This is a genomic window from Streptomyces chryseus (genome assembly GCF_014650755.1).
GTDB lineage: Bacteria > Actinomycetota > Actinomycetes > Streptomycetales > Streptomycetaceae > Streptomyces > Streptomyces chryseus.
On the sequence record NZ_BMVO01000003.1, the window covers coordinates 173015 to 396216 of the forward strand.

The following is a 223202-nucleotide window of genomic DNA, read 5'->3' on the forward strand; positions in this document are numbered from 1 at the left end:
TCCAGGAGACCGGTGCTCCGCTTGCAGGCGACGTCGGCTTTTGCGGTGTCTTTTTCCTGCGCCGTCAGAGGGCCTTCGCTGAAGTTTTCCACGGAAAACGGGTCGCGGGGCGAGCCGTAGTCGTATCCGCTTTTCTTCATGCAGGCCGACCACTTCTTGAAGACGGTCTGCACCTCGGGCACAAGCATGGATTTCTGATAGCTCAGCGCCGATATCCGGCTGGCCGTCTCGGCGCCTTCCGGATAGGAGTAGTCCTTGCCGAGATTATTCTTGGCCTGTCCGATGCATCCGACGTCCGGAATCTTTGTTCCCCGGTACTCGAGCGGTCCGGACTTCCCATCGCCTGCTTGCTTTCCAAACAGCACGGTGCGTTCGTCCTTGCTGAGCTGAATACGCTGAGGCGGGGCAGCGGAGGAATCCAGATGATAGCCGTAACGGGCGGCACTGCTTTCCTCCGACAAGCCGTACCTGCGATCCGCACCCGGCGGCGCGGTGGGCGGCTTGGGCGGCTTATAGGTCAGCGAATAGCGTGCCATGCAGGTGTTCGCCAGCACATTCTCGGCCGCTTCGATGGACGCGTACTCGGCGTTGGTATAGCTGTAGGCGGCGATGGGCAGCCGCGAGGTGTAGTCCCGCTCGGAGGCGGCGGACTCCTTGCTGCGGCTCGCCTCGGGCCGCTCCTCGGCGTCCCTCTGCGGTCCCTGCGCCGTGCATCCGACCAGGGCGAACAAGGCCAGCGCGGGTGTCACCAGACGTCTCATCATGCTGCTTCCACTGCGGAGCCCCGCGTGGGCTGTGGCCTTCACGCGGGGCTGATGTGCAAAGAAGGAACGGTTGTTCGTCAGTTGAACTTGTAGCAGTTCGAACCGGACGCGCCGAAGGCGAATGAGGCGTTGTCGTTGTACGTGTTCACCAGCTGGTTGGCGACGGTGTAGGCCGCGACGGTGTCGCAGGGGCCGTTCCAGCCGCTGTTGTAGAAGATTGTGGTGGGGGCGCCGCTGCCGTTGTAGAACGAGGCGGCCCCATTCTTGACCGGCGTGCCCTGTCCGGCTCCGGAGTCCAGGAACTTATAGCCCGCGAGGTCCTTGATGCTGCCGTTGATGCCGCCGGTTCCGGTGAAGCTGGTACGCGAGCCGTTCTGGCCGGAGTTGTACCAGAAGGTTCCGCAGCTGGCATCACCGGTGCAGTGAATGCCGACCGAGGCCTGGGCCGGGGTCACGCTGAAGGCAAGGGCTGCCGCAGCCGGAAGTGCAACAACCAGGGCGCGCCGAATATTGGTCACAAATTCCTCCAGGAACCTTGATCGCCAGAGTGGCGGACGGAGTGTAGGCGGATGGAGAGCCACCACGTCAACTGGAATCTAGAGTTCCGCTAAGAATGCTGGATTCCACCTCATCCCGAGCGGTCGTCGCGTACGTTCGAAGGCATGCCGATCAGAGCTGTCCTCTGGGACGTCGACGACACCCTCTTCGACTACGCCACGGCCGACACCGCCGGCATACGGGCCCACCTCGCGGCAGAGGGCCTGCTGGGGCGTTACGAGACCGCCGAGCTCGCGCTGGAGCTCTGGCGGCGGGCGACCGAGCGCCACTGGGCACGCTTCGGGACGGGCGAGACGAGCTTCGAGGAGCAGCGCCGGGACCGGGTCCGGGAGTTCCTGGACGCGCCGTCTCTGACCGACGCCGAAGCCGACGCCTGGTTCGACCGCTACATCGGGCACTACGAGTCCGCCTGGGCCCTCTTTCCCGACACCGTCCCCGTCCTGGACGCGCTCGCGCACGACTACCGGCACGCCGTGCTGTCCAACTCCAGCGTCCGCAATCAGGACCGCAAGCTGCGGATCCTCGGCGTGCGCGACCGCTTCGAGGCGCTGCTGTGCGCCGCCGAACTGGGGCGCTCCAAGCCCGCCCCGGAGGCCTTCCACGCCGCCTGCGACGCGCTCGGCCTGCCTCCGCACGAGGTCGCGTACGTCGGTGACCAGCCCGACATCGACGCCCGGGGCGCCGTCGACGCGGGACTCGTCGGCATCTGGCTCGACCGCGCCGGACTGGGCGGGCGTCCGGAGCTGATCCGGATCACCGGGCTCGAGCAGCTACCAGGGCTGTTGCGGCGCGATACCCGTTTTGGAGCGCCGTCCACCTTCGGGTAATGTTCTTTCTGCGCCGCCCGAGAGGGCCGAAAGGTCCGGCCGGGAAGCGCAAACCAAACAAACCCCCACCAGGGGGTTGTGTTGTGGTGGGCTATGGTGTAATTGGCAGCACGACGGTTTCTGGTTCCGTTAGTCTAGGTTCGAGTCCTGGTAGCCCAGCTCGCAGGAGCTGTTGAAGTCATGCAGTGTCTGCAAGGCCCCCGTTGTGTAGCGGCCTAGCACGCCGCCCTCTCAAGGCGGTAGCGCCGGTTCGAATCCGGTCGGGGGTACAGATCCTTTCTTTCCATCGCCTTCGGGTCGCTCCCGGATGCGCTGACGCAAGGATCGCTAGGGCCCCCGTTGTGTAGCGGCCTAGCACGCCGCCCTCTCAAGGCGGTAGCGCCGGTTCGAATCCGGTCGGGGGTACGGGTTGAAACCGAATTGGTCTAAACCATTTTGGGCTATGGTGTAATTGGCAGCACGAGGGTTTCTGGTTCCCTTAGTCTAGGTTCGAGTCCTGGTAGCCCAGCTCGCAGAGCACATCTGCAAGGCCCCCGTTGTGTAGCGGCCTAGCACGCCGCCCTCTCAAGGCGGTAGCGCCGGTTCGAATCCGGTCGGGGGTACGTACAGAGAAGGCCTCCCGCATCGCGCGGGGGGCCTTCTCTCGTGTGTCCGTACGGAATGACCCCGGTGGCCGGCCGCAGGGCGCGGCGACGAACCCCTCGTACGCCCCAACTCGGCCAGCCGGGGCGGTCGTTCCGTGCCGACGGCGAAAACGCCGGTGGGGCCGGCGATCCGGCCCCACCGGCGTTCGAGGCAGCGCCCCGGGCGACCCCTGGGGCCGCGCTCCGGGCGTCCGTCAGCCGCCGGAGCGGCGCAGGGCCTCCGACAGGCGCGCGGCCGAGTCGATGACCGCCTGGGCGTGCATCCGGCCCGGGTGGCGGGTCAGGCGCTCGATCGGTCCGGATACCGAGACGGCCGCGACCACGCGGTTGGACGGCCCGCGCACCGGCGCCGACACCGACGCCACGCCCGGCTCCCGCTCGCCGATCGACTGGGCCCAGCCCCGGCGGCGTACGCCGGACAGCGCCGTCGCCGTGAAGCGGGCGCCCTGGAGGCCCCGGTGCAGCCGCTCCGGCTCCTCCCAGGCCATCAGGATCTGGGCGGACGAGCCCGCCTTCATGGTGAGCGTCGAGCCCACCGGGACGGTGTCCCGCAGTCCGGACAGCCGCTCCGCCGCCGCGACGCAGATGCGCATGTCGCCCTGCCGGCGGTAGAGCTGCGCGCTCTCGCCGGTCACGTCGCGCAGGTGCGTGAGCACCGGTCCCGCCGTGGCCAGCAGCCGGTCCTCGCCCGCCGCGGCGGACAGTTCCGACAGCCGCGGACCGAGGATGAACCGGCCCTGCATGTCCCTCGCCACCATCCGGTGGTGTTCCAGTGCCACGGCGAGGCGATGTGCCGTGGGTCGTGCAAGCCCTGTCGCCGCGACCAGCCCGGCGAGGGTGGCCGGACCGGACTCCAGTGCGCTCAGTACCAGAGCTGCCTTGTCGAGAACGCCGACGCCGCTAGAGTTGTCCATGCGTCGATACTCGCGTCTCACTCTGTGAAACGCAAGTTCAATTTTCTCCCGAACTTGCGAATCTGTAGATGAGGCCGCACAACGGCTCAGCAGCCACCGCCCCGGACGGGGGTCTCGGCGGGGGCGATCCGATCTCTAGATGGGCCGGCGAAGACGCCGGTCGAAGGGAAAGCGATGGGTAGGACACTTGCGGAGAAGGTCTGGGACGACCATGTCGTCAGGCGCGCCGAGGGCGAGCCGGACCTCCTCTTCATCGATCTGCACCTGCTGCACGAGGTGACCAGCCCGCAGGCCTTCGACGGCCTCCGCAAGAGCGGCCGCCAGGTCCGGCGGCTCGACCTCACCATCGCCACCGAGGATCACAACACCCCGACGCTCGACATCGACAAGCCGATCGCGGACCCGGTCTCCCGGGTCCAGCTGGAGACGCTGCGGAAGAACTGCGCGGAGTTCGGTGTACGTCTGCACCCCCTCGGCGACGTCGAGCAGGGTGTCGTCCACGTGGTGGGACCGCAGCTGGGCCTGACCCAGCCCGGCACCACCGTGGTCTGCGGCGACAGCCACACCTCCACCCACGGCGCGTTCGGCGCGCTGGCCTTCGGCATCGGTACGTCGCAGGTGGAGCACGTGCTGGCGACCCAGACGCTGCCGATGGCCCCGCCGAAGACCATGGCCATCACGGTCGAGGGCGAACTGCCCGCCGACGTAACCGCCAAGGACCTGATCCTGGCGATCATCGCGAAGATCGGCACCGGCGGCGGCCAGGGCTATGTGCTCGAATACCGCGGTTCCGCCATCGAGAAGCTCTCGATGGAGGCCCGGATGACCATCTGCAACATGTCGATCGAGGCCGGGGCGCGGGCGGGCATGATCGCCCCCGACACGACGACGTTCGACTACCTCCAGGGCCGCGCGCACGCGCCGAAGGGCGAGGACTGGGACGCCGCCGTCGCCTACTGGAAGACGCTGCGCTCCGACGACGACGCCGTGTTCGACGCGGAGGTCGTCATCGACGCCGCCGGACTGGCGCCGTTCGTCACCTGGGGCACCAACCCGGGCCAGGGCGCGCCGCTGTCGGCCAACGTCCCCGACCCTGCTTCGTACGAGGACGCTTCGGAGCGCTTCGCGGCCGAAAAGGCGCTGGAGTACATGGGGTTGACCGCCGGCCAGCCGCTGCGCGAGATCAAGGTCGACACCGTCTTCGTAGGTTCGTGCACCAATGGACGCATCGAGGACCTGCGGGCCGCCGCCGCGCTGATGGACGGCCGCAAAGTCGCCGACGGTGTACGGATGCTGATCGTCCCCGGTTCCGTCCGGGTGGCCCTCCAGGCCATCGAGGAGGGCCTGGACAAGGTGTTCACCGCCGCCGGGGCCGAATGGCGGCACGCGGGCTGCTCGATGTGTCTGGGCATGAACCCGGACCAGCTGGCGCCCGGTGAGCGCTCCGCGTCCACCTCCAACCGCAACTTCGAGGGCAGGCAGGGCAAGGGCGGCCGTACCCACCTGGTGTCGCCGCAGGTCGCCGCCGCCACCGCGGTGCTGGGCCACCTGGCCGCGCCCGTGGACCTGTCCGACGTACCGACGCTCGTGGAGGCCTGATCACCATGGCCATGGAAGCTTTCACCGCACATACCGGCCGGGCCGTTCCGCTGCGCCGCAGCAACGTCGACACCGACCAGATCATCCCCGCCCACTGGCTGAAGAAGGTCACCCGCGACGGCTTCGAGGACGGGCTCTTCGAGGCGTGGCGCAAGGACCCCGAGTTCGTGCTCAACCGTCCGGAGCGCGAGGGCGCGACGGTCCTGGTCGCGGGCCCGGACTTCGGTACCGGCTCCTCCCGTGAGCACGCCGTGTGGGCGCTGCAGAACTACGGCTTCAAGGCCGTCATCTCCTCGCGGTTCGCGGACATCTTCCGCGGCAACTCGCTCAAGAACGGCCTGCTGACCGTCGTACTGGACCAGAAGACCGTGGACGCGCTCTGGGATGTGGTCGAGGCCGACCCCACGGCGGAGATCACCGTGGACCTCGAGGACCGTCAAGTCCGCGCCGGAAGCATTACGGCTGATTTTGAGCTTGACGAGAACGCCCGCTGGCGGCTGCTGAACGGTCTGGACGACATCAGCATCACCCTCCAGAACGAGCCGTCCATCGCCGCCTACGAGGCTTCGAGGCCGTCCCACAAGCCCAGTACCGTGCGGCTCTGACGCACTTCCATCACTCCGTTGCCCCCTGCCGTCCGCGGCGGGGGGCACCGTCGTGTTTGGGCATCAACTGCCGTGGTACGCGAGGGACATGACGATCGCACCGCAGGTGTCCAGGGCTCCTTTTGGCCGTCCGGACGCCGCTAGTTGCCCCCGCCGGAGGCGACAACTCGCCCCAGATGGCACAATCGGTGCATGGAACGCGACAGCCAACTCGAGCTCTATGCGGCGGTCGCGGCCCGGTTGAAAGAAGCACACACAAGGGTGCGCACACTGCAAGTCCCGGAGGGCGTACGGATGGCGCTGAGCCGGAAGCTGCTGGTCATCACGGCCGCGGCGAAACACGATCTCGCCGATGCGGCAAGGCGCCTGGACAGGTTGACGAAGGACCTCGACGAGGGCCGATTCCCCGAAGGCGAGTGAGACCTGTGGAACTCCCGCCGGTCTACTTCGTTGCGGCACTAGGGTGATTAGCCCGTTTCGTGTTTGATTTGCGGTATATATCTGCCTAACGTGCGAAAAAGCTTGAACGCATTCGTTCTGGCAATGTCTCCGAAGGGGAAGACGTGAACAAGGCGCAGCTCGTAGAAGCGATTGCAGACAAGGTCGGCGGCCGTCAGCAGGCCGCGGACGCCGTCGACGCGGTACTCGACGCGATCGTCCGCGCAGTGGTCGGCGGCGACCGTGTGTCGGTCACCGGCTTCGGATCGTTCGAGAAGGTCGACCGTCCGGCCCGTTACGCCCGCAACCCGCAGACGGGCGAGCGGGTGCGGGTCAAGAAGACCTCCGTTCCGCGCTTCCGTGCCGGTCAGGGCTTCAAGGACCTGGTCAGCGGCTCGAAGAAGCTCCCCAAGGGTGGCGAGGTCGCCGTCAAGAAGGCGCCCAAGGGCAGCCTCTCGGGACCGGCCCCCACCATTGCCAAGTCGGCCGCCAAGAAGGCCGCCACCAAGCGGGCCGCCGCCAAGAAGACGACCCCGGCGAAGAAGACGGCCCCCGCCAAGAAGACCACCGCCGCCGCGAAGAAGGCGACCCCGGCGAAGAAGACCACGGGCGCCGCCAAGAAGACCACCGCGACCGCCAAGAAGACCTCGGCGACGGCGAAGAAGACGGCCGGCGCCAAGAAGGCCACGCCCGCCGCCAAGAAGACCACCGCCAAGAAGACCGCGCCGGCCAAGAAGGCCACGGCGAAGAAGGCCCCCGCCAAGAAGGTCACGGCCCGCAAGACCACCGCGAAGAAGACCGCCGCCGGGAAGTAGGAGCGGCACCAAGGACTCACGCGCCGGGCCGGGCTCCCTCCGGGGAGCCCGGCCCGCGGTGTGCCCGGGGACGTGCGGCGGGGACCCGTGAGGCGGAGCCGGGGCGCGGCCCCGCACGAGGCCCCGCCCGCCACTCGGAAGGACCAGTGCGTCAGCGGCGTCAGAAGGTCTGCAGCGTCACCAGGGTGATGCGCAGGTCCGCGCCCTCGCCCTCACCCTCGATGCGCACCCGCTGCCCGGGCCGCAGCAGCCGCAGACCTCCCGCGTCGAACGCCGTGGCGTCGAAGTCCACCGGGGTGCCATCGTCGAGCAGCACACTGCCGCTGCGGGTCTCGGAGTCGTACGTGTACGCGGTCGCCTGCATGACCGCAGCGTATCTGCCGGTGACCGCCGTGCTCAGCCGGGCCGTACGCGGGCCCACGCCGAGCGTCAGAGCCGCCCGCAGATCGTCGCCGGTGTCCACGTCCCGGCGTACGGAATCCACTCCGGCAAGAGGTATTTCCCGGGCGCCCGCGGCCGAATGCCGGGCGCGCGAAGGGCCGCCGAAGAACGGCGCCAATTCCACCCCCGGCGCCGCGGAAAGCAGCGTCGTACCGATTCCGGTGGCATCGGCCAGAAATGCGCGCGGAAATTCGGCCGCGTAATCGAGCACCTGCCGCAATTCCGTCGGCCGCAGTGCGGGCAGATCCGCATTCAGCGCCGCGACGGCCGCGCCGGGCCGCAGCGCGCGCACCGTACGGGCGCCGTGCGCCAGGGCGGCGTTGAGGCCGGCGGCCGGGGTGTCCGAGGCGATGCGCGCCCCCAGGGCGGCGAGCGCGGCGCCCGCCGGGCCGTCGTCCGTGACGACCACCACATCCCGTACGGCCGCACAGGCCAGCGCGGCGGCGACGGTGTCCTCGGCGAAGGCCAGAGCGAGCCTGCGGCGCAACGCGTCGCCCGCCGACGGAGCGAGCCTGCTCTTGGCCAGCAACAGGGGCTTCAGAGGGACGACCAGGGACCAGGGAGCGGTCCGGAGCGTGTTCAGTGGCCAGCCCTCCGTCCAGTGCGCGTCGGGCCCCATTGTGGCCTGCCGGTACGGCGGGCAGGGGCTCCGGGGGCTCTGCCGGGGCGTACGGTGTTCTCGACAGACAGGGGACCTGGCGCGACACTTGTGCGGCTGACCAGGCACATGTGTACAAGCAGCCCGGTCCTAGAGGAAGGTGTCCGAGTGTCCCGCCGTAGAATCGGCTTCTGGTACCGCCTGGCAGCGGTCATCGCTAAACCGCCGCTGGTGGTTCTGTTCAAGCGGGACTGGCGCGGAATGGAGCACATTCCGGCCGAGGGCGGATTCATCACCGCGGTCAATCACAACTCGTATCTGGACCCGCTCTCCTACGGGCACTTCCAGTACAACACGGGCCGCGTTCCGCGCCTGCTGGCCAAGGCGGGCCTCTTCAAGACGCCGTTCGTGGGGATGATGCTGCGCGGTACGGGCCAGATCCCGGTCTACCGCGAGACCACCAACGCCCTCGACGCCTTCCGCGCGGCGGTCGGCGCCATCGAGCGCGGCGAATGCGTCGCCTTCTACCCCGAGGGCACGCTCACCCGCGACCCCGACATGTGGCCGATGGCCGGCAAGACCGGAGCGGCGCGGGTGGCCCTGATGACGAAGGCCCCCGTGATCCCGGTGGCCCAGTGGGGCGCCAACTTGGCGATGCCGCCGTACGCCAAGGAGAACAAGCTTCAGCTTTTCCCGCGCAAGACGCTTCAGGTGCAGGCGGGTCCGCCGGTCGACCTGGACCGGTTCTACGACAAGGAACCGACGCCCGAAGTGCTGCGCGAGGCGACCGAGGCCATCATGGCCGCCATCACGGAGCAGCTCGCCGACCTGCGCGGCGAGCCCGCGCCCGCCCAGCCGTACGACCACCGCATGGCCCGCGCGCAGCAGCGGCGCAAGGCCGAGGGAGAGAACGCGAAGTGACACGCCAGCCGGTCAAGGCGGCCGTATTCGGAACAGGCTCCTGGGGCACCGCCTTCGGCATGGTGCTCGCCGACGCGGGCTGCGACGTGACCCTCTGGGGCCGCCGCGCCGAAGTCGCCGACGCCATCAACAACGGCCGTACGAACCCCGACTATCTCCCGGGCGTCGAACTGCCCGCCCGGCTGCGCGCCACCACCGACCCCGCCGAGGCCGCCGAGGGCGCCGACTTCACGGTGCTCGCCGTTCCCTCGCAGACGCTGCGCGGCAACCTCGCGGCGTGGACCCCGCTGCTGCCCGCCGACACCGTCCTCGTCTCCCTCATGAAGGGCGTCGAACTCGGCACCGCCAAGCGGATGAGCGAGGTCATCGAGGAGGTCGCGAAGGCGCCCGCCGAGCGGGTCGCCGTCGTCACGGGGCCCAACCTCGCCAAGGAGATCGCGGCCCGGATGCCCGCCGCCGCCGTCGTGGCGTGCAGCGACGAGTCGGTGGCCACCCGGCTCCAGTCCGTCTGCCACACCCCGTACTTCCGCCCGTACACCAACACCGACGTCATCGGCTGCGAGCTGGGCGGCGCCGTCAAGAACGTCATCGGCCTCGCCGTCGGCATCGCGGACGGCATGGGCCTGGGCGACAACGCCAAGGGCTCCCTCATCACCCGCGGCCTCGCCGAAACGACCCGCCTGGGCCTGGCGATGGGCGCCGACCCGCTCACCTTCTCGGGACTCGCCGGGCTGGGCGACCTGGTCGCCACCTGCTCGTCGCCGCTCTCGCGCAACCACACCTTCGGCACCAACCTGGGCCGCGGGATGACGCTCGAAGAGACCATCGCGGTCACCCGGCAGACCGCCGAGGGCGTCAAATCCTGCGAGTCGGTGGCCGATCTGGCCCGCCGCCACGGGGTCGACATGCCGATCACGGACACGGTCGTCGACATCGTCCACAACGGGAAGCCGCCGATCGTCGCCCTGAAGGAACTGATGGCGCGCAGCGCCAAGCCCGAGCGCCGCTGACCGCCCGCGCACGCACCTCTCGCGCCGCTCAGCGGGCTTCGAGGTGCCGCCGTGGCGTCCGGCCACCGGTCCTGGGGAGGCGGGCAGCGCGCCGCGCCCGCGCCCGCACTCCCCGGCACCGGATGTGCACGGTACCCTCAACGCGATATGAGCAGCGAGAACCTCCCCCAGAGCCCCGCGCAGGAGCCCCGCAAGCCGCGCGTGGCCGTCGTCTTCGGCGGCCGCAGCTCCGAGCACTCCATCTCGGTCGTCACGGCCGGCGCCGTACTGCGGGCCATCGACCGCGAGAAGTACGACGTCCTGCCCATCGGCATCACGACGGACGGCCGCTGGGCGCTGACCGCCGACGAGCCCGACCGGATGGCCATCGCCGACCGGACGCTGCCGAGCGTCGAGAGCCTCGCCGAGTCGACGGACGGCGGCGTGGTCCTCTCGGTCGACCCGGGCAACCGTGAAGTCGTCCTCAGCGAGCCGGGCTCGGTGCCCAAGGCGCTGGGCGAGGTCGACGTCGTCTTCCCGATGCTGCACGGCCCGTACGGCGAGGACGGCACCCTCCAGGGCCTCCTGGAGCTGTCCGGTGTCCCGTACGTCGGCTCCGGTGTGCTCTCCTCGGCCGTCGGCCAGGACAAGGAGTACATGAAGCGGGTGTTCGTCTCCTTCGGGCTGCCGGTCGGCCCGTACGAGGTCATCCGCCCCCGGGAGTGGGAGAACGACCCCTCCGCCGCCCGCAAGAAGATCGTCGGCTTCGCCGGCGAGCACGGCTGGCCGCTGTTCGTGAAGCCCGCCCGCGGCGGCTCCTCCATGGGCATCACCAAGGTCGACGACCTCTCCGGCCTCGACGAGGCGATCGAGGAGGCCCGGCGCCACGACCCGAAGATCCTCGTCGAGTCGCTGCTGCGCGGCCGCGAGATCGAGTGCGGCGTGCTGGAGTTCGAGGACGGGCCGCGCGCGAGCGTCCCCGCCGAGATCCCGCCGGTCACGTCGCACGACTTCTACGACTTCGAGGCGAAGTACATCGACTCCGCGGCCGGGCTGGTGCCCGCGCCGCTGACCGAGGAGCAGACCGCCGAGGTGCGGCGGCTCGCGGTCGACGCGTTCGACGCGGCGTCCTGCGAGGGCCTGGTGCGCGCGGACTTCTTCCTGCTCGACAGCGGGGAGTTCGTGATCAACGAGATCAACACCATGCCGGGCTTCACGCCGATCTCCATGTACCCGCGGATGTGGCAGGAGACCGGGGTGTCCTACCCCGAGCTCGTCGACCGGCTGATCCAGGCCGCGCTGCGCCGCCCGACCGGCCTGCGCTAGCGGCGCCGGGCCGGCCGGCCGGGACTACAGGCTGTCCGGCACCGTCTTCTTCACCGGCCCCGCGAAGGCCGCCAACGGCGTCACGTCGTGGGCGTACTTCGCGGGGAGGGTCACCTCGACGTAGGCCTCGCGGTAGGTCGTGGTGAACCGCGGACCGCCGTCCTCCTGCCGCTCCAGCATCCAGTTGACGCCGTCCGCCTCCACGCCCTTCGACGCGGCGTCGCTCATCTTCTCGGGTCGCGGGACGCCGCAGCGCAGTACGATCGCCGGATCTCCCCATACGGCGGTGAGGTCCGACTCCGGTTCGGCGGTGCGCCGCCGCTGCCCGTCGACCGTCTCCGGCAGCTCACCGTGCAGCGCCCGGCACACCTCGGCCTCTTCCGGGGACGGGGTGGGAACCGGGACCGCTACGGCGTCGTCCGTGAGGGAGCAGCCGGCGACGGCGAGGAGCAGGGCGGCGCACGAGAGCGCCGGCACCGGCGCGTACGACAGAAGCCGGCGGGAAGTGGAAGTCACCGGCCAAGAGTAGACGGGGGCTAGATGTGCACGACCGGGCAGGTCAGAGTGCGGGTGATGCCGTCCACCTGCTGGACCTTGGCGACCACCAGCCGGCCGAGATCGTCGACGGTGTCGGCCTGCGCGCGCACGATCACGTCATAGGGTCCGGTCACGTCCTCGGCCTGGATCACTCCCGGAATCTTGCCGATGGTCTCGGCGACGGACGACGCCTTGCCCACCTCGGTCTGAATGAGGATGTACGCCTGTACCACGGAACCTCCAGGGCGGCCACGAGGATCATGTGGGAGATAAAGAGACGCCACCGTATCGCGTCGTCGCGGGCAGCGGGGAGACCTGCGCGGCCAGCGGCGCACGGAGCGTGGCGTACGGAGACCAGAAGTTGACGTATGTGTTGACGGTACCTACAGCAGTGATGGCTCGCGACCGCAAGCGCACTGGGGCAGAAGGGGCACATCCATGAAGGGCACTGTGGGCGAACTGGGGGAGTTCGGCCTCATCCGAGAGCTCACCTCCCGGCTCACCTCCACCCCGGCGGTTCGGCTGGGGCCCGGCGACGACGCCGCCGTCGTGGCCGCACCCGACCGGCGGGTCGTGGCGAGTACGGACATCCTGCTCGAGGGACGTCACTTCCGGCGCGACTGGTCGACGGCGTACGACGTGGGCCGCAAGGCCGCCGCGCAGAACCTGGCCGACATCGCCGCCATGGGGGCCGTGCCGACCGCGCTGCTCCTCGGCCTCGTCGTCCCCGCCGAACTCCCCGTGAGCTGGCCGACGGAGCTGATGGACGGCATCAGGGACGAGTGCGCGGTCGCGGGCGCCGCCGTCGTCGGCGGTGACGTCGTACGCGGCGAGACCATCACGGTGGCGATCACCGCCCTCGGCGACCTGCGCAACCACGAACCGGTGACGCGCTCGGGCGCCCGGCCCGGCGACGTCGTCGCCGTCACCGGCTGGCTGGGCTGGTCCGCGGCGGGCCTCGCCGTCCTCTCGCGCGGCTTCCGCTCGCCGCGCGCCTTCGTCGAGGCGCACCGGCGCCCCGAACCGCCGTACCACGCGGGCCCCGCGGCCGCCGGACTCGGCGCCACCGCCATGACGGACGTCAGCGACGGGCTGGTCGCCGACCTCGGGCACATCGCGGAGGCCAGCAAGGTGCGCATCGACCTGCGGTCCGGGCTCATCGACATCCCCACCCAGATGTCCGACATCGGTCAGGCGGTCGGCGTGGACCCCCTGCAGTGGGTACTGACCGGGGGAGAGGACCACGCGATCGTGGCGACCTTCCCGCCGGACACCAAGCTGCCCGCCCGCTGGAAGATCATCGGCGAGGTCCTCAACCCGTCGGCGCTGCCGCAGGTGACGGTCGACGGGGCGCCCTGGACGAGCAAGGGCGGCTGGGACCACTTCGGCGACATCGAGACCGGACCGTAGGCCCGGCCCGGGCCCGGGGCGTACTAGATTCGCCCGTATGCGAATACTTCCCTGCGTCCTCACCGTCGCCGGATCCGACTCCGGCGGCGGTGCCGGCATCCAGGCCGACCTCAAGACGATGCTGGCGCTCGGCGTGCACGGCATGAGCGTGCTGACCGCGGTGACGGCGCAGAACTCCCTGGGCGTGCAAGGCGCCTGGGACCTGCCGGTGGAGGCCGTACGGGCCCAGTACCGCAGCGTCGTCGACGACATCGGCGTACAGGCCGTCAAGACCGGGATGCTCTCGTCCGCCGAACTCGTCGAGACGGTCGCCGAACTGCTCGCCGGCACCGACGCCCCGGTGGTCGTCGACCCCGTGGGCGTCTCCAAGCACGGCGACCCGCTGCTCGCCACGTCCGCCCTGGAATCCGTACGGACGAAACTCCTGCCCACGGCGACCGTCGCCACCCCCAACCTCGACGAGGTGGCCCAGCTCACCGGCGTACGCGTGGAGTCCGAGGCCGGACTGCGGCGGGCGGCCGGCGCGCTCCTCGAATTCGGTCCGCGCTGGGTCCTCGTCAAGGGCGGCCACCTGCCGGGCGACGCGGTCGACCTGCTCACGGACGGCACCGAGGAGCACTGGCTCCGCGCCCCCCGTCACGACAACCGGCACACCCACGGCACCGGCTGCACCCTGGCCTCCGCGATCGCCTCGGGACTCGCCAAGGGCCTCGACGTACCGCAGGCCGTGTCCGCCGCCAAGGAGTACGTGACCGAGGCGATCGCCGCCGGGTTCGCGCTCGGCGCCGGGATCGGGCCGGTCGACCACGGCTGGCGGCTCAGGAACAGCCCTGCGTCCTGAAGGCGGCCGCCCCGCCGGGGGCGTAGGGGAACAAAAAAGAACCGGTCCACCACGAGGGTGGACCGGTTCTCAAGCAACCAGCTAGGTGGCCGCGCTTGGCATACGTCAGCGCGAGACCTTGCCGGCCTTGATGCACGAGGTGCAGACGTTGAGCCGCTTCGGCGTCCGACCGACCACTGCACGCACGCGCTGGATGTTGGGATTCCAGCGACGGGACGTACGGCGGTGCGAGTGCGAAATGTTGTTGCCGAAGCCCGGCCCCTTGCCGCAGACGTCGCAGTTGGCAGCCACGGGTCACTCCAAAGACTTCAGATGCACTTACAGTGGATCCCGGCATGCCGGGATCGAAGAATCGAGTGGCGTAGCCGGGGGAATGTCCCGATTCTCATCGGGCAACCGGAGCAGCATACATCGCCTGCTCCCGTAGAACGAAACTACCACGACCGCCGGGCGCCCCGTCCCCGTCCCCCTCCGCTCCGCCCCCGCCACCGGGCCCGGCCGTCGCGCGACTACCCTGCGGTGCAACCCGCTCTCAAGGAGGACGCCAGGTGCCGCAATCCCTCGACGCCGTCGCGGTACGCACCTGGTGCTCGCTGGCCCTGGAGGCCCTGGGCAGAGCCCGCGAGGAGATCGACGCGATCAACGTCTATCCGGTCGCGGACGGGGACACCGGCACCAATCTCTACCTGACCGTCGAGTCCGCCGCCCAGGCCGTCGAGGCGGTGTTCACCGCCCACGAGACCGTCACCCGGGCGGGATCCGGGCAGGCGTCGGCCCCTGCCCTCGCCGACGCGGTACGGGCCATGGCGCACGGCGCGCTCATCGGCGCCCGGGGCAACTCGGGCACCATCCTGGCCCAGCTGCTGCGCGGCATGGCGCAGGTGCTCTCCGGCCGGGCGGCCGACGCCGAGGCGCTGCGCCGGGCGCTGCGCAGGGCCGCCGAATCGGCGTACCAGGCGGTCGCGCACCCCGTCGAGGGCACCGTCCTCACGGTGGCCACGGCCGCCGCCGAGGCCGCCGAGCGGACGGGCGGCGACGCCACCGAAGTGGTGCGCGCGGCGTACGAGGGGGCGCGCACCGCACTGGACGCGACCCCCCGGCAGCTGGCGGTGCTCGGCCGCGCGGGCGTGGTCGACGCGGGCGGCCGGGGCCTGGTGGCCGTGCTCGGCGCGCTGGTCGAAACCGTCTCGGGCGAGGCCGTCGCCGTACACGCGCCAAAGGCGCCGGCGCCGCTGCCCGAGGACGACGACTGCCCGGCCGACGCCCCGCAGGAGGGCGGCCCCGCCTTCGAGGTGATCTACCTGCTGGAGGCGGACGACGCGGCGGTGGCCCGGCTGCGCACCCGGCTCGACGGGCTCGGGGACTCGCTGGTCGTCGTCGGCGGCGACGGCCTGTGGAACGTCCATGTGCACGTGGACGACGCCGGCGCCGCCGTGGAGGCCGGCGTCGAGGCGGGCCGCCCGTACCGCATCCGCATCACCCACTTCGCCGCCGACCGGGTCGCCCCGCCCCGGGAGCGGGCCCAGCGGGCGGTCGTCGCCGTCGTACCGGGCGAGGGGCTCGCCGGGCTGTGCGCGGAGGCCGGCGCGACGACGGTGCTCGCGCGCCCCGGGGAGCCGCCCGCGAGCGGAGAGCTGGCGGAGGCGATCCGGCGCGCCCACGCGCGCGAGGTCGTCCTGCTGCCGAACGACGCGGACCTGCGGCACACGGCGGCCGCGGCGGCCGAGCAGGTGCGGACCGAAGGGGTACGGGTCGCCCTCATCCCGACCCGCGCGGCGGTCCAGGGCATCGCGGCCCTCGCCGTCCACGAACCCGAACGGCGCTTCGACGAGGACGTCGTGGCGATGACCTCGGCGGCCGGCGCCACCCGCTACGGCGAACTGGCCGTCGCCGAACGGCAGTCGTGGACGACGGCCGGCATCTGCCAGGCGGGCGACGTGCTCGGCCTGATCGACGGCGACGTCGCCGTGATCGGCTCCGACCTGACCGCGGCGGCCCGCACCGTCCTGGACCGGATGCTGGCGGCGGGCGGCGAGATGGTCACGCTGGTCCTCGGCGAGGACGCGCCGGCGGACCTCGCCGCGTACCTGGAGGGGTATGTACGCGAGTCCCACCTGGCGGTGGACACGGTGACATACGACGGCGGCCGCCAGTCGTCCCCCCTGCTGATCGGCGTCGAGTAGCGCCTCCCGCCGCCCCGGCGGGGCGCCTCCCGCGAGGGAACGTGGCCCGTTGTCAGTGGTGTGGTGTGCAATGGTCCCGTGCCCGCGCTCGACGAACCACTCAAGAAGACGCTCGGCGGCACCACCGCGAAGGTGATGGCCGAGCACCTCGACCTGCACACGGTCGGTGACCTGCTGCACCACTACCCCCGGCGGTACGCCGAGCGCGGCGAGCTGACCCAGCTCGCCGACCTCCCGCTCGACGAGCACGCCACCGTCGTGGCGCAGGTCGCCGACGCCCGGGTGCTGCGCTTCAACAACGGCAAGGGCCAGCGCCTTGAAGTGACCCTCACCGACGGCAGCGGACGGCTCCAGCTGGTCTTCTTCGGCAAGTCGATCTACCACCACCAGAAAGAACTGCTGCCCGGCCGCCGCGGCATGTTCTCCGGCAAGGTCGGCATGTTCCGCACCGTCCGCCAGCTCTCCCACCCGGCGTACGAGATGCTCGGCGCGGACAGCGGCGCGGACGCCGTCGAGGCCTGGGCGAACCAGCTGATCCCGCTCTACCCCGCCTGCGCCCAGATGGAGAGCTGGAAGATCGCCAAGACGGTCGACGTGGTGCTGGCCTCCATGGAGGCCACCGGCTGGCAGGAGATCACCGACCCCCTGCCGCCCGCCCTGCGCGAGGGCCGGGGCCTCACCGACCTGCCCGACGCGTTCCGCAAGGTGCACCGGCCGCGCACCAAGGCCGACATCGCCGAGGCGCGCGACCGGCTCAAGTGGGACGAGGCGTTCGTTCTCCAAGTCGCGCTGGCCCGGCGCCGGTTCGCCGACAGCCAGCTGCCGGCCGTCGCCCGCAGGCCCGTCCCCGGCGGTCTGCTCGACGCCTTCGACGCCAAGCTGCCCTTCACGCTCACCGACGGGCAGCAGCGCGTCTCCAAGGAGATCTTCGACGACCTGGCCACCGAGCACCCCATGCACCGGCTGCTCCAGGGCGAGGTCGGATCGGGAAAGACGATGGTCGCGCTGCGCGCGATGCTCGCCGTCGTCGACGCGGGCGGGCAGGCGGCGATGCTCGCGCCCACCGAGGTGCTCGCCCAGCAGCACCACCGGTCGATCACCGAGATGATGGGCGAGCTGGCCGAGGGGGGCCTGCTCGGCGGCGCCGAGCAGGGCACCAAGGTCGTCCTGCTCACCGGCTCCATGGGCATGCCCGCCCGCCGCCAGGCCCTGCTGGACCTGGTCACCGGCGAGGCCGGCGTCGTCATCGGGACGCACGCGCTGATCGAGGACAAGGTGCGGTTCCACGACCTCGGCCTGGTCGTCGTGGACGAACAGCACCGCTTCGGCGTCGAGCAGCGCGACGCCCTGCGGTCCAAGGGCAAGCAGCCCCCGCACCTGCTCGTCATGACGGCCACGCCCATCCCGCGCACGGTCGCGATGACCGTCTTCGGCGATCTGGAGACCTCCGTCCTGGACCAGCTCCCGGCCGGCCGCTCGCCCATCGCCACCCACGTCGTCCCGGCCAAGGACAAGCCGCACTTCCTCGCCCGCGCGTGGGAGCGCGTGCGCGAGGAAGTGGAGAACGGGCACCAGGCGTACGTCGTCTGCCCCCGCATCGGCGACGGCGAGGACGACCCCAAGGCGGCCAAGGGCGGCAGGAAGAAGGCCGCGTCCGCCGAGGAGGACCCGGAGAAGCGGCCGCCGCTCGCCGTGGTGGAGATCGCCGAGCAGATCGCCGCCGGCCCCCTCCAGGGCCTGCGCGTCGAAGTGCTGCACGGCCGGATGCAGCCCGACGACAAGGACGACGTCATGCGCCGCTTCTCCGCGGGCGACGTGGACGTCCTGGTCGCCACCACCGTCATCGAGGTCGGCGTGAACGTCCCCAACGCCACCGCCATGGTGATCATGGACGCCGACCGGTTCGGCGTCTCGCAGCTGCACCAGCTGCGCGGCCGGGTCGGCCGGGGCTCGGCCCCCGGGCTGTGCCTGCTGGTCAGCGAGATGCACGAGGCGAGCCCGGCCCGCGCGAGGCTGGCCGCCGTGGCCGCCACGCTCGACGGCTTCGAGCTCTCCCGCATCGACCTCGAACAGCGTCGCGAGGGCGATGTGCTCGGCCAGGCCCAGTCCGGAGTCCGCTCGTCCCTGCGGGTGCTCGCCGTCATCGACGACGAGGAGGTCATCGTGGCGGCCCGCGAGGAGGCCACCGCCGTGGTCGCCGCCGACCCGGAGCTCGAACGGCTCCCGGAGCTGCGCACCGCCCTCGACGCCCTGCTGGACAAGGAGCGGGAGCAGTACCTCGACAAGGGCTGACAATGGGGGAGCGGAATCCGTTCCGCTCGCCCGCACCTACGACCCTAGGACCCGACACCCATGACCCGCGTGATCGCCGGCACGGCCGGCGGACGCCGCCTGGCCGTCCCGCCGGGCAACGGCACCCGCCCCACATCCGACCGCGCGCGTGAGGGCCTGTTCTCCACCTGGCAGTCGCTGCTCGGCACCCTGGAGGGCATCAGGATCGCCGACCTGTACGCGGGTTCGGGCGCCGTGGGCCTGGAGGCGCTGTCGCGCGGCGCCGCGCACGCCCTGCTGGTCGAGGCCGACGGCCGGGCCGCCCGCACGGTCCGGGACAACGTCCGCACCCTGGGCCTGCCCGGCGCCGAGGTCCGGGCGGGCAAAGCGGAGCAGATCGTGACAGGCCCGGCGCCCGAGACGCCGTACGACGTGGTGTTCCTCGACCCTCCGTACGCCGTCACGGACGACGATCTTCGGGAGATCCTCCTCACACTCCGCACCCAGGGCTGGCTCGCGGACGACGCCGTGGCCACCGTGGAGCGCAGCACAAGAGGTGGAGAGTTCAACTGGCCCACGGGATTCGAGCCATTGCGGGCCCGTCGCTACGGCGAGGGCACGCTTTGGTACGGTCGCGCCGCCTCTACGTGCGAAGACGCACGATGACCGGACCGGAGAGCGAGGGACTACAGATGCGCCGCGCAGTCTGTCCCGGGTCATTCGACCCGATCACCAATGGACATCTCGACATCATTGCCCGCGCCTCCAAGCTGTACGACGTCGTACACGTCGCGGTGATGATCAACCAGTCCAAGCAGGGGCTGTTCACGGTCGACGAGCGGATCGACCTGATCCGAGAGATCACCGCCGAGTTCGGCAACGTCGAGGTCGAGGCCTTCCACGGGCTCCTGGTCGACTTCTGCAAGCAGCGCGACATCCCGGCCATCGTGAAGGGCCTGCGCGCGGTCAGCGACTTCGACTACGAGCTCCAGATGGCCCAGATGAACAACGGCCTCTCGGGGGTCGAGACCCTGTTCGTCCCCACCAACCCCACCTACAGCTTCCTCTCCTCCAGCCTGGTCAAGGAGGTCGCGGCCTGGGGCGGCGACGTCTCCCACCTGGTCCCCCCGAGGGTGCTCGGCGCGCTCACCGAGCGCCTCACCAAGAAGTGACAATCTGACGGAACGTCACCAGGTGTCGGGCGGGGGCCGACTGCCCGTACAGTCGTCCCGTCCGTCTCCAGCCGGAAGAACAGGTGGCGAGCACACGGTGGACGTGCAGAAGAAGCTCGACGAGATCGTCGAAGCGGTGGGCAGCGCCCGGTCGATGCCCATGTCGGCCTCGTGCGTGGTCAACCGCGCCGATCTGCTCTCGATGCTCGAAGAGGTGCGCCAGGCACTGCCCGGCTCCCTGGCGCAGGCCCAGGAGCTGATCGGCGGCCACGAGCAGATCACCGAGCGGGCCCGCCAGGAGGCCGAGCGGATCATCGAGTCCGCGCACGCCGAACGCGGGTCGCTCATCTCCGACACCGAGGTCGCCCGCCGCTCCCAGGAGGAGGCCGACCGCATCCTCGCCGAGGCCCGCCGCGACGCGGAGGAGATCCGCGCCGAGGCCGACGAGTACGTCGACTCCAAGCTCGCGAACTTCGAGGTCGTCCTCACCAAGACCCTCGGCTCCGTCGACCGCGGCCGCGAGAAGCTGCTCGGCCGGGGCCCCGGCCTCGACGAGCAGGGGTACGCCGACGAGGAGGCCCCGGAGCGCAGCCACGACCCGGAGACCCTCAGGCAGCGCGCGGACGAGTACGTCGACACCAAGCTCGGCGCTTTCGAGGCCGTGCTCTCCAAGACCCTCGAAGCCGTCGGCCGCGGCCGGCAGAAGCTGCACGGCCGGGTGGCCTCGGACGAGCTCGGCGCGCACATGGTGGCCCAGGACGAGGCCGGAGCGCAGCACAGCAGCGACGCGGACTTCCTCGCCGACCTGGCCGAGCCGCAGGCCGCCGTGCCCGTGGCCGCCCCGCAGCAGGCGCCGCACATCCCCGCGCAGCAGCCGTACGACCCGTACGCCTACCAGCAGCCCGCGCAGCAGCAGGACCCCTACGCGTACCAGCAGCCCCAGGACCCGTACGCCGCCCAGCAGCCCGATCCGTACGGCTACCAGCAGGACCCCTACGCGTACCAGCAGCACCAGCAGCAGGGCTACGGCCAGGGTCAGGACTACGGCCACCCGCAGCAGGGGCACGTCCCCCAGCAGCAGGGCGCGCTCGACGAGACCAGCCTGTTCGACACCAGCATGATCGACCTCGATCAGCTGCGGGAGTACGAACAGGGGCGCTAGCCGCCGATTGGGCCCTGAGCGAAGCGTCAAGTATCCTGGCTCTTCGGTCGCGCGTATGCCCGCGATCACGGCTGCCCGCTTCGCGTTCCGCGACGGCGACACGGCGGCCCACCACAGCGAACCGAAAGCAGGAAGACCCCTGAACGCCCACCTCGACCACCGCAACCCCCTCGTGTTCGACACACACGAGCTGGGCCGGCGTCCCGGTGCGCTCCAGCGGCTGACCCGCTCGGTGGGCGCCCCCAAGGACCTCGGTCTCGACGGGGTCATCGGCGTGCCCGAGGGCGCGCCGGTGGATCTCAGGCTCCGCCTCGAATCCGTCATGGAAGGGGTGCTCGTCACAGGCACCGCCCGTGCGACGGCCGAGGGGGAGTGCGTAAGGTGTCTGGAGCCGCTGGAGCTGGACGTTGCAGCGGACTTCCAGGAGATGTTCTCGTACCCTGCCGCCGATGACCGGGGCCGCTCCAAAGCGGAACCGGCCGACGACGACGAGGACGACGAGGACAGGCTCTACCTCGAGGACGGTCTTTTCGACCTCGAGTCCGTGCTGCGCGATGCGGTGGTGCTCGCACTGCCGATGCAGCCGGTGTGCCGGGAGGACTGCCCCGGCCTGTGCCCGCAGTGCGGGATCAGGCTGGACGAGAATCCCGATCACAACCATGACGCCGTCGACATTCGATGGGCGGCACTGCAAGGACTCGCCGGGACCAACCAGGACGGCGAGAAGGACAACATTGGCGACGCCGCCGAGTCGGGCGTCGACGAGAAGCAGGAGAAGTAGCCGTGGCTGTTCCGAAGCGGAAGATGTCGCGCAGCAACACGCGCCACCGCCGGTCGCAGTGGAAGGCTGCGGTCCCCACCCTGGTTTCGTGTGAGCGTTGCCAGGAGCCGAAGCTCCAGCACATCGCGTGCCCGAGCTGCGGCACGTACAACAAGCGCCAGGTCCTCGAGGTCTGAGCGGCTGGTGAGAGGCACGATGTCTGACGCCAAGGCGGACAACGCCAAGAAGCCGGCGGAGAACACGGCCTCGTCCCACACGCTTCTGGAAGGGCGGCTCGGGTATCAGCTCGAGTCCGCCCTTCTGGTGCGCGCGCTGACCCATCGTTCGTACGCGTACGAGAACGGCGGCCTGCCCACCAACGAGCGTCTGGAGTTCCTCGGGGACTCCGTGCTCGGCCTGGTGGTCACGGACACGCTGTACCGGACCCACCCCGATCTGCCGGAAGGCCAGCTGGCCAAACTGCGGGCCGCGGTGGTCAATTCTCGTGCACTGGCGGAGGTGGGCCGCGGCCTCGAACTCGGCTCCTTCATCCGGCTCGGCCGGGGCGAAGAGGGCACGGGTGGCAGGGACAAGGCATCCATCCTCGCCGACACCCTCGAAGCGGTGATCGGCGCGGTCTATCTCGACCAGGGTCTCGGAGCCGCATCGGAACTGGTGCACCGGCTCTTCGATCCGCTGATCGAGAAGTCTTCGAGTCTCGGTGCGGGCCTGGACTGGAAGACCAGTCTCCAGGAGCTCACCGCGAGCGAGGGCCTCGGGGTTCCCGAGTACCTCGTGTCGGAGACCGGACCGGACCACGAGAAGACCTTCACCGCTGCTGCCCGCGTCGGTGGTGTCTCGTACGGCACCGGCACCGGCCGCAGCAAGAAGGAAGCGGAACAGCAGGCGGCGGAGTCCGCGTGGCGCGCGATTCGCGCGGACGCGGACGAGCGCGCGGCGGCGGCCTCGGCCACCGCCGAGGCGGCGCCCGTCCCGGCCACGGCCGAGGACGCGACGTCGTCGGCCGAGGCCAACGCCTGAGTGATGTGAGTACTGCTCTCTGTGCCCCCTGCCGGATTCCGGCAGGGGGCACAGAGGTATGCTGCTGCCGTGCCCGAGCTCCCCGAAGTCGAAGTCGTACGTCGCGGGTTGGAGCGCTGGGTCACCGGCCGGACCGTCGCCGAGGTGCAGGTCCTGCACCCCCGGGCCGTACGCCGCCACCTCGCCGGCGGTGAGGACTTCGCCGTACGCCTCCAGGGGCACCGCGTCGGCGCCGCGCGCCGCCGGGGCAAGTACCTGTGGCTGCCGCTGGAGGACACCGCCGCCTCCGTCCTCGGCCACCTCGGCATGAGCGGCCAGCTGCTCGTACAGCCCGAGACCGCCCCCGACGAGAAGCACCTGCGCATCCGCGTCCGCTTCGACGACGCCCTGGGCACGGAGCTGCGCTTCGTCGACCAGCGGACCTTCGGCGGGCTCTCGCTGCACGACAACGCCGCCGACGGGCTCCCCGACGTCATCGCGCACATCGCGCGCGACCCGCTGGACCCGCTCTTCGACGACGACGCGTTCTGCGCGGCGCTGCGCCTGCGCCGTACGACCGTCAAGCGCGCCCTGCTCGACCAGTCGCTGATCAGCGGCGTCGGCAACATCTACGCGGACGAGGCGCTGTGGCGCGCGCGGCTGCACTACGACCGCCCCACCGCGACCCTCACACGCCCCCGCGCGACCGAGCTCCTCGGTCACGCGCGGGACGTCATGAACGCCGCGCTCGCCGTCGGCGGCACCAGCTTCGACAGCCTCTACGTGAACGTGAACGGCGAGTCCGGGTACTTCGAGCGCTCGCTCGACGCCTACGGGCGCGAGGACGAGCCCTGCCGGCGCTGCGGCACGGCGATGCGGCGGCGGCCCTGGATGAACCGCTCCAGCTACTTCTGCCCGCGCTGCCAGCGCCCGCCGGCACCCCGCAGCCCTCGCTAGAGCGCGATGCGCGCCCCTCCGACCCGCCGCGCGTCTCGTCGTAACGCGCCTGCGCCGTCAGCGCCTGCGGCATGAGGCCCTCGATCAGCATGATGAGGTCGAGCAGCCGGCCCGCGACCTCCTGCCCCAGCGGCGTCAGCTCGTAGTCCACGCGCGGCGGGTTGGTCGGCTGCGCGTGCCGGCTGACGAGCCCGTCGCGCTCCAGCGCGTGCAGCGTCCCGGACAGCATCTTCTCGCTCACGCCGTCGACCCACCGGGCTTCTTCTCGGGCGCCGGCGCCCGGACCAACAACGACGAGGGCCCCGACGCCGTGCACAAGGCGGACATCGCCACCGCCGAGCACCTCGGACGCCGGATCGCGGAGACCACCACGGTGTTCGCGGCGGGACGGGCAGCCGTCGCGGTCTGAACCGGCGCCCCTCACGGCACCGCGTGAAAGCAAAGGCCCCCGTCCGTCCGGACGGGGGCCTGCGTGCTGAGGTGGGGCGGGGGTCAGAAGCCGAAGTTCTGGGTCCACCAGGGGCCGCCGGGAGCCATGTGCACGCCGACGCCGAGGGTCTTGAACTCGCAGTTCAGTATGTTCGCCCGGTGGCCTTCGCTGTTCATCCAGGCGTCCATCACCGCTTGCGCGTCGGCCTGGCCGCGGGCGATGTTCTCGCCGCCCAGCCCGTCGATGCCGGCCTTCTCGGCGCGGTCCCAGGGGGTCGCCCCGTCCGGGTCGGTGTGGTCGAAGAAGCCGCGGGCGGCCATGTCCTCGCTGAAGTCCTGCGCCAGCTCGCCGAGCGGCCGGTCGGCCCGTACCGGTGAGCAGCCGGCCGTCACGCGCTCCTTGTTGACCAGCGTCAGGACGGCCGCCTCGGCGGCGGTCTCGGTGCCGGAGCCGCCTGCGTCGCCGCCACCGGTCTCCGGGACCTTCACGGACGGGACCGGCACCACACGTTCGGGCTTCGCCGTCTTCGGTGGCGCGGCGGGCTTCTCGGTGCGCCGGTCCTCGGCCGTCTGCCGCTCGGACGGCTCGGCCGACGGCTTCGCGGAGGGCTTCTGCGCGGACTTCGACGGCTGGGACGGCTTGGGCGAGGGGGACTTCGACGGCGCGTGGGCGCGCCCGGTGTCCTCGACGGCCGGAGTGGTCGTCCGGTCCGTCGGCTGCGCCGAGCTGCCGCCCTGCGTCTCCAGCCCGGCCGTGCCCTCGGCGCTGACCCGGTCGCCCGAGCCGCCGCTGATGGAGAAGTTCTCCCCGCCGGGCAGCAGGCCGGAGGTGACGGCCACGGCACCCAGGGCCACGGCGGCGGAGACGCCGAGCAGTCCGGTGCGTACGGGCGCGGCCCGCTTCTTCCGGCGGCGCGAGTTCCCCTGGTACCGGCCTGCCGGTGCGTCCGCGTGGTCTGCTGCTACGGGTCCGGCGGCGGAGCGACGATGGCGTCCCATCTGCTGTGCCTTCCTCATGCTTGCTCGACGTGGTCCACGTCGATACGTCTCACCCGAATGGGTGAGGCTTTATTTCGTCGGGACTGTACGCCATGACGCGTGGGGGCGAAGTGCCTCGTGAGCAATTGGCCAGTTAGCGTTCGGGCATGAACGAAGAAGTGCGGCTCACCGCCTGGGTACGCGGCCGAGTACAGGGAGTGGGCTTCCGCTGGTTCACCAGGGCAAACGCTTTGGAGATCGGCGACCTCGCCGGCTTCGCCCTGAATCTTGACGACGGCCGGGTGCAGGTCGTGGCCGAGGGTCCGCGTGAGAATTGCCACCGTCTGCTGGACTGGCTGCGCTCCGCCGACACTCCCGGGCGGGTCGACGGCGTGACCGAGATCTGGGGCACGCCGCGCGGGGGTTATACGGGCTTCGCGATGCGTTGATCATTTCGCGGCGGGGGCGCCTCCGGCGCGTTCCGGGAATGCCCGTGGCAGGTGCCTGGGGCAGAAACGACCTGGTGGTTGCCAAGAAACGGTTGGCGTGGAAAGCTGCCGGAGTACGGATGATCCCTACGCCCCCCGGGCCCGCAGAAGAGGCGGCGCCGCTGCATTTCGCGGCCGCGCGCCCCCGGGCTGCACGCGATACGGGGCGTGATCGTGTTGACCGTCAAACTTTTTGGTGAGACTCTGGAAGCCCCGCGCACCTTAGCTGTTTGGCATTGAGAACAACAGAGATGACAAGCACCGCGGGTGCGATTCCCTCACGACCCACCACCGTTTCGGTCGGTCACTCAGTGTGGAGGACCATCCATCATGGCAAAGGCGCTTCTCGGTTACGTCGGCGGCTCCGACCCGCGACTCCTCGCCGAGATGCGACGGCTTCAGCAGCGCGTCCAGGATCTCGAGTCCGAGCTCAACCGGATTCAGTCCGAGAACGACGCGCTGAGCGCCGCCGCTCACCACCGCGGAGATTCGCTGCTCGACAGCATCGACATCGACGTACCCCAGGCGGAGCCTGCGCTCACCTGACACGGCTCGTAGGACATTCCGAGCCTGTCAGGCTGTCCGTATCAGCCGCTTGAGATTTGCTCAAGATCTATCAGCAAGACATTGCAAGGGACGCTTCGGCGTCCCTTCTTTCTTTCCGGGCCGTGCGTACACCTCTTCCCTTACCGTCTGATGTGCCCTGCACCTTCATGGGTGAAACCGGCGGTGAAAGGTAGAGTGCGGCGGTGCATCTCAAGGCCATGACTCTCCGCGGTTTCAAGTCATTCGCATCGGCCACGACACTCCGGTTCGAACCAGGCATCACCTGCGTCGTCGGCCCCAACGGATCGGGCAAGTCCAATGTCGTGGACGCCCTGTCCTGGGTGATGGGAGAGCAGGGAGCGAAGTCGCTGCGCGGCGGCAAGATGGAAGACGTGATCTTCGCCGGGACCACCGGGCGGCCGCCGCTCGGCCGGGCCGAGGTCTCCCTGACCATCGACAACTCCGACGGCGCGCTGCCCATCGAGTACGCCGAGGTCACCATCACGCGGATCATGTTCCGCAACGGCGGCAGCGAATACCAGATCAACGGCGACACGTGCCGGCTGCTCGACATCCAGGAATTGCTCTCGGACTCCGGCATAGGGCGAGAGATGCACGTCATCGTCGGGCAGGGCCAGCTCGACTCCGTACTGCACGCCGATCCGATGGGGCGCAGGGCGTTCATCGAGGAGGCCGCCGGCGTTCTCAAGCACCGCAAGCGCAAGGAGAAAGCGCTGCGGAAGCTCGACGCGATGCAGGCGAATCTCTCGCGCGTACAGGACCTGACCGGCGAACTGCGACGCCAGCTCAAGCCGCTCGGCCGGCAGGCGGCGGTCGCGCGGCGGGCCGCCGTCATCCAGGCCGACCTGCGGGACTCCCGGCTGCGGCTGCTCGCCGACGACCTGGTGAAGCTGCGCGAGGCACTGCGCGCGGAGATCGCCGACGAGGAGGCGCTCAAGGAGCGCAAGGACGCGGCTGATGCCCAGCTCAAGGCCGCGCTGGTGCGCGAGGCGGAGCTGGAGGACGTGGTACGCCGCCTCGCCCCTCGGCTCCAGGCGGCGCAGCAGACCTGGTACGAGCTGTCGCGGCTGGCCGAGCGGGTGCGCGGCACGGTCTCGCTGGCCGACGCCCGGGTGAAGAGCGCGACCGCGCCGCAGGAGGAGGAGCGCCGGGGGCGCGATCCCGAGGACATGGAACGCGAGGCCGCGCGGGTCCGCGAGCAGGAGGCGGAGCTCGAAGCGGCGCTGGAGGCGGCGCGGCGGGCGCTGGAGGACACGGCCGGCCACCGGGCCGAGCTCGAACGGGAGCTCGCGCAGGAGGAGCGCCGCCTCAAGGACGCGGCCCGCGCCATCGCCGACCGGCGCGAGGGCCTCGCCCGGCTCAGCGGCCAGGTCAACGCGGCGCGCAGCCGGGCCGGTTCGGCCCAGGCCGAGATCGACCGGCTGGCCGCCGCGCACCGGGGCGCCCAGGAGCGGGCCGCCGCCGCACAGGAGGAGTACGAGCAGCTCAAGGCCGAGGTGGAAGGGCTGGACGCGGGCGAATCGGACCTTGCTGAGCAGTACGAGGCTGCCAGGCGCGAGCTGGCCGAGGCCGAGGCCGGTCTCACCGCGGCCCGGGAGGCGGCGACCTCCACCGAGCGCCGCCGGGCGGCGACCTCCGCGCGGCACGACGCGCTGGCGCTGGGACTGCGCCGCAAGGACGGCACGGGCGCGCTGCTCGCCGCGCAGCCCGCGCTCGCCGGCCTGCTGGGCCCGGCGGCCGAGCTCCTGACGGTGACCCCCGGATTCGAGGTGCCGGTGGCGGCGGCGCTGGGCGCGGCGGCCGACGCGATCGCGGTGAAGGACCCGGCCACCGCCGCCGAGGCGATCCGACTCCTGCGCAAGCAGGACGCGGGCCGGGCGGTGCTGCTGCCGGGCGGCTTCGGGGGCGCTTCGGAGTCCGGGGGCGGCCCCGGAGCATCGCCGGCGGTGATCGACATGCCGGGTCAGGCGGCCGGTGCCGGTGCGGACACCGCCCGGCCGGGGACCGCGCACGGCGTGCCGGGGCAGGGTGCGGCGCCCGGTGTGCCCGGAGGAGCGAGCCACGGGCGAACCGGAAGCGGGAGCGGTGGGGCGGGGATGGCCCCCGAGGCGGGAGGCGTGGTCGTGGCACGGCGTACGGCCGGGTCGCCCGCGCCTGTGGCCGGGCTGGTGCGCGGCCCCGCCGAGCTGATGCCCGCCGTGCGGCGGCTCGTACGGGACATGGTCGTCGTCGGCACGCTGGAGGACGCCGAGGACCTGGTCGCCGCCCGGCCCGGCCTGACGGCGGTCACCGCCGAGGGCGATGTGCTGGGGGCGTACTTCGCGCACGGCGGTTCGGCGGGTGCGCCCAGCCTGCTGGAGGTGCAGGCCTCCGTCGACGAGGCCGCCGCCGAGCTGGAGGAGCTGGCCGTACGGTGCGAGGAGCTCGCGGCGGCGCAGCACGGGGCGGGGGAGCGGCGTGACGTGTGCGCCGCGCTCGTCGAGGATCTGGCGCAGCGCCGCCGCGCCGCCGACCGGGAGAAGTCCGGCGTCGCCCAGCAGCTCGGCCGGCTCGCCGGGCAGGCGCGCGGCGCCGCGGGCGAGGCCGAACGGTCGGCCGCTGCCGCCGCCCGTGCCCAGGAGGCGCTGGAGCGGGCCACCGAGGAGGCCGAGGAGCTGGCCGAACGCCTGCTGGTGGCCGAGGAGGCGCCCGTACAGGAGGAGCCGGACACCTCGGTACGGGACCGGCTCGCCGCCGACGGGGCCAACGCCCGCCAGACCGAGATGGAGGCCCGGCTCCAGGTCCGTACCCACGAGGAGCGGGTGAAGGGCCTCGCCGGGCGGGCCGACGCGCTCGACCGGGGGGCGCGCGCGGAGCGCGAGGCACGGGCGCGCGCCGAGCAGCGGCGCGCGCGGCTGCGCAACGAGGCGCGGGTGGCGTCCGCCGTGGCGTCCGGTGCGCGTCAGCTGCTCGCCCACGTCGAGGTCTCGCTCGTACGGGCCGACGAGGAGCGGGCCGCGGCCGAGGCGGACAAGGCGGACCGCGAGCGGGAACTGGCGGCCGAGCGCGGCCGGGGCCGTGAGCTGAAGGGCGAGCTGGACAAGCTGACCGACTCGGTCCATCGCGGTGAGGTGCTGGGCGCCGAGAAGCGGTTGCGCATCGAGCAGCTGGAGACCAGGGCGCTGGAGGAGCTGGGCGTCGAACCGGCGGGGCTCGTGGCGGAGTACGGCCCCCACCAGCCCGTGCCTCCGTCGCCGCCCGCCGACGGCGAGGAGGTGCCGGACGACCCGGAGGACCCCCGCAATCAGCCGCGGCCGTTCGTGCGCGCGGAGCAGGAGAAGCGGCTGCGGGCGGCCGAACGGGCGTACCAGCAGCTCGGGAAGGTGAATCCGCTGGCCCTTGAGGAGTTCGCGGCGCTGGAGGAGCGGCACAAGTTCCTCTCCGAGCAGCTTGAAGACCTGAAGAAGACGCGCGCCGACCTGATGCAGGTGATCAAGGAGGTCGACGAGCGCGTCGAGCAGGTCTTCAGCGAGGCGTTCCGGGACACGGCGAGGGAGTTCGAGGGGGTCTTCTCACGGCTCTTCCCGGGCGGTGAGGGGCGGCTGATCCTCACGGATCCCGACAACATGCTCACCACCGGGGTCGACGTCGAGGCCAGGCCGCCGGGCAAGAAGGTCAAGCGGCTGTCCCTGCTGTCCGGCGGTGAGCGCTCGCTGACCGCGGTGGCCATGCTGGTGTCGATCTTCAAGGCCAGGCCGAGCCCGTTCTACGTGATGGACGAGGTGGAGGCGGCGCTCGACGACACCAACCTCCAGCGGCTCATCCGGATCATGGAGGAGCTCCAGGAGAGCTCCCAGCTGATCGTGATCACGCACCAGAAGCGGACGATGGAGGTCGCCGACGCGCTGTACGGCGTCTCCATGCAGGGGGACGGCGTGTCCAAGGTCATCAGCCAGCGCCTCCGCTGAATCAGCTACGTACCTTCAAACCTTGAACGCGAGTCGACACCGAGGGTTCTTGAATCTCACGTTCTCCACCTCTTGACTTCGAAACCTGAAGGAATAGTCTCGGCAACGTCGTTTTTACCTTCAAGTGGTGCGCGGCGCGATGTTGTGCCCCACCTTGAAGTGCTTGCCCCCCACGCCCGGCGACGCGGCCAGGCACCAGGAGTTGATGTGACCAGCACAGCGCAACCACCCGCGTCCGGAGCCCGCGCGGCCCACCCGGACCACCTCGGCCACGTCATCTTCATCACGGCGGCAGCCGCGATGGGCGGCTTCCTCTTCGGTTACGACAGCTCCGTGATCAACGGCGCCGTCGAAGGCATTCGGGGCAAGTACGACGTCGGATCCGCGACCCTCGCCCAGGTCATCGCCATCGCGCTGATCGGCTGCGCCATCGGCGCCGCCACCGCGGGCCGCATCGCCGACCGCATCGGACGTATCCGCGTCATGCAGATCGCGGCCGCGCTGTTCACCATCAGCGCCGTCGGCTCCGCGCTCCCCTTCGCCCTGTGGGACCTCGCCTTCTGGCGGGTGCTCGGCGGTATCGCCATCGGCATGGCCTCGGTCATCGGCCCGGCCTACATCGCCGAGGTCGCCCCGCCGGCGTACCGCGGCCGCCTCGGGTCCTTCCAGCAGGCCGCGATCGTCATCGGCATCGCGGTCTCCCAGCTCGTCAACTGGGGCATCCTCAACCTCGCCGACGGCGACCAGCGCGGTGAACTGCTCGGCATCGAGGCCTGGCAGGTCATGCTCGGCGTCATGGTGGTCCCGGCCGTGCTGTACGGCCTGCTCTCCTTCGCCATCCCCGAGTCCCCGCGCTTCCTGATCTCGGTCGGCAAGGTCGACAAGGCCAAGGCGATCCTGGCCGACGTCGAGGGCAAGCACATCGACCTCGACCTGCGCGTCAACGAGATCGAGCTGGCGATGCGCAGCGAGCACAAGTCCACGTTCAAGGACCTGCTCGGCAGCCGCTTCGGCTTCCTGCCCATCGTCTGGGTCGGCATCGGCCTCTCGGTCTTCCAGCAGCTCGTCGGCATCAACGTCGCCTTCTACTACTCCGCGACCCTGTGGCAGTCGGTCGGCATCAACCCGAGCGACTCGTTCTTCTACTCGTTCACCACGTCGATCATCAACATCGTCGGCACCGTGATCGCCATGATCTTCGTCGACCGGATCGGCCGCAGGCCGCTCGCCCTCATCGGCTCCGCCGGCATGGCGCTCGCGCTGGCCTTCGAGGCCTGGGCCTTCTCCGCCGACCTGATCGACGGCAAGCTGCCGCACGCCCAGGGCGTCGTCGCGCTCATCGCGGCCCATGTGTTCGTGCTCTTCTTCGCCCTCTCGTGGGGTGTCGTCGTCTGGGTCTTCCTCGGCGAGATGTTCCCCAACCGGCTGCGCGCCGCCGCGCTCGGTGTCGCCGCCTCCGCGCAGTGGATCGCCAACTGGGCGATCACCGCGAGCTTCCCGAGCCTCTCCGAGTGGAACCTCTCGGGGACGTACATGATCTACACATTCTTCGCCGTGCTCTCGATCCCCTTCGTGCTCAAGTTCGTGAAGGAGACCAAGGGCAAGGCGTTGGAGGAGATGGGCTAAACCCCGCTGCCCCGCTCCTCGGACACGGCACTGCCCCGGCTCAGCTGTTGAGCCGGGGCAGTACGTTCTCGCAGAACAGCTGCAGGCTGCGCCAGCCCTCGTCGACCGGCATCCCGCCGCACAGCGGATGCAGTACGAGACTGTCCGCCGCCCGCGCCACGCACTCGTCCGGTGTCAGGACGCGGTAGACCCCCTCGCCGCGCAGCTCGTCGACCGTGGTCGCCCGCGAACGTACGGCCGACCGGATGTCCTTCGACTGCCAGGAGGCGTACGTCTGCGCCTCGTGCAGGAAGTGCTCGCCGTACTCGGCCCACGTCCGGTCCGGATCCTCCGCCACGTGCAGCAGCGCCGTCCCGGCCGCCGGCATCACGCAGTAGCCGTCGGTCCCGAACTCCGCCCGCTTCGCGTGGTAGTACGCCTCCAGCTCCGGCAGGTGCGCGCTCGGGAAGAACGGCAGCCCGAAACGCGCCGCACGCCGGGCCGCCGCCTGCGAGGAACCGCCCACCAGCAGCATCGGATGCGGCTGGGTGTACGGCCGCGGCGTGACGCGCACGGTCCGCCCCCGGTACGGGAACGGCTCGCCGGTCCACGCCAGGAGCAGCGTTTCGAGCACCTCGTCCTGGAGGCGGCCGCGCCGGCCCCAGTCGACGCCCAGCTGCTCGTACTCCTCCGGCCGGTACCCGATCCCCGCCACCGTGACCAGCCGCCCCCGGCCGATCAGGTCGAGTACGGCGATGTCCTCCGCCAGCCGCAACGGCTCGTACAGCGGACCGATGACCGCCGACACGGTGACCGCGACCCGCCGCGTCGCGCCCAGCACCGCGCCGGCGAAGACGAAGGGGGAGGGGAGCCAGCCGTTCGAGGTGCCGTGGTGCTCCTCGGTCTGCACGGTGTCGATGCCGCGGTCGTCCGCGTACGCCGCCATCTCCAGGGCTGCCCGGTAGCGGGCCGCGTGGGTGTCGGGGGTCGCGTCGGGATCGACGAGGTTGAAGCGGACCACTGTGAAGCTCATGACGAAACGTCCCCCTCCGCCGGATGCCGGTGTGGCGAAGGGGGACGTTAGTTGACGTCGCGTCAGATGGACAGGCCCCCGGCGGGCTCGGTGACCTTCTCGGCCTCGGCCGGCTCCTGCGCCGGCTCTCTGGCCTTCGTCCTCGGCAGCGCCGCGTACAGCAGCGCCGCGACGACGACGGTTGCCGCCCAGCCCAGGCCGTTGCGCCCGATCCACGAACCGGCGAGCGGCCCGGTGAACCAGTCGACCTTGGTGAACAGCAGGCCCGCCACCAGCGCCACGCCCCACGCCGTCATGGCCTGCCAGGCGAAACCGCCCCGGTACCAGTAGCCGCTGGTGCGGGTGGTGTCCATCAGCGCCTCACCGTCGTACGTCCGGCGGCTCAGCATGTCCACACCGAAGACGCCGATCCACGCCGAGAACGCCACCGCGAGCAGCGTCAGGAAGGAGATGAACGAGCCGAAGAAGCTCGTCGCCACGACCATCAGCAGGAAGCCGAAGACCAGGCTGATGATCGCGTTGACGCTCACGGCCCAGGCGCGCGGCACGTTGATGCCCAGCGTCTGCGCGGTGAAGCCGGCCGAGTACATCGACATCGAGTTGATCAGCAGCATGCCGATGAGGGCGATCAGCAGATACGGCACGGCGATCCAGCTCGGCAGCAGCTCCCCGATGAAGGACACCGGGTCCTTGGCCGACGCCAGGTCCGGCGTACTGACGGCCATCACCGCGCCCATGAGCACCATCGGCAGCACCACGACGCCGGCGCCGCCGACGGTCGCGGCGACCATGCCCCTGCCCGACGCCGTACGCGGCAGGTAGCGGGTGAAGTCGGGGCCCGAGGGCACCCAGCTGATGCCGCCGGCCGCGATGGTGCCGATGCCCGCGATCATCATCGCGGTGGAGCCGGCCGGCTTGGCGAACACGGCCGACCAGTCGGTGCTGGCGATCAGGTAGACCAGCACGAGCACGCTGAACGCGCCGAAGAGGTACGTCGACCAGGTGCTGCACCGGCGCAGGGCGTTGATGCCGAGCCCCGAGACGAGGAACGTGCAGCCGACGAACAGCAGCAGCGTCACGACGATCAGGGTGGTGTTGCTCTTGACGCCGAACAGCAGGTCGAGCACGGTCAGCACGGCGTAGGCGCCGGTCACCGCGTTGATCGTCTCCCAGCCCCAGCGCGCGACCCAGATGAGCGAGCCGGGGAAGAGATTGCCCCGCTGCCCGAACACCGCCCGTGAGAGCGCCATGCCGGGCGACCCGCCGCGCTTGCCGGCGATCGAGATCAGACCGGTGAGCCCGTACGAGACGAGGGGCGCCGCGACGGCGACGGCCAGCACCTGCCAGATGTTCAGGCGGTTGAAGACCACCAGGCCGGCGCCCATGGTGAGCAGGAGCACGCTGATGTTGGCGGCGACCCAGGTGGGGAAGAGCTCACGGACGCGGCCCGAGCGCTCGCTGTCGGGGACGGGCTCGAGACCGCGGGTCTCTATCGCGCCCTCGGACTCGGGGGCGGACGTTTCAGGCATGGTGGAACTCCGTGCAGGCGTGGGGGAACGAACAGCATCTTACGGTCACACCGGCGTACGGTCCCCCCAAAAGGTCCAAATCCTCTCCCGGGTCGTCGTGCGATCCTCCGAGGAGGGCGTGGGAACACGGGTGTGACTGATACTGGGTGGGTTATGGAAATCGTCATCCTTGCTGTAGTCATCGCCCTGGTCGCGATCGGCGCCATCAGCGGGCTCGTGGTCAGCAGCCGCAAGAAGAAGCAGCTGCCGCCGCAGGCGCCGCCGACCACGCCGACCATCACCGCCCCGCCCGCCGAACCGCAGGTCGGCGAGGACGCGGCGCCACCGCACGACGAGGCGCGCCGGACCATCGAGGAGGTGGACCTCCCCGACGCGCAGACCGCCGTCGAGGAGCCCGTCGCCCTCGAGGACCCGGTCGTCGCCGAACCCGTCGCGCCCGAGATCGAGGTCCCCGAGCCCACCGCCGGCCGCCTGGTGCGGCTGCGCGCCCGGCTCGCCCGCTCGCAGAACACGCTCGGCAAGGGTCTGCTGACCCTGCTCTCCCGTGAGCACCTCGACGAGGAAACCTGGGAGGAGATCGAGGACACCCTGCTCACCGCGGACGTCGGTGTGGCCCCGACCCAGGAACTGGTCGAGCGGCTGCGCGAGCGCGTACGGGTGCTCGGCACCCGCACGCCGCAGGAGCTGCGGATCCTGCTCCGCGAGGAGCTGCTCAACCTGCTCGGTACGGACATGGACCGCGCGGTGAAGACCGAGAGCGCCGCCGACATCCCGGGCATTGTCATGGTCGTCGGCGTCAACGGCACCGGCAAGACCACCACCACCGGCAAGCTCGCCCGGGTCCTGGTGGCCGACGGCCGCAGCGTGGTGCTGGGCGCCGCGGACACGTTCCGCGCGGCGGCCACCGACCAGCTCCAGACCTGGGGCGACCGCGTCGGCGCGCGCACCGTGCGCGGACCCGAGGGCGGCGACCCCGCGTCGGTCGCCTTCGACGCGGTGAAGGAAGGTATCGCCGAGGGCGCGGACGTCGTCCTCATCGACACGGCCGGCCGGTTGCACACCAAGGCCGGGCTCATGGACGAGCTCGGCAAGGTCAAGCGCGTCGTCGAGAAGCACGGCCCGCTCGACGAGGTGCTGCTCGTCCTGGACGCGACCACCGGACAGAACGGCCTGGTGCAGGCGCGGGTCTTCGCCGAGGTCGTCGACATCACCGGCATCGTGCTGACGAAGCTGGACGGCACGGCGAAGGGCGGCATCGTGATCGCGGTGCAGCGCGAGCTGGGCGTACCGGTGAAGCTGATCGGTCTGGGCGAGGGCCCGGACGATCTGGCGCCGTTCGAGCCGGAGGCGTTCGTGGACGCCCTGATCGGCGACTGACACCGACGTACGACGCGAACGCCGGGCGGGCTCCTCGCGGGGCCCGCCCGGCGTTTCGCGCTGTTACGCCGGTGAGCGGTGCGCCACGTACGCCAGCGTCCCCAGCAGCAGCCGCGCCTGTGGCGGGGCCTGGGCCGTGTCCAGCGACGGCGGGCGCAGCCAGCGGACCGGGCCGAGACCGGCCAGGTCGGACGGGGGGGCCACGACGTGGTCGCCGGGTCCGAGTCCGCGCAGGTCGAGGTCCGCGTCGTCCCAGCCCATGCGGTACAGCAGGCCGGGGAGTTCGGCGGCGGCCCCCGGGGCGACGAAGAACAGGGCCCGGCCGTCAGGCGTCACAGCCACGGGCCCCAGCGGCAGCCCCATCCGCTCCAGCCGTACGAGCGCCCGGCGCCCCGCGGCCTCGGCGACCTCGATGACGTCGAACGTACGGCCCACGGGGAGCAGCACCGCGGCGCCCGGGAACTCCGACCAGGTCCTGGTGACGTCGCCGAGGGTGGCGCCGGGCGGCACCTCGGGCGCGAAGTCCAGCGGATGGGCGCCGGGCGCCCGGCAGGACGCGGCGCCGCAGGAGCAGGCGCGGGCCGCGGTCCTGGAACCCGTCGCGCCGCCGGAGGCCGCTCTGGCGCCGGGGACGACCGCCCAGCCCCAGAGGCCGGTGTACTCGGCCACTGTGGTGCAGTCCGACATGCGGCCGCGTCGCCGTGAGCCGGACCGTGTCTCCCGGCCGATCGTGAAGCCCATGCCCCCTCCAACGGGTCAAGCGCACCGGTGGTTACGACCTGGAGTCAAGTCGTTACGCTCCGCTGCCGTCGAGGTGGTCCGTCCGGCGCACAGTGTCGTTCGAGGTGGTGCGGACGGATCTGAGCGCCCCGGCGCACCTCGCTCCACCGACTCCCGATCGGCGTATGTCAAGTGAATCGCGCCCGGCGGCAGGGGAGTTCATTCGTTGGGGTGGCGAATGGTGGCGTTTGTGGAATCGCCATGGCCGGAGGGGTGATCGTAGGATTACTTTCGGTACACGAACCCCGGAATGACCGCGCGTGTGGGTATGCCGGAGGCAAGCCGGTTTCGTGTTCGAGGGCTGCATCCCGGGGACAACAGGCCGCAACTCACGGCATTCTTCAGGGGTTCGGGCAAAGAGGCTTCGGCGGGATGGGGGCGTACCAGTGGGCGGCAGTGGCGCAGGCGGTTCGAACGCTGGAAAGCGCCCGAACGAGCAGCTGGGCTCGTGGTTCGTGCGCAGCGGCTGGTCCAAGGGCGAGCTCGCGCGGCAGGTGAACCGCAGGGCCCGCCAGATGGGCGCGCACCACATCAGCACGGACACCTCGCGGGTCCGCCGCTGGCTGGACGGCGAGCAGCCGCGCGAGCCGATCCCGCGGATCCTCTCGGAGCTCTTCTCCGAGCGCTTCGGCAGCGTCGTGGCCGTGGAGGACCTCGGACTGCGCACCGCGCACCAGTCACCCTCGGTGTCCGGCGTGGACCTGCCCTGGGCGGGCCCGCAGACCGTCGCCCTGCTCAGCGAGTTCTCCCGCAGCGACCTGATGCTCGCTCGCCGCGGCTTCCTCGGCACCTCACTGGCGCTCGCCGCGGGGCCCGCCCTCATCGAGCCCATGCAGCGCTGGCTCGTCCCGTCGCCGGCCGGCGAGCCCCGCCGGGCGGAGCCGGCCGGATCGTCCCGGCGGCCGTCGCGGCTCTCCAGGCCGGAGCTCGACCTGCTGGAGTCGACGACCGTGATGTTCCGCCAGTGGGACGCCCAGTGCGGCGGTGGCCTGCGGCGCAAGGCGGTCGTCGGACAGCTGCACGAAGTGACGGACCTGCTCCAGGAGCCACAGCCCGAGGCCACCTCCAAGCGGCTGTTCAAGTGCGCCGCCGAGCTGGCCGAGCTGGCCGGCTGGATGAGTTACGACGTGGGCCTGCAGCCCACCGCGCAGAAGTACTTCGTCCTCGCGCTGCACGCCGCCAAGGAAGCGGGCGACAAGCCCTTCGGCTCGTACGTCCTGTCCAGCATGAGCCGCCAGATGATCCACCTTGGCCGCCCCGACGACGCGCTGGAGCTCATCCACCTCGCCCAGTACGGCAGCCGCGACTGCGCCACCCCCCGCACCCAGGCGATGCTGTATGCGATGGAGGCCCGCGCCTACGCCAACATCGGACAGCCCAGCAAGTGCAAACGGGCCGTCCGGATGGCCGAGGACACCTTCTCCGACGCCGGCCTGGACGGCGAGCCCGAGCCCGACTGGATCCGCTTCTTCTCCGAGGCGGAGCTCAACGGCGAGAACGCCCACTCGTACCGCGACCTGGCCTATGTGGCCGGCCGCAGCCCCACCTACGCCTCGCTCTCCGAGCCCGTCATGGAGCGCGCCGTCGAGCTCTTCGGCAAGGACGAGGAGCACCAGCGTTCGTACGCACTGAACCTCATCGGCATGGCCACCGTGCACCTGCTCAAGCGCGAGCCCGAACAGTCCGTCGTCCTCGCCGAGAAGGCCCTGGGCGTCGCCCGGCGGGTCCGCTCCGAGCGCGTCAACACGCGGCTGCGCAAGACCGTCGACACGGCCGCCAGGGACTTCGGCGACGTCGCCGAAGTCCTGGACCTCACCGACCAGCTCGCAGCCCAGCTGCCCGAAGCCGCCGAGGCGGTCTGAGGGCCCGACGGGCGGCCCCCACAGACGCCGGCCGCGACAGCCACCCCGTGAAGCCCGACTCGGCTCCCCCGCGCCAGGTCAACCGGGTGGCGGTCGCGGCCGGTCTTGTGATGGTTGCGACACGATAACGGCCGTCCCTCACCCGGTCAGCCGGTTCACCCGCACGTAACACGCACGACCTCTTCGTCACTGGTGCGAAACATCGAGCAGCATCGGCCGAAACCGCGCTGCGCCAACCTCATGGCGCATAAGCGGCGCACCCCTTTGCTGCCGAACAGGCCAACAGGCTCCGCCCCCGCACGGGCCGCACCGACGACGAGGAGACGCCGATGCCTCCAGGCATCACGACGCTTGCCGCAGACAAGATCGAACTGTCTGCCGCCAATACCGGCTTCATGCTCATCTGTTCCGCCCTGGTGATGCTCATGACGCCGGGCCTGGCCTTCTTCTACGGAGGCATGGTCCGCGTCAAGTCCACGCTGAACATGCTGATGATGAGCTTCATCAGCCTCGGGATCGTCACCATCCTCTGGGTGCTCTACGGCTTCAGCCTCGCCTTCGGCACCGACGTCGGCTCAGTCATCGGCTGGTCGTCCGCGTACGTGGGACTGGGCGACATCGGAGTCACCGAGCTCTGGGACGGCTACACCATCCCGGTGTACGTCTTCGCCGTCTTCCAGCTGATGTTCGCCATCCTCACCCCCGCCCTGATCAGCGGCGCCCTCGCGGACCGCGTCAAGTTCACCGCCTGGGCGCTGTTCGTCACCCTCTGGGTCACCGTCGTCTACTTCCCGGTCGCGCACTGGGTCTGGGGCTCCGGCGGCTGGCTCTTCGAGATGGGCGTCATCGACTTCGCGGGCGGCACGGCCGTCCACATCAACGCCGGCGCCGCCGCGCTGGGCGTCATCCTCGTCATCGGCAAGCGCGTCGGCTTCAAGAAGGACCCGATGCGCCCGCACAGCCTGCCGCTGGTGATGCTCGGCGCCGGGCTGCTGTGGTTCGGCTGGTTCGGGTTCAACGCCGGCTCCTGGCTCGGCAACGACGACGGCATCGGCGCCGTGATGTTCCTCAACACCCAGGTCGCCACCGCCGCCGCCATGCTCGCCTGGCTGGCGTACGAGAAGATCCGGCACGGATCGTTCACCACTCTGGGCGCCGCGTCCGGCGCCGTCGCGGGCCTCGTCGCGATCACCCCGGCCGGCGGCTCCGTCAGCCCCCTCGGCGCGATCGCCGTCGGCGTCATCGCCGGTCTGCTGTGCGCCATGGCCGTCGGCCTCAAGTACAAGCTCGGTTACGACGACTCCCTCGACGTCATCGGCGTCCACCTCGTCGGCGGCGTCGTCGGCTCCCTCCTCGTCGGCTTCTTCGCCACCGGCGGCGTCCAGTCCGACGCCAAGGGCCTCCTGTACGGCGGCGGATTCGACCAGCTCGGCAAGCAGGCCGTGGGCGTCTTCGCGGTACTGGCCTACTCTCTGGTGGTCTCCGCGCTCCTCGCCTTCGTCATCGACAAGGTGATGGGCATGCGGGTCCCCGAGGACGACGAGGTCTTGGGCATCGACCAGGTCGAGCACGCCGAGACCGCGTACGACTTCAGCGGAGCGGGCGGCGGTTCGGCCTCCCGCACCGCCGCACCCGCCCCCGGCCTGACCGACAGGGCCGGCGCCGCGCAGAACAAGAAGGTGGACGCATGAAGCTCATCACCGCGGTCGTGAAGCCGCACCGGCTCGACGAGATCAAGGAGGCGCTCCAGGCCTTCGGAGTCCAGGGGCTCACCGTCACCGAGGCCAGCGGGTACGGCCGCCAGCGCGGTCACACCGAGGTCTACCGGGGCGCCGAGTACACCGTCGATCTCGTACCGAAGATCCGGATCGAGGTGCTGGTCGAGGACAGTGACGCCGAACAGCTCATCGAAGTGGTGGTGAAGGCCGCCCGTACCGGCAAGATCGGCGACGGCAAGGTGTGGAGCGTGCCGGTCGAGACGGCGGTCAGGGTGCGGACCGGCGAACGCGGTCCGGACGCCCTCTGACCTGCATCACATCGTGAGAACGGGAGCTGCTGGGTGACGAGCGTGGAAGTACCTGCCGAACCGTACGAGGACTCGGGACCCAGCGGCTACGCGGCGGCCCGGCTGCGACTTCTCCAGGAGGAGTCGCGGTCCGGGCCGTCGCGCCGCTCCGGCCTCGCGAAGCTGACCGACGACTGGCTGGAGGCGCTGTTCACCACGGCGGCCCTCGCATCGGGGGTGCGCGGCGCGGCCCTGGTCGCCGTCGGCGGTTACGGCCGGGGCGAACTGTCGCCGCGCAGCGACCTGGACCTGCTGCTCCTGCACGACGGCCGGGCCGACGCGGGCGCGATCGCCGCCCTCGCCGACCGCGTCTGGTACCCCGTGTGGGACCTGGGCATGGCCCTCGACCACTCCGTCCGCACACCCGCCGAGGCCCGCAGGACGGCCGGGGAGGACCTCAAGGTGCACCTCGGGCTCCTCGACGCCCGGCACATCGCCGGTGACCTGGGAGTCACCGCCGGACTGCGCACCGCCGTACTGGCCGACTGGCGCAACCTCGCGCCCAAGCGGCTGCCCGAACTCCACGAGCTGTGCCAGGAACGGGCCGCACGGCAGGGCGAACTCCAGTACCTCCTCGAACCCGACCTCAAGGAGGCGCGCGGCGGCCTGCGCGACGCCACCGCCCTGCGCGCCGTCGCCGCCTCCTGGCTGGCCGACGCGCCCCGCGAGGGCCTCGACGCGGCGCGGCGCCGGCTCCTCGACGTACGCGACGCGCTGCACCTGACCACGGGACGCGCCACCGACCGCCTCGCCCTCCAGGAGCAGGACCAGGTCGCCGCCGCGCTCGGGCTGCTGGACGCCGACACGCTGCTGCGGGAGGTGTACGAGGCGGCCCGCACCATCGCGTACGCCGGTGACGTCACCTGGCGCGAGGTGGGCCGCGTCCTGCGCGCCCGCTCGGTGCGCCCCAGGCTGCGCGCCATGCTCGGCGGCAAGACCGCGCCGGAGCGCACCCCGCTCGCCGAAGGCGTCGTCGAGCAGGACGGCGAGGTGGTGCTCGCCCGTACCGCGCGGCCCGAGCGCGACGCGGTGCTGCCGCTGCGGGCCGCCGCCGCGGCGGCCCAGTCGGGGCTCCCGGTCTCCCTGCACGCGGTACGCCGCCTGGCCGCCGTGGCGCGGCCGTTGCCCGTGCCGTGGCCGGCGGAGGCGCGCGAGGAGCTCGTCACCCTGCTCGGCGCGGGCGAGGCGACGATCCCGGTGTGGGAGGCGCTGGAGGCCGAGGGCCTCATCACGCGGCTGCTGCCCGACTGGGAGCGGGTACGGTGCCGCCCGCAGCGCAACCCCGTGCACACCTGGACCGTCGACCGGCACCTCGTCGAGACGGCCGTGCGGGCCTCCGCGTTCACCCGCCGCGTCCACCGCCCCGACCTGCTGCTGACCGCCGCCCTGCTGCACGACTTCGGCAAGGGCTGGCCCGGCGACCACTCGGTGGCCGGCGAGATCATCGCCCGCGACGTCGCCACCCGGATCGGCTTCGAACGCGCGGACGTGGGCGTGATCGCCACGCTCGTACGCCACCACCTGCTGCTCGTCGAGACTGCCACCCGGCGCGACCTGGACGACCCGGCGACCGTCCGGGCGGTCGCCGACGCGGTCGGATCGACCGGCACCCTCGAACTGCTGCACGCCCTCACCGAGGCCGACGCCCTGGCCACCGGGCCCGCCGCCTGGTCCGCCTGGCGCGCCTCGCTCGTCGCCGACCTGGTCAGGAGGGTCGCCGCCGTCCTCGCCGGCGCCGAACCGGCGGCTCCGCAGCCCGCCGCCCCCAGCGCCGAGCAGGAACGCCTCGCCATCGAGGCGTTCCGTACCGGCGGGCCCGTCCTCTCGCTGCGCGCGCAGCCGGAGGCGCACGAGGAGGACCCGGGGGACGAGCCGGAGCCGTTGGGCGTCGAGCTGCTGATCGCCGTACCGGACCAGCCCGGTGTGCTGCCCGCCGTGGCCGGCGTACTGGCGATGCACCGGCTGACCGTACGCACGGCCGAGCTGCGGGCCGCCGAACTCCCCGGCGCCGTGGCCGCCGACGGCTCCGAGCCGGGGCCCGGCGTCCTGCTGCTCGACTGGCGGGTCGCGGCGGAGTACGGCGCGTTGCCACAGGCGGCCCGGCTGCGGGCGGACCTCGTGCGCGCCCTGGACGGCTCGCTGGACATCCCCTCGCGCCTGGCGGAGCGGGAGCGCGCGTACGAGAAGAACCCGCGCCGGCGCGGCGCCCAGGCCCCGCCGCCCCGCGTGACGGTCGCCCCCGCCGGCTCCCGCCTCGCGACGGTGATCGAGGTGCGCGCCCAGGACGCCCCCGGCCTGCTGCACCGCATCGGCCACGCCCTGGAGGCGGCGAAGGTACGGGTGCGCAGCGCCCACGTCTCGACGCTGGGCGCGAACGCGGTCGACGCGTTCTACGTCACGGGGCCGAACGGCGCGCCGCTGCCGGAAGGCGAGGCCGCCGAGGTGGCCAGGGCGCTGGAGGGTGCGCTGCGGTAGGGGAAGGGGGCAGACCCCACCGCAGACGGACAGATACCCTGGGGGCATCTGTGTCCACCCGCCCCCTGACCCGAGGATTCGCGACCGCCGTGTTCGATACTCTTTCCGACCGCCTCGCAGCGACATTCAAGAGCCTCCGGGGCAAGGGCCGCCTGTCCGAGGCGGACATCGACGCCACGGCACGTGAGATCCGTATCGCGCTGCTGGAAGCGGATGTCGCGCTGCCCGTCGTCCGGGCGTTCATCAAGCAAGTCAAGGAGCGCGCCGCCGGGGCCGAGGTCTCGCAGGCGCTGAACCCCGCGCAGCAGGTCATCAAGATCGTCAACGAGGAGCTCATCGGCATCCTCGGCGGCGAGACCCGCCGCCTGCGGTTCGCCAAGAACCCGCCCACCGTGATCATGCTCGCGGGTCTCCAGGGCGCCGGTAAGACGACCCTCGCCGGAAAGCTGGGTCTGTGGCTCAAGGGCCAGGGCCACTCGCCGATCCTGGTCGCCTGCGACCTCCAGCGCCCCAACGCCGTGAACCAGCTCAGCGTCGTCGCCGAGCGCGCCGGCGTCGCCGTCTACGCGCCCGAGCCGGGCAACGGCACCGGCGACCCGGTCAAGGTCGCCAAGGACTCGATCGAGTACGCCAAGAACAAGCTGCACGACATCGTCATCGTCGACACCGCGGGCCGCCTCGGCATCGACCAGGAGCTGATGCGGCAGGCCGCGGACATCCGCGATGCCGTCAGCCCCGACGAGGTCCTCTTCGTCGTCGACGCGATGATCGGCCAGGACGCGGTCAACACCGCCGAGGCGTTCCGCGACGGCGTCGGCTTCGACGGCGTGGTGCTCTCCAAGCTCGACGGTGACGCCCGCGGTGGCGCCGCGCTGTCGATCGCCAAGGTGACCGGCCGCCAGATCATGTTCGCCTCCAACGGCGAGAAGCTGGACGACTTCGACGCGTTCCACCCGGACCGCATGGCGTCCCGCATCCTCGGCATGGGCGACATGCTGTCGCTCATCGAGAAGGCCGAGCAGACCTTCAGCCAGCAAGAGGCCGAAGCGATGGCGGCCAAGCTGGCGAGCAGCAAGGGCAAGGACTTCACGCTCGACGACTTCCTGGCCCAGATGGAGCAGGTCCGCAAGATGGGCTCCATCTCCAAGCTGCTCGGCATGATGCCCGGCATGGGGCAGATCAAGGAGCAGATCGCCAACATCGACGAGCGCGACGTGGACCGCACCGCCGCGATCATCAAGTCGATGACCCCCGCCGAGCGCCAGGACCCGACGATCATCAACGGCTCGCGCCGTGCCCGCGTCGCCAAGGGCTCGGGCGTCGAGGTCAGCGCCGTCAAGAACCTCGTGGAGCGGTTCTTCGAGGCGCGCAAGATGATGTCGAAGATGGCTCAGGGCGGCGGGATGCCCGGCATGCCGGGCATCCCCGGCATGGGCGGCGGCCCCGGCCGGCAGAAGAAGCAGCAGAAGCAGGCCAAGGGCAAGCGCAAGAGCGGCAACCCGATGAAGCGCAAGCTGGAGGAGCAGGCCGCGGCCGAGCGCCGCGAGCAGGCCGCGCAGGCGGGCGGCGCGCTGGGCCTGCCGGCCGGCCAGGGCGCCCAGGACTTCGAGCTTCCCGACGAGTTCAAGAAGTTCATGGGCTGACGCCGGACCGTACGCACCGCGCCGTGGGCGCCCCCTCCTTCCCGGAGCGGGCGCCCACGTGCGTCACGGCGTACGCGCGATCAGGTAGCGGAAGACGTTCGACATCCAGACCGTTCCGTCCCGCCGCACATGCGGGTGCAGCGCCTCGGTGAGCTCCTTCTCCACCTGGCCCGGATCCGTGGCCCGCACCGCCGCGTCGAACAGCCCGGTCGACAGCAGGCCGCGTACGGCGCTGTCCATGTCGGCGTAACCGAAGGGGCAGGCGACCCGCCCCGAGCCGTCCGGTTTCAGGCCGGCCCGCGAGGCCACGTCCTCCAGGTCGTCCCTGAGCGCCGGACGCCAGCCCCGGCCGCCGCCGGAGCGCAGCGTCTCGGTCAGCCGGGAGGCGACCCGCAGCACCGCGGACGTCGCACAGCGCTCGGGCGGGCCCCAGCCCGCCAGCAGTACTTCGCTGCCGCGCTCGGCGAGGGGTATCGCGCTTTCCAGCGCCGCGGTGAGCCCCTCGGAGTCGCCGGCCGCGCAGCCGAGCGGTTCGAAGGCGGTGACGAGGTTGTACGCCCGGGGGTCGGCGCCGCAGACCTGCGCCGAATCGCCTTCGTACAGGCGTACGGTCTCCTTCGCTTCCTCGGGCGCGCCGCCCGCGCGCGGCGCGTCCGCCAGCAGGCGTTCCCGGGCCAGCGCGACCCGCTCCGGATCGGCATCGACGCCTGTCACGTGCGCGCCTCGCGAGGCGGCGATCAGCAGGGCGAGACCCGAGCCGCAGCCGAGGCCGAGCAGCCTGGTGGCGGGGCCCACCTCCAGCCGGTCGTACGCCGCTTCGTAGAGCGGCACCAGCATCCGCTCCTGAATCTCGGCCCAGTCGCGGGCGCGCGCGCCCGCGTCGGTCGCCGGCGCTGAGGCTGTGTTCGGGTCGTGCCGGTGGTGCCGGACGAGCGTAGGTGTCATCGAAAGCGCCCCAATCCGCCGAGAGGTCATGTCGTGTCCTGATGGACGTTCCCCCGTGTGCGTGCGCCTGTACTCCCCGTAGCCAGGGAACTCCGCATCCGGCGGCAAGTCCAGGGGTTGAAGGGCAATGCTTGTATGCCCCTGCCGTGCGCCCCCGCGCCGGAGCGGATCCAGATTCCAGAGTGCCGCCGCCCGGCGGATCCCGCCACGGGAAGGGCGGCCGCCGTCCGGTCGCCCTTCACCGGGGACGGGGCGGTGCCGGGCCTGCGCTGCGCCCCCGGTACTGTCGCGGTCTGCGGCCCCGCCCTCGGGGCCGCCGCCGGCTCCCGGGCCGCTTCTCGCGCCCGCTGGAGCGACCGTTGCCCCGGCGTGCGGCCTTTTCTACGCGCCGGGGCGTACGCGCGGGTACGCCCCGGGATGATGCGTGCTGGGCGTGTCCTCCGCAGATCAGCGCACCCGCCCTCGTCACGACGCATCAATGGCAACTGACTGGTACGTGCAAATTATTTGGGATGGCCCGGAATAGGAACACCGGGGCGTCCCGGCTCGTTGTCACGACGTGAGCACGACACCACCTGTTCTCGCCGCAGAGCTGGCGCAGGCGTGGGCCGACATTCAGCGGTACCACCCCGAGCTGCCAGACCTAGCCGCGCCCGAATCCCTGATCGGAGAGTCCTCGTCCGCCTGTGGCGCCGAGCTCTCCTTCGAACGACTGCTGCACGAGGCAGTCCACGGCATCGCCGCCGCCCGCGGCGTCCGTGACACCTCGCGCGCCGGCCGCTACCACAACCGCAGATTCCTCGCGATCGCCGAGGAGATGGGCCTCGACCACCCCGAGGAACCGCACCCGAGCAGCGGGTTCTCGCTGGTCTCGCTCAACCCCGAGGCGAGGCGGCGCTACCGGCCGACGATCGAGCGGCTCCAGCGCGCCCTCAAGGCGCACACGGTCGCGACCGCGTCGGACACCAAGCGCTCCTTCCGCGGGCCCGCCGCCCGGCACGGCTCGTCCGGCGGCGGGGTGCGGGTCAAGGCCGTCTGCGACTGCGGGCGCAACGTCCGCGTCGTGCCGTCGGTCCTGGCCCAGGCGCCGATCGTGTGCGGGGGCTGCGGGAAGCCCTTCTGTATCCCGGAAGTGGTGGCCGCAGCGAGCTGACCGCCTCCTCCACCGGCGCCGCCGGTGCCCGGTCGCAGCCGCCTTGGCCGGGTGCCGGGGTGCCGCACGGGTGTGGCACAATGGCTAGCTGTACTCGACAGCCGCACAGGAACCCTCTCGCCTCCGGCTGACGCGTCCATCGGGCACCCGAGTACCGCAACCCCACGTGGCATCTTGTTGTGCCCAACCACGTCAGAGACCAGGAGACACCACTCCAGTGGCAGTCAAGATCAAGCTGAAGCGTCTGGGCAAGATCCGTTCGCCTCACTACCGCATCGTCGTCGCCGACTCCCGTACCCGCCGTGACGGCCGGGCCATCGAGGAGATCGGTCTGTACCACCCGGTGCAGAACCCCTCGCGCATCGAGGTCAACTCGGAGCGTGCGCAGTACTGGCTGTCCGTCGGCGCCCAGCCGACCGAGCCGGTCATGGCCATCCTGAAGCTCACCGGTGACTGGCAGGCGCACAAGGGCCTCCCCGCCCCGGCTCCGCTGCTCCAGCCGGAGACGAAGGCCGACAAGCGCGCTTCGTTCGACGCGTTCGCCAAGACCCTCGAGGGTGGCGACGAGTCCAAGGGTGAGGCCATCACCCCGAAGGCGAAGAAGGCCGACAAGAAGGCTGACGAGGCTCCGGCCGAGTCCGCTGAGTCGACCGAGGCCTGAGCATGCTCGAGGAGGCTCTTGAGCACCTCGTGAAGGGCATTGTCGACAATCCCGACGATGTGCAGGTCGCCTCGCGCAACCTGCGCCGCGGACGCGTGCTGGAGGTCCGGGTCCACCCCGACGACCTCGGCAAGGTCATCGGCCGCAACGGCCGCACCGCTCGCGCTCTGCGTACGGTCGTGGGCGCCATCGGCGGCCGTGGCATCCGCGTCGACCTCGTCGACGTGGACCAGGTCCGCTGACGTAGTCGACCAGTTTTACCTAGATACGCCGGCTCGGGCCGGGGAGGGCTCACCAGCCCTTCCCGGCCCGTAGTCGTACGACAGGAGAAACATCAAGTGCAGCTCGTAGTCGCGCGGATCGGCCGCGCCCACGGGATCAAGGGCGAGGTCACGGTAGAGGTGCGTACGGACGAGCCGGAGCTGCGGCTCGGGCCCGGCGCCGTACTCGCCACGGACCCGGCCTCCGCAGGGCCGCTGACCGTCGAGACCGGCCGGGTGCACAGCGGCCGGCTGCTGCTGCGCTTCGCGGGCGTCAAGGACCGCACCGCGGCCGAGGCGCTGCGCAACACGCTCCTGATCGCCGAGGTCGATCCACAGGCGACTCCGGAGGACCCGGAGGAGTTCTACGACCACCAGCTGATGGACCTCGACGTCGTCCTCGCCGACGGCACCGCGGTCGGCCGGATCACCGAGATCACCCACCTGCCCTCGCAGGACCTGTTCATCGTCGAGCGCCCCGACGGCAGCGAGGTGATGGTCCCCTTCGTCGAGGAGATCGTCGCCGAGATCGACCTTGAGGAGCAGCGCGCGGTCATCACGCCGCCGCCGGGCCTGATCGACGACAGCCAGGCAGAGGTGGCGTCCAGCCGGGACGACGAGACCGGCCAGGACGAAGACTGATGCGGCTCGACGTCGTCACGATCTTCCCCGAGTACCTGGAGCCGCTGAACGTCTCGCTCGTCGGCAAGGCCCGCGCGCGCGGACAGCTCGACGTACGCGTGCACGACCTGCGGGACTGGACGTACGACCGCCACAACACGGTCGACGACACCCCCTACGGCGGCGGACCCGGCATGGTCATGAAGACCGAGCCCTGGGGCGCGGCACTCGACGACGCCCTGGCCGACGGCTACGAGCACGGGGCGCACGGCCCGGTGCTGGTCGTGCCGACGCCCAGCGGCCGGCCGTTCACCCAGGAACTGGCCGTCGAGCTCTCCGAGCGGCCCTGGCTGGTCTTCACACCCGCGCGGTACGAGGGCATCGACCGCCGCGTCGTCGACGAGTACGCCACCCGCATGCCGGTGTACGAGGTCTCCATCGGGGACTACGTCCTGGCGGGCGGCGAGGCCGCCGTACTGGTGATCACCGAGGCCGTCGCCCGGCTGCTGCCCGGAGTGCTGGGCAACGCCGAATCCCACCGCGACGACTCCTTCGCGCCCGGCGCGATGGCCGGCCTGCTCGAAGGCCCCGTCTACACCAAGCCGCCCGAGTGGCGCGACCGCGGCATCCCCGAGGTGCTGCTGAGCGGCCACCACGGGAAGATCGCCCGGTGGCGGCGGGACGAGGCGCTGCGGCGTACCACCGCCAATCGGCCGGACCTCATCGAGCGCTGCGACCCGGCGGTTTTCGACAAGAAGGACCGCGAGATGCTCAGCATCCTCGGCTGGCGGCCCGGTGCCGACGGCCGATTTGGGCGTAACCCCGAGGCCGTGGAAGAATAGGCCGCTGCTGTACGTCCGGCGTGCGCCCCTGCCACAGGGGGAACGACGCCCGCCCGACGCGGACAGCACCCCGAAACTCTCTTATCGAATTCCGTCGATGACCTGTGGCATCGGCGAGGAAGCAGACTCACATGTCCAGCCTTCTCGACTCCGTCGACTCCGCGTCGCTGCGTACCGACCTTCCCGCGTTCCGCCCCGGTGACACCGTGAACGTCCACGTTCGCGTCATCGAGGGCAACCGCTCGCGTGTGCAGCAGTTCAAGGGCGTAGTCATCCGCCGCCAGGGTTCTGGCGTCCGCGAGACCTTCACGGTCCGCAAGGTCTCCTTCTCCGTCGGCGTCGAGCGCACCTTCCCGGTGCACAGCCCGATCTTCGAGAAGATCGAGCTCATCTCCCGCGGTGACGTCCGCCGCGCGAAGCTGTACTTCCTCCGTGAGCTGCGCGGCAAGGCCGCGAAGATCAAGGAGAAGCGCGACCGCTAAGTCGCGCACTCGGCGCCCGGGACCGGCCGGATAGGCTCACGTTCCGATGGACACCGAAGCACACGACACGGAGCGCGACCGCTCTTCCGTCCCCCCGCCAGGGGACGAAGAGGGGGCGCGCTCCGTGCGTTTCTCCGCCGCCGCGTGGCGCCGGCCGGCTCTGCTCGGCGGCGCCTGCGCGGCCTTTCTGCTGCTCTTCAGCACCTTCGTCCTGCAGCCCTTCCTCATCCCCAGCGGCTCCATGCAGCCGACGGCGGACATCGGGGACCGGGTGCTCGTCAACAAGTTGGCGTACCGTTTCGGTTCCGTACCGCAGCGCGGCGACGTGGTCGTCTTCGACGGCACCGGGTCCTTCGTACGCGAGGAGCCCGAGCGGAACCCGGTCACCGGGCTGCTGCGGTGGGCGGCCGCGGCCGTGGGACTGGCCGAGCCCGCCGAGACCGACTACATCAAGCGCGTGGTGGGCGTGGGGGGCGACCGGGTCGTGTGCTGCGACAAGCGGGGGAGGGTCGAGGTGAACGGCCTGCCGGTGGACGAGGAGTACCTGTACCCGGGCGACGCCCCCTCGAAGGTCCCGTTCGACATCGTCGTACCGCAGGGCACCTTGTGGGTCATGGGCGACCACCGATCCCACTCCCGCGATTCCCGTGACCACCTCGGCGAGCCGGGCGGCGGCATGGTGCCCGTCGAGAAGGTGGTCGGGCGGGCGGACTGGATCGGCTGGCCGGTGAGCCGCTGGTCCTCGGTGGACGAGTCCGGCGCCTTCACCCGCGTCCCGGCGCCCGGACCGGTCGGGTCCCATGGGTAACCGCGGACGGGCACGGGCGAGCCACCGTGCGGACACCCGGCTGCCCACCGGTACGCGGCCGACCACCGGGCCCGCGCTGCCCGGCAGGGCGGACCGGCGGAAGCTGGCGAAGCGGGTGAAGAGGCGGCGGCAGAGGTCGGCCGTCAAAGAGATACCGATCCTGATCACCGTCGCGCTGCTCATCGCGCTCGTCCTCAAGACCTTCCTCGTGCAGGCCTTCGTGATCCCGTCCGGCTCGATGGAGCAGACGATCCGGATCGGCGACCGGGTGGTGGTCGACAAGTTGACACCGTGGTTCGGATCGAAGCCGGAGCGCGGTGACGTCGTGGTGTTCAGGGATCCCGGCGGCTGGCTCCAGGAGGAGAACACCGACGTCAAGGACGATCCGGTGGTCGTCCGGCAGGTCAAGGAGGCCCTCACCTTCATCGGTCTGCTGCCGTCCGAGGACGAACAGGACCTGATCAAGCGCGTGGTGGCGGTCGGCGGGGACACCGTCAAGTGCTGCGACGCGGACGGGCGGGTCACCGTCAACGGCGTACCGCTGGCCGAGCCGTACCTGAACCCGGGCGACCGGCCCTCCGAGCTGGAGTTCGACGTGAAGGTGCCCGCAGGGCGGCTCTTCGTGATGGGCGATCACCGGTCGAACTCCGCCGACTCCCGTTTCCACCTCGACGAGCGCTTCGAGGGAACGGTCTCAGAGGAGGAGGTCGTCGGGCGGGCCGTGGCGATCGTGTGGCCCTTCAGCCACTGGCGGAAGCTGGAGGAGCCCGAGACGTACGCGAGCGTCCCTGACCCGCGCGGCGGGACGACCGCCGCGAGCGGCCCGTCGAATACAGTGTCGTCCCAGGATCCGAACGCGGTGATCCTGCTCCCGACCCCTGCGGAACTCCCGCTCGTTATGGGAGTGGTGGGCCTGCGCCAGGTATGGCGCGGGCGGTGGAACGGAGTGAGGAGTTGATGTGGGGGATTTGGCGGTCGGCGCACGATCCGAACGCGACGAGCCCGAGGAACGACCGGAGTCACCCGCAGCCGTGAGCGACGACGTACGGGGCCAGGACCCGAGCAGCAGTGACAACAGCGGCAGCGGCTCCAGTGGTGGAGACAGCAGCAGTGGCGCGGGCCCGAGGAAGCCGCGCTCGTTCTGGAAGGAACTGCCGCTGCTGATCGGCATCGCGCTCGTGCTGGCACTGTTGATCAAGACCTTCCTGGTGCAGGCGTTCTCGATTCCCTCGGACTCGATGCAGAACACCCTGCAGCGGGGCGACCGGGTGCTCGTGGACAAGCTGACACCGTGGTTCGGCTCGGAGCCGGAACGCGGCGAGGTCGTGGTCTTCCACGACCCGGGCGGCTGGCTGGAGAGCACCGTGACGCCGGAACCGAACGTCGTGCAGAAGTTCCTCAGCTTCATCGGCCTCATGCCGTCCGCGGAGGAGAAGGACCTGATCAAGCGGGTCATCGCGGTCGGCGGGGACACCGTCGAGTGCAAGAAGAACGGGCCGGTCAAGGTCAACGGGAAGGCGCTCGACGAGAAGTCGTACATCTTCCCCGGTGACACCCCGTGCAACGACGAGCCCTTCGGGCCGCTCAAGGTGCCGGACGGCCGCATCTGGGTGATGGGCGACCACCGCCAGAACTCGCTGGACTCCCGCTACCACCAGGAGCTGCCGGGCCACGGAACGGTCTCCACCGACGAGGTCGTCGGGCGCGCCATCGTAGTGGCGTGGCCGGTCAACCGCTGGGCCGCGCTGTCGGTCCCCGCGACGTTCGACCAGCAGGGGCTCAACGCCGCGGGCGTCGCGATGACCGCGGCGCCCGGAGCGCTGGGGCTCGCGGGTGCGGCGCCGCTGGTGCTGTGGCGCAGGCGGAGGCTGACCGGCGGGCGTACCGCCGGGTAGGGTGCCGCTCGGATCAGCGATTTTCGATCTCCTAGGTGGGAGCGCTGCGATGAGCGGAACAGGACGTACAGAAGACGGCCGCGGCCGGCTCGGCAACGCGTTGTCCGGGCTGGCCGTGGCCGTCGGCTGTGTGCTCTTCCTCGGCGGCTTCGCCTGGGGAGCGGTGCAGTACAAGCCGTACACGGTGCCGACCGATTCGATGACCCCCTCGATCAGCGCGGGGGACCGCGTGCTCGCCCAGCGCATAACCGGCGGCGAGGTGCGGCGCGGAGACGTGGTGATCTTCAGCGACTCCGTGTGGGGCAATCTGCCGATGGTCAAGCGCGTGGTCGGGATCGGCGGCGACAAGGTCGCATGCTGCGGCAAGGACGGCCGGCTGACCCTGAACGGCGAGCCCCTTGACGAGCCGTATCTGGCGAGCGGGGAGCCGGCGTCGGCCACCCCCTTCACGTCCGAGGTGCCCGAGGGGCACCTGTTCCTGCTGGGCGACGAGCGGCGTACGTCGGTCGACTCGCGGGGGCACATCGAGGACGCCGCGAAGGGCACGGTCCCGGTGGGCAAGGTGGACGCGCGCGTCGACGCCGTGGCGTGGCCGTGGGGCGGGACGCTCGCCCGGCCGGACACCTTCGCGGCGCTGCCGGGCGGCGTTTCGGAGCCCGGGCCGATCGCTCCGGTGCTGGCCGCTGTGGTGGCCGGAGTGGTGCTGATCTTCGGCGGGGCGGCGTACGGGCCGGTCGCCAAGCGGGTCGGGCGGCGCCGGGCGGGTACGGGTGCACGGTGAGGTGACGGTGGAGAAGCGAGCGAGTGACGAGGCCGGCGGCCCGCTCCGGAAGGTCGCCCGGGTGATCCTGCTCGATCCGGCCGACCGCATCCTGCTGATGCACGGGTACGAGCCGGACGATCCGTCGCTGACCTGGTGGTTCACCCCGGGCGGCGGACTGGAGGGCGACGAGACGCGGGCCGAGGCCGCGCTGCGCGAGCTCGCGGAGGAGACGGGGATCACACAGGTCGAGCTGGGTCCGGTGATCTGGCAGCGGCACTGCTCGTTCCTGTTCGACGGGCGGCGCTGGGACCAGGACGAATGGTTCTACCTCGCTCGTACGGCACAGACCGCCACGGTGCTCGACGGGCTGACCGGACTGGAGCGGCGGAGCGTCGCGGGGCTGAGGTGGTGGACCTCCGCCGAACTGTCCGCGACGCGTGAGACGGTGTACCCCATCAAGCTCGCCGGGCTGCTGCGTACGCTGCTCGACGAGGGTCCTCCTGGTACGCCGACGGTCTTGGCCCCGGAAGTCGCATAGGGGCGCACGGGGCTGGCGCACAATAGGGGGACGCAAGGCTGAAGGGGAACATGCCATGAGCGCCGAGGACCTCGAGAAGTACGAGACCGAGATGGAGCTGAAGCTCTACCGGGAGTACCGCGACGTCGTCGGTCTGTTCAAATACGTGATCGAGACCGAGCGGCGTTTCTACCTCACCAACGATTACGAGATGCAGGTGCACTCGGTCCAGGGTGAGGTCTTCTTCGAAGTATCCATGGCGGACGCCTGGGTCTGGGACATGTACAGGCCGGCGAGGTTCGTCAAGCAGGTGCGGGTGCTCACGTTCAAGGACGTGAACATCGAGGAGCTGAACAAGAGCGATCTCGAACTTCCGAGTGGCTGACTTTTCCACAACTGACGAGTTGTCCACCAAGATCCACTAGTTGGCGGTGAGCGCGGCACATTCGGTTCCGGAGGTGGAACCGGATGAACGCGAAGAATGCCACAGGAGCTCTCGGCCGGTACGGCGAGGACCTCGCGGCGCGCAGGCTCGTCGAGGACGGCATGACCGTCCTGGAGCGCAACTGGCGCTGCCGCGCGGGAGAGATCGACATCGTCGCCCGGGACGGCGACGCTCTGGTCGTCTGCGAGGTCAAGACCCGCAGGGCCGGACCGTTCGAGCACCCGATGCAGGCCCTCAGGTCCACGAAGACGGAACGGCTGCGCCGCCTGGCCGAACGCTGGGTGCACGAGCACGGGGGACCCCCGCCGGGCGGGGTGCGGATCGACCTCGTCGGGGTGGTGCTGCCCCGGCGCGGGGCGCCCCTCGTCGAGCACGTACGGGCGGTGGCGTGATGGGGTTCGCGCGCACGTGCTCGGTGGCCCTGGTCGGGGTCGAGGGCGTGGTGGTGGAGGTCCAGGCGGACCTGGAGCCGGGCGTGGCCGCCTTCACTCTGGTGGGACTGCCGGACAAGAGTCTGGTCGAGAGCCGGGACCGGGTGCGGGCGGCCGTCGTCAACTCGGGCGCCGACTGGCCGCAGAAGAAGCTCACGGTCGGGCTCAGCCCGGCCTTCGTGCCCAAGAGCGGAAGCGGCTTCGACCTGGCCGTCGCGGTCGCGGTGCTCGGGGCGGCGGAGCGTGTCGACCCCAGGGAGATCGCCGATCTGGTGCTGATCGGGGAGCTGGGGCTCGACGGGAGGGTGCGGCCGGTGCGCGGGATCCTGCCGGCCGTCCTCGCCGCCGCTGAAGCCGGGTACCGGCAGGTCGTCGTACCGGAACAGACGGCGGCCGAGGCCGGGCTGGTGCCCGGGGTGTCGGTCCTCGGCGTACGGAGCCTGGGCCAGCTCATCGCCGTACTGACCGGATCAGAGGTGCCGCAGGAGGAGCGGACCGAGGAAGGCCGGCCGGACGCCATGCTCGCCGGGCTGATGGTGCCGGGCGCCGGGCTGGGCACAGGGCTGGCCGCCGGTGGCCGGGGCGGCGACGGCCCGGACCTCGCGGACGTCGCGGGGCAGCATGCGGCCCGTACAGCTCTGGAGGTGGCGGCCGCCGGTGGTCACCACCTGCTGCTCCACGGGCCGCCGGGCGCCGGCAAGACGATGCTCGCCGAGCGGATGCCCGGGATCCTGCCGGCGCTGACCCGGCAGGAGTCGCTGGAGGTGACCGCGGTGCACTCGGTGGCGGGCATCCTGCCGCCGGGAGAGCCGCTGGTCGCCGTGCCGCCGTACTGCGCACCGCACCACTCGGCGACGATGCAGTCGCTGGTGGGCGGCGGCAACGGACTGCCCCGCCCCGGAGCCGTCTCGCTCGCACACCGGGGCATCCTCTTCCTCGACGAGGCGCCGGAGTTCAGCGGGAAGGCCCTGGACTCGCTGCGGCAGCCGCTGGAGTCGGGGCACGTGGTGGTGGCGCGGAGCGCCGGGGTGGTGCGGCTGCCCGCGCGGTTCCTGATGGTGCTGGCCGCCAACCCGTGCCCCTGCGGGCGGCACACCCTGCACGGCTCGGGGTGCGAATGCCCGCCGTCGGCGATCCGCAAGTACCAGGCCCGGCTGTCGGGGCCGCTGCTCGACCGGGTCGACCTGCGGGTCGGGGTCGAGCCGGTGCAGCGGGCCGACCTGCTCGGCCGGGGCGGGCGCGGCGAGCCGACCGCCGCAGTCGCGGAACGGGTGCGGGAGGCGAGGGCGCGGGCGGCGGCGCGACTGGACGGCTCCCCGTGGAACACCAACAGCGACGTGCCGGGCCACGAACTGCGTACGCGCTGGCAGCCGGCCCCAGGAGCTCTGGGCGCCGCCGAACGGGACATGGAGCGCGGGCTGCTGACGGCCCGTGGCCTCGACCGGGTGCTGCGGGTCGCCTGGACCGTCGCCGACCTGGCCGGCTGCGACCGGCCCGACGCAAGCCATGTCGACCTGGCGCTGGAGCTGCGTACGGGGATCGCACGGGGAGCGCCCGCGCTGATCGGAGGCACGGGATGAGCGGGGGAGTGCGGGAGGAGGCGGTGACCGCGACGGGCGGGGCGGCGGGCCGGGCGGGCGCCGGGCGGCGGAGCGAGGGCGCGGCGCCCGGGCCCGGCCAGGGCGTGGGGGATCAGGAGCGGCTGGCACGGGCGGCCCTGACCCGGGTCGTCGAGCCGGGGGACGAGGCCGCCGGGCGGTGGCTCCGGGAGTGCGGGCCGGTGGAGCTGATGCGCAGGTTCACCTCGCTCGACGTCGCGGACGCGGCCGAGGCGCTGACCGGCGTGAGCGGGCAGCGGCTCGGCGGCTACCGGATGCGCGCGGCGGCCGCCGACCCCGAGCGGGACCTCGCGGCGATGGCGGCGGTGGGCGGCCGCTTCGTGTGCCCCGGCGACGAGGAGTGGCCCGGGCAGCTCGACGACCTGGGCGACGGCCGGCCGGTGGGGCTCTGGGTGCGGGGCGGGCCGCATCTGCGGATGTGGGCGCTGCGGTCCGTCGCCGTCGTGGGGGCCCGGGCCTGCACCTCGTACGGGGCCCACATGGCGGCGTCGCTGGGCGCCGGGCTCGCCGAGCGCGGCTGGGTCGTGGTCTCCGGGGCCGCGTTCGGCGTGGACGGCGCCGCCCACCGGGGCGCACTGGCCGCGGGCGGGGCCACCGTCGCGGTGCTGGCCTGCGGCGTCGACGTCGTCTATCCCCGGGGCCACGCCGAACTGATCGGGCGCATCGCCGAACAGGGGCTGGTGCTCGGCGAGTTGCCGCCGGGCGGTCATCCCACCCAGAGCCGGTTCATCCTCCGGAACCGGGTGATCGCCGCCCTCACCCGGGGCACGGTCGTGGTGGAGGCGCAGTACCGCAGCGGCTCGCTGGTCACGGCGCGCGGCGCGCAGCGGCTCGGACGGTTCACGATGGGCGTGCCCGGCCCCGCCACCAGCGGACTCTCGGCGGGTGTCCACGAACTGCTGAGGGGCGAGGGCGTCCTGGTCACCGACGCCGCCGAGGTGGTGGAACTGGTCGGGGAGATCGGCGATCTGGCCCCGGCGCGCCGGGGACCACTGCTGCCCAGAGATCTGCTGGATCCCGTCGCGGCGCTCGTCCTGGAGTCACTGCCGGCCCGGGGCGCCCTCGGTGCGCGCGACGTCGCCCGGGGAGCGGGAACCACCCCCGACGACGCACTCGGCAAGCTGTACGAACTGCACTCCTTGGGGTTCGTCGAACGGCGGGGTGACGGCTGGCAGTTGACGCCGGGGCCCGTACAGCACGCGAACGCGCGGCGAGGCGGTCCTTGACCAGCGGCATTCGGGTGAAAAGGTACTGGTGATGACCCTCTCAGCCCGCCCGGACCGCTCTCCGGGGCCGCCGTACACGGTGATGGCCCCGGAGAGCGGCGTGCCGCTCGGCATTCATCTTGACGGGGGCGATCCCATATCCTGCGCGGACTGCGACGCCGCAGTCACGCTACGCTCACAAGGAATCCTCCCAGACGCAAGATCCCCCCGACGTCACAGCAGAACGGCTCAAGGCAACGCATGCCCCAGCACACCTCCGGGTCTGACCGCGCGGCAGTGCCACACGCGGCGCGTGGCGGCGTGCGGCCCGCCGCACCCTCCTCGCTCGACGAGTTGTGGCGGTCGTACAAGACCACGGGCGACGAGCGGCTGCGAGAGCAGCTGATCCTGCACTACTCGCCGCTGGTGAAGTACGTCGCCGGGCGGGTCAGCGTCGGGCTGCCGCCCAACGTCGAGCAGGCCGACTTCGTGTCCTCCGGTGTCTTCGGGCTCATCGACGCCATCGAGAAGTTCGACATCGAGCGCTCCATCAAGTTCGAGACGTACGCGATCACACGCATCCGCGGCGCCATGATCGACGAGCTGCGGGCCCTGGACTGGATCCCCCGCTCGGTGCGGCAGAAGGCCAAGGCGGTCGAGCGCGCCTACGCGACGCTGGAGGCGCAGCTGCGCCGTACCCCCAGCGAGAGCGAGGTCGCCGCGGAGATGGGCATCCTCCTGGAGGAACTGCACGCTGTTTTCAGCCAGTTGTCACTGGCGAACGTCGTCGCCCTGGAGGAGCTGCTGCACGCCGGCGGCGAGGGCGGTGACCGGCTGAGCCTGATGGACACGCTGGAGGACACCCACGCCGACAACCCGGTCGAGGTGGCCGAGGACCGGGAGCTGCGCCGGCTGCTGGCCAGGGCCATCAACACGCTGCCCGACCGCGAGAAGACCGTGGTCACGCTCTACTACTACGAAGGTCTCACCCTCGCCGAGATCGGCAACGTGCTGGGCGTGACCGAGAGCCGGGTCAGCCAGATCCATACCAAATCGGTGCTCCAGCTGCGGGCGAAGCTGGCCGACGCCGGGCGTTGACGGCGGCGCTGAATCGTCCCTGCCGCCTCGGTCGCATCGTCAGGGCGACGGCTCATCCGTAGAGTGGGACCGTGCCAAGGATTCGAGCGGCCTCGGTGGCCGAGCACCGGACGATGCAGCGCGGCGCCCTGCTGGACGCCGCCCGCTGCCTGCTGTCCGAAGGCGGTACGGAAGCGCTGACCTTCCCCGCCCTCGCTGAGCGCACCGGCCTCGCCCGGTCGTCCGTGTACGAGTACTTCCGTTCCCGCGCCTCCGTCGTCGAGGAACTGTGCGCCGTCGACTTCCCGGTCTGGGCAGCCGAGGTCGAGAACGCCATGGAGCGGGCCGGCACCCCGGCCGGCAAGGTCGAGGCGTACGTACGCGCGCAACTGCTCCTGGTCGGCGACCGGCGTCACCGCGCCGTGGTCGCGATCTCCGCCAGCGAGCTCGACGCGGGCGCGCGCGAGAAGATCCGCGCCGCCCACGGCGGTCTGGTGACGATGATCGTCGAGGCGCTCGGCGCGCTGGGCCACGACCAGCCCCGGCTGGCGGCGATGATGCTCCAGGGAGTCGTCGACGCGGCGGTGCGGCGCATCGAGCTCGGCGCGGCGGAGGACCCGGACGTCATCGCGGACACGGCCGTGGCGATGGCACTGCGCGGCGTCCAGGGCTGACCCGCCGGCCGCCGCGGCTCGGCCCGGGGCGGCAGCGGTACGTCGAAGACCGGCAGCAGACGCGGCGGGCCGCGGCGCAGCAGGTGCCCGGGAAGCAGCGTCAGCGGGTCGAGGTACGCGTCCCCTCTGCGCAGGCCCCAGTGCAGGCAGCCGGACGGGCAGTGGAACGGGCCGTCCTGCAGTACGCCCACCACCTGCCCGGCGGCCACCTCGTCGCCCATGGCGACCAGCGCGCGCACCGGCTCGTACGTCGTCCGCAGCGGCGGGTCGCCCGTCCCCGCCAAGGTGACGGACAGGACGCCGCGTCCGGCCACCGGGCCCGCGAAGGAGACCCGGCCCGGGGCCACCGCCCGTACCGGCGCACCGGGTCCGGCCGCAAGGTCGACACCGCGGTGCCCGGCCGCGTACCGGGAGGGCGGCGGCTCCCAGGACCGCAGGACCGGTGGCCGTTCCCCCACGGGCCACACCCCCTCGGACGGGGGCGTGCCTGGGGCGGGCACCGGCTCGGCCGGGGGCGTGCCCGCGGCGGCCTCCGGGAGCGGGACGCCCCAGGCCGTCAGCAGAAGCAGGATCGGGACCAGGACCAGCACAGTCGTTCGTCGCATCCCCACACCGTCCCGCGACGGGCCGGTTCGCGGGGATCATGGACCCGATCTGTGGACCGGCGGCCGGTTGTGGACATCGCCGTCACCCGGCACTGCGTAGGTCCCGTACACTTCTTGTGGCGATCCGGGTCACCGGGTCGACTTCGCACGCCCCGCCACCTCACCCTCTCTGCGGTCGGTGGCCGCGCCGCTCGGTCCTTCGTGGCACGGCGCATGGGGCGTCAGGCGCGACCGCAATCCTGCGGACGCGGCAAACCGAGTAACTCAAGGAGTACGGCCATGGCCGTCGTCACGATGCGGGAGCTGCTGGAAAGCGGCGTCCACTTCGGTCACCAGACCCGTCGTTGGAACCCGAAGATGAAGCGCTTCATCTTCACGGAGCGCAACGGCATCTACATCATCGACCTGCTCCAGTCGCTGTCGTACATCGACCGCGCCTACGAGTTCGTCAAGGAGACCGTCGCCCACGGCGGTTCCATCATGTTCGTCGGCACCAAGAAGCAGGCGCAGGAAGCGATCGCCGAGCAGGCGACGCGCGTGGGCATGCCCTACGTCAACCAGCGCTGGCTCGGCGGCATGCTGACCAACTTCTCCACCGTCTACAAGCGCCTTCAGCGTCTGAAGGAGCTCGAGCAGATCGACTTCGAGGATGTGGCCGCGTCCGGCCTCACCAAGAAGGAGCTCCTGGTCCTCTCCCGCGAGAAGACCAAGCTGGAGAAGACCCTCGGCGGTATCCGCGAGATGTCCAAGGTGCCCAGCGCCGTCTGGATCGTGGACACCAAGAAGGAGCACATCGCCGTCGGTGAGGCGCGCAAGCTCCACATCCCGGTCGTCGCGATCCTCGACACCAACTGCGACCCCGACGAGGTCGACTACAAGATCCCGGGCAACGACGACGCGATCCGCTCCGTCACCCTGCTCACCCGCGTGATCGCCGACGCCGTCGCCGAGGGCCTCATCGCCCGCTCCGGCGCCGCGACCGGCGACCAGAAGCCGGGCGACAAGGCCGCCGGCGAGCCGCTCGCCGAGTGGGAGCGCGACCTGCTCGAGGGCGACAAGAAGGCTGACGAGGCCGCTGCCCCGGCCGCCGACGCCGAGGTGCAGACCTCCGCCGAGACCGGGAAGGTCGCCGACGCCGAGAAGGCCGACGAGGCTGCCGCCCCGGCCGGCGAGGCTGCCGCCCCGGCCGCCGAGGCCGAGCAGGCCTGACACCCGTCACGGTTGACGACGGCGGGGGAGGGCGCGGTGAGCGCCCGCCCCCGCCGCCACCCGTAGATCTTCGCTTCGACTTCGAGAGAGATTCACAGATCATGGCGAACTACACCGCCGCGGACGTCAAGAAGCTCCGTGAGCTCACCGGCGCCGGCATGATGGACTGCAAGAAGGCGCTCGACGAGGCCGAGGGCAGCGTCGACAAGGCCGTCGAGGCCCTGCGCATCAAGGGTCAGAAGGGCGTCGCCAAGCGCGAGGGCCGTTCTGCCGAGAACGGCGCCGTCGTCTCCCTCATCTCCGACGACAACACTTCCGGTGTCCTCGTCGAGCTGAAGTGCGAGACGGACTTCGTCGCCAAGGGTGACAAGTTCCAGGCCGTCGCGAACGCGCTCGCCGCGCACGTCGCCGCCACGTCCCCCGCCGACATCCAGGCGCTCCTCGCGTCCGAGATCGAGGCCGGCAAGACCGTCCAGCAGTACGTCGACGAGGCCAACGCCAACCTCGGCGAGAAGATCGTCCTGGACCGCTTCGCGCAGTTCTCCGGCGCCTACGTCAGCGCGTACATGCACCGCACCATGCCCGACCTGCCCCCGCAGATCGGTGTCCTGGTCGAGCTGGACAAGGCCGACGCCGAGCTGGCCCGTGGCATCGCCCAGCACATCGCCGCCTTCGCGCCGAAGTACCTGGACCGCGACGACGTCCCCGCCGAGGTCGTCGAGGCCGAGCGCCGCGTCGCCGAGGAGACCACCCGCGCCGAGGGCAAGCCCGAGGCCGCGCTCCCGAAGATCGTCGAGGGTCGAGTCAACGGCTTCTTCAAGGAGGCCACCCTCCTCGGCCAGCCGTACGCCCTGGACAACAAGAAGTCCGTCCAGAAGGTTCTGGACGAGGCCGGTGTCACCCTGAAGCGCTTCTCGCGCATCAAGGTCGGCATCTGAGTCCGTTCCAGCGATCGAGCGTGGACCCCCGCTAGGGTCTACGGCAGTCGGACGCGTACGTAACGGACGACCGCAGATCTTACGAGGAGGCCATTGCCGCGCACGGGACTCAGCACCCACCGGCAATGGCCTTCTTCGTATGTGCACTAGGAGATCTCCATGACGAATACCCAGAAGAGCGACGACGGCAAAGTGACCGGCCGTTTCATGCTGAAGCTGTCCGGCGAGGCGTTCGCGGGCGGCGGCGGCCTGGGTGTGGACCCTGACGTGGTGCACGCCATCGCGCGGGAGATCGCCGCCGTCGTGCGCGACGGTGCGGAGATCGCGGTCGTCATCGGCGGCGGCAACTTCTTCCGCGGCGCCGAGCTCCAGCAGCGCGGCATGGACCGGGCCCGGTCCGACTACATGGGCATGCTCGGCACGGTCATGAACTGCCTCGCCCTCCAGGACTTCCTGGAGAAGGAAGGCATCGACAGCCGCGTGCAGACCGCCATCACGATGGGCCAGGTCGCGGAGCCGTACATCCCGCTCCGCGCCGTGCGCCACCTGGAGAAGGGCCGGGTCGTCATCTTCGGCGCCGGCATGGGCATGCCCTACTTCTCCACCGACACCACCGCCGCCCAGCGGGCCCTGGAGATCGACGCCGAGGTCATGCTCATGGGCAAGAACGGTGTCGACGGGGTCTACGACTCCGACCCCCGCACCAACCCCGCCGCCGTCAAGTTCGACGCGCTCGAGTACGGCGAGGTCATCACCCGGGACCTCAAGGTCGCCGACATGACGGCGATCACGCTGTGCCGGGACAACAACCTTCCGATCCTCGTCTTCGAACTGCTCGCCGAGGGCAATATCGCGCGGGCGGTCAAGGGTGAGAAGATCGGCACGCTCGTGAGCGACCGGGGCACCCGGGCCTGACCGGGGGATGGACAAGAACTCTGCCGGTCGGACACCGTGCAGGGAAGACGCGCCGCAGATTCACAGACGCAGGTTCACAGGGTCTGTTCATGCAGTTCATGCCGGGCCCGATCGAGACACGCAGGAGCAAGTGGTGATCGAAGAAATCCTCCTCGAGGCCGAGGAGAAAATGGAGAAGGCCGTCGTGGTGGCCAAGGAGGACTTCGCCGCGATCCGCACCGGCCGTGCGCACCCGGCGATGTTCAACAAGATCGTCGCCGACTACTACGGCGCGCTGACGCCGATCAACCAGCTCGCCTCGTTCTCGGTCCCCGAGGCGCGGATGGCGATCGTGACGCCGTTCGACAAGAGCGCGCTGCGCAACATCGAGCAGGCGATCCGCGACTCCGACCTGGGCGTCAACCCCAGCAACGACGGCAACATCATCCGGGTGACGTTCCCCGAGCTGACGCAGGACCGCCGCAAGGAGTTCATCAAGGTCGCCAAGACCAAGGCCGAGGACTCCAAGATCTCGATCCGCTCCGTCCGCCGCAAGGCCAAGGAGACCCTCGACAAGCTCGTCAAGGACAAGGAGTCCGGCGAGGACGAGGTCCGCCGTGCGGAGAAGGAGCTCGACGACACCACCGCGAAGTACACCGCGCAGGTGGACGAGCTGCTCAAGCACAAGGAAGCCGAGCTGCTCGAGGTCTGATGAACGACTCTTCCTGGGGGGCCCCGGCGCGGGGCGACTACGCCGCCGCGTGGGGACCCTCCGACCAGGGGCCTGCCCCGGCGGGTCCCGCCTACGATGCGCATCCGGCCGAGCAGACTCGCCCCATGCCCATCGTGCCGCCCGAGGAGCCCATGCCGACGCCGCCGCCGTCCCCGAAGAAGCGCGCGGGGCGTAATCTGCGTGCCGCCATAGGGGTGGGCGTGGGCCTCGGCGTGGTGATCATCGCGTCGCTGTTCATCTGGAAAGCCGCTTTCATCGGCGTGATAACGGTCGCAGTCGTGGTCGGGCTGTGGGAGCTGACCTCGCGGCTGGAGGAGCGCAAGGGCATCAGGGCTCCGCTGGTGCCGCTCGCGGTCGGCGGCGCCGCGATGGTCGTCGCGGGGTACGTCAGGGGCGCGGAGGGCGCGTGGGTCGCCATGGCGCTCACCGCGCTCGCGGTGCTGGTGTGGCGCATGACCGAACCGCCCGAGGGCTACCTCAAGGACGTCACGGCGGGCGTCTTCGCGGCGTTCTACGTGCCGTTCCTGGCGACGTTCGTCGCGATGATGCTGGCGGCCGACGACGGCGCGCAGCGGGTCCTCACCTTCCTGCTGCTCACGGTCGTCAGCGACACCGGGGCGTACGCCGTCGGGTGGCGCTTCGGCAGGCACAAGCTCGCGCCGCGCATCAGCCCCGGCAAGACCCGGGAAGGGCTGGGCGGCGCGGTCGCCTTCGCGATGGCGGCGGGCGCGGTGTGCATGGAGTTCCTGGTGCACGACGGGGCCTGGTGGCAGGGCCTGCTGCTGGGTCTCGCGGTGGCCGCGAGCGCCACACTCGGCGACCTCGGGGAGTCCATGATCAAGCGGGATCTGGGCATCAAGGACATGGGAACGCTCCTGCCGGGTCACGGCGGGATCATGGACCGCCTGGACTCGCTGCTGCCGACCGCACCGGTGGTCTGGCTGCTGCTCGTGGTCTTCGTAGGAACCGGCTGACCTGCGCGTTCATCGGTGAGGGGCCCGCTGTCCACAGGACGGCGGGCCCTTTCCGTATGTCTGCGACACCGCAAGCAGCGGAGGTCGCCTGCCGGCGGCGCGTTCCGAACTGTTGGACGGCCTCAGTCGGTCCTCGCGGCCGTCTCTGGGCGTCAGCGCTGCTCGTGCCCGTCAGCCCGGTCCTCTCATCAACGCGTTGCGACTCCCCACCGAGGGTGTTCTCGTGGGGGTAGTGGATCGGACGTTGAGGAGGCCCGCTGATGGGTGCCGTAGCCCTGCTGGAGTCGCTCCGCTGCGAGACTCCGATGAACCCGCCCGACGTTGCCGACGGCGACCAGGTGCTGATCACCGGCCCTGGAGGCAAGGTCTGGCCGTCCGACGTCGCCACACCCATCGCAGCAGGTCAGGAGGTTCCGATGGACACGCTCGTCCTCATCAGCGGCGATTCTGTCGTCCTCCGCCTCATGGAGCGGGAGGCGTTCGGCCCGGATGACTCCATGGGCTTCGTGAGGATCAAGTCCAGCGACGCCGGCTCTGGTGCAAGGACGGCGGAGTTCCTGAGCGACGTGAGTTCGTACATGCTGAGCTACAAGGTCGGAGTCGTGACGTTCTGAGGAGCGGGACGTCCCGCCGCGCGGCGGGAGCACCCCTTCGACCTGGGAGTGCGCTCGCGACTTGTCGACATGAGTGCGCGTGCATGCGATTCCGGCTTTCGGTGTGCGGCCCGTCCGCCGCTGCCCTCGGGTGGAATGCGTCACGGTCGCAGGGCGAGGCCGGGCCGTCTGTGCGCCGCCGCAGGGCCGCCGGTGGTGGCCGACCACGACCGATGCCGACCTGCCGCGAGGGGCTGGTCGCTACCTGAGCAGGCGACGACCGTGAGGACCGCAGGCGGTCTGCCACACTGGAAGAACCATGCCTGTACCTGGAGAACTTACTTTCGTCGCGCCGCGCGGAGCCAAGAAGCCCCCGCGGCACCTCGCCGATCTCACGCCCGCCGAGCGCCGCGAGGCCGTGGCAGCGATCGGGGAGAAGCCGTTCCGTGCCAAGCAGCTGTCGCAGCACTACTTCGCGCGGTACGCCCACGACCCGGCGGAGTGGACCGACATCCCGGCCGGCTCGCGCGACAAGCTCCGGGCGGAGCTGCTGCCCGAGCTGATGACCGTGCTGCGGCACATCAGCTGCGACGACGACACCACGCGCAAGACGCTGTGGAAGATGCACGACGGGACGCTCGTCGAGTCCGTCCTGATGCGGTACCCGGACCGGGTCACCATGTGCATCTCGTCGCAGGCCGGGTGCGGCATGAACTGCCCGTTCTGCGCCACCGGACAGGCCGGGCTCGACCGGAACCTGTCGACCGCCGAGATCGTGCACCAGATCGTCGACGGCATGCGCGCCCTGCGCGACGGCGAGGTCCCGGGCGGACCTGCGCGGCTCTCGAACATCGTCTTCATGGGCATGGGCGAGCCGCTCGCCAACTACAAGCGCGTCGTCGGCGCCATCCGCCGGCTCACCGACCCGGAGCCGGACGGGCTCGGGCTGTCGCAGCGCGGCATCACGGTGTCGACCGTCGGCCTCGTCCCGGCCATGCTGCGCTTCGCCGACGAGGGCTTCAAGTGCCGCCTCGCCGTCTCGCTGCACGCCCCGGACGACGAGCTGCGTGACACCCTCGTGCCCGTCAACACGCGCTGGCAGGTGCGGGAGGTCCTGGACGCGGCCTGGGAGTACGCCGAGAAGTCCGGCCGGCGCATCTCCATCGAGTACGCGCTCATCCGCGACATCAACGACCAGGCATGGCGCGGTGACCTGCTCGGCCGCCTCCTCAAGGGCAAGCGGGTGCACGTCAACCTCATTCCGCTGAACCCGACCCCGGGCTCGAAGTGGACCGCCTCCCGTCCCGAGGACGAGAAGGCGTTCGTCGAGGCGATCGCGGCCCATGGCGTGCCCGTGACCGTACGGGACACCCGCGGCCAGGAGATCGACGGAGCGTGCGGGCAGCTGGCGGCCACCGAGCGGTAGGCCGCCGAGAGGGCCCGTGTAACCTGGGCCGCACATCTGCATATTCCGACAGGGGAGCGCCACAGCGCTGAGAGTGCGGTACGCCGCAGACCCTCTGAACCTTGCCCAGGTCATTCTGGGTAGGAAGTTCGGTCACTACTCGAGCTGTTGCGCCCTGCCCGTTTCCCCGGGCAGGGCCGCGTCTCTTCCTGGATGTCCCATCCCAGGAGGAATTCAGTGAGCACCACCAAGAAGTTCGCGGTCACCGCGCTGGCCGCCGCCCTCGGCGTCTCCACGCTCGCCGCGTGCGGGGGCGACAAGGGCGACTCCGGCTCCGGCGACCCCAAGAAGTCCAAGACCGTCACGCTGGTCAGCCACGACTCGTTCAACGCGTCCGAAGCCGTGCTGAAGGCGTTCACCAAGGAGACCGGCTACACGGTCAAGGTCCTCAAGAGCGGGGACGCGGGCGCCGCCCTCAACCAGGAGATCCTCACCAAGGGCTCCCCGCGCGGCGACGTCTTCTTCGGCGTCGACAACACCCTCCTGTCGCGGGCCCTGGACAACGGCATCTTCACGCCGTACGAGGCCAAGGGGCTCGGCGCGATACCGCAGGGCGTCCGGCTCGACGGCGACAAGCACCGCGTCACGCCCGTCGACACCGGTGACATCTGCGTCAACTACGACAAGAAGTACTTCGCCGACAAGAAGCTGGCGCCGCCGAAGTCCTTCGACGACCTGATCAAGCCGGCGTACAAGAACCTGCTCGTCACCGAGAACGCCGGGTCCTCCTCGCCCGGCCTCGGCTTCCTGCTCGGCACGGTCGGGCAGTACGGCGACGACGGCTGGCAGAGCTACTGGAAGAAGCTCCGGGCCAACGGCGTCAAGGTTGTCGACGGCTGGGAGCAGGCGTACAACGAGGAGTTCTCCGGCTCCGCCGGCGGCAAGAAGGCCAAGGCGGACCGGCCGCTCGTCGTCTCGTACGCCTCCAGCCCGCCCGTCGAGGTGCTGTACGCCGAGCCGCGGCCCAAGGAGGCGCCGACCGGTGTCGCGACCGGCACCTGCTTCCGGCAGACCGAGTTCGCGGGGCTGCTGACCGGGGCGAAGAACGAGGAGGGCGGCAAGGCGCTCATCGACTTCCTCATCGGGAAGAAGTTCCAGGAGGACATGCCGCTGAACATGTTCGTCAACCCGGTGATCAAGGACGCGAAGCTGCCCGAGCTGTTCACGAAGCACGGCGTGGTCGTCGACAAGCCGCAGACCGTGGCCCCGGAGAAGATCGCCGATCAGCGTGAGCGGTGGGTCAAGTCGTGGTCCTCGCTCGTCCTGAAGTAACGAAGGCGCCGCACACGAGGAGCACGCGCGGGAGCGCGGTGCGGCTGGGCCTCATGGCCCTGCCCGTCGCGTTCTTCGCGGTGTTCTTCGCCTACCCCGTGGCCGCGATCACCGGCCGCGGGCTCACCGTGGACGGCGTCTGGCAGTTCGGCCGGGTCGGCGAGGTGCTCGCCGACCCGGACATCCGCGGCGTGCTGTGGTTCACGACGTGGCAGGCGCTCGCCTCGACGGCACTGACGCTGCTGATCGCGCTTCCCGCGGCGTACGTCTTCGCCCGGCTCGACTTCCCCGGCAAGCAGCTGCTGCGCGCCGTGGTCACCGTGCCGTTCGTGCTGCCGACGGTCGTCGTCGGGACCGCGTTCCTGGCGCTGCTCGGGCGGGGCGGGCTGCTGGACGAGCTGTGGGGCGTACGGCTCGACACCAGCGTCTGGGCGATCCTGCTCGCGCACGTCTTCTTCAACTACGCCGTGGTGGTGCGGACCGTGGGCGGCCTGTGGTCGCAGCTCGACCCGCGCCAGGAGGAGGCGGCGCGGGTGCTCGGGGCCGGGCGGTTCGCCGCCTGGCGGCGGGTGACGCTGCCGGCGCTGGTGCCGGCCGTGGCCGCCGCCGCGCTGATGGTCTTCCTGTTCACGTTCACCTCGTTCGGCGTCGTGCAGATCCTCGGCGGGCCCGCGTACTCCACCCTGGAGGTGGAGATCTACCGGCAGACCGCCCAGTTCCTGGACCTGCCGACGGCCGCCGTGCTGACGCTGGTGCAGTTCGCGGCGGTCGGCGCGATCCTCGCCGTACACGCGTGGACGGTACGGCGCCGGGAGAGCGCCCTGAGGCTGGTCGACCCGGCGCGGACCGCGCGGCGGCCGCGCGGGGCCGGGCAGTGGGCGCTGCTCGGCGCAGTGCTGGCCACGGTGGCGGTGCTGATCGTGGTGCCGCTCGGGGTGCTCGTCGAGCGGTCGCTGGACGGGCCCGACGGGTACGGGTTCGGCTACTACCGGGCGCTTCAGTCGGCCGGTGCGAGCGGGGGCACCTTCCTCGTACCGCCGCTGGAGGCGGTGTGGAACTCGCTGGAGTACGCCCTGGCCGCGACGGCGATCGCGCTGGTCGTCGGCGGGCTCGCGGCGGCGGCGCTGACCCGGCGGGCGGGACGGCTGGTGCGCGGTTTCGACGCGCTGCTGATGCTGCCGCTGGGCGTCTCCGCCGTGACGGTGGGCTTCGGTTTCCTCATCACCCTCGACGAGCCGCCGCTGGATCTGCGCACGTCATGGATCCTGGTGCCGCTGGCGCAGGCGCTGGTCGGGGTGCCCTTCGTCGTACGGACGATGCTGCCGGTACTGCGGGCGGTCGACGCGCGGCTGCGCGAGGCGGCGGCGGTGCTCGGGGCGTCGCCGCCGCGGGTGTGGCGGGAGGTCGACCTGCCGATGGTGCGGCGGGCGCTGCTGGTCGCCGCCGGGTTCGCCTTCGCCGTGTCGCTGGGCGAGTTCGGCGCGACGGTCTTCATCGCGCGGCCCGACAACCCGACGCTGCCGGTGGCCGTCGCGCGGCTGCTGGGGCGGGCGGGGGACCTCAACTACGGGCAGGCGATGGCTTTGAGCACGATTCTGATGGTGGTGTGCGCGGTGGCGCTGCTGGTTCTCGAACGCATGCGTCCCGACCGATCCGGAGCCGGGGAGTTCTGATGCTGAGGCTGGACGGGGCGACCGTGCGGTTCGGGAAGCGGGCCGCGCTCGACGACGTGGACCTGGAGGTCGCCGAGCACGAAGTGGTGTGCGTGCTCGGGCCGAGCGGCAGCGGGAAGTCCACGCTGCTCCGGGTTGTCGCCGGGCTCCAGACGGCGGACGCCGGACGGGTGCTGCTGGACGGGCGCGACCAGCGCGGGGTGCCGGTGCACCGGCGGGGCGTCGGGCTGATGTTCCAGGACCACCAGCTCTTTCCGCAGCGGGACGTCGGGGGGAACGTCGCCTTCGGGCTGCGGATGCGGGGCGTGGGGAAGGCCGGTCAGGCGCGCCGGGTCGCGGAACTGCTGGAGATGGTGGGCCTGCCGGGCGCCGGGCCGCGGGCGATCAGCACCCTTTCGGGCGGTGAGCAGCAGCGGGTCGCGCTGGCGCGGGCGCTGGCCCCCGAGCCGAAACTGCTGATGCTCGACGAGCCGCTGGGGCAGCTGGACCGGGGGTTGCGCGAGCGTCTGGTGGTGGAGCTGCGGCAGCTGTTCGGGCGGCTGGGCACGACCGTGCTGGCCGTCACGCACGACCAGGGCGAGGCGTTCGCGCTCGCCGACCGGGTCGTCGTCATGCGGGACGGGCGGATCGCGCAGAGCGGTACGCCGCTGGAGGTCTGGCGGCGGCCGGCCTCCGAGTTCGTCGCGCGCTTCCTGGGCTTCGACAACGTCGTGGCGGCGACGGTCGGCGGCGAGGCGGCCGACACGGTGTGGGGCAAGGTGCCCGTTCCGGTGGGTACGCCGCAGGGGGAGGCACGCCTGCTGGTCCGGCCGGCGGGCGTGAGGCTCGTGCCGGTCGCGGAGGGGCTGCCGTGCGTCGTTACGGCGCGGACGTTCCGGGGCCACCACGTGGCCCTGCTGCTGCGGCCGTCCGAGGGGCCGGCGCTGGAGGCGGAGTGCGCGCTGCGCGACGCGCCGGAGGTGGGCACGGAGGTGGGCGTCGCCTTCGCGGGGGACGAGGTCGTGGTGCTGGGGGTGGGGGGCTGAGGGGCTGTCGGGTGTGGGCGCCCACGGTGGGGTCCCCCTGCCGAACCATGCCCAGGGGCCACAAACACCGGACGTACCGCACCGGTCGGGGGCTCAGAGGGACCTCCCCGGCCGGACCAGGCCCAGTTCGTACGCCAGGATGACCGCCTGCGCCCGGTCTCTCAGGCCCATCTTCGTGAACAGCCGGTTGATGTGGGTCTTCACCGTGTGGTCGGTGATCGTCAGCCGTCCGGCGATGTCCGCGTTCGACAGGCCCTGCGCGATCAGGACCAGCACCTCCACCTCCCGCGCCGTCAGGTCCTCGACCGTGCGCACCGGCCGCGCGGCGGACCGCGCGCTGATGAACTGCCCGATCAGCCGCTTGGTGATCTCGGGCGACAGCAGCGCGTTCCCGGCCGCCACCACCCGCACCGCGTGCAGGAGTTCGGGGAACGTCGCGTCCTTGAGCAGGAAGCCGCCCGCCCCGGCGGCCAGCGCCTCGTACACGTACTCGTCCAGACCGAAGGTCGTCAGCATCAGCACCTTCGTCGCCCCGTCCGAGGCGGCGAGGATCTCGCGGGCGGCCTCGATGCCGTTCTTGTGCGGCATCCGGATGTCGAGCAGCGCCAGGTCGGGGCGGGTCTCGGCGGCGACCCCGACCGCCTGCGCGCCGTCCTCGGCCTCGCCCACCACCTCGATGTCGTCCTGGGTGCCGAGCAGGCTCACGAAGCCCGTCCGTACGACCGCCTGATCGTCCGCCACCATCGCCCTGATCACCAAGGCAACTCACCCTCCACCAGAAATCCGCCGTCCGGACCGGGCCCCGCGCTCAGCCGGCCGCCCACCAGCGCCGCCCGCTCGCGCATCCCGGTCAGGCCGTGACCGGCCAGGACCGGCGCGGCGGGCCCCGGGCCGTCGTCGCCTATGCGCAGGCCCAGCCGGTCGGCGCCGTAGTCGATCCGCACCACCGTACGGGCGCCCGGCGCGTGCTTGCGCGCGTTGGTCAGCGCCTCCTGCACGATGCGGTACGCCGAAAGCTCCCACGCGGCAGGCAGCGCGACCTGCGCGCCGGTGATTTCGAGCTCCGCGTCGCCGCCCACCGCCCGGTGCTGGTCGAGCAGTTCGGGGAGGTGGGCGAGGGACGGCTGAGGCGCGGTGAGGGCCGGGCCGTCCTGCTGCCCCGTGCGCAGTACGCCGAGGAGGCGGCGCAGCTCCGCCATCGAGGAGCGGGCGGTGGAGGCGATGTGCTGGAAGCCGTCGCGGGCCTCGGGGGTGAGCCCCGGGGTGGTGTACGTCGCGCTCTCCGCCTGCACCGCGATCATCGACACCGAGTGGGAGACGATGTCGTGCAGCTCGCGGGCGATCGCCGCGCGTTCCGCCTCGGCGGCCTGCTGCCGCTCCATCGCGATCAACTGGTCTTGCGCCAGGGCGCGTTCACGCCGGGTCTCCTCCCGGGCCCGTACCGCGTCACCCATCGACACGGCCCCCAGCAGCACCACCGACAGGACGAACGCCTCGGCGAAGAGCCCCAGCGAGCCGGGGCCGCCGAGGGCCGGGACCGGCAGGTCGTCCTGGCGGGACCAGTCGGCGATGTGCGCCAGGTTCACGGCGAGAGAGCCCAGCACACCGCCTGCCAGCAGGATCGCCGGGTGATGCACGCGGTGGCGGCCCAGGGTGTAGAAGCCGGCGAGTCCGCTGACGATGGTGCAGATGTAGAGGCTGCTGCCGGCCGCGAAGGCGACCAGGCCCGCGGCGACGGTGAGTACGGCGACGGGCGGGCAGGAGCGCCGCCACATCAGCGAGGCGGCGGAGAGCAGTACGCCCACCGCGATCGTCACCGAGCCGGGGTAGGCGAACAGTTCCACGACCGCGCAGGCCGTCAGGGCGCCACCGGTGATCCACGGGTAGGAGGGGGCGGCGATCCACGCGCGAAGGCGCCGCCGGGCGGACGAACTCATCCCCCCATTCTCCGGATGCGGCGGGCGGTCCGCGTCACCGCACGGGTTGAGCCGGGCCGGGCGTCTCATGCCACGGGTTGACGGCGGGGATCGGATTCCCGTTTGACGCCGTCGGGCCGGGGGATTCCTAGCGTTGCCCGGTATGAGTGATCTCCGTGTCCCGGTGCGCACACCGTCCGTCCGGCGTGAGCGCGGGCTGTGGGCCGCGTGCGCCGCCGCCGCGCTCGCGCTCGCCGCGCTGTCGGACCTCGCGCCTCACCGGGTGTGGGGCCTGACCGCCGCGCTCGGGTACGCCGCCGCCGCGCTCACCGCCTCCCGGGCGGTGGCCGTCGCCGGCGCGGTGGTGCTGCCCCTCGGCGCGCTCCTCGCCACCGGGCTCGCGCAGCTCGAAGTGGCCGTCGTGGAACGTGCGGGGCAGCGGCTCGCGGCGACCGGCGGCCCATACCTCCCCGCCCCCTCCGCCGTCGCCGACTTCAACCCGTACCTGCCGGGCATGGCGGTCTTCGGCCTGCTGCCCGGCGACCCCCGCTGGTGGACGGGCGCCGTCTTCGCCGGTGCGCTGGCCGCGGCGGCGGGCCGGAGCGGGAGGACGGCGTGGCTGGTCGCGTGCCCGGTGGTCGCCCTGCCCCTGTGCGTGGGCGGTACGGACCTGCCCGTGGTGGGGCTGATGTGCCTGGGGACGGTGCTGGCCGGGCGGGGCCGGCCCTGGCAGGCGGGACTGGTGCTCGGCGCGGCCGCCGCGCTCAAGTGGACGGCGTGGCCCGCGCTTCCGGTCGCCTGCGCGCTGTTCGCCGTACGGGGCGGGGCGCGGCCCGCGCGGCGGTTCGCCGCCGTGGCGCTGGGGACCGGGGTGCCGGCCGTCGCGCCGTTCCTCCTCGCGGATCCCGGCGGCTTCCACGCCAACGTCGTCGCCTTCCCGCTCGGCCTCGGTACGGCCGCCTCGCCCGCCGCCAGCCCGCTGCCCGGCCACCTCCTCGCCGTGTACGTGCCCGGCGGCACGGTGATCGCCCTGTCGCTGCTCGCGGTGAGCGCCCTGCTGCTGGCCCTCTCGCTGTGCGTACGGCCGCCGCTCACCGTCCGGGCCGCCGCGGACCGCCTCGCCCTCGGCCTGGGGCTCGCCATGTCCCTGATCCCGGCCACCCGCTTCGGCTACCTCGTCTACCCACTGGTGCTCTGGGCGCTGCCCCGGTGCGGGGCGCGCCCGGCACCCGTCCCGCGAAAGGCCACGACATGACCAGGACCCTCGTCGTCACCAACGACTTCCCGCCCCGGCAGGGCGGCATCGAAACCTTCGTACACGCCATGACCAGCCGCTTTCCCGCCGACGAGGTCGTGGTCCACACCTCGCGCGCGCCGGGCTGGGAGGCGTACGACGCGACGCTCCCGTACCCCGTCGTCCGCGCGCCCGTGCGGACGCTGCTGCCGACCCGGCGCACCGCCGCCCGCTCCGCCGCCATAGCCCGCCGGTACGGCTGCGACCGGGTGTGGTTCGGGGCCGCCGCGCCGCTCGGGCTGATGGCACATCGGCTGCGCGGCGCGACGGGCATACGCACCGCCGTCGCCACGACACACGGCCACGAGGTGTGGTGGGCGCGCACGCCCGGCGCTCGCGGACTGCTGCGGCGGGTCGGGGCGCGGGCCGACACGGTGACGTACCTCGGGGCGAGCACCCTCGCCCCGATCGCGGCCGCGATGGGGCCGGGCGCGCGGCTGGAGCGGCTCGTGCCGGGCGTCGACACCGGCGTCTTCCGGCCCGGTCTCGACCCGGCGCCGGTGCGCGAGCGGTACGGCCTCGGGGACCGGCCGGTGATCCTGTGCGCCGCGCGGCTCGTCACCCGCAAGGGTCAGGACACGCTGATCAGGGCGCTGGGGAGAGTGCGGTGCGCGGTGCCGGACGCCGTGCTGCTGCTGGTGGGGGACGGCCCGGACGAGCGCCGGCTGCGCCGGCTGGCCGCCGCGTACGAGGTCGCCGACCGCGTCGTCTTCGCGGGCGGCCACCCGCACGGCGCCATGCCGTCCTTCTACGCCGCCGCCGACGTCTTCGCGATGCCCTGCCGCACGCGCAAGCGGGGCCTGGAGGTGGAGGGGCTCGGGATCGTGTTCCTGGAAGCGGCGGCGAGCGGGCTGCCGGTCCTGGTGGGCGACTCGGGCGGCGCGCCGGACGCCGTACGGGACGGGGAGACGGGGTACGTCGTCGACGGGCGGTCCGGCGCGGCGGTCGCCGACCGGCTGGTGCGGATGCTCACCGACCCCCCTCTCGCCCGGGCGATGGGCGAGAAGGGGCGGGAGCGGGTCCGTACGGAGTGGAGCTGGGACCGGTCGTACGAGCGGCTCGTCGCGCTGCTAGACGGCCAGCCGGGCCAGCGCCGCCGGGGCCTCTTCGACGGTGTCGACCAGGGCGATGCGTGACTCCATCGGGCGGTCCTTGGCCAGGGACTGGAGAAGAGGCCAGGTGGGGAGCTTCTCGGTCCAGTGGGCGCGGTTGACGAGGACCATGGGAGCCGGTTCGCCACGCGACTCGTAGTAGTTGGGGGTCGCGTTGTCGAAGATCTCCTGGACCGTGCCGGCGGCTCCGGGCAGGAAGACGACGCCGCCGTTGCAGCGCGCGAGCAGGCCGTCCTCGCGGGTGGCGTTGGCGAAGTACTTGGCGATGTGGCCGGCGAACGGGTTCGGCGGCTCGTGACCGTAGAACCAGGTGGGGATGCCGATGGAGTCGCCGCCGGACGGCCAGCGGTCGCGCACGTCGAAGGCGGCGAGGGCCCAGTCGGTGACGGAGGGTGTGAACGACGGGGTCTTGGCGAGGAGTTCGAGTGCCTCGTCGAGCGCGGCGTCCTCTACCGGGGCCAGGTACGCGCCGAGGTTCGCCGCCTCCATCGCGCCGGGTCCGCCGCCGGTCGCCACGGTCAGACCGTCGCGGGCGAGGGTACGGCCGAGGCGGGCGGCGCCGGTGTAGGCGCTGGTGCCCCGGGCCATGGCGTGGCCGCCCATGACGCCGACCACGCGGGCGCCCGCGAGGTGCTCGTCGAGGGCGTCGGAGACGGCGTCGTCGTGGACGGAGCGGAGCATCGAGGCGAATATGTCGCCGTCGGCCTTGGTGCGCTGGAACCACGCGTAGGCGAGGGCGTCGGGGGTGGCGTCGTACCCCTGGTCGAGGTGCTCGAAGAGGGCGTCCGCGGTGTAGAGGAGACCTCGGTACGGGTCGAACGGCAGGTCGGGGACGGGCGGGAAGACGAGCGCACCGTCCGCGCGGACCTTGGCGAGGCCCCCGGGCTCCATGGGGCAGCCGAGGAACACGGCGCCGGAGGTGGCGACGGCGAGCAGGTCGGGGGTACGGGCCGTCAGATCGACGGCCTGTACGCGGTACCCCCCGAGCGCACCGCGTGCGACGACGTCGTCGAACTCGGCGAGGGTTTCGATCTCGCGGTCGGGGGCGGGGTCCTGGGCACGGTCCGAGAGTTGAGGCACCCGAAGATGCTAGGCGGTCGGGGCGGGGGCGCGGGTCCCGGCCCCGGCGGGAACCGGACCCCGGCCCGGGAGCCGCCGCGCGCCGTCGGCGGACGGGCGGACGGACGGGTGGGCCGGGGTCAGGCGGTCAGCGGAGAGGCGGCCAGGGTCGCCAGGCCCACGGTCACCGGGGCGAAGACCGCGAGGACGGCCGCCGCGCGCAGGGCCGCTGCCGCGCGGAGCGTCTGGGACGGGGCGCCCAGGCCCACCAGGGCCTCCGTGGTCGGCGCGCGGGACTGCCGCATCTCCAGGGCCGCCATCATCAGCGTGGCCACCGTGCAGGCCAGCACCAGCGCCGCGCCGAGCCCGGCCACGGGGCCGAACGGATCGGCGGCGGCCCCGCCGTCGTACAGGGCGGCCGCCGCGATCGCCGCCGACACCACCGCGCAGAGCACCCCCAGCGGGCGGCCGAGGCGGCGGGCCTCGTCCATCAGGACCCGGCCCGCGAGGAGCCGGGCCGCGCCCGGGCGCACCGCCTGGAGAACGCGTCCCGAGAAGTACGTCAGCCCGGGCCCCGCCAGCGCGAGACCGAACGCCGTGAGGGCCCAGCCGGCCAGGACCCCGGCCGGGGCCACGTCCAGCCGGCCCGGCAGCGCGAGCGACGCGCCCGGCCGGCCGCGGCTCACGTACGTCTCGACCGCGAGGCCCGCCGCGACGAGGGCCACGCCCCACGGCAGGCCCGTCGGGGACACCGGGCCGGCGGGCTCGGCGTCCGGGCGCTTCGCCGCGCGCGGCCGCAGCGCCAGGGCGCACGCGGTCGCCGCCGCCACCGGCACCACGCACAGCAGTGTCAGCGCGCCGGCCACGGGCAGCGGCCGGCCCGCGGCCAGCAGCTCCGCTCCCGCGCCGTCGAACGGCAGCCCGGAGAGGTCACCGCGCAGGTGGAGGAAGAAGAGGAGGGCGAGCGCGCTGCCCAGGGTGCACGAGAGCGCCGTGGAGACCGCGGCGAGCGCGGCCAGCCGGGCCGGGCCGAGGCCCACCGCGGAGAGCCCCGTGCGTGGCGCGTTCGTACTCGGGTCGGTACGGGCGACCGCGACGGCGAAGTAGACCGTGGTGGCCAGCGGCGGCAGGCACCACAGCAGGCGCCGCACCGAGCCCGCGGACTGTTCCGGGTGGCCGAGCGCGTATCCCAGGGTGCACAGCAGAAGGAATCCCACGCCGCCGGACGCCGCCGCGACCAGCAGCCGGCGCAGCAGGACGAGCGGGTGGGTGCCGCGGGCTAGACGGAGAGCGAGCACGCGGCCCGGCCTTCCGCACCGTCGTCGCCGTCCGGCTGTACGAAGTTGACGCGGCGCCCGTCGAGCAGCGACAGCGTACGGTCCGCGAGCGTCGCCACCTGCGGGTCGTGGGTCGCGAGGAGCACGGTGATCCGGTGCGAGCGGGCCGCGGTGGTGAGCGTGCGCAGGACCTGGGCGCCGTCCGCGCGGTGCAGCGGCGCGGACGGCTCGTCGGCGAAGAGCACCGCCGGGCCGGTGACCAGGGCGCGGGCGACGGCGACCCGCTGGCGCTGGGACTGGGGGAGCGCGGCCGGCCGCTTGCGCGCGACCGAGCCGATGTCGAGCCGCTCCAGCCACTGCATGGCGGTCTTCTTCGCGGCGCGGTGCGAGACGCCGTGCAGGAGGAGGGGGAGTGCGGCGTTCTCCCAGGCCTTCAGTTCCGGTACGAGCCGGGGCTCGGGGCCGATCCAGCCGAACCGGTCGCCGCGCAGCCTCTCGCGCAGCGGGGCGCTCATGGTGTGCAGGGGGACGCTGTTGAACCAGACCTCTCCCTCCTGGGGGACGATCCGGCCGGACAGGCACTTCAGGAGGGTCGTCTTGCCGCTGCCGCGCGGACCGGTGACGGCGAGGATCTCGCCCTCGCGCACACCCAGCGAAACGCCGGTGAGGGCGGGGGATCCGCCGTGGGAGCAGAGCAGGGAGCGTGCCCACAGCACATCGTTGTCGGGCGGGGCCACCATGGCGTACACCTCGCGTCTTGAGTGTCACAGCAGATATCCCGTCCCCCGGATGGGGGAACGAAGACGGGGCCGATCGGTCACTGCACCGTAAGGACGCGAGGGGTGGTGGCGTGGCAAGCGCGCGGCCCGGATACGTCCGTTCTCACTCGAACGGGCGTATCCGGGCCGGGTCGGGGTCATACGATCAGAGCAAGCTCGGACCGTGGCCGGCACATCCGGCCGGTGGCCCCGGGATCAGAGCTTGGTCCACGCCTCGGTGAGCACCTGGCGCAGGATTCCCTCGATCTCGTCGAAGGTGCCCTGGTTGGAGATCAGCGGCGGGGCGAGCTGGACGACCGGGTCGCCACGGTCGTCGGCGCGGCAGTACAGGCCGTTCTCGAAGAGGGCCTTGGAGAGGAAGCCGTAGAGCACGCGCTCCGTCTCCTCGTCCGTGAAGGTCTCCTTCGTGGCCTTGTCCTTGACCAGCTCGATGCCGTAGAAGAAGCCGTTGCCGCGGACGTCGCCGACGATCGGCAGGTCGTTGAGCTTCTTCAGCGTCGAGTGGAACGCGTCCTCGTTGTCGAGAACGTGCTGGTTGAGGCCCTCGCGCTCGAAGATGTCGAGGTTCGCGCAGCCGACCGCCGCGGAGACCGGGTGGCCACCGAAGGTGTAGCCGTGCAGGAAGGTGTTGTCACCCTTGTAGAACGGCTCGGCCAGGCGGTCCGAGATGATGCAGGCGCCGATCGGGGAGTAGCCCGAGGTCATGCCCTTGGCGCAGGTGATCATGTCCGGTACGTAGTCGAACTTGTCGCACGCGAACATCGTGCCGAGGCGGCCGAAGGCGCAGATGACCTCGTCGGAGACGAGCAGCACGTCGTACTTGTCGCAGATCTCGCGGACCCGCTGGAAGTACCCGGGCGGCGGCGGGAAACAGCCGCCGGCGTTCTGCACCGGCTCCAGGAAGACGGCCGCGACGGTCTCGGGGCCCTCGAAGAGGATCTCCTGCTCGATCTGGTCGGCGGCCCAGCGGCCGAAGGCGACCGGGTCGTCGCCGTGGATCGGCGCGCGGTAGATGTTGGTGTTCGGGACCTTGTGCGCGCCCGGTACGAGCGGCTCGAAGGGGGCCTTGAGGGCCGGCAGGCCGGTGATGGACAGGGCGCCCTGCGGGGTGCCGTGGTAGGCCACCGCGCGGGAGATCACCTTGTACTTGGTGTGGTTGCCGGTGAGCTTGTGGTACTGCTTCGCCAGCTTCCAGGCGGTCTCGACCGCCTCGCCGCCGCCGGTGGTGAAGAAGACCTTGTTGAGGTCGCCCGGCGCGTAGTTCGCGAGGCGCTCGGCCAGCTCTACGGCCTTGGGGTGCGCGTACGACCAGATCGGGAAGAAGGCGAGCTCCTGCGCCTGCTTGTACGCGGTCTCGGCGAGCTCGTGGCGGCCGTGACCGGCGTTCACCACGAACAGGCCGGAGAGGCCGTCGAGGTACTTCTTGCCCTTGTCGTCGTAGATGTAGGTGCCCTCACCACGCACGATGGTGGGCACGGGTGCGTTCTCGTAGGACGACATGCGGGTGAAATGCATCCACAGGTGGTCGTACGCGGTCTTGGAGAGGTCCTGGCTCACGACTATCGGGTTCCCCACATATAGGTCTGCTTCTTCAGCTTGAGGTAGACGAAGCTTTCGGTGGAACGCACGCCGGGGAGCGTGCGGATCCTTCGGTTGATCACTTCGAGCAGGTGGTCGTCGTCCTCGCAGACGATCTCCACCATGAGGTCGAAGGAGCCCGCGGTCATCACCACGTACTCGCATTCGGCCATGGCGGTCAGCGCTTCGGCGACGGGATCGAGGTCACCCTCGACATTGATGCCGACCATGGCCTGGCGCCGGAAACCCACGGTGAGCGGGTCCGTGACGGCGACGATCTGCATCACGCCCTGGTCGAGCAGCTTCTGCACGCGCTGGCGCACGGCCGCTTCGGAGAGGCCGACGGCCTTGCCGATCGCGGCGTAGGGACGGCGACCGTCCTCCTGGAGCTGCTCGATGATCGCCAGAGAGACGGCATCGACCGTTGGGGACGAGCCGTTCCCGGTTCTGGAATCTGTGCTTCTGCTGGCCACGGCTTCACTGTGCACGACGTCTCGCCCGTTCCGCAACCCCAAACCGATGAAATTCGTTGTCTGAGGCTTCCGATCATGCTGAATCCGAAGTTCCTGGCGGGTGGGTATGTCGAAAGCGACACCCGAGCGACTAGGGTGGGGATCTCAGCAATCGGACATCTGACAAGGGAGGGGTGGCTGTGACCACCGAACTGCGCCGCCTGCGCAACTACATCGACGGAGAGTTCCGCGAAGCCGCCGACGGGCGGACCATCGACGTGGTCAACCCGGCTACCGGCGACGTGTACGCCACGTCGCCGCTCTCCGGCCAGGAGGACGTCGACGCCGCCATGGCCGCCGCCGCCGCGGCCTTCCCGGCCTGGCGCGACACCACGCCCGCGGAGCGCCAGAAGGCGCTGCTCAAGATCGCGGACGCCTTCGAGGAGCGCGCCGAGGAACTCATCGCGGCCGAGTCCGAGAACACCGGCAAGCCCCTCGGTCTCACGCGGACCGAGGAACTGCCGCCCATGGTCGACCAGATCCGCTTCTTCGCGGGTGCGGCCCGGCTGCTCGAAGGCCGCTCGGCCGGCGAGTACATGGAGGGCCTGACCTCCATCGTCCGCCGCGAGCCGGTCGGCGTCTGCGCGCAGGTCGCGCCGTGGAACTACCCGATGATGATGGCCGTGTGGAAGTTCGCCCCCGCGCTCGCCGCGGGCAACACCGTGGTCCTCAAGCCCTCGGACACGACTCCCGCGTCGACCGTCCTGATGGCCGAGATCATCGGCAACATCGTCCCCAAGGGCGTCTTCAACGTCGTCTGCGGCGACCGTGACACCGGCCGCGCGATGGTCGAGCACCCGGTACCGGCGATGGCCTCCATCACCGGTTCCGTACGGGCCGGCATGCAGGTCGCCGAGTCCGCCGCCAAGGACGTCAAGCGCGTCCACCTGGAGCTCGGCGGCAAGGCGCCGGTCGTCGTCTTCGACGACACCGACATCGCCAAGGCCGTCGAGGACATCTCCGTCGCGGGCTTCTTCAACGCCGGCCAGGACTGTACGGCCGCGACCCGCGTGCTCGTGCAGGAGTCGATCCACGACGAGTTCGTGACCGCGCTGGCCAAGGCCGCGCAGGACACGAAGACCGGGCAGCCGGACGACGAGGACGTGCTCTACGGCCCGCTGAACAACGCCAACCAGCTCAAGCAGGTCAGCGGCTTCATCGACCGCCTCCCGGCGCACGCCAAGGTCGAGGCGGGCGGCCAGCAGGTCGGCGACAAGGGCTACTTCTACGCCCCCACCGTCGTCTCAGGCCTCCAGCAGGACGACGAGATCATCCAGAACGAGGTCTTCGGCCCCGTCATCACCGTCCAGTCCTTCACGGACGAGGCGCAGGCCCTGGAGTGGGCCAACGGCGTCGAGTACGCGCTGGCCTCCTCGGTGTGGACCAAGGACCACGCGCGGGCGATGCGCATGTCCAAGAACCTCGACTTCGGCTGCGTGTGGATCAACACCCACATCCCGCTCGTCGCGGAGATGCCGCACGGCGGCTTCAAGAAGTCCGGTTACGGCAAGGACCTCTCGGCGTACGGCTTCGAGGACTACACGCGCATCAAGCACGTGATGACCTCGATCGAGGGCTGATCAGGGCGCTGTTCCCCAGGGGCGGGCAATAGACACACTGTCTATTGCCCGCCTTTCGTGCGCGGGGCGAGGGTGGGGGACATGAGTGATCTTGGTCGTGGTCGGGTGTCGCGCCGTACGCTGCTCCGGGGACTCGGGACAGCGGGCGCGCTGGGCGCGCTCGCCGGCTGCGGGGTGCCCGCCGCGTACGTCGAACCGGGCGACCGGGCCGCCGCCGAGGACCGGTCGGAGCGCGACCGCAGCCTCCAGTTCGCCAACTGGCCGCTCTACATCGACACCGACGACGAGAACGCGTCGCGGCGGCCCACCCTCGACGCCTTCACCGAGCGGACCGGGATATCCGTCCGCTACACCGAGGAGATCAACGACAACGACGAGTTCTTCGGGAAGATCAGCCCCTCCTTGATGAACCACCAGGAGACCGGCCGCGACCTCGTCGTCATCAGCGACTGGATGGCCGCCCGGTTCGTCCGCCTGGGCTGGGTGCAGGAGATGGACCGGGCGAAGCAGCCGAACGTCGCCAAGTACCTCGACCCCCAACTGCGCGACCCCGCCTTCGACGCGGGGCGGCGGCACTCCGTGCCCTGGCAGTCCGGGATCACCGGCATCGCGTACAACCGCCGGAAGCTCGGCCACGACATCCGCTCCACCTCCCAGCTGTGGGCCGACGACCTGCGCGGCAGGGTGACGCTCTTCTCGGGACTCGACGAGAGCTTCGCGCTGCTCATGCAGGGGAACGGGGCGGACGTCACCCGGTGGAGCGCCGACGACTTCCACGCGCTGTGCGAGCAGATGGAGAAGCTGGTCGCCCGCAGGCACATCAGGCGCTTCACCGGCAACGACTACATCAAGGACCTGGCGAGCGGTGACGTGCTGGCGTGCCAGGCGTACTCCGGCGACGTCATCCAGCTCAAGGCGGACAACCCCGACATCGAGTTCGTCGTGCCGGAGGAGGGGGCGGAGCTGTGGGCCGAGAGCCTGATGATCCCCAACCTCGCCCGCCACAAGCGCAACGCGGAAAAGCTCGTCGACCACTACTACGCGCCCGAGGTGGCGGCGGAGCTGGCCGCCTGGGTCAACTACGTCTGCCCGGTGCCGGCGGCGCGCGACGTCCTGGCCTCCGCCAAGGACGAGGAGACGGCCGCGCTCGCCGAGGACCCGCTGATCTTCCCCGACGACGCGATGCGCGAGCGGCTGGCGATCGCGCGGGACATCACGGCGGAGGAGCGGGCCGGTTTCGCGAAGAAGTGGAACGCGATCGTCGGGCTGTAGGGCACGGCGCTTCCCCCGGCCGCGTCAGCGCGTGCGCCGCAGGATGCCGTGCAGCGTGTCCACGCGGTTGGTGGTGATGGAGTCGACGCCGCGGCGGATCAGCCGGCGCATCGTACGCCCGGTGTCGGCGGTCCACGCGGAGACCAGCAGCCCGTCCCGGTGCACCCGGTCCGTCAGGTCGCGGCTGACGAGCCCGAAGCGGTAGTTGACCCACCGGGGCTTCACCGCGTCGAGCAGCGTCGGGCGCGGCGGGTTGAGGGTCGTCCAGGTCATGGCGATCTCGGCGCCGGGGTCCTCGGCCCGCACGTCGAGCATGGCGCGGACGCCTCCGCAGTAGTACGCCCGGTCCGCCGCCCCGCACTCATGGACGACGCCGACCACGGCCCGTACCGACTCCGCCGTGGCGCCCGGCAGGTCGATCATGACCCGGTGGGCGCCCAGGGCCTCCAGCCCGTCGCGCAGGGTGGGGACGCCCCCGGCGGTCAGCTCGCGCAGGTCCTGCGCGGTCAGATGGGCGAGCAGCCGCTCGTGGCCCCAGAGCCGCTTCAGCGAGTCGTCGTGGAGGAGGACGGGGACACCGTCGCGGGTCAGCCGGACGTCGATCTCGACGGCGTCCGCGCCGCGCTCCACGGCGGAGCGGAGCGAGGCGAGGGTGTTCTCACGGACCCGGTACGGGTCGCCGCGGTGGGCCACGGCGGTGACAGTGCGCATGGGCCCATTGTCCGGTGACGCGTTACCGGGCGAGCCAGTTCTCGGTGTACGCGTCGATCTCGGCGGCGATACGCCGCTTGCCCGCCGGGTCGAGGAAGGACGCCTCCACGGCGTTCTTGGCGAGGCCGGCGACGCCGCGTTCGTCGAGGCCGAGCAGGCGGGCGGCCACCGCGTACTCGCTGTTGAGGTCGGTGCCGAACATCGGCGGGTCGTCGCTGTTGATCGTCACCAGGACGCCCGCGTCCACCATCTCCCCGAGCGGGTGCTCGTCCAGCGTGGCCACCGCGCGGGTCGCGATGTTGGACGTCGGGCAGACCTCCAGCGCGATGCGGTGCTCGGCGAGGTGGGCCAGCAGTGCCGGGTCCTTGACGGAGCTGGTGCCGTGGCCGATGCGCTCGGCGCCCAGGTGGTTCAGCGCGTCCCAGACGGTCTCGGGGCCGGTCGTCTCACCGGCGTGCGGGACGGAGTGCAGCCCGGCCGCGATCGCGCGGTCGAAGTACGGCTTGAACTGCGGGCGCGGTACGCCGATCTCGGGGCCGCCGAGCCCGAAGGACACCAGGCCCTCGGGGCGCAGGTCCACCGCGAGCCGGGCCGTCTCCTGTGCCGCTTCGAGACCGGCCTCGCCCGGGATGTCGAAGCACCAGCGCAGCACGGTGCCCAGCTCGGTCTCCGCCGCCCTGCGGGCGTCCTCGATGGCCTCCATGAAGGCCTTCTCGTCGATGCCGCGCCGGGTGGAGCTGAACGGCGTGATGGTCAGCTCGGCGTACCGGATGTTCTGCCGGGCCATGTCGCGGGCGACCTCGTACGTCAGCAGCCGGACGTCCTCCGGGGTGCGGATCAGGTCGACGACGGACAGGTACACCTCGACGAAGTGCGCGAAGTCCGTGAACGTGAAGTAGTCCGCCAGCGCCTCGGGGTCGGTCGGGACCTTGGAGTCGGGGTGGCGGGCGGCCAGCTCCGCGACGATGCGGGGGGAGGCGGATCCGACGTGGTGCACATGCAGTTCGGCCTTGGGCAGCCCCGCGACGAACGGGTGCAGATCGGTCATCGGATCCTCCGGAGTACGGGCAGGTGGAGCGGGTGCAAGGATCATCGTAGGCGGGCGGTACGGGCCGGAACACAGGCCGTAGCATGGCGGAACCACGATGGGGGAGCACATGTCAGAGAACGCAAACCACCCCTCGGGCCCGCCGCCCGAGAAGCCGCGGGACCCCTGGGCTCCGCCGGAGCAGTCCGCGCGGAAGGTGCCGCTGGACAAGCCGCCGGCCGACCGTCCCGCCGTGCACGACCAGCAGACGGTCACCTCGATGCCGACCGGGGACCCGGCGCCGGGCTTCGGACCGGGCGGCGCGCAGGGGCAGGGCGCGGTGCCGCCGCCACCGGCCGCGCCGGCGCCTCAGGGCGGCCCGGCGCCGACGGCTCCCGGGCAGTACGGCTACCCGGCGTACGCCGTCGGCCAGCCCCAGACGCCGTACACCACCGGTGGCTACCCCGGGTACCCGGGATACGGCGGCCCGGCCGCCTGGACCGGCCAGCAGGGACCGGCGCCGGCCAACGGGTACGGCATCACCGCGATGGTGCTCGGCATCATCGCCGTCACGTTCTTCTGCGCGTACGGGCTCGGGATCATCCTGGGCGTCCTGGCGCTGATCTTCGGCATCCTGGGCCGCAAGCGGGTGCAGCGCGGCGAGGCGACGAACGCCGGTATGGCGCTGGCCGGGATCATCCTCGGGGTCATCGGCTTCGTGCTGAGCGCGGCGTTCATCGGGTTCATCGTCTGGGCGATCGTCCAGGGGGAGAAGGAGAACGACCTCGACTCGGAGTACGACCCGTACGCGAACTCCTCCCTGGTGATCGAGACCCCGGCCCGCTGACGCACGCGGCCCGAGTTCTCCCCTCCACCCCGCCCCGCCCCTTCCCGGCACCGGCGCGCCCCCCCGGACCACGGTCCGCACGCGCCGGACGGGCGGGGGCGGCCGTGCCGCAGTGGAACGGGCCCTGCGACAACCCTTCCGACCTGCGGTTTCACCCGCGAGCGCCCGTCATGCCACGCGGGGTCGCCCGGCGCCACGGACACTCCGTCCCGTATTCGCGGCTCACCTCGACACATGGTCGACCGATTCCGTCGCGTAACCAAAAGGCAACAACGGAATCCCTTGTTGGTGATCAGTAGCTCTGTCAGGATCGGCACTCAAATCCAGCTGGAGCTACGGAGTGCGTCATGGTCAACCGCTTCCCGGTGCAGGACCGATTCGCGGACGGTGCGCAGTACATCGGCGGACAGCTGCGGGCGGGCACCTCAGGACGTACCCACGCCGTCGTGGACCCCGCGACCGGCGAGACGGTCTACACGTACGAGCTGGCGTCCACCGCTGACGTCGACGCCGCCGTCGCCGCCGCCCGCGATGCGTTCCCCGGATGGGCAGCCACCACCCCCGGCGAGCGCTCCGACGCGATGCACCGGTTCGCCGCCGTCCTCGCCGAGCAGGCGGACGACTTCGCGTACGTCGAGTCGCTCCAGTGCGGCAAGCCCATCAAGCTGTCGACCGAGTTCGACGTGCCCGGCAGTGTCGACAACACCGCGTTCTTCGCGGGCGCGGCCCGGCACCTCGAAGGCAAGTCGGCCGGTGAGTACTCCGGAGACCACACCTCCTACGTACGCCGCGAGCCGATCGGTGTCGTAGGGTCCATCGCCCCGTGGAACTACCCCCTCCAGATGGCCGCCTGGAAGGTCCTGCCGGCGATCGCCGCGGGCAACACCGTCGTCCTCAAGCCCGCCGAGATCACTCCGCTGACGTCGATCATGTTCGCGCAGGCGGCGAAGGAGGCGGGCATCCCGGACGGTGTCGTCAACATCGTCACCGGCGCCGGCAAGGACGTGGGCGAGCACCTCGTCGGGCACCCGGACGTCGTCATGACGTCCTTCACCGGCTCCACGGCCGTCGGCAAGCGCGTGGCCGAGATCGCCACCTCCACCGTCAAGCGCCTCCACCTCGAACTCGGCGGCAAGGCGCCCTTCGTGGTCTTCGACGACGCGGACCTCGAAGCCGCCGTGCACGGCGCGGTGGCCGGCTCGCTCATCAACACCGGGCAGGACTGCACGGCCGCCACCCGCGCCTACGTACAGCGCCCGCTGTACGACGCGTTCGTCGCCGGCGTCGCGGAGCTGATGGACGGCGTGCGGCTCGGTGACCCCTTCGACCCGTCCACCGACCTCGGGCCGCTCATCAGCCACGCCCAGCGCGACCGGGTCGCCGGCTTCGTCGAGCGGGCCCGTGCGTACGCCCGGGTGGTGGCCGGCGGCGAGGCGCCGGGCGGCGATCTCGCCAAGGGCGCCTACTACCGGCCCACCCTCGTCGCCGACGCCCCCCAGGACAGCGAGATCGTCCAGGCCGAGATCTTCGGCCCGGTGCTGGTCGTCCTGCCCTTCGACAGCGACGACGAGGGGATCGCGCTGGCGAACGACACCCCGTACGGACTCGCCGCCTCCGCCTGGACCCGCGACGTGTTCCGCGCGAACCGCGCCACCCGCGAGATCAAGGCGGGCTGCGTGTGGGTCAACGACCACATCCCGATCATCAGCGAGATGCCGCACGGCGGCTACAAGGCCAGCGGCTTCGGCAAGGACATGTCGGCGTACTCCTTCGAGGAGTACACGCAGGTCAAGCACGTGATGTACGACAACACCGCGGTCGCCCGCAAGGACTGGCACCGCACGATCTTCGGGGACCGATAGAGCTACGCCGCACGACCAGCGGCCCTACCCACCCGAAAGGGCACTTGCGCATGGAGCAGTACGAGCCTGACAGCCTGTCCGCGGCCCAAGTGGCCGCCGTGCGACGCAGCGCGACGAGCGGCCGGGGCGCCCTCACCCGCCGCTCCCTGCTGCGCGCCTCAGGCATGGGCGCGCTCGCGGTCGGCGGCCTGGGCACCCTGAGCGCCTGCGGCATCCCGCCCGCCAAGCGGGAAGGCGGCGCCCCGGCGTCCGACGACCACTCGGCCAAGGAGAAGCGGCTCAGCTTCTCCAACTGGACCGAGTACATGGACGTGAGCGAGGACGAGAAGAGCCGGCCCACCCTGGAGGCGTTCACCAGGCGCACCGGGATCACGGTCAAGTACACCGAGGACATCAACGACAACGTCGAGTTCTTCGGCAAGATCAAGCCGCAGCTCGCCGCCGGTCAGGACACCGGACGCGACCTGATCTGCGTCACCGACTGGCTGGCCGCCCGGCTCATCCGGCTCGGCTGGGCGCAGAAGCTCGACCCGGCGAACCTGCCGCACGCGTTCGCCAACCTGTCCCCGCAGTTCCGGTCGCCCGACTGGGACCCGGGCCGGGCCTACTCGTACCCCTGGACCGGCATCTCCACCGTCATCGCGTACAACTCCAAGGCGACCGGCGGCAAGAAGGTCGACTCCGTCAGCCAGATGCTGGAGGACCCCTCCCTCAAGGGGAAGGTCGGCTTCCTGTCGGAGATGCGCGACTCGATCGGCATGACGCTGCTCGACTCGGGCAAGGACCCGGGGAAGTTCAGCGACGACGACTTCGACGCCACCGTCGCCCGGATCCAGAAGGCCGTCGACAAGAAGCAGATCCGCCGCTTCACCGGCAACGACTACACCTCGGACCTCAGCAAGGGCGACCTCGCGGCCTGTCTCGCCTGGGCCGGTGACGTCATCCAGCTCCAGGCCGACAACCCGGACATCAAGTTCGTCATCCCGGAGGCCGGTTACATCACCTCCAGCGACAACCTGCTGGTTCCGGCCAAGGCGCGGCACAAGGCCAACGCCGAGAAGCTCATCGACTACTACTACGAGCCGCCCGTCGCCGCCGAACTCGCCGCGTACATCAACTACGTCTGCCCGGTCGAGGGCGTCCGCGAGGAACTGGCGAAGATCGACGAGTCGATGGCCTCCAACACGCTGATCCTCCCCGACAAGGCGATGGCCGCCAAGTCCCGCGCCTTCCGCTCGCTCACCGGCAAGGAAGAGACGGCGTACGAGGAGAAGTTCGCCAAGCTCATCGGCGCCTGAGCCGCTGTCCGCTTCCGCCCCCCCTCTCACCACCCTGGGACCACACCCCATGACGCAGAAGACAGCAGGCGGCGACGTCCGCCTCTCCGGGATCAGCAAGACCTACGGCTCCTTCACGGCCGTACACCCGCTCGACCTCACCATTCCGCAGGGCTCCTTCTTCGCCCTGCTCGGCGCGTCCGGCTGCGGCAAGACGACCACCCTGCGGATGATCGCGGGACTCGAGGACCCGAGCACCGGCACGGTCTTCCTCGGCGACAAGGACGTCACCGACCTCCAGCCGTACAAGCGCCCGGTCAACACCGTCTTCCAGAGCTACGCGCTCTTCCCGCACCTGAACGTCTCCGAGAACATCGCCTTCGGCCTGCGCCGGCGCGGCATCAAGTCGTACAAGAAGCAGGTCGACGACATGCTGGACCTCGTCCAGCTCGGCGCCTTCGCCGGCCGCAAGCCGCACCAGCTCTCCGGCGGCCAGCAGCAGCGCGTGGCCGTCGCCCGCGCGCTCATCAACCACCCGCAGGTGCTGCTCCTCGACGAGCCGCTGGGCGCGCTCGACCTCAAACTGCGCCGCCAGATGCAGCTGGAGCTCAAGCGCATCCAGACCGAGGTCGGCATCACCTTCGTGCACGTCACGCACGACCAGGAGGAGGCCATGACCATGGCCGACCAGGTCGCGGTGATGAACGGCGGCCGCGTCGAGCAGCTCGGCGCCCCCGCCGACCTGTACGAGAACCCGAGGACGACGTTCGTCGCCAACTTCCTCGGTACGTCCAACCTCATCGAGGCCGAGGTCGTCGAGACGGCGGGCGAGGACACCGTGGTCACCTGCGGCGGCGCCAAGCTCCGCGTCCCCGGCGAGCGGTGCGCCTCGCAGCCCCGCGCCGGCGGAAAGCTGCTCGTCGGCGTACGCCCGGAGAAGGTCTCGGTCGCGCACGCCGACGACGCGGGCAGTGTCGCGACCGGCCGCAACAGGATCACCGGCCGGATCGTGGCGTCCAGCTTCATCGGCGTCTCGACCCAGTACATCGTCGACAGCCCGGCCTGTGCGGACTTCGAGGTGTACGTCCAGAACATCGAGCGCGACGCGCGGCTGGTCCCGGGCGCCGAGGTCGTCATGCACTGGAATCCCGCGCACACCTTCGGTCTCGACGCAGACCAGGACATCGACGCGGGCGTGGAGACGGTGGAGGAGAGCGCGTGAGCGTGACCGACGCGCCGCCCCTGGCGCCCTCACCGGTGGAGCCGCCCGCTCCGCGCAAGCCCGCCACCCGCAAGCGGCTCGTACCGTACTGGCTGCTGCTGCCCGGCATCCTGTGGCTGGTCGTCTTCTTCGCGCTGCCGATGGTCTACCAGGCGTCGACCTCGGTCCAGACCGGCTCGCTGGAGAAGGGCTTCGAGGTCACCTGGCACTTCCAGACCTACTGGGACGCGCTGACGGACTACTACCCGCAGTTCATACGGTCGCTGCTGTACGCCGGCACCGCCACCCTGCTGTGCCTGCTGCTGGGCTACCCGCTCGCGTACCTGATCGCCTTCAAGGCGGGCCGCTGGCGCAACCTCGTCCTGGTACTGGTCATCGCGCCGTTCTTCACCAGCTTCCTGATCCGCACGCTCGCCTGGAAGACGATCCTCGCGGACGGCGGCCCGGTGGTGGACGTGCTGAACACCCTGCACGTCCTGGACGTCACGAGCTGGCTCGGCTGGACCGAGGGCAGCCGCGTGCTGGCCACGCCGATGGCCGTGGTCTGCGGTCTGACGTACAACTTCCTGCCCTTCATGATCCTGCCGCTCTACACCTCCCTGGAGCGCATCGACGGCAGGCTCCACGAGGCGGCCGGTGACCTGTACGCCACCCCGGCGACCACCTTCCGCAAGGTGACCTTCCCGCTCTCCATGCCGGGTGTCGTCTCGGGAACGCTGCTCACCTTCATTCCGGCGAGCGGTGACTACGTCAACGCGGAACTCCTCGGATCCACCGACACGAAAATGGTCGGCAGCGTCATCCAGTCGCAGTTCCTGCGGGTGCTCGACTATCCGACGGCCGCCGCCCTTTCCTTCATCCTGATGGCGATCGTGCTGGCCATGGTCACCGTGTACATCCGCAAGTCCGGGACGGAGGATCTGGTCTGATGTTTGTGATTCGCTGGATACGGCGCAATCTCGTCGTCATCGCCGGGCTGCTGACGCTCGCGTACATGATCCTGCCGAACATCGTCGTCATGGTGTTCTCCTTCAACAATCCGAAGGGGCGTTTCAACTACGCCTGGCAGGAATTCTCGCTGGACGCCTGGAAGGACCCGTGCGGAGTCGCCGACCTGTGCGGCTCGCTCTCCCTCTCGCTCCAGATCGCCGCCTGGGCCACCGTCGGCGCCACCGTCCTCGGCACGATGATCGCCTTCGCGCTGGTCCGCTACCGCTTCCGGGCGCGTGGCGCGATCAACTCGCTGATCTTCCTGCCGATGGCCATGCCCGAGGTCGTCATGGCCGCCTCGCTGCTCACGCTCTTCCTCAACATGGGCGCGCAGCTCGGCTTCTGGACCGTCCTCATCGCGCACATCATGTTCTGCCTCAGCTTCGTGGTGACGGCGGTCAAGGCGCGCGTGATGTCGATGGACCCCCGCCTCGAAGAGGCCGCGCGCGATCTCTACGCCGGGCCCGTGCAGACATTCCTGCGCGTCACCCTGCCGATCGCCGCACCCGGTATCGCCGCCGGAGCGCTGCTCGCCTTCGCGCTTTCCTTCGACGATTTCATCATCACCAATTTCAACGCGGGCTCCACCGTCACCTTCCCCATGTTCGTGTGGGGATCGGCGCAGCGCGGTACGCCTGTGCAGATCAACGTCATCGGCACGGCCATGTTCGTCATCGCCGTACTGATGGTGCTCGGCGGTCAGCTCGTCGCGAACCGCCGGAAGAACAGCGCACAGCCCAAGTAAGCCCTGAAGGAGTTGGAAACCATGGCCCCAGTTGCCATGCGTACTGCTGCACAATCCCTTTCCGGCGCGAAGCCGGTGTCGTTCTGGCTGGACGACCCCGACAAGCCCGCACCACAGCCCGCCCTCACCGGGGACGAGCGCTGCGACCTGCTCGTCGTCGGCGGCGGATACAGCGGACTGTGGACCGCGCTCCTCGCCAAGGAGCGCGACCCCGGGCGGGACGTCGTACTGATCGAGGGGCACGAGGTGGGCTGGGCCGCCTCGGGCCGCAACGGCGGCTTCTGCGCCGCCTCCCTCACCCACGGCCTGGGCAACGGCATCGCGCGCTGGCCCGGCGAGCTGGCCAAGCTGGAGGAACTCGGCGAGCGCAACCTCGACGCCATCGAGGCCGCCGTGGCGGCGTACGGCATCGACTGCGACTTCGAGCGCACCGGTGAGATCGACGTCGCCACCGAGCCGCACCAGCTCGCAGAGCTCAAGGAGATGTACGAGGAGGCCAGGAAGCTCGGCTTCACCGGCCTCGAACTCCTCGACCGGGACCAGGTGCGCGCCGAGGTCGACTCGCCGACCTTCCTCGGCGGCCTGTTCGACCGGCGCGGCGTCGCCCTGCTGCATCCGGCCAAGCTGGCGTGGGGGCTCAAGCGGGCGTGCCTCGGTCTCGGCGTACGGATCTACGAGCACACCCGGGGCCTCGACCTGGTCGCGGCGGGCGCCGGGATGGCGGTGCGCACGCCGTACGGCCGGGTCTTCGCCCGCCGGCTCGCGCTCGGCACCAACATCTTCCCGTCGCTGGTCAAGCGGGTGCGCCCGTACACCGTCCCGGTCTACGACTACGCGCTGATGACCGAGCCGCTCACCGAGGAGCAGCTCGCCTCGATCGGCTGGAAGAACCGGCAGGGCCTGGGCGACAGCGCGAACCAGTTCCACTACTTCCGCCTCAGCGCCGACAACCGGATCCTGTGGGGCGGTTACGACGCCGTCTACCCCTTCGGCGGCAAGCTGAGCGCCGACATGGACCACCGCCCGGAGACGTACCTCAAGCTGGCCGAGCACTTCTTCCGCTGCTTCCCGCAACTGGAGGGCGTGAACTTCAGCCACGCGTGGGGCGGCGCCATCGACACCTGCTCGCGCTTCTCGGCATTCTTCGGGACGGCTCACGCGGGGAAGGTGGCGTACGCCGCCGGGTACACCGGTCTCGGCGTCGGCTCCACGCGCTTCGGCGCGGACGTCATGCTCGACCTGCTCGACGGCGAGCGGACCGAGCGCACGGAGCTGGAGATGGTCCGCAGCAAGCCGATGCCCTTCCCGCCGGAACCTTTCGCCTGGGCGGGCATCGGGATCACCAAGTGGTCGCTGGCCCGCTCGGACGACAACGGGGGGCGCCGCAACCTGTGGCTGAAGGCCATGGACAAGCTGGGACTCGGCTTCGACAGCTGAGCCCCGGCCGGCGCCGGGCGGGTGCGGCTGATACCCGGCTCACACCAATGAGGTGACCGCACCCGCGTCATAGTGCGGGCCCGTCCCCCTCTCCCTCGTGAACGCACTGGCTGCGCACACGAACGGAGGCTGGACGACATGACCGGCTCAGGGGCACACACGGCGGTGGACTGGCTCGTATCGGTGGCACCGGATCCCGACGCCTGCCGCTGGGAATGGGAGCGCAACCCGCTGGGGGTCGCTCTCCTTCCCGCCGGCAGGCGCTGGGACGTCCTGATCCTGCCCGGGGGGCTGGGCTACCCCACGCTCGACATCCTGGCGCGCCTCGTCGACCGCCCCGGCCCCGTGCTCGCCGACTTCGGCGACTCCCGCATGGGTTTCTTCGTACCGGCGGGCACGGTCGGCCGCTGGATCGGCACGGGCGTACGCGGCGCGGGGCGCGGCACCTGGATCGTCGTCCCCTATCCCGGCCGTGCGGCCGGCGGAGTCCGCTGGCTCGTCCTGCCGGACGGCAGGGGCACGCTCACCGATCCGGCGCTGCTCGAACTCGCGATGCACGAGGCGGCCGCCTCGATCGCCCGGGAAGGCGGTGGCTGAGCAGCAGGAGCATCAGGCACAGGCACCAGCTGCCGACGACGTCCAGCGGCCAGTGGTAGCCGCGCAGGACGAGACCGGCGCCGGTGGCGAGGGCCAGTACGAGCGCGAGGACCGCGGGCCACCAGCGGCGCCGGCGTACGTACGCGCACAGGAGCAGGGCCGCGCCGCAGTAGGCGACGACCGCGGTGGCCGTGTGCCCGGACGGGTAGTAGCCGGTGTCCCGGGTGAGCGGGCCGGTACGGGCGATCCACGACTTGAGCGGGACCACCAGGGCGGGCACCGCCGCCATGGCGAGCGCGGCGGCCGAGACGCGGGGGAGAGCGGCGCGGCCGCCGCGCCACAGGGCGTACGCGAGCGAGGCGGCCAGGACGGGCAGCGCGACCGCCGTGCTGCCGAGATCGGCGAAAAATTCCGTGAGGCCGGTGGGGCCGCGGCCGAAGAGGGCCCGGCCGAGGCGCTCGTCGGCGCGGCGCAGCGGGCCGGCGGCGGCGACCTGCCAGGTGACCAGCGCGAAGGCGAGCCCGCAGAGGGCGAAGAGTGCTACGAGGCCGCGGGGTCCGGGGAGCCGGGGGAGTCCGGAGAGCCGGCAGAGGAAAGCCGGCTGCCCCGGAACAGGGGGGGTGGTTCCGGGGCAGCCGCCTGGACCGGGCTGCCGCGCGCCCCGGGGGGTGTGGGGCGGGCGGCCATCCGATCGGTGAGGAGTTCCGGAGCCCGAAGCTCCGGTCATGTGCGCGAAGGCACGGCCAGGGCGGGGCAGGGGGTGCCTCGACCTGGAACCACCCGCAGTCCCCTGCGAGCGGGGTGTTTCACTCATCTGCCGAAACCGTACGCCAGCGAGTGGGAGGCCGACAGCCGGAACTCCATCCCGCCATTGGCCCCCCACCCTTTCTTCACAGGTCGCACGTCTTCACAGGTCACACGCCGGCGAAGGCCGCCTCGATGATGTCCAGACCCTCGTTGAGCAGGTCCTCGCCGATGACGATCGGCGGCAGGAAGCGGAGCACGTTGCCGTAGGTTCCGCAGGTCAGGACCAGCAGACCCTCGGCGTGGCATGCCTTGGCGAGCGCGCCGGCGGCAGCCGCGTTCGGCTCCTTGGTGTCGCGGTCCGTCACGAGCTCGATGGCGATCATGGCGCCGCGGCCACGGATGTCGCCGATGATGTCGAACTTCTCGGCCATGGTGGCCAGACGGCCCTTCATGACCTCCTCGATGCGCTTGGCCTTCGCGTTGAGGTCCAGCTCCTTCATCGTCTCGATGGAGCCGAGCGCGCCGGCGCAGGCCACCGGGTTGCCGCCGTACGTGCCGCCCAGGCCGCCGCCGTGCGGGGCGTCCATGATCTCGGCGCGGCCGGTCACGGCGGCGAGCGGCAGACCGCCCGCGATGCCCTTGGCGGTCGTGATCAGGTCGGGGACGATGCCCTCGTCCTCACAGGCGAACCACTGGCCGGTGCGGCAGAAGCCGGACTGGATCTCGTCGGCGACGAAGACGATGCCGTTGTCGTTGGCGAACTTCACGATCTCCGGCAGGAAGCCCTTGGCGGGCTCGATGAAGCCGCCCTCGCCGAGCACCGGCTCGATGATGATCGCGGCGACGTTGTCGGCGCCGACCTGCTTGTTGATCTGGTCGATCGCCTGCGCCGCGGCCTCGGGGCCGCAGTTCTCGGCGCCGGTCGGCCAGCGGTAGCCGTAGGCGACCGGGACGCGGTAGACCTCGGGGGCGAACGGACCGAAGCCGTGCTTGTACGGCATGTTCTTCGCGGTCAGCGCCATCGTGAGGTTCGTACGGCCGTGGTAGCCGTGGTCGAAGACGACGACGGCCTGGCGCTTGGTGTACGCGCGGGCGATCTTGACGGCGTTCTCGACGGCCTCGGCGCCGGAGTTGAACAGCGCGGACTTCTTGGCGTGGTCGCCCGGGGTCAGCTCGGCGAGGGCCTCACAGACCTCGACGTAGCCCTCGTACGGCGTGACCATGAAACAGGTGTGGGTGAAGTCCTGGAGCTGCGCGGAGGCGCGGCGTACCACGGCCTCGGCGGAGGCGCCGACGGAGGTCACGGCGATACCGGAGCCGAAGTCGATCAGGCGGTTGCCGTCGACGTCCTCGATGATGCCGCCGCCCGCGCGCGCGGTGAAGACGGGCAGCACGGAGCCCACGCCACCGGCGACCGTGGCGGTGCGCCGGGCCTGAAGCTCGGCCGACTTCGGGCCGGGAATCGCGGTGACGACGCGGCGCTCCTGCGGGATTGCGGTCATGGGGGGCTCCTGGGGGTATTCCGGACGCTTCTTTACTTCGCAGGCTAGGGGTGGTGGGTGGGGGGTGGCATGTTCCGTTCGGGAGAAGTGGGGGCGTGTCCTTGTCCGTGACGGACATAGCGGGTGCGGGACGGCGCCGCGGGCGACATCGGCCCGGCCCGGGCGCGCGACGGTGAACTGCCCTGCCCCGGGCACTAGATTGAAGCCCTGCGCACAGGCTGGTCAGGGGACGAGGGGCAGGGCAGTACATGGACACCGAGGGCACGGCCACACCCGGCACACCCGACGCGAGCGCCACCCCGGCCCACCCCGTACCGCGCCCCGCCGGTCCGCCCCCCGCCGTACCGCCCGCCCCCACCCACGCCCCGGCCACCGGGCCGAGCCTCACCGACTGGCTGCGGACCCCGCGCAACGCCGACGGCCCCGGCGTCTGGTCGTACGGCCATGTCCCGCGCCCGGCGGAGGAGCCCGAGACCGTCCCCGGCCGCCAGCTCGTCAGCGGCGCCCTGATCTCGCTCCTCACCGCCCTGCTCATCTGGTCGCTCTGCTGGAACGGCTACATCAGCTTCTGGCTCTGGCCGCTCTTCTGGTTCACCCCCGAAGCGTGGCGCGAGGACGGCGGCAACATGGCCTACGTCTGGGTCTCGTACCTCTACTACGGCCTGTTCGCCCTCCTCCTCGCCGTCGCCTTCGGCCGCATGGGCCGCTGGGCCGAGGTCGTACGCCGCTACCTCCTCCCCAAGCCCGCCGCCGCCCGCGCCGTGCCCGACCCCCGCACCGAACCCGGTTCCGCCGCCGACCCCGCCGCCTGGCCCGAGCTGCGCGACGCCGGCCAGGCCGCGGCCGCCGCCCGGCTCGCGGAGGAGACCGGGTCCGGGCGTATGAACGACGTCGACCACACCCGGATCCGCCGCGCCTGGCAGTCCGTACGGGCCGACCCCACCCGGCTGAGCGCCTTCACCGACACCGTCCTGCGCAACGGCGCCGCCGCCTGCACCCACCCCTCCGGGGCGCGCGACCTGCCCGTACGCGCCGCAGCGCACGACCTGTACGCCCGCCAGGTCAGGCTCGGCACCGTCCATCCGGGCGAGCGCAACCCCTACGCCCGACGCGGTACCGGCCTCGCCCTCGACCCGGAGCTGCTCGGCACCTCCCTCGTCGCCGTCGGCCCGCCCGGCACCGGCAAGACCAGGGCCCTGGTGCGGCCCGTCGTCGAATCGCTCGCCCTGCAGGCCCTGGCCGGCCAGGCCGCCGTCATCGCCGTCGCGGCGGCCGGGACGCCACTCGGCCCGGACGAGGCGTACGACGTCGTGATCAAGCTCGGCGACCCGGCCTCCCTGTACGACCTGGACCTGTACGGCGGCACCACCGACCCGGACGAGGCCGCCGCCGTGCTCGCCGAGGGCTTCGTCGGCGACCTCCCCGACGTCGACAGCCGCCGCGCCGCCACCGCCCTCGCCCAGCTCCTCGGCCCGTACCGGGCCGCCTACGGCCGCTTCCCCTCCGTACCCGAGCTGCGCGAGCTCCTCGACGGCGTGCCCGCCGCGCTCGGCGCGCTGCGCGAGGCCCTGGACGACGGTTCGCGGTACGCCCTCCAGCGCGAGCTCGACGCGCGGGCGCGCCAGTCCGGCGCTCCCGGCGACCCGGGGCTCGCGCTCGCCGACCGGGTCGCGCTGCTCGACCGGCCGGCGTTCGCCTCCTTCTTCGACACCAGCGGCAGGACCCGGCCCTTCTCGCTGCGGTCCCTCGAACACCCGCTGCGGGTCCGGATCGACCTGCCCGAGCGCGGTCACGCCGAGGCGTCCCGGATGCTCGCACGGCTCGTCCTCGCCCAGTTCACGGCGAGCGCCGCGCACCGCGCCGACCGCTCGCTCTTCGCCTGCCTGGTGCTGGACGACGCGACGCGCGCGATCACCGCCGAGACCGTGCGCGCCATCCAGCGCCTGCGGTCGGCCCACGCGGGTGCGGTGATCACGCTGCGGTCGCTGGACGACGTACCGGAGCACCTGCACGCGGCGCTGCTCGGCGCGGTGGGATGCCGGATGGCCTTCTCGGGGGTCACCACGTGGGACGGAAAGCGGTTCGCCGAGGCGTGGGGGACCGAATGGGTCGAGACGCGTGACGTGACGAGCCGGACGGTCTTCGCCGACCAGCCGCTCACCCGCGCCCTGCACGTCTTCCGGCGGATCGTGACCGGCAAGGCCGTGACGACGGACGCGATCACGGTACGCAAGGTCGAGCGCGAGCGGTGGTCCGCGTCCGAACTGGCGCACTCGGTACCCGCCGGGCACGCGGTGCTGTCGCTGACCACGGTGCGCGGCGAACACGCTCCGCCGCTGCTGGTGGATCTGCGGAGCTGAGCGGCGGCGGAGCGGACGGCTGAGTGGCGCGGTGCCGGGTACCCATACGTCCTGGCAGAATCGAAGTGAGCCGTTCATACGCGACGGCGAAAATCCTCCGCATCGACCCCGCCGCCGCACCACCCCTCCGTCCTTAAGGTCAGCCGTCCATGCCGCCCACTCTCGCCTCCCTCGTCCACCACTCGGCGCTCAAGCTCACCGTGCGCGCCGGTGAGGACCGGCTGGACACGCCCGTGCGCTGGGCCCACGTCAGCGAGCTCCCCGACCCCGTCCCGTACATGGAGGGCGGCGAACTGCTGCTCGTCACCGCCGTGAAGCTGGAGGCCGAGGACCCGGAAGTGATGCGCCAGTACGTGCGTCGGCTGGCCGGGGCGGGCGTCGTGGGCCTCGGCTTCGCCATCGGCGTCCACTACGACGACATCCCGCAGGCTCTCGTCGACGCCGCCACCGAGGAGGGCCTGCCGCTGCTGGAAGTGCCCCGGCGTACGCCCTTCCTCGCCATCAGCAAGGCGGTCTCCGCCGCGAACGCCGCCGACCAGTACCGCGCCGTGACCGCCGGGTTCGAGGCGCAGCGCGAGCTGACGAAGGCGGCCCTCTCCGGGGACGGGCCCGGTGACCTGCTGGCCCGGCTCGCGTCGCACGTCAACGGCTGGGCCGCGCTGTACGACGTCTCCGGCTCGGTGGTCGCCGCCGCCCCGGACTGGGCCGCGCGCCGGGCCGCCCGGCTCACCGCCGATGTGGAGCGGCTGCGGGAGCGGCCGGCGCCCGCGAGCTCCGTCGTCGGGGGCGGCGGGGCGGACGGCGACGCCGAGGCGGACGACCGCGTCGAACTCCAGTCGCTGGGCGCGGGGCGGCGCGTGCGGGGCGTACTGGCGGTCGGCACGGGGGCTCCGCTGGGCACGGCCGAGCGGTACGCCGTGCACTCGGCGATCGCGCTGCTGACCCTGACCACGGAGCGGTCGCGGTCCCTGCAGGCGGCCGAGCAGCGGCTCGGTGCGGCGGTTTTGCGGATGCTGCTGGCGGGGGAGCCTGACCATGCCCGCGCGGTGGCGGGGGAGCTGTACGGGGCGCTGCTGGACGCCCCCTTCCGGCTCCTCATCGCCGAGCCGGCCGCCGCGGAGGCGGAGGGCGCGCCGGCCGCGACCGACCCGCTGGGCGCCCTCGCCGACGCGATGGAGTCGGCGGCGCTGCGGGCGGGGGAGCCGGTCCTGGTGGTGCCGGACGGCGAACGGCTGGTGGTACTGGCGGCGGACGGCGGCGAAGCGGTGGAGGCGTGCCTGGCCCTGACCGAGGCGCTGCGCGGCGACTCGGCGCGGCCGCACGAGCCGGCGGACGCGGACGACCTGGTGGTCGGCCTCTCGGCGCCGGCCGGGCCGATCACGGCGGTCGGCGCGTACAAGCAGGCGGAACAGGCGCTCTCGGTCGCCCGGCGGCGGGGCCGCGCGCTGGTCGAGCACGAGGAGCTGGCGGCGGGTTCGGTGATGCAGCTGCTGGCGGACGACGCCGTGCGGTCCTTCGCGGACGGGACGCTGCGGGCGCTGCACGAACACGACGCGAAGGGCCGGGGCGACCTGATCGCGTCCCTGCGGGCGTGGCTCTCCCGGCACGGCCAGTGGGACGCGGCGGCGGCGGACCTGGGCGTCCACCGGCACACGCTGCGCTACCGGATGCGTCGGGTCGAGGAGATCCTGGGCCGGTCCCTGGACGACGCGGACGTACGGATGGAGCTGTGGCTGGCCCTCAAGGCGACGTCCGGGGCGGGGTCCGGCGCCGCCTGAGGCGGCGCCCGTGGGGCCGGCCTGGGAAGTTGCCCCGCCGGGCGGGCCTCCGTCCTGTCCGGCGTTCCGAGGGCACATCCGGAGGGCGCCCGGGCCCCGGGCCCGGGCCTCCGCCGCCCCGCACCCCGCCTCCACCCGCCCCGGCCGGAGGCGCCACGGCGTGTCGTCCTCCAAACCGGCGTCCCCGCGACGCGCAGCACTCCACGTCGGACAAACGACCTGCGGCCCTCGCACCCCTACCGTGGTGGCATCAGCACCCACCCCCTCGGAAGGGCCGGAAACGACATGACTTCCACCCACGCCTTCTGGCTCGCCGGCCGCCAGGCCACCGGCGAGGACGCGTTCGACGTCACGTCCCCCTGGGACGGCCGGCTCGTCGGTACCGTGAGCATCCCCACCGACGCGCAGGTCGAAGAGGCCGTCGCCGCCGCGCACGCCGTGGAGGCCGAGTTCGCGGCCACCCCCGCGCACGTCCGCGCCGCCGCCCTCGACCACGTCAGCAAGCGTCTCGTGGAGCGGACGGAGGAGATCGCGCAGCTGATCTCCGCCGAGAACGGCAAGCCGATCAAGTGGGCCCGCGGTGAAGTCGGCCGCGCCGTTTCCGTGTTCCGGTTCGCCGCCGAGGAGGCTCGTCGTTTCAACGGCGGCGAGGCCCAGCGCCTCGACACCGACGCCGGTGGCGTCGGCCGCCTCGCCCTGACGCGCCGCTTCCCCCGCGGCACCGTCCTCGGCATCGCGCCGTTCAACTTCCCGCTGAACCTGTGCGCGCACAAGGTCGCCCCGGCCATCGCCGTCGGCGCCCCGATCATCCTCAAGCCGGCGCCCGCCACGCCGCTGTCCGGCCTGATCCTGGGTGAGCTGCTCGCCGAGACCGACCTGCCGGCCGGTTCGTGGTCGGTGCTGCCGGTCGCCAACGACAAGATGCCCGCGCTGGTGCAGGACGAGCGCCTGCCCGTCATCTCCTTCACCGGGTCCGAGAAGGTCGGTTACGCGATCATGGACTCGGTGCCGCGCAAGCACTGCACCCTGGAGCTCGGCGGCAACGGCGCGGCCGTCGTCCTCGCCGACTGGGCCTCGGACGAGGACCTGGACTGGGCCGCGACCCGCATCGCGACCTTCTCCAACTACCAGGCCGGCCAGTCCTGCATCTCCGTGCAGCGCGTGATCGCCGACGCGTCCGTGTACGAGCGTCTCGTCCCGAAGATCGTCGCGGCCGTCGAGGCCCAGGTCACCGGCGACCCGAACGACGCTTCCACCGACGTCGGCCCGCTGGTCAACGAGGACGCCGCCAAGCGCGTCGAGTCGTGGGTCGACGAGGCCGTCAGGGCCGGCGCGAGCCTGCTGACCGGCGGAAAGCGCGAGGGTGCCTCGTACGCCCCGACCGTTCTCGCCGACGTACCGGCCGACACCACGGTCTCCTGCGAGGAGGTCTTCGGCCCGGTCCTGACGATCCGCAAGGTGGAGGGCGAGGCCGAGGCGTTCGCCGCGGTCAACGACTCCAAGTACGGCCTCCAGGCGGGCGTGTTCACGCACGACCTCCAGACGGCCTTCCGCGCCCACCGCGAGCTGGAGGTCGGCGGCGTGATCGTCGGCGACGTCCCGTCGTACCGCGCGGACCAGATGCCGTACGGCGGTGTCAAGCAGTCCGGCGTCGGCCGCGAGGGTGTGCGGTTCGCGATGGACGACTACACGTACGAGCGGGTCATGGTCTTCACGGGCCTCGCCCTCTGACCCCGTACGCCACCTGAACGACGGCCGGAGCCCACTGTGCGGGGGCTCCGGCCGTCTTTCTTTATCTATGCGCTGACCTGCTGAGATGGTGGGATGTTGGCCGGTTCCTGTGCACCCTTGGGAACACGCTGGGAACACCGGAGTACTCTCACCCGCTATGGCGAGCGTTGTTCCACGCAAGAATGCGGCCGGCGAGGTCACCAGCTACCAGGTGAAGTGGCGTGATGGTGGGTCGAGGACCGGCGATTGGCAGAACGAGCGGTTCGAGGACGAGGACTCAGCGAAGGTCTTCAAGGACTCCGTTGACGAGCACGGTCAGAACTGGCCCCCTGGCTGGGTCAAGGGCAAGGGGTACATCGACCCGGAGTCCGACGACGAACTGCGATACCGGTTCGACCAGTTCGCCCGTGCCTCCATCGACAACCGCACGGCGGGCGACTACTACAAGCGGCAGCGCATCAGGAACCTGGAGATGTATATCTTCCCCACGTTCCAGAACTGCGACATCCGGAGCGCCGAGCACTTCAGTAAGGCGACGATCGGCGCCTGGATCAACAAGATGCGGGCCACGAAGGTTCGACGTGGGGGCGGCAAGCCGAAGGACATGTCATCAGGAACGCTGCGGGGACTTCACGGCCTGCTCTCGTCGGTCCTGAAAGAAGCCATGGTCGCCGAGCCGCCGCTGCGGGACCGCAACCCGTGTGACTTGACCCGGCTGCCGAAGGACGACGAGCACGGCGTCGAGGACGACTCCGGCGACGAGATGGAGTTCATGACTCCTACGGAGGTCGCCGGCCTGGTCAGCTGCTTCCCGCGCGCCTCGGACCGGATGCTCGTACGGACTGCCTACGGAACCGGGCTCCGCTGGGGCGAGCTCACGGCCCTGGCCACCAAGCACGTGCGCAACACCGGTCCGGACAGCTACGAGGTGCGTGTCACCCGGGCCTGGAAGCGGCAGACGCCATCCGTCTTCTACCTGGGCGCGCCCAAGTCCCCGGCCAGCCGGCGGACGGTTGAGATCACGGCCGGGCTGTGGCGGGAGCTCCAGGACTACGGCCTCGCCGATCAGGGCATGGACGAGCTCGTGTTCCGTGGCCAGGACGGTGAGCGCATCAAGTACGGGACGTTCTGGGAGCGTTGGAACCGGGCGGTGAAGAAGGCCAAGAAGGAGGGCTTGCTGCCTCACTGGAAGTTCCCCACCTTCCACGATCTTCGGCACTCGCACGTCGCTGCGCTGCTGTCGGACGGGCACAGCTTGACCTACGTGCAGCGGCGCCTGGGGCACGAGTCGATCCAGACGACCAGCGACCGGTACGGGCACCTCCTCGAGTCGGCGCACAAGGCCGCGCTCGTGACGCTCGACCGTGTCCTGGATGTCCGGCTGGAGAGCGATCCCGCTGTGAAGGCCGTGGCCGAGTTGGTGAGGTTGCCGCAGCAGAAGCAGGGCGAGCAGGTGCACGCCGTCCATGTGGGGACTCACGTCCTCGGGTTCTGGGATGCGGACGACGCGGCGGCCGTGGCTGAGCAGTGGGAGCTGGACCGGGGCGAGACCGCACTGGTTGAGGCGGTCTCGGCGGCCTGGTGGCAGCGGGCGGTCGCCGGCGGCCGGGACACCGTGCGCAGCCACGTTCCGGCCCGGGTACAGGCGTGGAGCGTCGGGCCGGCCTGCTACGAGCCGGACGGCACGGAGCGCGTGGCCAGTCCCGAAACACACGAGCCGCGGCGGGGGTGGGTGTGGGAGTGGGAGGACGCCTACACCACCGAGGCGGCCGTCCGGCACACCGAGCACCGCCCTCAAGGCCACACCGAGGCTTCCGCGTGGGGGCTTCAGCGGGACGCAGTCCTGGCCGCGTACGCGGCAGCCCGCACGGAGGCGCTGCGGGTGTGCGCGCTCAATCCCTGGACGCGAACGGCGACGGAGGACGGACAGGAGTCAGTGGCCTGACGATTCGCAGATATGCAGAAGGGCCCCAGCGGGGCCCTTCTGCATATGGGGCGAGGGAGCTATCCGGCGTCGCCAACACCTTCGGTCGCGCCGGTGTGCTCGTCGTGCGGCTGCGGGATGGCGGTGAGGGAGGTTCGAAGGCGCGCCGGCCCGTGGGGCGTGGGGGACCCCGCGGAGCCGGAGGTTGAGGAACTCGCTGGGCGGCTGGCACCTCGGGTGAAGGCGGAGGCACGCTCTCGCAGGACCTCCACGATCAGTGCGTTGTGTTCGGCCGCGAGCAGGTCGAACTCCGTCTGGAGCACGGCGCGGAGGTGCCGCTCCGTCTGCTGTCCGGCCAGTGCCTCGTCAAGTCGCTGGGCCAAGCTGACGAGTTGGGTGTTGTGGGCGTCGGAGAGTTGATTCAGCCGCTCCTCGCGGGCCTGGATTTCCAGCAGTCGACGGCCGTGGTCTTCGTCGAGCTGGCGGCGCAGCTCCGCCATGTCGTTGAGCTGTCCCTGGGTACGTGCCTCGTGGGCGTTGATCCACTTCTTGGCGAACGCCAGGGCGATCACCGTCACGGCCATCATCGGGAGCAGTCTGGCGGCAGCAAACAGAAGGATGCTGCCGATGTCACCGGGTTCGTACTCGTCCATCGCCGCGATAGTGAGGGTGATACCAGCGCCGAGCCCACACATTGTGGCGATGGTGTTTCTACCCGGCATACAACGTCCCCCTTGCCTCGTGCCTGGCTTACGGGCCCCCTGTAGACGCCGTTCCCGGCTGATCTGCCTCGTGCTGGAGCCGAATCGCCTCGTTGATGTTGCTCAGGAGCATGCCGCGAATGATGGGGTTCTTGATGCCCCATGCATCGGCTGCTGCTTCTGGGGTGAGTGGGTGTGTTTGTGAGGTAGCTGAGCGTACATCTGTGCCAGCGCTTTTGCGCCTGTCTTCTTCGGTGAGGATTTCGCCTTCAACCATGAGGTCGAGGACGTCGACGTCGAGGGCGCGGGCCAGGCCAGCGAAGTTGCTGGGGTTGGGGAGCGTCTGGCCGTCGAGCATGCGGCCAACGCTGCTCTTGTGCATGCCGCTGAGCCTGGCCAGTTCTAGCCGTCCGCCGGCGCCGGGGGTGAGGTCGTAGCCCGCGCGCGTCGCGAGGGCGTGAATGAGGGCACCGAAGCGCTGGGCCACGGTCCCCTCCTTGGGGGGTTCCATACTCCGCATGGGCGGAGGGTAGCGCCCATGCGTGCAACTGGCGAGCGCTTGCATGCGTGCAATCGACCAGGTGAGAGGCCCCTTTCGTCTTACCGCAGATGAGATGCCCATCGCTCCTGGTTCAAGGTCAGAAAATTCACCTTCGGATTTCACACGCCGCCGGTTGCACGCGTGCAAGCAACTGATCTAGGGTTGCACGCAAGCAACCGCGTTGCAGTGATGCAACTCATGCGAAGGGAGGGACTGTGTCCATTCGCCTCCGTAGCGACGTTCTCAACGCCAAGGCCGAGGAGGCCGGCGATCACACGAGTCTCGCGATCGCCACCCGCGCCGGGGTGCGGAACTCGACCATCACGCGTCTCCTCGCCGGCGAGACGACGCCGAGCATCGCGACGCTCGTCAGGCTGAGGGACGCGTACGGGCTCGACACTCTGGACGAACTCCTGGCGCTCACGAGCGAGGTGCCCGAGGTCGAGCAGGTGCCGGCATGAGCCGGGCACTCCAGGTCCGAGCAGCGGCCGTGTCGGCCCGGCGCGAGTACTGCCGGTGCACCACCGTCCGGAACTACAGGTACCCCGAGGCCGCCGACAAGCTCGGCTGCAAGGAGGGGTGGCTGCGTGACCACATCAGCAGCCTGCCGCACCAGCGAATTGGCGAGGCAGCCGTCTTCTGCGAGTGCGAACTCGCCATCATCCAGGCCCTTTGCAGCGTCATGCCGACCACGGTCGAGCTGGCGCTGACCCAGGCCGAGGCCGCGCCCACCAGCGCGGAGAACCCCGCCGCCAACCTGCGCACCATCCGCCCTGCCCAGGGGCGCAAGCGCGGCGCCTGACGGCGAACGGGGCCGCCCGGACCATGCCGGGTCCTGACGACCCCGCCCACCCAGTCACCTCAACCACCAGTGAATCGAGGGACCGTGACCGCACACTCTAACTCCCAGGCTCAGGCCGCTACGGCGCTGAGCCAGCTCCTCGCGGAGCACCCGGACGTCACCGGGCTCACGTGGTCGATCGACCCCCTGGGCACCCTGCGGGGAGAGCGCCACGCCGAATCCGGCGACGGCCAGATCGTGGACGAGGTCGCCGAGATCATCGGCGGCACTGCCGCACACGTCTGCTTCACCCGTGACGGCGACCGTCAGGGACTGGCGCAGCTCACCACCGTTTGGCGTGACGTTCCCGTGCACGTTTGGGCGAGCTACCCCGAGGCCCCACTCGGCGGTGCCCGGTGAGCACCTTCCTCCTCGCCGCCATGGCCGCGACGTTCATCGCCCTGGTGGCCTCGGTCGTCGCACACCGCCGTGCCACCGACGTCACCGCCGACGAGCACAGCACGAGCTGCCGCCACTGCGCGGCCCTGCGCCACCCCTCCCAGCTCGCTACCCGCGCAGCGCTCTCCACGATCCCCGGGCAGAAGGGAGGCGAGTGATGGCGATGCGCTCCCCCTACCGAGCCGCGACCGACCACCATGCAGCCGCCGAGACCGCCCGCGCCCAGCGCGGTACCTGGGTCCTCGCCGGAATCTTCTCCAGCACCATGAGCGCCAAGACCGCAGCGCGCCTCATCCGCACCGGCTCCGAGAAGTACGTCGGCTACCAGCCTGCGGGGGCGTTCGAGGCCTACGCCACCCCCACCGGCGACGAGGTAACCGTCTGGGTGCGGTACGTCGCCGGTGAGGAGCCGGTCTCGCCGCTCCCGGACCGCATGACCGTCCGGATCCGCCACGACGGCGACGGCCCCGGCTACAGCGGGGTCGGCATCGTGACCGTGACGATCTCCACCCGGTGCCCCGCTTGTGGTGGTCCCCGCGGCTGGGAGACCGTCCGCCCTCACCACTTCCACCACGACGGCGACCAGTACACCGTCGACCGCTGGACGAACCCCTGCGGCCACACAGACATGTACGTCGCCGTACTGAGGGAGTCCCGCGACCGACAGCTCCCGCCGCCTGCCCCCGCGCCGCCGGAGCAGGCGGCACCGCCGGCCGAGGACGGCCCTGTCGCCCTGATCCTCACAGCCGCCGCAAGCCGCCGGGGGATGCACGCCAAGCAGGCCGCCTTGCTCCTGGAGGAGCACGGCCACAGCGACGCCGCCGCGCTCATTCGCGCCGAGCTCAAGGAACGCCGGGGCCACATGTCCGCCAAGGGCGCCGCGAGTTTCCTCCGTGACCTGGCCAAGCCCGATCCCGACTCCGCCCCGACCTCCACGACCACGAGGAACGTCCCGTGACCATCACCACCACCGAGCGGTCCGGGGCTTCGGCCCCGGCCGCCGGTCGGCCCGATGCGCCGACCGCTCGCCTGCTGCTCCCCGCCACCGCCTCCGCCGACGAGTGGCACGCGGTGCGCCGGTCCGGGATCGGCGGCTCGGACGTCGCCGCGATCCTCGGCCTGGACAAGTACAGGGGACCGCGCCACGTCTTCGAGGCCAAGCATGGCCGGGACACCGAGTCCGACAACGAGGCGATGGAGTTCGGCCGGGAGCTGGAGGACGTCATCGCCCGCTCCTTCTCCCGCCGCGCGAACGTCCCGATCATCACCCCGCCCGGCACCCTCGTCCACAACGAGCAGCCGTGGATGCTCGCCAACGTCGACCGCTACGCCCTGGACCCGGAGTCCGGCGCCGTGGTGGCCCCGGTCGAGTGCAAGAACCGCAGTGAGTACCAGGCCGACGACTGGGAAGAGGGCATCCCCGACTCCCCGGCGATCCAGGCCCATTGGTACATGGCCGTGGGCGGCTGGGACTACGCATGGGTCGCGGCCCTCATCGGCGGTAACCGGCTGCGCTACCACCGGCTGGAGCGCGACGAAGAGCTGATCGGCTACCTCGTCCAGCACTGCGGCGACTGGTACCAGAAGCACGTGGTCGAGGGGTTCCCGCCGCCGGCCGATGGCCTGGAGGCCACGAAGGAGCTGCTGGGCCGCCTGTGGGTCGCCAAGCCCGAGGACATCGTGGACGTCGACCGCGACCGCGCCCGTGAGCTGCGCGCCCAGCGGGCCTACCTCCGGAAGCAGATCAAGTCCCTGGAGACCGATCTGACCACGGTCGAGAACGAGATGCGGCTGGTCAACGAGGCCGCCGAGGTCGCGAAGTGCGGCAACGACGTGGCCTGGACGTGGAAGCAGAACGGCAACTTCGCCGCAAAGCGGTTCCGCGAGGCGCACCCGGAGCTGGCCGCCGAGCTGACCCGCGTGGTCGAGGAACTGGACGTCGACCGGCTGAAGGCCGAACACCCCTACCTCTACACCGAGTTCCGCGCGCGCGTGCTGCGCGTGCCTGCGAAGGAGCTGTGACATGGCGACCAGCCTCAAGGACCGAGTGAAGGCCGCCACCGCGCGCGGCACCGGGCCGGTCGGCCCGGCCCTGGACGACGGGCACGAGCGGACGGCGGACGGCGAGGGCGAGCAGGGCGCCGGCCACCCGGACGGCGCCGAGGGCGTCATGGAGTGGCTGCGCCGGTACGAGGAGCACTTCAACGAGGCCCTGCCCGCACACCTGGAGGCCGGGCCGTTCTTCGCCGCCGTGCGCGCCGTCCTGCCCTCGCTCAGCCGGTGCACCCCGGCGTCCAAGCTCCAGGCCCTGCTGACCTGTGCGCGGTTCGGCTTGATCCCGGACGGTCAGCAGGCCGTCATCACCGCGTCCGGGAACCTGGCCACGTTCATCCCGACCTACCGGGGTTACGTCGAGCTGATGTACCGGTCCGGCCGGGTGGAGTCGGTCCACGTGCTGATGATCCACGCGAACGAGGAGTGGAGCTACGAGCCCACCGCCCCGTACCCGCTGGACTTCACGCACAAGCCGCGGCCGGACCTGTCCAAGGCCGAGCGCGGGGAGCCGATCCTGGCCTACGCGTTCTGCCGGATGAAGGGTGGCGGCCGGTCCCAGGTGGTCCTGCTCAACCGCGAGGACGCCGAGACGATCCGCGACGAGTACAGCGAGGCGTACCGGCGCGCGGAGGAGTCCGGAGCGCGTGACTCCTTCTGGCACCTCCGCTTCGACGACATGTGGTTGAAGTCGGCGATCCGGCGCCTGGAGAAGGTCGTGCCCACCTCGGCGGAGCTGCGCGCGCTCGGTGCCGTCGAGGACGCCGGCGACGCCGGACAGCTTCAGATCCTCCACGCCCCGGACACCGAGACGGCCGCGCTGGTCGCCGAGGCCGAGCGGGCGCACCGCGCCGCCGAGGCGCCCCAGTTGGTCGCCGTCCGGCCGCTGCCGGTCAAGGGCAAGGGCCGGGGCCGGTCCAAGCCCAAGAAGAACCGGGGCGGTCGCCGGTGATACCGGCCCCTCGCCCCTTCCCCGTGGGGACTCGTCACGGCCGCCCGGCCGTGGCGGGCCCCCCGGGGGTCCGGTCTCTGCACGTCGGAAGGAACGGCATGAGCTGGCATCGGAAGCCCTTTTGCGGCTTCGACCTTGAGACTTCCGGGACCGACCCGGAGCACGACCGCATCGTCACCGCCTCGGTCGTCCACTACGGCGGCGGGCAGCCCACCACCGGCCGGTCGTGGCTGGCTGACCCGGGCGTCGACATCCCCGCCGGGGCGACCGCCGTGCACGGCATCACGACGGAGTACGCCCGCTCTGCGGGTTGCCCGGCCCCGGACGTGATCGCGGAGATCACCGACGCGCTGGCCGAGGCCGCGGACCTCAGCGTGCCCATCGTCGCCATGAACGCGCAGTTCGACCTGACCATGCTGGACCGGGAGGCACGGCGCCACGGCGTGCGTCCGCTGTTCGAGCGCGCCGCCCCGCGCGTGCTGGACCCGCGCGTCCTGGACAAGAAGGTGGACCGGTTCCGCAAGGGCGGCCGGACCTTGACCGACCTGTGCCGGCACTACGTGGTCCAGCTCGACAACGCGCACACGGCCCAGGCCGACGCGGTCGCGGCGTGCGCGGTGACGTGGAAGCTCGCCAACCGGCACCGGTGGCTCACGCGCGTGGACCTGGGCGACCTCCACGAGCAGCAAGTCCACTGGGCGCGCGAGCAGGCCGAAGGGCTGCGTGAGTACTTCGCCAGAACGGACGGCAAGGAGCACCTTGCCGTGAGCGTCCGGCTGGACTGGCCACTGATCCCGGCCACGCTGCTGGAGGTGCGGTCATGAGCCGTATGTCCCGCCGCGCCGCGCGGCAGGTGGCCGCCGCTGAGGCCGTCGCCCAGGTGTGCCAGGCCGAGAACGAGCGGCTCCGCGCCGAGAAGACCGCATTGAGCCGTGAGGCCGAGGCACTGCGCGTCCAGCTCCGCGAGACCTCCCGCCTGCTGTACCTCTCCGAGGGCGCCCGGCTCAGCCTGGACCGGCAGATCCGCGCTGAGCACCGCTCGCTGGACTACCTGTGCCGCGAGGCCGTCGACCGTGCCGGGACGCTCGCCCCGGTGCCGGCGAAAGGCGGCGCGTCCGGTGAGTGACCCCTACCTGATCGGCGTGAGCGTGACGGCGTGCAGTGCCGGGCTGGTGACGGCCGCGGCGTACATCGTCGCCCCGCTCGTCCAGAGCTGGCGCCGCGCCCGCCGCTGCGCCCTGGCTCTCCCCGCCAACGCCGAGTCCTGCGAGTTCCTCCACTGCCCCAACGAGCGCCGCACCCGGCCCCACGCCGTCCACGCTGACGGCTCGCGGAGCTGCTGGCACTGCGGGCACAACTCCCCTGGAGACCAGTGACGATGACAACCGAGACGTTCGGGCCGGAGTACGTCCGCCCGGCCGAGAAGGACTGTCCCAACTGCAACTGCTGCACAGCCCGCCTGTGCGAGAAGGGCGCGACGTCCATCCTGGAGTGCTTCGGCCACACCGCCACCGAGGACACCCGGGAGATTGTCGCCGGCTGCCCGTGCTCGTCGGAGGAGACGAGCGGCACGGCCGCGTGGCGGGCCGGCAAGATGCGCGCGACGATGCGGGCCGAACTCAACCCGCTACCGGTCGACGTGGAGGCGGCGCTGCGCTCCGTCGCGGCCGGCGAGTCGGTCGCCGAGCACGTCGACCAGATGACCCCGCTGGGGCTGTTCCGCTACGTCGCGTTCGTCGACTCCCGCCCAATCATCACCGAGCTCGGGGCCACGTACCTGGCGGCCCGGCGCGAGCCGAGGTTCACCACCCCTGTTCAGGTGGAGATGGTCGACGTGACCACGCGCACGGCGCGGGTGATCGTCGTCGGGTGGAGCCTGACGGAGCCGGCGACCATGCTCCTGGACCAACTCATCAGTGCCACCGGCCTGAAGGCCGAGGAGCTGCCGGGGAAGTTCCTGGAGGCCACGGCCAACTGCTACACCGAGCACGCCGACGACCTGGTGCTGACGAACATCAGCCTCGCGCCGCCGCTGCCGTCGTCCTGGACGGCCGGGGACATCCCCCTGGTCCAGGACGAGACGGCCGACGCCGACCAGCCGGAGGGGCGCGTGGACGTCGCCCCGTCGGGCGGTGAGGCCTGATGGAGACGGTTCCCCTCTTCGAGGTCGCCGCGCCGGTCCCGGCCCCCGTGGTCGAGGACGAGGCGCCCCAGTGGCCGGCGCCCGCGCTGATGGTCGTCGTGCGCGGCCTGCCTGGTCCCCAGGGCAGTAAGCGCCACGTGGGCAACGGCGTCATGATCGAGTCCTCCGCGAAGGTCAAGCCGTGGCGCGCGGACGTGGTGTCGGCAGCGGTCGAGGCCAGGGAGAAGATCGAAGGCTTCGCGAAGTTGTCCGGGCCTCTGCGCGTGGACTTGGTGTTCTCCTTCGACCGGCCGAAGGGGCACATGGGTTCCGGCCGGAACGCCACCGTCGTGCGCCCCTCGGCGCCGCTGCGCCCTCATGTAAAGCCTGACTTGAGCAAGTTGGTGCGGTCCACGGAGGACGCGCTGACGACGGCCGGTGTGTACCAGGACGATGCGCTGATCGTGGAGTACGGGCAGCTCGGGAAGTGGTACACCACCGACCACGGCCTGGTGGACGGCGTCCTCGACGGCCCCGGCTGCACCATCCGCCTCTGGCGCATCGAGCGGCCGAAGGTGGTGGACGAGTGATCACCAGGGAGGAGATCGCCGCCGCGCTGGACGGTACCGACCGGTCCAACCTCGACGTTGCGCGCACCCTCGGCGTCGGCCCGGCGCGCGTGCGCCGGGTCCGGGCCGCGGCCGGACTGCCGCCGTACCAACGCGGTCGCCGCCGCTCGTGCGCCACCTGGGAGGAGGCGTTCGCGGCCCGCACGGTGGCCGTCGAAGGCGGCCACCTCCAGTGGACCGGCCCCCTGTCCGAGCACGGCACGCCGCTGCTGCGCCTCGGACTGGAGGCAGAGACCGCGTACCGGTACGCCTTCCGCATCCACCACGGCCGGGAAGCCGAGGGCAAGACCAACCCCACCTGCGGCTACCCCCGGTGCGTGGCCGGTGGCCACCTTGAGGACCGCGTCATCCGCGAGGAGCGGCGCGCCGAGGAGGAGCGGCGCCGGCCGAAGGGCCGGGGACTGCTGGACCCGCCCGCAGGGGCGACCTGGCACCGGGACGTGGACCTCATCGCCGTGGAGCGGGTCATGCGCGGGGCGCAGCCGCTGCCGGTGCTCAACGAGGCCGAGCAGCGGTACGCCGTGGTGGTCATGACCCGGGATGCCGACCTGGGGGCGGAGGAGATCGGGGAGCGGCTCGGAATCGCGGCGCGCACGGTCGTCCGGTGGCGCGATGAGGCGGGGCTGAGTGATGGACGCCCTTGACCCCCTGGCGGTCCTGGACGTGGTCATCACGGTCGTGTCCACGACGCCCGTGTGGGGTCCGGTCCTGGCCGTCCTGGTCGCGGTCGCCGTGTGGTGGCGGCTGCGGCCGACCGGCCGTCACCGGGGCGGCCGGCCCTCCCTGCGGACAACGGTCCGGACAAGCGTCCGTGAGGTTGTCCGTCACCTCGCGGACACCGGTCCGGAACCGGCCGGCGCCGACCCGCTGACGTACGCGGACACGGGTCCGGACGTGTCCTTCGAGAGCTGTCCGGCGGTGTCCGGACACGACGAGGAGGGAGAGCGCTGATGCCTCGTCCGACCCACTACGGACCGCACCGGTTCCCGGACACCATCGCGCGGCCGGCGCACTGGGACCGCCGGGCCGCCTGCCGCAACGAGGACCCCCGGATCTTCTTCCCGGAGGGCACCGAGGCCGACGTCATCGCGACGACGGCTCTGGCCAAGGAGATCTGCCATCGGTGCCCGGTCTCCGGGAACTGCCAGATCGACGCCCTGGAGCGGCGGGAGCCGTTCGGGGTGTGGGGCGGGCTGGACGAGCACGAGCGGCGGGACATCCTGCACCGCGCCGCCGAGCAGGCCGCCCTGCGCTTCAAGGAGGAGGCCGCGGCTAAGGAGGCGGCCGATGCCTCGGCGCCGGCCACGGCAGCGGCCTGATCTACCGCCGACCGGGCTCCTGGACTGGACCGACTCCCGGCACTGGGACCGGACGGCGCGCCCGTGCCGGTACTGCGACCAGCCGACCAACCTCCGGGACTCCAACCGCAAGCCCGCGCACAAGACGTGCGCGGAGGCCGCGCTGCACCAGCAGAACCAGGACATGGCCGCGGCCTACGAGAACGAACGACTCACCTGACCAGCACCACCCTGAGAACGGAGCCCTTCGTGGCGATCAACGAGAACGAGATCCGCACCCGCTTCGCTGCACCGGCGACCGACGAGGCCCGTACTGCCATAAAGACCCGACTGGCAGCGGCGGCCCAGGAGTTCGCCCTCCTCGTCCACGAGCTGGTGCCCGGCTCCCGGGAGGAGTCCGAAGCGATCTCGTCCGTAGAGCTCGCGCTGTGGTGGGCCCAGGCCGGTGTGGACCGCCGCTACGTGCCCCGGCGCGCGGTCCGGCCGCTCACGCCCGCCGACGCGGAGGCCGCCTGCCTGGCTGCCATGGCCGAGGCAGACATCGCGTCCGCACCCGGGTGGGTGTGATGGCGCTCGTGCTGACCGGGCTCGGCCCCGGCGACCTCGCGGAGGCCGTGGAGTGCCTGGTCCAGTGCGCCGAGACGGCCACGGACGCGGAGCTCTCCGCGTACCGGCGGCACCTGGCCGACCTCCTCGGGGACGCCCTGGACTCTCTGCCCCGTCCGGCCGTGGAGGTGGAAGCGTGATCGGCCCGGCCGCGCTCGTGCCCCTGGTGGGCGACCTCCTGGACCACCTCGTCGCCGGCGACCTGGACCAGGCCGCGGCCGTCCTGGACCACGTGGTCGAGGACGGGGACGACGCCGACGCGTACGGCCTGTGCATCGCGGCGGCGAACGCCACCCGGGTCGCGCTGCAGGGCGACCCTCCGGGCCGCGCGCCGCTGGCCCGGCTGCTTGGGCCGTCCTCGCCGCCGGCCGACCCTCACCGGCTGTTCGCGGCCCGATTCCTGGCCGCGTACGGCCGGGGCGACCGGGAGATGACCGTGGCCCTGTTCCGCGCCGCCGCCGAGGCCGGCGACCCCCGCGTGCTCACGGAGTCCGTGTGCGCCCTGCTCGCCCGCGTGTCCGGCCTGCTGCGGGCCGGCTCCACCACCCCTTGCCACGAGAGGACTTGACGATGTCCAGCACCACCGCCCGCCTGTCCACCAGCTACCGGCCCCGGCTCCGGGGCGAGGACCGCGCCCAGGTCGCGCAGGATCTCGCCGAGGGGTACGAGGCCGGCGCCTCGATCCGGGCCGTGGCCGACGCGGCGGACCTGTCCTACGGCACTGCGCGGACGCTGCTGCTGGAGGCACAGGTCAAGCTGCGCGGTCGCGGCGGCGCCCGCTGACCGGTGTCCGGACACCCCTCCTGCTGGTGTCCGGACACCCCTTCCCCTCTCTCGGCCCCGGGCGCGGTCGTGCGCCCCGGGGTGTCCTCGTCCCACACCCGGAGTGTCCTCATGTCCCAACCCCACCAGCCGGACGCCGTGCGGTACTTCCACGGCGGTGTGCCCGGTCTCAATCCCGGCGACTTCCTGGCCCCGCATAAGCCCAACGTGGTCGACGGCTGCCCGATCTGCGCCGCGAAGGCCGCCGGCGAACAGCCGATCGTGCCCGGCCTGGGCAACGTCGACCCGCTGACCGAGCGGCCGGACCGTCTCTACATCACCACGGACCGGGAGTACGCGCGGTTCTACGCCTCGAAGTGGTGGCTCGGGGACCTGTACGTGGTCGAGCCGACGGGAGAGGTCGAGGAGTCCACGGAAGACTTCTTCCCCACCTGGTGCGCGGAGGGCGCGGTCGTCGTCTCCGTGGTGTCCCGGGCGGTGCGCCTGACCGACAGGCAGCGCCGGACGCTCAACCGCCGGTGGGGTGCCCTGGAGGATGCCGCGCGGCGTGAGCGGCTGCGGATCGTGCCCGGCGGCCGACGGTGACGGGAACGTTGCCGCCGCTCGGCAGGTGCCAGCACTGCGGGCAGCGGCGGGCGTTGAGCACCCACCGGTCCGTACGGGACGGGCTGCCGCGGCTGTTGTGCACCTCCTGCTACTCGGATGCCTGCCTCGCGGAGGAGGCCGGCCACTGCGTGGACTTCCGGCAGGCGTTCGAGCACGCGACGGACGACGAGCTGACGGGGTGGCTGGGCAGCGCCCTGTAACCCATCTCAGTGTTGCAACTTGACGGTGCAATGCAAGGATGCAACATTAGGCATCGAATTCGGTGGGGCGTGTAGATGCCGCCCCGGCCGCACTCGACTGCCCCTGAACAGGAACGACGAAGAGAGCGCGCATGGCCAGCACGAGCAATGACCGCGTGCAGACCGTCCGTAACGCGTGGATCAACCGCCTACGTGACGAGGTACTGCGCACGGGGCGTGCCGAGGTCGCGAAGTGCGCCCGGGTCGGCGTGTGGATCGCCACGTACGCGGACGCCGACGGATCGAGCGCCTTCCCCTCGAACGAGACGTTGGCAGCCCTGGCCGGCTGCACCGACGAGACCGTCACCCGGGCCGTGAAGGTCCTCGTCGCGGTAGGGCTGCTGGTACGGCGCCGCCGCCCGAACCAGTCGTCGGTGTACCAACTGATGCTGCCCCCCGGGCGACTGCCGTGGAACACCCACCTGCACCTCTACACCGACACCCGCCAGGCCCGCCGCAAGAAGGCCGAGAAGGTCCGAGAGGCCGAGGAGCGGAACCCGTCGCAGAACGGTGTCCGGAACCCGTCCCCCACGGGGGTTCCGGAACCCGTTCCCGCCGGGGGTTCCGAAGAATCCGGAAACCGTTCTGGAACGGGTACGGACACCGTTCCGCGACGGGTTCCGGAACCCGTTCCCGCCGGGGGGGACCAGGACCCCCCTACCTACGGTAGGGACCCAGACACTGACCACGACACGGTTGCTGTTGAACCTCAGCCACAGGGGCGCGTGGGCGCGCGAGGCGACGAGGAGCAGAGTTCCCCGGCGGAGGAGAAGCCGTGGGGCCGCTGCGCGAACGAGGAGTGCGGGGTGCGGCTGCTGCGCGCCGCGAGCGGCTTGTGCCACGGGTGCCAGCAGAAGGCTGAGGGCACCCAGCAAGATCCACAGGCGCCGGTGCAGGGGGCCTTCCTGACGCCGATGCCCTCGGGTTTCACCGGGAGCGCCGCAGCCCCGCAGGCGGGCACGCAGCCGTTCAAGATCCCCGCCCAGGACCCGGCCGCCCCGCTGCGGGTGTGCGAGTGCGGACGGCAGCACCGGGCCCACAAGCCGACCGACCGCTGCCCTGACTGCCTGTGGGCCCAGCAGGCCGAGGCGGTGAACGGCCTGTGAACCGCACCCCGCTGCCCTCCCTGGTGACCGTGCTGCGCACCCTCGGCACCTACGGCGACCGCCTGTCGCCGGCGGATGCCACCCCGGAGCAACTGGCCGTCGTCGCCCAGGCCGTCGAGGACGCCCGCCGCCTGCTCGCCGCCGCGAAGGGCCCGGCCTCTACCGGCGCCTGCCCTCAGCACCCAACCGGCCCGCTCGACCCGACGGACGGCCTGTGCCTCCTGTGCCGTGGCCGCCGCCACCGCGCCCGGCTCCAGGCCACGGCCATCGACCCGGACCTCGGCGACGTCGTCCGCACCCTCGCGGAGCAGGGCGAGACCGAGGCCGTACGCCGCCACGGTGCCCGCGCCGTCGCCCGCGCCCAGGCTGCCGCCGGCCGCGGCACCCACAAGCACCCGGCGATCACCCGCCGCCCGTACGACGAGGAGCTGTCTCGATGACCCACGACCTCACCCCCGGGCGGCTGGAGGAGATCCAGGCCCTCGCCCGACAGCTCGCCGCCCCCGGCGACGCCGACCCGGCCCCGCTGCTGGCCGACGCCCGGACTGCCCTGGTGGAGCTGCTGGTCGACCGCACTGCGCTGGTCAAGGCCAACGCCTCCGCCGCCGAGGAACTGGCCATCTGGACGGGGGCCCTGTGATGGCCGGCCGCCCTGTCGACCCGCACCCCCAGGAGCAGGAGATCCGCGCCCTGCTGGCCCAGGGCCTGACCAACAACGCGATCAGTCGGCGCCTGTTCGTCGGGCCGCGCGCCGTGGCCCGCATCCGGGAGACCGCCGGCATCCCGCCCGTGCCCCGCAACGCGTACCAGCGCCTCCCCGCCACCAAGCACCGGGAGATCCTGGCGCTGCTGGACGAGGGCTACAACGACGCGGCGATCGGGCGCCGGACCGGCGCGGACGTCGGCACTGTCGCCCGCCTCCGCCGCGAGGGCGGGTTCGGCCGGGCCACCCAGCCTCGTGCTTCCCGGCCGCACCCGAGGGACGCCGAGATCCGCGCCCTGCTGCGGCACATGAGCAACAACCAGATCGCCCTGGAGCTCAAGGTCGACCGGGCCGCCGTCCGCCGCATCCGGGGCGAGGCAGGCATCGCGTACGTGCCGCCGAAGCACACCAGCGCGGAGGAGAAGTGGGCCGGCCTCGTCCGCGAGGTCGACGGCGGACACCTGGAGTGGCTCGGGGAACGAGCCGGCCGCAGCGGCACCCCGGTCATGCGGTTCCGCGAGAAGTCCGTCAGCCCGGCCGGGATCGCGTTCACGAAGCGCACCGGCCGCGCCCCCGTCGGGCAGGTCCGCGCGGAGTGCGAGTTCCGGCACTGCGTCGCCCCGGCCCACGTGGACGACGAGCCCGGCCGCCTCCACGTCCGGCAGCAACTGCGCGCCATCACCGGCGCACCCGAACGCCCCAAGGTCTGCCGCCACGGCCATGACCAGGCCGTCCACGGCCGCCTGGAGCCGGACGGCGCCCCGTACTGCGGCGTGTGCAAGCGCGACCAGAAACGCGCACACCGAGCCCGCACCACCTGACCCGACCACCCACCCCTGGAGACCCGCATGGCACTGATCACGCGCGACGAGGGCACCGGACTCCGCCGCGGCTTCATTCGGTACCCGGACGGCTCCCCGCCCGAGCTGGACGGCTGCCGATGGTGCGGCACCCCGCAGGAGACACACGGGCTGCGCTGGAGCGACGCCGCGAACTGGCACCGGTGGGCCCGCCCCACCCATGCCCAGGTCGAAGCCCGCACCCGCGCCCACATCACCCACGGCATCCCGCGCCCAGCCCTCCCGGGTGGCGTCGCGCCCTCCCTCCTCGAGGCGGCGATCGGCGCGTTCCAGGCCGCCAACGACCACATCCGCGACGGGTGCACCACGTGCACCCCGGCCGCCCGGCTGCCGGAGATGTGCCCGGAGGGCCAGCACCTCGCGCTCGCCGCAGTCCACACCCTGGCCACCGACTGACCCGAAAGGAAAAGCCCGTGAACCGCTTCACCCTGGGGCTGCTCCTGGGATGCCTCTCCGGAGGCATCACCTACGCCCTCACTGCCGACACCACGCCCGCCGTCGTCGTCGGTGCGATCGCCGCCGTCCTCACCTGGCTCGGCCTGGCCACCTTCCTCCTCGCCGACGACTGACCCGAAAGGCAACGCTGTGCCCACACGAGACTTCACCCGCGCCGAACTCGCGGCCCTGGGCGTCCCCCCGGACAGTCCGCAGGACGTCCAGTGGTCCGAGACGCTGCTGGCCGACGAGCCGGTCGCGACGCTCAAGTACACCCAGAGGCGGCGCGCCGTGTTCCTGGCAGACGACGAGCGGACGTACGCGGTCGAGTACGAGGCCCCGATCGACGCCGGCGACCACGAGACCGGCCCGGCGCCCGACGGCCACGGCTGGCACGGGGACACCGTCCAGGCCGTCCAGGTCGTGCGCCGGCCCGTGGTCGTCGAGCAGTGGCTGATGTACGTGCCCGCGTTCCACGACGTCCCGGACACCTCCGCCCTCCAGGACCTCACCGAGGTCTACGAGGAGGGCGGTCTGCGGACCCGGGACGCCCGGCAGAACGCGGCCGAGCTGCTGGCCAAGCACGCCGCTGAACTGGCAGCCGCCGCCGACGCCGCATGGTCCGTCACGTGCGATGACGAGGGGCACGCGATCCCGCACTCCCCGGACTGCCACCTCTCCACCACCCGGCGCCCGTAGCCGACCGCCTGCCGCCCCCACCCGCCCGGGGGCGGCCCCCCCCATCCGAGGAGCCACGTTGCCCGACCTGAACACCCCCGAGGACACCCGCTCGTTCCTTGCCCTGTGCCTGGACCCCGGCTACGGCGTGAAGCGCACCGTGAACAAGCTCGCGGACGTCATGCCCCCGTGGCTGCGTGAACGTGTCGATCAGCACGCCCCCCACCTTGCCCAGCTCCACGCCGAGGCCGACCGGCTCCAGGCCGCGGCCGACGAGGCCCGCGCCGCGTACGCCGCCGCCCTGGGCGACTGGATCCAGAACCCGATCACCGCCGCCGAGGAGGCATACCCGTGATCACCCCGTACCCGCCCAGCATCGTCACCCAGGCGATCACGCTGGGCATCCTTGGCGACCAGGACGCCGGCTGCGCGCTGCTCCAGCCCCTCGTGCACCAGGGCCCCCAGTCCACCTACGTCCTGCTGGGGATGCTCGCCGAAGCCGCCTCGCTCGCCGCCCGCATGGAGAACGGCCCCGGCACGTTCTACGGCCTGGAGGTCACCTCCGCGCTGGACGGCAGCAGGGCCTCCGCCGACGACCTGCCCGCACCGCTGCGGTTCGCCACCCAGTTCGCCACCGTGTGGGCCAACGGTGACCGCGCCCAGGCCCGCGCCCTCTTCGACGTCTTCGCCGGCGAGGCCGACCGCATCGGCAGCCGCGACCTCGGCCAGGCCATCGGCATCGTGTACGGCATGGCCGTGGCCACCGGGGAACACCTCGTCGCGGAACGGATGCGATCCCGGTGACCCGCCTCGCCCGCGCACTCCTGGCCGTCTACCTGGTCGCGTTCGTCTGGCTCGCGTACGTCTCGGCCGTCTGCCTCCAGCACAACGCCCCAGGCCAGGCAGCCGCGTTCTACGCCACCGCCACGGTCGTCCTCGTGGCCGGCGGCCGGGAGTGGCAGCACGCCGCTGCCCTCCAGGCCGCCGCCGTACGCGGCCGGCGCCCCCGGCCGCGCACCTACCCCAGCGACCTGGACGCCGTCATGCGCGCCGAGCTCGCGCGGACCTGCCGCTGCGAACGGTGGTGGTCCACCTTCGGCACCGACCACGACCCGACATGCACTCAGCAGACCAGCGCCACCAACACCCGAAACGACGAGGAGGGTTGACCGTGGACGCTTTGTGGCTCGCCCTGGCCGCGGCCGTCCTCACCGGATACGCGGCCGGCCGCGCTCGCCCCTGGCCGCGGCTCATCGACTGGGCCCAGGACCAGGTGACCCAGCGCCCCGCCCGGTCCCCGCGTTTCTGGCTCGCGGCGCCCGTCCTCCTTGCCGGCCTGGCCGTCCTGTGGACCTGCCACCCCCGCCGGTCCGCCGCCAACGTCCGGTCCTGGCACCAGGACCGGACCCCGCCATCCACACCCCGACGTGACCCCGACTGGGCCGCCCGCCGAGGCGCCCGCACCGAAGGAGACCCCCAGTGACCCCCAGCGAAACCGCCCTCCTCGACCGGCTCACCGAGGCCCTGCTGACCACGTGGCACGAGCGCGTGGAGGCCGGCATCGTCACGGACCCGGCCGCCCACTGCGCCGCCCTGGCCGCCGCCGCGATCGGGCAGCTCGGCCACCGCCCCGTCCCGGCCGGGCCCGCCGGCGACGACCTGCCGTCGTACACCGGCCCGTTCGTCGTGTGCGCGAAGTGCTCCCACACCGAGGCCATCACTCGGTTCCGGGCCGCCGGCGAGCACAGCACCCAGGACCGCCCGACCTTCCGCCCCTCCCGCAAGGGGGAGCGCCTGGAGCGGCAGTGCTGGAGCTGTGACTACACGTGGGACGAGGCACTGAACCCGCCGGATGGAGACCCGCGCGTGGTCGACGTCGCCACCCTCGCCACGGCGCTGCAGGAGGCCCACCGGGGGTGGGCCCTGGACCTGTCCCCGGAGTGCGCCGAGCACATGGCCCGGCAGCTCCTGGGCAACCTCGTCGTCTACCGGAACGACCTCCTGGAGGGGGAGCCGGCCGACGCCCCGGCCGCGGCCGACGTCGACCAGGAAGGGGCAGCGGCGTGAAGCGCATCCGGCTGGACGACATGACCACCCGCGACCTGGATCAGCTCTACGCCCGGCTGGATGCCGTCGAGGCAGTGGTCGACCGCATCCCGTACGCCGAGCGCCACCTCCGCCGCGCCCTGGAACAGCTCCCGGAGCGCTGCCGCTACCACGGCGACCGCCTGGACCCGGATCACCTCTCCTGGGGGCGGGAGGCATGCTGCGACACCGGCATCCCCTCCGTGCGCCGGCGCCGCGCCCTCGCGGCCCTGGACCAGCTCACCGCCATGCCCCCGGACACCCCGGCGGATACCGGTGCGGACACGTCCACGGACACGGTGTCCCCGTCCGGCGGCATCCTGCGGACACCCCTGGACGTCGGGGAGTCTGCCGACTGCGGCCCCCTGCCGACCAGCACGGACACTGTCCGGACACCAGGGGACGCGGACACGGAGGACACAGGACAGGGTGTCCGGATCGAGTACCGGGCCAGCGTCCCCCGCCACATGCTGGGCGCGGCCGTCGCCGAGGCGTTCGGGATCATCGCCCGGGAGACCGCCACCCGGGCCGAGGAGCCGCCGCCCGTCGACGCTCCACCTGATCACGAGTAGCGGCTACGCTCCCGCCCGTGGGACAGCGCCCCCGTGCCCCCGCCCTTCCGAGCCCAGGGCGGGGGCACACCCATGTCCGGACGCAGACAACACGTGACCCCCCGCAGCCGACTGCGGGGGGTCACTCGGGTCACACGGTGTGGGTCACAGCAGGCCGTCCGTCACCCCCTCCAGCAGTGCCGTGTTCGCGGCCGTGTCGTGGCCCAGGACCACCGACCGGTGCGGCAGAGCGGCCAGCGCCTCGGCCAACCCGGCAGACGGGCCGCCCGAAGGAAGGAGCCGGAACACGTCCGGGTACCGGTCCTCGGTCTTGGCGTTGAAGAAATCGCCGTCCTGGACGCCCCGCTCCTCGTCGCTCAACGCCGGGGTGGCGCCGGCCGTGATCCGGGGGAACAGCAGCGCGGCCGCCCGGCCCTCCGTGGCCAGCTTCATGCCCAGCATCGTGTCGAGCTGGTCCGGGAAGAACTGCGGCTTCAACTCCTTCCCGCTCGACTTCCACAGCGGCTCCCGCTCGTCGGCCAGCAGCGCGTCGGTCACCCGCTGGTGCTGCGTCGGGTGCATCTGCTCCCCGGCCCGCACCTGGTCGCGGACAACGTCGTACCAGCCCATCGCGTCCAGGAGCCCGAACCCGATCGCCGCCGCCGACGGCCACGGCAGCACCCGCACGGCACCCTCCTCGACGCGCACGAACACCCGGTCGTTGGCGAGCAGCCCCCACCCGGCCCGCGCGAGGAGGAACCCGACGGTCGTCTTCCCGGCCCCCTTGTCCCCGAGGGACAACACGGTCGCCCCGTCCGGCCGGGTGACGGCCGAAGAGTGCAGGATCTGCCACCCGTTGCCCAGGAGCTGACCTCGTACAACCTCGCGGGCGATCCGGGCCGCGGCCGTCGCCACGGCGGTCTCGTCACAGCCGACGACGGTCAGCCGGCGGACGGCCGGCTCCCACCGGTAGGCCAGACCCGCGTCCGGCTGCGCGGCCCTCACCACGCCGTCCCCGTTGACCGCGTAGACCATCCGGTCGTTGGCGTACACCACCTCGGCGTGCTCCCCGCTCGTGACGGCGCCGGTGAGCGCGGCCACCTCGCCCGGGTCGACATCGGCAGCGACGACCGCCCCCGCCACGTCGGCCGCGTCCACCTGGGCCGCGTTCCACCACATGCCGAAGTACCGGACCGCCCAGTCCGTGACCGCCTCCGCGCGGCTGGTGACGGTGACGGCGTACCCCTGGGCGGGCGTGATGCGGGTGGCGAACATGTCGGTCATGCGGTCGTCTCCTTGATCGTCTGGTGAAGCTGGTCATACGCGGACCGGATCTTGGACGCGGCGGCATCGAGCTGCCGGGTCTCACCGGGGTCCAAGGGAGGGATGCACACAGTGGGGCGGCCGGTGGTGAACCGCAACGGAATTCCGAGCCACTCGCCCCGCCATGGCGCGGACAGCTCGATCACCCCGTCCGTGTGTCCCAGGGCGTGCTCCAGGGCGGCGAGCGTGGCGCCGGCCGGGCCGCAACGGGTGCGGCCGATCCCGGAGCTGATTCGGCGCGGGCGCGCGGCGAGCTCGTCCCGCACGGCTTGTAGCGGAACCGGCACGTGCTGGCCGTTGACCGTGGTCGAGGAGGCACAGATCACCGCGTGATCCCCGTGCTCGCCGATCACGTGCCCGGCGACCGCCGAGGTCGGCACGGCCAGCAGCCGGGCCAGGATCAGGCGATATCGAGCCGTGTCGGTGTTGGAGCCGACGCCGAACACCCGGTCACAGCCGGAGGTGGCAGCGAACAGCCGGCTCATCACGTCCACCGGGTTCGTCACCACGATCACCGCGCCCCGGTAGCCAGCGAACTCCCGCCCCATGGCCGCGATGAGGGGACCGTTCGCGGCGAGCCCGGCCATCCTTATGTCGGTGCTGGCCCGGTTGGTGAACTCGGCGCGCGGGCATACCACGACCGCGTCGCAGGAGGTCATGCGCTCCAGGTCCCCGTGCACCACCCGCACGGGTGAGCCGGTCACCTCCCGCATGTCGTCCAGGTCAGCGACCAGCCCGGCCGCCGACCCGCCGCTGCCGGAGGTGACGACCACCGACTCACACCACCTGGTCGTGAGCAGCAGCGTGCTGAGGGCCTGACCGACGGCGCCTGCGCCGATCACCCCCACCTCGCTCACGCGGACACCCCCCAGACGGCGTCATCCAGGCACACCCGCCACCAGGACCGCGCGGGGGCGCGGCTCGCCATGGACGCCGTGGCGTGGTCCAGCATCTGGCACACCACCAGGGCCCGGTGGACCACGGCCGCGGCCTGGTCCGAGAGGGACAGGCCGGGCGGGGAGGAGAGGTAGGTCGTCAGGATGTTGACCGTGTCCATCAGCCACAGGACGACGAACTCCCGCAGCCACGTGTCCTGATCGGCCGGATCCATCCCGGCCGTCCGCCCGGCCGCGAACGCGGCCAGCCCGGACAGCACGGCACGGGTTTCCCCGGACGAGGGCGGGCACGCGAGGAGGCTGAGCACCGTGCGGGAGGCGACTTTCGCCGCGTCTGCGCACGGCCGGCCGCGCTGCAACCCGGGGTCGAGGAACATGACCGGCCCGTCCGCCCCGGCCGGGAACACCACGTGCTCCGGCTTCAAGTCCCCGAAGATGACCGGCTGGAACGGTGCCTCGCGCAGCGGCACCGCGCGCAGCCGCTCGACCACCGGCGCCAGCAGCTCCCCGTAGCCCGTCCCCTGGAGGTAGGCGCCGCTGCTGGCCGTGAACTTCCGCTGAAACGTGGTGGAGATCGACCTCTCGCCGATGGTTGCCCGGTCCACCCGGCCCGCGAGACCAGGCTGGCTCAGCCCCTTGTCGAGGACGTCGGCCACGCGCCCCAGCAGACCGGCCGTACGGTGCGGCTCCCGGGCGATCAGCTCCCCGAGCGTCGGGCCGGGCACCGGCTCGGTGAACAGCACCCCGTCGGCGCACCCGGCGACCTTCGGCACCAGCAGCCCGGCCGCGGCCAGGGTCCGCAGCTGATACGCCTCCCGCCGCGCGAGCGACGTCGGCGACTTCGCGTAGGCGACCTGGGCGGCCTCGACCGCCGCCCAGTCACCGCACACCCCGCGCAGCACCGACACCAGCGAGACGCCGAGCAACGGCAGCTTGCCGTACAAGGGCCGCCCGTCCACCTCAATGCGCTGGACGTAGCTCGTGACGCTCGGTGCCACCTCGCCAGCCACGACGGCAGCACGAGGCCACAAGGTCCGAGCGGCCCGGACGGTCTGCTCGGCCGCGTACCCCATCACCGCCTCCACCGGGGGCGGCACGAGCGCCGCTGTTCTCTGCGCAGGCACGGTCTGGGCCATAGGGGTCCTCCTTCGGCCATGCGGACACAGACGCGCCCGCAGACGACACCCGGCAGACACGCGAATGCGATGGCAGTCGAAAGCCCCGGGTGATCACACCTGTACGGAATGTGACCCCCCAGACCATCCCGGTCCCGCACAGCTCCAACCCATAGGATTTCTAGGGGTGTTTGCGCGGTCCGCCGCGCGCCCCGGCCGGGCGGGTCACGCCCCCAAGGGTCCCCACACGTCCGGCCCGCCCCCGCGCCACTCGATCAGCTCCGACGCGGCGACGTCCTCCTCGTCCAGGCCCTCCAGGCCAGCCCGCCGCAAGAACTCCACGAGGTCACCCAGGCCGTACGCCAACCCGAGGATCTGCCCGTCCGCGCGCACCCGGCGCCCGCCGGTCGGACTCGGCGGATGCACGACCACGGGCAGGCGTCCAGGCATGCCCCCAGCCTCCGCCGACCCTTGTCCGGACGCACCTGGACACCGTCCGGACAGGTTGTCCCGAACAGCCTGGTGACCAGCAGCAGAAAGCCCCCTGCCGCTCGCGTGACAGGGGGCCACCAGGACGCCACGGCGGTCAGCGACGGCCGTCCGCTCCTCGCCTCACGTCCTTCGCGTCGATCCGGGCGATCTCCACCCGAGCCCGAGCGATCACCGCCACCAGGGCGACGACACAGGCGCCGAGGAGCATCATCACGAATGCGTCGTACCGGCCACGCCGCGCCTCCGTCCTGCCGGGCACGGTTGGGCCCGTACCGGCCGGGCGGACGTCCACGCCGCCCGGCCCCCACCGGCAGGCGTGGCAGGTCAGTCCGTTTCGTCCTCGGCCCCGGTCTTCTTCCGGGGTCGATCCCGCCCCGAGCCTGAGTACCCCCGCTCGATGTCCTGGACGGTGCCGGCCGACACGCCCAGCTCCGCCGCGATCTTTCGATAGGAAATGTTCTCGGCTCGTCGGCGGAGCACGTACGCGCGCCGGATCGCTTTCAGCCTCTGAGTGTTCGCTGGCTGGTCCCGTAGCACCTGGCTAATCGCCCGCGCCTGGGCCGCCTCGTCGGTCATCTCGACGAGGTCGTTGAACGCCGTCAACACGCGCCGCGCCTCCTCTTCAACCGCCTTTTCCTCGGCCATCCCGTCCCTTTTCTCGGGGCGCCGCTTGCTCGACTGTAAGGGAGTCCCTTACAGTCGAGCAAGCAACCTCATGTTGCTTGTCACAAGGCCCCGACCTCGTGGTCGCTCGCGGAGGTCGGGGCTGATGAAAACGGCGGTGCCCGGGGGTCGCTGACCCGGACACCGCCTCAACCCCGGCCCCGTGGGGGCCAGGGCGCCAGACCTGCTATCGACAGGAGCTGACGCAGTGCCCAACTGTACTGATCAGACGTCCGTGGACACCGGGAAGGCGGCCGAGCTCGTGCTCGCCGCCGTCGCCGGCCACTTCGAGACCACCAACCCGACCGACCTCCTGGAGACGCACAACCTCCTGGTGTGCATCGGCGCGGAGGCCTACAACCTCGCGGACCGCAGCCTCCACGGCGACGGCCCCGCGATGTCGAAGGCCGCGTTCGCCCTCGCCCCCGAGATCCCCGAGGGCAGCACGCGCGGCGCGTACGCCGCCCTGCTGCGCGAGGTCCTGGCCGCGAACGGGGGCCAGGCATGATGACCGCCCTCCTGGAGCGCGCCCCCCTGGCCGCCGGTCACGAGTGGCCCGACGGCGACAACGACCCGGCCATCCCCCGCATCCCCGGTATCCCCGCTCCGCGCACGGAGCCGGTCCCGGTGAAGATCCCCCAGCAGCCCGGCCCGCAGCCGTCCAGCAGCCTGACCTGCTGCGGGCGCCCGATGCGCCGCGACGGCCGACAGCTCGTGTGCGGCAAGTGCGGCGGGTGGACCGACACCAGCCTCGCCCTCGCCCTCGCCCGCGCGGTCGCGTCGCCGGCCGTCGCCCGCCAGTGCGGGACGTGCAAGGGCCAGGGCGGCAAGGAGGTGGACACCTCGTCCGGCGGCGTGATCCGCAAGACCTGGAAGTCGTGCGCCGCCTGCCGTGGACGGGGGACGTGCTGATGAGCAACGCCGCCAAGCTCCTCGCCGAGGCCCGCGACGCCTACCGCAACGCCGCCCCGCAGCGCGACCAGGCCAACGTCGCCGCCGCCACCGATACCGCCCGCCAGAACGGCGCGCAGTCCGCCGGAGCCGACAGGGGCGGCCGCTGATGGGCCTCCTCGACCGCCTGATCGGCAATGACCGAAAGCTCGCGGCCACGAAATACGCGGGCCGTGAATCCGCCTCCGACCGGGCCGCCCGGGTGCGGCAGCACCAGCACCGCGCCCGGGGCATCCAGGAGGCGGCCCAACAGGGCCAGGCGTGGGAGGACGCCGACCGGCAGCGCGAACGCACACGCGGACGCCGGTAGCCACCTCCTCGCCCCCGCCCTTGACCGGCCGGGCCCACCCCGTGTGGGCCCGGCTCTCCGTCCGTCCCACGAGCGCGAAGGGCGCCATGATGACCCACCCCACCCCCGACCACGAGCAGCAGCGCATCCCGGGCGTGAAGTACCGGAAGGTCCGGCTGTACCGAACGGAGACGACCGTCATTGACGGCGTCCCCTCGACCCGCCGTGAGCCCTACGACGGCTGGGAGCCGGTTCCGCCGCGCGAGTGGGACGACCTGATCCTGAAAGGCGTCACCGGGATCGCGGTGGGCTTCACGGCCGTCGCCGTGGCGGGTGGTACGGCCAGTCTCGGCGGCCTCCTCGACCCCCTGGTCCCCTCGGTCGTCGCGTACGGCATGGGCTCCGTGTTCGCCATCGCGTGGCTGTACTGCCTGGGGATCGAGTGGCTGAACCGCACGGCGCCCGACCGGGCCCGGGCCGCGAAGATCGCCGGGTGGTTCTTCCTGCTGCTCAGCATGGGTGCCGTCGCGGCGTACGGCCACACCCTCCACCAGGAGTGGGCGGGCGGGTTCGGCGCGTGCGTCGACCTGGTCGCCAAGGGCTCATGGTGGCTACTGCTCCGTGAGTACGCCGTCCCGCTCGACGCGGGCGTTGCGCACTGGGTCCAGAACCAGGAGCAGAAGCTCGCCGGCCGCGCGCTCCTCGGCGCCCGGGTGCGCCGCCTCAACCGGCGGGCCGCGTACCAGCGGGCCGTGGGCGGAGCGGAGTACCAGGCCGCGGAGGCGATCCTGGCGAGCGCGGAGACCGCGCGGCACAACCTTCCCCAGGCCGCAGCAGAGCCCATCCCGGCGCCGGTCGCTGCGCCCGCCCCGCCCGTCGTCCAGGCCACGGCCCCGGTCCAGGCCACGGCCTCGGTCCCGGCCCCCGTGGTCCCGGCCCCCGTGGTCCAGGTCCCCGTGGTCCAGGCCCCGGTCCCGGCGGTAACCATCTCCGCACCCTCGGTCCCTCCGGCCCCTCCGGCCCCTCCGGTGGTCGACCAGGGCGGCGAGCAGCAGGCCCCGGCCGCGGCTCCTGCCGCCCCGGCCCCGGCAGAGGCGCCCGTTCCGCCGGCGACCGAGGCCCCGGAGCCCCCGGCCCTCCACGCAGTCGGCGGCCCCTTCAAGTCCGACACCATCCGGGCCGCCCTGGCGGCCAACCCCTCCATCTCCGACGAGGCCCTGATCCAGCGCGTCAACGAGGTGCACGGCGACGACCCGAAGAACGTCCAGACCGTGCCCCGCACGCGCCGCCGGATCGAGGACAAGCTCAAGAAGAAGGCGTCATGATCTACCTGCTCCTGGGAGCCGGTCTCCTCGGCCTGCTCCTCGCCCTGTACGGGCGGCAGAGCGACACCCGGTTCCTCGGCGGCCTCGCCGCCTTCGCCGGGCTGGTGACCGCCCTCCTGAACTGGGGTGCCTGGTGAGCGCCGCCCCCGGAGCCGACGAGCTCCGCGTCCGGGGGATCCTCCTCCGGCGCGGCCTCGGGCTCAACGACATGCCCCCCGTCCCGCACCCTGCCGACGAGGACGACAAGCCCGAGGCCCTCCGCCTCGAGGACGACGTCGACCAGGACCAGCCCGCTGGCGGTCTCCTCGTCGCCCTCCTCAACTGGGGGGCGTGGTGAGTGACACCACCGAGGAGGAGACCCGCGAGGCCGAGGCTCCGGAGGACGAGCGCCCGTTCCGCGTACGCGACGTCTTCCAGTTCCGCCGCGCGGGCGCCCCCGAGGCGGACGAGGAGCCCGCCGACGAGGAGGCAGCCCCCGAGGCCCCGCCCATGCCCACCGAGCCGCCGACCATCCCGGCGGCCCGGGTGGGCCGGGAGGCCCGCGACGACAACCACGACGTGCCCGCCTGGTGGGCACCGAAGGCGGACATCACCGCCGCCGCGCCCACGGCCCAGGCCTGCCAGCACCCGATGCCCTACACCTTCACGGTCAAGGACACCGGCGAGGTCATCCCCCACTGGTGCCCGGACTGCAAGACCGACCTCACCCCCGACGCCCAGGCCGTCCCGGAGGCCAAGCCCAAGACGGCGCCGGCCGCGCCCGCTCGCCCGTCCGGGCCGTGCCAGCACCCCGAGCCGCACGAAGTCCGCAACAAGGTCACCGGGCAGCTCCTCGCGTTCTGGTGCGCTGCCTGCGAGACCCAGCTTGAGGTCCCCGACGACTACGACGAACTCACCGACGTCACCAAGGAAGACGACGACGGGGGAGAGGACGGCGAGGACGCCAAGCCCGACCCGGTCCCGCCCTCGATCCGGCAGCGCTGGACCCAGGGCATCCGGGGCACCGGCCAGAAGTCCTACAGCCGACCCGTCTACGCCAAGGACTCCGCGGAGCGGAAGAAAGCCCTGATCGAGGTCTGGTCAGGGGTGTCCCGCAAGCAGCGGCACCTGCTCTACAACGGCACCGCGCTGGGGGCCGGGTTCTACCTCGGCGTCCCCCAGTTCTTCACGGCTGAGGTCGCCTACCTGGTCGACACCTACGACTCGTGGACCGACTTCTACGTCTGCGTCTGGTACGGCGTCGCGGTCGCCCTCTGGGCCCTGGACTACCGCACGCGCGGCTGGTTCCCGGTCTTCTCCTGGCTGACCCGCATCCCCCTCGTCTCGATGATCGTCGGCGTGCTGCTGTACGGCAACCCGGCCGCCTGACCACCCCTCCCTGAACGGAAAGCAGCATGGACACCCTCCTCCCCGCCTTCGGCGCCCCAGGTCTCGCCCTCGGCCTGACCGGCTTCCTGTGGCTCGGCACCACGACCGGCGGCAAGGTGAAGCCGCTCGGCTGGTGGTGGACGTTGTTCCTGGCCATGGTCGCCGGGGCCGCCTACAACGCGGCCGGGACGCCGTTCAACCTCGTCTCCAGCCTGGTGCAGGACCTCCTCGGCCTGTTCGGCGAGGTCTTCCCGGGCGTCGCGATGGCCGGTATCGGCCTCTTCCTCACCGCCGTGATCCTCTACAAGAAGCTCACGACCCGGCAGGTGGCCATCATCGGCATCATCTACTTCAACGTGGCCACTGGTGCGGGCGGCGGGTTCACCCTGATCGCCGACAAGATCACCACGATCATGAACAGCTTCGCGTGATGGGCGCCCACCTCCACGTCGTCCCCGACCCCGAGCCCGACGAGGCGCCGGGGCCGGGGGACCGCCCTGTCCTGGTCCCCGCCCTCGCCCCGGCCGCGGCCGTCATCGCCCCCCGCCGGGCGCCCGAGCCGGACACGGACCGCGACCAGGACGACGAGCCCGACGACGAAACCCCAGACCACGGCCTGGACGAGGCCGACGACGACCACGTCCAGGACCACGACGACGAGGGCGACGCCGAGGCGGGGGAGTGGGACGAGGAGGAGGCGCCGGCGACCCGTGGCTACATGACCGTCCCGGACCTCCGCCCGTACGTCGACCCGCGCCCGCTCCGCGAGCTCGGCCCCCTCGCCAAGGAGGTCGGCCCCCCGCTGTTCCGCGCGCTCGCGCGGCTGTTCCGCGCGGTCGGCCGGCTGCTTCGCGCCATCGGCCGGATGGTCGCCTGGTACGCCGGGGGAGTCGGCGTGATCCTCGCCCTGCTCACCGGGTGGCTGTCCGGGAAGTACGGCAAGCGCGGCAGCCTCGGCGCCCGCTTCGGCGGGGTGGCCGCCCTCGTGTACGCCGCTGTCAAGCTGTCCGGTGAGCACCCGTACACCCCGTGGGTCGCCCTCGGCCTGGTCCTGATGGCCACCGTCATGGGGGCCACCGGCCACATCGAGATTCCCGTAAGCAAGCCCGCGAAGAAGGAGGCAGGCAAGGGGGACGGGAAGAAGGGGGCCGCGGCTGAGAAGGGCGCCGAGACCCCCGCGAAGAGGAAGGACGCCCCCGCCGAGAAGCCGGCCGAGGGCGACGTCGAGGAGATCCCCGAGGTGTCCAAGGGGAAGCCAGCCGACCCTCCCCGGGCGTCGTGGGCGGCCCGTCTGTTCCGTCGCCCGGCACCCTCCGACGACGCCCCCGACGACGCCCCCGACGACGCCCCCGACGACGCCCCCGGCGACGCCCCCGGCGAGGCCTCGGAGCAGTCCCCCGAGGAGGCCGAGGAGGAGCCCCCGCCGGCCCCGCTGGAGGACCCCCTGACCGCTCTCCTGCGGGAGGCGATCGGGGCTGAGAACGGGGTGCACTTGGGCGACCTCCGCCCCCTCATGCGGAAGCACCTCCCCGGCCTCTCCCAGGCCACGGATAAGGAGCTGCGGGAGCACCTCGTCGCGGCCGGCTATGACCCCTCCCGTACGTTCCGTGCGAGGGGGGTCGCTGGGAGGGCCGGAGTGCACCGCACACAGCTCCCGCCACTGCCCTCCCCTGGGAACGCCCCAGAAGGGGCTGGAGACCACTCTCCGCCCACTCTCCACCCCTCCCGACCTGCGAATCTCTCCGGGGGCGGAGAGTCGTGGAGAGCGGGCGGAGAGCATGGCCGGTGGACCCTGGAGGAGATCGCGCGAGGCTTCCGGTCCGTCCCGGACCCCGAGCGCGGGCCGTCCGCGTCCAAGATTGAGCGCTGGGAAGGCTGACCCTGGGTGCCCGTCCGGGAGCAGCATGTAGCAGTGGATCAACGATGTGCGCCATAGTGGGGGTGATCGGAATTACGGGAGGGACGGCCATGAGCCACGACCAGCACGCACACCCGGCGCAGTGCTGCTGCTGCGCGCGGGCGAACGCCACGCCCGAGCGGGAGCCGTTCCGCCTTGCCGACCTCGCCGACGTCCCGCGTAACCAGTGGATCGGCGGCGGGATCATGCTCGCCGTGATCGTCGTCCTGGTCATATTCCGCCACATGTAGACCACCCCCCGGCCCGCACCACGAGCCGGGCCGGACACCCCCCGAGGGCCACACGTCTCCGCGTGCGGCCCTCCCCTCGTTCCCACGACGAAGGGGCCGCGCACTCCCCAGTGCGCGGCCCCTTTCGGCTTGTCCCCCGCTGGTCCTCAGCCCCGGATGAGCGGGGCGCCGGCCGCCTTGACGATCCTGCCGACGTGGTTCCGGTCGTACGGGACGTGCTGCGCGATCACCCCGGGCGTCAGGGTGCGCGCCGAGTAGTGCCGCACGATCGCCTCCTGGAGCGGGTCGCGCGCGGCGTCCACCTTCGCCTGGGCGCGGTTGAACGCGGCCGTCAGCTTGTCCAGCTCGGCGAGGGCCGCCCTCTCGGTCTCCTCGTCGTACACAGGCGCCGGCGCCGCGTCCGGCCCCCGCAGAGGGGGAACGCCTGCCGCCTTACTGAGCCGGCCGACGTGGTTGCGGTCGTAGGGGGTGTGGTCCGCGAGCTTGCCCGGGGGTGCGCTGCGTGCCTTGAGGTGCCGCACGATCGCGGCGTGGAGGGTGTCGCGGGCGGTGTCCAACCGGGTCGTGGCCTGGGTGAATGCCGAGGTCAGCCGGTCGAGCTCTGCCAGCGCGGTCTGTTCGGGGGTGTGGGTCGCCATGAGGGCAGTGTGCCACATCAGGTTGCAACGCGGCACCGCTACCGCGTGTCGGGCACCCCATCATGTTGCAACTTGACATCGCAACATAGTGATGCAACCCTATGAGTGTTGGACGGGTGGACAGCCCACCCCCGCACCGAGGAGGACCCATGGCCCAGACGCTCGCCGAGATCGCAGCCGGCATGACCCCCCGCATGACCGAGGCCCTGATCTTCTGGGGCGACAACAACCCCCAGGGGAGCACCGCCCGCACCAACCTGGGCCGCGGCGGAGGCACCCACGGCGCGGTCCACCGCCGCGGCCTCATCGGTGAAGGGCGCGACGAGCGCGGGCACGTCGGCTACTTCCTCACGCCGCTCGGCTGGGCCCTCTACACCCACCTCACCGGCAAGCCCCGCCCCCAGGACACCGGCCGCTTCACGAAGCGCGTGAGCCTCGCGGGCGCCCTCGCCGAGGCGTACGGCACGGACACCGACACCACCGAGGCGCCGGCCCCGGCCGCCGCCCCGGCCGCGCCCCGCTACCTCGCGGACTACGTGACCGACCTCGCCGGGGAGCAGCGCGTCCAGCGGATCACGGTGACCCTGGAGGGCGAGACCACCCCGGTCCTGGACGAGGAGCTGCCCTACGACCCGCAGCGCAACGCCGGCCGCGCGCTGGAGGCCCTGGGCTGGACGATCACCGGCATGGAGACGTACGGCGGCCCGTGCCTGTTCCGCGCCTGGGTCGAGCCCTCCCCCGTCCGCGACACCACCCTCCTGCTGCCGGACCAGGCGCGCGGCATCGTGATCCAGGTCCACACCACGGCGCAGGACTTCCGGACCGCCGAGGACGCGAACGGCACGCTCCTGGGCTACACCTTCCGCGCCGAGTCCCACGGCCGCACCCGGTACGGGTTCATCACCCTCGACCGCACGTTCTCCATGGCCCTGGAGCCCACCCGGGAGGACGCCGCCGCGATGCTGCCGACCGCCGTCCTGTCCGACCAGCGGCACGCCAACCGCCAGGACCCGGCCGTCCAGCGTGCCGCCGCCCTGGCCGAGCAGCGGGCGAAGGTCACCGCAGCCCGCGCCACCTACCGCGCGACGATGGACGACCGCAGCGCCGCCGAGGCGCACCGCCACGGTGCTCCCCTGCCCCCGGCGACCGTCGACCGCATCGCGGAGCGCATGGCCGAGCCCGGACAGCCCGGCCCCTTCAAGCCCGGCGACCTGATCGTCTGCGCGGACGGCAAGGTGCGCACCGTCTCCGCCATGGCCCCGGAGTTCGCCGGCGAGCCGCTGCGCGTGATCGTGGAGGGCGGCGCCCAGTGGATCGCGAGCGAGTGCGAGCACGCCCGGGAGCTGGAGCTGCACGCCCCCGAGGGCTACACCGGCCCCCGCGCCCTGTGCGGCTACGCCGACCACCTCGCCCCGGCCCGCCAGGACGGCACCATGGACGTCCACGAGCGCACCCCCGGCACCATGGGGCACTGCCCCGGCAGCCTCCTGACCCCCCGCGCCCACCGCGAGGAGCTGACCCGCCGCCACACCACCGCGTTCAGCTACAACCCGCCGCGCCCGTCCTTCCTCGCCGTCACAGCCAAGCCCGGCGACGTCGTGGAGCTGGACGGCGAGACGTTCACGGTGACGGACTGCCAGGCACGCGACGGCAACCCGCACTTCGTGGACCTGGTCCTGGACGGCGCCGCCTATCCCGTCCAGTTCACGGTGGAGGACCGGATCACCTACCGCCGCCGCGTCCGCAGCCGCGATGTCCGCTGCCAGGAGTGCGGGGTGTACGTGGTGGAGTCCAGCGACGAGGCAGCGGACGGCGTCCCGTTCCAGCGCCTGTGTGGGGTGTGTGACCACCCGGACGCCCTCAACCCCGAGCACCGCGCCGCCGTCCTGGAGGAGGCCGTGGCCCGCATCACCGCCCGCGCCGCGTACGCCTCCTCCGCCGTGTTCCAGCCGGTGGTCGCCGGCGACCGGGACCGGCCGGTCGGCTGGACCTTCCGCACCGGGTACGGCACCCAGGCCGCTTACGGGTGGGTGACCGCGTACGGGCGCCTGATCTCCCAGGTGGGCACGGAGTACCGGTGGCAGTCCGAGCGCGCCGTCCTCGACCACCACGAGGCCGGCACCCTGGCCCCCACGAGCCACGACCTGATGCCCGCGCTCGCCGCGCGCCCGGTCGCGGAGATCCGCCGGGGCCTGGACGCCCTGCGCGCGAGCGACAACACCCCGCACGAGAACGCCCCGGCCCGGCGAGTCGTGGAGGGCGTGATCGTCCAGCACGACGGCGCCACGGAGGGATGCGCGCCCCGCGACGTCGAGCACCCGGACGTCCTCGCCGCGCGCCGCGCGCTCGCCGGCCTGGCCGCCGCGCGCCTGACCGACCACCACGACGTCTCCGAGCCGACCGAAGAGGAGGAGGACGTGCGCGGGTACATGGTCAACCCGCGCGGACAGGGCCGGGTGGCCATCTACTGGCTGGAGGGCGGGGAGATCATCCGCCGGGACACGCCGCTGCACGGCGCGGCCCTTGACTGCCTGGAGGACCGGATGAAGCGCGAGGGGTGGGAGACGGAGCGCATGGGCCGGTCCGCGCAGTGCCTGTTCGCCCACGTGCCGGACGTGCAGCGCCAGGGGTGAGACCCCGGCCCGTCGCCGCCCAGGACGCCCCGCCTCGTACGAGGCGGGGCGTCCGGTCGTTGCGGCCGGCGCCCTCGTGACCCGCAGGGGTGAACGTGGTCCAGGGTCCACCTGCACCTTGACATTGCAACCTCATGTTGCAACACTATGGGTATCGGGACGGACGAACGGACCGCCCCACAAGCCCCGGAGGACACCATGACCGCCACCACCGCCACCGCCCAGTACGCCCCGGCCCAGGTCGGCAAGGGCCGGACCGCCCACAAGACGGACGCCGAGGCGTTCAGCGCGGACACCCTGTGCGAGCGGACGGTGTCCCGGGTCCTGGCCCCCGCCGAGGCCGCCAAGATGAAGGAGTGCGTCGCCTGCAACCGGATCGCCGAGGAGCGCGCCGCCGCCCCGGCCGCCGAGGTTGAGGCCCCGGAGGTCGAGGAGACCGAGGCGCCGGCCGTCGAGGAGGCCGCGGAGCTGGTCGAGGACGCGCCCGCCGACGAGGAGCCGGCCGCCCCGGCCGTCGACGCCGAGGACGCCCCGCAGGTGGACGACATCGAGCCGGCCGCCGCCGAGCTGGTCCAGGACGAGGAGCCCGCCCAGGTGGAGGACGCCCCGGAGGTGGACGACATCGAGCCCGCCCCGGCCGCGCTGGTCCAGGTGACCGCGTACACCGCCGCCGTGGAGGTGCTGCACGCCAACGGCAAGGACAACGACGAGCGGGTCCTGACCCTGGACGCGGACGCCGTGGTGGAGACCGTGGCCAAGATGCGCCGGATGCCCCGCTGGAACGCGGCCGACGAGCGGTTCACGGTCAACAAGGTGGCCGTGATCGTCGCCCGGGACGCCCAGGGTGAGCGGGTGTGGGTGCGCGGAGAGGCCGCCCCGATCCGGGTGGACTTCACCGGCACCCCGATCCAGGAGGACGCCCCCGCCGAGGTCGGCGCCGTGGACATGGCCGCCGTCCTGGCCGCTACGCGGGTCCTGCGCCGCCGCAAGGAGGTCCAGCGGGTCATCGAGAACCGGGAGGCCGCCCGCGCGATGAGCACCCCGGCCGCGACCCCGGTCGAGGAGCCCGCCCCGACCCCCGTGGTCGAGGACGCCCCCGCCCCGGTGGCCGAGGAGGCGCCGGCCCCCGTGGTGGAGGAGGCTGAGGCCCCGGCCGTCGCCCCGGAGTGGCGCACGCTCAAGGGCATGGAGACCCCGTTCCTCCTGTACGGCGAGGATAACGGCGAGGAGTTCCGCCCCGCCAACGACCGCAAGCAGTGCACCGGGGAGCCCCTGACGATCACCCGGACCTGGATGGCCCACGGCACCCGGTACGCCCAGGACGCGACCGGTCGTGAGACCCACCTGTGGGGCGTGGCCACGAAGTACTGGGTGGCCCCGGTCCGCTGAACCACCCCTGACCGCCCCGCCACGGACGCCCCGCCTCGCACGCCGAGGACGGGGCGACCGGCCGTTCAGGGGTGTTCAGAACTGTTCAGCGGACGCCGCTGATCACCGGTCAACACGTCGCCGGACCAGGCCGGATGACCCGCCCGGGTGAAAGGACCCCGCACCCCCCTTTGCAACTTGACGTTGCATTCTCATGTTGCAACACTATGGGTATCGGGAAGGGCGAGGGGCCTGGACCAGACGGAGGGACACCGCGATGAACAGCACCGCCAAGACCGCGCAGATGATGGCCCGCCTCGCCGACGCCGAGACCACCGCGAAGGTCGCCGGCCGCGAGGAGACCCGCACCGCCGCCCGCGCCGAGCGCGCCGCCGCCCGCCTCAAGGACGCGCGCACCGCCGCCGCCACCGCCCGCCGCGAGCTGCGCACCGCGATCCGCACCGGCAAGGGCCTGGCCGCCGCCGAGCGCCGGGTGGAGCGCCTGACCGTGAAGTGCGCCACCCTGGCCACCGCCGCCCAGGACGCGAAGGCGGAGGCCACCGTCGCCCGCCGCGCCGCGCGCACCGCCGCCCGCCGCCTGGACGCCCTCGCCCGCCGCGCCGCCCGCAGCGCCGCCCACACCGTCGGGGAGATCGCCGAGCGCCTGGGCCGCACCGCCCTGACGACCGCCCCGGCCGCCGACCCGGTCCTCCCGGCCGAGGAGCTGCCCGCCGTCGAGGAGATCGAGGAGCACGCCGACCGGTTCGCGGAGCTGGACGCGAAGGCCAAGACCTATGCGAAGGCCGCCGACGCCGAGAAGAAGTGGCTGCGACAGATCCCCGTGGGGGTCTTCGGCCGCGTGACCGTCGCCCGCACCCCCGGCGGCACCGTCCTGGACGGCGACCAGGTCGCCCTGGACTACGCGGACCAGGGCCTGGTGCCCCCGCGCAAGGGCCGTAAGGACACGTTCAAGGTCGCCGTTGCCGCCGCCCCGGCCCTGGTCCTCGCCCCCGCCGCCTGACCCACCCCGCCCGGCCGGGCACCCCACGGTGCCCGGCCCCCCACCCCCCGAGAGGACGCCACCGATGCAGACCCTCACCTTCCCGTCCGGCACCACCGTGGACCTGCCCCAGGGCATGACCGTTTGCCAGAGCCCGGAGACCGTCACCTACGACTGCGCCCGCGTCGTGCCGGTGGGCACGACCCCCGCCGGACGGTCCGTCTTCACCTCCTTCTCCTGCGCCGCCTACTCCCGCGCCGCCGACGTCCTGGACCAGCGCCGCGAGGTGGCCGAGCGCGAGCGCTACGTGCAGCTCGCGGCGAGCAAGGGCCGGCGCACCGACCGGCTGGAGGAGTACCGGGACCACCACCGCCGGGTGCTCGACCGGACGCTCGCGGAGTACGCGAGCGACCCGGCCCCCTGCACCTGCGCCTGACCCACCTCACCCCGGCCGGGCCCAGGAGGGCCCGGCCGCCACCCCGCACCGCCCGAGGAACGGAGCCCGCGATGTCGCACCTGCCCCGCACGATCCCCGCCGCCGCCCTGGAGGGCATGACCGCCGCCCTGGCCGCTGCCGGCCTGGAGCTGGGCCCGATCAAGCCCGGCACCCGGGTCACCCGCACCGTCCAGCACGCGGGCGCCTGCTGGGAGCTGACGTACATGGGCGCGAAGTGGGGGTGGCGCCTCGTCGGCCCCGGGGTCGAGCACGGCATCGGCGTGACCGACGCCGAGGAGGCCGCGGCCCACATCGCCGCACCGCCGGCCGTCGAGCCCCCGGCCCGCACGGTCCACGTGCGCATCGGCACCCACCGCACCGCCTACCACCCGGACTCCGCCTGCCCGGCCCTGAACGGCAAGCCCGAGACGTACCGGGGCCAGGAGGTCATGCCCGAGCACCAGGCCCAGGCGCACGGCCTGGCCCTGTGCGGCCAGTGCGACGCCCTCCTGACCACCGTCCCCACCACGTACGCCGGGGTGGCCGTGCCCGCCCTCGTGCGCGGGGCCTGGACCACCCCGCTCGGGGACGGGTGGCGCCTGGGCGTCCGCTCGACCCTCGCCGCCTCCTGACCACCCGACCACCGCACCACCACCGAGAGGCCCCCCATGGTTGCCGCCCTCTACTCCGTAAGCGCCGTCCGGATCGAGAACGGCGAGCGCGCGGCCCTGCTGCGCTTCGACACCACCACCGCCGTCCTGGAGCTGCCGGAGCTGCTGGCCGCGTACGCCGCCGACTACGCGGACCAGGACGACGTCCTGGTGGACGTGTCCGCCGCTCCCGCCGCCTGACCGACCCGGGCCGGGCGTCCCCTCCGCCCGGCCCATCCGACACGCACCCCCATGTCGCAACTTGACGTTGCAACATGAGGGTGCAACTATGTGTGTGGAGGGAGGCACCAAGCCCCCCGGAACCAGGAGCAGCGCCATGACGACGTACATCGACGCCCGTTACGTGTCCGCCGAGCTCAAGCGCCGGCTGACCGCCGAGTTCCCCGGCGCGAAGTTCTACGTCCGTCGCGGACGGGGCACCGGCTCCGCCAGCATCGACGTGACCTGGACGGACGGCCCCACCGACGCCGACGTCGCCGCCATCGCCCGCCCCATGCAGGGGTCCTCCTGGAACGGCTATGACGAGCGTTACGAGTCCACCGGCAACGAGGTCACCGTCACGATCGACGGCAAGCGCGTCACCGGTAAGCCCGTGGTCGACCACATCAGCCTCCACCACGAGGTGTCCGACGAGGTCCGCGCCGAGGCCCTGACCCTGTGGAAGACCGCCAACGACGAGGACGCCGACACCCAGGCCACGAACGGCGGCTTCACCTGCGAGGGCGAGTTCATCGCCGGATCCTGGGGCGTGAACCAGGTGCTGGACATCGCCCGGAAGGTCGTCCTGCCGCGCCGCTGGAAGGCCGCCCAGGAGGCCACGGCCGCCGCCGCGCCGGAGCCCGCCGCCCCGGCCGAGCCCGCCCCCGCCGCCCTGTTCGGCCCCGGCCTCCACGTGACCCACACCGAGGAGGAGGGCGTCGTCGTGCGCGGCACCCGCCGGGGCGACGGGTCCGCGCCGGTCCTGCGCGACCAGGACCTCAAGTGGCACCGGAAGGAGGGTTACTGGTACCTCCCGGGCACCCGGGGCGCGGCCGGCGCCGCGCGGCTGGACGCCGTCCGCGACGCGCTGCGCGCGGCCGGCCTGTTCCCGGCCCCCTCCGGGGTCCTCGAGGCGGCGCCCGCCGCCGACCCGGTCGAGGAGGCGCCCGCCGTCGAGGAGCCGACCGAGGCCGCGGCCGAGGAGCCGCGCGGCCTGGAGGCCGGGGCCCACCTGATCACGAACACCGGGGAGGGCATCGACGGCCCCGGCAGCGCGTACGCGTTCCTGTGCCTGGTGTGCGACAAGCGGGCCCGCCTCGTGGAGTTCGGGGACTTCCCGTGCACCGCCGAGGCGGAGGACGCCCACCTGCTGGAGGTGGCCGCGCGCCTGCTGGACGACGTCGGCCTCCGGGAGGCGGAGGTGTTCCACGTGATCGGCGGGCCGGAGGACGCGGCCCCGCTGCAGAGCCGCGCGGAGGCGACCCGGTTCCTGGCCGCTCAGCTCCAGTTCGGGGCCACCCACCACTGGTACGAGGGGGAGCTGAGGCTGGCCCGGGGTGGCAAGACGGCGGCCTACATCAAGCCCGCACCGGCCCCGCAGCCGTGCGACCGCACCGCACCCCAGGCGTACCGGGGCGTGCCCGTACCGGCGCACGTGGCCCGCGCCTGGGGCGAGCAGGAGGCCGGCGCAGCGTGGCGCGAGGGGGTGGACGCGGCCCTGACGTTCGCGGTCCTGGCCCAGTCCGGGAGCTGACCCCCCGACACTCCGACGCACCACATTGCAACTTGACGTTGCAACGTGGTGTTGTCATTATGTGGGGGTGAGGACGCGCACCGCGCCCCACCCCACCAGCGAAGGAGCCCCCGTGGCACTGATGACCGCCCCCCGCACCCCGGCCGTAGCCGTCGCCCGCGACCTGCGCCGACTCGGCCTGACCCAGGGCCCCGGGAAGGACTTCAAGGTCGCCGGCCACTACGTGAACGGGGAGCGCCGGTACACGTACGTGGACCTCCAGACCGCCCACGCCCGGCAGGTCGTCGCGGACAACGCCGACACCTTGGAGCGCTGGACGGCAGAGGCGAACTTCCCCTTCACCGTGTCGGTGCGCTACTTCGACACCCCCCGCCCGTGGCCCTCGATCCGCAACGGTGGCGCCGAGCGCATCCGCGACGAGGCCCCGGCCGTCGAGGAGACCGCCCCCGCCGCCGAGGAGGCGCCGGCCCCCGCACCCGCCCCGGCCCCGGCCCCGGCCGCGCAGTTCCGCACCGGCGACATCGTGGCCGTGGACGGGCGCCCCGGTGACTGGGAGCTGATGGCCCCGGCCGAGGACGCCTGGGAGGTCGAGCCCGCCCGGTCCGGCGACCGCGAGCGCACCACCGTCCCGGCCGCCGCGCTGCGCCCCCTCGCGGACGCCCCGCACGTCCGCCGGGGGGACCTGGTGATGCAGAACTACGCGGAGCAGTGGCAGGCCGCCGTGGTGGGCGACGTCTACCGCCTCGGCCGGTGGGTGGCCGTCAAGACCCACGCCGCCACCGAGCACGTCCCGGCCTGGACCCAGTTGGACGACGTGGAGACCCTGGTCGTGGTGACCGCCGAGCAGGTGGAGAGCGCCGTCCGCCTGGACGTGGTCGCCGGCGACCACCGGGGTTGGATCCTCCAGGCCGTGGTCACCCGCCATGCGGGCAAGTTCCGCGTGACCTGCTCGTGCAAGGACGGCCTTGAGGTGTGCCGGATCGGCCGTCAGGTCGGGTGGTGCAGCAGCCTGGAGGCCGCCCGAGAGCTGTGGGAGTGGCACGCCGCCGGGCGCGTCGGGCCGGCCCCCGCCGACCGCCTGCCCGCGCCTGCCGCCCCCGCGACCGCCCCGGCGAGCGAGACCCCCCAGGAAGACGTGCCGACCCCGCACGCCCCCGCCGAGCCGGTGCAGATCCCGGCCCAGGCCCCGCCGGTGGATCACTGGGAGCAGTACCGGCAGGAGGGGCAGGCGAAGGCCCTGGGGTGGTCCACCCGCCACGCGGACGCCGTGCGCTGGGCCGCGGCCGGGGAGCTGGTGCGCGACGGGGACGGCACGCCGCGCCGCGTGGCCCCCGGCAGGGCCGGCCGCCGGGTGGCCGCCGCGCTCCTGCCCCCGCTGGTGGCGGCCGGGTTCCTCGCCGACGTCGAGCGGGACGAGGTGACCCGCATCGAGCCGACCGACGACGGCCGCCGCGCCCTGCTGGTGTGGGACCTCCACCGGCCGGAGCCCGTGGAGCGCCCGCGCAAGAAGGAGGGCCTGCCGCTGCAACCCCTCCGGGGAGGGCAGGAGGCCGCGCGCCGCTCGGAGGCGTTCCGGGCCGACGAGGAGCGGCGCCGCGCGGAGCGGGAGCGCTGGTACGAGGAGTTCGAGCAGCGGCAGGCCGCCGAGGAGTGGCAGGACCGGCTGTGGGACGCCTGGGCGCGCGTCGCCAGCATCACGTACCGCCTCGGCCGCAAGCACCCCCGGGGTTGGGCCCCGACCGACGAGGAGGCAGGCCTCCACTCCCTGGACCCGGCCGTGGTCGCGGCACTGCGGGAGGAGGCCGCGGCCGTGGCCCGGGAGGCCGCCGGCGAGTCGGCACCGGCCGCCGTCGAGGACGGGGAGCACCCGGCCGACAGGGAGCAGCCCCGGCGCCACCCCGACACGCCACGTTGCAACTTGACGTTGCAACACAACAGTGCAAGTATCGAGGTGTCAGGGAGGGTGACCAGCCCGACCAGGAAGGGGAACGGTCATGAGCCGCACGATCCGGATTACCGGCACCGAGGACGCCGTCGCGGAGATCGCCGCACTGACGACCCGCGTGATCGCGGAGGGCGGGCACGACGGCCACGACCTGGAGACGGTCGGCCGGATCGTCACCTCGGACACGGTCCTGGACACGATCCGGACCGCGTACGACCGGCGGATCGCGGACGGCGCCACCCCGAAGGACGCCGTGATCGCCGTGGGGCAGAGCCTGATCGCCCACTACTGCAACTCCGCCGGCATCCCGACCGCCGAGGCCGCGCCCGCCGACCCGGAGCCGACCACCGCCGACCCGGCAGGCGTCCCGCACCGCAAGCGCGGCACGTGCACAGCCACCTGGCGCCGGGTGCCCGTCAACCGCAACCGCGCGGACCTCGGCACCACCACGGAGTTCGGACACCCGGAGTGCGGCGAGCCCGCCACGGTCGACCGGTTCGTCAAGGCCGCCCATGCCGAGCACTTCCGCCCCGTCTACGCCTGCCCGGCCCACGCCCGCACCTGACCAGGTGGGCCCCGCCGCCCCCCACCGGGAGGGCGACGGGGTCCGCCCCCGCCCCCCGCCACCAGCAGCAGCCACCCGGAGGACGTCATGCGCAAGACCGTTACGACCAGCACCCTGCCCCAGTTCACCGGCACCACCGGCACCGGCATGACCTTCCGCGACGTAACGGTTCTCCTGGTGCGCATGACCGCCGCCCAGGTCCAGGGCTGGAAGTGGATCGGCGACGAGTGGGCGGGCGAGGACCCGGTGGCGGGCTACGAGGTCCGCGACACCACCGGCGCCCTCCTGGGCGCGGTCCTGCCGCTGGGCCACCGGGCCACCCGGATGCACGCGGAGTTCTACGACCCGAAGGCCGGCGACTTCTTCCCGGCCGGGGAGACGGACGCCGCGATCTGGACCCAGGGCATCGCCCGCGTCCTGGACGCCCGCACCCGCCACGTCGGCCCCGTCCCGGCCGGTGAGGGCTTCGACCTGGACGAGCCCCGCTACGTCCACCCCTGCTGGATCGGCACCTGCCCCGAGGACTGCCCCCTGTGTGACTGCGGCTGGTGGGACCGCCAGAACCTCCGGGCCCACGGCTTCCAGCCCGCCAGGGGCTAACCCTCCCCACCCTCCAGAGCCGGGCGCACCCGCGCCCGGCCCCCCGCACCGCACCGCCACAGGAGGACCCGTGTACCGAGAGACCGTCCAGCACTCCACCGGAGTCACCGAGGGCACCGCGAGCGAGCGGCACGCCACGATGCTCCTGACCTCCGCAGTCCGCCGGGGGTACGCGGTCGAGTTCACCCCTGCCGGGGGAGCGCTCATCACCTGGACCCGGCACCTGTTCGGCCCCGGCGAGGGCAGCGTCGTCCGCGCGGAGCGGTCCATCAGCCTGGAGCCGCTGATGCCGGTCGGCGCCCTGTCGCCCACCACCCGGATCGACCTGGACCTCGTCGCCGGCGACCGCCAAGCCCAGTACGCGGAGAAGGGCGGCCGCCGCGTGATCACCGGCCTCGTGTGGGAGATCCCCGCATTCACCACCGCACGGCTCCGCGCCCGGGGTCTGGTGGTCGAGGACGGGGAGCGGCTGCGCCTGTCCCTGACGGCCCGCCTGGGGGCCCTGGCCCAGCAGCACCGCACCCGCACCACGGAGCCGCGCGGCTGGTACCGGCCGTCCGCCGGCGACCCCTACGGCGCGGCCGGGCTCAACCGCCCCGGTGGCCGGGCCGGGATGCTCCGCGACGGCGGCAGCGCGGCCACGTGCTCGTGCGGCGCCCTGTCCGGGTGGGGCGGGGACCGCGACGAGGCCCGTCGGCTGACGCGCGATCACCGGCGCGCCGTGGCCGCCGCGTTCATCGCCGAGCACCTGGCCCCCGTCCCGGCCCCGGCCGTGGCCCGGTGCGACTGCGGCGGATGCGCGGAGTGCATGACCGGCTGACCGGGGCCCCCGGTGAGCGTCCTTCGGAATGTCACCCGTGTGCCCACTGTTGCAACTTGACGTTGCAACATGGGGATGCAAATGTGGAGACATGAGGGAGAGGCACAAAGCCCGCCCCGGAAGGGACCGCCGTGACCATCACCGCCACCGCCGTTGACGCCGCCGCCCGCGCCCGCGCCCTGGCCTACGTCATCCTCAGCCGCGCCGCCCTCCACCCCGCCCAGGACGCCCTGACCGAGATGGTCGAGCACCTGGACACCGCCGCCCTGGCCTTCGAGGCCGAGGACGCCCCGGTCATCGACGGGGTGACGGTCACCAACACCACCCCGATCGACGCGGGCATGGCCCTCGTCCAGTGCATGGCCCTGGCCGTGGACAACCCGGCCGCCGGCATCCCGGACGAGGTCTTCTACTACGTCACCGCCCCGATCAGCCGCCGCCCGGTGGACCTGCCGCAGCTCAACCCGGTGAGCACCCAGCACGCCCGCCAGGAAGGCCGCCTGCGCACCCAGATCGCCCTGGCCGCCCACGACCTGGACGCCAGCAGCCCCGCCGACGAGACCACCCGCATCGCGCACCTGGCCGTCCTGCTCGACCTGCACCGCAACTTCGCCCGTGTGGCCGCCGCCGTCGCCGTGGACAACGCCCGCCCCTGCAACCGCCTCTGACCCGCCCACGGGTCGCCCCACCCCGGGGCGGCCCGGCCCCCGGCCCCACCACCCCAGAACGGAGCACGACCATGCGCACCTACGCCACCGCCCAGCACACCGGCACCGACCCCGGCCAGTGCGACGCCACCGCCGTCCGCACCGCCCCGGACGGAACCCGCGCGTACGTCCTCCTGGACGGCATCGGCCGACGCGAGGAGACCCACCGGTGGGCCCTCGGCGCCGCCCGGCAGATCGCCGGCACCGCCGCCCGCCGGGAGAACGCGGAGGCCGGCCTGCGGCACGTCTACAACCTCTGCCGGGAGGACGCCATCCACTACGGCTACAGCCACAAGGCCGCGGCCGTGGTCGCCGTCAAGGCCCCCGGCAAGCCCCTGACGGTGGCCTGGACTCCCGCGCGTACCTGCTGGAGCGCGGGATCACGGTGCGCCTCACCGACGACCACAACAAGCGGCGCGTCTACCCGCCCACCGCCACCTATCCGTACGGCGGCAACCGGAACCACATCACCTCCTGCCTCGGCGCGGAGGGCACCGACGAGGACGTGACCAACCGCTACGGCCACCCCGCGATCGAGACCACTACGCGGGAGATCACCGGCCCCTGCCGCCTGCTGCTCGCCTCGGACGGCGCGTACGAGCCCCACGAGGACGCCGGGCACTGCCTCTACACCGAGTGCGACGGCGACGACCTGATCCCCACCGTGCGGGACCTGGTGAACCTGGCCGTGGACACCGCCGTCAAGACCAGCCGCGCCCTGGACCCGAACCGAATCTACGCGGACAACGCGACCGCCCTCCTGGCCGACCTGCGCCCCTAACCCCTTGTCCGGACAGTGTCCGGGCCTGTCCGCCCCCCTCGGAGGGACAGGCCCGGTCACCCGCCCGAGCATCACAGACGAAAGGCGCCACCCATGGCAACGATCAAGATCAGCCACACCCCGGCAGAGGGCACCCTCGTGGACGGTGACACGGAGAAGGGCGACGGCACCGGCGACATCCTCAAGCGCTACGGGTTCACCTGGTTCCGCTCCCTGCGGCAGTACGGCCACCGCAACAGCCGCGACCGCGCCCCGCGCGTCGTCGCCATGGAGGCCGCGGCCGAGGAGCTGCGCGCGGCCGGCCACACGGTGACCGTCGAGATCGCCGAGGAGGTCCGCCCCAACGACGTCGTGCGCGCCGACCAGCACGAGCGGCTGGAGGACCGCCGCGAGGCCCTGACCACGAAGGGCCAGAAACTGACCCAGGAGGCCGAGGCACTGCGGCGCCGCTCGGACGCCATGGTTGAGCACCTGCCGCTCGGACAGCCGGTCATGCCCGGACGGCGCGGGCGCGCGCACCGCAACCTGCTGGAGCGGTCGGTGGACACCGCGATCCGCTCGGCCCTGACCGCCCAGGAGGCCGAGCGGATGCCCTCCTGGATCGAGGGGTCCCGCCGCGCCGAGGCGTACAAGGAGCGCCCCGACGTCACCGCGCGCCGCGTCGACCGCCTGGAGACCGATCTGCGCGCCCTGGACCGCCGCATGGCTGGCCTGTCCCTGTACCCGCAGACCGGCTCCGACGCGCTGCGCCGCCAGTACGAGGGAGAGCGCGCCGTCCTGGTCGAGCGGATCGCCGGCGACGGCGCCGTCCTCGACGCCGCCCGGGAGGCCGGGACATTCGGCCGCTACTCGAAGGAGAACGTCCACCGCGACGACCGGGTGAAGATCCGGGGCCAGTGGCGCACGGTCGCCCGCGCCAACGGCAAGACCGTGAGCGTGACGACTGGCTACTCCTGGACGGACCGGTACGGCTGGGAGGAGGTCAAGGGACTGTCCTGCGACCACGTCGCGGACACCCCGGACAGCTGACCGGACACCGGGGCGGACAGTGCCCGGACACTGTCCGCCCCGGTTGCTCAGGACAACCCCGAACAACTCCCGGACGACCCTGCCGGACACCCCCTGTCCGGACACTGTCCGCCCTGTCCCACCTGCGACGACGCCCCCGCGCGGACACTCCTGGCCCCTGGTGTCCGCCCCCCTGTCCGCGCCCTGTCCTCCCCTGCCCGGACACCGTGTCCGGGCCCCGCGAAAGGACCCGACCGTGACCCTCTGGACTGTCCTCCTCCTGGCCGCCGCATGGTGGATCTGGAGGCACCACCGCACCCGCACGAGGACCGGGGCCGGCGCCTCGGCCGCCGCCCGCGCCCGGCAGCTCCGCACCCCCCTCGTCCGCCTCGCCGACCTCGTCGGCATCGACACCCGGGCCGGTCGGCAGGCAAGCAACTGGGAGGCCGGAGCCGTGGGCGAGGAGCGCGCCGCCGCGCGCCTGGAGCCCCTCGCCCGGCAGGGCTGGACGCTGCGCTACGACCGCGCCCTCCCGTCCGGCGAGGGACCGGCCAACGTGGACGCCCTCGCGATCTCACCCAACGGCGGCGTGTTCGTCCTGGACCCCAAGCTGTGGACCAGCCGCTACCCGGTGACCGTGCGCGTCGGCCGCGTGTGGCACGGCGACCGCGACGTCTCCGGCCGCGTCACCAGCGCCCGGGACGAGGCCGCGGCCGTCGCGCGCGCCCTCGGCGTGCCGGTCACCGCGATCGTCGCCATCGAGGGCGCGCCCCTCGTCGGCCCCCAGGGTCGGCCGGCGAGCGAGCTCGTGTTCCAGGGCGTGCGCATCGTCCCGGCGGACGTGCTCCCGGCCGTACTGCGGGAGGCCGCGCGCATCCCCGGGCAGCGCCGCGCCGTGGACCTGGTGACCGCCGCCGACCGCACGCTGCCGCCGTACACCCGCCGCCGCTAGTCCTCGACCCCCAGGAGACCGACATGCCCGAGAAGAAGATCCAGGCAGACGACCTCAAGGTCGGGGACGTGATCACCAGCACCCCGGAGCCCGTCACCGTCCGGGAGATCAGCACCGGCCCCGGAGGCATGGTCATCACCAACCCGACGGCCGAGGACGAGGTGACCGGCCGCGCGTGGGAGTGGGTGACCGTCGACCGCCCCTGACTGCCCCTCGCCCGCACCGCGCACCGTGCCCGGTGCGGGCCTCCCTGCGCCTGACCTGCCCGGACACCCTCGCCATGCAACTTGACATTGCAACCTTATGTTGCAAATATGTGGGTGTTGGAGCCCGCACCACCAGGCAGGGAGCAGCACCATGGACTACCGCGAGACCACGGTCACCGTGTACGGCACGACCCACACCGTGCGCACCGAGCGCACCGGCACCGTCCGCCAGATGGAGACCGCCCACACTCGCGCCGTCCGCGCCACCCTGGAGGAGCTGCACGCCGCCGGGAAGGACCAGGCCCTGGCCGCTGCCAAGGCGACCGCCCGCAAGGCGGATGCGAAGGCGCGCAACCACAACAGCGGCCCGGACCTCATCGCCGCCCAGGACGCGCACCGCGCCGTCAAGCGGATCGAGAAGCGCAAGTTCGAGGCCCCGTCCTTCCCCAACTTCAAGGCCATGACCCGCCCCCACCCCCCGGTGAAGTTCGACCTGGACCCCACCGACACCCTGTTCGCCGACTGCCACGAGTTCATCGACCCGAACGCCACCGTGGAGCCCCCAGCCGTCGAGGAGCCCCGCCCCCCGATGGGCGCGAAGAACTTCCTGGCCTCCCTCCTCGCCTCCGTCCAGCCGCCCGCCCCCGTCGAGGAGCCGGCCGCCGAGGAGCCCATGGACCTGGAGGAGTTCCTGAACGACTTCTTCGCCCCGACCACCACCCCCTGACCCGCCCGGGGGCGGCCCGCTGGCCGCCCCCTCCCCGTTAGCCTGCAAATCCCGCACCCCGAAGGAGCACACGATGGGCGCCTGCCTCACCCCGACCGCCGACATGCGGCCCTGGTACAACGTCGAGGCCAACACCACGCACGCGGAGCTGACCGCGACGACCTACCTCCACGGCTGGTACCGCATCCGCGAGGCCGGCGGCGCCACCGACTGGCGCGAGGTCGGCGGCGGCGTCGACTACACCGAGGAGGAGCGGGCGGCGGCCTGGCTCACCCTCGGCCCGGACACCTTCGCCACCCCGGCCGCGCCCGTTTCCGCGCTCCTCGCCGCGCTGGACCAGATCATCGACCACCCCAGCTACGGCCGTTGGAAGGCCGAGAGCGGGCAGTCCACGGCCGACGTCCGCGCGGAGCGACGCCCGGACGGGCGCCTGCTGCTCACCGGCCCGGACCACCGGCACCCCGAGGACCAGGACGGCGCCCACCTCCACAGCGTGGAACTCCTCTACGCCGACATTGCCCCCCTCCGGGACGCGGTCGCCGGCCTCGCCTGACCCGTCCCCCGGCACCCCGGCCCGCACTGCGCCCGCCGCGCGCGTGCGGGCCTGCTGCTGTTCCCCGGGGGTCTGGGTCCCCCGGCCGCTGCCGAGCGGGCACGCGGACGCCTGCCCGTATCCTTCTGCGCCGCTCATCCGCCGCGACCAGGGGATACGCCCATGACCCAGGCCACCTACGTCCGCACCGACACCATCCCGCTCGCCCAGCTCACCCCGTTCCCGGGCAACGCCAAGAGGGGCGACGTCGGCGCGATCCTCACCAGCCTCGCCCGGAACGGGCAGTACCGCTCCCTCGTCGTCCGCCAGGTCGAGCCGGACCGGTACGTCGTCCTGGCCGGGAACCACACCACCCAGGCCATCGCCGCCCACGGGCCCGGCGACTGCGGCATGACCGTCAAGGTCGGCGACGAGGAACGCCCCTGCGGGGTGTGCGGCAACGAGCCCTGGGAGCCCGTCGCCCGGTGCGAGGTCGTCACCTGCGACGATGACACCGCGAAGCGCGTCAACCTCGTGGACAATCGCGCGGCCGACCTCGGGACGTACGACGACCAGGCCCTCGCGGAGCTGATCGCCGGCCTGGACGACCTCGGCGGCACCGGCTGGACGGACGAGGACCTGGGCGACCTGCTGACCGCCATCGAGGAGGCCGCGGCCGAGGAGGAGCCGCCCGAGGAGGAGCAGCCCGCCACCACGGCGCCGGCCGCGACCCCCGGCGCCCAGGACACCATCGGCACGAGCCTGGCCCCGGCCGCGGCCGGCGACTCCTCGCCCCCGCTGCCGCCCCCGCCCGGCCACGTGCTCATGACCCTGACCTACCTGCCCCCCGACCGCGACGAGGCCGCGCGCCTGGTGTCCGCCGCCCGGGAGCTGTTCCCCGCCGAGGGGGCCCCGGAGATCGTGCTCCGCGCGCTGCGGGCCCTTACCGCGCTGCTGGACTCCCGGCACAACCACGACGGGGTGGTGACCGTCTCCGCGCTGCTCAAGGCCGCCGGGGTCGACCGGCCGTGACCGCCGTCCTGCTCGACGCCCCCCAGGTCCGCCGCGTTCGCCGGCCGCCGCGGCTCCTCACCCAGAACACGGAGCTGCGGGAAGAGAACATCTGGAACTGGACCATCCCAGCCCTGGCCACCCGCCTGTGGGACGGACGGGTCGTCAAGACCTGTCCGGCGGCCGGGGTCTGTGCCCAGGCCTGTTACGCGAGGAATGGCACGTACAACTTCCCCGGGGTGGTCCAGCGCCACCAGCAGAACCTGGCCTACGTGCTGGACAACCCTGCCGGGTGGCAGCGGCAGATGGCCGCCGAGCTCGCGCACCCTCGCCACCGTGGCGGCTGGATCCGTATCCATGACGCCGGCGACTTCTTCAGTGACCGGTACCTGTCCATGTGGCTGCGCCTGATCGCGTTCCGCCCGGCCGTGAACTTCTACGCCTACACGAAGGAGGTCAGCAGGTTCCGGCGCCTCGTGGAGCCCGCGCCCCCCAGGAACTTCCGGTGGGTGTTCTCCTACGGCGGGAACGAGGACCACCTGATCCGGCCCGGCGACCGCGTCGCGGACGTCTTCCCGGACGAGGCCGCCATCCTGTCCGCCGGGTACCACTCCCAGGACGCGAGCGACCTCCTGGCCGTCCTCGGCCCGGCGCCGGTCGGCATCCCGGCGAACAACATCCCCCAGTTCAAGCGGCGTATGGGCGGCCGGTCCTTCCGTCAGTGGCAGGCCGAGCGCGACGCGAGGCGCCGAGGCCGCTGACTCCCCATCGTCCGGAGATGTTTTCCAGTCACGCCCCTGTGCTGTGGCTGAAACCGGTGCCATGCTGAACACGCGCCGCCCGAGCCTTCCCCCCCAGGCCGGGCAGGTGCACCGGCCTCGCCGTGCCTGACCAGCACGCGGGGCCGCGCCGCCTCCCGGTCCTCCCCACGGGAGGCCAGGCGCATGTCCGGCCCCGGCCCGCCGATGGGTTCCGCTTGTGGGTGCGAAAGTGATCAACTCCCTTTCTGATCAGTGGAGATAGTCACTCCAGGAGGCCGGTCCGCCCCTCCGCTTATCCTCTTGCGCTGCCATCACGCGACGAGGGGACCAGGGCATGTCACAGGCCACGTACCAGGGGACGGCCCTCGTGCCGCTCGCCGACCTCACCCCGTTCCCCGGCAACGCCAAACGGGGCGACGTCTCCACCATCCTGACCAGCCTCCGCCGCCACGGGCAGTACCGCTCCCTGGTCGTCCAGCACATCGACGGCGAGCAGGACCAGGACATCGGCCCGGCCATGTCCATGGCCCGTACGCTCCAACTGCGCCGCCGCCTCATCGTCCTGGCCGGCAACCACACCATGGCCGCCCTCGCCGAGCATGGCCCCGGCGACTGCCGGCGCACCTTCCGCGAGCACGGCGAGGAACGACCCTGCGGCATCTGCGGAAACGACCCTGCATGGCAGCCGGCCGCCCGCTGCGAGCTGGTCACCTGCGACGAGGACACCGCGCGCCGCATCAACCTCGTGGACAACCGCGCCGCTGACCTGGGCAGCTACGACACGGACGCCCTGGCCGAGTTGCTGTCCTTCCTGGACGAGGACTACGAGGCCACCGGCTACCAGGTAGCCGACGTCCACCGCCTCCTGGAGCCGCCCCCGTCGCTGGAGGAACTGGCCGACACCTACCGGCACCCGGAGGAGGACGGCCTGTGGCCCGTCCTGCGCTTCACCGTCCCCCCGGAGGCTCGGGACGACTTCTACGACCTCACCGCCTCCTGCTCCAACCCCGGCGATGACGCCACCCGCTTCCGCTACCTGCTGGACCGCGCCCGCGCCGCCCCCACCCCGTAACAGCCCGCGTCCTCGAGTCCGCCCACTACCAGCAGGAAAGAGCCCCGCATGACCGCACAGGCCACCTACGTCCGCACCGCCGACGTCGCCCTGGACGAGCTGACCCCGTTCCCCGGCAACGCCAAACGGGGCAACGTCGACACCATCCTGGAAAGCCTCCGCAGGAACGGGCAGTACCGCTCCCTGGTCGTGCGGGAGATCCCCGACGGCCCGCTGATCGTCCTCGCCGGCAACCACACCATGCAGGCCCTCGGCGCGCACGGCGCCGGCGACTGCGGCAAGACCGTCAAGACCAGCAACGGCACCGGGCCGTGCGGCATTTGCCAGAACGACCCGTCATGGCAGCCCGGCGCCCGCTGCGAGATCGTCCAGTGCGACGAGGACACCGCCCGCCGCATCAACATCGTGGACAACCGCGCCGCCGACCTGGGCGGCTACGACTACGAGGCCCTGTCCGAACTCCTCGCCGGCCTGGACGACCTGGACGGCACCGGCTACACCCCGCGCGACGTCGAGGACATCACCGCCCTGCTCACCGCACCCCCGGACGAGGTCACCGAACTCTCCGACCACCACGGCGAGCCCAACGAAGACATCTTCCGCCCCAAGATCAGCATGACCGTGGACGCGGAGACCTTCGACCGGTGGCGCCTCGCGCTGGACGCCCACCCCGGCAAGGACGACGAGGCCAAGCTCGACGGCCTGCTGGACGAGATCGAGCGCACCCGTGCCGCGGCCGCCACAGCAGCGGAGGCGGGGGCGTGAGCGTCCACCTCGGCGGCCTGGACCAGGACTTCAAGGCCCTGACCTCCTTCGCGTTCTGGCGCACGAAGGACATGCGCGACTTCACCAACAAGCTGGCCACCCCGGTCAACATGATCTTCGGGGACTCCGGCGCCCACTCCGCGCGCACCATGGGCATCCACCTGACCCTGGAGGACTACGCCGCCTGGTGCCAGAAGTGGGACACCCAACTCACCCTGTACGCCAACCTGGACGTCATCGGCGGCCCGGAGGCCACGTGGCGAAACCAGAAGGAACTGGAGCTCGTCCACGGCCTGGAGCCCATCCCCGTCTTCCACACCGGCGACCCATGGGAGTGGCTGGAGCGCTACCTGGACGAGGGCTACACCTACATCGCCCTCGGCAAGCTCCTGGGCAACCCCGTCAACGAGGTCCTGCCGTGGATCGCGAAAGCCTTCAAGATCGCTGACGGCCGGGCGGTCTTCCACGGCTTCGGCATGACCGTGTGGCGCGCGCTGCGGGAGTTCCCGTTCTACAGCGTGGACTCCTCCACCTGGGGCTCCGGCTTCCGCTTCGGCGTGATCAAGCTGTTCGACCCGGCCAACGGCTCCTGGACCAACCTGATGATGCGCGACCGGGACGCCCTGCTCAAACACCGGGAGCTGGTCCGCGCCCACCACATCAGCCCGATGAGCCTCGCCACCCGGGCCACCTACAACCGCACCGACGCCACCGTGCTCGCGGCCGTCGCGTGGCGCCGCGCGGAGGAGTACATCCGCGCCCGCCACGGCCCCATCACCATCCCGCCCGGACCCCACAACCCCGTCACCCGGGGCGGCCCCCGGCAGGCACCCCCCGGCCTCCACCTGTACCTCGCGGAGGCCACCACCACGAATCTCTACCGAGCCGCGGCCGGCATCCAGGCCGCCCGACAGGAGGCCAGCACCTCATGACCGACACCCCCACCACCCCGCCGCCTGTCGACGGGCCGGCCCTCATCCGCACCGTGGACGTCGGCCCCTTCGCCATCTACTTCACCAACGTCAACAAGGCCATGGGACTGCGCGCCCACTCCCACACCGGCGCCGTCACCGTCGTCTACGACACCGTCGGCCGCCACGGCTACCCCTCCTTCGCGACCACGAACGCCGCCCTGGAGGCCCGGATCCACCAGCTGACCCGCCGGGTGTTCAAGGACGCCACCAACGAGGACATCGCCGACCGCCTGTTCGCCCACCTGGACGGCTACGTGGACCCGGAGTGGGAGCCCTGGGGCGGCCAGTACCGGCTGCGCGCCATCCACCTGGACGTCATCGGCGTCCACGACGACATCGGCCACGACAACTCCACCACCCGCTACACCGTCGCCCGCCCGCACGAGCAGGGAGCCCTGTGATGACGCACTCCGTGACCGTCCGCCACAACTTCGAGACCGGCCACCGCCTCCCGCACCTGCCCGGGAAGTGCCAGAGCCTCCACGGCCACTCCTGGTGGGCCGAGGTCACCGCCGAGGCGCCCGCCCTTGCCGGCGGCCTGGTCGTGGAATTCGGCCCGTTCAAGCAGCAGCTCCGCCGCTGGATCGACCAGCACCTCGACCACGGCCTCATGCTCGGCCCGGAGGACCCGATGCTGCCCGTGCTCCAGCAGTACGGCATGAAGATCCACCAGGTCCCCGGCTGGCCCACCGTCGAGAACGTCGCCAGCCTCCTCGCCCGCGTCGCCGAGGACGCCCTTCTGGACCTCGTCCGTGCCCCCGGCGCCCGCGTCACCCGCGTCAAGATCAGCGAGACACATGTCAACGCCGCTACCTGGACGGCGCCGTGAGCACCACGACCGTGACCGTGAGCCTCTCGGACACCCTCGTCGTCCGGGAGGTGTTCGGCCCCACCGTTCAGGGCGAAGGCCCATCCACCGGCCGCCGCTGCGCGTTCATCCGCCTCGGCGGCTGCAACCTCACCTGCCACTGGTGCGACACCCCCGAGACCTGGGACGCCTCCCGCTTCGACCTCCGCGCCACCCTCACCCGCCGGACCGTCGAACAGATCGTCACACGAGCCCTGGACGGCGAGCCGGGCATGGTCGTCATCACGGGCGGGGAGCCCCTGCTCCACCAGCAACAAGACGGGTGGCTCTCCCTGCTGGCCGCCCTCACGTTCGCCGGCACGGAGGTGGAGGTCGAGACCAACGGCACCCAGACCCCCACCGAGCCCACCGCCCGGCTCGTCACCCGCTTCAACGTGTCCCCGAAGCTCGCCCACGCCGGCGACCCGGCCGCCAAGCGCATCCGCCCCGAGGCCCTGCGCGCCCTCCACGCCACCGGGAAGGCCGCGTTCAAGTTCGTCTGCCAGGGCCCGGACGACCTCCGCGAGGTCCAGGACTTCACCACCGCCCACGCCCTCGACCCCGCCCGAGTGTGGGTCATGCCCGAAGGCACCGACACCCCCACCCTGTGCGCCCGCCTGGCCGAGATCGCAGACCCGGCCATCGCCGCCGGCTTCAACATCACCACCCGCCTCCACGTGCACGCGTGGGGCGACGAGAAGGGACACTGATCATGACCGCCACCACCACCGCCGAGCTGTACGCGGGCAACCCCGCCGTGGCCCGCGCCGCGTACGTCGACGGCGTCCGCGCCTGGCTCGCCGGCCGCGGCCTCGACCCGGACAGCCCCGCCCTCGTGGACACCCCGGCCCGCATCCTGCGCGCCCTGGAGGAGATGACCGCCGGCTACGACGAGGACCCGGCCGTCCACCTCGCCCGCACCTTCCCCGTGGACCACGACGGCGGCCCCATCGTCGTCACCGGAGTGCCGTTCACCAGCCTCTGTGAGCACCACATGCTGGTGTTCACCGGGCACGCGGACATCGCGTACCAGCCCCGCCCCGGCGACCCCGTGGCCGGCCTGTCCAAGCTCCCGCGCGTCCTGGACGTCTACGCCCGACGCCTCCAGACACAGGAACAGCTCACCCAGCAGGTCACCACCGCCCTGGACAGCCACCTGTCCCCGGCCGGAGCCGCGTGCATCATCCGCTCCGAACACGGCTGCCTGTCCACCCGAGGCGCCCGCAAGCCCGGCTCCGTCATGGTCACGGCCTCCTACACCGGCGTCTTCCGTGACGACCCCGCCGCGCGCGACGAGCTCCACCGCCTCATGGCCCGCTGACCGGGCGGACGTGCGAACCAATAGCGACATGCGAACGGAGGTCACCCGGTGAGCGCCAGCAGAGCCAAACGCGCCCAAGTCGCGGAGCGCCGGAAGAACGCCATCCAGATGGTGCTCGCCGGCCTGGACTACGAGACGATCGCCGAACGCCTCGGGTACGCGTCCCGGGGCGCAGCGCACACGGACGTGGACCGGGCACTTCGGGCCAACCTCGCGGACCTCAAGACGGAGGCCGGGACGCTGCGGGAGGTCCAGGCACGCCGCTATCACCGGCTGTTGGCCGCCGTGTGGCCCAAGGCACTGAAAGGCGACCTCAGGGCCGTGGAGACGGCCGCCAAGCTGACGGACCGGGTGGTCAAGCTGTACGGCCTCGCGGAGCCGGACAAGCTGGATCTAGACGTCACCGGGCAGGTCACCGCCGAGGACCTGATGGAGATCATCCGCAACGCCCCGGCGGACGACGCTGATGCTGACGCGTGAGGCCGAGGCCGCGTACCGGCAGCTCTCCCGCGCGGACCGCCTCCGGCTCGCGCGGGGGGCGCCGGCGGAGCTGCGCCCCCACCTGGCCGTGCTGGAGCGGCGCGTCCAGGCACAGGAGCGGTACATGTACCGCCCGGCGGTCTGGGCGCAGGAGGTCATCGACTGGCAGGGCGGGGACGGCATCACCGCCTACCAGGGCGACATCATGGAGGCCCTGGCCGAGTACCGTCGCGTCGCGGCACGCGGACCGCACGGCCTCGGCAAGACCGGCATGGCGAGCATGGTCGTGCTCTGGTTCGCGACCACGAGGGACGCGGCCGGGGTGGACTGGAAGGTCCTCACCACCGCGAGCGCGTGGCGTCACCTGTCCGTCTACCTATGGCCGGAGATCCACAAGTGGGCCCGCCGCATCCGGTGGGACGTCCTGGGCCGGCCGCCGTTCAACGACCTGACCGAGCTGCTGACCCAGAACCTCAAGCTGGAGCACGGCGCCGCGTCCCCGGTGGCCTCCAACAAGGCCGAGCTGATCGAGGGCGCGCACGCCGACAGCCTGCTGTACCTGATCGATGAGGCCAAGATCGTCCCGGACGCGACGTGGGACGCCATCGAGGGCGCGTTCTCCGGCGGACGGATGGACGGCTTCCCGGAGGCCTTCGCCCTGGCCATCTCAACCCCCGGCCCCACCACGGGCCGGTTCTACGACATCCACCGGCGCGCCCCGGGACTCGAGGACTGGTACACCCGGCACGTCACTCTCGCCGAAGCAGTCGCCGCCGGCCGTATCAGCGAGGACTGGGCCCGGCAGCGCGCCCGCCAGTGGGGCGAGGACTCCGCCCTGTACGCGAACCGCGTCCTGGGCGAGTTCCGCGCGGCGGACGAGGACAGCGTCATCCCGCTCGCCTGGCTGGAGGCCGCCGTCGAGCGCTGGCAGGCATGGGACGCGGCCGGACGCCCGGAAGTGGAGGGCCGGCGCATCCTCGGCGTGGACGTCGCCCGCTCTGGCGGTGACTCCACCGTGTTCGTCCACCGCCGCGGCCTCCTCGTCGCGGAGCTCGTCGCGTACGACCGGCAGGACACCATGCAGACCACCGCCCGCGTCCAGGCCGCCGTGGGCGACGAGGAGGCGACCGGCCTGGTGCCGGTGGTCGACTCCATCGGCGTCGGGGGCGGCGTGGTGGACCGCCTCCGCGAACTCGGCGTGCCCGTGCTGGCGTACACAGGCGCCGCGAAGACCAAGCAGCGCACCAGGGACGGGGAGTGGGGGTTCACCAACGTACGGTCCGCCGCGTACTGGCGGATGCGGGAACTCCTCGACCCCGCGTTCGGCGCGGAGCTGATGCTGCCGCCGGACGACCTGCTGCTGTCCGACCTCACCACCCCCACGTGGGACGTGACCACGGGCGTGCCGCCGAAGATCCAGGTGGAGCGGAAGGAGGACGTCGTCGCGCGCCTGGGCCGCTCCCCGGACCGGGGTGACGCCGTGGTCATGTCCTTCTGGGCGGAAAACCTCGCCTACTCCACGATCCAGTCCCCGGCGCAGCGCACCGCCCGTCCGACAGCCGCGGCCTCCCGGTACGGGCGCAGCTTCGGCAGCGGAGGTCCCTCCCGTACGGGCGGGCGCCGGTGAGCAGCCGCCGCCCGACAGCGGCTAGAGCTTGGCGACCCACCCGGCGACCGGGGGCCGCTCCCCGGCGGACAGGGCATACCCGATGACGTCGCCGAGCTGCTCGGCGTCCTCGTGCCGCCCGTCCTCTTCGAGCTGCGTGGACAGCATCCCGAGTGCCGGCACCGTGTCTGCCTCGATCTCGCCCGTCGCGTACAGCCGGGAGATCGGGCCGCCGTCTCGGTGCTGCTTCAGGATCGTGCGCACATGGTCGTCCGTCAGATCACTCATGCCGTCAGGCTAGGGGGCGGTAGACGGCGCTGTCTGGGGATCGAGGGAGCACCGGACCACCTCGGTCGGCAGGCTTTTCCGGCAGATAGGTGAAAGGTCATGGCGTCTGGGTGAAATCTGCTCGGGCTGTGCACGCGCCTGCGTTCACGGGACGTGACACTCACCGGCAGGGCCCGTTGATCATCACTGCACAGTGAGTTCGCCCGCCCCGCAATTCCTGTGGCTGGTAGACAGTCCCGAGCCGGAGGTAGACCGCCCGTGGCGGCGAACGGAAACCCGACCGTCAGACGACGCCGGCTGGGCGCGGAGCTGCGTCGGCTCCGCCTGGCCCGTGGCCTGACCAGTACGCAGGTAGCCGAACGTCTGTTGATCTCGCAGCCCAAGATCAGCCACTTGGAGAACGGCCGCCGCGCCATCAAGCCCCGTGATGTGCGGGACCTGTGTGCCCTCTACGGAGTCGCAGACCCGCAGGTCATCGACTCGTTGATGCGGATGGCCACGGAAGCGGACCGGCAGGGCTGGTGGGTGGCCTGCGGCGAGGTCCCCTACGCCGTCTACATCGGCCTGGAGACGGCAGCCTCCTCGATCCGCTCCTATGAGCCCCTTGTGATCCCGGGCCTGCTGCAAACGCCCGCCTACGCGGCGGCGGTCGTCGCGGAAACGATCCCACTGGCCACGGCCGAACAGATCGCCGTGCGCCGTGAGGTCCGGCTGCGTCGTCATTCCCGGGCCCACCACCCGGCCCGGCGGTTGCGCCTTTGGGTGGTACTGGATGAATCCGCCCTGCGCCGCGTGGTCGGCAGCCCGCAGATCATGCGCGAACAGCTTGAGTTCCTGAACCGCATCGGCGCGCAGCCGCACATCACCGTGCAGGCCGTCCCGCACAGCGTGGGAGCCCATCCGGGCGTCTCGGGACAGTTCTCCATCCTCGACTTCCCGGACGCCGCTACGGGGACGGTGTATCTGGAGAGGTTCACCAGCGACCTCTACCTGGAGAAACGATCCGACGTGCAGCCCTACAGCGTCATGTTCGACCACCTTCAGGCGCGGGCCCTGGACCCGCAGCGCACCCGCCAGTTCATCACCCGCGTTGCTGAGGAGCTGCTGGCAGCCGGGTCGCCGTAGGGTCGGCCGTGATCGCGCACCGGCACGCAGGTTACTGCGGCCGGTACAACCGCTCGCGCAGGTACAGCAGGGCCGCAGTGTCCGCAACGGCGGCCAGATCGGCCAGTAGGGTGCGGATGACCGCGTCGTCGCCATCGCGCACCGCCTGCACGATCTGCTCGACCATCCCGCGCACGGACGGATCAACGCCCGCCGGGCCGGCCGGGGCCCAACCAAGGCCGGCCGGTCCGGCAGGCTCGCCGGAGCGGGCGCCCGCCGGGGTGCCTGGCGCTTCCCTCATGTCATCCCCTAACGGGTCACCTCCGCGCAGGTTACGAGTGTGGGGTTGGGATTCGATGGTGGCCGCCCCGGGGCCAGGGTTCCGCTCCGCCGGTGCACACCAGGGGGGACCTGGGTCCCAGCGGGCTAGGACTCCTCGGCCAGCAGCTCCGCCGGCACGAACACCACGCCCACCAAAGGGAACGAGGGGCCGGGGCCGTAGGCGATGCCCTCCCGGCCCTCGGTCGTGTCCAGCTCCACGAGCCGCAACGGCTCCTCGTCGCCCGGCTCCGGGTGATCAGCCATGCATCCACGGTAGTGCGCTGGCCCTGGCCCGGCAGGGGCTTTCCGCTCACGGGTGCTTGGGGAACTTCACTACCGCCCCTGTCCCGTCCCGCTGGACGAAGGCCGCCAGCTCGGCCGCCTCGATCAGCCGGCGCCCCTCCGCGACGGCTCGCGCGCGTAGCTCCGCCAAGGGACCGGCCCCCTCCCCGCCCAGGAAGTACCCGTACGCAAGGAGCGCCGTCGCCCGGGACGCGTAGGCACCCGGCACCCACCCGATCCCGTCGGCTGCCACCACGTGGCCACCTCGGGGCAGTTCATGGAGGTGAGCGAGCCCGACCGCCTCCACGTCGCCCGGCGGGGGCACCTGCCGGATCTCCTCGAACCGGAGCCGGTCCCAGTCCGGATGCGCGACCTGCTCGATACCGTCCGGGGTGAGAGGCCCCTCCGCGTCCGCTGCCTCCAGGGCGGCGATGATCTCGGCGGATCCGCCGTGGCGGATGCCTTGGGCGATGACCCGGGCATCGTCCAGCGCCGTTGCGTCGTCAGTCATGAGCAGAAGTCTGGCAGGGCTCCCGGCCGTGAGGGGAGCGGGCGCCGGCGGTCGCGGGGTGTGTGCGCCCGCGCCGTCCGGACACTGCATCGGCATGGCCGCCGGCGCTCAGGACCGGCACCCTACCGGCACGCCATGATCAGAACTCCCGTGCTGACCAGGGCATTTGCCCCCAGGCCCCCGGTCCCGGGCGTGGCCTATGATGCTCCGCCGACAACCGGAGGACCGTATTCCGCCTGGGGGCGAACCATGATCGACCTGACCGCACTCGCCCTACTCGGCTTCGCCGGGTACCGGGCCACCCAGCTCGCCGTTCACGACACGATCCTCGACCCCGTCCGCGACCGGATGCACGCCTGGCACGAGCGCCGATCGGAGTCCGCCGCCCGGGAGTTCGTGATCGCCCTCATCTCCTGCGTGTACTGCATGGGCTGGTGGCTCTCCGGCGCGATCCTGGCCACCTACCTGCTGGTCACCGGCCAGTTCGATGACGCGCCGCTCCTCATTCACGGCCTGGAGTGGTTCGCCGTCGCCGGCGCTGCCGTGTTCCTCAACCGCGTGGACGACACCCTCGGCCGGGTGGGCTGATGACGCAGCCGCACAAGACGCTCAAGGCCGCCGCCGTCCGATACACCCAGCGCACCGCGAAGACCTCCGCCCAGAACCCGGCACGGGCCCGCCAGGAACAGGCATGGTCCTTCTACCGCACCCCGGAAGTGCGCTCCTTCGCGAACTGGATCGGCAACGCCATGAGCGGCGCGAGGTTGTACGCGGGTCGCCTGGGACCGGGCGACAGCATCGTCAAGGCCCCGGACAACCACCCGGCCTCCCGCATCGTCGCCGAGATCGCCGGCGGCCGGGACGGACAGGCGCAGCTCCTGCGGGAGTACGGCCGGCACCTCGCGGTCGCCGGCGAGGGCTGGACCGTCATCCGCCCCCGTGAGAGCGCCTTGCCCACCTGGCACGTTGTCTCCGTCCTGGAGATGAGCAGCAAGGGCAAGGGCATGGAGGCCCAGATCGACGGCGCCCCGGTGCCCATCCCGGCCGCGGCCGACAACGGCACCGAGGACGCGGCCGGCTCCCTCGATCCCGTCGCGATCCGGGTGTGGGACCCGAGCCCCGAACGGCACCTGGAGGCCGACTCCCCGGTCCTGGCCAGCCTCAACGAGCTGGAGGAACTGCGCCTCCTCGGCGCCGCCGTCCGCGCAGTCACCCTGTCCCGGCTCATCGGCCGCGGCGTCCTAGTCGTCCCGAAGGGCACCCGCTTCCCCTCCACCCCCGTCCAGGGCAGCGAGGAGGACGACCTGATCGACATCTTCATGGAGGTCGCGGAGACCGCGATCCGTGACCCGTCCAGCGCGGCGGCCACGGTGCCGATCATTCTGGAGGTGCCGGCCGAGATGGTCGGCCTGATCCAGCGCCTCACGTTCGAATCCGACTTTGACGAGTTGGCGATCAAGCTCCGCGAGGAGAACATCCGGCGCTTTGCCACCGCTGCGGACATCCCTGGGGAATTCCTGCTGGGCCTGGGCGAGGTCAACCATTGGGGCGCCTGGGAGTTGACCGCAGAAGCGATTCGCCTGGGCATCGAGCCACGGCTGTCCGTCGTCGCCCATGCCTACACCGAACACTGGCTCCGCCCCCTGCTGGAGAGCGAGAACGTCAACGACGCCGAGGAGTGGTCTGTCTTCGCGGACTCCTCGCCCCTGCGCGTGCGCACCAACCGCTCGGAGACCGCGCTGCGTCTGTTCGAACTCGGCGCCATCTCCAGCAGAGCGCTGCGCCGGGAGACCGGATTCGACGAGGCCGACGCCCCCAGCACCGAGGAGCGCAGCGACCGCGACCAGCAGGACCAGGAGCAGGAGGACGTACCCGTGCCCACCCCGTTGCCCGTGGACGAGGCCCCCGGCGAGCCGGACACCCTCCCGGCCGCGGCCACCCCTCGCCCGACCGACGGCGCCCTGGCAGCCGCCGACGGCCTCATCTGGGCTGCCCTGTCGGCAGCCGGCCGGAAGCTGGAGCGCACCCCCGCCTGCCCCCGCAGCGAGCGGGCGCGGGCCCGGGAGGTCGACCCGGCCCAACTCCACACCCTGCTCACCGTGGGCGCGGACCAGGTCGACCAGTGGCGCCTGCTGGACGGGGCATGGGCCCGCGTCCCGGAGGTCGCCACCCGCTATGGCCTGGACCCGGAGTGCCTGACCGCCAGCCTGGACAGCTACTGCCGGGAACTGATCGCGGCCGGGGTAGTCCACACCTTCGACGTCGTCCCGGCCGCCATCGGGAAGTGCGCCCCCAGGGCGGTCGCGGCATGAGCGGCCCCCACAAGCCCCGCCCACCGGCGCCACCTGATGCCGTGCTGCCGCTCACCATCACGTCCACCACCCCCACAGAGGAGTGGTGCACGGCGTGCAAGGCATACACCCGCCTCACCGGGGAGCTGCTGGCCCTCACTCCCGACGGCGTGTCCACCCTTGGCCCCTGGACCTGGTGCGACATCTGCACCGACACCAACGACCCGGACGACCGGAGGCCCGCCCATGGATGAGGCCCTGCAGCGCGCCCTGGACACCGCCGAGGAGGACGTCGCCGGCGCCGTCGCCGACGTCCTCGCGGAGGTGGCCGCCGAGTACACCGACGCCCTGGAGGCCGCGACCGAGCTGGTGGCCGCCCGGTTCTCCGTCTCCCGCATCGCCGCCATGTGGACCGCGCGGGTGCCGCGCCTCGTGCGCCGCCTCCTGGGTGTCGCGGAGACCGCCGCCCACCAGGCCGCCGACGACGTCGACGTCCCGCTGCCGGACGGCTGGGACGACCTCCCCGGCCGCTACGACGACGACACCCTCCCGACACAGCTCGGGGACTACGTGGAGAGCACCGAACACCTGTTGCGCGCAGTCGGGAACCGCCTGGCCGCCGTCGCGGTCGAGGAACTGGCGGCCGGGGTCAACGAGGGCGAGACCGTCGACCAGCTCCGCGCCCGCCTCCGCGCCGCGTTCGCCCGAGAGGGGGCCCAGCTCGGGGAGGTCCGCGAGGAGCGCATCGCCCGCACCGAGTCCGCCCGCGCCTGGAACCTCGCGACCCTCGCCGCGGCCCAGGTCCTCACCGGCCCAGACCGCCCCCTGGTCAAGCAGTGGCTGACCCGCCGCGACACCGACGTCCGCGACGCCCACGAGCGGATCAACGGTCAGCTCCGGCTGCTCGATGAGCCGTTCACCGTCGCCGGCGTATCCATGACCGCCCCCGGCGACCCAACCGCCCCGCCCGAGCTCGTCATCAACTGCCGTTGCGCCCTGGCACTCGCAAGAGCAGACCGGGCAGCGGCCTACGAACCGCAAGACCCCTCGCGGGGCCGCGCCTTCGAATCCGAGGAGAGCACCGTGCAACCCGTGACGGCCGCCGCCGACGGCAGCCACCGAACCGGCGCCATGATCGCCCTCATGCCCACCGAGGAGGACGCCGCGCGGCTTGCCCTCGATGGCGGGGAGCCACCGGAGGAGCTGCACCTGACCCTGTTCTTCCTCGGGGAGGGCGCCGACTGGAACGAGGACCAGCGGAACGAGCTGATCGCCAACCTCCGCACCCAGGCCCAGGAACACGGCCTCGCGGACGGCCTGGTCCATGGCCGCGCGTTCGGCGCCAACCACTGGAACGCCGGCACCGACACTCCGTCCTGGGTGTGGGCCGTGGGCGACGACCGCGACCGCCCGGACGGCACCCCCACCCTGGAGTCCGCCCGCTGGGCCGCCACGTACGCCCTAGAGGACCGGCACGGCCCGGACATCCCCGCCCAGCACTCACCTTGGCAGCCCCACGTGTGCGCCGCCTACAGCGACGACGCGGCGCTCCTGGCCGCCCTGGAGGAGCGGCTCGGCCCCATCACCTTCGACCGGCTGCGCGTGGCGTTCGCCGACGACTACACCGATATCCCCATCGGCCCCACGGAGGCCCCCATGGAACCCGCCGAGACCACGGCCGCCGGGATGCCGACGCGCTCCTGGTCCACCCCCGATGACACCGCCCTCGCCTTCGAGGGCGAGGAGACCGGCGACGGCCGGATCTTCGCCGCTGGCTCCCTGTACTGGGAGAAGGGCCCGGCCCCGCTCCAGTACGCGGACGAGATGCTGATGGGCCACGAGGGCGCGGAACTCGCCGGCTCGATCGAGTCCTTCGGCCGGGACGGCTCCCGCATCACCGGCAAGGGCGTGCTCTACACCAGCCGCCCGGCCGGAGCCGACGCCACCATGCTCCTGGAGGAAGGCGCGCCCCTGGGCGTGAGCGTCGACCTGGACGACGTCGACGTGGAGTTCGTGGACCGCACCATGAGCGAGGACGAGGACGGGTTCCTCGTGCTGGCCGCCTCCCTGCCGTCCATGAGCGTCATGCGCCTGCCGGACGACGCGTGGATGATCACCGCCGCGACCGCCCCGGAGTGGACCGCCTCCGGGGCAGCCCTGTCCCGCGCCCAGCACGCCGTCCAGCTCATCACCGGCCCCGGCGGCACCGTCTCCGCCGACGCGCTGCGCGCCGCGTTCACCACCACCGGCGTCCTCATGGCCGCGGCCGGCGACCCGGACGACCCGGACACCGGCGTCGTCGTCCACAGCGAGCGCACCGGGGACTTCCTGCTCCGGATCACGAAGGGCCGGGTACGCGGGGCAACCCTCGTCGCGATGCCCGCTTACGACCGCGCCCGCATCGTCCTGGACCCCCTGGAGGACGAGGAGGACCAGGCCGCGGCCGCCATGACCGCCGCCGCCCCGAGCGAGGCACACCAGCGCGTCGTGGACTACGTGTCCGCCTCTCCCGTGCCGGTCGGCGCCCGGGAGGTCGCCACCGCTCTCGGGATCAGCATGGAGTCCGCGCGCGGCCACCTGTCCCGCGCCGTGGAGGCCGGCCGCCTCGTACGCCTGGCCCCGGGCCTGTACGTCGGCTCCTCCACCATCCCGGAAGGCCCCGAGTCCACGCCTGCCGACCTCGCAGCAGACGGAGAGGACCCAGGGCTCACAGAGCTCGTCGCGTCCGCCTGGACCGCGATGCAGGACCTCCCGCCCATGCCCGCCGACTGGTTCCGGGAGCCGACCGACGAGGACCTGCCCCCGGGGAGCGGCGGCGTGCACTACGCGGCCGGCCGCATCTTCGGGTGGGTGGCACAGGCCGGCGAGCCGCACGCGGGTATGCCCGGCCAGAACCTGACGATCGAGAGCCTGGGGGAGATCGACACGTCCCACTTCCTGCGCGCCCGCTTCAAGCTGGACGACGGCAGCCTTGTGCGCGCGGGGGCGTTCACCATGAACGTCGGCCACCACAGGGACGGCGCGGAGTGCGAGACCGCGTCCTGCCAGTGGGACGACACCCGTACGGTCGCCGGCATCGTCACCGTCGGCATGAACGAGCGGGGCCTGTGGTTCAGCGGTGCGGCGGCCCCGTGGCTTGCCGAGTGGGACCGCACAGTATTCACCGGGTGCCAGCCGAGCTATCACATGCGTCAGGGGCCCGGCGGTAAGTGGCAGCTCCGCGCGGTCCTGTCCGTCCCCGTCCCCGGGCACTCCTCGCCGCTCCTTGCCTCGGTAGCGGAGCGCTCGAACCTGGCCCTCGCCGCCTCGGCCGCCGCCGTCGCGGACACCCACCCGGACACTGTCCCCGGACACCCGGACGCCGTGTCCTCGGCCCTGTCCGCCCCGACCGTGTCCGCCCCGGCTGACCAGCACGGACACCGCCCGGACACCGTGTCCGCCCAGGGCGGGGAAGTCGTGGAAGCCGTGGCCGCGCTGCTCACCAGCCCTGTGTTCCTTGACCAGTTCGCCGGCGCCCTCGCGGACAGGGAGGCCGCGCGCGCGGAGGAGGCACGGGCCGAGCTGGAACGGCTGACCGCCGCCGTCGCCCCTGCCCGTGAAGAACTCGCCGCCGGAGCCGCCGGCACCGCCCCGAAGGGACAGAGCTGATGCCCTGCGCATGCCAGAAGAACAAGCAGCAGTACGAGGTCGTCGCCGAGTCCGGGAAGGTCGTGTTCACCAGCGCGTCCAAGCCCACGGCCGACACCGTCGCGAAGCGCTATCCGAACAGCGTGGTCCGGGAGAAGGCCAAGACCGCGCCCACGGCCGTGAAGTAGGGCGTGCCGCTTGACACCTGCCCGCCGGATTGCCCGGAGGGCTAAGATTCACCGCAGACGACTGCTGGTTATGGGCCGGGTCTCCAGATCACATCAATGGAGATCCGTCCCATGGACCCGTTCGAGCTTCCCGAGGACATCACCGCACTCAACGACGAGGAGCTGAGCGAGCTCCTGGAGGGGGCGGTCGCCGCCTTCGACGCCCGGTCCACGTCCAGCGTTGTCACCCCGAAGGACCTGGAGCAGCTCCGCGCGCTGGCCGCTGGTGTCGAGAGCATCCGCGCCGAGCAGGCCGCACGTCACGAGGCCGCCACGCAGGCCGCGGCCGAGATCGACGCCCTGGCCGCGCAGGTCCGCGGAGGTGACCCGGAGCCGGAGACCCCCGCCGAGCCGGCCGAGCCCGTCGCCGCCGACCCCGCCCCCGAGGCTCCGGCCGAGCCGGCCGAGCCGGTCACCGCGACCGCCTCCCTCGTCACCCGACCCGCGCTGGACCTCTCCCAGGTGCGCCGGCGTCAGCCTCGTGTCCTGCCCCCGCCGCCGGCCCCGGGCACGCACATCACGGCCGCCGTGGACGTCCCCGGCTACACCCCGGGCGCGGCTCTCAACTTCGATGACGTCGTGCGCGGTATCAACTCCCGCGCGACCGCGCTCAAGACGGCCGGCGGCGGCGTCGGCCAGGTCATCAGCTACCGGCACCCGTACCCGCAGGAAACCATCGTCACGGACTCCTCGTCCGCGCCCGAGGGCACGACGGTGGCCATGACCGCCTCCGCGCAGAACCGTCTTCCCAAGGGCGACCTCGTCGCCTCGGGCGGCTGGTGCGCCCCGTCCGAGACGCTGTACGAGCTGACGGACAGCTCCTGCCCGGACATGCTGTGGGACGCCCCGGAAATCCAGCTCGCCCGAGGCGGGCTCAGGTACTACAAGCCGCTGTCGCTGGACGTCTCGTCCATGACCTGGGTCCACACCGAGGCCGACGACATCGCCGGCAACACCAAGCCCTGCTTCCGCATCCCCTGCCCGGACCCGGTGGAGGTCCGCTGTGACGCGGTCGGCGTCTGCCTGGAGGCCGGCATCCTGACCGCCCGGCACTTCCCGGAGCTGATCGGGTGGTACCTGCGCAACGCGATGGTGGCCCACGAGATCCGGATCCGGCAGGTGCTTTTCCAGCAGGCCCTGGCCGCCGCGACCCCGGTCAGCGTCCCGGCCACCATGGGAGCACTGTCGGCCGTCTACGCCGCCATCGCCCTCCAGGCCGCCGACATGATCGAGCGCCACAGCCTGTGTGAGACCACGGCGCTGGAGGTCGTCCTGCCGTGGTGGAGCCGGAACCTGTTCCTGGCCGACCTCGCGCGCCGCAACGGCGTCAGCGTGGACGAGGTCACCACGGCCCAGATCCAGGCCCTGTTCACCCCGCTCGGCGTGCGCATCCAGTGGGCGCGCGGCCTGTCCCCGGCCGTCCCGACCGACATCGGCGCCCCGTCTCCGGCGCTGGACTGGCCGTCCACCCTCAAGTTCCTCATCTACCCGGCCGGTTCCCTCGTCATCGGCCGCGGTGAGGAGGTCAACCTCGGCGTGATCCACGACTCCAGCAAGTTCGTCACCAACGACTACACGGCCCTCTTCGCGGAGGAATGCATCGCCCTCGTGGACCGGTCCGTCGACACCCGTGTCGTCACCGTGCCCGTCTGCCCGAGCGGGGAGACCGGCGCCCAGACCGCCATCCTCTGCCTCGCCGACGAGAGCTGACCACCTCCGTCCCACAACCGCGTGCCGGGCCCTCTTGGGCCCGGCACCGCGCCTGACACCACTGGAGGTGCGTGATGCCGTCCGCCGGCCTGCGCAGCTACGTAGAGGCGATCCCGGGCACGCCACTGCCGCACGGCATCCTCGGCGCCTCATGCACGACCATCACCGACGTCACCGAGGACCGCATCCACGAACTCAACGGCGTGGAGTGGCTGGCCCTGGGCTGCTGCCCCGTCCGGGACTGGCCGGACCCGTGCAACGAGGAGAGCCCCGGCGAGGAGTCGCCCGGCAGCCCGGCACAAAAGGAGTTCTGCCGCCCCACCACCGAGCACGCCGCCCCCATCACGGTCTACGCGGGCTCGGAGTGCTCCACCCTCGGCTGGACCTACGCCGAAGCCCGCGCCCACGCCGAGGCCACCATGGCCCTGGGCGAACAGCACGCGCTGGAGGCCGCGTTCTGGCGGACCAAGCTCGCCATGGACGCCGTCGACCTGACCCCTGCCCAGGGCCCGGTGAGCGTCGCCCAGGGCGTGGCCGCGCTGGAGGGCTGCCTGGCGGCGTCCTACGGCGGTATCGGCACCCTCCACGTCCCGGCCGGCGCCGCCGCGCTGCTCGGCTGCTGCAACGTCCTGCGGGAGGACCCGGTGTCCGGTGCTCTGCGCACCCTCGCCGGGAACTGCGCGATCATCGGCGCCGGCTACTCCGCCGCCGGCCCGGGGAACATCCCGGCCGAGCCCGGCACCGCGTGGCTCTACATCACCGGCCCGCTGGTCATCCGCCGCGGCCCGGTGGACACCATCCCGGACCAGGCCGGCGCCTCCGTCAACTACCGCACCAACGACCGGAAAGTCCTCGTCGAGCGGACCTATGTGGTCGGCACGACGTGCACCGTGTGCGCGATCCAGGTGGTGACCTATGACTGACCTCATCCACATTCAGCCCACCCCGGCGCAGCGGCGCGCGTTCGCACAGTGGGCGGTCGCCCAGACCCCCAAGCTGCGCACCGTCGGCCCCAACGTGTTCGCCGTCCCGGCTGAGGTGTTCACCCAGGCCCCGGAGGAGATCCTGATCGGCTCCCTCGTTGACGGCCACCGGTACGTCTCCCCCCAGGAGGACGCCCAGGAGGGGAGGGCGGCCCCGGGGGAGCTGCTGGGGGTAGCCACCCCGGAGGGACTGGCAGAGCCCGGCACGCAGGAGCTGAGGGTCGCTGTGCCCGGCGAGCCGCTGCCGGAGGTACCCGCCTCCGCGTACGGCCCGGACTCCGTGCCCCTCGACGTCCTCGGCGACGAGGCCGAGGGCAGCGACTCAAGCGACCAGCCCGCCGAACTCGCCGAAGACACCGGCTCGTTCCCGTGCGACCTGTGCGAGCGGGAGTACGCGACCGAGCGCGGCCGGGACAGCCACCGCCGCCAGAAGCACCCGGAGGCGTAGCGGCGCCCTGGCGGATGGGACGCCCGCGACCAGGGGCACCGTCCATGCCCCGGCCATCGAGCCGTAAGGAGCACCATGCGCATCCTGGCCATCCTGCCGGTCTACGACCAGGTGCCCCCGGCAGGCGCACACGTCACCACGCGCGAGTACGTCCAGCACCTGGCAGCGGCGGGTCACGCGGTCCACGTCGTGACCACCGTGAAGGAGCCGACAGGCGAGCCGCGCACCGACGGCGGCGTGCGGGTGTGGCCGCTGCCGTACTGGCTGCGCGCTGTCCGCGTCGCGCGGCCCGATGTGGTGATCTCCCACCACCGGGACCGGAAGGCCGCGCGCATCGTCGCCCAGACGCCCGGTGTGCCGCACCTGCTGATGGTGCACGGTATGGCCGACGACCTGAACCTCGGTCGGCCGGCCCTGGCCTGGTTCCCGTCCCAGGCCTGCCGCGCCCACTACCCGCACCGAGGCCGTTCCATCGTCCTGCCGCCGCCGATCGACCCGGAGCGGTACCGCACCGTCCCCGGCGAGCTGGTGACCCTGAACGGCTCCACGGCCGCGAAGGGCGCCGACCTGGTCGCCCAGCTCGCCGGCCGGATGCCCGACACCCGATTCCTCGTCGTGCGCACCCCGCGACGCGACGACCCGCCGATGCCCGGGAACGTCGAGCTGGTCGACCGTGCGGACCCGATGCAGGTGTACGCTCGCACCCGCATCCTGCTCATGCCGTCCACGACGGAGTCGTACGGGCGCGTCGGCGCCGAGGCGATGCTGTCGGGTATCCCCGTCCTCGCCTCCCCGCTGCCCGGGGTCCAGGAAGCGCTGGGCACGGCCGCGACGTACATCGAGCGGGAGGACGTCGCCCGGTGGGCGAGGGAGATCCGCCGGCTGTCCGCCCCGGCCGCCTACGCGGCAGCGTCCGCCGCGGCCGTCGCCCACGCCGAGACGCTCGACTACGCGGGCAGCCTGAGCGCCTTCGAGGAGGCGTGCGCCAGCCTGCTCCCCTCCCGGCCGGCCAGGGTCCGCCACCCCCAGCGCCCCCCGCGCACACCGGCAGGCGCGGTCTCAGCCGGGCCTCCGCCGACGGCCGAGGTGGTGGCCTGGGTGCACTACGGCGTGCCCTACCGGCGTGCCGGCTCGGAGACGATGCTGCACACGATGATGCGCGCGTTGAAGGACGCGGGCACCAGCGTCCTGGTCATCTGCTCGGAGATGCCTGAGGCGCCCGCCGTGTGGGACGTGGACGGCGTCCCCTACGCCCAGCTCGCTCCGGCCGCGGCCGAGGCAACGATCCGCCGTATGCGGCCCAGGGTCCTCGCCACGCACCACCACTTCGCCTCCGACGCGATCACCCTGTCCAAGAGGGTCGGGGCCCGGTCGGTGCTGCTGCTGCACAACGACCACGAGCAGCCGGCCGTAGCGCTCGGCCCGGACCTGTGCGTCTACAACACCGACTGGGTGATGAAGTCTTTGGCCGCGCGCTACCCGCAGCTCGACCAGGCTCGCGCGCTGGTCATCCACCCCCCGGTGATCGCCGAAGAGCACCGGGCGCCGAAGACCGGCAACCACGTCACCCTGGTCAACCTGAACGTCAACAAGGGGGTCGCGACCTGGCGCGGGGCAGCGGCCCTCCTGGGCTCCCTGCCGTTCCTCGGGGTCACGGGCGCCCACGGCCGACAGGTGAGCCGCCCCGCCCTCCGGAACATCCGAGTCATCCCGCAGACCTCCGACATGCGCCGAGACGTGTGGAGCCGGACGCGGGTCCTCACCGCGCCGAGCATCTACGAGTCGTTCGGCATGGCCGCTGTGGAAGCCCTGGCCTCCGGTATCCCGGTCATCGCCCACCCAACCCCCGGCCTCCGGGAGGCACTGGGGGACGCCGGCACCTTCCTTGACCGGTCCGACGTCCGAGCCTGGGCGGCAGCGATCCAGGCCCTGCACCGCGACGGCCCCGCCCGCGACCGGATGGTGGCCGCGGCACGGGCTCGCAGCGCGTTCCTCGCCGACCAGTCTCGTCACGAGCTGGAGTTGTGGGTGGAGGCCATCGGCTCGCTCGGGGGCGGTACGAGACCGCGCCTCATCGCGCCGGACGGCGCCCCGTTCAAGTCCAACGGCGTGCTGCCCCCTCCAGAGGGCTGGACCGAGGTGACTGCCAAGGAGTACGAGCAGCGCCAGGTCGCGAAGGAGGGAGCCGCGGCCCAGAGCGCGGCCGACGTGTGGGCCGAGCACGGCACCCCGGCGCCGGCCGAATGAGCCGCGCGGTGCCGTCGGCCCTTCCCGGCGGCACCGCGCACTCCCCAACGCCCTCGGTGCGCACACCCAGGAGCGGCAAGAGGTGCGCGGCTATGCTGTTGACGTCGCCGCTGGTTGTGGGCCGGGCCGACCAACACGCAGAACTGTTGGAGGCCCACAGTGCCCACCCCTCTGATCGCCAACGCCGACACCATCCGCGTCACCCGGCTCGACGGCTGTGGCCGCCCCGTCTGCGGTGTCGACAACGGCTTCACGTTCGACTGCTTCGCGAGCCTCTCCATGAACCCGAACACGGATGAGGGCGAGGACGTCGAGTACCGGGCCGCCAACGGCAGGATTTGCGGCTTCAAGCGCGGCTGCCCCAGCTTCCGGGGCTTCGACATCGAGCTGAACTTCTTCGCCGTCAGCCCGGAGTTCATCGAGATCACCACCGGCAACCCCGTGGTCTACGGCTACGACGGCAAGCCCATCGGCTACGACGACTGTTCCGTCCAGTGCAACAGCGGCTTCGCGATCGAGCTGTGGGCCGAGGTGCTGGACGAGGATGCCTGTGGCGCCGGCGGCGGGGACGGCGCGTGGATCTACTTCCTCATGCCTTGGGTGACGGGCGGGCAGCTCGGCAACATGGAGGTCGGTTCCGAGTCTGTGTCCCTGACCCTCGCCGGCGCCACCCGCGCGGGCGGCGGGTGGGGCGTCGGCCCGTACGACGTCATGCCGATCGACGCCGCCGGCACGCCGGGCACCCTGCTCACCCCGCTCGGGGCGACCTGCCACCGCAGGACGTTCGTCACGACCGTGGCCCCGCCGGAGGCCGTTGGGGACTACACCCCGGTCGCCGGCGACCTCTGCCTGGCCTCCTGACCGTGGACGCGCCGGACATCGTGGTTCCGGTGCGGGAGGGGGCCGTCAACGAGCAGCTTCGCTTTGCGCTCCGCTCGTGGGCGGCCCACCTGCCTCACGGCCGGGTGTGGCTGGTCGGACACCGGCCACGATGGGCGGCCGGCGTCGAGCACATCGCCACCAGGCAGACCGGAACGAAGTACCAGAACACCACCCTCGCGGTGCGCGCGGCCTGCCAGCACCCGGGGGTCTCCGGCGTGTTCCTCCTCGCCAATGACGACATGTTCGTCATGCACCCCATGCCGGACGGGATGCCGGTGCTCCACCGGGGCCCGGTCAAGGCCGTGGAGGCGTACTACGCGGTCCGAGCCTCTGGGAAGTACCTGCGGGGGATGCGGGAGACAAGGGCGCTCCTGGAGAGCCGCGGCCACCCCGAGCCGCTGTCCTACGAGCTCCACGTCCCGATGCCCGTCCAGAAGACCGCGATGCTCGCGGCGCTCAAGGAAGCCCGGCACCTGGACGTGGTCCACAAGCGGACGCTCTACGGCAACCTCGCCGGCCTGGGCGGTGAGGAGATCCAGGACGTGAAGATCCTGCACCGCGCCCCGCACGGTTACGGCCCCACGAGCCGCTTCCTGTCCACCATGCCGGACTCCTTCGCGGCCGGGCACGTCGGCCAGTTCATCCGGCGCGCCTTCCCCCGGCCCAGCCCGTACGAGATCCCTGGGAGACGCTGATGCCGCTGCAAGTCGGGCCGTGCGACCCGTGGGAGGTAGACCTGTGCTGCCAACTCCCGGAAGACCTGGACCCGGCGGTCATCGACCGGTGGCAGCGGGTGGCCTCCCAGACCCTTTGGCGCCTGTCCGGGATGCGGTGGGGCCCGTGCCCGGTGACCGTACGGCCGTGCCGCCGCTCCTGCCTGGAGTCCGCTCCCATCTCCTTCCAGGCCGGGGTGGGCACCGGACCGTGGGTGCCGTACATCGGCTCGGACGGCATGTGGCGCAACGCGAGCGTCTGCGGGTGCAAGTCCTCCTGCTCCTGCGGGGAGCTGTGCGAGGTTAAGCTCCCCGGCCCCGTCTACGACGTCGTCAGCGTCAACGTGGACGGTGAGGACCTGGTCCCGGAGGCATATCGCATCGACGCCCCCGGGATGCTGGTGCGCACGGACGGCGAGTGCTGGCCGATCTGCCAGGACATAGCCGCACCCGAGGGCGCCCCGGGCACCTGGACCGTGACGTACCGGTGGGGTCTGCCGCTGGACGAGGCAGCCATCGCGGCCGTGTCGGAGCTGACCTGCCAACTGGTCCTGGCCTGCCTCCCGGCCGGGACCAAGGGGTGCGGGGAGTGCCGGCTGCCCGGCAACGTCACGCGGGTCGTACGGCGCGGCGTGGAGATCGAGATGGCCGACCCCACGGTCATCTTCGCCGAGGGCCGGACCGGGCTGCCCCTGGTGGACATGTGGCTGTCCACCGTGAACCCTCACCGCCTCGCCTCCCCGTCCCGGGTGTTCAGCCCGGACTACAAGCGCCCGAGGGTGACGACATGGCCCTGAACCTGCTGGACGTCCACGCCCTCGCGGAGACCGTCCTGGGGTGCGTGTGCGTCGCGCTGGAGGACACGGCCGCGGCCGTCGAGGACCAGCCCGGTTGCCCGTGCCGCGCGTGCGTGACGCCGGGCCCGCCCGCGTGGGACGGCTGCAACGAGCCGTGCGGCGTGGACGGGGAAGGCGCCGGCGGGCAGCTCACCGTCCACGTCGCCCGGATCTTCGCCACGTCCTCGTTCCCGGTGGACGACCGGGTGGTCCAGGGTGGGCGGAACTGCGCCCCGCCGGCCGCGACCGGGGTGGAGCTCGTCGTGACGCTGCTGCGCTGCGCCCCGGTCGTGGATGATCGCGGCTGCCCGCCCTCGTGCGAGGAGTTGGCGGCCGCGGCCCGGACGGTCCACGTGGACGCGGCCACGATCTACAACGCGCTGCTGTGCTGCCTGCCGACCACGGGCACCAGGCGCCGGGGCCCGATGTTCTTCCTCGGCGCGCAACGCGTGCTGGAGCAGGAAGGCGGTTGCATGGGAGTGGAGCAGCGCGTCACCGTGGCACTGCCAGGCTGTGCCTGCCCGAGCGAGGAGACGTCACCGTGAAGATCAGCGACTTGATCCCGCGTTTGCACCGGATGTGGGAGGAGCACGGCGACCTGGACGTGCGGGCGTACGACTACTCGGACATCACTCCGAGCGCTGTGGAGACGCCCGAGGTTGAGTCCAACAAGCAGGGCGAGACGTACGTCCTGCTTCGCCCGTAGAGGGGTGTGCGGTGTCTGTTGAGGTAAGGATCGACCCCGGGCGCATCGTCCGGCTGCTGCGGCTGCGTGGAGGCATCGCGGAAAGAGGGCTGCGCCGGCGAACGGAGCGCGTCGCCAACCTCGCGGAGCGGAAGGCACCCGGGTCCATGGGCGACTACGTGGCCTGGAAGATCGAGCAGGGACCCAACGGCCTCCAAGGCGTAGTCACCTGTGACCACCCGGCGGTGCGGTTCGTGCTGGACGGCACCCGGCCGCACGTCATCCGGCCCAGGCGGGCGAAGGCGCTGCGCTTCGACATGGGCGGGCGCATGGTGTTCGCCACGAAGGTCAACCACCCGGGGACCAGGGCGAACAACTTCCTGGGAGAGGCCCTGCGCGAGGGCCGGTAGCGGCTGCCGACGGCCCCGGCCCGGCCGCGGCTACCCTTCGGGGTACGCCGCTGGTTTTGGGCCGGGCGACCGCGCGGGAGTGGAAGGGCATACCCGTGGCCATCAAGAAGTTCGCGCTCAACACACAGCCCCACGAGGCCGAGATCGGCGACGACGTGACGCTGCTGTTCCAGCCCGAGGTGATGGGCGATGAGTTCCTGGACGCCTACGGTCGTCTCCAGGAGACGACCAAGAAACTGAACATCGACCTGAGCGACGCGACCAGCGTGGACCTGTCCGACGTCCGGGAGGCGAACGTCGCGCTCCGGGTATTCCTCGCGTCCCTCATGCTGCCGGAGTCCGCCGAGCAGTTCGCCCGGTGGGAGGTCCGCGCCGGCGGAAAGACCGTGGGCTCCTACCGCGACCCGGAGGAAGCCCGGGAGGCGGCGGAGAGCCGCAAGGGCGGGAAGGTCCTGGACGCCGGTATGCGGCTGCCGGACCGCGTCCTGGTGGAGCTGATGGAGTGGGTAGTCGAGCTGTACGGAGGTGCGGGCGGCCAGCGCCCTCCTACGTCGTCGAACGCCTCTGCCTCAGCATCTCCCGGTCCTGGTCCGCGTGGGAGGGCCGCCTTGCCCTCCAAGGGGTCGACATCCACACGTGGCCGCTAAGGGTCATGCTCTCCGCCGCCGAGGCCGCGATTGATGACGCGGCCGAGGACGAGGCACAACGGGAGCGCAACCGCGCCGAGCTGTACGCGCCGCCCCGGGCGGCTGGTCCCGGCGGCCGGCGCATGAGGCCGCCACCTGCCGCGCGGCTGGACCCATCCGGGGCCCAAGCCCTCATGGCCCAGCTCGCCGCCGAAGACGCACAACTCGCCGGACGGCGCACCGGCTAGTCTGGACATCGCCGCTGGTTTTGGGCCGGGCAACCACCGCACACGCGTGGGGTTGCCTTGGCCGAGGAAGAGGACTACGGCGTCGGCCGTATCCGCATCGAGCTGGACGATGCGGGTGCGGTCGCCGACGCACGGGACCTCGGTGCGCGAATCCAGAGAGCGCTAGACCGCAGCACCCGCACCGTCGGCGCGCAGATCCGGCGGAACGTCCAGCGCGGACTGAACGCGGCCGGCGCCGTCAGTGTCCAGGTCGAGCCGGACGTACGGCGGTTCGGCCGGCTGCTCACCACCGGACTGCGCGGCCTGTCGGCCGTCAGCGTGCCCGTCACCCCGGACCTATCCCGGTTCCGGGAGCTCCTCGTCGCCGGCCTCCGGGGCCTGGACGCCGTGGCGGTGCCGGTCACGCCCAACCTGTCCCGGTTCCGGACGCTCCTCACCACCGGCCTCCGCGCCCTGGGCGCCGTCAACGTCCCGGTGGCCCCGGACCTGAGCCGCTTCGACCGGGAGCTGCTGCGCGGCCTGCGTGGCCTGGACGGGATCAACATCCCCGTCCTGCCGGACCTGAGCCGCTTTGACCGCGAACTCCTCCGGGGCCTGCGTGGCCTGGACGGGATCAACATCCCCGTCCTGCCGGACCTGGACCAGTTTGCGGAGCGAGTGCGCGCGGCCCTGGATGGCCAGGAGTTCACCATCCGGATCGTCCCGGACCTGGACGGTCTGGACGAGCGGATCCGGGCGCACAACGCGCCGGACATCAACGTCAACGCCGACGTCGACACCGGCCGTTTCGCCCGCGCCCTGGGCGCTTTGGGAGGGATCGCCGGGCGGGTCGGCAGCGCCCTTGGCGGGCTGCTGCGCATCGGCGCCATCGGCATCGCGGCAGCCGGCGCCGCGTCCGCCGTCGGCGGGCTCGCCGCGGCCCTTGCCCCGGCGGCCGGGCTCATCGCCGCTTACCCCGCGCTCGTCCTGGGTTTCCAGGCCGCAGCAGGAACGTTGCGCCTGGCGCTGGTGGGCGTCAGCGACGCCCTGTCGGCCGCGTTCGGGGACAACGCCGAGAAGTACCAGGAGGCCCTGGAGAAGCTGGCACCGGCCGCTCGGGAGGCCGTCACGGCCGTCCGGGGCCTGGCCCCCCAGCTCAAAGAGGTCCAGCAGGCCGTACAGCAGGCGTTCTTCGAGCAGTTCGCCGGCCAGATCGAGGGGGCGATCCGCAACCTCCTGCCGCTGCGGGCCAACCTCCAGAACATCGCGGCCTCCTTCGGCGCGGCGGCCGACGAGGGCCTGAAGTTCGTCCAGTCCCAGAGGTTCCTGGGCAACGCGCGGGCGATCCTCCAGGGCACCCAGGACGCCGTGGGCGGGTTGGTGACCGGCATCCGGCCGCTCATCCAGGGCTTTACGGACGTCGGCGCGGCCGTCGCCGAGGCCTTCGGCGCGGAGCTGGGCTCCGGGATCTCCGGGGTGATGGAGCGGCTCGGGGGCTTCCTCACCCGGATCTCCGAGAGCGGGCAGGCCGTCGCCTGGGTGGACGGCGCGCTCAACGCCCTCGCGCGACTGGGTGACCTGCTGGGCAACGTCGGCAGCATCATCGCCGGTGTTTTCCGGGCCGGGGAGCAGTCCGGGGGCGGGTTCCTCGGCAGCCTCCAGGAGATCACCCGCCAGATGGCGGCCTTCGTCAACTCGGCGAGGGGCCAGGAGGCGATCAGCAACCTGTTCCGTACGGTGGCCACCGTCGCGGCCCAGGTCGGTCCGATCCTGGCTGCGCTGATCACGCAGGTCGGGGCCATCGCGCCCGCGTTGGCGCCCATTTTCACCGCGCTGGGTCCGGCGATCGTCGGCCTGGTCAACTCCCTCGGTCCGGCCCTGGCGCAGATCGCGCCCGCGCTCGCGGTCGTTGGTACCGCCTTGGCCGACGCGTTCGCCGCCATCGGTCCATCCCTAGGCCCCTTGGGTGCGGCCATCGGGTCCGTGCTGCGTGCCCTGGCCCCGCTGCTGCCGCTGGTCGGTGCGCTGGTCAACGTGGTGGCGTCCGCGCTCGCCCCCGTCCTCCAGGCCCTGGCCGCGCTGTTCGCGCCGATCATCTCCGCCCTGGTCGGAGCGCTGCTGCCGGTCCTGCCGCCGATCACCCGGGCGTTCGTGATGCTCGCGAACGCGATCGTCCCCCTGGCGGCCGGCATCGGTAAGCAGCTCGCCGCGCTGGTCGCCAGTCTCGCGCCGCTGCTGGCCGCCGTCGCGGGCGCCCTGGTGGAGGTCGCGGTCGCGCTCGTCCCGGTCATCGCGGCCCTGGCCGATGCCCTGCTGCCCGTCCTGCCGCCACTGGTGGCCGCGTTCTCCGGGATGGTCCAGGCGCTCATCCCGATCCTGCCGGCGGTCGCGAACCTGGTGTCGGCCATCGCCCCGTTGGCCGTCCTGGTCATCCAGCTCCTGGCGCCGGTTCTCCAGTTGGCCGCCGCGTTCGCGGGCTGGACGACGCTGAACATCACGGTCCCGATCATCCGGGGCGTGGTCAACGCCCTGGCCGGGCTCCTCAACGCCTCCGCGGCCGTCCACCGGTTCTGGCAGGCCCTCCCCGGGATGATCTCCAGCGCCGTGTCCTCCCTGGCGTCCACGATCACCACGTTCTTCACGAACCTGTTCACGTCCCTGGGATCGATCCTGACCAGCGGGTTCAACGCCGTGGTCGGCTTCTTCACCCGGCTCCCTGGAATGATCATGGCCGGACTCCGGGCGCTCCCCGGGTTGCTGGTCGACCTCTTCGTCAACGCCGTCGCGGCCGTGGGCATCGCCCTCTTGACCGCCGTCGCGGCGGTGATCTTCATCTTCACGGTGCTGCCGGGCCGGATCTACAACGCCCTGGCCTCCCTGGGCTCCCGGATGATGACCGCCTTCCGGAACGCGTTCAACTCGGCGCGCGCCGCGACCTCCTCGTTCCTGTCCTCGACGGCCACGTTCTTCGCCCAGCTCCCGGGCCGGGTGGGCTCCGCCCTGGCCGCCCTGCCGGGGCGGGTCCGGTCGATGTTCACCTCCGCTGGCTCCTCGGCCCTGTCCGCGGCCCGCTCGCTCGGCTCCTCGGTCGTCTCGTTCTTCTCACAGCTGCCCGGCCGGGTCGGGTCTGCCTTGTCGTCGGTCGGCTCCCGGATCGCGTCCGCGTTCCGCAGCGCGGTCGGCAGCGCGAGGAGCGCGGTCTCCTCGCTGATCTCGTCCGTGGTGTCGCTGTTCTCGACGCTGCCGGGTCGGATCGTCAACAGCCTGGGGAACATCGGCTCGCGGATCGTCTCGAAGATCAAGAGCGGGTTGCCGAGCTCCGTCCGCAACCTGTTGCCCTTCGCCAACGGCGGCATCGTCACCAGCCCGACGGCCGCACTGATCGGCGAGGCGGGCAAGGAGGTTGTCCTGCCGCTCACCAGACCGGCGAGGGCCGTGGAGCTCGCGGAGAAGTCTGGACTGCTGGACCTGCTCGCGAAGAGGGGCGTTATCGCCCGAGACGGGGGCGGAGGCGCCGGCGGCGTGAGCCGCACCGTCACCCACAACTGGAACATCAGCACGCCAGCCCAGGACCCCCGCGTCCTGGCCGAGCACCTGTACGGCCAACTGGCCCGAGCGGCAGGGGTGTGACGTGATCAGCGACTACGCCGACTTCGGGTGTACGGAGATCATCAACTCGGCCAGGGCCGCGGCCTACGCGGAACCCTCCTGCCTGCTGACGAGCTGCAACCCGTGCCCGGACATCGCGGCAGTCCTCAACGATGCCCCGTACGTGGATCCTGTGACCGACCCTGCGCCCTGGTATGACGCGGCCGTGCCGGAGTCAGCCGACTTCCTCGGTGTCATGGGGATGGGCGTCGTCGGGTTCTCCCAGTCCACGCTGTCCCGCGACCCCGTCCAGCTCGTAGGCGACGGGGCCGCCCTCGGTATCGCACGCCGCTCCCACCGCGAGATCACGTACACCGTCCTCCTCCTGGCCCTGGAGGAGTGTGCGCTGGCCTACGCCTTGGAGTGGCTGGCCTCCGCGCTGCGCGGCGCCCCCTGCGAGGGGGGTTGCGGCGGGGACGAGCTGGGGGTGTTCGCCTGCTGCCCGACCGGGGACGGCACCGGGGAGTTGCGCCATCTGTACGGCGTGGGGCTCATGAATGGCCCGCAGATCACCACCGTCCGGTACTACCCGGAGGGCATCATCGCGGAGGCCACGTTCACGCTCGCCGCGTCGGTGCCGTACATCTACCGCGAGCCGCTCCAGACCCTCACGAACTGGGTGAACCTCGCCAGCGGCGAACTGGTGACGGTTGACCCGGACGAGATCTACGGGGACTGCGTGGAGGCAGACGCGTGCCTCGAGGATCCGCTGTGCCCGCCTCCGCCGCTGCCGATCCGGGCGCCGGTGCCGGTGGACCCGTGCTACCCGACCGGGTCGGCGCAGTTCCGGCGGTCCGTGGTGGCCCTGTCCCCGCAGGATCAGCCGGAGTGGCTGGAGGCCGTGCCGGTCCTGGAGCTGGAGACGGGTGGGAGCGCGCTGCGGCGCCTCGTGGTGCGGTTCTGGGCCAACCCCCTGGGCGGGGACTGCCAGGAGGTCGCGGACCCCTGCGCGGCGTGCACGGACATCCAGATCCCCTACCTACCGGCCGGGGCCACGCTGATCGTTGACGGCCGTACGCAGACGGCAGAGGTGGAGTGCAACGCCGGAGCACTGGACGCCTCCACAAGCGAGCCGATCCTCTACGGGCCCCTCGGCCAGAGCTTCGAGTGGCCCGTGTTCTCGTGCCCGACCGGCGTGTGCATCGAGATCCTGTCCACCTCCGCGACCACGGCCGCCGACGCCCGCGCGCGGGTCCTCCTCGTTCCCCGATCGGACGTGGGCTGATGGCCAGTCTCGGGTGCGCACAGGAGTACCGCGCCATCGTCCACTGGCGGGGCGGCAGCCTGCCGTTCACGTCGCCGGGCGTCTCCGCGCTCACGTCGGTCTCCTGGAACCGGACGCTCAACGACACGTCGGAGGCGTCCATCACGATCGCCAAGGGAGCGGCTGGCGCGGAGTGCTGCGCGCAGCTCGGGCAGATCGAACCCTTCGCGCACGACCTGTCCATCTACCGGGACAGCGAACTCGTCTGGCAGGGCCCCGTCTTCCGGGTGACCGAGTCCCGCAGGCGCTTCGTGATCGAGGCACACGACGTCACGGAGTGGCTGGCCCGCACCGTGAACACGACCCTGCTGCGGTACGTCAGCACCAACCCGGCCGACCCGAAGCGCCAGAGCCCGATCCAGCAGATCGCGGAGTCCGTCATCCGGGAGAACTTGGCCGGCGGGCTCTACGCCTCCTCGCCGGACTGGCCAAAGATGCTGCCCTACATCGTCCGCCAGGACGACACCGTGACCGCGCGATTCGAGAAGGACGGCACCGCCGACAACGAGATCTGGATCGTCCCGATCTTGAGGATCTTGGACGAGGAGCTGGTCCCGCGCGGCCTGGAGTACACCACGGTCGGCCGCGCCCTGGTGCTCGGACGGTCGCAGACGACCGCCGACCCGGCCCAGGCCCGCCTGACGCTCGACAGCTTCGCCGGCGACGTCGAGATCGTGCGCGACGGCACCAACGCGGCCAGCCTCGTGTGGGTCACCAACCAAGAGGATCAGGACATCAGCGGCTCACAGTTCGGCGTGTCCGGCGTGGTCAGCGGCTATTACGGGCGTCTGGACCACCTGATCCGTACGACGGCCGAGGGCCTGACGGCGTACGACCTGTGGCAGATCGCGCGCGGCTCGTACACCGGCCGGCACCCGGTGCCGACGAGCCTGCGCATCCCGGACGGCGCCGGCCTGGCCACGACCGCTCCGGTGTCCATGCGGCAGCTCGTGCCCGGCGTCCGTATCGACGTCGCTGCGACCGGCATGTGCATGGGCCTGTCCCAGCCGTACCGGCTGTCCGACGTGGACGTGGACTGGGGCGAGAACGGCGAGAACGTCGGCGTCTCCCTGATCCCCATCGGCGACCCGTTCGTAGGAGACCCCCCGTGAGCCCCATTCCAGGACAGCGCGCAGCCCAGCGCACCGTACGCGCCATGACGTCCAGTCAGCGGGCCCTCGGCCGGTCCGTCCAGGCGGCGGCCGGCGGTCTGGCCACCGCGATCGGGTGGGGGTGGGTCGACGGCCAGCACATGGTCATCGACCTCGCCGCGCCGCCCGGACAGCAGACCCGCCCGGCGGCGCTCGCGTGCGGGTGCACCGGCCGCTGCCGGGGCGAGTGCCCGCCGCCCGAGGACAGCGAGGGCACCCAGACCGACACACAGGAGAGGCAGGGATAGACATGGCCCGATGCGGATGCCAGGGGGGATGCTCCTGCGCGATCAACGGCGCCGGGGCGGTCGACGTCTCTGGGAACGGGTCGGCCTCGTCCCCGTTCGTGGTGAGCGTCGACCGTGCCGAGCTGCTCCAGGCCGGACCCGGGATCACCTACCACCCGGGCACAGGCACGATCAGTGCTCTGCCGTCGACCGACCCCGGGAACGCGCTGACTTTCGGTAGCGATAACGGCGTCTTCGTGTTCCCGGGCGCCATCGACTTGTGCGCCGAATACTTCACGACCGACGGTTCGGGGGACACCTGTCTTAAGCCCGGCAGCATGGGACTCCGGCAGATCGTCACCTACTCCACGGCCGGCACCTTCAACTTCACCAAAGCGGACTATCCGTGGTTGGCCCGGGTCATGGTCAAGGTCCAGGCCGGCGGCGGAGGGTCGGCCGGTGCCTCGGCCGCGGCTGCCGAGTCCATTTGGAGGGCCGGCGGAGCAGGGGGCGGGTACGCGGAGGCATTGATCAACGTCGCCTCGCTCTCGGCCGTGGAGACCGTCACCGTCGGCGTCGGCGGAGCGGCAGGCGCGTCCGCCAACGGCGCAGGCGGCGCGGGCGGTAACAGCAGCTTCGGCGCGCACGCCACCGCCCTCGGCGGCACCGCTGGCGCGGCCACCATGGCCACGGGCTCCACCGTCACCACCACGAGCGGCACAACCGGTCCCGCAGCCGGCACCGGGTCCTGGGCCATCGGCGGCGGTGCCGGGGAGGGCGCGATCCGGCTGAGTGGGAACGCCGGTATCGGCGGCGCTGGCGGCTCCTCGCGCATGGGCCACGGCGGTGCCTCGCGGGCAACTGCCGGCGTGGGCATCGTGCCGCGAGGCTACGGCGGGGGCGGAGGCGGGGCCGTCTCCGCGAACGGCGCCGCACAGGCCGGCGCCGCCGGCGAGCGCGGAATCGTGATCGTGGAGCTGTACGGATGAGCCCCGGCCACTGCCCTCCGCCGACCTGTCCGGACACCCCTTGTCCGGACACTGTCCGCGCCCTGTCCCCGCAGGTCACAGCCGTCCGCGCCCTCACGTCCGGACACGGGCGCGGACACCCCTCACCCCGTGTCCGGACAGTGTCCGCGCGGGCCTATCCCCACCCCCTGGAGGTCCCTATGTCCCTCATCCCGACGACCGTCGGCAGACCCGCCGTCGGAACCTCCCGCCGTCACCTGGAGCGTGCGTAATGGCCACCCCGCTCTCTGCCGACCGGCTCCTGCGCGCCCTCCGCGACGAGGGCCTGGACGTGGTCCAGCTCCCCGGCTGGGAGACCAGGAACCGCAACAGCCGCGGCCCCTGGGGGCCCGTCCACGGGGTGATGATCCACCACACCGTCACCCGCGGAACCGCCACCACCGTCCGCATCGTTCGTGACGGGTACTCCGGCCTCCCCGGCCCGCTGTGCCACGGCATGATTGCCAAGAGCGGGCAGGTCCACCTGATCGGCCACGGACGCACCAACCATGCCGGGCTCGGAGATCCGGACGTGCTGCGCGCCGTGATCGCGGAGACCGCCCTCCCCGTGGACGATGAGGCCACGGTCGACGGCAACCGGCACATGTACGGCTTCGAGTGCGAGAACGCCGGCGATGGCACCGACCCATGGCCGGACGCGCAGCTCCTCGCCATCGAGCGGGCGTCCGCCGCCCTGTGCCGGGCCCACGGCTGGGGCGCGCGCTCGGTCCTCGGACACCTGGAGTGGCAGCCCGGCAAGCCGGACCCGCGCGGGTTCACGATGCCGTCCATGCGCGACCGGATCGCCGCGCGCCTCGGTCACCCCCTGCCGACCACGCCGCTGCCCACCCCGTCCCGGCCTGTCGTCTCCCTGTCCAAGCTGATCGCCGCCGCGCGCAGCAACCCCCGCATGGTCGGCACGCCCGTCACGTACGCCGGGGTCATCACCGTGGAGGCCGCTCTCGTGGACGAGGGTCTGCTGGCCAAGCGCTACCAGGACGGCCACTACGGCACCACCACCATCGACGCGATGAGTGAGTGGCAGGAGGAATGCGGCTTCCGTGGCCGCAACCCCGGACAGCCGGCGGACGGCATCCCCGGCCGGATCACGCTCACCCGCCTCGGCGCGAAGCACGGCTTCGACGTCGCCGCCTGAAAAGGAGTACCCCCCTCATGGACACCACCCTGGACGCGGCCTACTGGTACGGGCTGCTGCTCTCCTTCGTGTTGCCTGTCGTCGTCGGCCTGGTGACCACCCGCGTCACCCATGCCGGGACGAAGGCCGTCGTGCTCCTGGCCCTGGCCGCGGCCGACAGCTTCATCACGGAGCTCGCGGCCGGCGGCCCCGACTGGGACGCCTCCAACGCCCTGGTGCTCACCCTGGTCAACTTCGTGATCGCGGTGGCCTCGCACTTCGGCCTGTGGAAGCCGACTGGTGTCAGCCGCCGGGCGCAGGACATGTTCGTCAAGGCAGCGTGATGGCGGCACCTGCCACCGGACTGCCGGCCCTGGACACCGTCCTCGTGTGGGGCGGGGCCGTGACGATGCTCCTCGCGCTGGGGACAGCCGCATGGCGGTTGATGCGTGGCGGGGTGCGCATCGCTAAGCGGGTCGACTACTTCATTGACGACTGGTACGGGGAGCCGGGACGTCCCGGCATCCCGGACCGGCCGGGCGTCATGGAGCGGATAGGCGGGATCGAGGACCGCCTCACCCGGGTCGAGCACGAGCTGTACCCCAACAGCGGCGGGTCACTGCGGGATGCCGTGGACCAGGCGAACGAACGGCTCTCGCGCCTGTGTCTGGACCGTGAGGAGAGTCCTTCGTTAGAGCCGCCGGACGATGCCTACCCCCCGCCGCCTGTTGCGGCCCCGTGATCGAGCGCCCGCCCCCTGCGACTCCGTGGGGCGGGCGCTCGCTCAGTGCGCGATGCTGTCGATCACGTCGCGCGCGCCCTGCCGGAGCAGGGCCACCGCCACGGACGTCCCCAGCGTGGCGGGATCGAGGCGGCCGGCCCACTCATGGGCGTTCAGTACGGTCTTGCCGTCCGGGGAAAACACGCAGGCCCGCAGGGACAGTTCCCCGTTGCCCTCCACGCGCGCGTACCCGGCGATCGGGGAGTTGCAGTGGCCTTGGAGGACGTGGAGGAACATCCGCTCCGCCTGGGTCTCCCGGTAGGCGTCGCGGTCGCCGAGCCCGCTGATGAGGTCGATCAGCTCTGTGTCGCCTTCGCGGCATTGGAGTGCCAGGACCCCGGCGCCGATGGGCGGCATCATCGTCTCTGCCGACAGGATCTCGGTGATGACGTCTGTGCGGCCGATCCGCTCCAGGCCGGCGACGGCCAGGAGCAGCGCGTCGGCCTCGCCGGCCTCCAGCTTCTCCAGGCGCCGGTTTGCGTTGCCGCGCATCGGGACGCACTCCAGGTGCGGGTGGGAGGCCGCGAGTTGGGCGATGCGGCGTACGGAGGAGGTGCCGATCCGGGTCCCGGGCGGCAGTTCGTTCAGGGCGAGGCCGCCGGGGTGGATCAGGGCGTCCCGGATGTCGTCGCGCTTGAGGAAGGCCGCGAAGACCGTTCCGGCCGGGAGGGGCCTGTCGGCGGGCACGTCTTTGACGCAGTGCACCGCGAGGTCCGCGTCCCCGGAGATGAGGGCGGCGTCGACCTCCTTGGTGAACGCTCCCTTGCCCTCGACCTGGGCGAGGTCGCCCATCCATTTGTCGCCGGTCGTCTTGACCGGCAGCACGGTGGTCTCGACCTCGGGGTGGAGCGCGGCCAGTTCGGCGCGGACACGCTCCACCTGGGCGAGTGCCATCGGCGAATCGCGGGAAACGATGCGAATCAGATCACTGGGCATGGGGGCACGATAGTCCCTCAGATGCGGGCGGCCACCACCAGCCCCGAGGCCCAGTTCATCGGCGTGGCGCGCCAGTTGGGTACGTCGGGCAGTCGTTCGAGGAAGCCGTCCACTCTGGGCTGGTGGTCTTCCGGCCATGTGGCCTGGGGCAGCATGTCGTCCACCACGTACAGGGCGCCCGGCTTGAGCAGGGCCAGGAGATCCGGCAGACGGAGGTACTTCCCGGGCCTGCAATCGACGTACGCGAAGTCGAACGTGGGCGTCGGCTGCTGCTCGGTGAGCCAGGCATCCGCGTCCGCGTGGACGAACTCGATCCGGGGGTCGTCGCCCAGGTGGCGCCGCGCGATGGCCTGGACGTCCTTGTCCGCCTCCACCGTCGTTAGGCGAGCGTCGGCGGTCATGCCGGCGGCCAGCCACGCGGCCCCGGCCCCCACGCCCGTGCCCAGCTCCACGAAGTGGCCGCCGGGCTTGGACGCGGCGAGGGTGGCGAGGAGGGAGCCGGTGCGGTCCTCGCAGGACATGGCGAACTCGGCGTGGCGGGCGTCCGCGAGGATCGCGTCCAGCCGCGGCGGGCGGATGTAGGGCGCGTCATGCACGGCCGGCCTCCAGGTACTGGGCCGCTGCCTCGGCGGCGAAGGTGAGGACCTGGTCCGCGCCGGCGCGCTTGAGCATGGTCAGGTACTCCACCATCCCGGACGTGCCGAGGGCCTGGAGCGCGGCCCACTCCCCGGACGTGGAGTACGCGACGATCGGCACGCGCTGGTCGTCGCGGAGCCGCACGAGGACGTCCACGGCGGTCATGACGGGTTGAAGGGTGAGGGAGTCGGCGCCCTCCGTGATCCAGCGGCGGGCCTGGGTGATCGTGTCCCGGTCCGCGCGGCCGGGTTCGAGCTGGAGGCCGCGCCGGTGCCCGGCCCGGGGGTCGGTGTTCATGAGGGTCTTGAACGGCCCGTACAGGGTGGTGTGGATGGCCAGGTTGGGGTTCACGCCGACGTCGCGGTGCCCGGCCGCGTCGAGCGCCTGTCGGACAACGCGGATCGAGCCGTCGAGCATGGCCGTGGGGGAGACGACGTCAGCACCGGCGTCCGCGTGCTGCACCGCCATATCGGCCATGAGCTGGTAGGTGGCGTCCAGGTCGATCCCGCCCTCGTCGGTGCGCAGCACGCACTGCCCGTGGTCGGTCCAGGAGCAGCCGCACACCTCGGTGGTGACGGCGGTGTCCGGGGCGATGTCCTTCACGGCGGCGATGGTGGCCACCATGCGGTTGCCGGGTGCGAGGGCGCCGGTGGCCCGGCCGTCGCGGTCGTGGCCGTACGCGAAGGCCTTGACGCCGGCGATGCCGAGTTCGGCCCAGCGGGCGACGGTGGCCGGGATGCCCGCCAGCGGTACGGCGCCGGGCAGGGCGCTGCCGCCCTTGGCGTCGTCGGGCAGGGTCAAGAGGGGCGCGCTCAGGTCCGCGGCCGTGAGGGCCGGGCCGGTGTAGAGGGCCCGGACTACGCGGCGGGCGCGTGCCGGGTTGATGCCATCTGGAGTTGGAGCGTCGCGCTCAGTGAGGATGGTCATGCGGTCGAGTAGATACCGACGGAGTGTCGGCAAACAGGGGCGCGAGGGAGCACGGCAGGGGCGGACGATGCCGTGCGCACCGCGCCCCCAAGTGCCGCCCGCCACTCGCCTGCTGGGACACCCCGGCCGGGGCCGGTGTCACACCCGGGCGCTAGCGTCCGTCGTGTCCGTGCTCGTGCTACTCGGACCCCTTGTGCGCCTCGTCCGGCGGTGGAACCCGGACGGGGCGCACTGCTGGGCGGACACCCTGTCCGCACTGTCCGGACACGGTGTCCGTAGCCTGTCCGCCCCCACGGTGTCCGCCCCGCTCGACCTGTGAGGACATTTGTCCGGACAGGGTGTCCGCGCCGGGTTCAGGGGCTGGGCTGCTGGGGCTCTGCGGGGCGCCAATCGGGGTTGTCGACAGTCCGCGCCACCTTCCAGGTCTCCTCACCTCGGCGGCACGTGAAGACGAGCCGCAGGGGGTGCCCCTCGTACTCGCGCTGCCACATGTCGTAGGTCTTCCCGCCCATCCAGGAACTCGGATACGTCCGGTCCAGCGCGAGCGGTCGGCCGCGGCCCACCTGGAGGTCCGTGAAGGTGAGTTCTCGACCGTTGTCGTCGGCCTCGTTGACACGGGGCCTGAGACGGAACGGGCCCCAGATGTGCGCTGCGATCTGCTCCGGCGTAGGACCGAGGGGGTCGGTAAAGCCCAGGCGCTGCTGCGTAGGGGTGTGGTCGTAGTCGTCATCACCGATCCGGACGGTGACCGAGTCCAGGTGACCGAGGGCGTCCGGGCCGGCGAGGTGCACGAGGAGCCTGGCCGCCTGGTCGCCCTCTTTGGTCAGCGTGAACTCGAACTGGGGAGACAGCTCGGCGAGCCATCGGTCCCGCTCGATCCGGGCTACAACCTCGGCCGTCTTCCTGGCCTGTTCTGCTGTGTCACTGGCCCGCCCGGTCGCCTCCCACGCGGCAGCGGCAGCTACGACGCTGAGGAAGGCGGCGACGAGGGCGGCGCGATCCTTGCCCAGTTGGTCGAGAGCGGTGAGCAGCACCACGCCGCCCACCGTGGCGATGAACGCCAGCACGAGCAACAGGCGGCGGTGTCGCCTGCGTCGATCTATGTCCGTCATGGAGGGGAGGGTAGGGCCAGGGTCGGACACCTGGGCCCGGATCGTGCTTGGGTCAGGCGGCTTTGACGAGATCGGCGCGGGTGGCCTCGGCCCAGGCGACCAGCAGCCGCTGGTACTCCTCGGCCCGAGCGGCGTCGTTCGGCTGGTCTATCAAGCTGCGGATCGCCTCGTTGATCTGGGCAGCGGCAGGGCGCAGCAGGCCGTGAGGCCGAGGGCGGGGAGGCATGGGCACCACGTTAGGGGCCGGGTGTGACATCGGAACGGACTGCGCCCCCATACCGCTCGGGGCTGTACGGGGGCGCGTTCCGGAGTACCGTCCTGAGTGTCTAGGTCAGCACGGAGTACGGAGTTCAGTATGCCCCTTCCTTCTGACGAGCACATCGGCACGCGTGTACGGATTGCCCGGAACGCGGCTGGCCTCACTCAGGTGGAGCTCGGCGACTTCCTGTCGCGTACGGAGTCCTGGGTCGCCAACGTGGAGAACGGACGGCAGTCCCTCGACCGGTACAGCGTCATCACCGCTATCGCGGACCGCTGCGACGTGGACGTGGTGTGGTTGCTGGGCCAGCCCTACCGGCTCCAGCGCAACGGCGGCAGCTTGGCCCACGCCCATATCCCCGCGCTGCGCACGGGATTGCGCCGGGCCGGGCTCATCCTGTCCGGCCACCCCGGTCTGACTCCCCAGGGCGGGCCGGTGGACCTGGAGGCCATGGCCGAGAGCACCAGGAAGGCCAACACCGCCCGGCAGGCCGCGAACCTGCCCCGGGTCGCCACGCTGCTCCCGCCGCTGGTCGAGGACCTGAACACGGCCGTCCTCACCGCGACCGGCACGGAGCGGGAGGAGGCTCTACGGCTGCTCGCCGACGCCGCCCGTACGGCCCGGATGTGCCTGAACCAGCTCGGCTACCCGGACCTGGCGTGGTCGGCCGCCGAGGTGGCCGCCGGCGCCGCGACGGCGCTGGATGACCCCGTGGTGAAGGCTGCTGTGGCCTGGGACCGGTGCGGGGCGCTCCTGCACCAGGCATCCCTGCGGGAGACCATCGCGGTCGCCGACGCCGCGCTGCGGGACCTGGAGCCCCACGCCACGGGGCGCGGACGGAATAAGGCGGCGGTGTCCCTGCGCGGAGCGCTGCACCTGCGGTGCTCGATCGCCCATGCCCGGGGCGGGCAGAAGGACGACGCGTGGGCCAGGATCGACGCCGCGCTGCAGGATGCCGACCAGCTCGGCCCGTCTTGGTACGACCTGGAGCGGCACACGGTGTTCGGCCGGGGCACGGTGGCCGTCCACGCGGTGGAGGCCGGGGTGGAGGTCGACCAGCCGGACGCCGGTCTGACGAAGGTGCCGAGGGTGGACATCAGCGAGGTGCCGAGTAAGGAGCGGCGGACACACTTCCGGATCGACGAGGCCCGTGCGCTGCACCGGATGGGACAGAGCCCGTCGGCCGTGGTCAAGCTCCGGGAGGCCGCGGCCGCCGCGCCGTACTACGTGTACGCCGACCCGATGAGCCGGGCCCTGGTGTCCGACCTCGCGCGGGTCGGGGTCCCGTCCCAGGCCGGCGCCCTGTCCGGCCTCATCCGGAACATGGAACTCGCCGGGTAACTCGCCCACGCAATCGAACAGTTGACGCCCCCTAGATTTTCTAGGGGGCGCACTGCTGCGCGCCCGCCACCCTCGGAAGGTCACTGCCCGTGAAGAAGTGATCACCCTGGGAGTAGCGGCGATGGAGCCGATTGATACCCGACAACCGGGAGCGGCAGTACGCGCGTACGCCGGCATCCTGGACTGGCCCTTGACGGTGGGATACCGCCACCGGCCGCGGCAGGGGTGCACCTGTCAGGCCGAGGAATGTCGGACGCCCGGGGCCCACCCTGTGCCCGGGCGTCCCACCTTCCGTGGCGCCGAGGAGACGTTGCGGGAGCTGGAGGCATCGCCCGGGGCCGGCCTCATCGCCTGGACGACTGTGTTCGACGCGCTGGTCGTCCCTCGCGCCCTGGGCATGGCCGCCATGGTGTCCCTGGACCGCGTGGCCCCGGTGCCGTGCCTCGTCGCCGGCGAGGACCACGCTGTGCTCCTGGTGCTGCCCGCCACGGGCCGGTACGCCGTCGAGGACGTGCCCGGCGAGGTGCGTTCCGGGGCGGACCAGTGGATCGCGGTGCCGCCGACGCACGGCGTGCGCTGGGACACCGCCCCCTGGGTCGAGCAGACCGCGACCCCGGTGACCCTGCTCCACGGCCGGGACGTCGGGCGGCACCTCCGCGAGGCCAAGCACGCGGCCGGCACGGAGGTGACCCGGTGACGGTGCAACAGGTGACCACGGGCGAGGAACGACGCCTCGCGGTCGAGCACTGGCTGTCCTCCGCGTCCCCGGATCCGGCACAGACGCGCCGGGACTGGGTGGAACGTTCCGTCGTCATGCTGTCGTGCGGCTCCCTGTTCGCGGCCGTACGCATCCCGGCAGAGGTGGTCCAGGCCGCGGCCCGGACCACCGACGAGGCGGTCATCGACACCTACCTCGCCGGCGCCCTGATGGACGGCCCGGTCATCCGCGACCGCTACGCCCACTGGTACTACGCCCTCGTCCCGGCCAGCACCGCCCGGGGGTGGGACGTTCCGGACACCGTGTGCCTGGGCGTGGGGACGTCCCTCGGCGTTCCCCGGCCGGGCCTGTGCGCCGCCGGCGAGCGCGTGTACTGGGCGGTCCCCATGGACTCGGCCGCGTCCCTGTGCTCCCCGCACGCCGTTTCCCAGCTCGTGATGACCGGCCGGTACCGGGCGGCGGGCCATGGATGAGAAGCCGATAGACCACGTCACCATCCGGAAGACGTGCGCCGAGGCCGACGCCTTGGCGGCGGACTGCCTCCTCGGCGGAGCGCAGCCCCGACCCGAGCAGGTCGAGCGGCTGCTGACCCTGCTGCACGGGCACCTGCGGCTCCTCATGGATGAGGTGCGCGAGCAGTACGCCCCCGTCCCGCCCGGCCGGCTGCGCAGCCTCGTGGACAACATGCTCACCCTCGGCGGGCAACTCCTGGACGACCCCGCACGGCGAGGCGTGGTGGACCTGCTGCCGCCGCCCCCGGTCATCCGGCTCCTGGTGCTGCTGAACGACGCACCCGAGGTGTTCTCCGGCGTCCTGCCCGTGCTCCCCGACGACTCCGTGACTGGACTCTTATGACGACCGAACAGCAGAGCCGCAGCGACGCCCGACAGGCAATCGTCGCCCTGGTGGAGAAGGACCTCGAAGCCCTCGGGCTCACCCCGACCCACACCACGCGGGGCGGTGTCTCGTACCGCACCCTGCCGGTGGGCAAGGGCTGGTGCCAGGTCCTGTATGCCCCGGAGGAGGCGTGGCCGCCCGGCGCGGACTTGTGCGTCATCGTGCGCTGGCACCCGGACAAGGCCTACCGACGCAACAACGACACCGGGCACGTCCCGGCCGGTGCTGAGGAGCACTGGAGAGAGCGCACCCGGGCGACCATCGCCGCGCTCGCGACGGCCGGATACAAGGCGGCCGCGACCGGCCCGCCGCGCGCCCCGCGCCTCCACGCCCAGGAGGACATCCTCGTCTGGCGGGTGCCGGAGGACCACGAGGGAGCGTGGCCGCCGTTTCAGGCGTGGCACGGTTCCGCGCCGGCCCGCCCCAACCTCGACCAGCCGGACTACCGGTACCCGGAGCGCAACCCGCTGCACCTGGTCGAGGCCGTACTGAACAACTCCCGCCGCCACTGGCCGGCCGCCGACCTCGGCCGGGTCCTCACGGTGACCGCCTCGGCCGTCATCTGGCCCCCGCACGCGGAGAGCTGCGTACGGGTGCTGTGGCAGCCCTCCGAGCGGTTCCAGCGCCTGCCCGACGGCGCGGTCCCGGCCGGGGCTGAGGAGCACTGGCGGGCCGGTGTCAGCCGCGTCCGGCAAGACCTCGTGGCCGCCGGTTACCACGTGCGCGGCGCGGAGCGCCCCATGTCGCCGGCGCGCGACGAGGACGCCGGCCTCCTCGTGTGGCGCGGCGCCTACCCGCACCTCGGCTGACGCCGCCCCCCCTTCCCGCTTCCCGCCCTCGCCGGGGGACATCCCCGCGCGCCCGGTACCGGCTCACGCTGGGCGGAACGAGGGCGGACGCCTGTCCTGCTGTGACGGGCAGGACGGCACACCACCCGGCCCGAGTGGGCCGGGTCCAACCACCCATGAGGGAGACCCCTTTGAGTGCGCGCCCCATCCTGAACGGCGGCCAGGCCGCCTCCTGCTACTTCCGCACAACCGTGGACGCCCCCCACCGAAAAGCCTTGATCCAAATTTGCGAGCCGTGTAATGCCAAGTGTGACCACTGCTTCGTAGTCGCCACGGAGCGCGGCAACTACATGCCGGTGGACGACATCCGGGACAGGCTGGTCCCGCAGCTCACTGAGGCCCGCGTCACGAAGGTCACGATCACCGGCGGGGAGCCGATGATGCACCCGGACCTCCTGGAGGTCGTCGCCCTGTTCCGCGCCGCCGGGATGTCGGTCGGCGTGTGCACCAACGGCACGATGTGCTCTGACGAGATGGTGGCCGCCCTGGCGGAGCTGGACGTCCACATGAACGTGTCGCTGGACGGCTTCGCGCCGGAGTCGCACGACACGTTCCGCAAGCTCGAAGGGTGCTTCGCGGAGACGGTGGACACCATCAAGCGGTTCGCCCGCGCCGGCATCCTCCAGGGCCTCCTGTGCACGCCGAACAGCTTGGCCGAGGACCGGGAGTACCGGGAGCTGGTCGAGTTCGCCCGGCAGCAGGGCGCGACGTATGTCCTCATGAACCCGCTCGGCTCGATGGGCCGGGGCGCGTCGAAGAAGGCGCAGGGCAAGCTCCGCACGCCGGACGACCGGATGCGGGACATCGCCGCCATGACGGCGGAGGTAGCCGGCCCGCTCGAAATGGTGAACATCCGGTTCCCGAACGAGGAGGGCAAGCCGCTGGCGGGCTGCGAGGCCGGGAACATCATCTACGTCTTCACGGACGGCGGTGTGGCGATCTGCCCGTACTTGGTTTTTGCGGCCCGGACGAACATCTCCCGGCACCCTGACACGGACTTCCTCGTGGGCAACGTGTGGGAGCACGACGACATCGCGGCCCGCCTGGATGCGTACGGCAAGTTCTCCGACCGGTGGGACCTCGGCGGGAACTCGACGTGCGGATCCTGCTCCATGTCCGCCTCGTGCGGGAAGGGCTGCCCGGCCGCCGTGGTGGCCGCCGGCCAGCGGATCGGAGCCGTGGACACCGAGCAGTGCCCCGTGGTCCCGCGCCAGACCCGCGTCCTGCCTGTGGTGGGTGTCTCGTGACCGCCGGCCGCGGCCTGCTGGTCGCCATCGAGGGGCCGGGCGGTGTGGGAAAGTCGACGGCCACCGCCCTCGTGACGCGGCTGCTGAAGAGCGAGGGCCTGCCCGCGCTGGCCACCAGGGAGCCGACCGACACCGACCTGGGCAACCTGGCACGGCACGGCACGGACGAGTACCAGGGCGAGGCCATGGCTTGCCTCATCGCGGCCGACCGCTTCATGCACGGGGAGGAGATCCGGCCCGCGCTGGAGCGGGGGGAGATCGTGGTCTGTGACCGGTACATCGCCAGTAGCCTCGCGCTCCAGTGCATGGACGGCGTCGACCAGGAGTTCGTGTGGCTGCTCAACGAGCGGGTCATCCAGCCGGACCTGACCGTGATGGTGAGCGGGCAGCCGGACGTGATCGAGGCGCGTCTCGCCGCGCGGGGGGCGCACTCCCGGTACGAACGCGCCGACGGCTCAAGCCACGTGGAATGCGCGTACTTCGCGGAGGCCGCTAAGTTCCTGCGGAAGAAGGGGCACCGCGTCTTGGGCGTGGACGCCTCACACGTGCCGGCCGAAGAGGTCGCCCGCTCGATCGTCGCCGCGATCGTCCGACTCCGGAAGGACCACCAGAACCATGACGCTGGACGTGCTGACGTTCAACTTGAACAATCCGTCCCGGGAGCGCGCGGAGAGGCAGCTCCGGTATCTGGCGCAGCGGCCGGAGTCGGTGCTGGTGCTGACGGAGACGGCGCGCAGCGCGGGGTGTGAGTTCTTGGCGGAGCAGTTCGAGGGGGCCGGGCACTCCGTGACCTTCCCCCGGCCCGCGTACGGGAGCCGGGAGCGGGGCGTGATGATCGTGTCCCGCCTCACCACGCACCCGCTACCGCTGTCCGTCGCCTACCTGCCGCACCGGGTGGCAGCGGTGACCGTCGAGACCAGCACAGGGCCGCTCAACGTGGTGGGGGTGTACGTGCCCTCGCGGGACACCAGCGAGGCCAAGGTGACCCGTAAGCGGTCGTTCCTGGAGGGCCTGGCCGCTGCCCTGCCCCCCGGGGCGACGGGGCGCTGGCTGGTGCTCGGGGACTTCAACATCCTGGAGCCGGATCACGTGCCCCGGTACCGCACGTTCCAGACGTGGGAGTACGAGTTCTACACCGGGCTCGCCGCGGCCGGGTACCGGGATGCCTTCCGCCTCCTGGCCCCGGAGGCCCTGGAGTACTCCTGGGTGGGGCGCACCGGGGACGGCTACCGCTACGACCACGCCCACGTCTCCGGCCCGCTCGCCGGCGACGTGGCGAGCTGCCGGTACGTGCACGAGCCGCGCACCGGCGAGGACCGGCTGACGGACCACTCCGCCCTGACGGTGGCCCTGGCCGTCAACGCCGTGGAGCCCCTGGACGTGAAGGACCCGGCCTGGGTGCACGACCTGGTGCCTGCTCTGTTCTGACCCCCAGTGAGGAGCTAGTGATGAACGCCTTCAAGGCGGACGGGGCCGAACCGCGTCCCGCGCAGTACGTGGCCCTCAGCATCAGCGCGTTCGGGGTCCGCGCCCAGGCCGACGGCCACACCGGGTGGGTCGCGTGGCGGCGCATCCGTCGCTCGCATCCGTCGCTCGCCTGGGCGGCAGCGGCGCACGTCGCGGTCCTGGGCGCCCTCGTCGGCGCCCTGTGCCTGGCCGTGTGGCTGCGGTAGCCCTGCCCCGCTGAAAACCCCTGTAGACGACGAGGAGACGAGCCATGGAAGCAACGTGGGACGGCGTGCAGAAGCTGCGCGGCTGGCTGGACGACGAGAACCAGGCCGCGGCCGGCGACGTGAAGCTGCTGCGCGTGCTCAAGATCGGGGAGGAGTTCGGGGAGGCCGCCGAGGCCATCACCGGGGCGCTCGGCGCCAATCCGCGGAAGGGCAACAGCCACACCTGGCAGGACGTTGAAAAAGAGTTGGCTGATGTGATCGTGACGAGCATGGTCGCCCTCGCCACGATCACCCCTGACGCGGAGAAGGTGCTGGAACACCGCGTGGCGCATCTGGTCCAGAGGGTGCTGGGCGACGCGGCCTCGTAGGTTCAGACGAAGCTGCGGGGCTCGTTCGTTCGTGCCCACAAAGATCACGAGCAAAACAAGTGATCAATTCAAAGGAATGTGGACCTTGTGCTACGCGCATCGTTTCAGACAAGATCCGAAGCGTTGTTGCAGAACTCGCCGCAGCCCGCAGGGGGTGCGGTGGGGCGTCCCCGTTCCATGCTCCGCAAGCTGACGGGGTGCGAGGTAGGCCCGGCGGTTCACCGCCGGGCCTACCACTGTGTCGGGCCTCCGCAGCTATTCCCGGCCGTGTTCCCGCCCGTGTTCCCACGGGAACACGGGCGTCCGAGTAAGCCGGAAGATGCGGCCGGGTGACGGAAGATTCGGCCGGATGCACGAATCATCCGTGCAGGTCAGAGCAACGTCGCAGGTCAGAGGCGGTCTGAGGAACGCACTGTGCGGGGGCTCCGGCCGTTCCCTTTCCGTCCCACGACCACCTGCTGGAACGGCTCGTGTGCCGGCCGTCATTCAGTCGGGCGGTTGGATCATCGCCAGGCCCCTGTGATCGAATGTCCCTCATTGCCCGGCTGGTGGCGGCCGCCACCAGCCGGGCACCGCAATGACAAGGGGACAGCATGAGCGGGGGATTCAATGTCGACGGCAGCGCACTGCGCACCTACGCGAAAAACGGCGTGGAAGCCGCGGCAGGCCGGGTCGACGCCATCCGGGCCCGTACACATCAACTGGCACTGACACAGCAGACCTTCGGGAAACTGCCTCAATCGGACGAGCTGAAGGCCGATTACGACACTCAGCGCAAGGAGTCCCGCGACGACCTCGAGGACGCCGTCGACACCCTGTACGCCATAGTCGACGCGCTCAGAGAGAGCGCGGACGCGTACCACACCACTGAGAAGAAGATCAGCGGTGACCTGGGCGGGGGTGCTTGATGGGCGCCGGGCAGGCGGCGGGTGATGCCCTGAGCCGCATCAATTTCGCGCTCGACTGGAGCAACCCGCTCGCCGGTGTTCTGGACGAGATCATCCGCGGCATCATGAAGCAGTTCAACCTGGACGAGCTGCTCGAGCAGGTCAGCGGGGACAACGAGCTCCTCGCCGAGACCGCCGTCCAGTGGCGCAAGGCCGCCAACGATCTGCGCGGCGTGGTCGAGGACCTCGTTGCCGAACGCCGCACGCTGGCCACCCAGTGGGAGGGCGAGGCGTTCGAGAGCTTCCACAAGATGATGTCCGAGTTCGAGGAAGCCCTCACGGGCGAGGCCGCGGACATGGACACCATGGCCGAGCTCCTCGAAATGGCGGCCCAGGAGTGTGCGGCCGCCGAGCAGTTGATGCTCGACCTCATCGTGGAGATCGTGGAGGTCGCGATCGCGGCAGCCGCGACCACGGCGATCCTCTCCCTGCTCACGGCGGGCGCCGCCGCCGCCATCGGCCCGCTCGTAGCGGCCGCGGGCATCGCCCACCGGGCAGCGAAGGCCGTGAGGATCACCGCGAAACTGGCGGACGCCCTGGCGGACATCGCCAAGCGCATGCAACTGCTGCGCAAAGCGGCGAAGTTGAGGAGTGCGCTGCGTAAGGGCCCCAAGCACTTCAAGGGCGGCCTGATGCGTTTCGTCCGCGGCAATGACCAGGGTGTGCGCGACCCCTACGATCTGGCCATGTACGCGGGCTACAGGGTTGTCAAGAAGGGAGTGAAGGGCGTCGTCAAGGACGTGATCGGCGCCGACCCGGCCGGCGCGGTCCAGGGAAGGCTTCTGGAGGACGGGCCGGGGGTGGCGGAGGAGCGCTACGAGTACCATCAGCGGCCCGCTCCACAGCGCTTTGACGAGCGTACGGACGTGACTCCTTCGGGTGCGGCCAGGACAGTGAGGGACGATTTCGGGTGAGCACTGCGAACCGGAACCCGGAGGCCGCCGAGCGGGCGAGGGCGTTGGTACCGGCGGGCGAGGTGCTGCGGGGTGAGCACGGGATCTCGCTGGCCGGCCGCGCGCCGCGGCCCGGTCATTTCCGCCGCCCGCGTGCTCTGCGGTCCGAGCGCCGCACGCTCGGGAGCTGGTTGCTGCTCCCGGTGAACGCGGCCGCGAGACTCATCGCCATCACCTGGAACCCGTTCGAGGCGTTCTTCGAAGCGGTCTTCTGGCGTGAGGCGAAGAAGCCCGGCAAGCCGTTCCACGGCGGCTGGAACAGCATGGCCGGCCACCTGGCCCGCGCCGTACTGCCTCGGACCAAGAACAGCACGGCCGTGCTGATGCAGGTCACCGACCGACGCCTCCAGCTCGCCTACGTGTCCCGCGCGCGCTCCTTCACGGGCGGGCCCGGTCCGGCCGAGGTGGGGTGGTCCACGGATCTTCGCAACGTGACCTGGATCCGCGACCGGAGCGACGTGGCGGGTGGCAACCACGAGATCGGCTTCGTCGACGGTTCATGGTGCTCGGTCCACTTCGGTGGCCACGGCTGGAGCCGCATGGCGTCGGCCTTCCCGCTCCGGCTGAGTCACCTCGAACCGGTTCCGGGCCCGGGCCGGGCCGTCAGGTGAGAGGCCGCCGTAGGTGAGCCGCCCAGGAAGGCCCGGCAGGACGACTGCCGGGCCTTCCGTCCTCGCGCCGCGGCCCCGTGTCAGCCGGACGCGCACGACGCGGCGACACCCGGTCCCGAACGCGATCGGTGCGCCAGGGGTGGTGGGGATGCCGGGAATCGGGTAGATACGGTCGAGTAAACCAGCCGGTAATGCGACCGGCCGGGCCACGACTCGCGGCGAGGTGAGCTCCTCATGTCCGCACAACCGACCCAGCAGCCCAAGGTCTCCGAGCGCGAAGCACGGCAGGTCGCCGAGGCGGCGCGCGAGCAGGACTGGCGCAAGCCCAGTTTCGCCAAGGAACTCTTCCTCGGCCGCCTGCGCATGGACCTCATCCACCCGCACCCCCTGCCTCCGCCCCAGGACGCGGCGCGCGGCGAGGCGTTCCTCGCCAAGCTCCGGGACTTCTGCGAGACGAGGATCGACGGCGCGCGGATCGAGCGCGAGGCGAAGATCCCCGACGAGGTGATCAACGGGCTCAAGGAGCTCGGCGCGCTCGGCATGAAGATCGACATCAAGTACGGCGGCCTCGGCCTTACCCAGGTGTACTACAACAAGGCCCTGGCGCTCGTCGGCTCGGCGAGCCCCGCCATCGGCGCGCTCCTGTCGGCGCATCAGTCGATCGGCGTACCGCAGCCGCTCAAGATCTTCGGCACCCAGGAACAGCGGGACGCCTTCCTGCCGCGCCTGGCCCGCACGGACATCTCCGCCTTCCTCCTCACCGAGCCGGACGTGGGCTCCGACCCGGCCCGGCTCGCGACCACGGCGGTGCCGGACGGCGACGCGTACGTCCTGGACGGCGTGAAGCTCTGGACGACGAACGGGGTGGTCGCCGACCTGCTGGTCGTCATGGCGCGCGTGCCGAAGTCCGAAGGGCACCGGGGCGGCATCACCGCCTTCGTGGTCGAGGCGGACGCGCCGGGCATCACCGTCGAGAACCGCAACGCGTTCATGGGCCTGCGCGGCCTGGAGAACGGGGTCACCCGGTTCCACCAGGTACGCGTCCCCGCCGCGAACCGCATCGGCCCCGAGGGCGCCGGCCTCAAGATCGCCCTCACCACCCTCAACACCGGCCGCCTCTCCCTGCCCGCGATGTGCGTGGGCGCGGGCAAGTGGTGCCTGAAGATCGCCCGCGAGTGGTCGTCGGTGCGCGAGCAGTGGGGCAAGCCGGTCGCCCACCACGAGGCGGTGGGCGCGAAGATCTCCTTCATCGCCGCGACCACCTTCGCCCTCGAAGCGGTACTGGACCTCTCCTCGCAGATGGCCGACGAGGACCGCAACGACATCCGCATCGAGGCCGCCCTCGCCAAGCTCTACGGCAGCGAGATGGCCTGCCTGATGGCCGACGAACTCGTCCAGATCCGCGGCGGCCGCGGCTTCGAGACGGCGGACTCACTGGCCGCGCGGGGCGAACGGGCCGTTCCCGCCGAGCAGATCCTGCGCGACCTGCGCATCAACCGGATCTTCGAGGGCTCGACCGAGATCATGCACCTGCTCATCGCGCGCGAGGCGGTCGACGCCCACCTGAAGGTCGCGGGCGACATCATCGACCCCGACAAGCCGCTCTCGGCGAAGGCGAAGGCGGGCGCCAACGCGGCGGGCTTCTACGCCAAGTGGCTCCCCAAGCTCGTCACCGGACCGGGGCAGCTGCCGCGCTCGTACGCCGAGTTCCACCCGGCCGGACACCCCGACCTCTCGGTGCACCTGCGCTACGCGGAACGCACGGCGCGCAAGCTCGCCCGCTCCACCTTCTACGCGATGTCGCGCTGGCAGGGCCGCATGGAGACGAAACAGGGCTTCCTCGGCCGGATCGTCGACATCGGCGCGGAGCTCTTCGCGGTGAGCGCGGCGTGCGTACGCGCCGAACTCCTGCGCACGACCACGGATCACGGACGCGAGGCGTACCAACTGGCCGACGCCTTCTGCCGCCAGTCCCGCATCCGGACGGAGGAACTCTTCAACCGCCTGTGGACCAACACCGACGACCTCGACCGCAAGGTCGTCAAGGGCGTCCTGTCCGGTACGTACACCTGGCTGGAGGAGGGCATCGTCGACCCGAGCGGCGAGGGCCCCTGGATCGCGGAGGCCGCCCCCGGCCCCTCCGAACGGCAGAACGTCCACCGCCCGATCCGCTGACGCACGGAGCGCGCCCGGCGCCCGGTGCCGGGCGCGCTCCACACCGCGTGTCCCCCCTAAGTGTCCAAAGGGCGGAACGGACCGGGGTGCGCGGGTGCGCGCGCGGCAGGATGGGGTTTCGTGACCGTCGTAGACATTCCCGGCTCCAAGTCCGTGACCGCCCGCGCCCTCTTCCTCGCCGCCGCGGCCGCCGGAACCACCACCCTGCTGCGCCCCCTGCGCTCGGACGACACCGAGGGCTTCGCCGAGGGGCTCGGCCGCCTCGGGTACCGCCTGGAGCGCGAGGCCGGGGCCTGGCGCGTCGAGGGGCGCCCGCAGGGCCCGGCCGCAAGCGAGGCCGACGTCCACTGCCGCGACGGCGCCACCACCGCCCGCTTCCTGCCCACGCTCGCCGCGGCCGGCGCGTCCGGTACGTACCGCTTCGACGCCTCACCGCAGATGCGCCGCCGCCCGCTCGCCCCGCTCACCGACGCCCTGCGCTCACTCGGCGTCGACCTGAGCCACGAGGAGGCCGAGGGCCACCACCCGCTGCGCATCGCCGCGGCCGGCGTCAAGGGCGGCGACGTCACCCTCGACGCGGGCGAGTCGTCGCAGTACCTGACCGCGCTCCTGATGCTCGGCCCGCTCACCGCCGAGGGCCTGCGCATCACCGTCACCGACCTCGTCTCGGCGCCGTACGTCGAGATCACCCTCGCGATGATGCGCGCCTTCGGGGCCGAAGTGACGCGCGAGGGAAGCACGTTCACCGTCCCGCCCGGCGGTTACCGGGCGACGACGTACGCCGTCGAGCCCGACGCCTCCACCGCGAGCTACTTCTTCGCGGCGGCGGCGATCTCGCCCGGCCGCGAGGTCACGGTCGCCGGGCTCGGCGCCGGCGCGCTCCAGGGCGACCTGCGGTTCGTCGACGTACTGGAGCGGATGGGCGCGCGGGTGCGGGTCACCGCCGACAGCACGACCGTCCGGGGCACCGGCACCCTGCGCGGCCTCACGGTCAACATGCGCGACATCTCCGACACCATGCCGACGCTGGCGGCCGTCGCGCCGTACGCCGCCGGACCGGTCCGCATCGAGGACGTCGCCAACACGCGCGTCAAGGAGTGCGACCGGCTGGAGGGGTGCGCGCAGAACCTGCGCCGGATGGGCATCACGGTCGCCACCGGCCCGGACTGGATCGAGATCCGGCCGGGCACGCCCCGCCCCGCCGAGATCGCCACCCACGGCGACCACCGCATGGCGATGTCCTTCGCCGTCACCTCACTGCGCACCGCCCCCGGCGTCACCTTCGACGACCCCGGCTGTGTACGGAAGACCTTCCCGGCCTTCCACGAGGCGTTCGCGGCACTTCAGCGCGCCTGGTGAACCACGGTGGTCCGCGGCCCGCTTCGGGGGCCGCGGACCAGGCGTCACACGCCCGTGCTCCCGTCGATCGCCTCGCGGAGGAGGTCGGCGTGGCCGTTGTGGCGGGCGTACTCGTGGATCATGTGCAGCATCACCACCCGCAGCGACACGTCCTGGCCCGTCCTCGCCCACACGCCCGTCACGTCCAGCGACTCGGCCTCGCGCTCGACGCGCCGCGCGTGCTCGACCTCCGCAGCGACAGCGTCGACGGCGGCACCGCCTGCTTGCGCAGGTCCTCGTCGCTCAGCCCCTCGCACTTCATGGCGAGCGTCGCGCGGTGGAAGTCCAGCAGGGAGCGCAGCGTCTCGCGTTCACCGGCGACGACGAACGGGTCGGGGCGCTCCGTGCTCAAGGCATGCTCCTTCTCGTACGGGCCGACGGCCGGCGGGGGCGGTGCCTGTGGCGCGAGCCGCACCCATGCACCACAATCGTGCACTCACCCACGCGTCAACAGAACCAGGGGTCACGCATGTTCGGGGCGGCACGGCACAGCAGGCGCGGGCGCGGCACGGCCCTCGTGATGGGCGGCGTCCTGTTCGCCGGCGCGGCCGCGTGCGGCGGCGGTGACGGCGGGGACGGCGGCGGGGACGACAAGAAGCCCCACGGCGGGCCGAAGGCGCCCGCGAGCGCCGCCGGGCCCAGGGCTCTCACCGAGGCGCAGCTCACCGCCGCCGCCTTCACCGACGGCGAGACGGTCGGCAAGTACACCGCCTCCGAGTTCACCCTCGGCGCGCCGCACAGCGACGACTACACCGCCGACCCCGCCGTCTGCCAGCCCCTCGTCAGCCTCGCCGCCGACGTCACCGACCACGACATGAGGAGCGAGGTCAACCGCCGGGTCGACGTCGCGGGCGAGATGCTCGGCCTCAGCGTCGTCGTCCAGCTCCGCTCGTACGGCGGCGGCGACGCGGCCCGCGTCATGAAGGCCCTCGACAAGGCCGGCAGGAAGTGCGCCGACGGCTTCACCGAGGTGCGGTCCGTCGCCAAGGGCAAGTACCTGAAGGTCGAGCCCGTCCGGGCACCCGAGTTCGGGGCGGGCGCGGACGAGGTCAGGGCGTACCACTTCACGATTCTCGACGTGAAGGGCAAGCTCAGGCTGCACGACTACCTCACGGTCGTACGGTCCGGCTCGACCACGCTCTCCTTCCGCGCGGACCTCCTCGGCACCAAGGACATCGGCGGCGTGCCCGAGTCGGTCACCGACGCCCAGTGGGAGAAGTTCCGCTCGGTCGTCGCACCCGGGTGATCCGCGAGCCGGGACGTTTCCGCGACCGCCCCGACCGGCACGACGGCACCGCGGCGAGAGGGACTCGCTGTCCACCCAGTGAGCAGTTGCGGCAACAATGGGGGGCATGAGCGACAGCCCAGCCCCCCTCGCCGACCCGCACATCGCCTTCGACCCCTCCGAAGGCCGCCGGGACATCGTCGTCCTCGGCTCCACCGGGTCCATCGGAACCCAGGCCATCGACCTGGTACTCCGCCACCCCGACCGCTTCCGCGTCACCGCGCTCTCCGCGGCCGGCGGGCGGGTCGCCCTGCTCGCCGAGCAGGCGCGCAAGCTGCGGGTCCGTACCGTCGCGGTCGCCCGCGAGGACGCCGTGCCCGCCCTGCGCGAGGCGCTGGCGGCCCAGTACGGCACCGGGGAGCCCCTCCCCGAGATCCTGGCCGGGCCCGACGCCGCCACGCAGGTCGCCGCTTCCCCGTGCCACACCGTGCTCAACGGCATCACGGGCTCCATCGGGCTCGCCCCGACCCTCGCCGCCCTCGAAGCGGGCCGCACGCTCGCGCTCGCGAACAAGGAGTCGCTGATCGTCGGCGGCCCGCTCGTGAAGGCCCTCGCCAAGCCGGGACAGATCATCCCGGTCGACTCCGAGCACGCCGCGCTCTTCCAGGCCCTCGCCGGTGGCACCCGCTCCGACGTGCGCAAGCTCGTCGTCACCGCCTCCGGCGGCCCTTTCCGGGGCCGTACGAAGGCCGAGCTGGCCGGTGTCACCCGACAGGACGCACTCGCGCACCCCACCTGGGCGATGGGCCCGGTGATCACCGTGAACTCGGCCACCCTGGTCAACAAGGGTCTGGAAGTCATCGAGGCGCACCTCCTCTACGACATCCCCTTCGACCGTATCGAGGTCGTCGTCCACCCCCAGTCGTACGTTCACTCGATGGTGGAGTTCACCGACGGCTCGACGCTCGCCCAGGCGACGCCGCCCGACATGCGCGGCCCGATCGCCATCGGCATCGGCTGGCCGGAGCGCGTCCCGGACGCCGCCCCGGCCTTCGACTGGTCGAAGGCGTCGACGTGGGAGTTCTTCCCGCTCGACAACGACGCGTTCCCCTCCGTGGGACTCGCCCGTCACGTCGGTACGCTCGCGGGCACGGCCCCGGCGGTGTTCAATGCCGCGAACGAGGAGTGCGTCGACGCGTTTCTCGCGGGACGGCTGCCGTTCACCGGAATCGTGGATACGGTCGCGGAAGTAGTGGCCGAGCACGGCACCCCTCGTTCGGGAACCTCGCTCACGGTCGCGGACGTCCTGGAAGCCGAGACCTGGGCACGAGCCCGGGCCCGTGAAATCGCAGCACAGGCAACAGCGGAGGCTCGCGCATGACGACGATCCTGTTGACGGTCCTCGGGATAGTCATCTTCTTCGCCGGGCTGCTGATCTCCATCGCCTGGCACGAACTCGGTCACCTCTCGACCGCCAAGCTGTTCGGCGTCCGCGTGCCGCAGTACATGGTCGGCTTCGGCCCGACCCTCTGGTCGCGGCACAAGGGCGAGACGGAGTACGGCGTCAAGGCGATCCCGCTCGGCGGCTACATCCGCATGATCGGGATGTTCCCGCCCGGACCGGACGGGAAGATCGAGGCCAGGTCCACGTCCCCGTGGCGCGGCATGATCGAGGACGCCCGTTCGGCGGCGTACGAGGAGCTCCGGCCGGGCGACGAGACCCGCCTGTTCTACACGCGCAAGCCGTGGAAGCGCGTGATCGTGATGTTCGCCGGCCCCTTCATGAACCTGATCCTGGCCGTGGCGATCTTCCTCGGCGTCTTCATGACGATCGGCCTGAACCAGCAGACGACCACCGTCGACACCGTCGTCCCCTGTGTCGTCGCGCAGAGCGAGAACCGCGACTGCCGCAAGGGCGACCCGGCGTCGCCCGCCAAGGCGGCGGGGCTGGAGAAGGGCGACAAAATCGTCGCCTTCAACGGCCGGCCGGTCGAGGACTGGACCGCCCTCTCGGACCGCATCCGCGACACCGTCGGCCCGGCCACGATCACCGTCGAGCGCGACGGCGCCGAGAAGGTCCTCAAGGCGAACCTGATCGCCAACAAGGTGGCCAAGAAGGACGCCCAGGGCCAGCCCATCGCCGACCAGTACGTCACGGCGGGCTATCTGGGCTTCGGCCCCGGCTCGGCCGTCACCCCGCTGTCCTTCACCGACTCGCTGGACCGCATGGGCGTCATGATCGAGTCCGGTGTGGACTCGCTCATCGACCTGCCGTCCAAGGTCCCGGACCTGTGGAACGCGACGTTCAACGGCGAGGAGCGCAAGGCGGACTCCCCGATGGGCGTGGTCGGCGCGGCGCGCGTGGGCGGCGAGATCCTCGGGCTCGGACTGCCGATGGAGAACACCGTCGGGATGATGCTGTTCCTGATCGCCGGCTTCAACCTCTCCCTCTTCCTCTTCAACATGCTGCCGCTCCTGCCGCTCGACGGCGGGCACATCGCGGGTGCCTTGTGGGAGTCGCTGCGGCGCAATGTGGCGAAGGTCTTCAGGCGGCCCGACCCGGGCCCCTTCGACGTGGCCAAGCTGATGCCTGTGGCGTACGTGGTCGCCGGGATCTTCATCTGCTTCACCGCGCTCGTACTGGTGGCCGATGTGGTCAATCCGGTACGAATCTCCTGACCGGACGTAGTGACGTGGTGTGCTCCGGGCTTTCGCGGTGACGTAACCTCGGAGTCCGGAGCCCGCCGATCTCGGGACCTTGATCCACACTTGGGGTTGCACAGCAGATGACTGCAATTTCTCTCGGAATGCCGTCCGTTCCGACGAAGCTCGCCGACCGGAGGGTCAGCCGCAAGATCCAGGTCGGATCGGTGGCGGTCGGCGGGGACGCGCCTGTCTCGGTGCAGTCGATGACGACCACGAGGACGTCCGACGTCGGCGCGACGCTCCAGCAGATCGCGGAGCTGACGGCCTCGGGCTGTCAGATCGTCCGGGTGGCCTGTCCGACCCAGGACGACGCGGACGCGCTGGCGACGATCGCGCGCAAGTCGCAGATCCCGGTGATCGCGGACATCCACTTCCAGCCGAAGTACGTCTTCGCGGCGATCGACGCCGGCTGCGCGGCGGTGCGGGTCAACCCGGGCAACATCAAGCAGTTCGACGACAAGGTGAAGGAGATCGCCAAGGCGGCCTCCGACGCGGGCACCCCGATCCGGATCGGCGTCAACGCCGGATCGCTCGACGCGCGCCTGCTGAAGAAGTACGGGAAGGCGACGCCGGAGGCGCTCGTCGAGTCCGCGCTGTGGGAGGCGTCGCTCTTCGAGGAGCACGGGTTCGGCGACATCAAGATCTCGGTCAAGCACAACGACCCGGTCGTGATGGTCAACGCCTACCGGCAGCTCGCGGCCCAGTCCGACTACCCGCTGCACCTCGGCGTGACGGAGGCGGGTCCGGCGTTCCAGGGCACGATCAAGTCCGCGGTGGCGTTCGGCGCGCTGCTGAGCGAGGGCATCGGCGACACCATCCGGGTCTCGCTGTCCGCGCCGCCCGTCGAGGAGGTCAAGGTCGGCCTGCAGATCCTGGAGGCGCTCAACCTCAAGCAGCGCCGCCTGGAGATCGTCTCCTGCCCGTCCTGCGGCCGCGCCCAGGTCGACGTCTACAAGCTCGCCGACCAGGTCGCCGCCGGGCTCGACGGCCTGGAGGTGCCGCTGCGCGTCGCCGTCATGGGCTGCGTCGTCAACGGCCCCGGCGAGGCCCGTGAGGCGGACCTCGGTGTCGCGTCCGGCAACGGCAAGGGGCAGATCTTCGTCAAGGGCGAGGTCATCAAGACCGTCCCCGAATCGAAGATCGTCGAGACGCTCATCGAAGAGGCCATGAAGATCGCCGAGCAGATGGAGCAGGACGGCGTCATGTCCGGAGAGCCCGAGGTCTCCGTCAGCGGCTGACCGCCCCCGACGACCCGCACCAAACGAAGCGCCACAGAAACGGAGCCCTGCCCCCCGGCAGGGCTCCGTTTCCGTAGGGCGGCGGCTGCCGGGAGCGCCCGGTAGAGTGCGGAGATCAGAAGACCGTACGGTGAGGCCCCTCACGTGTTGACTCAGACCACTACCCGGGTCCTCGACCCCGGCGAACTCGGCGCGGCGCTCGCGATCCTCGAGAGCGAGCCCGTCGCCAACGCCTTCGTGACCTCGCGCGTCCAGGCGGCGGGACTCGACCCGTGGCGCCTCGGCGGCGAGATGTGGGGCTGGTACGCGGACGGCCGCCTGCGTTCCCTGTGCTACTCCGGTGCCAACCTCGTTCCGATCTGCGCCACCCCCGAAGCCGTACGCGCCTTCGCCGACCGTGCCCGCAGGGCCGGCCGCCGCTGCTCCTCGATCGTCGGCCCCGCCGAGACCACGCGGCAGCTGTGGCGGCTGCTCGAACCCAGCTGGGGCCCGGCCCGCGACGTACGCCCGCACCAGCCGCTCATGGTCACCGAGCAGCCCTCGCCCGACGTCCGGCCCGACCCGCGCGTGCTGCGCATCAGCAAGGCCGAGATGGAGGTGATCATGCCGGCGTGTGTGTCGATGTTCACCGAGGAGGTCGGCGTGTCACCGCTCGCCGGCGACGGCGGCCTGCTCTACCAGGCGCGCGTCGCCGAACTCGTGGCGGCCGGGCGGTCGTTCGCCCGTATCGACGACGGCAAGGTCGTCTTCAAGGCCGAGATCGGCGCCGCCACCTCGCAGGCGTGCCAGATCCAGGGCGTCTGGGTGGCCCCCGAGTTCCGGGGCCAGGGCCTGTCCGAGACCGGCATGGCGGCCGTCCTGCGCTACGCGCTGGCCGACATCGCGCCCGTCGTCAGCCTGTACGTGAACGACTTCAACACGGCGGCCCGCGCGGCCTACCGGCGGGTCGGCTTCCGCGAGGTCGGCGCGTTCATGAGCGTGTTGTTCTGACCTCGCCGCGAAGTAGGGTGCGCTTCATGGCACCTCTTCCCGGGGGAGAACCCCGGCCCCCCGCCGTTGTGATCGCACCGGTCGATCTCGCCGCGCGCGTGGACGAGGCGCTCGCCGTGCAGGCCCTCGCCTTCGGCCTCACCGACGACGAGATCGGGGTACGCCGGCACATCGTGCTGCGGCACCTGCTGAACCCCGGCGCGCGGGCCCTCGGCGCCACGACGCCCGACGGCCGGCTCGTCGGCTTCGTCTACGGGATGCCCAACAGCCGTACGCACTGGTGGTCCACGGTCGTCGAGCCGTACCTGCGCCGGGCCGGCAACGACGGGTGGCTCGACAACTCCTTCGTGATCACCGAACTGCACGTCGCCCCCGCCCACCAGGCACGCGGCATCGGCCGCGAGCTCATCACCACCCTGACCGACGCCGCGCAGGAGCCCCGCTCGATCCTCTCCGCGATCGACACCGAGAGCCCGGCCCGCGGCCTCTACCGGGAGCTGGGGTACCTCGACCTCGCCTGCCAGGTGCACTTCCCGAGCGCTCCCAGACCGTACGCCGTCATGGGCGCGCCCCTCCCGCTGCGCCGTCACGCCCCGTAACGGATTTCCCGTGTCTGTGCCGCCCGGCTAACCTCCTAGCCATCACACTTTTCTTCGCAGGAGTTCACCATGGCCCAGGTCCAGCGCATGTCCCGTCTGATGGTCAAGACACTGCGTGACGACCCGGCGGACGCCGAGACGCTCAGCCACAAGCTGCTGGTGCGCGCCGGGTACGTCCGCCGGAACGCGGCGGGGATCTGGACCTGGCTCCCGCTGGGCAAGAAGGTCCTCGAGAACATCACCCGCGTCGTGCGCGAGGAGATGGACGAGATCGGCGCCCAGGAGGTGCTGCTCCCCGCGCTCCTGCCCAAGGACGCGTACGAGGCGAGCGGCCGCTGGGAGGAGTACGGCGACCTGCTGTTCCGCCTCAAGGACCGCAAGGGCGCCGACTACCTGCTCGGACCGACGCACGAAGAGATCTTCACGCAGACGGTCAAGGACCAGTGCACGTCCTACAAGGACCTGCCGGTGATGCTCTACCAGATCCAGACGAAGTACCGCGACGAGGCGCGTCCGCGCTCCGGCGTGCTGCGTGGCCGTGAGTTCCAGATGAAGGACTCGTACTCCTTCGACACGACCGACGAGGGCCTGGCAGAGTCCTACGCGCTGCACCGCGCCGCGTACCAGAAGATCTTCGCGCGCCTGGGCCTCGACTTCCGCATCGTCTCCGCCGTGTCCGGCGCGATGGGCGGCTCGGCGTCCGAGGAGTTCCTGGCCCCGGCCGCGGCCGGCGAGGACACCTTCGTGGACTGCCCGGCGTGCGACTACGCCGCCAACACGGAGGCCGTCACCTTCAGCGCCGAGGCCGTCGCCGCCGCGTACGACGGCTCGGAGCACGGCCCGGTCGTCGAGCTGGACACCCCCGACACCCCGACGATCGAGACCCTCGCGCAGCACCTGGGCGTACCGGCTTCGGCGACGCTCAAGAACCTGCTGGTGAAGGTCGACGGCGAGATCGTCGCCGTCGGCGTCCCCGGCGACCGCGAGGTCGACCTGGGCAAGCTCGGCGAGCACCTGGCGCCCGCCGTGGTCGAGCTGGTCACGGCCGAGGACTTCGTGGGCCGCCCCGACCTGGTACGCGGTTACGTCGGCCCGCAGGGTCTGGAGAAGGTCCGCTACGTCGCCGACCCGCGCGTCGCCGCCGGCACGGCCTGGATCACCGGCGCCAACAAGCCCGGCAAGCACGCCAAGAACGTCGTGGCGGGCCGCGACTTCGAGGTCGACGACTACCTGGACGTCGTGGTCGTCGAAGAGGGCGACCCCTGCCCCAAGTGCGGCACCGGCCTCAAGCTGGACCGCGCGATCGAGATCGGCCACATCTTCCAGCTCGGCCGCAAGTACGCCGACACCTTCCAGCTCGACGTGCTCGGCCAGCAGGGCAAGCCGGTCCGCGTGACCATGGGCTCGTACGGCATCGGCGTCTCGCGCGCCGTGGCCGCGCTCGCCGAGCAGTCCGCCGACGACAAGGGCCTGTGCTGGCCCGCCGAGATCGCCCCGGCCGACGTGCACGTCGTCGCGGCGGGCAAGGCGCTCCAGACCGAGCTGGCCGTCGAGGTCGCGGACAAGCTGGGCGCGGCCGGTCTGCGGGTGCTGGTGGACGAGCGTCCGGGCGTCTCGCCGGGCGTGAAGTTCACGGACGCCGAGCTCATCGGCGTACCGAAGATCCTGGTGGCGGGCCGCCGCAGCGCCGAGGGCGTCGTGGAGCTCAAGGACCGCCGCACCGGCGAGCGCGAGGAGCTGACGGTCGACGAGGCGATCGCCCGCCTGACGGCCTGACGGCCGCCGGCACACACCACGAGGGCCCCGCGCGATCCGCGCGGGGCCCTCGTGGCGTATGCGGTGCCGGCGTCGGGCACCCGGTGGCCCGGCTACAGCCAGCCGGCGAACTCCAGGAGGAGCTCCGCGTCCTGGTGGCGGCCGGCCGCTCGCGCCCGTACGCCCGACTCCACCGCGCGGAACAGCGTCCAGCCGTGCAGCCTGGCCCGGTCGACGTCCAGGGAGTCGGCGAGCTTGTTCACCCGGCGGCGGGCGGCGGACGCGCCCGCCGCCGTCGCGACGAGATCCTCGACGCGGTCGCGCACCAGCCGGGCCAGGTCGTACGCCCGCTCGCCGACCAGCGGCTCGGGGCCGACGGCCAGCCACGGCGCCCGGTCGCCGGCGAGTACCTTGCCCTGCCGGAAGTTGCCGTGCAGCAGCAGGAGTTCGTCCGCGGACGCGGTGAGCTCGTCGCGGGCCGCGAGGGCCGCCTCGACCAGCGGGGCCTGCGCCGGGTCGGCCGCGCGCATCGCCACCGCCTGGCGGGCCGTGCGCTCGGCGACCGTCTCGAAGGGGTGCTCCGGGGGCGGCTCGATCCACAGCCGCCGTACGATCCCGGCCGCCTCCAGAAGCGCCTTGGCCTCCGGCAGGGAACGCAGGGAGACCTCCGAGTGCAGGCGTTCCAGGAGGAGTTCACCGCTCGCCGCGTCCCCGTCGAGCAGCTGGACCGCCCCCCAGCCGGCCCAGTGCGCGAGCGCCGCGCGCTCCGCGGCGGGCCCGGCCGCCTCCGGGGCGATCTTGAGCGCGGCGGGCGCGCCGTCCTGCTGCCGCACGAGGACGACCAGGCTGCTCCTGCCACCGGGGTTCTGCACCCGCTCGACGGCCAGCTTCCCCCGGCTCACGGCCTCTTCGGTCAGCCCCGGCAACTGCCCGAGCCAGTCGGCGGCCACCTCCGGGTACGCCTCGCCGAGCGCTCGTACGAGACGCTGCGGCGGTTCGAAAAGCATGCGTGCGGTGTCCCCTCAAAGGCCGGTTCTCTGGCCGGTCGTGTGCCCGGTCGCAGGGCCGGGCCGAAACTCACTGCTTGCGGCTCACGGCCGGCGTGGTCAGCTCGGCGAGCCCAGGAAAGGCTACGCCGCGCCCCCGCCAGCGCACCGCCCGCACCGCTGCCTCCCGCAGCGCCCCCGCCGCCTCGCGCCGCAAGGGGCCGCCGGCGGCGCGTACGACGTCGGAGTAGACCCCGGCCACCCGGTCCTCCAGCTCGGCGGCGAGCCGTACGGCGGCCGCCGCGTCCGGCACCGGGAACGGCAGAGCGTACGCGGCGGCCGCGGCCACCGGGGTGGCGCCCAGGTCGCGCACGGTCCGCTCCAGGGCGTCACGCCGCGCACGGTGGGCGTCGTACGCCTCCCGCGCCTCGTCCCGGCGCTCGTCGGCGACCCGGCCGCCGACGACCCCGTACCCGTACACGGCGGCGTGCTCGGCGGCCAGCGCGGCCTGCACGGCCTCCACCGGCCGCGCGGTCCTCGGCGTGGCGCTCACCCGTCGCTCCCTTCGGTCAGCAGATACACATGGGCGGCGCCGGCCGCGGCGACCGACGCCAGCAGCCGCGCCAGCTCCGGCGGCGCGTCGAGCAGCGCCGCGGTGTGCGCGTCGGCGCCGCGCCGCTCCTCGGCGGCCAGCGCCTTGAGCGCGTCCCGGCGCTCCGCGGCGACGGCCGGGGCGGCCGGGGGCGCGGCGGCGCGGAGGGCGGCGCCTTCGCCCCGCAACGCGTCCGCCTGCCGGGCCACCGCGTCGCGCAGCGGCTCCAGCCGGCCGGCGGCGGAGGGATGGGCGGCGATCACGGCGTCGTAGTGCGCCAGGAGGGCGACCCTGGCCCGCGCGGAGCGCTTCCGCAGCCCCGCCTCGGCCCGCACGGCGGCGGCCGCCGCGTCGGCGGCGGTGCCCTCCCGGCCGCGCGGAGCCGCGTCCCGCGCGCAGCCGCCGGCCAGCAGCGCGGCGGCCGCGGCCCCGGTCGCCGCGAGCGCACCCCTGCGTGTGGTTTCCGTGCGCCGCACTGTGTCTCCCTCGGGCCGCTGCGGTGATCACCGCAGGCGAGCGTACCCGCGGCTCCCCGGCAGGCGGACGGCAACACCCCTCGGGACCGGATACCCTTTGATCTGACACGCGACGATCCACACAACAGCACACGCGGCCGAGGAGTCACCCGGATGAGCACCACCCAGAGCGACAGGCTGCGCGCACTCCTGGAACCACTGGTCAGCGCGGAGGGTCTCGATCTGGAGGACATCGAGGTGTCCCGGGCCGGCAGGCGCCGCCAGCTGAGGATCGTCGTCGACTCCGACGAAGGCGTGGAACTCGACGCCTGCGCCGAGCTGAGCCGCTCCATCTCCGAGAAGCTCGACGAGACGGACGCGATGGGCGAGGGCGAGTACGTCCTCGAAGTCAGCTCCCCGGGCGCCGACCGCCCGCTGTCGGAGCACCGCCACTACGTCCGGGCCACCGGCCGCCTCGCCAAGCTGACGCTGAACGACGGCGACGAGCTGGTCGCGCGCATTCTCACCGTGGACGACGAGGGCCTGGACCTCGAGGTGCCGGGCGTGAAGGGCCGCAAGCCCACCGCCCGCCGCGTCGCCTTCGCGGACATCGCCAAGGCGCGGGTGGAGATCGAGTTCAACCGCAAGGACAAGAAGGAAGAGGAGGCGTAGCCATGGACATCGACGTAAAGCTCCTGAAGGGCTTGGCGAAAGAAAAGGAGATCTCCTTCGACCTGATGGTCGAGGCGATCGAATCGGCCCTCCTCATCGCGTACCACCGCACCGAGGGCAGCCACCGCCGCGCGCGCGTGGAACTCAGCCGCGAGACCGGCCATGTGACGGTCTGGGCGAAGGAGGACCCGGCCGACCTCGAAGAGGGCCAGGAGCCCAAGGAGTTCGACGACACCCCGTCCGACTTCGGGCGGATCGCGGCCAGTACCGCCAAGCAGGTCATCCTCCAGCGTCTGCGCGACGCCGAGGACGACCGGACCTTCGGCGAGTACGCGGGCCACGAGGGCGATGTCGTCACCGGCGTCGTCCAGCAGGGCAGGGACCCCAAGAACGTCCTGGTCGACATCGGCAAGCTGGAAGCCATCCTGCCGGTGCAGGAGCAGGTGCCCGGCGAGGAGTACACGCACGGCCTGCGTCTGCGGTCGTACGTCGTCCGGGTGGCCAAGGGCATGCGCGGTCCCTCCGTGACGCTTTCCCGCACCCACCCGAACCTGGTGAAGAAGCTCTTCGCCCTGGAGGTCCCGGAGATCGCCGACGGCTCGGTCGTCATCGAGGCCATCGCCCGCGAGGCCGGCCACCGCTCCAAGATCGCCGTGCGCTCGACCCGCTCGGGTCTGAATCCCAAGGGTGCCTGCATCGGCCCGATGGGCGGCCGCGTGCGCAATGTCATGGCGGAGCTGCACGGCGAGAAGATCGACATCGTGGACTGGTCGGACGACCCGGCCGAGATGGTCGCCAACGCCCTGTCGCCCGCGCGCGTCAGCAAGGTCGAGGTCGTGGACATGGCGGCCCGGTCCGCCCGGGTCACCGTTCCGGACTACCAGCTGTCGCTGGCCATCGGCAAGGAGGGCCAGAATGCCCGCCTCGCCGCGCGCCTGACCGGTTGGCGCATCGACATCCGTTCCGACACCGAGCAGCCCGACGGCGAGTCCTCCCACCAGGACTGAGGCCGGTTTTACGACAACAACCGTTCGATTTTTGCCCCCATGGGGTGAGGTCGCCGCGGGGAGGTAGACTTAATAGTGTCTGGCCGGACGCATGCCCGCGTGTGCCCTGAGCGAACCTGTGTGGGATGCCGGGAGCGAGCGGCCAAGCGCGAACTGCTGCGCATCGTGGAGATCGAGGGTGAATGTGTCCCCGATCCTCGCGGTACGCTGCCCGGCCGGGGTGCGTACATTCACCCCGCCCCTGCGTGTCTCGCCCTGGCGGTCCGCCGCCGGGCGTTTCCCCGGGCCTTTCGGGGCCGGGCACCGCTCGACACAACGGCACTGAGCCGGTTTGTCGAGCAGGCAACAGCAACACCGTAAGAAGAGAACGGCACGGATAACCGTGCGGTCAGGTACCTCGCGAGTTGGAAGTAGGTCGAGATTGCGATGAGCACTCGATGAGTACGCGATGAGTACGCCCATGAAGTAGCGACGGTCCGGCGGTAACCCGGACCTCAAAGGAGCGAAGTGGCAAAGGTCCGGGTTTACGAACTCGCCAAGGAGTTCGGTGTGGAGAGCAAGGTCGTCATGGCCAAGCTCCAAGAACTTGGCGAATTCGTCCGTTCGGCGTCCTCGACGATCGAGGCGCCGGTTGTACGCAAACTGACTGACGCACTGCAGGGTCCCGGCGGCAACGCCGGCAAGTCCGCAGCAAAGCCGGGCGCGCCGCGTAAGGCGACGCCCGCGAAGCCGTCTCCGGCGGCCCCCTCGTCCGCGCCCTCCCCGGCGCAGGCAGCACGTCCCGGCGCCCCCAAGCCCGGCGCACCGGCCCCCAAGCCGGCCGCGGCCGAGGCCCCGGCCGCCCCCCAGACGGGAACGGCGCCGTCCGGTGCCCCGCGTCCGGGTCCCAAGCCCGCGCCCCGGCCCGCCCCGGCGGCCCCGGTGCCCGCGGCTGAGTTCTCCGCGCCCGAGCCGGCCCAGCAGGCTCCGGCTGCCCCCGCGCAGCCCCAGCAGGCCCCGCGTCCCGCGGGCGCCACGCCGGGTCCGCGGCCCGCTCGCCCGGCCCCGGCCGGCCAGCGTGACGCCGGTCAGCGTGACGGCGGCCAGCGCGACGACCGCCGTGGTGGCGAGCGTCCCGCCCGCCCCGGTGGCCAGCAGGCCCCCCGTCCCGGCGGCGCCCGTCCCGCGGGTCCCCGTCCGGGCAACAACCCGTTCACCTCCGGTGGCTCCACCGGCATGGCGCGTCCGCAGACGCCCCGTCCGGGTGGCGCCCCGCGTCCCGGCGGTGCCGGCGCCCCCGGTGGTGCCCCGCGTCCGCAGGGTGCTCCCGGCGGCGCTCCGCGTCCGCAGGGCCAGGGTGGCGGCGCTCGTCCCACCCCCGGTGGCATGCCCCGTCCGCAGGGCGGCGCCCCGCGGCCGGGTGGTGCTCCGGGCGGTAACCGTCCGAACCCCGGCATGATGCCGCAGCGTCCTGCTGCCAGTCCCCGTCCCGGTGGCGGTCCTGGCGGCGGTGGCCGTGGCCCCGGCGGCCCCGGTGGCCGTCCGGCAGGCGGCGGCGGTCGTCCCGGTGGCGGCGGCTTCGCCGGCCGTCCGGCCGGTCCCGGCGGTGGCGGCGGCGGCTTCGCCGGCCGTCCCGGTGGTCCCGGTGGCGGTGGCGGCGCGGGCCGTCCCGGTGGCGGCGGCGGCTTCGGCGGTCGTCCCGGCTTCGGTGGCCGTCCCGGCGGCCCCGGTGCCCGTGGTGGCACGCAGGGTGCGTTCGGCCGTCCCGGCGGCCCGGCGCGTCGCGGTCGTAAGTCGAAGAGGCAGAGGCGCCAGGAGTACGAGGCCATGCAGGCCCCGTCCGTGGGCGGCGTGATGCTGCCTCGCGGCAACGGACAGACCGTCCGCCTGTCGCGCGGTGCCTCGCTCACCGACTTCGCCGAGAAGATCAACGCCAACCCGGCGTCGCTCGTCGGCGTGATGATGAACCTCGGCGAGATGGTCACTGCCACGCAGTCCGTCTCCGACGAGACGCTCAAGCTCCTCGCCGAAGAGATGAACTTCATCCTGGAGATCGTCAGCCCGGAGGAGGAGGACCGCGAGCTCCTCGAGTCGTTCTCCATCGAGTTCGGCGAGGACGAGGGCGGCGAGGACATGCTCGTCTCCCGTCCGCCGGTCGTGACCGTCATGGGTCACGTCGACCACGGTAAGACCCGCCTCCTCGACGCGATCCGCAAGACGAACGTCGTCGCGGGCGAGGCCGGTGGCATCACGCAGCACATCGGTGCGTACCAGGTCGCCACCGAGGTCAACGGTGAAGAGCGCGCCATCACCTTCATCGACACCCCCGGTCACGAGGCGTTCACCGCCATGCGTGCCCGTGGTGCGAAGTCCACCGACATCGCGATCCTCGTGGTCGCGGCGAACGACGGTGTGATGCCGCAGACGATCGAGGCGCTGAACCACGCCAAGGCGGCCGGTGTGCCGATCGTGGTCGCGGTCAACAAGATCGACGTCGAGGGTGCCGACCCGACCAAGGTGCGCGGTCAGCTCACCGAGTTCGGTCTGGTGGCCGAGGAGTACGGCGGCGACACGATGTTCGTCGACATCTCCGCGCGCCAGGGTCTCCACATCGAGCAGCTGCTCGAAGCCGTGATCCTCACCGCCGACGCGTCGCTCGACCTCCGGGCGAACGCCGAGATGGACGCGCAGGGCATCGCGATCGAGGCCCACCTCGACAAGGGCCGCGGCGCCGTCGCCACCGTGCTCGTCCAGCGCGGAACGCTCCGCGTCGGTGACACGATGGTCGCCGGTGACGCGTACGGCCGAGTCCGCGCCATGCTCGACGACAACGGCAACAACGTCGAGGAAGCGGGTCCGTCGACCCCCGTCCTGGTCCTGGGTCTCACCAACGTCCCCGGCGCCGGCGACAACTTCCTGGTCGTCGACGAGGACCGTACGGCCCGCCAGATCGCCGAGAAGCGTGCTGCGCGTGAGCGCAACGCCGCCTTCGCCAAGCGCACCCGCCGGGTGTCCCTCGAGGACCTCGACAAGGTGCTCAAGGCCGGTCTGGTCCAGGACCTCAACATCATCATCAAGGGCGACGCGTCCGGTTCGGTGGAGGCTCTCGAGTCCTCGCTGCTCCAGCTCGACGTCGGTGAAGAGGTGGAGATCCGGGTCCTGCACCGCGGTGTGGGTGCGGTCACCGAGTCCGACATCGACCTGGCGATGGGCTCCGACGCCATCGTCATCGGCTTCAACGTCCGAGCTGCCGGCCGCGCCGCGCAGATGGCGGACCGCGAGGGCGTCGACGTCCGGTACTACTCGGTCATCTACCAGGCGATCGAAGAGATCGAAGCGGCCCTCAAGGGCATGCTCAAGCCGGAGTACGAAGAGGTCGAGCTCGGCACGGCGGAGATCCGCGAGATCTTCCGCTCGTCCAAGCTGGGCAACATCGCCGGTGTTCTCGTCCGCTCCGGAGAGGTCAAGCGCAACACCAAGGCGCGCCTCATCCGCGACGGCAAGGTCATCGCCGAGGACCTCAACATCCAGGGTCTGCGCCGCTTCAAGGACGACGTCACCGAGATCCGCGAAGGCTTCGAGGGCGGTATCAACCTCGGAAACTTCAACGACATCAAGATCGACGACGTCATCGCGACGTACGAGATGCGCGAGAAGCCGCGCGGCTGAGCCGTGTAGCCACGCAGTGCAGTCGGGGCCGCTCGGCGGAGATTATTTCCGTCGAGCGGCCCCGGCCGTTGCGTGTACGGTGCTGGTGTCCCTGCCAAGCGGTTGGCGGGGCACGACCCCGAACCGGCGGGACATCCGGACACACATGTATGTGGGGACACTGTCCTTCGACCTGCTCCTCGGCGACGTACGGTCGCTGAAGGAGAAACGCTCCGTGGTACGCCCGATCGTCGCCGAACTCCATCGCAAGTTCGCGGTGAGCGTCGCGGAAGTCGGCGACCAGGATGTCCATCGCAGGGTCGAGATCGGCCTCGCGGTGGTATCAGGGGACACGGGGCACCTGACGGAAGTACTCGACCGGTGCGAGCGCATGGTCGCCGCCCGGCCCGAGGTGGAACTGCTGTCGGTACGACGGCGGCTCCACGGTGATGAAGACTGAAGTACTGAAGTACCTGAAGTTCAGCAGCAGCAGAAAGAGGAGACGGACCGGTGACCGACAAAGCGCGGGCCCGCAAGCTGGCCGATCGCATCCAGGTCGTGGTCGCGGAGACCCTGGACCGGCGAATCAAGGATCCGCGACTGGGGTTCGTGACCATCACGGACGCCCGGGTCACCGGTGACCTGCGGGAGGCCACGGTCTTCTACACGGTCTACGGCGACGACGAAGCGCGCGCCGCCTCGGCGGCAGCGCTGGAGAGCGCCAAGGGTGTCCTGCGCTCCGAGGTCGGGCGGCAGACCGGCGTACGCCACACGCCGTCGCTGGCCTTCGTCGCGGACGCGCTGCCGGACAACGCGCGCACGATCGAGGACCTCCTCGACAAGGCGCGCGCCAAGGACGCCGAGGTGCGCCAGGTGTCGACGGGCAAGACGTACGCCGGCGAGGCCGACCCGTACCGCAAGCCCGAGGACGAGGACGAAGCCGAAGCCGAGGACGAGGGCGAAACCGCGGAATGAAGCAGCGCACCACCACGACGCCGGACGGCCTTGTCATCGTCGACAAGCCGTCCGGCTTCACTTCGCACGACGTCGTGGCCAAGATGCGCGGGATCGCCAAGACCCGCCGTGTCGGGCACGCGGGCACCCTCGACCCCATGGCGACGGGCGTTCTCGTCCTCGGCGTGGAGAAGGCGACGAAGCTCCTCGGCCACCTCGCCCTGACCGAGAAGGAGTACCTCGGTACGATCCGGCTCGGCCAGACCACGGTCACCGACGACGCGGAGGGCGAGATCACCGCGTCCGCCGACGCCTCCGGGGTGACCAGGGAAGGCATCGACGCGGGTGTCGCCGAGCTGACCGGCGCCATCATGCAGGTGCCGTCCAAGGTCAGCGCCATCAAGATCGACGGCAAGCGGTCGTACTCGCGGGTGCGCGAGGGCGAGGACTTCGAGATCCCGGCCCGGCCGGTGACCGTCTCGTCCTTCCAGGTGTACGACGTGCGCGAGGCGGTGGCCGAGGACGGGACGCCCGTCGTCGACCTCGTCGTCTCGGTGGTCTGCTCCTCCGGTACGTACATCCGCGCCCTCGCGCGCGACCTCGGCGCGGGGCTCGGCGTCGGCGGTCACCTGACCGCCCTGCGGCGCACCCGGGTCGGCCCGTACGGGCTGGACGCCGCGAAGACGCTGGAGCAGCTCCAGGAGGAGCTCACGGTCATGCCGATCGCCGACGCGGCGGCCGCCGCGTTCGCGCGGTGGGATGTGGACGAGCGGCGCGCGGGCCTGGTGACCAACGGCGTACGGCTCGACATGCCGGCGTACGACACCAGCCCGGTCGCGGTCTTCGGGCCCGAGGGGCGGTTCCTGGCGCTCGTCGAGGAGAGCCGGGGCAAGGCGAAGAGCCTGGCCGTCTTCGGCTGAGGACGCGCCGGGCACCGTCCGGACCCACCGTGGAGCGGCCGGCCCTCGGGCCGCCCGCTCCACGATCCCCCTCGGTAGGGGTCTGTCCAACCTGCCCCGCCGATTCACCCCTTTGGGCGGGCGCTCGGAGTGAACGGCCGGTGCCCAGGGGGCGCTTTCGCGGTGCGTCCTTCTCCCGCTGATCACCGTCGGCCTAACGTCGGGTGCACGGGGCACGGCGGGAGGTTCGGCGATGGCGGTACGGGAGACGCCGCTGCCCGCGCCCGCGCCGGTCACGCTGGTGCGGATCTGCGACCTGGCCGGTCGCCCGCGCGGGACCGGGTTCGTCGCCGACGACCTGGGCACCGTCGTCACCAGCCACGAAGCCGTCGACGGCCTGAGCCGGGTCGTCCTGCACGCGCCCGGGGAGCGGACCTGCCTGGCCGAGGCCGAGGCGATCGTCCCGCTGCCGGAGACGGGTCTGGCGCTCGTACGGACCGAGGGGCTCGGCGTACCCCCGGTGCCCGTCGCGGTGCGGGAGGAGATCGAGACGGGCCTGTACGTGCGGCTGGCGGCCGGGGGCTGGCGCGAGGCGCGCGTCCTCAGGCAGGTACCGGTCACCTATACGGCGATCGACCGCTTCCACCTCATCGACGATGCCGTCGAGTTGGCGATGGGCACGGCAGGCAGCGACGCGCTGCGGCTCGGCGGCCCGGCGGCGGGCGGGCCGGTCCTGGACGCCGGGACGGGAGCGGTACTGGCCGTCCTCGGCACGGCCCTGTGCGCGGAGCGGCGGGCCGCGGGATTCGCCGTACCCCTGCGGACGGCGGCGGCGACCCGGCCGGACGGCCCCCTGGCGGAGCTGCTGCGGCGCAACGCCGCGACGGTGCCGGCGTACGGGCCCGACGTCAATCTCGCGGGAGCGGTACGGCTGACGGCCGCCGCGCCGAGCGGGCCGGCTCCGGCCGACGGGCCGGACCCGGTGGAACGCCCTTACCTGACACGGGAGTTCGCCGCCTTCTCGGCGTCCGCCGACGCCCTGGTGCTCGCCCTGGTCGGGGACCCGGGGACCGGTCGTACGACGGAACTCGCCGCGCTGGCCGCGCGGCGTGCCCGGGGCCCCGAGCCCGCTCCGACGCTCCGGCTGCGCGGCGCCGGCCTGCGGGCCGGGGACGCGTCGGTCGCGGACGCGGTGGGGCGGGCGCTGCGGGAGGCGGAGCGGGCCGTCGCCGCGTCGGGGGAGTGCGGCCCCGGCGCCGGAGCGGCCACGCCGGAGCGGGTGGCGCGGGCGGCCCACGCGGGAGGGCGGCCGCTGTTCGTACTGCTGGACGATCCGGAGGACATGCCGCCCGCGCTGCTGCACCGGCTGCCCGACTGGACGGCGGGGACCGCGGGTTGGCTGCGGGAGACCGGGGCGCGGCTGGTGGTGGCGTGCCGGGCCGAGTACTGGCAGACAGCCGGTGCGCTGTTCCCCGGGGGCGTGGCGCACCGGCCGGCGCGGCCGTTCCCGGGGCTGCCCGGGGCCGTACGGACCGGGAACCTGAGCGAGGCGCGGGCGGCCGCCGCGCGCGAGCGGTACGGCATCCCGGACGGGACGCTCGCGGACCCCGCCGACGCCCGGCACCCGCTGACGCTGCGGCTGCTCGCGCAGGTGCGGGAGGCGCTGGAGGGCGAGGCGCCGGGCCGGCCCTCGCGCGAGGACGTGTACGCGGCGTACCTGGACCTGGTGTGCCTGCGCGTCGCGGGACGGCTCGCGGCGGCGCGGCGGCCCGCTGTGCGGGGCACGGCGGTGCGGCGGCTCGCCGCGAAGGTCGCCGGGCAGGTGCACGAGGCGGCGCGACGGTGTCTCGGGCCGGGGGGCGGCGGACTGGACCGCGCGTCGTTCGAGGAGATCTTCCCGCCGCGCGCCGGCTGGGCGTCGGCGGTGCTGACGGAGGGCCTCCTGGTGCCGGCCGGGGACGGCTACCGGTTCGCCCAAGCGGCGCTCGCGGACTGGCTCCAGGGGCAGCACCTGGACATCGACGCGGTCCTGGGCACGGTGCTGGGCACGACCGCCGAGCCCGGCCCACCTCCGGCGGTTCATCCCTTCCTCCTGGAGCTGGAGCGCCACCGCGTCGGGCCGGTGGTCGAGTCCCTGCTGCTCCTGCACCGGGTGCACGGCCCGCCCGCCCTGGCGCGGAGGCTGATGGATCTGGTCCACGCGCTGGAAGAGGCGCCCGCAGCCCACCCCGCCGTCGCGGCCGGTGGCCCGCCCCGGGACTCCTCGGTGCCCGCCGTGCCGGCCCCTCGGGGGCCGTGGGGCGGGGGAGAAGCGGCTCCCGGGGTCCCGGACGCCACCGCCGGGGGCGCCCCCGCGGGAGCCGAAGACGGTGACGACGCACACGGCGGGGGCTCCTGGTGGGCGTGCCGGCTGCTGGCAGAGGTGCTGTCGCGGCTGGGCGACGCGACCGGGTGCCTGGG

Annotated in this window: 245 protein-coding genes, 5 tRNA genes and 6 pseudogenes (2 of these 256 running past the window's edge); 209 read left to right on the plus strand and 47 right to left on the minus strand. The window is 71.9% G+C overall.

What is annotated here, in order from left to right:
* Both IE185_RS07420 and IE185_RS07425 read right to left on the minus strand, forming a co-directional pair.
* A protein-coding gene (locus IE185_RS07420) for a hypothetical protein (RefSeq protein ID WP_189714832.1) crosses the window boundary here: on the minus strand, window positions 1–764 show its 5' portion. The gene continues 130 nt to the left of window position 1, outside the view; only the first 764 of its 894 coding nucleotides appear in the window; it begins with the start codon at window positions 762–764; its stop codon lies off the left edge, out of view.
* A 77-nt stretch (window positions 765–841) separates the two neighbouring features.
* Entirely contained in the window at window positions 842–1282 is a 441-nt protein-coding gene (locus IE185_RS07425) for a hypothetical protein (protein WP_138894005.1), read from the minus strand.
* A 144-nt stretch (window positions 1283–1426) separates the two neighbouring features.
* Here IE185_RS07425 and IE185_RS07430 point away from each other — a divergent pair, with 144 nt between their 5' ends.
* The 6 genes from IE185_RS07430 (at window position 1427) to IE185_RS07455 (ending at window position 2751) form a co-directional block, all read left to right on the plus strand.
* On the plus strand, window positions 1427–2149 hold the full coding sequence (locus tag IE185_RS07430) for an HAD family hydrolase (protein WP_138894004.1): 723 nt from the start codon (window positions 1427–1429) through the stop codon (window positions 2147–2149).
* An 87-nt stretch (window positions 2150–2236) separates the two neighbouring features.
* Window positions 2237–2308, plus strand: a tRNA-Gln gene (locus tag IE185_RS07435).
* A 37-nt stretch (window positions 2309–2345) separates the two neighbouring features.
* Window positions 2346–2418: transfer RNA gene (locus IE185_RS07440), tRNA-Glu, on the plus strand.
* Between the two features lie 63 nt (window positions 2419–2481).
* A tRNA-Glu gene (locus tag IE185_RS07445) sits at window positions 2482–2554 on the plus strand.
* A gap of 31 nt (window positions 2555–2585) precedes the next feature.
* A tRNA-Gln gene (locus IE185_RS07450) sits at window positions 2586–2657 on the plus strand.
* A 21-nt stretch (window positions 2658–2678) separates the two neighbouring features.
* Window positions 2679–2751, plus strand: a tRNA-Glu gene (locus IE185_RS07455).
* Window positions 2752–2987: 236 nt separating this feature from the next.
* Here the strand turns inward: IE185_RS07455 and ndgR are convergent.
* On the minus strand, window positions 2988–3707 hold the full coding sequence (ndgR, locus tag IE185_RS07460; RefSeq protein WP_028813744.1) for an IclR family transcriptional regulator NdgR: 720 nt from the start codon (window positions 3705–3707) through the stop codon (window positions 2988–2990).
* 174 nt (window positions 3708–3881) lie between these two features.
* Between ndgR and leuC the strand changes: the two genes are divergently transcribed.
* The 4 genes from leuC (at window position 3882) to IE185_RS07480 (ending at window position 7164) form a co-directional block, all read left to right on the plus strand.
* A complete protein-coding gene (leuC, locus tag IE185_RS07465) occupies window positions 3882–5306 on the plus strand; it encodes a 3-isopropylmalate dehydratase large subunit (RefSeq protein ID WP_138894003.1) in 1425 nt (474 codons plus the stop codon).
* A gap of 11 nt (window positions 5307–5317) precedes the next feature.
* Window positions 5318–5911, plus strand: a complete 594-nt coding sequence (gene leuD / locus IE185_RS07470) for a 3-isopropylmalate dehydratase small subunit (RefSeq protein WP_138894017.1) — start codon at window positions 5318–5320, stop codon at window positions 5909–5911.
* A 192-nt stretch (window positions 5912–6103) separates the two neighbouring features.
* Window positions 6104–6331 (plus strand): SCO5555 family protein, encoded by a 228-nt coding sequence (locus tag IE185_RS07475; RefSeq protein ID WP_138894002.1) that lies wholly within the window; start codon window positions 6104–6106, stop codon window positions 6329–6331.
* 143 nt (window positions 6332–6474) lie between these two features.
* Window positions 6475–7164, plus strand: a complete 690-nt coding sequence (locus tag IE185_RS07480) for an HU family DNA-binding protein (RefSeq protein ID WP_138894001.1) — start codon at window positions 6475–6477, stop codon at window positions 7162–7164.
* 385 nt (window positions 7165–7549) lie between these two features.
* On the opposite strand, the pseudogene cofC reads toward IE185_RS07480, so the two are convergent.
* Window positions 7550–8224, minus strand: a pseudogene (gene cofC / locus IE185_RS07485) (2-phospho-L-lactate guanylyltransferase); the annotation flags it as partial.
* Between the two features lie 147 nt (window positions 8225–8371).
* Between cofC and IE185_RS07490 the strand changes: the two are divergent.
* The 3 genes from IE185_RS07490 to IE185_RS07500 all read left to right on the plus strand — a co-directional run bounded on the left by IE185_RS07490 (window position 8372) and on the right by IE185_RS07500 (window position 11439).
* Window positions 8372–9124, plus strand: a complete 753-nt coding sequence (locus tag IE185_RS07490) for a lysophospholipid acyltransferase family protein (protein ID WP_138893999.1) — start codon at window positions 8372–8374, stop codon at window positions 9122–9124.
* Window positions 9121–10134, plus strand: coding sequence for an NAD(P)H-dependent glycerol-3-phosphate dehydrogenase (locus IE185_RS07495; protein ID WP_138893998.1), 1014 nt, complete (start codon window positions 9121–9123; stop codon window positions 10132–10134). The genes IE185_RS07490 and IE185_RS07495 overlap by 4 nt, the downstream gene beginning before the upstream one ends.
* A 147-nt stretch (window positions 10135–10281) precedes the next feature.
* Window positions 10282–11439 (plus strand): D-alanine--D-alanine ligase family protein, encoded by a 1158-nt coding sequence (locus IE185_RS07500; RefSeq protein WP_138893997.1) that lies wholly within the window; start codon window positions 10282–10284, stop codon window positions 11437–11439.
* Between the two features lie 24 nt (window positions 11440–11463).
* On the opposite strand, the gene IE185_RS07505 is transcribed toward IE185_RS07500, so the two are convergent.
* Both IE185_RS07505 and IE185_RS07510 read right to left on the minus strand, forming a co-directional pair.
* Window positions 11464–11955, minus strand: coding sequence for a DUF3515 domain-containing protein (locus tag IE185_RS07505; protein ID WP_138893996.1), 492 nt, complete (start codon window positions 11953–11955; stop codon window positions 11464–11466).
* Between the two features lie 20 nt (window positions 11956–11975).
* On the minus strand, window positions 11976–12209 hold the full coding sequence (locus tag IE185_RS07510; protein WP_069926747.1) for an Lrp/AsnC family transcriptional regulator: 234 nt from the start codon (window positions 12207–12209) through the stop codon (window positions 11976–11978).
* Between the two features lie 205 nt (window positions 12210–12414).
* On the opposite strand from IE185_RS07510, the gene IE185_RS07515 reads away from it, so the two are divergent.
* Window positions 12415–13386 carry a thiamine-phosphate kinase gene (locus IE185_RS07515; RefSeq protein WP_138893995.1) on the plus strand — a complete coding sequence of 324 codons (972 nt, stop codon included), beginning with the start codon at window positions 12415–12417 and terminating at the stop codon, window positions 13384–13386.
* 37 nt (window positions 13387–13423) lie between these two features.
* Window positions 13424–14227 (plus strand): bifunctional hydroxymethylpyrimidine kinase/phosphomethylpyrimidine kinase, encoded by an 804-nt coding sequence (gene thiD, locus IE185_RS07520; RefSeq protein WP_189714834.1) that lies wholly within the window; start codon window positions 13424–13426, stop codon window positions 14225–14227.
* Between the two features lie 105 nt (window positions 14228–14332).
* On the opposite strand, the gene rpmB is transcribed toward thiD, so the two are convergent.
* Complete coding sequence (rpmB, locus tag IE185_RS07525) at window positions 14333–14518, minus strand: 50S ribosomal protein L28 (RefSeq protein WP_003957616.1); 186 nt, start codon at window positions 14516–14518, stop codon at window positions 14333–14335.
* A 257-nt stretch (window positions 14519–14775) separates the two neighbouring features.
* Here rpmB and fakA point away from each other — a divergent pair, with 257 nt between their 5' ends.
* The 9 genes from fakA to mutM all read left to right on the plus strand — a co-directional run bounded on the left by fakA (window position 14776) and on the right by mutM (window position 23752).
* Window positions 14776–16410, plus strand: a complete 1635-nt coding sequence (gene fakA / locus IE185_RS07530) for a DAK2 domain-containing protein (RefSeq protein ID WP_189714836.1) — start codon at window positions 14776–14778, stop codon at window positions 16408–16410.
* Between the two features lie 78 nt (window positions 16411–16488).
* Entirely contained in the window at window positions 16489–18702 is a 2214-nt protein-coding gene (recG, locus tag IE185_RS07535) for an ATP-dependent DNA helicase RecG (protein WP_138894255.1), read from the plus strand.
* 60 nt (window positions 18703–18762) lie between these two features.
* Entirely contained in the window at window positions 18763–19347 is a 585-nt protein-coding gene (rsmD, locus tag IE185_RS07540) for a 16S rRNA (guanine(966)-N(2))-methyltransferase RsmD (protein ID WP_138894254.1), read from the plus strand.
* Between the two features lie 26 nt (window positions 19348–19373).
* A complete protein-coding gene (gene coaD / locus IE185_RS07545) occupies window positions 19374–19853 on the plus strand; it encodes a pantetheine-phosphate adenylyltransferase (RefSeq protein WP_189714838.1) in 480 nt (159 codons plus the stop codon).
* Window positions 19854–19950: 97 nt separating this feature from the next.
* Entirely contained in the window at window positions 19951–21015 is a 1065-nt protein-coding gene (locus IE185_RS07550; protein WP_138894252.1) for a F0F1 ATP synthase subunit B, read from the plus strand.
* A 139-nt stretch (window positions 21016–21154) separates the two neighbouring features.
* Complete coding sequence (locus IE185_RS07555; protein ID WP_229843406.1) at window positions 21155–21796, plus strand: YceD family protein; 642 nt, start codon at window positions 21155–21157, stop codon at window positions 21794–21796.
* Between the two features lie 2 nt (window positions 21797–21798).
* Complete coding sequence (gene rpmF / locus IE185_RS07560) at window positions 21799–21972, plus strand: 50S ribosomal protein L32 (protein WP_003965982.1); 174 nt, start codon at window positions 21799–21801, stop codon at window positions 21970–21972.
* A 19-nt stretch (window positions 21973–21991) separates the two neighbouring features.
* Window positions 21992–22816, plus strand: coding sequence for a ribonuclease III (gene rnc, locus IE185_RS07565; RefSeq protein WP_138894250.1), 825 nt, complete (start codon window positions 21992–21994; stop codon window positions 22814–22816).
* Between the two features lie 69 nt (window positions 22817–22885).
* Window positions 22886–23752 carry a bifunctional DNA-formamidopyrimidine glycosylase/DNA-(apurinic or apyrimidinic site) lyase gene (gene mutM, locus IE185_RS07570; protein WP_138894249.1) on the plus strand — a complete coding sequence of 289 codons (867 nt, stop codon included), beginning with the start codon at window positions 22886–22888 and terminating at the stop codon, window positions 23750–23752.
* 25 nt (window positions 23753–23777) lie between these two features.
* On the opposite strand, the pseudogene IE185_RS07575 reads toward mutM, so the two are convergent.
* Window positions 23778–24017, minus strand: a pseudogene (locus IE185_RS07575) (winged helix-turn-helix transcriptional regulator); the annotation flags it as partial.
* Between IE185_RS07575 and IE185_RS32995 the strand changes: the two are divergent.
* Window positions 24009–24161: pseudogene (locus IE185_RS32995) on the plus strand (NADPH-dependent FMN reductase); the annotation flags it as partial. The pseudogenes IE185_RS07575 and IE185_RS32995 overlap by 9 nt on opposite strands.
* An 83-nt stretch (window positions 24162–24244) precedes the next feature.
* On the opposite strand, the gene IE185_RS07580 reads toward IE185_RS32995, so the two are convergent.
* Window positions 24245–25180: a CAP domain-containing protein gene (locus tag IE185_RS07580; RefSeq protein ID WP_138894248.1), complete on the minus strand. Its 936-nt coding sequence runs from the start codon at window positions 25178–25180 to the stop codon at window positions 24245–24247.
* A 146-nt stretch (window positions 25181–25326) separates the two neighbouring features.
* Here IE185_RS07580 and IE185_RS07585 point away from each other — a divergent pair, with 146 nt between their 5' ends.
* The 4 genes from IE185_RS07585 (at window position 25327) to IE185_RS07600 (ending at window position 31787) form a co-directional block, all read left to right on the plus strand.
* Window positions 25327–25608, plus strand: coding sequence for an acylphosphatase (locus IE185_RS07585; RefSeq protein WP_138894247.1), 282 nt, complete (start codon window positions 25327–25329; stop codon window positions 25606–25608).
* A gap of 369 nt (window positions 25609–25977) precedes the next feature.
* Window positions 25978–26193, plus strand: coding sequence for a hypothetical protein (locus tag IE185_RS07590; RefSeq protein ID WP_028814575.1), 216 nt, complete (start codon window positions 25978–25980; stop codon window positions 26191–26193).
* 203 nt (window positions 26194–26396) lie between these two features.
* Window positions 26397–30161, plus strand: coding sequence for a chromosome segregation SMC family protein (locus IE185_RS07595; RefSeq protein WP_138894246.1), 3765 nt, complete (start codon window positions 26397–26399; stop codon window positions 30159–30161).
* A 207-nt stretch (window positions 30162–30368) separates the two neighbouring features.
* On the plus strand, window positions 30369–31787 hold the full coding sequence (locus IE185_RS07600) for a sugar porter family MFS transporter (RefSeq protein WP_138894245.1): 1419 nt from the start codon (window positions 30369–30371) through the stop codon (window positions 31785–31787).
* A 40-nt stretch (window positions 31788–31827) separates the two neighbouring features.
* Here IE185_RS07600 and IE185_RS07605 read toward each other — a convergent pair whose 3' ends face one another.
* Together IE185_RS07605 and IE185_RS07610 are read right to left on the minus strand one after the other, a co-directional pair.
* Window positions 31828–32799: an LLM class flavin-dependent oxidoreductase gene (locus IE185_RS07605; protein ID WP_138894244.1), complete on the minus strand. Its 972-nt coding sequence runs from the start codon at window positions 32797–32799 to the stop codon at window positions 31828–31830.
* A gap of 62 nt (window positions 32800–32861) precedes the next feature.
* A complete protein-coding gene (locus tag IE185_RS07610; protein ID WP_138894243.1) occupies window positions 32862–34328 on the minus strand; it encodes a cytosine permease in 1467 nt (488 codons plus the stop codon).
* A gap of 153 nt (window positions 34329–34481) precedes the next feature.
* On the opposite strand from IE185_RS07610, the gene ftsY reads away from it, so the two are divergent.
* Entirely contained in the window at window positions 34482–35705 is a 1224-nt protein-coding gene (gene ftsY, locus IE185_RS07615) for a signal recognition particle-docking protein FtsY (RefSeq protein WP_138894242.1), read from the plus strand.
* A gap of 63 nt (window positions 35706–35768) precedes the next feature.
* On the opposite strand, the gene IE185_RS07620 is transcribed toward ftsY, so the two are convergent.
* Entirely contained in the window at window positions 35769–36446 is a 678-nt protein-coding gene (locus tag IE185_RS07620; RefSeq protein WP_138894241.1) for a bifunctional DNA primase/polymerase, read from the minus strand.
* 425 nt (window positions 36447–36871) lie between these two features.
* Between IE185_RS07620 and nsdA the strand changes: the two genes are divergently transcribed.
* From nsdA to ffh, 5 genes are all read left to right on the plus strand, one after another.
* Window positions 36872–38347, plus strand: coding sequence for a transcriptional repressor NsdA (nsdA, locus tag IE185_RS07625; protein WP_138894240.1), 1476 nt, complete (start codon window positions 36872–36874; stop codon window positions 38345–38347).
* Between the two features lie 329 nt (window positions 38348–38676).
* A complete protein-coding gene (locus tag IE185_RS07630; protein WP_138894239.1) occupies window positions 38677–40038 on the plus strand; it encodes an ammonium transporter in 1362 nt (453 codons plus the stop codon).
* Window positions 40035–40373 carry a P-II family nitrogen regulator gene (locus IE185_RS07635; protein WP_136723172.1) on the plus strand — a complete coding sequence of 113 codons (339 nt, stop codon included), beginning with the start codon at window positions 40035–40037 and terminating at the stop codon, window positions 40371–40373. Before IE185_RS07630 ends, IE185_RS07635 begins: the two co-directional genes overlap by 4 nt.
* A gap of 33 nt (window positions 40374–40406) precedes the next feature.
* The gene (locus tag IE185_RS07640; RefSeq protein WP_189714842.1) at window positions 40407–42887 is read left to right on the plus strand and encodes a [protein-PII] uridylyltransferase; all 2481 of its coding nucleotides are present in this window, start codon (window positions 40407–40409) and stop codon (window positions 42885–42887) included.
* Between the two features lie 89 nt (window positions 42888–42976).
* Window positions 42977–44530, plus strand: a complete 1554-nt coding sequence (ffh, locus tag IE185_RS07645) for a signal recognition particle protein (protein WP_138897517.1) — start codon at window positions 42977–42979, stop codon at window positions 44528–44530.
* 63 nt (window positions 44531–44593) lie between these two features.
* Here the strand turns inward: ffh and IE185_RS07650 are convergent, their stop codons facing one another.
* The gene (locus tag IE185_RS07650) at window positions 44594–45475 is read right to left on the minus strand and encodes a methyltransferase domain-containing protein (protein ID WP_138897518.1); all 882 of its coding nucleotides are present in this window, start codon (window positions 45473–45475) and stop codon (window positions 44594–44596) included.
* A gap of 559 nt (window positions 45476–46034) precedes the next feature.
* Between IE185_RS07650 and IE185_RS07655 the strand changes: the two genes are divergently transcribed.
* The 17 genes and pseudogenes from IE185_RS07655 (at window position 46035) to IE185_RS07735 (ending at window position 58928) form a co-directional block, all read left to right on the plus strand.
* Complete coding sequence (locus IE185_RS07655; RefSeq protein ID WP_138897519.1) at window positions 46035–46628, plus strand: hypothetical protein; 594 nt, start codon at window positions 46035–46037, stop codon at window positions 46626–46628.
* 217 nt (window positions 46629–46845) lie between these two features.
* Window positions 46846–47289 carry a 30S ribosomal protein S16 gene (gene rpsP, locus IE185_RS07660; protein WP_138897520.1) on the plus strand — a complete coding sequence of 148 codons (444 nt, stop codon included), beginning with the start codon at window positions 46846–46848 and terminating at the stop codon, window positions 47287–47289.
* 2 nt (window positions 47290–47291) lie between these two features.
* Window positions 47292–47531 carry an RNA-binding protein gene (locus tag IE185_RS07665; protein ID WP_005311361.1) on the plus strand — a complete coding sequence of 80 codons (240 nt, stop codon included), beginning with the start codon at window positions 47292–47294 and terminating at the stop codon, window positions 47529–47531.
* A gap of 96 nt (window positions 47532–47627) precedes the next feature.
* A complete protein-coding gene (gene rimM / locus IE185_RS07670; protein ID WP_138897521.1) occupies window positions 47628–48191 on the plus strand; it encodes a ribosome maturation factor RimM in 564 nt (187 codons plus the stop codon).
* Entirely contained in the window at window positions 48191–49012 is an 822-nt protein-coding gene (trmD, locus tag IE185_RS07675; RefSeq protein ID WP_138897522.1) for a tRNA (guanosine(37)-N1)-methyltransferase TrmD, read from the plus strand. Before rimM ends, trmD begins: the two co-directional genes overlap by 1 nt.
* A 131-nt stretch (window positions 49013–49143) precedes the next feature.
* On the plus strand, window positions 49144–49494 hold the full coding sequence (rplS, locus tag IE185_RS07680) for a 50S ribosomal protein L19 (RefSeq protein WP_093798805.1): 351 nt from the start codon (window positions 49144–49146) through the stop codon (window positions 49492–49494).
* A 46-nt stretch (window positions 49495–49540) separates the two neighbouring features.
* Entirely contained in the window at window positions 49541–50302 is a 762-nt protein-coding gene (gene lepB / locus IE185_RS07685) for a signal peptidase I (RefSeq protein ID WP_138907090.1), read from the plus strand.
* Window positions 50295–51374: pseudogene (lepB, locus tag IE185_RS07690) on the plus strand (signal peptidase I). Before lepB (IE185_RS07685) ends, lepB (IE185_RS07690) begins: the two are co-directional and overlap by 8 nt.
* Window positions 51271–52197: a signal peptidase I gene (gene lepB / locus IE185_RS07695; protein ID WP_138898003.1), complete on the plus strand. Its 927-nt coding sequence runs from the start codon at window positions 51271–51273 to the stop codon at window positions 52195–52197. Before lepB (IE185_RS07690) ends, lepB (IE185_RS07695) begins: the two are co-directional and overlap by 104 nt.
* Before the next feature lie 49 nt (window positions 52198–52246).
* Window positions 52247–52978 carry a signal peptidase I gene (gene lepB, locus IE185_RS07700; protein WP_138897999.1) on the plus strand — a complete coding sequence of 244 codons (732 nt, stop codon included), beginning with the start codon at window positions 52247–52249 and terminating at the stop codon, window positions 52976–52978.
* Window positions 52979–52985: 7 nt separating this feature from the next.
* Window positions 52986–53498, plus strand: coding sequence for an NUDIX hydrolase (locus IE185_RS07705; protein ID WP_189714844.1), 513 nt, complete (start codon window positions 52986–52988; stop codon window positions 53496–53498).
* A 55-nt stretch (window positions 53499–53553) separates the two neighbouring features.
* Window positions 53554–53862, plus strand: coding sequence for a DUF2469 domain-containing protein (locus IE185_RS07710; protein ID WP_003993268.1), 309 nt, complete (start codon window positions 53554–53556; stop codon window positions 53860–53862).
* 83 nt (window positions 53863–53945) lie between these two features.
* The gene (locus IE185_RS07715; RefSeq protein ID WP_138898001.1) at window positions 53946–54314 is read left to right on the plus strand and encodes a YraN family protein; all 369 of its coding nucleotides are present in this window, start codon (window positions 53946–53948) and stop codon (window positions 54312–54314) included.
* Entirely contained in the window at window positions 54314–55933 is a 1620-nt protein-coding gene (locus IE185_RS07720) for a YifB family Mg chelatase-like AAA ATPase (RefSeq protein ID WP_138907091.1), read from the plus strand. The genes IE185_RS07715 and IE185_RS07720 overlap by 1 nt, the downstream gene beginning before the upstream one ends.
* On the plus strand, window positions 55930–57198 hold the full coding sequence (gene dprA, locus IE185_RS07725; protein WP_189714846.1) for a DNA-processing protein DprA: 1269 nt from the start codon (window positions 55930–55932) through the stop codon (window positions 57196–57198). The genes IE185_RS07720 and dprA overlap by 4 nt, the downstream gene beginning before the upstream one ends.
* Before the next feature lie 240 nt (window positions 57199–57438).
* The gene (whiG, locus tag IE185_RS07730) at window positions 57439–58275 is read left to right on the plus strand and encodes an RNA polymerase sigma factor WhiG (protein ID WP_138895996.1); all 837 of its coding nucleotides are present in this window, start codon (window positions 57439–57441) and stop codon (window positions 58273–58275) included.
* A 95-nt stretch (window positions 58276–58370) separates the two neighbouring features.
* Window positions 58371–58928, plus strand: coding sequence for a TetR/AcrR family transcriptional regulator (locus IE185_RS07735; protein WP_138896005.1), 558 nt, complete (start codon window positions 58371–58373; stop codon window positions 58926–58928).
* 164 nt (window positions 58929–59092) lie between these two features.
* On the opposite strand, the pseudogene IE185_RS07740 reads toward IE185_RS07735, so the two are convergent.
* Window positions 59093–59533: pseudogene (locus tag IE185_RS07740) on the minus strand (peptidoglycan DD-metalloendopeptidase family protein); the annotation flags it as partial.
* 279 nt (window positions 59534–59812) lie between these two features.
* Here IE185_RS07740 and rpsB point away from each other — a divergent pair.
* The 10 genes from rpsB to IE185_RS07790 all read left to right on the plus strand — a co-directional run bounded on the left by rpsB (window position 59813) and on the right by IE185_RS07790 (window position 70309).
* The gene (gene rpsB / locus IE185_RS07745) at window positions 59813–60742 is read left to right on the plus strand and encodes a 30S ribosomal protein S2 (RefSeq protein WP_138895997.1); all 930 of its coding nucleotides are present in this window, start codon (window positions 59813–59815) and stop codon (window positions 60740–60742) included.
* 101 nt (window positions 60743–60843) lie between these two features.
* On the plus strand, window positions 60844–61680 hold the full coding sequence (gene tsf / locus IE185_RS07750) for a translation elongation factor Ts (RefSeq protein WP_138895998.1): 837 nt from the start codon (window positions 60844–60846) through the stop codon (window positions 61678–61680).
* 159 nt (window positions 61681–61839) lie between these two features.
* Window positions 61840–62595, plus strand: a complete 756-nt coding sequence (gene pyrH, locus IE185_RS07755) for a UMP kinase (RefSeq protein WP_138895999.1) — start codon at window positions 61840–61842, stop codon at window positions 62593–62595.
* A gap of 133 nt (window positions 62596–62728) precedes the next feature.
* Entirely contained in the window at window positions 62729–63286 is a 558-nt protein-coding gene (gene frr / locus IE185_RS07760) for a ribosome recycling factor (RefSeq protein WP_138896000.1), read from the plus strand.
* The gene (locus IE185_RS07765; RefSeq protein ID WP_138896001.1) at window positions 63286–64281 is read left to right on the plus strand and encodes a phosphatidate cytidylyltransferase; all 996 of its coding nucleotides are present in this window, start codon (window positions 63286–63288) and stop codon (window positions 64279–64281) included. Before frr ends, IE185_RS07765 begins: the two co-directional genes overlap by 1 nt.
* A gap of 260 nt (window positions 64282–64541) precedes the next feature.
* Window positions 64542–64895 (plus strand): hypothetical protein, encoded by a 354-nt coding sequence (locus tag IE185_RS07770; protein ID WP_138896002.1) that lies wholly within the window; start codon window positions 64542–64544, stop codon window positions 64893–64895.
* A gap of 298 nt (window positions 64896–65193) precedes the next feature.
* Window positions 65194–66300, plus strand: a complete 1107-nt coding sequence (rlmN, locus tag IE185_RS07775) for a dual-specificity RNA methyltransferase RlmN (RefSeq protein ID WP_138896003.1) — start codon at window positions 65194–65196, stop codon at window positions 66298–66300.
* A gap of 216 nt (window positions 66301–66516) precedes the next feature.
* Window positions 66517–67611, plus strand: a complete 1095-nt coding sequence (locus IE185_RS07780; RefSeq protein WP_138896004.1) for a thiamine ABC transporter substrate-binding protein — start codon at window positions 66517–66519, stop codon at window positions 67609–67611.
* Window positions 67612–67664: 53 nt separating this feature from the next.
* Entirely contained in the window at window positions 67665–69284 is a 1620-nt protein-coding gene (locus IE185_RS07785) for an ABC transporter permease (RefSeq protein WP_189714848.1), read from the plus strand.
* Window positions 69284–70309, plus strand: coding sequence for an ABC transporter ATP-binding protein (locus tag IE185_RS07790; protein WP_189714850.1), 1026 nt, complete (start codon window positions 69284–69286; stop codon window positions 70307–70309). The genes IE185_RS07785 and IE185_RS07790 overlap by 1 nt, the downstream gene beginning before the upstream one ends.
* A gap of 93 nt (window positions 70310–70402) precedes the next feature.
* Here IE185_RS07790 and IE185_RS07795 read toward each other — a convergent pair whose 3' ends face one another.
* A complete protein-coding gene (locus tag IE185_RS07795) occupies window positions 70403–71068 on the minus strand; it encodes a response regulator (protein WP_189714852.1) in 666 nt (221 codons plus the stop codon).
* Window positions 71062–72246: a sensor histidine kinase gene (locus IE185_RS07800; protein WP_138898959.1), complete on the minus strand. Its 1185-nt coding sequence runs from the start codon at window positions 72244–72246 to the stop codon at window positions 71062–71064. The genes IE185_RS07795 and IE185_RS07800 overlap by 7 nt, the downstream gene beginning before the upstream one ends.
* 142 nt (window positions 72247–72388) lie before the next feature.
* Here IE185_RS07800 and IE185_RS07805 point away from each other — a divergent pair, with 142 nt between their 5' ends.
* Both IE185_RS07805 and IE185_RS07810 read left to right on the plus strand, forming a co-directional pair.
* Window positions 72389–73480 carry a glycosyltransferase 87 family protein gene (locus IE185_RS07805; RefSeq protein WP_189714854.1) on the plus strand — a complete coding sequence of 364 codons (1092 nt, stop codon included), beginning with the start codon at window positions 72389–72391 and terminating at the stop codon, window positions 73478–73480.
* Entirely contained in the window at window positions 73477–74655 is a 1179-nt protein-coding gene (locus IE185_RS07810; RefSeq protein ID WP_138899062.1) for a glycosyltransferase family 4 protein, read from the plus strand. Before IE185_RS07805 ends, IE185_RS07810 begins: the two co-directional genes overlap by 4 nt.
* Here the strand turns inward: IE185_RS07810 and IE185_RS07815 are convergent.
* From IE185_RS07815 to IE185_RS07835, 5 genes are all read right to left on the minus strand, one after another.
* Window positions 74590–75711 (minus strand): LOG family protein, encoded by a 1122-nt coding sequence (locus IE185_RS07815; RefSeq protein ID WP_138899063.1) that lies wholly within the window; start codon window positions 75709–75711, stop codon window positions 74590–74592. The two genes, IE185_RS07810 and IE185_RS07815, sit on opposite strands and share 66 nt — an antisense overlap.
* Before the next feature lie 119 nt (window positions 75712–75830).
* Window positions 75831–76988, minus strand: a complete 1158-nt coding sequence (locus tag IE185_RS07820; protein ID WP_138908260.1) for a hypothetical protein — start codon at window positions 76986–76988, stop codon at window positions 75831–75833.
* Complete coding sequence (locus IE185_RS07825; protein ID WP_138896796.1) at window positions 76970–77707, minus strand: ABC transporter ATP-binding protein; 738 nt, start codon at window positions 77705–77707, stop codon at window positions 76970–76972. Before IE185_RS07825 ends, IE185_RS07820 begins: the two co-directional genes overlap by 19 nt.
* A 234-nt stretch (window positions 77708–77941) precedes the next feature.
* Window positions 77942–79321 (minus strand): aspartate aminotransferase family protein, encoded by a 1380-nt coding sequence (locus IE185_RS07830; protein WP_138896797.1) that lies wholly within the window; start codon window positions 79319–79321, stop codon window positions 77942–77944.
* The gene (locus tag IE185_RS07835; RefSeq protein WP_138896798.1) at window positions 79306–79812 is read right to left on the minus strand and encodes an Lrp/AsnC family transcriptional regulator; all 507 of its coding nucleotides are present in this window, start codon (window positions 79810–79812) and stop codon (window positions 79306–79308) included. Before IE185_RS07835 ends, IE185_RS07830 begins: the two co-directional genes overlap by 16 nt.
* Window positions 79813–79976: 164 nt before the next feature.
* Between IE185_RS07835 and IE185_RS07840 the strand changes: the two genes are divergently transcribed.
* Both IE185_RS07840 and IE185_RS07845 read left to right on the plus strand, forming a co-directional pair.
* Entirely contained in the window at window positions 79977–81416 is a 1440-nt protein-coding gene (locus IE185_RS07840) for a gamma-aminobutyraldehyde dehydrogenase (RefSeq protein ID WP_138896799.1), read from the plus strand.
* 105 nt (window positions 81417–81521) lie between these two features.
* Window positions 81522–82688, plus strand: a complete 1167-nt coding sequence (locus IE185_RS07845) for an ABC transporter substrate-binding protein (protein ID WP_373303700.1) — start codon at window positions 81522–81524, stop codon at window positions 82686–82688.
* 24 nt (window positions 82689–82712) lie between these two features.
* Here IE185_RS07845 and IE185_RS07850 read toward each other — a convergent pair whose 3' ends face one another.
* Both IE185_RS07850 and IE185_RS07855 read right to left on the minus strand, forming a co-directional pair.
* Complete coding sequence (locus IE185_RS07850; RefSeq protein ID WP_138896801.1) at window positions 82713–83399, minus strand: glycerophosphodiester phosphodiesterase; 687 nt, start codon at window positions 83397–83399, stop codon at window positions 82713–82715.
* 22 nt (window positions 83400–83421) lie between these two features.
* Window positions 83422–84447, minus strand: a complete 1026-nt coding sequence (locus tag IE185_RS07855; RefSeq protein WP_138896802.1) for an adenosine deaminase — start codon at window positions 84445–84447, stop codon at window positions 83422–83424.
* Window positions 84448–84556: 109 nt separating this feature from the next.
* Between IE185_RS07855 and IE185_RS07860 the strand changes: the two genes are divergently transcribed.
* The 8 genes from IE185_RS07860 (at window position 84557) to IE185_RS07895 (ending at window position 93403) form a co-directional block, all read left to right on the plus strand.
* On the plus strand, window positions 84557–85273 hold the full coding sequence (locus IE185_RS07860; RefSeq protein WP_138896803.1) for a DUF4190 domain-containing protein: 717 nt from the start codon (window positions 84557–84559) through the stop codon (window positions 85271–85273).
* A gap of 347 nt (window positions 85274–85620) precedes the next feature.
* Window positions 85621–87135: a gamma-aminobutyraldehyde dehydrogenase gene (locus tag IE185_RS07865; protein WP_138897039.1), complete on the plus strand. Its 1515-nt coding sequence runs from the start codon at window positions 85621–85623 to the stop codon at window positions 87133–87135.
* A gap of 50 nt (window positions 87136–87185) precedes the next feature.
* Window positions 87186–88433 carry a polyamine ABC transporter substrate-binding protein gene (locus IE185_RS07870; protein ID WP_138897038.1) on the plus strand — a complete coding sequence of 416 codons (1248 nt, stop codon included), beginning with the start codon at window positions 87186–87188 and terminating at the stop codon, window positions 88431–88433.
* A 49-nt stretch (window positions 88434–88482) separates the two neighbouring features.
* Window positions 88483–89634 (plus strand): ABC transporter ATP-binding protein, encoded by a 1152-nt coding sequence (locus IE185_RS07875; protein WP_138897037.1) that lies wholly within the window; start codon window positions 88483–88485, stop codon window positions 89632–89634.
* Complete coding sequence (locus IE185_RS07880) at window positions 89631–90563, plus strand: ABC transporter permease (RefSeq protein ID WP_138897036.1); 933 nt, start codon at window positions 89631–89633, stop codon at window positions 90561–90563. The genes IE185_RS07875 and IE185_RS07880 overlap by 4 nt, the downstream gene beginning before the upstream one ends.
* Entirely contained in the window at window positions 90563–91369 is an 807-nt protein-coding gene (locus tag IE185_RS07885; RefSeq protein WP_138897035.1) for an ABC transporter permease, read from the plus strand. Before IE185_RS07880 ends, IE185_RS07885 begins: the two co-directional genes overlap by 1 nt.
* A gap of 21 nt (window positions 91370–91390) precedes the next feature.
* Window positions 91391–92806 (plus strand): NAD(P)/FAD-dependent oxidoreductase, encoded by a 1416-nt coding sequence (locus tag IE185_RS07890; protein WP_138897034.1) that lies wholly within the window; start codon window positions 91391–91393, stop codon window positions 92804–92806.
* A gap of 138 nt (window positions 92807–92944) precedes the next feature.
* Window positions 92945–93403, plus strand: coding sequence for a hypothetical protein (locus IE185_RS07895; RefSeq protein ID WP_138897033.1), 459 nt, complete (start codon window positions 92945–92947; stop codon window positions 93401–93403).
* On the opposite strand, the gene IE185_RS07900 is transcribed toward IE185_RS07895, so the two are convergent.
* Entirely contained in the window at window positions 93330–94217 is an 888-nt protein-coding gene (locus IE185_RS07900; protein ID WP_189714856.1) for a phosphatase PAP2 family protein, read from the minus strand. The two genes, IE185_RS07895 and IE185_RS07900, sit on opposite strands and share 74 nt — an antisense overlap.
* 100 nt (window positions 94218–94317) lie before the next feature.
* Window positions 94318–95652, minus strand: coding sequence for a 4-aminobutyrate--2-oxoglutarate transaminase (gene gabT, locus IE185_RS07905; protein WP_189714858.1), 1335 nt, complete (start codon window positions 95650–95652; stop codon window positions 94318–94320).
* A 248-nt stretch (window positions 95653–95900) separates the two neighbouring features.
* Here gabT and IE185_RS07910 point away from each other — a divergent pair, with 248 nt between their 5' ends.
* The 4 genes from IE185_RS07910 (at window position 95901) to IE185_RS07925 (ending at window position 103466) form a co-directional block, all read left to right on the plus strand.
* Complete coding sequence (locus IE185_RS07910; protein ID WP_189714859.1) at window positions 95901–98012, plus strand: type IV secretory system conjugative DNA transfer family protein; 2112 nt, start codon at window positions 95901–95903, stop codon at window positions 98010–98012.
* A 149-nt stretch (window positions 98013–98161) separates the two neighbouring features.
* Entirely contained in the window at window positions 98162–99790 is a 1629-nt protein-coding gene (locus IE185_RS07915) for a PucR family transcriptional regulator (RefSeq protein WP_138909740.1), read from the plus strand.
* A 285-nt stretch (window positions 99791–100075) separates the two neighbouring features.
* Window positions 100076–101521 carry an aldehyde dehydrogenase family protein gene (locus IE185_RS07920; RefSeq protein WP_138895132.1) on the plus strand — a complete coding sequence of 482 codons (1446 nt, stop codon included), beginning with the start codon at window positions 100076–100078 and terminating at the stop codon, window positions 101519–101521.
* 157 nt (window positions 101522–101678) lie between these two features.
* On the plus strand, window positions 101679–103466 hold the full coding sequence (locus IE185_RS07925; protein ID WP_170198288.1) for a tyrosine-type recombinase/integrase: 1788 nt from the start codon (window positions 101679–101681) through the stop codon (window positions 103464–103466).
* Between the two features lie 59 nt (window positions 103467–103525).
* On the opposite strand, the gene IE185_RS07930 is transcribed toward IE185_RS07925, so the two are convergent.
* Both IE185_RS07930 and IE185_RS07935 read right to left on the minus strand, forming a co-directional pair.
* Window positions 103526–104098: a hypothetical protein gene (locus IE185_RS07930; protein ID WP_138895134.1), complete on the minus strand. Its 573-nt coding sequence runs from the start codon at window positions 104096–104098 to the stop codon at window positions 103526–103528.
* A gap of 97 nt (window positions 104099–104195) precedes the next feature.
* Entirely contained in the window at window positions 104196–104633 is a 438-nt protein-coding gene (locus IE185_RS07935; RefSeq protein ID WP_229843388.1) for a helix-turn-helix domain-containing protein, read from the minus strand.
* Window positions 104634–104902: 269 nt separating this feature from the next.
* Here IE185_RS07935 and IE185_RS07940 point away from each other — a divergent pair, with 269 nt between their 5' ends.
* The 35 genes from IE185_RS07940 to IE185_RS08110 all read left to right on the plus strand — a co-directional run bounded on the left by IE185_RS07940 (window position 104903) and on the right by IE185_RS08110 (window position 121653).
* Entirely contained in the window at window positions 104903–105148 is a 246-nt protein-coding gene (locus IE185_RS07940) for a helix-turn-helix domain-containing protein (RefSeq protein WP_138895136.1), read from the plus strand.
* The gene (locus IE185_RS07945) at window positions 105145–105489 is read left to right on the plus strand and encodes a hypothetical protein (RefSeq protein WP_138895137.1); all 345 of its coding nucleotides are present in this window, start codon (window positions 105145–105147) and stop codon (window positions 105487–105489) included. Before IE185_RS07940 ends, IE185_RS07945 begins: the two co-directional genes overlap by 4 nt.
* Window positions 105490–105573: 84 nt before the next feature.
* A complete protein-coding gene (locus IE185_RS07950) occupies window positions 105574–105888 on the plus strand; it encodes a hypothetical protein (RefSeq protein WP_138895138.1) in 315 nt (104 codons plus the stop codon).
* Complete coding sequence (locus IE185_RS07955; protein ID WP_138895139.1) at window positions 105885–106085, plus strand: hypothetical protein; 201 nt, start codon at window positions 105885–105887, stop codon at window positions 106083–106085. The genes IE185_RS07950 and IE185_RS07955 overlap by 4 nt, the downstream gene beginning before the upstream one ends.
* A complete protein-coding gene (locus tag IE185_RS07960) occupies window positions 106085–106885 on the plus strand; it encodes a hypothetical protein (RefSeq protein ID WP_138895140.1) in 801 nt (266 codons plus the stop codon). The genes IE185_RS07955 and IE185_RS07960 overlap by 1 nt, the downstream gene beginning before the upstream one ends.
* Window positions 106882–107949: a YqaJ viral recombinase family nuclease gene (locus tag IE185_RS07965; RefSeq protein WP_229843389.1), complete on the plus strand. Its 1068-nt coding sequence runs from the start codon at window positions 106882–106884 to the stop codon at window positions 107947–107949. The genes IE185_RS07960 and IE185_RS07965 overlap by 4 nt, the downstream gene beginning before the upstream one ends.
* Window position 107950: 1 nt before the next feature.
* Window positions 107951–108931 (plus strand): recombinase RecT, encoded by a 981-nt coding sequence (locus IE185_RS07970; protein WP_138895141.1) that lies wholly within the window; start codon window positions 107951–107953, stop codon window positions 108929–108931.
* Between the two features lie 98 nt (window positions 108932–109029).
* Window positions 109030–109755, plus strand: coding sequence for an exonuclease domain-containing protein (locus tag IE185_RS07975; protein WP_138895142.1), 726 nt, complete (start codon window positions 109030–109032; stop codon window positions 109753–109755).
* Window positions 109752–110057: a hypothetical protein gene (locus tag IE185_RS07980; RefSeq protein ID WP_138895143.1), complete on the plus strand. Its 306-nt coding sequence runs from the start codon at window positions 109752–109754 to the stop codon at window positions 110055–110057. The genes IE185_RS07975 and IE185_RS07980 overlap by 4 nt, the downstream gene beginning before the upstream one ends.
* On the plus strand, window positions 110050–110307 hold the full coding sequence (locus IE185_RS07985; RefSeq protein ID WP_138895144.1) for a hypothetical protein: 258 nt from the start codon (window positions 110050–110052) through the stop codon (window positions 110305–110307). The genes IE185_RS07980 and IE185_RS07985 overlap by 8 nt, the downstream gene beginning before the upstream one ends.
* Window positions 110308–110309: 2 nt before the next feature.
* Window positions 110310–111074 (plus strand): hypothetical protein, encoded by a 765-nt coding sequence (locus IE185_RS07990; protein ID WP_138895145.1) that lies wholly within the window; start codon window positions 110310–110312, stop codon window positions 111072–111074.
* Window positions 111074–111643, plus strand: a complete 570-nt coding sequence (locus IE185_RS07995) for a RusA family crossover junction endodeoxyribonuclease (protein ID WP_138895146.1) — start codon at window positions 111074–111076, stop codon at window positions 111641–111643. The genes IE185_RS07990 and IE185_RS07995 overlap by 1 nt, the downstream gene beginning before the upstream one ends.
* Complete coding sequence (locus IE185_RS08000; RefSeq protein WP_138895147.1) at window positions 111640–112326, plus strand: hypothetical protein; 687 nt, start codon at window positions 111640–111642, stop codon at window positions 112324–112326. Before IE185_RS07995 ends, IE185_RS08000 begins: the two co-directional genes overlap by 4 nt.
* Entirely contained in the window at window positions 112313–112633 is a 321-nt protein-coding gene (locus IE185_RS08005; RefSeq protein WP_138895148.1) for a hypothetical protein, read from the plus strand. Before IE185_RS08000 ends, IE185_RS08005 begins: the two co-directional genes overlap by 14 nt.
* Window positions 112633–113001, plus strand: coding sequence for a WhiB family transcriptional regulator (locus tag IE185_RS08010; protein ID WP_138895149.1), 369 nt, complete (start codon window positions 112633–112635; stop codon window positions 112999–113001). Before IE185_RS08005 ends, IE185_RS08010 begins: the two co-directional genes overlap by 1 nt.
* Window positions 112970–113200 carry a hypothetical protein gene (locus IE185_RS08015; RefSeq protein ID WP_138895150.1) on the plus strand — a complete coding sequence of 77 codons (231 nt, stop codon included), beginning with the start codon at window positions 112970–112972 and terminating at the stop codon, window positions 113198–113200. The genes IE185_RS08010 and IE185_RS08015 overlap by 32 nt, the downstream gene beginning before the upstream one ends.
* A 29-nt stretch (window positions 113201–113229) precedes the next feature.
* On the plus strand, window positions 113230–113547 hold the full coding sequence (locus IE185_RS08020) for an Acb2/Tad1 domain-containing protein (protein WP_138895151.1): 318 nt from the start codon (window positions 113230–113232) through the stop codon (window positions 113545–113547).
* A complete protein-coding gene (locus IE185_RS08025) occupies window positions 113547–113726 on the plus strand; it encodes a hypothetical protein (RefSeq protein WP_138895152.1) in 180 nt (59 codons plus the stop codon). The genes IE185_RS08020 and IE185_RS08025 overlap by 1 nt, the downstream gene beginning before the upstream one ends.
* Window positions 113723–114154, plus strand: a complete 432-nt coding sequence (locus IE185_RS08030) for a hypothetical protein (RefSeq protein ID WP_138895153.1) — start codon at window positions 113723–113725, stop codon at window positions 114152–114154. Before IE185_RS08025 ends, IE185_RS08030 begins: the two co-directional genes overlap by 4 nt.
* Before the next feature lie 2 nt (window positions 114155–114156).
* Window positions 114157–114369, plus strand: coding sequence for a helix-turn-helix domain-containing protein (locus IE185_RS08035; protein WP_138895154.1), 213 nt, complete (start codon window positions 114157–114159; stop codon window positions 114367–114369).
* 111 nt (window positions 114370–114480) lie between these two features.
* Window positions 114481–114954: a hypothetical protein gene (locus IE185_RS08040; protein WP_138895155.1), complete on the plus strand. Its 474-nt coding sequence runs from the start codon at window positions 114481–114483 to the stop codon at window positions 114952–114954.
* Window positions 114955–115007: 53 nt separating this feature from the next.
* Complete coding sequence (locus IE185_RS08045) at window positions 115008–115175, plus strand: hypothetical protein (RefSeq protein ID WP_170198289.1); 168 nt, start codon at window positions 115008–115010, stop codon at window positions 115173–115175.
* A 131-nt stretch (window positions 115176–115306) separates the two neighbouring features.
* Window positions 115307–116320 (plus strand): helix-turn-helix domain-containing protein, encoded by a 1014-nt coding sequence (locus IE185_RS08050; RefSeq protein WP_189714861.1) that lies wholly within the window; start codon window positions 115307–115309, stop codon window positions 116318–116320.
* A complete protein-coding gene (locus IE185_RS08055; RefSeq protein WP_138895158.1) occupies window positions 116317–116760 on the plus strand; it encodes a hypothetical protein in 444 nt (147 codons plus the stop codon). The genes IE185_RS08050 and IE185_RS08055 overlap by 4 nt, the downstream gene beginning before the upstream one ends.
* Window positions 116757–116960, plus strand: coding sequence for a hypothetical protein (locus IE185_RS08060; protein WP_138895159.1), 204 nt, complete (start codon window positions 116757–116759; stop codon window positions 116958–116960). The genes IE185_RS08055 and IE185_RS08060 overlap by 4 nt, the downstream gene beginning before the upstream one ends.
* The gene (locus tag IE185_RS33000) at window positions 116960–117844 is read left to right on the plus strand and encodes a helix-turn-helix domain-containing protein (RefSeq protein WP_229843390.1); all 885 of its coding nucleotides are present in this window, start codon (window positions 116960–116962) and stop codon (window positions 117842–117844) included. The genes IE185_RS08060 and IE185_RS33000 overlap by 1 nt, the downstream gene beginning before the upstream one ends.
* 27 nt (window positions 117845–117871) lie before the next feature.
* Window positions 117872–118279, plus strand: coding sequence for a hypothetical protein (locus IE185_RS08070; RefSeq protein ID WP_189714863.1), 408 nt, complete (start codon window positions 117872–117874; stop codon window positions 118277–118279).
* Window positions 118280–118296: 17 nt separating this feature from the next.
* Window positions 118297–118452, plus strand: coding sequence for a hypothetical protein (locus IE185_RS08075; protein WP_170198471.1), 156 nt, complete (start codon window positions 118297–118299; stop codon window positions 118450–118452).
* 16 nt (window positions 118453–118468) lie between these two features.
* Window positions 118469–119017 (plus strand): hypothetical protein, encoded by a 549-nt coding sequence (locus IE185_RS08080; RefSeq protein ID WP_189714865.1) that lies wholly within the window; start codon window positions 118469–118471, stop codon window positions 119015–119017.
* A gap of 58 nt (window positions 119018–119075) precedes the next feature.
* Complete coding sequence (locus tag IE185_RS08085) at window positions 119076–119351, plus strand: hypothetical protein (protein ID WP_189714867.1); 276 nt, start codon at window positions 119076–119078, stop codon at window positions 119349–119351.
* On the plus strand, window positions 119348–119800 hold the full coding sequence (locus tag IE185_RS08090) for a hypothetical protein (protein ID WP_138899606.1): 453 nt from the start codon (window positions 119348–119350) through the stop codon (window positions 119798–119800). Before IE185_RS08085 ends, IE185_RS08090 begins: the two co-directional genes overlap by 4 nt.
* The gene (locus IE185_RS08095) at window positions 119797–120165 is read left to right on the plus strand and encodes a hypothetical protein (protein ID WP_138899605.1); all 369 of its coding nucleotides are present in this window, start codon (window positions 119797–119799) and stop codon (window positions 120163–120165) included. Before IE185_RS08090 ends, IE185_RS08095 begins: the two co-directional genes overlap by 4 nt.
* Window positions 120166–120167: 2 nt before the next feature.
* Window positions 120168–120479, plus strand: coding sequence for a hypothetical protein (locus tag IE185_RS08100; protein WP_189714869.1), 312 nt, complete (start codon window positions 120168–120170; stop codon window positions 120477–120479).
* Window positions 120476–121063 (plus strand): hypothetical protein, encoded by a 588-nt coding sequence (locus tag IE185_RS08105; protein WP_138898308.1) that lies wholly within the window; start codon window positions 120476–120478, stop codon window positions 121061–121063. The genes IE185_RS08100 and IE185_RS08105 overlap by 4 nt, the downstream gene beginning before the upstream one ends.
* Complete coding sequence (locus IE185_RS08110; RefSeq protein ID WP_138898307.1) at window positions 121060–121653, plus strand: hypothetical protein; 594 nt, start codon at window positions 121060–121062, stop codon at window positions 121651–121653. The genes IE185_RS08105 and IE185_RS08110 overlap by 4 nt, the downstream gene beginning before the upstream one ends.
* A gap of 144 nt (window positions 121654–121797) precedes the next feature.
* On the opposite strand, the gene IE185_RS08115 is transcribed toward IE185_RS08110, so the two are convergent.
* From IE185_RS08115 to IE185_RS08140, 6 genes are all read right to left on the minus strand, one after another.
* Window positions 121798–122916, minus strand: coding sequence for a phosphoenolpyruvate carboxykinase (ATP) (locus IE185_RS08115; RefSeq protein WP_138898306.1), 1119 nt, complete (start codon window positions 122914–122916; stop codon window positions 121798–121800).
* Window positions 122913–123812, minus strand: a complete 900-nt coding sequence (locus IE185_RS08120; RefSeq protein ID WP_138898305.1) for a lactate/malate family dehydrogenase — start codon at window positions 123810–123812, stop codon at window positions 122913–122915. The genes IE185_RS08115 and IE185_RS08120 overlap by 4 nt, the downstream gene beginning before the upstream one ends.
* Window positions 123809–124987, minus strand: coding sequence for a BUD32 family EKC/KEOPS complex subunit (locus IE185_RS08125; RefSeq protein WP_138898304.1), 1179 nt, complete (start codon window positions 124985–124987; stop codon window positions 123809–123811). The genes IE185_RS08120 and IE185_RS08125 overlap by 4 nt, the downstream gene beginning before the upstream one ends.
* A gap of 204 nt (window positions 124988–125191) precedes the next feature.
* Window positions 125192–125416 carry a hypothetical protein gene (locus tag IE185_RS08130; protein ID WP_189714870.1) on the minus strand — a complete coding sequence of 75 codons (225 nt, stop codon included), beginning with the start codon at window positions 125414–125416 and terminating at the stop codon, window positions 125192–125194.
* A 136-nt stretch (window positions 125417–125552) separates the two neighbouring features.
* Window positions 125553–125717 carry a hypothetical protein gene (locus IE185_RS08135; protein WP_170198439.1) on the minus strand — a complete coding sequence of 55 codons (165 nt, stop codon included), beginning with the start codon at window positions 125715–125717 and terminating at the stop codon, window positions 125553–125555.
* Window positions 125718–125782: 65 nt separating this feature from the next.
* A complete protein-coding gene (locus tag IE185_RS08140; RefSeq protein WP_138899311.1) occupies window positions 125783–126103 on the minus strand; it encodes a helix-turn-helix domain-containing protein in 321 nt (106 codons plus the stop codon).
* 226 nt (window positions 126104–126329) lie between these two features.
* Between IE185_RS08140 and IE185_RS08145 the strand changes: the two genes are divergently transcribed.
* From IE185_RS08145 to IE185_RS08195, 11 genes are all read left to right on the plus strand, one after another.
* Window positions 126330–126629, plus strand: a complete 300-nt coding sequence (locus tag IE185_RS08145) for a hypothetical protein (protein ID WP_138899310.1) — start codon at window positions 126330–126332, stop codon at window positions 126627–126629.
* Window positions 126626–127033, plus strand: a complete 408-nt coding sequence (locus tag IE185_RS08150; protein WP_138899309.1) for a hypothetical protein — start codon at window positions 126626–126628, stop codon at window positions 127031–127033. The genes IE185_RS08145 and IE185_RS08150 overlap by 4 nt, the downstream gene beginning before the upstream one ends.
* A complete protein-coding gene (locus IE185_RS08155) occupies window positions 127033–127182 on the plus strand; it encodes a hypothetical protein (RefSeq protein WP_170198438.1) in 150 nt (49 codons plus the stop codon). Before IE185_RS08150 ends, IE185_RS08155 begins: the two co-directional genes overlap by 1 nt.
* Window positions 127182–127382: a hypothetical protein gene (locus IE185_RS08160; protein ID WP_138899308.1), complete on the plus strand. Its 201-nt coding sequence runs from the start codon at window positions 127182–127184 to the stop codon at window positions 127380–127382. Before IE185_RS08155 ends, IE185_RS08160 begins: the two co-directional genes overlap by 1 nt.
* Window positions 127383–127468: 86 nt before the next feature.
* The gene (locus IE185_RS08165) at window positions 127469–128686 is read left to right on the plus strand and encodes a hypothetical protein (protein ID WP_189714872.1); all 1218 of its coding nucleotides are present in this window, start codon (window positions 127469–127471) and stop codon (window positions 128684–128686) included.
* Window positions 128683–128823 carry a hypothetical protein gene (locus tag IE185_RS08170; protein ID WP_170198465.1) on the plus strand — a complete coding sequence of 47 codons (141 nt, stop codon included), beginning with the start codon at window positions 128683–128685 and terminating at the stop codon, window positions 128821–128823. Before IE185_RS08165 ends, IE185_RS08170 begins: the two co-directional genes overlap by 4 nt.
* Entirely contained in the window at window positions 128820–129023 is a 204-nt protein-coding gene (locus IE185_RS08175) for a hypothetical protein (RefSeq protein WP_138899658.1), read from the plus strand. The genes IE185_RS08170 and IE185_RS08175 overlap by 4 nt, the downstream gene beginning before the upstream one ends.
* On the plus strand, window positions 129020–130054 hold the full coding sequence (locus IE185_RS08180) for a hypothetical protein (RefSeq protein ID WP_189714874.1): 1035 nt from the start codon (window positions 129020–129022) through the stop codon (window positions 130052–130054). The genes IE185_RS08175 and IE185_RS08180 overlap by 4 nt, the downstream gene beginning before the upstream one ends.
* A gap of 26 nt (window positions 130055–130080) precedes the next feature.
* Entirely contained in the window at window positions 130081–130485 is a 405-nt protein-coding gene (locus tag IE185_RS08185; RefSeq protein WP_138899720.1) for a hypothetical protein, read from the plus strand.
* Window positions 130485–131933, plus strand: a complete 1449-nt coding sequence (locus IE185_RS08190) for a hypothetical protein (RefSeq protein WP_189714876.1) — start codon at window positions 130485–130487, stop codon at window positions 131931–131933. The genes IE185_RS08185 and IE185_RS08190 overlap by 1 nt, the downstream gene beginning before the upstream one ends.
* Before the next feature lie 89 nt (window positions 131934–132022).
* Window positions 132023–132202 (plus strand): hypothetical protein, encoded by a 180-nt coding sequence (locus tag IE185_RS08195; RefSeq protein ID WP_189714878.1) that lies wholly within the window; start codon window positions 132023–132025, stop codon window positions 132200–132202.
* Between the two features lie 146 nt (window positions 132203–132348).
* Here IE185_RS08195 and IE185_RS08200 read toward each other — a convergent pair whose 3' ends face one another.
* Window positions 132349–132840 (minus strand): hypothetical protein, encoded by a 492-nt coding sequence (locus IE185_RS08200; RefSeq protein WP_138898568.1) that lies wholly within the window; start codon window positions 132838–132840, stop codon window positions 132349–132351.
* Between the two features lie 149 nt (window positions 132841–132989).
* Between IE185_RS08200 and IE185_RS08205 the strand changes: the two genes are divergently transcribed.
* From IE185_RS08205 to IE185_RS08340, 29 genes are all read left to right on the plus strand, one after another.
* Window positions 132990–135473 (plus strand): hypothetical protein, encoded by a 2484-nt coding sequence (locus IE185_RS08205; RefSeq protein WP_138898567.1) that lies wholly within the window; start codon window positions 132990–132992, stop codon window positions 135471–135473.
* Between the two features lie 198 nt (window positions 135474–135671).
* Window positions 135672–136862, plus strand: coding sequence for a hypothetical protein (locus tag IE185_RS08210; protein ID WP_189714880.1), 1191 nt, complete (start codon window positions 135672–135674; stop codon window positions 136860–136862).
* Between the two features lie 256 nt (window positions 136863–137118).
* Entirely contained in the window at window positions 137119–137862 is a 744-nt protein-coding gene (locus tag IE185_RS08215; protein ID WP_189714882.1) for a hypothetical protein, read from the plus strand.
* A gap of 64 nt (window positions 137863–137926) precedes the next feature.
* Entirely contained in the window at window positions 137927–138277 is a 351-nt protein-coding gene (locus IE185_RS08220; protein WP_189714884.1) for a hypothetical protein, read from the plus strand.
* A gap of 71 nt (window positions 138278–138348) precedes the next feature.
* Window positions 138349–138909, plus strand: coding sequence for a hypothetical protein (locus IE185_RS08225; RefSeq protein ID WP_138899540.1), 561 nt, complete (start codon window positions 138349–138351; stop codon window positions 138907–138909).
* A gap of 36 nt (window positions 138910–138945) precedes the next feature.
* Window positions 138946–139128: a hypothetical protein gene (locus IE185_RS08230; RefSeq protein ID WP_138899539.1), complete on the plus strand. Its 183-nt coding sequence runs from the start codon at window positions 138946–138948 to the stop codon at window positions 139126–139128.
* Between the two features lie 136 nt (window positions 139129–139264).
* Window positions 139265–140680: an LPD29 domain-containing protein gene (locus tag IE185_RS08235; protein WP_189714886.1), complete on the plus strand. Its 1416-nt coding sequence runs from the start codon at window positions 139265–139267 to the stop codon at window positions 140678–140680.
* A gap of 1994 nt (window positions 140681–142674) precedes the next feature.
* Complete coding sequence (locus IE185_RS08240) at window positions 142675–143190, plus strand: hypothetical protein (RefSeq protein ID WP_189714888.1); 516 nt, start codon at window positions 142675–142677, stop codon at window positions 143188–143190.
* Window positions 143191–143277: 87 nt separating this feature from the next.
* Window positions 143278–143790 (plus strand): hypothetical protein, encoded by a 513-nt coding sequence (locus tag IE185_RS08245; RefSeq protein ID WP_189714890.1) that lies wholly within the window; start codon window positions 143278–143280, stop codon window positions 143788–143790.
* A gap of 70 nt (window positions 143791–143860) precedes the next feature.
* A complete protein-coding gene (locus IE185_RS08250; protein WP_189714892.1) occupies window positions 143861–144610 on the plus strand; it encodes a hypothetical protein in 750 nt (249 codons plus the stop codon).
* A gap of 131 nt (window positions 144611–144741) precedes the next feature.
* The gene (locus tag IE185_RS08255) at window positions 144742–145278 is read left to right on the plus strand and encodes a hypothetical protein (RefSeq protein ID WP_189714894.1); all 537 of its coding nucleotides are present in this window, start codon (window positions 144742–144744) and stop codon (window positions 145276–145278) included.
* Between the two features lie 71 nt (window positions 145279–145349).
* The gene (locus IE185_RS33005) at window positions 145350–145826 is read left to right on the plus strand and encodes a hypothetical protein (RefSeq protein ID WP_229843391.1); all 477 of its coding nucleotides are present in this window, start codon (window positions 145350–145352) and stop codon (window positions 145824–145826) included.
* Entirely contained in the window at window positions 145823–146098 is a 276-nt protein-coding gene (locus tag IE185_RS33010) for a hypothetical protein (RefSeq protein ID WP_229843392.1), read from the plus strand. Before IE185_RS33005 ends, IE185_RS33010 begins: the two co-directional genes overlap by 4 nt.
* A 93-nt stretch (window positions 146099–146191) precedes the next feature.
* A complete protein-coding gene (locus tag IE185_RS08265; protein ID WP_138899381.1) occupies window positions 146192–147127 on the plus strand; it encodes a DUF3560 domain-containing protein in 936 nt (311 codons plus the stop codon).
* A gap of 235 nt (window positions 147128–147362) precedes the next feature.
* Window positions 147363–148058 (plus strand): nuclease-related domain-containing protein, encoded by a 696-nt coding sequence (locus IE185_RS08270; protein WP_138899550.1) that lies wholly within the window; start codon window positions 147363–147365, stop codon window positions 148056–148058.
* 23 nt (window positions 148059–148081) lie between these two features.
* Complete coding sequence (locus IE185_RS08275; protein ID WP_138899551.1) at window positions 148082–148264, plus strand: hypothetical protein; 183 nt, start codon at window positions 148082–148084, stop codon at window positions 148262–148264.
* A 151-nt stretch (window positions 148265–148415) separates the two neighbouring features.
* On the plus strand, window positions 148416–148991 hold the full coding sequence (locus tag IE185_RS08280; RefSeq protein WP_189714897.1) for a hypothetical protein: 576 nt from the start codon (window positions 148416–148418) through the stop codon (window positions 148989–148991).
* A gap of 73 nt (window positions 148992–149064) precedes the next feature.
* The gene (locus IE185_RS08285) at window positions 149065–149544 is read left to right on the plus strand and encodes a hypothetical protein (RefSeq protein ID WP_189714899.1); all 480 of its coding nucleotides are present in this window, start codon (window positions 149065–149067) and stop codon (window positions 149542–149544) included.
* A 162-nt stretch (window positions 149545–149706) separates the two neighbouring features.
* A complete protein-coding gene (locus IE185_RS08290; RefSeq protein ID WP_189714901.1) occupies window positions 149707–150555 on the plus strand; it encodes a ParB/RepB/Spo0J family partition protein in 849 nt (282 codons plus the stop codon).
* On the plus strand, window positions 150552–151295 hold the full coding sequence (locus IE185_RS08295; RefSeq protein WP_138898819.1) for a GP88 family protein: 744 nt from the start codon (window positions 150552–150554) through the stop codon (window positions 151293–151295). Before IE185_RS08290 ends, IE185_RS08295 begins: the two co-directional genes overlap by 4 nt.
* A gap of 334 nt (window positions 151296–151629) precedes the next feature.
* On the plus strand, window positions 151630–152367 hold the full coding sequence (locus IE185_RS08300; RefSeq protein WP_138898820.1) for a hypothetical protein: 738 nt from the start codon (window positions 151630–151632) through the stop codon (window positions 152365–152367).
* Between the two features lie 48 nt (window positions 152368–152415).
* Complete coding sequence (locus IE185_RS08305) at window positions 152416–153132, plus strand: ParB/RepB/Spo0J family partition protein (RefSeq protein WP_138898821.1); 717 nt, start codon at window positions 152416–152418, stop codon at window positions 153130–153132.
* A complete protein-coding gene (locus tag IE185_RS08310; RefSeq protein ID WP_189714903.1) occupies window positions 153129–154064 on the plus strand; it encodes a hypothetical protein in 936 nt (311 codons plus the stop codon). Before IE185_RS08305 ends, IE185_RS08310 begins: the two co-directional genes overlap by 4 nt.
* Window positions 154061–154507 (plus strand): hypothetical protein, encoded by a 447-nt coding sequence (locus IE185_RS08315; protein ID WP_138899516.1) that lies wholly within the window; start codon window positions 154061–154063, stop codon window positions 154505–154507. The genes IE185_RS08310 and IE185_RS08315 overlap by 4 nt, the downstream gene beginning before the upstream one ends.
* Window positions 154507–154935: a 6-pyruvoyl trahydropterin synthase family protein gene (locus IE185_RS08320; RefSeq protein WP_138899515.1), complete on the plus strand. Its 429-nt coding sequence runs from the start codon at window positions 154507–154509 to the stop codon at window positions 154933–154935. The genes IE185_RS08315 and IE185_RS08320 overlap by 1 nt, the downstream gene beginning before the upstream one ends.
* Complete coding sequence (locus tag IE185_RS08325) at window positions 154932–155663, plus strand: 7-carboxy-7-deazaguanine synthase QueE (protein WP_229843393.1); 732 nt, start codon at window positions 154932–154934, stop codon at window positions 155661–155663. Before IE185_RS08320 ends, IE185_RS08325 begins: the two co-directional genes overlap by 4 nt.
* Window positions 155664–155665: 2 nt before the next feature.
* Entirely contained in the window at window positions 155666–156274 is a 609-nt protein-coding gene (gene folE / locus IE185_RS08330) for a GTP cyclohydrolase I (protein WP_189714905.1), read from the plus strand.
* Window positions 156275–156322: 48 nt separating this feature from the next.
* The gene (locus IE185_RS08335; RefSeq protein ID WP_138899059.1) at window positions 156323–156754 is read left to right on the plus strand and encodes a hypothetical protein; all 432 of its coding nucleotides are present in this window, start codon (window positions 156323–156325) and stop codon (window positions 156752–156754) included.
* The gene (locus IE185_RS08340) at window positions 156741–158381 is read left to right on the plus strand and encodes a hypothetical protein (RefSeq protein WP_138899058.1); all 1641 of its coding nucleotides are present in this window, start codon (window positions 156741–156743) and stop codon (window positions 158379–158381) included. Before IE185_RS08335 ends, IE185_RS08340 begins: the two co-directional genes overlap by 14 nt.
* Before the next feature lie 21 nt (window positions 158382–158402).
* On the opposite strand, the gene IE185_RS08345 is transcribed toward IE185_RS08340, so the two are convergent.
* Entirely contained in the window at window positions 158403–158648 is a 246-nt protein-coding gene (locus IE185_RS08345) for a hypothetical protein (RefSeq protein WP_189714907.1), read from the minus strand.
* Window positions 158649–158906: 258 nt separating this feature from the next.
* Between IE185_RS08345 and IE185_RS08350 the strand changes: the two genes are divergently transcribed.
* On the plus strand, window positions 158907–159773 hold the full coding sequence (locus IE185_RS08350; RefSeq protein WP_138898587.1) for a helix-turn-helix domain-containing protein: 867 nt from the start codon (window positions 158907–158909) through the stop codon (window positions 159771–159773).
* 31 nt (window positions 159774–159804) lie between these two features.
* Here IE185_RS08350 and IE185_RS33620 read toward each other — a convergent pair whose 3' ends face one another.
* From IE185_RS33620 to IE185_RS33835, 3 genes are all read right to left on the minus strand, one after another.
* Window positions 159805–159939 (minus strand): hypothetical protein, encoded by a 135-nt coding sequence (locus IE185_RS33620; protein WP_268246657.1) that lies wholly within the window; start codon window positions 159937–159939, stop codon window positions 159805–159807.
* Window positions 159940–160178: 239 nt separating this feature from the next.
* On the minus strand, window positions 160179–160337 hold the full coding sequence (locus IE185_RS08355; protein ID WP_167518828.1) for a hypothetical protein: 159 nt from the start codon (window positions 160335–160337) through the stop codon (window positions 160179–160181).
* Window positions 160338–160383: 46 nt separating this feature from the next.
* On the minus strand, window positions 160384–160866 hold the full coding sequence (locus tag IE185_RS33835) for a hypothetical protein (protein ID WP_138898586.1): 483 nt from the start codon (window positions 160864–160866) through the stop codon (window positions 160384–160386).
* Window positions 160867–161115: 249 nt separating this feature from the next.
* On the opposite strand from IE185_RS33835, the gene IE185_RS08365 reads away from it, so the two are divergent.
* From IE185_RS08365 to IE185_RS08485, 25 genes are all read left to right on the plus strand, one after another.
* Window positions 161116–161454, plus strand: coding sequence for a DUF1360 domain-containing protein (locus IE185_RS08365; RefSeq protein WP_138898585.1), 339 nt, complete (start codon window positions 161116–161118; stop codon window positions 161452–161454).
* Window positions 161454–163178: a hypothetical protein gene (locus IE185_RS08370; RefSeq protein WP_189714909.1), complete on the plus strand. Its 1725-nt coding sequence runs from the start codon at window positions 161454–161456 to the stop codon at window positions 163176–163178. The genes IE185_RS08365 and IE185_RS08370 overlap by 1 nt, the downstream gene beginning before the upstream one ends.
* Window positions 163175–163411, plus strand: coding sequence for a hypothetical protein (locus tag IE185_RS08375; protein ID WP_138898503.1), 237 nt, complete (start codon window positions 163175–163177; stop codon window positions 163409–163411). Before IE185_RS08370 ends, IE185_RS08375 begins: the two co-directional genes overlap by 4 nt.
* Window positions 163404–166805: a phage minor head protein gene (locus IE185_RS08380; RefSeq protein WP_138898502.1), complete on the plus strand. Its 3402-nt coding sequence runs from the start codon at window positions 163404–163406 to the stop codon at window positions 166803–166805. The genes IE185_RS08375 and IE185_RS08380 overlap by 8 nt, the downstream gene beginning before the upstream one ends.
* Window positions 166805–166972, plus strand: a complete 168-nt coding sequence (locus IE185_RS08385; RefSeq protein ID WP_170198402.1) for a hypothetical protein — start codon at window positions 166805–166807, stop codon at window positions 166970–166972. The genes IE185_RS08380 and IE185_RS08385 overlap by 1 nt, the downstream gene beginning before the upstream one ends.
* Window positions 166973–167083: 111 nt before the next feature.
* A complete protein-coding gene (locus tag IE185_RS08390; protein ID WP_189714911.1) occupies window positions 167084–168721 on the plus strand; it encodes a major capsid protein in 1638 nt (545 codons plus the stop codon).
* Window positions 168722–168795: 74 nt separating this feature from the next.
* Complete coding sequence (locus tag IE185_RS08395) at window positions 168796–169644, plus strand: cupin (protein ID WP_138895809.1); 849 nt, start codon at window positions 168796–168798, stop codon at window positions 169642–169644.
* On the plus strand, window positions 169637–170152 hold the full coding sequence (locus tag IE185_RS08400) for a hypothetical protein (protein ID WP_189714913.1): 516 nt from the start codon (window positions 169637–169639) through the stop codon (window positions 170150–170152). The genes IE185_RS08395 and IE185_RS08400 overlap by 8 nt, the downstream gene beginning before the upstream one ends.
* Window positions 170153–170227: 75 nt before the next feature.
* Complete coding sequence (locus IE185_RS08405) at window positions 170228–172399, plus strand: glycosyltransferase family 4 protein (protein ID WP_138895811.1); 2172 nt, start codon at window positions 170228–170230, stop codon at window positions 172397–172399.
* A 159-nt stretch (window positions 172400–172558) separates the two neighbouring features.
* Window positions 172559–173260 (plus strand): hypothetical protein, encoded by a 702-nt coding sequence (locus tag IE185_RS08410; RefSeq protein ID WP_170198309.1) that lies wholly within the window; start codon window positions 172559–172561, stop codon window positions 173258–173260.
* 2 nt (window positions 173261–173262) lie between these two features.
* Complete coding sequence (locus tag IE185_RS08415) at window positions 173263–173976, plus strand: hypothetical protein (RefSeq protein ID WP_138895812.1); 714 nt, start codon at window positions 173263–173265, stop codon at window positions 173974–173976.
* Window positions 173976–174791, plus strand: coding sequence for a hypothetical protein (locus IE185_RS08420; RefSeq protein ID WP_138895813.1), 816 nt, complete (start codon window positions 173976–173978; stop codon window positions 174789–174791). Before IE185_RS08415 ends, IE185_RS08420 begins: the two co-directional genes overlap by 1 nt.
* The gene (locus IE185_RS08425; RefSeq protein ID WP_138895814.1) at window positions 174782–175375 is read left to right on the plus strand and encodes a hypothetical protein; all 594 of its coding nucleotides are present in this window, start codon (window positions 174782–174784) and stop codon (window positions 175373–175375) included. The genes IE185_RS08420 and IE185_RS08425 overlap by 10 nt, the downstream gene beginning before the upstream one ends.
* On the plus strand, window positions 175372–175536 hold the full coding sequence (locus tag IE185_RS08430; protein ID WP_167518831.1) for a hypothetical protein: 165 nt from the start codon (window positions 175372–175374) through the stop codon (window positions 175534–175536). Before IE185_RS08425 ends, IE185_RS08430 begins: the two co-directional genes overlap by 4 nt.
* Window positions 175537–175547: 11 nt before the next feature.
* Window positions 175548–175925, plus strand: coding sequence for a hypothetical protein (locus IE185_RS08435; protein WP_138895815.1), 378 nt, complete (start codon window positions 175548–175550; stop codon window positions 175923–175925).
* Window positions 175926–176020: 95 nt separating this feature from the next.
* Complete coding sequence (locus tag IE185_RS08440) at window positions 176021–176572, plus strand: hypothetical protein (protein WP_170198310.1); 552 nt, start codon at window positions 176021–176023, stop codon at window positions 176570–176572.
* A gap of 5 nt (window positions 176573–176577) precedes the next feature.
* Complete coding sequence (locus tag IE185_RS08445) at window positions 176578–176799, plus strand: hypothetical protein (RefSeq protein ID WP_138895817.1); 222 nt, start codon at window positions 176578–176580, stop codon at window positions 176797–176799.
* 57 nt (window positions 176800–176856) lie between these two features.
* The gene (locus IE185_RS08450) at window positions 176857–180408 is read left to right on the plus strand and encodes a phage tail protein (RefSeq protein ID WP_170198311.1); all 3552 of its coding nucleotides are present in this window, start codon (window positions 176857–176859) and stop codon (window positions 180406–180408) included.
* A 1-nt stretch (window position 180409) separates the two neighbouring features.
* Window positions 180410–181651, plus strand: a complete 1242-nt coding sequence (locus IE185_RS08455; RefSeq protein ID WP_138906124.1) for a hypothetical protein — start codon at window positions 180410–180412, stop codon at window positions 181649–181651.
* A complete protein-coding gene (locus IE185_RS08460; RefSeq protein ID WP_138898963.1) occupies window positions 181651–182802 on the plus strand; it encodes a hypothetical protein in 1152 nt (383 codons plus the stop codon). Before IE185_RS08455 ends, IE185_RS08460 begins: the two co-directional genes overlap by 1 nt.
* A gap of 44 nt (window positions 182803–182846) precedes the next feature.
* The gene (locus tag IE185_RS08465; protein WP_138898964.1) at window positions 182847–183089 is read left to right on the plus strand and encodes a hypothetical protein; all 243 of its coding nucleotides are present in this window, start codon (window positions 182847–182849) and stop codon (window positions 183087–183089) included.
* A 101-nt stretch (window positions 183090–183190) separates the two neighbouring features.
* The gene (locus tag IE185_RS08470; protein ID WP_229843394.1) at window positions 183191–184057 is read left to right on the plus strand and encodes a glycine-rich domain-containing protein; all 867 of its coding nucleotides are present in this window, start codon (window positions 183191–183193) and stop codon (window positions 184055–184057) included.
* Between the two features lie 250 nt (window positions 184058–184307).
* Window positions 184308–185231, plus strand: a complete 924-nt coding sequence (locus tag IE185_RS08475; protein ID WP_138894653.1) for an N-acetylmuramoyl-L-alanine amidase — start codon at window positions 184308–184310, stop codon at window positions 185229–185231.
* A 17-nt stretch (window positions 185232–185248) separates the two neighbouring features.
* Window positions 185249–185554 (plus strand): hypothetical protein, encoded by a 306-nt coding sequence (locus tag IE185_RS08480; protein WP_138894652.1) that lies wholly within the window; start codon window positions 185249–185251, stop codon window positions 185552–185554.
* Window positions 185554–185952 (plus strand): hypothetical protein, encoded by a 399-nt coding sequence (locus tag IE185_RS08485; RefSeq protein ID WP_189714915.1) that lies wholly within the window; start codon window positions 185554–185556, stop codon window positions 185950–185952. Before IE185_RS08480 ends, IE185_RS08485 begins: the two co-directional genes overlap by 1 nt.
* Window positions 185953–185994: 42 nt before the next feature.
* On the opposite strand, the gene hemC is transcribed toward IE185_RS08485, so the two are convergent.
* The 5 genes from hemC to IE185_RS08510 all read right to left on the minus strand — a co-directional run bounded on the left by hemC (window position 185995) and on the right by IE185_RS08510 (window position 189828).
* The gene (gene hemC, locus IE185_RS08490) at window positions 185995–186927 is read right to left on the minus strand and encodes a hydroxymethylbilane synthase (RefSeq protein ID WP_138894651.1); all 933 of its coding nucleotides are present in this window, start codon (window positions 186925–186927) and stop codon (window positions 185995–185997) included.
* A 17-nt stretch (window positions 186928–186944) separates the two neighbouring features.
* Window positions 186945–187523: an O-methyltransferase gene (locus tag IE185_RS08495; RefSeq protein WP_138894650.1), complete on the minus strand. Its 579-nt coding sequence runs from the start codon at window positions 187521–187523 to the stop codon at window positions 186945–186947.
* Window positions 187516–188490 (minus strand): porphobilinogen synthase, encoded by a 975-nt coding sequence (locus tag IE185_RS08500; RefSeq protein ID WP_138894649.1) that lies wholly within the window; start codon window positions 188488–188490, stop codon window positions 187516–187518. Before IE185_RS08500 ends, IE185_RS08495 begins: the two co-directional genes overlap by 8 nt.
* A gap of 353 nt (window positions 188491–188843) precedes the next feature.
* The gene (locus tag IE185_RS08505; RefSeq protein WP_138894648.1) at window positions 188844–189602 is read right to left on the minus strand and encodes a hypothetical protein; all 759 of its coding nucleotides are present in this window, start codon (window positions 189600–189602) and stop codon (window positions 188844–188846) included.
* A gap of 52 nt (window positions 189603–189654) precedes the next feature.
* Window positions 189655–189828: a hypothetical protein gene (locus tag IE185_RS08510; protein WP_167518834.1), complete on the minus strand. Its 174-nt coding sequence runs from the start codon at window positions 189826–189828 to the stop codon at window positions 189655–189657.
* A 129-nt stretch (window positions 189829–189957) separates the two neighbouring features.
* On the opposite strand from IE185_RS08510, the gene IE185_RS08515 reads away from it, so the two are divergent.
* The 15 genes from IE185_RS08515 (at window position 189958) to aroA (ending at window position 202998) form a co-directional block, all read left to right on the plus strand.
* Window positions 189958–191202 carry a helix-turn-helix domain-containing protein gene (locus IE185_RS08515; protein WP_138894647.1) on the plus strand — a complete coding sequence of 415 codons (1245 nt, stop codon included), beginning with the start codon at window positions 189958–189960 and terminating at the stop codon, window positions 191200–191202.
* 271 nt (window positions 191203–191473) lie between these two features.
* Window positions 191474–191899 carry a hypothetical protein gene (locus tag IE185_RS08520; RefSeq protein ID WP_138894646.1) on the plus strand — a complete coding sequence of 142 codons (426 nt, stop codon included), beginning with the start codon at window positions 191474–191476 and terminating at the stop codon, window positions 191897–191899.
* Window positions 191896–192393 (plus strand): hypothetical protein, encoded by a 498-nt coding sequence (locus IE185_RS08525; RefSeq protein ID WP_138894645.1) that lies wholly within the window; start codon window positions 191896–191898, stop codon window positions 192391–192393. The genes IE185_RS08520 and IE185_RS08525 overlap by 4 nt, the downstream gene beginning before the upstream one ends.
* A complete protein-coding gene (locus tag IE185_RS08530) occupies window positions 192386–192775 on the plus strand; it encodes a hypothetical protein (protein ID WP_138894644.1) in 390 nt (129 codons plus the stop codon). Before IE185_RS08525 ends, IE185_RS08530 begins: the two co-directional genes overlap by 8 nt.
* A complete protein-coding gene (locus tag IE185_RS08535; protein ID WP_138894643.1) occupies window positions 192772–193626 on the plus strand; it encodes a hypothetical protein in 855 nt (284 codons plus the stop codon). The genes IE185_RS08530 and IE185_RS08535 overlap by 4 nt, the downstream gene beginning before the upstream one ends.
* Before the next feature lie 329 nt (window positions 193627–193955).
* Window positions 193956–194912 carry a radical SAM protein gene (locus tag IE185_RS08540; RefSeq protein ID WP_229843395.1) on the plus strand — a complete coding sequence of 319 codons (957 nt, stop codon included), beginning with the start codon at window positions 193956–193958 and terminating at the stop codon, window positions 194910–194912.
* Window positions 194909–195661, plus strand: coding sequence for a dTMP kinase (gene tmk / locus IE185_RS08545; RefSeq protein WP_229843396.1), 753 nt, complete (start codon window positions 194909–194911; stop codon window positions 195659–195661). Before IE185_RS08540 ends, tmk begins: the two co-directional genes overlap by 4 nt.
* Window positions 195555–196340, plus strand: a complete 786-nt coding sequence (locus IE185_RS08550; protein ID WP_346265796.1) for an endonuclease/exonuclease/phosphatase family protein — start codon at window positions 195555–195557, stop codon at window positions 196338–196340. Before tmk ends, IE185_RS08550 begins: the two co-directional genes overlap by 107 nt.
* A 20-nt stretch (window positions 196341–196360) precedes the next feature.
* Window positions 196361–196585 (plus strand): hypothetical protein, encoded by a 225-nt coding sequence (locus IE185_RS08555; protein ID WP_138894641.1) that lies wholly within the window; start codon window positions 196361–196363, stop codon window positions 196583–196585.
* A 44-nt stretch (window positions 196586–196629) separates the two neighbouring features.
* On the plus strand, window positions 196630–196953 hold the full coding sequence (locus tag IE185_RS08560; protein WP_138894640.1) for a MazG-like family protein: 324 nt from the start codon (window positions 196630–196632) through the stop codon (window positions 196951–196953).
* A 593-nt stretch (window positions 196954–197546) separates the two neighbouring features.
* Window positions 197547–197861, plus strand: coding sequence for a hypothetical protein (locus IE185_RS08565; RefSeq protein WP_138894639.1), 315 nt, complete (start codon window positions 197547–197549; stop codon window positions 197859–197861).
* The gene (locus IE185_RS08570; protein WP_138894638.1) at window positions 197861–198814 is read left to right on the plus strand and encodes a WXG100 family type VII secretion target; all 954 of its coding nucleotides are present in this window, start codon (window positions 197861–197863) and stop codon (window positions 198812–198814) included. The genes IE185_RS08565 and IE185_RS08570 overlap by 1 nt, the downstream gene beginning before the upstream one ends.
* Window positions 198811–199464, plus strand: a complete 654-nt coding sequence (locus tag IE185_RS08575) for a hypothetical protein (protein ID WP_138894637.1) — start codon at window positions 198811–198813, stop codon at window positions 199462–199464. Before IE185_RS08570 ends, IE185_RS08575 begins: the two co-directional genes overlap by 4 nt.
* Window positions 199465–199698: 234 nt before the next feature.
* Entirely contained in the window at window positions 199699–201639 is a 1941-nt protein-coding gene (locus IE185_RS08580; protein WP_138894636.1) for an acyl-CoA dehydrogenase family protein, read from the plus strand.
* Between the two features lie 120 nt (window positions 201640–201759).
* Complete coding sequence (aroA, locus tag IE185_RS08585) at window positions 201760–202998, plus strand: 3-phosphoshikimate 1-carboxyvinyltransferase (RefSeq protein ID WP_138894635.1); 1239 nt, start codon at window positions 201760–201762, stop codon at window positions 202996–202998.
* 44 nt (window positions 202999–203042) lie between these two features.
* On the opposite strand, the pseudogene IE185_RS08590 reads toward aroA, so the two are convergent.
* A pseudogene (locus IE185_RS08590) lies at window positions 203043–203389 on the minus strand (mycothiol transferase).
* A gap of 117 nt (window positions 203390–203506) precedes the next feature.
* On the opposite strand from IE185_RS08590, the gene IE185_RS08595 reads away from it, so the two are divergent.
* From IE185_RS08595 to IE185_RS08625, 7 genes are all read left to right on the plus strand, one after another.
* The gene (locus tag IE185_RS08595; protein WP_138894634.1) at window positions 203507–204283 is read left to right on the plus strand and encodes a hypothetical protein; all 777 of its coding nucleotides are present in this window, start codon (window positions 203507–203509) and stop codon (window positions 204281–204283) included.
* 106 nt (window positions 204284–204389) lie between these two features.
* The gene (dxr, locus tag IE185_RS08600) at window positions 204390–205643 is read left to right on the plus strand and encodes a 1-deoxy-D-xylulose-5-phosphate reductoisomerase (RefSeq protein ID WP_138894633.1); all 1254 of its coding nucleotides are present in this window, start codon (window positions 204390–204392) and stop codon (window positions 205641–205643) included.
* A complete protein-coding gene (locus tag IE185_RS08605) occupies window positions 205640–206941 on the plus strand; it encodes a M50 family metallopeptidase (RefSeq protein WP_138894632.1) in 1302 nt (433 codons plus the stop codon). The genes dxr and IE185_RS08605 overlap by 4 nt, the downstream gene beginning before the upstream one ends.
* 107 nt (window positions 206942–207048) lie before the next feature.
* Window positions 207049–208206, plus strand: coding sequence for a flavodoxin-dependent (E)-4-hydroxy-3-methylbut-2-enyl-diphosphate synthase (ispG, locus tag IE185_RS08610; protein WP_189714917.1), 1158 nt, complete (start codon window positions 207049–207051; stop codon window positions 208204–208206).
* 144 nt (window positions 208207–208350) lie between these two features.
* Window positions 208351–209196, plus strand: coding sequence for a GNAT family N-acetyltransferase (locus IE185_RS08615; protein ID WP_167519083.1), 846 nt, complete (start codon window positions 208351–208353; stop codon window positions 209194–209196).
* 26 nt (window positions 209197–209222) lie between these two features.
* A complete protein-coding gene (locus IE185_RS08620) occupies window positions 209223–209795 on the plus strand; it encodes a GNAT family N-acetyltransferase (protein WP_138898330.1) in 573 nt (190 codons plus the stop codon).
* Between the two features lie 69 nt (window positions 209796–209864).
* Window positions 209865–211571: a proline--tRNA ligase gene (locus tag IE185_RS08625; RefSeq protein ID WP_138898329.1), complete on the plus strand. Its 1707-nt coding sequence runs from the start codon at window positions 209865–209867 to the stop codon at window positions 211569–211571.
* Window positions 211572–211663: 92 nt separating this feature from the next.
* Here IE185_RS08625 and IE185_RS08630 read toward each other — a convergent pair whose 3' ends face one another.
* The 3 genes from IE185_RS08630 to IE185_RS08640 form a co-directional block, all read right to left on the minus strand.
* The gene (locus IE185_RS08630; RefSeq protein WP_138898328.1) at window positions 211664–212557 is read right to left on the minus strand and encodes an aminoglycoside phosphotransferase family protein; all 894 of its coding nucleotides are present in this window, start codon (window positions 212555–212557) and stop codon (window positions 211664–211666) included.
* A 70-nt stretch (window positions 212558–212627) separates the two neighbouring features.
* Window positions 212628–213089 (minus strand): ferritin-like domain-containing protein, encoded by a 462-nt coding sequence (locus IE185_RS08635; RefSeq protein ID WP_189714919.1) that lies wholly within the window; start codon window positions 213087–213089, stop codon window positions 212628–212630.
* Window positions 213086–213604 carry a hypothetical protein gene (locus IE185_RS08640; protein ID WP_138898979.1) on the minus strand — a complete coding sequence of 173 codons (519 nt, stop codon included), beginning with the start codon at window positions 213602–213604 and terminating at the stop codon, window positions 213086–213088. The genes IE185_RS08635 and IE185_RS08640 overlap by 4 nt, the downstream gene beginning before the upstream one ends.
* A 153-nt stretch (window positions 213605–213757) precedes the next feature.
* On the opposite strand from IE185_RS08640, the gene rimP reads away from it, so the two are divergent.
* The 8 genes from rimP to IE185_RS08680 all read left to right on the plus strand — a co-directional run.
* Window positions 213758–214255 (plus strand): ribosome maturation factor RimP, encoded by a 498-nt coding sequence (gene rimP, locus IE185_RS08645; RefSeq protein ID WP_138898978.1) that lies wholly within the window; start codon window positions 213758–213760, stop codon window positions 214253–214255.
* Window positions 214256–214257: 2 nt separating this feature from the next.
* Window positions 214258–215262 carry a transcription termination factor NusA gene (gene nusA / locus IE185_RS08650; RefSeq protein ID WP_138898977.1) on the plus strand — a complete coding sequence of 335 codons (1005 nt, stop codon included), beginning with the start codon at window positions 214258–214260 and terminating at the stop codon, window positions 215260–215262.
* A 75-nt stretch (window positions 215263–215337) separates the two neighbouring features.
* Window positions 215338–215622 carry a YlxR family protein gene (locus IE185_RS08655; RefSeq protein ID WP_138898976.1) on the plus strand — a complete coding sequence of 95 codons (285 nt, stop codon included), beginning with the start codon at window positions 215338–215340 and terminating at the stop codon, window positions 215620–215622.
* 147 nt (window positions 215623–215769) lie between these two features.
* Complete coding sequence (gene infB, locus IE185_RS08660; protein ID WP_189714921.1) at window positions 215770–218910, plus strand: translation initiation factor IF-2; 3141 nt, start codon at window positions 215770–215772, stop codon at window positions 218908–218910.
* Between the two features lie 145 nt (window positions 218911–219055).
* Complete coding sequence (locus IE185_RS08665) at window positions 219056–219349, plus strand: DUF503 domain-containing protein (protein ID WP_138897905.1); 294 nt, start codon at window positions 219056–219058, stop codon at window positions 219347–219349.
* A 50-nt stretch (window positions 219350–219399) separates the two neighbouring features.
* Window positions 219400–219864 carry a 30S ribosome-binding factor RbfA gene (rbfA, locus tag IE185_RS08670; RefSeq protein ID WP_138897906.1) on the plus strand — a complete coding sequence of 155 codons (465 nt, stop codon included), beginning with the start codon at window positions 219400–219402 and terminating at the stop codon, window positions 219862–219864.
* On the plus strand, window positions 219861–220763 hold the full coding sequence (gene truB, locus IE185_RS08675; RefSeq protein ID WP_138897907.1) for a tRNA pseudouridine(55) synthase TruB: 903 nt from the start codon (window positions 219861–219863) through the stop codon (window positions 220761–220763). Before rbfA ends, truB begins: the two co-directional genes overlap by 4 nt.
* A gap of 232 nt (window positions 220764–220995) precedes the next feature.
* On the plus strand, window positions 220996–223202 hold the 5' portion of the coding sequence (locus tag IE185_RS08680; RefSeq protein WP_189714923.1) for a S1 family serine peptidase. 1525 nt of this gene lie beyond the right edge of the window; only the first 2207 of its 3732 coding nucleotides appear in the window; the start codon lies at window positions 220996–220998; the stop codon falls past the right edge of the window.

Bases quoted from the DNA above. Each gene is read 5' to 3' on its own strand.
- IE185_RS07430 (WP_138894004.1), top strand. From the start codon at position 1,427: ATGCCGATCAGAGCTGTCCTCTGGGACGTCGACGACACCCTCTTCGAC.
- ndgR (WP_028813744.1), bottom strand. From the start codon at position 3,707: ATGGACAACTCTAGCGGCGTCGGCGTTCTCGACAAGGCAGCTCTGGTA.
- leuC (WP_138894003.1), top strand. From the start codon at position 3,882: ATGGGTAGGACACTTGCGGAGAAGGTCTGGGACGACCATGTCGTCAGG.
- leuD (WP_138894017.1), top strand. From the start codon at position 5,318: ATGGAAGCTTTCACCGCACATACCGGCCGGGCCGTTCCGCTGCGCCGC.
- IE185_RS07475 (WP_138894002.1), top strand. From the start codon at position 6,104: ATGGAACGCGACAGCCAACTCGAGCTCTATGCGGCGGTCGCGGCCCGG.
- IE185_RS07500 (WP_138893997.1), top strand. From the start codon at position 10,282: ATGAGCAGCGAGAACCTCCCCCAGAGCCCCGCGCAGGAGCCCCGCAAG.
- IE185_RS07515 (WP_138893995.1), top strand. From the start codon at position 12,415: ATGAAGGGCACTGTGGGCGAACTGGGGGAGTTCGGCCTCATCCGAGAG.
- thiD (WP_189714834.1), top strand. From the start codon at position 13,424: ATGCGAATACTTCCCTGCGTCCTCACCGTCGCCGGATCCGACTCCGGC.
- rsmD (WP_138894254.1), top strand. From the start codon at position 18,763: ATGACCCGCGTGATCGCCGGCACGGCCGGCGGACGCCGCCTGGCCGTC.
- coaD (WP_189714838.1), top strand. From the start codon at position 19,374: ATGCGCCGCGCAGTCTGTCCCGGGTCATTCGACCCGATCACCAATGGA.
- rnc (WP_138894250.1), top strand. From the start codon at position 21,992: ATGTCTGACGCCAAGGCGGACAACGCCAAGAAGCCGGCGGAGAACACG.
- IE185_RS07580 (WP_138894248.1), bottom strand. From the start codon at position 25,180: ATGGGACGCCATCGTCGCTCCGCCGCCGGACCCGTAGCAGCAGACCAC.
- IE185_RS07585 (WP_138894247.1), top strand. From the start codon at position 25,327: ATGAACGAAGAAGTGCGGCTCACCGCCTGGGTACGCGGCCGAGTACAG.
- IE185_RS07590 (WP_028814575.1), top strand. From the start codon at position 25,978: ATGGCAAAGGCGCTTCTCGGTTACGTCGGCGGCTCCGACCCGCGACTC.
- IE185_RS07605 (WP_138894244.1), bottom strand. From the start codon at position 32,799: ATGAGCTTCACAGTGGTCCGCTTCAACCTCGTCGATCCCGACGCGACC.
- IE185_RS07610 (WP_138894243.1), bottom strand. From the start codon at position 34,328: ATGCCTGAAACGTCCGCCCCCGAGTCCGAGGGCGCGATAGAGACCCGC.
- ftsY (WP_138894242.1), top strand. From the start codon at position 34,482: ATGGAAATCGTCATCCTTGCTGTAGTCATCGCCCTGGTCGCGATCGGC.
- IE185_RS07620 (WP_138894241.1), bottom strand. From the start codon at position 36,446: ATGGGCTTCACGATCGGCCGGGAGACACGGTCCGGCTCACGGCGACGC.
- IE185_RS07630 (WP_138894239.1), top strand. From the start codon at position 38,677: ATGCCTCCAGGCATCACGACGCTTGCCGCAGACAAGATCGAACTGTCT.
- IE185_RS07635 (WP_136723172.1), top strand. From the start codon at position 40,035: ATGAAGCTCATCACCGCGGTCGTGAAGCCGCACCGGCTCGACGAGATC.
- IE185_RS07650 (WP_138897518.1), bottom strand. From the start codon at position 45,475: ATGACACCTACGCTCGTCCGGCACCACCGGCACGACCCGAACACAGCC.
- IE185_RS07665 (WP_005311361.1), top strand. From the start codon at position 47,292: ATGCTCGAGGAGGCTCTTGAGCACCTCGTGAAGGGCATTGTCGACAAT.
- trmD (WP_138897522.1), top strand. From the start codon at position 48,191: ATGCGGCTCGACGTCGTCACGATCTTCCCCGAGTACCTGGAGCCGCTG.
- rplS (WP_093798805.1), top strand. From the start codon at position 49,144: ATGTCCAGCCTTCTCGACTCCGTCGACTCCGCGTCGCTGCGTACCGAC.
- lepB (WP_138907090.1), top strand. From the start codon at position 49,541: ATGGACACCGAAGCACACGACACGGAGCGCGACCGCTCTTCCGTCCCC.
- lepB (WP_138897999.1), top strand. From the start codon at position 52,247: ATGAGCGGAACAGGACGTACAGAAGACGGCCGCGGCCGGCTCGGCAAC.
- IE185_RS07710 (WP_003993268.1), top strand. From the start codon at position 53,554: ATGAGCGCCGAGGACCTCGAGAAGTACGAGACCGAGATGGAGCTGAAG.
- IE185_RS07715 (WP_138898001.1), top strand. From the start codon at position 53,946: ATGAACGCGAAGAATGCCACAGGAGCTCTCGGCCGGTACGGCGAGGAC.
- IE185_RS07720 (WP_138907091.1), top strand. From the start codon at position 54,314: ATGGGGTTCGCGCGCACGTGCTCGGTGGCCCTGGTCGGGGTCGAGGGC.
- dprA (WP_189714846.1), top strand. From the start codon at position 55,930: ATGAGCGGGGGAGTGCGGGAGGAGGCGGTGACCGCGACGGGCGGGGCG.
- whiG (WP_138895996.1), top strand. From the start codon at position 57,439: ATGCCCCAGCACACCTCCGGGTCTGACCGCGCGGCAGTGCCACACGCG.
- rpsB (WP_138895997.1), top strand. From the start codon at position 59,813: ATGGCCGTCGTCACGATGCGGGAGCTGCTGGAAAGCGGCGTCCACTTC.
- tsf (WP_138895998.1), top strand. From the start codon at position 60,844: ATGGCGAACTACACCGCCGCGGACGTCAAGAAGCTCCGTGAGCTCACC.
- pyrH (WP_138895999.1), top strand. From the start codon at position 61,840: ATGACGAATACCCAGAAGAGCGACGACGGCAAAGTGACCGGCCGTTTC.
- IE185_RS07765 (WP_138896001.1), top strand. From the start codon at position 63,286: ATGAACGACTCTTCCTGGGGGGCCCCGGCGCGGGGCGACTACGCCGCC.
- IE185_RS07770 (WP_138896002.1), top strand. From the start codon at position 64,542: ATGGGTGCCGTAGCCCTGCTGGAGTCGCTCCGCTGCGAGACTCCGATG.
- rlmN (WP_138896003.1), top strand. From the start codon at position 65,194: ATGCCTGTACCTGGAGAACTTACTTTCGTCGCGCCGCGCGGAGCCAAG.
- IE185_RS07785 (WP_189714848.1), top strand. From the start codon at position 67,665: ATGGCCCTGCCCGTCGCGTTCTTCGCGGTGTTCTTCGCCTACCCCGTG.
- IE185_RS07790 (WP_189714850.1), top strand. From the start codon at position 69,284: ATGCTGAGGCTGGACGGGGCGACCGTGCGGTTCGGGAAGCGGGCCGCG.
- IE185_RS07800 (WP_138898959.1), bottom strand. From the start codon at position 72,246: ATGAGTTCGTCCGCCCGGCGGCGCCTTCGCGCGTGGATCGCCGCCCCC.
- IE185_RS07805 (WP_189714854.1), top strand. From the start codon at position 72,389: ATGAGTGATCTCCGTGTCCCGGTGCGCACACCGTCCGTCCGGCGTGAG.
- IE185_RS07810 (WP_138899062.1), top strand. From the start codon at position 73,477: ATGACCAGGACCCTCGTCGTCACCAACGACTTCCCGCCCCGGCAGGGC.
- IE185_RS07825 (WP_138896796.1), bottom strand. From the start codon at position 77,707: ATGGTGGCCCCGCCCGACAACGATGTGCTGTGGGCACGCTCCCTGCTC.
- IE185_RS07850 (WP_138896801.1), bottom strand. From the start codon at position 83,399: ATGCGCACTGTCACCGCCGTGGCCCACCGCGGCGACCCGTACCGGGTC.
- IE185_RS07855 (WP_138896802.1), bottom strand. From the start codon at position 84,447: ATGACCGATCTGCACCCGTTCGTCGCGGGGCTGCCCAAGGCCGAACTG.
- IE185_RS07860 (WP_138896803.1), top strand. From the start codon at position 84,557: ATGTCAGAGAACGCAAACCACCCCTCGGGCCCGCCGCCCGAGAAGCCG.
- IE185_RS07865 (WP_138897039.1), top strand. From the start codon at position 85,621: ATGGTCAACCGCTTCCCGGTGCAGGACCGATTCGCGGACGGTGCGCAG.
- IE185_RS07870 (WP_138897038.1), top strand. From the start codon at position 87,186: ATGGAGCAGTACGAGCCTGACAGCCTGTCCGCGGCCCAAGTGGCCGCC.
- IE185_RS07875 (WP_138897037.1), top strand. From the start codon at position 88,483: ATGACGCAGAAGACAGCAGGCGGCGACGTCCGCCTCTCCGGGATCAGC.
- IE185_RS07885 (WP_138897035.1), top strand. From the start codon at position 90,563: ATGTTTGTGATTCGCTGGATACGGCGCAATCTCGTCGTCATCGCCGGG.
- IE185_RS07890 (WP_138897034.1), top strand. From the start codon at position 91,391: ATGGCCCCAGTTGCCATGCGTACTGCTGCACAATCCCTTTCCGGCGCG.
- IE185_RS07895 (WP_138897033.1), top strand. From the start codon at position 92,945: ATGACCGGCTCAGGGGCACACACGGCGGTGGACTGGCTCGTATCGGTG.
- IE185_RS07900 (WP_189714856.1), bottom strand. From the start codon at position 94,217: ATGAGTGAAACACCCCGCTCGCAGGGGACTGCGGGTGGTTCCAGGTCG.
- gabT (WP_189714858.1), bottom strand. From the start codon at position 95,652: ATGACCGCAATCCCGCAGGAGCGCCGCGTCGTCACCGCGATTCCCGGC.
- IE185_RS07910 (WP_189714859.1), top strand. From the start codon at position 95,901: ATGGACACCGAGGGCACGGCCACACCCGGCACACCCGACGCGAGCGCC.
- IE185_RS07915 (WP_138909740.1), top strand. From the start codon at position 98,162: ATGCCGCCCACTCTCGCCTCCCTCGTCCACCACTCGGCGCTCAAGCTC.
- IE185_RS07920 (WP_138895132.1), top strand. From the start codon at position 100,076: ATGACTTCCACCCACGCCTTCTGGCTCGCCGGCCGCCAGGCCACCGGC.
- IE185_RS07925 (WP_170198288.1), top strand. From the start codon at position 101,679: ATGGCGAGCGTTGTTCCACGCAAGAATGCGGCCGGCGAGGTCACCAGC.
- IE185_RS07930 (WP_138895134.1), bottom strand. From the start codon at position 104,098: ATGGACGAGTACGAACCCGGTGACATCGGCAGCATCCTTCTGTTTGCT.
- IE185_RS07945 (WP_138895137.1), top strand. From the start codon at position 105,145: ATGAGCCGGGCACTCCAGGTCCGAGCAGCGGCCGTGTCGGCCCGGCGC.
- IE185_RS07960 (WP_138895140.1), top strand. From the start codon at position 106,085: ATGGCGATGCGCTCCCCCTACCGAGCCGCGACCGACCACCATGCAGCC.
- IE185_RS07970 (WP_138895141.1), top strand. From the start codon at position 107,951: ATGGCGACCAGCCTCAAGGACCGAGTGAAGGCCGCCACCGCGCGCGGC.
- IE185_RS07975 (WP_138895142.1), top strand. From the start codon at position 109,030: ATGAGCTGGCATCGGAAGCCCTTTTGCGGCTTCGACCTTGAGACTTCC.
- IE185_RS07980 (WP_138895143.1), top strand. From the start codon at position 109,752: ATGAGCCGTATGTCCCGCCGCGCCGCGCGGCAGGTGGCCGCCGCTGAG.
- IE185_RS07990 (WP_138895145.1), top strand. From the start codon at position 110,310: ATGACAACCGAGACGTTCGGGCCGGAGTACGTCCGCCCGGCCGAGAAG.
- IE185_RS07995 (WP_138895146.1), top strand. From the start codon at position 111,074: ATGGAGACGGTTCCCCTCTTCGAGGTCGCCGCGCCGGTCCCGGCCCCC.
- IE185_RS08005 (WP_138895148.1), top strand. From the start codon at position 112,313: ATGGACGCCCTTGACCCCCTGGCGGTCCTGGACGTGGTCATCACGGTC.
- IE185_RS08010 (WP_138895149.1), top strand. From the start codon at position 112,633: ATGCCTCGTCCGACCCACTACGGACCGCACCGGTTCCCGGACACCATC.
- IE185_RS08015 (WP_138895150.1), top strand. From the start codon at position 112,970: ATGCCTCGGCGCCGGCCACGGCAGCGGCCTGATCTACCGCCGACCGGG.
- IE185_RS08025 (WP_138895152.1), top strand. From the start codon at position 113,547: ATGGCGCTCGTGCTGACCGGGCTCGGCCCCGGCGACCTCGCGGAGGCC.
- IE185_RS08035 (WP_138895154.1), top strand. From the start codon at position 114,157: ATGTCCAGCACCACCGCCCGCCTGTCCACCAGCTACCGGCCCCGGCTC.
- IE185_RS08040 (WP_138895155.1), top strand. From the start codon at position 114,481: ATGTCCCAACCCCACCAGCCGGACGCCGTGCGGTACTTCCACGGCGGT.
- IE185_RS08050 (WP_189714861.1), top strand. From the start codon at position 115,307: ATGGCCAGCACGAGCAATGACCGCGTGCAGACCGTCCGTAACGCGTGG.
- IE185_RS08060 (WP_138895159.1), top strand. From the start codon at position 116,757: ATGACCCACGACCTCACCCCCGGGCGGCTGGAGGAGATCCAGGCCCTC.
- IE185_RS33000 (WP_229843390.1), top strand. From the start codon at position 116,960: ATGGCCGGCCGCCCTGTCGACCCGCACCCCCAGGAGCAGGAGATCCGC.
- IE185_RS08070 (WP_189714863.1), top strand. From the start codon at position 117,872: ATGGCACTGATCACGCGCGACGAGGGCACCGGACTCCGCCGCGGCTTC.
- IE185_RS08115 (WP_138898306.1), bottom strand. From the start codon at position 122,916: ATGACCGACATGTTCGCCACCCGCATCACGCCCGCCCAGGGGTACGCC.
- IE185_RS08125 (WP_138898304.1), bottom strand. From the start codon at position 124,987: ATGGCCCAGACCGTGCCTGCGCAGAGAACAGCGGCGCTCGTGCCGCCC.
- IE185_RS08130 (WP_189714870.1), bottom strand. From the start codon at position 125,416: ATGCCTGGACGCCTGCCCGTGGTCGTGCATCCGCCGAGTCCGACCGGC.
- IE185_RS08140 (WP_138899311.1), bottom strand. From the start codon at position 126,103: ATGGCCGAGGAAAAGGCGGTTGAAGAGGAGGCGCGGCGCGTGTTGACG.
- IE185_RS08150 (WP_138899309.1), top strand. From the start codon at position 126,626: ATGATGACCGCCCTCCTGGAGCGCGCCCCCCTGGCCGCCGGTCACGAG.
- IE185_RS08155 (WP_170198438.1), top strand. From the start codon at position 127,033: ATGAGCAACGCCGCCAAGCTCCTCGCCGAGGCCCGCGACGCCTACCGC.
- IE185_RS08160 (WP_138899308.1), top strand. From the start codon at position 127,182: ATGGGCCTCCTCGACCGCCTGATCGGCAATGACCGAAAGCTCGCGGCC.
- IE185_RS08165 (WP_189714872.1), top strand. From the start codon at position 127,469: ATGATGACCCACCCCACCCCCGACCACGAGCAGCAGCGCATCCCGGGC.
- IE185_RS08170 (WP_170198465.1), top strand. From the start codon at position 128,683: ATGATCTACCTGCTCCTGGGAGCCGGTCTCCTCGGCCTGCTCCTCGCC.
- IE185_RS08185 (WP_138899720.1), top strand. From the start codon at position 130,081: ATGGACACCCTCCTCCCCGCCTTCGGCGCCCCAGGTCTCGCCCTCGGC.
- IE185_RS08190 (WP_189714876.1), top strand. From the start codon at position 130,485: ATGGGCGCCCACCTCCACGTCGTCCCCGACCCCGAGCCCGACGAGGCG.
- IE185_RS08195 (WP_189714878.1), top strand. From the start codon at position 132,023: ATGAGCCACGACCAGCACGCACACCCGGCGCAGTGCTGCTGCTGCGCG.
- IE185_RS08200 (WP_138898568.1), bottom strand. From the start codon at position 132,840: ATGGCGACCCACACCCCCGAACAGACCGCGCTGGCAGAGCTCGACCGG.
- IE185_RS08205 (WP_138898567.1), top strand. From the start codon at position 132,990: ATGGCCCAGACGCTCGCCGAGATCGCAGCCGGCATGACCCCCCGCATG.
- IE185_RS08210 (WP_189714880.1), top strand. From the start codon at position 135,672: ATGACCGCCACCACCGCCACCGCCCAGTACGCCCCGGCCCAGGTCGGC.
- IE185_RS08215 (WP_189714882.1), top strand. From the start codon at position 137,119: ATGAACAGCACCGCCAAGACCGCGCAGATGATGGCCCGCCTCGCCGAC.
- IE185_RS08220 (WP_189714884.1), top strand. From the start codon at position 137,927: ATGCAGACCCTCACCTTCCCGTCCGGCACCACCGTGGACCTGCCCCAG.
- IE185_RS08225 (WP_138899540.1), top strand. From the start codon at position 138,349: ATGTCGCACCTGCCCCGCACGATCCCCGCCGCCGCCCTGGAGGGCATG.
- IE185_RS08230 (WP_138899539.1), top strand. From the start codon at position 138,946: ATGGTTGCCGCCCTCTACTCCGTAAGCGCCGTCCGGATCGAGAACGGC.
- IE185_RS08235 (WP_189714886.1), top strand. From the start codon at position 139,265: ATGACGACGTACATCGACGCCCGTTACGTGTCCGCCGAGCTCAAGCGC.
- IE185_RS08240 (WP_189714888.1), top strand. From the start codon at position 142,675: ATGAGCCGCACGATCCGGATTACCGGCACCGAGGACGCCGTCGCGGAG.
- IE185_RS08245 (WP_189714890.1), top strand. From the start codon at position 143,278: ATGCGCAAGACCGTTACGACCAGCACCCTGCCCCAGTTCACCGGCACC.
- IE185_RS33005 (WP_229843391.1), top strand. From the start codon at position 145,350: ATGCGCACCTACGCCACCGCCCAGCACACCGGCACCGACCCCGGCCAG.
- IE185_RS08265 (WP_138899381.1), top strand. From the start codon at position 146,192: ATGGCAACGATCAAGATCAGCCACACCCCGGCAGAGGGCACCCTCGTG.
- IE185_RS08275 (WP_138899551.1), top strand. From the start codon at position 148,082: ATGCCCGAGAAGAAGATCCAGGCAGACGACCTCAAGGTCGGGGACGTG.
- IE185_RS08280 (WP_189714897.1), top strand. From the start codon at position 148,416: ATGGACTACCGCGAGACCACGGTCACCGTGTACGGCACGACCCACACC.
- IE185_RS08285 (WP_189714899.1), top strand. From the start codon at position 149,065: ATGGGCGCCTGCCTCACCCCGACCGCCGACATGCGGCCCTGGTACAAC.
- IE185_RS08290 (WP_189714901.1), top strand. From the start codon at position 149,707: ATGACCCAGGCCACCTACGTCCGCACCGACACCATCCCGCTCGCCCAG.
- IE185_RS08300 (WP_138898820.1), top strand. From the start codon at position 151,630: ATGTCACAGGCCACGTACCAGGGGACGGCCCTCGTGCCGCTCGCCGAC.
- IE185_RS08305 (WP_138898821.1), top strand. From the start codon at position 152,416: ATGACCGCACAGGCCACCTACGTCCGCACCGCCGACGTCGCCCTGGAC.
- IE185_RS08315 (WP_138899516.1), top strand. From the start codon at position 154,061: ATGACCGACACCCCCACCACCCCGCCGCCTGTCGACGGGCCGGCCCTC.
- IE185_RS08320 (WP_138899515.1), top strand. From the start codon at position 154,507: ATGACGCACTCCGTGACCGTCCGCCACAACTTCGAGACCGGCCACCGC.
- folE (WP_189714905.1), top strand. From the start codon at position 155,666: ATGACCGCCACCACCACCGCCGAGCTGTACGCGGGCAACCCCGCCGTG.
- IE185_RS08340 (WP_138899058.1), top strand. From the start codon at position 156,741: ATGCTGACGCGTGAGGCCGAGGCCGCGTACCGGCAGCTCTCCCGCGCG.
- IE185_RS08345 (WP_189714907.1), bottom strand. From the start codon at position 158,648: ATGAGTGATCTGACGGACGACCATGTGCGCACGATCCTGAAGCAGCAC.
- IE185_RS33620 (WP_268246657.1), bottom strand. From the start codon at position 159,939: ATGGTCGAGCAGATCGTGCAGGCGGTGCGCGATGGCGACGACGCGGTC.
- IE185_RS08355 (WP_167518828.1), bottom strand. From the start codon at position 160,337: ATGGCTGATCACCCGGAGCCGGGCGACGAGGAGCCGTTGCGGCTCGTG.
- IE185_RS33835 (WP_138898586.1), bottom strand. From the start codon at position 160,866: ATGACTGACGACGCAACGGCGCTGGACGATGCCCGGGTCATCGCCCAA.
- IE185_RS08365 (WP_138898585.1), top strand. From the start codon at position 161,116: ATGATCGACCTGACCGCACTCGCCCTACTCGGCTTCGCCGGGTACCGG.
- IE185_RS08370 (WP_189714909.1), top strand. From the start codon at position 161,454: ATGACGCAGCCGCACAAGACGCTCAAGGCCGCCGCCGTCCGATACACC.
- IE185_RS08375 (WP_138898503.1), top strand. From the start codon at position 163,175: ATGAGCGGCCCCCACAAGCCCCGCCCACCGGCGCCACCTGATGCCGTG.
- IE185_RS08380 (WP_138898502.1), top strand. From the start codon at position 163,404: ATGGATGAGGCCCTGCAGCGCGCCCTGGACACCGCCGAGGAGGACGTC.
- IE185_RS08385 (WP_170198402.1), top strand. From the start codon at position 166,805: ATGCCCTGCGCATGCCAGAAGAACAAGCAGCAGTACGAGGTCGTCGCC.
- IE185_RS08390 (WP_189714911.1), top strand. From the start codon at position 167,084: ATGGACCCGTTCGAGCTTCCCGAGGACATCACCGCACTCAACGACGAG.
- IE185_RS08395 (WP_138895809.1), top strand. From the start codon at position 168,796: ATGCCGTCCGCCGGCCTGCGCAGCTACGTAGAGGCGATCCCGGGCACG.
- IE185_RS08400 (WP_189714913.1), top strand. From the start codon at position 169,637: ATGACTGACCTCATCCACATTCAGCCCACCCCGGCGCAGCGGCGCGCG.
- IE185_RS08405 (WP_138895811.1), top strand. From the start codon at position 170,228: ATGCGCATCCTGGCCATCCTGCCGGTCTACGACCAGGTGCCCCCGGCA.
- IE185_RS08420 (WP_138895813.1), top strand. From the start codon at position 173,976: ATGCCGCTGCAAGTCGGGCCGTGCGACCCGTGGGAGGTAGACCTGTGC.
- IE185_RS08425 (WP_138895814.1), top strand. From the start codon at position 174,782: ATGGCCCTGAACCTGCTGGACGTCCACGCCCTCGCGGAGACCGTCCTG.
- IE185_RS08445 (WP_138895817.1), top strand. From the start codon at position 176,578: ATGCTCTCCGCCGCCGAGGCCGCGATTGATGACGCGGCCGAGGACGAG.
- IE185_RS08460 (WP_138898963.1), top strand. From the start codon at position 181,651: ATGGCCAGTCTCGGGTGCGCACAGGAGTACCGCGCCATCGTCCACTGG.
- IE185_RS08465 (WP_138898964.1), top strand. From the start codon at position 182,847: ATGACGTCCAGTCAGCGGGCCCTCGGCCGGTCCGTCCAGGCGGCGGCC.
- IE185_RS08475 (WP_138894653.1), top strand. From the start codon at position 184,308: ATGGCCACCCCGCTCTCTGCCGACCGGCTCCTGCGCGCCCTCCGCGAC.
- IE185_RS08480 (WP_138894652.1), top strand. From the start codon at position 185,249: ATGGACACCACCCTGGACGCGGCCTACTGGTACGGGCTGCTGCTCTCC.
- IE185_RS08485 (WP_189714915.1), top strand. From the start codon at position 185,554: ATGGCGGCACCTGCCACCGGACTGCCGGCCCTGGACACCGTCCTCGTG.
- hemC (WP_138894651.1), bottom strand. From the start codon at position 186,927: ATGCCCAGTGATCTGATTCGCATCGTTTCCCGCGATTCGCCGATGGCA.
- IE185_RS08500 (WP_138894649.1), bottom strand. From the start codon at position 188,490: ATGACCATCCTCACTGAGCGCGACGCTCCAACTCCAGATGGCATCAAC.
- IE185_RS08505 (WP_138894648.1), bottom strand. From the start codon at position 189,602: ATGACGGACATAGATCGACGCAGGCGACACCGCCGCCTGTTGCTCGTG.
- IE185_RS08510 (WP_167518834.1), bottom strand. From the start codon at position 189,828: ATGCCTCCCCGCCCTCGGCCTCACGGCCTGCTGCGCCCTGCCGCTGCC.
- IE185_RS08515 (WP_138894647.1), top strand. From the start codon at position 189,958: ATGCCCCTTCCTTCTGACGAGCACATCGGCACGCGTGTACGGATTGCC.
- IE185_RS08530 (WP_138894644.1), top strand. From the start codon at position 192,386: ATGGATGAGAAGCCGATAGACCACGTCACCATCCGGAAGACGTGCGCC.
- IE185_RS08535 (WP_138894643.1), top strand. From the start codon at position 192,772: ATGACGACCGAACAGCAGAGCCGCAGCGACGCCCGACAGGCAATCGTC.
- IE185_RS08540 (WP_229843395.1), top strand. From the start codon at position 193,956: ATGCCGGTGGACGACATCCGGGACAGGCTGGTCCCGCAGCTCACTGAG.
- IE185_RS08555 (WP_138894641.1), top strand. From the start codon at position 196,361: ATGAACGCCTTCAAGGCGGACGGGGCCGAACCGCGTCCCGCGCAGTAC.
- IE185_RS08560 (WP_138894640.1), top strand. From the start codon at position 196,630: ATGGAAGCAACGTGGGACGGCGTGCAGAAGCTGCGCGGCTGGCTGGAC.
- IE185_RS08565 (WP_138894639.1), top strand. From the start codon at position 197,547: ATGAGCGGGGGATTCAATGTCGACGGCAGCGCACTGCGCACCTACGCG.
- IE185_RS08570 (WP_138894638.1), top strand. From the start codon at position 197,861: ATGGGCGCCGGGCAGGCGGCGGGTGATGCCCTGAGCCGCATCAATTTC.
- IE185_RS08580 (WP_138894636.1), top strand. From the start codon at position 199,699: ATGTCCGCACAACCGACCCAGCAGCCCAAGGTCTCCGAGCGCGAAGCA.
- IE185_RS08595 (WP_138894634.1), top strand. From the start codon at position 203,507: ATGTTCGGGGCGGCACGGCACAGCAGGCGCGGGCGCGGCACGGCCCTC.
- dxr (WP_138894633.1), top strand. From the start codon at position 204,390: ATGAGCGACAGCCCAGCCCCCCTCGCCGACCCGCACATCGCCTTCGAC.
- IE185_RS08605 (WP_138894632.1), top strand. From the start codon at position 205,640: ATGACGACGATCCTGTTGACGGTCCTCGGGATAGTCATCTTCTTCGCC.
- ispG (WP_189714917.1), top strand. From the start codon at position 207,049: ATGACTGCAATTTCTCTCGGAATGCCGTCCGTTCCGACGAAGCTCGCC.
- IE185_RS08620 (WP_138898330.1), top strand. From the start codon at position 209,223: ATGGCACCTCTTCCCGGGGGAGAACCCCGGCCCCCCGCCGTTGTGATC.
- IE185_RS08625 (WP_138898329.1), top strand. From the start codon at position 209,865: ATGGCCCAGGTCCAGCGCATGTCCCGTCTGATGGTCAAGACACTGCGT.
- IE185_RS08630 (WP_138898328.1), bottom strand. From the start codon at position 212,557: ATGCTTTTCGAACCGCCGCAGCGTCTCGTACGAGCGCTCGGCGAGGCG.
- rimP (WP_138898978.1), top strand. From the start codon at position 213,758: ATGAGCACCACCCAGAGCGACAGGCTGCGCGCACTCCTGGAACCACTG.
- nusA (WP_138898977.1), top strand. From the start codon at position 214,258: ATGGACATCGACGTAAAGCTCCTGAAGGGCTTGGCGAAAGAAAAGGAG.
- IE185_RS08665 (WP_138897905.1), top strand. From the start codon at position 219,056: ATGTATGTGGGGACACTGTCCTTCGACCTGCTCCTCGGCGACGTACGG.
- truB (WP_138897907.1), top strand. From the start codon at position 219,861: ATGAAGCAGCGCACCACCACGACGCCGGACGGCCTTGTCATCGTCGAC.